Origin of the sequence: Ensifer sp. LC384 (assembly GCF_001695865.1) — a bacterium.
Classification (GTDB): Bacteria; Pseudomonadota; Alphaproteobacteria; order Rhizobiales; family Rhizobiaceae; genus Ensifer.
This window is the reverse complement of record NZ_MBST01000002.1, coordinates 57,199-228,827: the sequence shown is the minus strand read 5'-3', so window position 1 is coordinate 228,827 and position 171,629 is coordinate 57,199. Positions and strand designations below refer to the sequence as shown.

General features: G+C 62.7%; 140 protein-coding genes, 3 pseudogenes and 1 riboswitch. Of the genes and pseudogenes, 75 read left to right on the top strand and 68 right to left on the bottom strand.

Features of this window, described 5'->3' with window-relative positions; genetic code table 11:
- Positions 1-101 precede the first annotated feature (101 nt).
- Positions 102-1,151 (bottom strand): RHE_PE00001 family protein, encoded by a 1,050-nt coding sequence (locus BC363_RS04225; RefSeq protein ID WP_083223683.1) that lies wholly within the window; start codon positions 1,149-1,151, stop codon positions 102-104.
- Between the two features lie 190 nt (positions 1,152-1,341).
- Between BC363_RS04225 and BC363_RS04220 the strand changes: the two genes are divergently transcribed.
- Positions 1,342-1,599, top strand: a complete 258-nt coding sequence (locus BC363_RS04220; protein ID WP_065786036.1) for a type II toxin-antitoxin system VapB family antitoxin — start codon at positions 1,342-1,344, stop codon at positions 1,597-1,599.
- The gene (locus BC363_RS04215) at positions 1,596-2,003 is read left to right on the top strand and encodes a type II toxin-antitoxin system VapC family toxin (protein ID WP_065786037.1); all 408 of its coding nucleotides are present in this window, start codon (positions 1,596-1,598) and stop codon (positions 2,001-2,003) included. Before BC363_RS04220 ends, BC363_RS04215 begins: the two co-directional genes overlap by 4 nt.
- A gap of 76 nt (positions 2,004-2,079) precedes the next feature.
- Here the strand turns inward: BC363_RS04215 and BC363_RS36190 are convergent, their stop codons facing one another.
- Positions 2,080-2,211 (bottom strand): hypothetical protein, encoded by a 132-nt coding sequence (locus BC363_RS36190; RefSeq protein ID WP_280137956.1) that lies wholly within the window; start codon positions 2,209-2,211, stop codon positions 2,080-2,082.
- Between the two features lie 70 nt (positions 2,212-2,281).
- Between BC363_RS36190 and BC363_RS04210 the strand changes: the two genes are divergently transcribed.
- Complete coding sequence (locus BC363_RS04210) at positions 2,282-3,442, top strand: tyrosine-type recombinase/integrase (protein WP_065786038.1); 1,161 nt, start codon at positions 2,282-2,284, stop codon at positions 3,440-3,442.
- Between the two features lie 368 nt (positions 3,443-3,810).
- Here the strand turns inward: BC363_RS04210 and BC363_RS04205 are convergent.
- From BC363_RS04205 to BC363_RS04195, 3 genes and pseudogenes are all read right to left on the bottom strand, one after another.
- Positions 3,811-4,125 (bottom strand): annotated as a pseudogene (locus tag BC363_RS04205) (ISNCY family transposase); the annotation flags it as partial.
- Positions 4,126-4,223: 98 nt separating this feature from the next.
- Positions 4,224-6,125: a methyl-accepting chemotaxis protein gene (locus BC363_RS04200; protein WP_065786040.1), complete on the bottom strand. Its 1,902-nt coding sequence runs from the start codon at positions 6,123-6,125 to the stop codon at positions 4,224-4,226.
- A gap of 282 nt (positions 6,126-6,407) precedes the next feature.
- Positions 6,408-10,028 (bottom strand): hydantoinase B/oxoprolinase family protein, encoded by a 3,621-nt coding sequence (locus BC363_RS04195; protein ID WP_065786041.1) that lies wholly within the window; start codon positions 10,026-10,028, stop codon positions 6,408-6,410.
- A 120-nt stretch (positions 10,029-10,148) separates the two neighbouring features.
- On the opposite strand from BC363_RS04195, the gene BC363_RS04190 reads away from it, so the two are divergent.
- From BC363_RS04190 to BC363_RS04155, 8 genes are all read left to right on the top strand, one after another.
- A complete protein-coding gene (locus BC363_RS04190) occupies positions 10,149-10,733 on the top strand; it encodes a winged helix DNA-binding protein (protein ID WP_065786042.1) in 585 nt (194 codons plus the stop codon).
- A 13-nt stretch (positions 10,734-10,746) separates the two neighbouring features.
- Positions 10,747-12,579, top strand: a complete 1,833-nt coding sequence (locus tag BC363_RS04185; protein ID WP_065786043.1) for an ABC transporter ATP-binding protein — start codon at positions 10,747-10,749, stop codon at positions 12,577-12,579.
- A 51-nt stretch (positions 12,580-12,630) separates the two neighbouring features.
- A complete protein-coding gene (locus BC363_RS04180) occupies positions 12,631-14,163 on the top strand; it encodes an ABC transporter substrate-binding protein (protein WP_065786044.1) in 1,533 nt (510 codons plus the stop codon).
- 60 nt (positions 14,164-14,223) lie between these two features.
- Positions 14,224-15,147, top strand: coding sequence for an ABC transporter permease (locus BC363_RS04175; RefSeq protein WP_065786045.1), 924 nt, complete (start codon positions 14,224-14,226; stop codon positions 15,145-15,147).
- Positions 15,148-15,151: 4 nt separating this feature from the next.
- Complete coding sequence (locus BC363_RS04170) at positions 15,152-16,006, top strand: ABC transporter permease (protein WP_065786046.1); 855 nt, start codon at positions 15,152-15,154, stop codon at positions 16,004-16,006.
- Positions 16,003-17,742: a peptidase M14 gene (locus BC363_RS04165; protein WP_065786047.1), complete on the top strand. Its 1,740-nt coding sequence runs from the start codon at positions 16,003-16,005 to the stop codon at positions 17,740-17,742. The genes BC363_RS04170 and BC363_RS04165 overlap by 4 nt, the downstream gene beginning before the upstream one ends.
- Positions 17,743-18,379: 637 nt before the next feature.
- Positions 18,380-19,054 (top strand): response regulator transcription factor, encoded by a 675-nt coding sequence (locus tag BC363_RS04160; RefSeq protein ID WP_065786048.1) that lies wholly within the window; start codon positions 18,380-18,382, stop codon positions 19,052-19,054.
- Positions 19,051-20,388, top strand: coding sequence for a HAMP domain-containing sensor histidine kinase (locus BC363_RS04155; RefSeq protein WP_065786049.1), 1,338 nt, complete (start codon positions 19,051-19,053; stop codon positions 20,386-20,388). The genes BC363_RS04160 and BC363_RS04155 overlap by 4 nt, the downstream gene beginning before the upstream one ends.
- Before the next feature lie 254 nt (positions 20,389-20,642).
- On the opposite strand, the gene BC363_RS04150 is transcribed toward BC363_RS04155, so the two are convergent.
- The 8 genes from BC363_RS04150 to BC363_RS04115 form a co-directional block, all read right to left on the bottom strand.
- Positions 20,643-22,175 (bottom strand): FGGY-family carbohydrate kinase, encoded by a 1,533-nt coding sequence (locus BC363_RS04150; protein WP_065786050.1) that lies wholly within the window; start codon positions 22,173-22,175, stop codon positions 20,643-20,645.
- A gap of 55 nt (positions 22,176-22,230) precedes the next feature.
- On the bottom strand, positions 22,231-23,073 hold the full coding sequence (locus BC363_RS04145; RefSeq protein WP_065786051.1) for a class I fructose-bisphosphate aldolase: 843 nt from the start codon (positions 23,071-23,073) through the stop codon (positions 22,231-22,233).
- Positions 23,046-24,809 carry a glycerol-3-phosphate dehydrogenase/oxidase gene (locus BC363_RS04140; RefSeq protein WP_065786052.1) on the bottom strand — a complete coding sequence of 588 codons (1,764 nt, stop codon included), beginning with the start codon at positions 24,807-24,809 and terminating at the stop codon, positions 23,046-23,048. The genes BC363_RS04145 and BC363_RS04140 overlap by 28 nt, the downstream gene beginning before the upstream one ends.
- 12 nt (positions 24,810-24,821) lie before the next feature.
- Positions 24,822-25,817: an aldo/keto reductase gene (locus BC363_RS04135; RefSeq protein ID WP_065786053.1), complete on the bottom strand. Its 996-nt coding sequence runs from the start codon at positions 25,815-25,817 to the stop codon at positions 24,822-24,824.
- The gene (locus tag BC363_RS04130) at positions 25,814-26,824 is read right to left on the bottom strand and encodes a sugar-binding transcriptional regulator (RefSeq protein WP_065786054.1); all 1,011 of its coding nucleotides are present in this window, start codon (positions 26,822-26,824) and stop codon (positions 25,814-25,816) included. Before BC363_RS04130 ends, BC363_RS04135 begins: the two co-directional genes overlap by 4 nt.
- A 2-nt stretch (positions 26,825-26,826) precedes the next feature.
- Positions 26,827-27,816, bottom strand: coding sequence for an ABC transporter permease (locus BC363_RS04125; RefSeq protein ID WP_053251398.1), 990 nt, complete (start codon positions 27,814-27,816; stop codon positions 26,827-26,829).
- Positions 27,817-27,844: 28 nt separating this feature from the next.
- Positions 27,845-29,392: a sugar ABC transporter ATP-binding protein gene (locus tag BC363_RS04120; RefSeq protein ID WP_065786055.1), complete on the bottom strand. Its 1,548-nt coding sequence runs from the start codon at positions 29,390-29,392 to the stop codon at positions 27,845-27,847.
- 64 nt (positions 29,393-29,456) lie between these two features.
- On the bottom strand, positions 29,457-30,485 hold the full coding sequence (locus BC363_RS04115; RefSeq protein WP_065786056.1) for a substrate-binding domain-containing protein: 1,029 nt from the start codon (positions 30,483-30,485) through the stop codon (positions 29,457-29,459).
- Positions 30,486-30,717: 232 nt separating this feature from the next.
- Here BC363_RS04115 and BC363_RS04110 point away from each other — a divergent pair, with 232 nt between their 5' ends.
- On the top strand, positions 30,718-31,725 hold the full coding sequence (locus BC363_RS04110; protein ID WP_065786057.1) for a substrate-binding domain-containing protein: 1,008 nt from the start codon (positions 30,718-30,720) through the stop codon (positions 31,723-31,725).
- Positions 31,726-31,887: 162 nt separating this feature from the next.
- On the opposite strand, the gene BC363_RS04105 is transcribed toward BC363_RS04110, so the two are convergent.
- Genes BC363_RS04105 through BC363_RS04085 form a run of 5 tightly spaced genes read right to left on the bottom strand, consistent with a single transcriptional unit; the run spans position 31,888 to position 36,915 of the window.
- On the bottom strand, positions 31,888-33,153 hold the full coding sequence (locus BC363_RS04105) for an ABC transporter substrate-binding protein (protein ID WP_065786058.1): 1,266 nt from the start codon (positions 33,151-33,153) through the stop codon (positions 31,888-31,890).
- A 22-nt stretch (positions 33,154-33,175) separates the two neighbouring features.
- Positions 33,176-34,012: a carbohydrate ABC transporter permease gene (locus tag BC363_RS04100; RefSeq protein ID WP_065786059.1), complete on the bottom strand. Its 837-nt coding sequence runs from the start codon at positions 34,010-34,012 to the stop codon at positions 33,176-33,178.
- On the bottom strand, positions 34,009-34,923 hold the full coding sequence (locus tag BC363_RS04095) for a sugar ABC transporter permease (RefSeq protein WP_065786060.1): 915 nt from the start codon (positions 34,921-34,923) through the stop codon (positions 34,009-34,011). Before BC363_RS04095 ends, BC363_RS04100 begins: the two co-directional genes overlap by 4 nt.
- On the bottom strand, positions 34,916-36,082 hold the full coding sequence (locus BC363_RS04090; protein ID WP_065786061.1) for an ABC transporter ATP-binding protein: 1,167 nt from the start codon (positions 36,080-36,082) through the stop codon (positions 34,916-34,918). The genes BC363_RS04095 and BC363_RS04090 overlap by 8 nt, the downstream gene beginning before the upstream one ends.
- A complete protein-coding gene (locus BC363_RS04085; RefSeq protein WP_065786219.1) occupies positions 36,079-36,915 on the bottom strand; it encodes a metallophosphoesterase in 837 nt (278 codons plus the stop codon). Before BC363_RS04085 ends, BC363_RS04090 begins: the two co-directional genes overlap by 4 nt.
- 433 nt (positions 36,916-37,348) lie before the next feature.
- On the opposite strand from BC363_RS04085, the gene BC363_RS04080 reads away from it, so the two are divergent.
- The 5 genes and pseudogenes from BC363_RS04080 (at position 37,349) to BC363_RS04060 (ending at position 42,337) form a co-directional block, all read left to right on the top strand.
- The gene (locus BC363_RS04080; RefSeq protein ID WP_065786062.1) at positions 37,349-38,437 is read left to right on the top strand and encodes an ABC transporter ATP-binding protein; all 1,089 of its coding nucleotides are present in this window, start codon (positions 37,349-37,351) and stop codon (positions 38,435-38,437) included.
- A gap of 31 nt (positions 38,438-38,468) precedes the next feature.
- Positions 38,469-39,767 carry a PotD/PotF family extracellular solute-binding protein gene (locus BC363_RS04075; protein WP_065786063.1) on the top strand — a complete coding sequence of 433 codons (1,299 nt, stop codon included), beginning with the start codon at positions 38,469-38,471 and terminating at the stop codon, positions 39,765-39,767.
- Positions 39,768-39,940: 173 nt separating this feature from the next.
- A pseudogene (locus BC363_RS04070) lies at positions 39,941-40,771 on the top strand (ABC transporter permease); the annotation flags it as partial.
- 1 nt (position 40,772) lies between these two features.
- Positions 40,773-41,594: an ABC transporter permease gene (locus tag BC363_RS04065; RefSeq protein ID WP_065786065.1), complete on the top strand. Its 822-nt coding sequence runs from the start codon at positions 40,773-40,775 to the stop codon at positions 41,592-41,594.
- 5 nt (positions 41,595-41,599) lie between these two features.
- Positions 41,600-42,337, top strand: coding sequence for an aspartate/glutamate racemase family protein (locus BC363_RS04060; protein ID WP_065786066.1), 738 nt, complete (start codon positions 41,600-41,602; stop codon positions 42,335-42,337).
- Here the strand turns inward: BC363_RS04060 and BC363_RS04055 are convergent.
- Complete coding sequence (locus tag BC363_RS04055) at positions 42,295-43,239, bottom strand: LysR substrate-binding domain-containing protein (RefSeq protein ID WP_065786067.1); 945 nt, start codon at positions 43,237-43,239, stop codon at positions 42,295-42,297. The genes BC363_RS04060 and BC363_RS04055 overlap by 43 nt on opposite strands.
- 667 nt (positions 43,240-43,906) lie before the next feature.
- A riboswitch (cobalamin riboswitch) is annotated at positions 43,907-44,132 on the top strand.
- 300 nt (positions 44,133-44,432) lie between these two features.
- Here BC363_RS04055 and nrdH point away from each other — a divergent pair.
- The 5 genes from nrdH (at position 44,433) to BC363_RS04025 (ending at position 49,804) form a co-directional block, all read left to right on the top strand.
- Positions 44,433-44,654, top strand: coding sequence for a glutaredoxin-like protein NrdH (gene nrdH, locus BC363_RS04045; protein ID WP_065786069.1), 222 nt, complete (start codon positions 44,433-44,435; stop codon positions 44,652-44,654).
- 16 nt (positions 44,655-44,670) lie between these two features.
- On the top strand, positions 44,671-45,087 hold the full coding sequence (gene nrdI, locus BC363_RS04040) for a class Ib ribonucleoside-diphosphate reductase assembly flavoprotein NrdI (RefSeq protein WP_065786070.1): 417 nt from the start codon (positions 44,671-44,673) through the stop codon (positions 45,085-45,087).
- Positions 45,057-47,210 (top strand): class 1b ribonucleoside-diphosphate reductase subunit alpha, encoded by a 2,154-nt coding sequence (gene nrdE / locus BC363_RS04035; protein WP_065786071.1) that lies wholly within the window; start codon positions 45,057-45,059, stop codon positions 47,208-47,210. Before nrdI ends, nrdE begins: the two co-directional genes overlap by 31 nt.
- Positions 47,211-47,227: 17 nt before the next feature.
- The gene (gene nrdF, locus BC363_RS04030; RefSeq protein WP_065786072.1) at positions 47,228-48,217 is read left to right on the top strand and encodes a class 1b ribonucleoside-diphosphate reductase subunit beta; all 990 of its coding nucleotides are present in this window, start codon (positions 47,228-47,230) and stop codon (positions 48,215-48,217) included.
- A gap of 144 nt (positions 48,218-48,361) precedes the next feature.
- Positions 48,362-49,804 carry an RtcB family protein gene (locus BC363_RS04025; RefSeq protein ID WP_065786073.1) on the top strand — a complete coding sequence of 481 codons (1,443 nt, stop codon included), beginning with the start codon at positions 48,362-48,364 and terminating at the stop codon, positions 49,802-49,804.
- Positions 49,805-49,885: 81 nt separating this feature from the next.
- Here BC363_RS04025 and BC363_RS04020 read toward each other — a convergent pair.
- From BC363_RS04020 to BC363_RS04000, 5 genes and pseudogenes are all read right to left on the bottom strand, one after another.
- Positions 49,886-50,257 (bottom strand): annotated as a pseudogene (locus BC363_RS04020) (Bcr/CflA family drug resistance efflux transporter); the annotation flags it as partial.
- An 86-nt stretch (positions 50,258-50,343) separates the two neighbouring features.
- Complete coding sequence (locus BC363_RS04015; protein ID WP_065786075.1) at positions 50,344-50,628, bottom strand: acylphosphatase; 285 nt, start codon at positions 50,626-50,628, stop codon at positions 50,344-50,346.
- Positions 50,629-50,816: 188 nt separating this feature from the next.
- Complete coding sequence (locus BC363_RS04010; protein WP_065786076.1) at positions 50,817-51,137, bottom strand: cupredoxin family copper-binding protein; 321 nt, start codon at positions 51,135-51,137, stop codon at positions 50,817-50,819.
- A gap of 9 nt (positions 51,138-51,146) precedes the next feature.
- Positions 51,147-51,671 (bottom strand): DUF4142 domain-containing protein, encoded by a 525-nt coding sequence (locus BC363_RS04005; protein ID WP_065786077.1) that lies wholly within the window; start codon positions 51,669-51,671, stop codon positions 51,147-51,149.
- 91 nt (positions 51,672-51,762) lie between these two features.
- Positions 51,763-52,458 carry an RNA polymerase sigma factor gene (locus tag BC363_RS04000; RefSeq protein WP_065786078.1) on the bottom strand — a complete coding sequence of 232 codons (696 nt, stop codon included), beginning with the start codon at positions 52,456-52,458 and terminating at the stop codon, positions 51,763-51,765.
- A gap of 349 nt (positions 52,459-52,807) precedes the next feature.
- Between BC363_RS04000 and BC363_RS03995 the strand changes: the two genes are divergently transcribed.
- From BC363_RS03995 to BC363_RS03970, 6 genes are all read left to right on the top strand, one after another.
- Complete coding sequence (locus BC363_RS03995) at positions 52,808-53,698, top strand: substrate-binding domain-containing protein (protein ID WP_065786079.1); 891 nt, start codon at positions 52,808-52,810, stop codon at positions 53,696-53,698.
- Positions 53,699-53,852: 154 nt separating this feature from the next.
- Positions 53,853-55,376, top strand: a complete 1,524-nt coding sequence (locus BC363_RS03990) for a sugar ABC transporter ATP-binding protein (protein WP_065786080.1) — start codon at positions 53,853-53,855, stop codon at positions 55,374-55,376.
- Positions 55,373-56,335 (top strand): ABC transporter permease, encoded by a 963-nt coding sequence (locus BC363_RS03985; protein ID WP_065786081.1) that lies wholly within the window; start codon positions 55,373-55,375, stop codon positions 56,333-56,335. The genes BC363_RS03990 and BC363_RS03985 overlap by 4 nt, the downstream gene beginning before the upstream one ends.
- Positions 56,336-56,356: 21 nt before the next feature.
- Positions 56,357-57,298, top strand: a complete 942-nt coding sequence (locus BC363_RS03980) for a sugar kinase (RefSeq protein WP_065786082.1) — start codon at positions 56,357-56,359, stop codon at positions 57,296-57,298.
- Between the two features lie 5 nt (positions 57,299-57,303).
- Positions 57,304-58,584, top strand: a complete 1,281-nt coding sequence (locus BC363_RS03975) for a D-tagatose-bisphosphate aldolase, class II, non-catalytic subunit (protein WP_065786083.1) — start codon at positions 57,304-57,306, stop codon at positions 58,582-58,584.
- Between the two features lie 123 nt (positions 58,585-58,707).
- Positions 58,708-59,724 (top strand): LacI family DNA-binding transcriptional regulator, encoded by a 1,017-nt coding sequence (locus BC363_RS03970; protein WP_065786084.1) that lies wholly within the window; start codon positions 58,708-58,710, stop codon positions 59,722-59,724.
- Positions 59,725-59,761: 37 nt separating this feature from the next.
- Here the strand turns inward: BC363_RS03970 and BC363_RS03965 are convergent, their stop codons facing one another.
- The 4 genes from BC363_RS03965 to BC363_RS03950 form a co-directional block, all read right to left on the bottom strand.
- The gene (locus tag BC363_RS03965) at positions 59,762-61,003 is read right to left on the bottom strand and encodes an MFS transporter (RefSeq protein ID WP_065786085.1); all 1,242 of its coding nucleotides are present in this window, start codon (positions 61,001-61,003) and stop codon (positions 59,762-59,764) included.
- Entirely contained in the window at positions 61,003-61,644 is a 642-nt protein-coding gene (locus tag BC363_RS03960; protein WP_065786086.1) for a TonB-dependent receptor, read from the bottom strand. Before BC363_RS03960 ends, BC363_RS03965 begins: the two co-directional genes overlap by 1 nt.
- A 35-nt stretch (positions 61,645-61,679) precedes the next feature.
- On the bottom strand, positions 61,680-62,663 hold the full coding sequence (locus BC363_RS03955; protein WP_244519797.1) for a serine hydrolase: 984 nt from the start codon (positions 62,661-62,663) through the stop codon (positions 61,680-61,682).
- 151 nt (positions 62,664-62,814) lie between these two features.
- Positions 62,815-63,396 (bottom strand): TetR family transcriptional regulator, encoded by a 582-nt coding sequence (locus BC363_RS03950; protein WP_065786088.1) that lies wholly within the window; start codon positions 63,394-63,396, stop codon positions 62,815-62,817.
- A gap of 89 nt (positions 63,397-63,485) precedes the next feature.
- Between BC363_RS03950 and BC363_RS03945 the strand changes: the two genes are divergently transcribed.
- Positions 63,486-64,394 (top strand): SDR family oxidoreductase, encoded by a 909-nt coding sequence (locus BC363_RS03945; RefSeq protein ID WP_065786089.1) that lies wholly within the window; start codon positions 63,486-63,488, stop codon positions 64,392-64,394.
- Positions 64,395-64,429: 35 nt separating this feature from the next.
- Here BC363_RS03945 and BC363_RS03940 read toward each other — a convergent pair whose 3' ends face one another.
- On the bottom strand, positions 64,430-70,246 hold the full coding sequence (locus BC363_RS03940; RefSeq protein ID WP_065786090.1) for an alkaline phosphatase D family protein: 5,817 nt from the start codon (positions 70,244-70,246) through the stop codon (positions 64,430-64,432).
- 473 nt (positions 70,247-70,719) lie between these two features.
- Here BC363_RS03940 and BC363_RS03930 point away from each other — a divergent pair, with 473 nt between their 5' ends.
- Positions 70,720-74,748: an AAA and adenylate/guanylate cyclase domain-containing protein gene (locus BC363_RS03930; RefSeq protein ID WP_065786092.1), complete on the top strand. Its 4,029-nt coding sequence runs from the start codon at positions 70,720-70,722 to the stop codon at positions 74,746-74,748.
- Positions 74,749-74,863: 115 nt separating this feature from the next.
- The gene (locus tag BC363_RS35770) at positions 74,864-75,118 is read left to right on the top strand and encodes a hypothetical protein (protein ID WP_053251358.1); all 255 of its coding nucleotides are present in this window, start codon (positions 74,864-74,866) and stop codon (positions 75,116-75,118) included.
- A gap of 145 nt (positions 75,119-75,263) precedes the next feature.
- Here BC363_RS35770 and BC363_RS03920 read toward each other — a convergent pair whose 3' ends face one another.
- The 6 genes from BC363_RS03920 to BC363_RS03900 form a co-directional block, all read right to left on the bottom strand.
- On the bottom strand, positions 75,264-75,884 hold the full coding sequence (locus BC363_RS03920) for a pentapeptide repeat-containing protein (RefSeq protein WP_065786093.1): 621 nt from the start codon (positions 75,882-75,884) through the stop codon (positions 75,264-75,266).
- Positions 75,885-76,027: 143 nt separating this feature from the next.
- Entirely contained in the window at positions 76,028-78,427 is a 2,400-nt protein-coding gene (locus tag BC363_RS03915; protein WP_065786094.1) for a phosphoketolase family protein, read from the bottom strand.
- Between the two features lie 69 nt (positions 78,428-78,496).
- Positions 78,497-78,643 (bottom strand): hypothetical protein, encoded by a 147-nt coding sequence (locus BC363_RS34130; protein WP_274533937.1) that lies wholly within the window; start codon positions 78,641-78,643, stop codon positions 78,497-78,499.
- A gap of 37 nt (positions 78,644-78,680) precedes the next feature.
- The gene (locus tag BC363_RS03910) at positions 78,681-79,793 is read right to left on the bottom strand and encodes an ABC transporter permease (RefSeq protein ID WP_065786095.1); all 1,113 of its coding nucleotides are present in this window, start codon (positions 79,791-79,793) and stop codon (positions 78,681-78,683) included.
- A gap of 2 nt (positions 79,794-79,795) precedes the next feature.
- Positions 79,796-82,582, bottom strand: coding sequence for a ribosome-associated ATPase/putative transporter RbbA (gene rbbA / locus BC363_RS03905; protein WP_065786096.1), 2,787 nt, complete (start codon positions 82,580-82,582; stop codon positions 79,796-79,798).
- A complete protein-coding gene (locus BC363_RS03900) occupies positions 82,582-83,652 on the bottom strand; it encodes an HlyD family efflux transporter periplasmic adaptor subunit (protein WP_065786097.1) in 1,071 nt (356 codons plus the stop codon). The genes rbbA and BC363_RS03900 overlap by 1 nt, the downstream gene beginning before the upstream one ends.
- A gap of 300 nt (positions 83,653-83,952) precedes the next feature.
- Between BC363_RS03900 and BC363_RS03895 the strand changes: the two genes are divergently transcribed.
- The 10 genes from BC363_RS03895 (at position 83,953) to BC363_RS03850 (ending at position 95,420) form a co-directional block, all read left to right on the top strand.
- The gene (locus BC363_RS03895; RefSeq protein ID WP_065786220.1) at positions 83,953-85,431 is read left to right on the top strand and encodes a sugar ABC transporter ATP-binding protein; all 1,479 of its coding nucleotides are present in this window, start codon (positions 83,953-83,955) and stop codon (positions 85,429-85,431) included.
- Positions 85,432-85,489: 58 nt separating this feature from the next.
- The gene (locus tag BC363_RS03890; protein WP_065786098.1) at positions 85,490-86,494 is read left to right on the top strand and encodes a sugar ABC transporter permease; all 1,005 of its coding nucleotides are present in this window, start codon (positions 85,490-85,492) and stop codon (positions 86,492-86,494) included.
- Positions 86,495-86,599: 105 nt separating this feature from the next.
- A complete protein-coding gene (locus BC363_RS03885) occupies positions 86,600-87,586 on the top strand; it encodes a substrate-binding domain-containing protein (RefSeq protein ID WP_065786099.1) in 987 nt (328 codons plus the stop codon).
- Between the two features lie 60 nt (positions 87,587-87,646).
- On the top strand, positions 87,647-88,420 hold the full coding sequence (locus tag BC363_RS03880; RefSeq protein ID WP_065786100.1) for an SDR family oxidoreductase: 774 nt from the start codon (positions 87,647-87,649) through the stop codon (positions 88,418-88,420).
- Between the two features lie 29 nt (positions 88,421-88,449).
- Positions 88,450-89,442 carry a dihydroxyacetone kinase subunit DhaK gene (locus tag BC363_RS03875; protein ID WP_065786101.1) on the top strand — a complete coding sequence of 331 codons (993 nt, stop codon included), beginning with the start codon at positions 88,450-88,452 and terminating at the stop codon, positions 89,440-89,442.
- Between the two features lie 15 nt (positions 89,443-89,457).
- A complete protein-coding gene (gene dhaL, locus BC363_RS03870) occupies positions 89,458-90,099 on the top strand; it encodes a dihydroxyacetone kinase subunit DhaL (RefSeq protein ID WP_065786102.1) in 642 nt (213 codons plus the stop codon).
- 385 nt (positions 90,100-90,484) lie between these two features.
- Positions 90,485-92,572: a bifunctional sugar-binding transcriptional regulator/dihydroxyacetone kinase subunit DhaK gene (locus BC363_RS33225; protein ID WP_083223687.1), complete on the top strand. Its 2,088-nt coding sequence runs from the start codon at positions 90,485-90,487 to the stop codon at positions 92,570-92,572.
- Between the two features lie 55 nt (positions 92,573-92,627).
- Positions 92,628-93,275, top strand: a complete 648-nt coding sequence (dhaL, locus tag BC363_RS03860; RefSeq protein ID WP_065786103.1) for a dihydroxyacetone kinase subunit DhaL — start codon at positions 92,628-92,630, stop codon at positions 93,273-93,275.
- Between the two features lie 222 nt (positions 93,276-93,497).
- A complete protein-coding gene (locus tag BC363_RS03855; protein WP_244512779.1) occupies positions 93,498-94,559 on the top strand; it encodes a murein L,D-transpeptidase family protein in 1,062 nt (353 codons plus the stop codon).
- A 78-nt stretch (positions 94,560-94,637) separates the two neighbouring features.
- Positions 94,638-95,420: a L,D-transpeptidase gene (locus tag BC363_RS03850; RefSeq protein ID WP_065786104.1), complete on the top strand. Its 783-nt coding sequence runs from the start codon at positions 94,638-94,640 to the stop codon at positions 95,418-95,420.
- Between the two features lie 54 nt (positions 95,421-95,474).
- On the opposite strand, the gene BC363_RS03845 is transcribed toward BC363_RS03850, so the two are convergent.
- Positions 95,475-96,209, bottom strand: coding sequence for a L,D-transpeptidase (locus BC363_RS03845; protein WP_065786105.1), 735 nt, complete (start codon positions 96,207-96,209; stop codon positions 95,475-95,477).
- 323 nt (positions 96,210-96,532) lie between these two features.
- On the bottom strand, positions 96,533-97,132 hold the full coding sequence (gene recX / locus BC363_RS03840; protein WP_274533934.1) for a recombination regulator RecX: 600 nt from the start codon (positions 97,130-97,132) through the stop codon (positions 96,533-96,535).
- Between the two features lie 336 nt (positions 97,133-97,468).
- On the opposite strand from recX, the gene BC363_RS03835 reads away from it, so the two are divergent.
- Both BC363_RS03835 and dinB read left to right on the top strand, forming a co-directional pair.
- The gene (locus BC363_RS03835; protein ID WP_065786106.1) at positions 97,469-99,535 is read left to right on the top strand and encodes an ATP-dependent helicase; all 2,067 of its coding nucleotides are present in this window, start codon (positions 97,469-97,471) and stop codon (positions 99,533-99,535) included.
- A 201-nt stretch (positions 99,536-99,736) separates the two neighbouring features.
- Positions 99,737-100,777, top strand: a complete 1,041-nt coding sequence (dinB, locus tag BC363_RS03830; protein ID WP_244519796.1) for a DNA polymerase IV — start codon at positions 99,737-99,739, stop codon at positions 100,775-100,777.
- Between the two features lie 259 nt (positions 100,778-101,036).
- Here dinB and BC363_RS03825 read toward each other — a convergent pair whose 3' ends face one another.
- Positions 101,037-102,008 carry a 3'-5' exonuclease gene (locus BC363_RS03825; RefSeq protein ID WP_065786107.1) on the bottom strand — a complete coding sequence of 324 codons (972 nt, stop codon included), beginning with the start codon at positions 102,006-102,008 and terminating at the stop codon, positions 101,037-101,039.
- 441 nt (positions 102,009-102,449) lie between these two features.
- Positions 102,450-102,872, bottom strand: coding sequence for a RidA family protein (locus tag BC363_RS03820; RefSeq protein WP_065786225.1), 423 nt, complete (start codon positions 102,870-102,872; stop codon positions 102,450-102,452).
- A 310-nt stretch (positions 102,873-103,182) separates the two neighbouring features.
- Between BC363_RS03820 and BC363_RS35030 the strand changes: the two genes are divergently transcribed.
- Complete coding sequence (locus BC363_RS35030; protein WP_161952430.1) at positions 103,183-103,332, top strand: hypothetical protein; 150 nt, start codon at positions 103,183-103,185, stop codon at positions 103,330-103,332.
- A gap of 157 nt (positions 103,333-103,489) precedes the next feature.
- On the opposite strand, the gene BC363_RS03810 is transcribed toward BC363_RS35030, so the two are convergent.
- The 9 genes from BC363_RS03810 to BC363_RS03770 form a co-directional block, all read right to left on the bottom strand.
- Positions 103,490-105,175 (bottom strand): Na/Pi cotransporter family protein, encoded by a 1,686-nt coding sequence (locus BC363_RS03810; RefSeq protein WP_065786108.1) that lies wholly within the window; start codon positions 105,173-105,175, stop codon positions 103,490-103,492.
- Between the two features lie 29 nt (positions 105,176-105,204).
- Positions 105,205-105,810: a histidine phosphatase family protein gene (locus BC363_RS03805; protein WP_065786109.1), complete on the bottom strand. Its 606-nt coding sequence runs from the start codon at positions 105,808-105,810 to the stop codon at positions 105,205-105,207.
- The gene (locus BC363_RS03800; protein ID WP_065786110.1) at positions 105,807-106,907 is read right to left on the bottom strand and encodes an ABC transporter ATP-binding protein; all 1,101 of its coding nucleotides are present in this window, start codon (positions 106,905-106,907) and stop codon (positions 105,807-105,809) included. The genes BC363_RS03805 and BC363_RS03800 overlap by 4 nt, the downstream gene beginning before the upstream one ends.
- Positions 106,904-108,589, bottom strand: coding sequence for an iron ABC transporter permease (locus BC363_RS03795; protein WP_141690215.1), 1,686 nt, complete (start codon positions 108,587-108,589; stop codon positions 106,904-106,906). The genes BC363_RS03800 and BC363_RS03795 overlap by 4 nt, the downstream gene beginning before the upstream one ends.
- Positions 108,590-108,706: 117 nt before the next feature.
- Positions 108,707-109,828 carry an extracellular solute-binding protein gene (locus tag BC363_RS03790; RefSeq protein ID WP_083223689.1) on the bottom strand — a complete coding sequence of 374 codons (1,122 nt, stop codon included), beginning with the start codon at positions 109,826-109,828 and terminating at the stop codon, positions 108,707-108,709.
- Between the two features lie 24 nt (positions 109,829-109,852).
- A complete protein-coding gene (locus tag BC363_RS03785; protein WP_083223690.1) occupies positions 109,853-110,689 on the bottom strand; it encodes a MurR/RpiR family transcriptional regulator in 837 nt (278 codons plus the stop codon).
- Between the two features lie 305 nt (positions 110,690-110,994).
- Complete coding sequence (locus BC363_RS03780) at positions 110,995-112,095, bottom strand: ABC transporter substrate-binding protein (RefSeq protein ID WP_065786112.1); 1,101 nt, start codon at positions 112,093-112,095, stop codon at positions 110,995-110,997.
- A complete protein-coding gene (locus BC363_RS03775; RefSeq protein WP_065786113.1) occupies positions 112,092-113,477 on the bottom strand; it encodes a sensor histidine kinase in 1,386 nt (461 codons plus the stop codon). Before BC363_RS03775 ends, BC363_RS03780 begins: the two co-directional genes overlap by 4 nt.
- Positions 113,467-114,141 (bottom strand): response regulator transcription factor, encoded by a 675-nt coding sequence (locus BC363_RS03770; protein WP_065786114.1) that lies wholly within the window; start codon positions 114,139-114,141, stop codon positions 113,467-113,469. The genes BC363_RS03775 and BC363_RS03770 overlap by 11 nt, the downstream gene beginning before the upstream one ends.
- A gap of 255 nt (positions 114,142-114,396) precedes the next feature.
- Between BC363_RS03770 and BC363_RS03765 the strand changes: the two genes are divergently transcribed.
- From BC363_RS03765 to BC363_RS03755, 3 genes are all read left to right on the top strand, one after another.
- Positions 114,397-115,368 (top strand): tripartite tricarboxylate transporter substrate-binding protein, encoded by a 972-nt coding sequence (locus tag BC363_RS03765; protein WP_065786115.1) that lies wholly within the window; start codon positions 114,397-114,399, stop codon positions 115,366-115,368.
- Positions 115,369-115,502: 134 nt separating this feature from the next.
- Entirely contained in the window at positions 115,503-115,961 is a 459-nt protein-coding gene (locus tag BC363_RS03760; protein ID WP_065786116.1) for a tripartite tricarboxylate transporter TctB family protein, read from the top strand.
- 24 nt (positions 115,962-115,985) lie between these two features.
- Complete coding sequence (locus BC363_RS03755) at positions 115,986-117,509, top strand: tripartite tricarboxylate transporter permease (protein ID WP_065786117.1); 1,524 nt, start codon at positions 115,986-115,988, stop codon at positions 117,507-117,509.
- A gap of 128 nt (positions 117,510-117,637) precedes the next feature.
- Here BC363_RS03755 and BC363_RS03750 read toward each other — a convergent pair whose 3' ends face one another.
- Positions 117,638-118,492, bottom strand: coding sequence for a MurR/RpiR family transcriptional regulator (locus BC363_RS03750; RefSeq protein WP_065786118.1), 855 nt, complete (start codon positions 118,490-118,492; stop codon positions 117,638-117,640).
- Positions 118,493-118,658: 166 nt separating this feature from the next.
- Positions 118,659-119,738 (bottom strand): spermidine/putrescine ABC transporter substrate-binding protein, encoded by a 1,080-nt coding sequence (locus BC363_RS03745; RefSeq protein WP_083223691.1) that lies wholly within the window; start codon positions 119,736-119,738, stop codon positions 118,659-118,661.
- Between the two features lie 165 nt (positions 119,739-119,903).
- Here BC363_RS03745 and BC363_RS03740 point away from each other — a divergent pair, with 165 nt between their 5' ends.
- The 4 genes from BC363_RS03740 to BC363_RS03725 are packed head-to-tail and all read left to right on the top strand — an operon-like array spanning position 119,904 to position 123,863.
- Positions 119,904-120,995, top strand: coding sequence for an ABC transporter ATP-binding protein (locus BC363_RS03740; RefSeq protein ID WP_065786119.1), 1,092 nt, complete (start codon positions 119,904-119,906; stop codon positions 120,993-120,995).
- A 1-nt stretch (position 120,996) separates the two neighbouring features.
- Positions 120,997-121,896 carry an ABC transporter permease gene (locus BC363_RS03735; RefSeq protein WP_065786120.1) on the top strand — a complete coding sequence of 300 codons (900 nt, stop codon included), beginning with the start codon at positions 120,997-120,999 and terminating at the stop codon, positions 121,894-121,896.
- 9 nt (positions 121,897-121,905) lie between these two features.
- Positions 121,906-122,736: an ABC transporter permease gene (locus BC363_RS03730; RefSeq protein ID WP_065786121.1), complete on the top strand. Its 831-nt coding sequence runs from the start codon at positions 121,906-121,908 to the stop codon at positions 122,734-122,736.
- A 2-nt stretch (positions 122,737-122,738) separates the two neighbouring features.
- On the top strand, positions 122,739-123,863 hold the full coding sequence (locus tag BC363_RS03725) for a P1 family peptidase (protein WP_065786122.1): 1,125 nt from the start codon (positions 122,739-122,741) through the stop codon (positions 123,861-123,863).
- A gap of 182 nt (positions 123,864-124,045) precedes the next feature.
- Here the strand turns inward: BC363_RS03725 and BC363_RS03720 are convergent, their stop codons facing one another.
- Positions 124,046-126,445, bottom strand: a complete 2,400-nt coding sequence (locus BC363_RS03720) for a transketolase (protein ID WP_065786123.1) — start codon at positions 126,443-126,445, stop codon at positions 124,046-124,048.
- A gap of 123 nt (positions 126,446-126,568) precedes the next feature.
- On the opposite strand from BC363_RS03720, the gene BC363_RS03715 reads away from it, so the two are divergent.
- A complete protein-coding gene (locus BC363_RS03715) occupies positions 126,569-127,060 on the top strand; it encodes an Lrp/AsnC family transcriptional regulator (protein ID WP_065786124.1) in 492 nt (163 codons plus the stop codon).
- Positions 127,061-127,082: 22 nt separating this feature from the next.
- Here the strand turns inward: BC363_RS03715 and BC363_RS03710 are convergent, their stop codons facing one another.
- Positions 127,083-127,721: a TetR/AcrR family transcriptional regulator gene (locus BC363_RS03710; RefSeq protein ID WP_065786125.1), complete on the bottom strand. Its 639-nt coding sequence runs from the start codon at positions 127,719-127,721 to the stop codon at positions 127,083-127,085.
- Between the two features lie 279 nt (positions 127,722-128,000).
- On the opposite strand from BC363_RS03710, the gene BC363_RS03705 reads away from it, so the two are divergent.
- From BC363_RS03705 to BC363_RS03685, 5 genes are all read left to right on the top strand, one after another.
- A complete protein-coding gene (locus tag BC363_RS03705) occupies positions 128,001-128,564 on the top strand; it encodes a TRAP transporter small permease (protein ID WP_065786126.1) in 564 nt (187 codons plus the stop codon).
- Positions 128,565-128,574: 10 nt separating this feature from the next.
- Positions 128,575-129,855, top strand: a complete 1,281-nt coding sequence (locus tag BC363_RS03700; protein ID WP_065786127.1) for a TRAP transporter large permease subunit — start codon at positions 128,575-128,577, stop codon at positions 129,853-129,855.
- A 66-nt stretch (positions 129,856-129,921) separates the two neighbouring features.
- On the top strand, positions 129,922-130,938 hold the full coding sequence (locus BC363_RS03695) for a TRAP transporter substrate-binding protein (protein WP_065786128.1): 1,017 nt from the start codon (positions 129,922-129,924) through the stop codon (positions 130,936-130,938).
- Positions 130,939-130,999: 61 nt separating this feature from the next.
- Complete coding sequence (locus BC363_RS03690) at positions 131,000-131,860, top strand: shikimate dehydrogenase (RefSeq protein ID WP_065786229.1); 861 nt, start codon at positions 131,000-131,002, stop codon at positions 131,858-131,860.
- 17 nt (positions 131,861-131,877) lie between these two features.
- Entirely contained in the window at positions 131,878-133,761 is a 1,884-nt protein-coding gene (locus tag BC363_RS03685) for a sugar phosphate isomerase/epimerase and 4-hydroxyphenylpyruvate domain-containing protein (RefSeq protein WP_065786129.1), read from the top strand.
- A 32-nt stretch (positions 133,762-133,793) separates the two neighbouring features.
- Here BC363_RS03685 and BC363_RS03680 read toward each other — a convergent pair whose 3' ends face one another.
- The gene (locus tag BC363_RS03680; protein WP_065786230.1) at positions 133,794-134,597 is read right to left on the bottom strand and encodes an isocitrate lyase/phosphoenolpyruvate mutase family protein; all 804 of its coding nucleotides are present in this window, start codon (positions 134,595-134,597) and stop codon (positions 133,794-133,796) included.
- Between the two features lie 91 nt (positions 134,598-134,688).
- Between BC363_RS03680 and BC363_RS03675 the strand changes: the two genes are divergently transcribed.
- From BC363_RS03675 to chrA, 5 genes are all read left to right on the top strand, one after another.
- The gene (locus BC363_RS03675) at positions 134,689-135,621 is read left to right on the top strand and encodes a LysR family transcriptional regulator (protein ID WP_065786130.1); all 933 of its coding nucleotides are present in this window, start codon (positions 134,689-134,691) and stop codon (positions 135,619-135,621) included.
- A 220-nt stretch (positions 135,622-135,841) separates the two neighbouring features.
- Positions 135,842-136,948 carry an efflux RND transporter periplasmic adaptor subunit gene (locus BC363_RS03670; protein ID WP_065786131.1) on the top strand — a complete coding sequence of 369 codons (1,107 nt, stop codon included), beginning with the start codon at positions 135,842-135,844 and terminating at the stop codon, positions 136,946-136,948.
- 2 nt (positions 136,949-136,950) lie between these two features.
- A complete protein-coding gene (locus BC363_RS03665) occupies positions 136,951-140,166 on the top strand; it encodes a multidrug efflux RND transporter permease subunit (protein WP_065786132.1) in 3,216 nt (1,071 codons plus the stop codon).
- A 202-nt stretch (positions 140,167-140,368) separates the two neighbouring features.
- Positions 140,369-141,190 carry a sulfurtransferase/chromate resistance protein gene (locus BC363_RS03660; protein ID WP_065786133.1) on the top strand — a complete coding sequence of 274 codons (822 nt, stop codon included), beginning with the start codon at positions 140,369-140,371 and terminating at the stop codon, positions 141,188-141,190.
- Position 141,191: 1 nt separating this feature from the next.
- A complete protein-coding gene (gene chrA / locus BC363_RS03655) occupies positions 141,192-142,598 on the top strand; it encodes a chromate efflux transporter (protein WP_065786134.1) in 1,407 nt (468 codons plus the stop codon).
- 35 nt (positions 142,599-142,633) lie between these two features.
- Here chrA and BC363_RS03650 read toward each other — a convergent pair whose 3' ends face one another.
- Positions 142,634-142,987, bottom strand: coding sequence for a helix-turn-helix domain-containing protein (locus BC363_RS03650; protein WP_065786135.1), 354 nt, complete (start codon positions 142,985-142,987; stop codon positions 142,634-142,636).
- A gap of 100 nt (positions 142,988-143,087) precedes the next feature.
- Here BC363_RS03650 and BC363_RS03645 point away from each other — a divergent pair, with 100 nt between their 5' ends.
- Positions 143,088-144,101, top strand: a complete 1,014-nt coding sequence (locus tag BC363_RS03645; protein ID WP_065786136.1) for a zinc-binding alcohol dehydrogenase family protein — start codon at positions 143,088-143,090, stop codon at positions 144,099-144,101.
- A gap of 337 nt (positions 144,102-144,438) precedes the next feature.
- Entirely contained in the window at positions 144,439-144,723 is a 285-nt protein-coding gene (locus tag BC363_RS03640) for a hypothetical protein (RefSeq protein ID WP_065786137.1), read from the top strand.
- 203 nt (positions 144,724-144,926) lie between these two features.
- Here BC363_RS03640 and BC363_RS03635 read toward each other — a convergent pair whose 3' ends face one another.
- From BC363_RS03635 to BC363_RS03615, 5 genes are all read right to left on the bottom strand, one after another.
- Entirely contained in the window at positions 144,927-147,248 is a 2,322-nt protein-coding gene (locus BC363_RS03635) for a TonB-dependent receptor (protein ID WP_065786138.1), read from the bottom strand.
- Between the two features lie 106 nt (positions 147,249-147,354).
- A complete protein-coding gene (locus BC363_RS03630) occupies positions 147,355-148,293 on the bottom strand; it encodes a FecR family protein (RefSeq protein WP_065786139.1) in 939 nt (312 codons plus the stop codon).
- 151 nt (positions 148,294-148,444) lie between these two features.
- The gene (locus BC363_RS03625; protein ID WP_065786140.1) at positions 148,445-148,966 is read right to left on the bottom strand and encodes an RNA polymerase sigma factor; all 522 of its coding nucleotides are present in this window, start codon (positions 148,964-148,966) and stop codon (positions 148,445-148,447) included.
- Positions 148,967-149,483: 517 nt separating this feature from the next.
- The gene (locus BC363_RS03620) at positions 149,484-149,801 is read right to left on the bottom strand and encodes a hypothetical protein (RefSeq protein ID WP_139110106.1); all 318 of its coding nucleotides are present in this window, start codon (positions 149,799-149,801) and stop codon (positions 149,484-149,486) included.
- Between the two features lie 251 nt (positions 149,802-150,052).
- Positions 150,053-151,213: a GGDEF domain-containing protein gene (locus tag BC363_RS03615; protein WP_244519794.1), complete on the bottom strand. Its 1,161-nt coding sequence runs from the start codon at positions 151,211-151,213 to the stop codon at positions 150,053-150,055.
- Between the two features lie 59 nt (positions 151,214-151,272).
- Here BC363_RS03615 and BC363_RS03610 point away from each other — a divergent pair, with 59 nt between their 5' ends.
- From BC363_RS03610 to BC363_RS03595, 4 genes are all read left to right on the top strand, one after another.
- Positions 151,273-152,208, top strand: coding sequence for a LysR substrate-binding domain-containing protein (locus BC363_RS03610; RefSeq protein WP_141690212.1), 936 nt, complete (start codon positions 151,273-151,275; stop codon positions 152,206-152,208).
- A gap of 72 nt (positions 152,209-152,280) precedes the next feature.
- Positions 152,281-153,453 carry an adenosylhomocysteinase gene (locus tag BC363_RS03605; RefSeq protein ID WP_065786143.1) on the top strand — a complete coding sequence of 391 codons (1,173 nt, stop codon included), beginning with the start codon at positions 152,281-152,283 and terminating at the stop codon, positions 153,451-153,453.
- A gap of 3 nt (positions 153,454-153,456) precedes the next feature.
- On the top strand, positions 153,457-154,485 hold the full coding sequence (locus BC363_RS03600) for a Gfo/Idh/MocA family oxidoreductase (protein ID WP_065786144.1): 1,029 nt from the start codon (positions 153,457-153,459) through the stop codon (positions 154,483-154,485).
- Between the two features lie 166 nt (positions 154,486-154,651).
- On the top strand, positions 154,652-155,014 hold the full coding sequence (locus BC363_RS03595) for a hypothetical protein (RefSeq protein WP_065786145.1): 363 nt from the start codon (positions 154,652-154,654) through the stop codon (positions 155,012-155,014).
- 152 nt (positions 155,015-155,166) lie between these two features.
- Here BC363_RS03595 and BC363_RS03590 read toward each other — a convergent pair whose 3' ends face one another.
- The gene (locus BC363_RS03590) at positions 155,167-156,114 is read right to left on the bottom strand and encodes a LysR family transcriptional regulator (RefSeq protein WP_065786146.1); all 948 of its coding nucleotides are present in this window, start codon (positions 156,112-156,114) and stop codon (positions 155,167-155,169) included.
- A 190-nt stretch (positions 156,115-156,304) separates the two neighbouring features.
- Here BC363_RS03590 and BC363_RS03585 point away from each other — a divergent pair, with 190 nt between their 5' ends.
- The gene (locus tag BC363_RS03585) at positions 156,305-157,999 is read left to right on the top strand and encodes a GMC family oxidoreductase N-terminal domain-containing protein (RefSeq protein ID WP_065786232.1); all 1,695 of its coding nucleotides are present in this window, start codon (positions 156,305-156,307) and stop codon (positions 157,997-157,999) included.
- Between the two features lie 77 nt (positions 158,000-158,076).
- Here BC363_RS03585 and BC363_RS03580 read toward each other — a convergent pair whose 3' ends face one another.
- Both BC363_RS03580 and BC363_RS03575 read right to left on the bottom strand, forming a co-directional pair.
- Positions 158,077-158,940: an alpha/beta hydrolase gene (locus tag BC363_RS03580; RefSeq protein WP_065786147.1), complete on the bottom strand. Its 864-nt coding sequence runs from the start codon at positions 158,938-158,940 to the stop codon at positions 158,077-158,079.
- A 231-nt stretch (positions 158,941-159,171) separates the two neighbouring features.
- Positions 159,172-160,023, bottom strand: a complete 852-nt coding sequence (locus BC363_RS03575; protein WP_065786148.1) for a type 1 glutamine amidotransferase domain-containing protein — start codon at positions 160,021-160,023, stop codon at positions 159,172-159,174.
- Between the two features lie 118 nt (positions 160,024-160,141).
- Here BC363_RS03575 and BC363_RS03570 point away from each other — a divergent pair, with 118 nt between their 5' ends.
- Both BC363_RS03570 and BC363_RS03565 read left to right on the top strand, forming a co-directional pair.
- A complete protein-coding gene (locus BC363_RS03570; protein WP_065786149.1) occupies positions 160,142-161,047 on the top strand; it encodes a LysR family transcriptional regulator in 906 nt (301 codons plus the stop codon).
- 152 nt (positions 161,048-161,199) lie between these two features.
- The gene (locus BC363_RS03565; RefSeq protein ID WP_065786150.1) at positions 161,200-161,877 is read left to right on the top strand and encodes a hypothetical protein; all 678 of its coding nucleotides are present in this window, start codon (positions 161,200-161,202) and stop codon (positions 161,875-161,877) included.
- A gap of 127 nt (positions 161,878-162,004) precedes the next feature.
- Here the strand turns inward: BC363_RS03565 and BC363_RS03560 are convergent, their stop codons facing one another.
- Both BC363_RS03560 and BC363_RS03555 read right to left on the bottom strand, forming a co-directional pair.
- Positions 162,005-164,074, bottom strand: a complete 2,070-nt coding sequence (locus BC363_RS03560) for a prolyl oligopeptidase family serine peptidase (protein ID WP_065786151.1) — start codon at positions 164,072-164,074, stop codon at positions 162,005-162,007.
- 153 nt (positions 164,075-164,227) lie between these two features.
- Positions 164,228-165,175: a LysR family transcriptional regulator gene (locus BC363_RS03555; RefSeq protein ID WP_065786233.1), complete on the bottom strand. Its 948-nt coding sequence runs from the start codon at positions 165,173-165,175 to the stop codon at positions 164,228-164,230.
- Positions 165,176-165,334: 159 nt separating this feature from the next.
- On the opposite strand from BC363_RS03555, the gene BC363_RS03550 reads away from it, so the two are divergent.
- Positions 165,335-166,774 (top strand): MFS transporter, encoded by a 1,440-nt coding sequence (locus BC363_RS03550; RefSeq protein WP_244519795.1) that lies wholly within the window; start codon positions 165,335-165,337, stop codon positions 166,772-166,774.
- 21 nt (positions 166,775-166,795) lie between these two features.
- On the opposite strand, the gene BC363_RS33220 is transcribed toward BC363_RS03550, so the two are convergent.
- Positions 166,796-167,578, bottom strand: a complete 783-nt coding sequence (locus BC363_RS33220; RefSeq protein WP_083223692.1) for a hypothetical protein — start codon at positions 167,576-167,578, stop codon at positions 166,796-166,798.
- 27 nt (positions 167,579-167,605) lie between these two features.
- Positions 167,606-168,448 carry a hypothetical protein gene (locus BC363_RS33215; protein ID WP_141690211.1) on the bottom strand — a complete coding sequence of 281 codons (843 nt, stop codon included), beginning with the start codon at positions 168,446-168,448 and terminating at the stop codon, positions 167,606-167,608.
- Between the two features lie 570 nt (positions 168,449-169,018).
- On the opposite strand from BC363_RS33215, the gene BC363_RS03540 reads away from it, so the two are divergent.
- Positions 169,019-169,462 (top strand): hypothetical protein, encoded by a 444-nt coding sequence (locus BC363_RS03540; protein WP_065786153.1) that lies wholly within the window; start codon positions 169,019-169,021, stop codon positions 169,460-169,462.
- Positions 169,463-169,584: 122 nt separating this feature from the next.
- On the opposite strand, the gene BC363_RS03535 is transcribed toward BC363_RS03540, so the two are convergent.
- Positions 169,585-169,830 (bottom strand): hypothetical protein, encoded by a 246-nt coding sequence (locus BC363_RS03535; protein ID WP_065786154.1) that lies wholly within the window; start codon positions 169,828-169,830, stop codon positions 169,585-169,587.
- A gap of 275 nt (positions 169,831-170,105) precedes the next feature.
- On the opposite strand from BC363_RS03535, the gene BC363_RS03530 reads away from it, so the two are divergent.
- Positions 170,106-170,360: a DUF1127 domain-containing protein gene (locus BC363_RS03530; protein ID WP_065786155.1), complete on the top strand. Its 255-nt coding sequence runs from the start codon at positions 170,106-170,108 to the stop codon at positions 170,358-170,360.
- Positions 170,361-170,367: 7 nt separating this feature from the next.
- Complete coding sequence (locus BC363_RS03525; RefSeq protein ID WP_065786156.1) at positions 170,368-171,198, top strand: helix-turn-helix domain-containing protein; 831 nt, start codon at positions 170,368-170,370, stop codon at positions 171,196-171,198.
- On the opposite strand, the gene BC363_RS03520 is transcribed toward BC363_RS03525, so the two are convergent.
- Complete coding sequence (locus tag BC363_RS03520) at positions 171,195-171,383, bottom strand: hypothetical protein (RefSeq protein ID WP_065786157.1); 189 nt, start codon at positions 171,381-171,383, stop codon at positions 171,195-171,197. The two genes, BC363_RS03525 and BC363_RS03520, sit on opposite strands and share 4 nt — an antisense overlap.
- Positions 171,384-171,629: the final 246 nt, after the last annotated feature.

The window sequence follows — 171,629 nt, the reverse complement described above, 5'->3', positions numbered from 1 at the left end:
GTGCTCCTTCAGAATGCCGATAATCTGTTCGTCCGTGAAACGGTTGCGCTTCATTCCCTGGTCCTCTCAATGGGCCAGAGCTTACTTCAAAATGGATTATTTCAACGGGGCAAGGTCACGGCCGAGACGAGCGGTTTCGCCATCACGAGCTCGATCAGCTCCGGCAGCTTTGACGAGGAGCGCCGGCCAGCGAGCTTTCGCTCCATCATCTGCCGCGCCAGCGCCAGCCGATCATGCTCCTTCAGCCCGATCTCGGCGGCCGAGATCAGGCCGTGGGCGTTCGCCAGCAACCGCGTTTCGCGATCGCGATGCCGACGGCGCTCGACGGGGATGGACTTCAGGCCGAGATTGACGGCGGTGAGATGAGCCGCGGTGGTAATGCCGGCCAGGCGCAGGATAGAGGCCGACAACAGCCGGCCAAGCCAGAGCGCGTGCTGCAACACCGAAAGCTCGTTCCAGGCATCCAAAGCGACGATCGCCTGCAGCGCCGGCGGAAGCTCACCGATTTGTTGGAGCACACCGCGCCATTCCTCGAGGCGCTCGTCCTCGTCCCAGTCGAGATCATAGACCAGCGGATCCCTTTCCCGAGCGGCGGCCTGAGCCGGGCCGGGCGTCTTAGCTGCCGCGATCGCTGCTTCCGATCGGGCGAGCAGCGCATCGATGGCGGCCAGCTCGGCGTCGAACGGGGTGGAAGTTTGAGCGGAGACGTCCTCCCCCTCCCCTCCTCCGAAGGAAGCAGGATCGGTCGTGGCCGCTTCGCGTCTCTGAGTACCGCCGGCGTCAGCTGATGCCGTAGGCCACGCCTGCCTGAGGGTGCGCAGGCCGTCGGGGCCGAGCGCCCAGCCGGGCGACTGCGATGCGATGCGCCGGCGGCTGCGCAGCACGTCGCGGGCGATCGTCAGTTCATGGATCGGGGTGCGGATGTCATGGCCGGCGTCGTGCAGCACCAGGTCCTCGAGGTGGACGAGCTCGCCATCGATCCACAGTGAGGCGCAGGCATCGGCGAAGTGCATGCGTTCGAGAAAGCCTTCGCCGACGGCTGAGCGGGCGATGCGCTCGTCGAGACGGGCGAGCGCGACGCCGGCGTCCGAGATGGGCCGAAGCAGGGTCCGGATGGGCAAATGGGCGAGATCGTAAGGCATTGAAATCATGGTAAATGATTTGCTAAGCGAACTCTATCTGAAAGTTACAGTTCCTCACATCGTATGGTCTCTAGAAGAGTCCATCACTATCGATAGGTATCCCGTATCGATAGTTAGCCATCTCGCGCGGTTTTCTTGCTATCTCGGGCCATAAGCACTATCTTTAAGCCTCGAAGATCAGCCTCGGAGCCTTGGCATCATGTCCGAACCGCAACTGTCCATACGCAGCGCCAAAGCGAAGGAACTGGCGCACGCGCTGGCACGGCGCACCGGCATGCCGATGAGCAAGCTCGTCGAGCGAGCGCTGGAGCGTTACGACAGCGAACTCCGCCAACAAAAGAACCAACATCCGCTCGATGCGGTCTGGGACATGGCCGAGCACGGGAGGTCTAACGTTCCAACCGACACTACCTCCGCCCACGACGACCTCTATGATGAAGACGGCCTGCCTGTATGATCGTAATCGACACATCGGCCGTATTAGCGATCGTTCTCGGCGAACCGGAAGCGGAGAGCTTCAAAGCCGTGCTGCGCCAAGAAACCATCGTGGTCGGCTGGCCGACCCTGTTCGAGACCCGAATCGTTCTTGCGGCCAAAGGTTTTAAGAACGCTGCTGACATCGTTGCGCGACTGGCAGAGACACCGAATGTTACGGCCGTTCCCTTCGACGGTAAGCACTTTGCAGCTGCCGAGCAGGCATACGAGCGCTACGGAAAGGGTCGCCATCCCGCCGGATTGAACATGGGTGACTGTTTCTCCTATGCGGTCGCAGCGACCGCGAAGGCGCCCCTGCTGTTCAAGGGCAATGATTTTGGACAAACAGACGTGGCCTGCCACCCAGCCTCATCAGGCCAGCCGTGATCGCTGCCTAAGCCAGGACGGACAAGTGCAACGGCTGCAGGGAGAAGACGACGGCAAGCGCCTGCTGATCCTCGGATCAGTCGACAACGGTCTGGCCCGTCGCCAGTTCCGCGTTGAGCGCCACGGTCAGCTCGACCCGACGTTCGCGCAGCGTCGGTTCGTGATTAACCCCGAGGTCCCTCAAGTTGGCGGTTCCGGTGGATGGCATCGTCAGCCTCCAATTCGCATCGAACGATGCTACAAGATGCAGTCCGTAGCAGCACCAAAAAGATCTGGCGATGGCCAATATTGAAGGCAATGACCATATCCTGAAGCGCGCGGAAGAGCTTGATGCACTCGACGCCATCATGCCCTTCGATCGCCGTGACCAACTCGCGTCCCTTCTCACCGACGACGACGTCGCGACGCTCAAACATCTTGCCAACGAAGGCATGGGCGACAATACGCTTCGGGCACTTGCGTCCGATCTCGGTTACCTTGAGACTTGGTGTCAGCTTGCGACCGGCAGCCCCCTCCCCTGGCCCGCGCCCCAGAGCCTGCTGCTGAAATTCGTCGCGCACCACCTCTGGGACCCGGGCAAGCGCGCCGAGGACTCCAATCATGGCATGCCAGCTGAGGTGGAGGCTGGTTTGCGCTCAAGCCGTCTGCTTCGAGCGAAAGGCCCCCATGCTCCGGATACGGTGCGGCGGCGTCTGACCACCTGGTCGAGTCTCACTCGTTGGCGCGGACTCAGCGGCTCCTTCGACGGGCCTTCGCTCAAATCTGCTTTGCGCCTTGCCGTGCGCGCCAGCGTCCGACCACGACAGCGCAAGAGCAAAAAGGCGGTCACAGCTGACGTGCTAGCTCAATTGCTGCTGGCCTGTGCCGGCGAAGGCCTGGTGAGCTTGCGCGATCGAGCGCTGCTTTTGACCGCGTTCGCATCCGGCGGGCGGCGGCGATCGGAAATAGCGGGATTGCGCGTCGAGGATCTCACCGGCGAGGAACCGGTCCGCGGTGATCCCAACGACGAGAACGCCCCGCCCCTCCCCTGTCTTTCGATCCGTCTCGGCCGCACGAAAACAACGACCAGCAATGACGATCAACATGTGATCCTCATCGGCCGACCAGTCTCGGCACTGAAGCGCTGGCTCGAAGAAGCCGGTATCACAGAGGGACCACTTTTCCGGCGCATTGATCAGTGGGGCAACGTCGACTGGCGCCCACTGACGCCGCAATCGGTCAATCTGATCCTGAAGCGACGCTGCAAGGACGCGGGCCTCGATCCGGCACTGTTTTCGGCGCATGGATTGAGGTCAGGCTACCTGACGGAAGCTGCCAATCGTGGGATTCCACTACCAGAAGCCATGCAGCAGTCGTTGCACAAGTCCGTGACGCAGGCGGCGCGCTACTACAACGACGCGGAGCGGAAGCAGGGCTGTGCCGCCCGGTTGGTCATCTAACACCCCCAAGTGCCGCATGCTGAAGACAGAGACGGGGTTGCCTTGCAATTCTTGGGTGGAACTCCACAAATGCAAGGATGCTTGTATGCTGCACGTCTACGCACGTGCCGGGACGCCGAGAGGTTGGCTCCGACTGAATGAGCTATAGGTGCAGTTGCTAAACTCACATGCCGGGCAAAAGTGAGTTATAGGAAGTGTGCCGCAAGGTTGAAATGTCCGCCGTTGCGCAAAATAAAAGTGTCACTTTGCGGTGCGGCGCGGCACGACGACCTGCCCCGATCTGACCGGCTGGTCCGGGTTGCAAGGACAAATCGGGGCGGGTGAAGGACACCTATCGGCTTTCGCTTTGAGACTATGAATGCAGCCGATTATTCCGCCGCATCAAGGCGGGAAAGCGCCTGCTGCCGCCGGGCGATGACAGCGGGATCGTTCATGAAATCCGTCCGCTTGCCCGGCTTTCGCCCCCGCGGCTTGTAACCGATCTTCTCGCTGTTGGTCTTCACTTCCGGCTGCGACTGCACGTCCTGGCGCTCCTTGATGTAAGTCAGCACATCGGAAAGCCGCTTGTTCTCTGTGATGGCCGCATACGTCACACGCTGGTCCTTGTCGAACACCCGGTAGGACAGGGAATGCCCCTTCCAGCGAATGTCGAGCCGGCCGTCCGCAAAGGCATAGGTCTCGACTGAACTCCGCAAGCCTGCCCAGGCAAACAAGAGTTAGCGGGGCGGTCAGGCGCCGTCCCGCTCACAGATTTGTTACGCGCTTGCGCTCCAGGCAGGACCTAGGCGGCGCGGCTCCAGCTTTCGCGCGCTGCCGCGCCTTCGAGCTTGAACTTCGCCAGCATCGTCCTCAGCTGCCGGCTTTCCTCGGCGAGCGTTCCGCTGGCGGCCGTCGTTTCTTCGACCATTGCCGCGTTCTGCTGGGTCATCTGGTCCATGTGGTTGACGGAGGTGTTGATCTCCTGCAGCGCGGTTGCCTGTTCGCGCGCGGCGGTGGCGATCGTATTGACATGGCCGCTGACATTGTTGACCAGGGTCTCGATCTCGAGCAGCGCTTCACCGGTCGAGCGCACCAGCGACACACCGTTTTCGACTTCGCTTGCCGAGCTGTGGATCAGCGTCTTGATCTCCTTGGCAGCGTTCGCCGATCGCTGGGCCAGTTCGCGCACTTCCTGGGCGACGACAGCAAAGCCGCGTCCCGCCTCGCCCGCCCGGGCCGCTTCGACGCCGGCGTTGAGTGCGAGCAGATTGGTCTGGAAGGCGATCTCGTCGATGACGGAAATGATCTGGTTGATCCGGTTCGACGAGTCTTCGATGCGGCCCATGGCGTCGATGGCGCTGCGCACGATCGCGCCTGAGCGTCCGGCGCTGTCTTTGGTGGCACGCACCATTTCATGCGCTTCATTCGCCCGCTCGGAGGCAGTCCGGACGGTCGACGTAATTTCGTCAAGCGCCGCGGCCGTCTCCTCAAGGGCGGCCGCCTGCTGCTCGGTACGCTTGGACAGGTCGTTTGCCGCCGAACTCAGCTCGGCCGAATTGTCGTTGATCGTACCGGCCGCCGTACGGACGTTCTGCATCGTCGAGCGCAGGGTCACCATCGTGGCGTTGACATTGGTCTGAAGCTCGGCGAAGGCGCCATGGAATTCACCGCGCATCGTCTGGGTCAGGTCGGCCTCTGCGAGTGCAGCCACAACGCGGCGGACTTCGTTGACCGTCAGGTCGACGCTCGACACCAGCTCGTTGACGCTGGCGGCAAAGCGGTTCAGGTCCTCGTTACTGTAGTCCTTGGTGATGCGGCCCGTGAAATCACCGGCAACGGCCGCGGCAACCACGATGCTGATGTTGGACTGGAGATCGCTGCTGCGGGCATGCAGCACCGCCTCCTGGGCCTTCATGTCGCGCATGCTGATGGCGTTCTTGCGGAAGACTTCGACGGCACGGGCCATCTCGCCGATCTCATCGCGGCGCGAAACGTCGGCACCATCGCCATCCAGCTTGCCGTCGGCAAGCTCGCTCATGATCGACGTCAGCGACTGGACCGGGAGCACGATGCCGCGGCGGGCGACGAGCAGGCTGACGGCAACGCCGAAAACGATACAGGCGCCGGCGGCAGCAAGCAGGATCGTCATGGCGACGGAGGACGACTCCAGCGCTTCGGCGCGGGCGGCAGCGAGAGCATCGCCGGAATAGGTGCTGTAGGCCTTGACGGTGGTGGTCACCGTTTTCTGGGCGTCGAGCGCCTTGTCGAGAGCAGCCTTGACGGCGGCACCGTCAGCGCCATTCGACCCGGCGACGGCAACCATCGCCCGGATCTCGTCGAAATAGCTGTTCAGCGTCGTGCGGATATCGTTGAGAAGTTTGTCCTCGGCATCGTCGGCGACCGCCTCGATCTTGGTCAGGCGACCGAGCATTTCCGCGGCACGCGTTTCCGTTTCCGCACCGAACTCCGAAGCCTTACCGGGCGTTGCAGCCAGCTGATAGGTCATGCGGCTGATGGCGATGATATCGACCCGGAGGTCCATCGCTTCGCGCGCCGCTTCTTCGCGGGCGCCAACTTCGACGATCGTCGTTCCGAGCGAGGAGAGCCCGCGCGCGCCGGCAAGCGCAATGAGGGTTGAGGAAATGCCCATGACCACGACCACGAGGCCGACCTTGGTCAATATCGATAAATTCTTGAAGGCCACTGCCGTGACTCCTGTGATGTCGCGATCGCGCTGGTTTGCTGGACATGGTCGGCCAAACCGGTGGGAGGAGACCCGGAATGTTGCGCGCGCTCCGTGGGAGGAGGCGGAGATTTCTGGCGCACCGACCGAGAGATACTTAGTAATTGCGAATTTAAATTAACGTTAAAACAGCAACACCAGGATCGGCCCGGTCAAGACGGCGCCTGTTTCGGCAGCCTTCAAACGCAAAGCGGGCGGACGATTGCTCGCCCGCCCGCAGACCACCGCAGCAGTCTTGGGAGATCAATTCTTGCCGTAGCCGCCGCCGGTTGGCGTGACGACCGTAAAGGCCTCGCCGGCTTCCAGAACCGTATGGGCGCAGCCCGACAGCTCTTCGTTTCGGCCGTCGTTGCGCCGGACGATGTTCTGGCCGAGATTGCCGGGCTCACCGCCCTTGATGCCGAAGGGGGCAACGCGGCGATGACCGGAGAGGATCGCGAAGTCGAGCTTCTCCCGGGCGCGAATGGTGCGCTTCGTGCCGTCGCCGGCCGACCACTTGCCCTTGCCGCCGGAGCCGCGGCGGATGTGGAAGTCCTCCAGCACCACCGGGAAACGGGTCTCGAGGATCTCAGGATCGGTCAGACGCGAATTGGTCATATGCGTGTGGACCGCATCGGCGCCATTATAGCCAGGCCCCGCCGGCGCACCCGAGCAGATCGTCTCGTAATACTGGTAATGCGCGTTGCCGAAGGTCAGATTGTTCATCGTCCCTTGAGCGCCGGCCTGGCTTTGGACCGCACCGAAGAGGCAGTTGGTAACGGCCTGGCTGACCTCGACATTGCCGGCGACGACCGCCGCCGGATAACGCGGGGTGAGCATCGTGCCTTCCGGGATGACGATGCGGATCGGCCTCAGGCAGCCGGCGTTCATCGGGATGTCGGCTTCGACGAGCACGCGGAAGACATAAAGGACCGCCGCCCGGGTGACCGGCGCCGGCGCGTTGAAGTTGTCCGACCGCTGCTCCGACGTGCCGGTGAAATCGACCGTGGCTTCGCGCTTGTCGCGATCGACGGTGATCTTCACCACGATCTTGCAGCCCTGGTCCATCTCGTAGGAAAACTCGCCGTTGGGTAGCTGGTCGAGCACGCGGCGCACGCTTTCTGCGGCATTGTCCTGGACGTGGCCCATATAGGCCTCGACGACATCCTCACCGAACTGCGCGATCATCTTCTTCAGTTCGGCCACGCCCTTCTCGTTGGCGGCAACCTGCGCCTTCAGATCATTGACGTTCTGGACGATGTTGCGCACGGGATAACGTGCACCGTTCAGCAGCGCCTCAAGCTCGGCCTCGCAGAACCGGCCGGCATCGATGAGCTTGAAGTTGTCGATATAGACGCCTTCTTCCTCGATGTTGGTCGCCAGCGGCGACATCGAGCCCGGAGAAATGCCACCGATATCGGCATGATGGCCGCGGCTTGCGACCCAGAAGCGGATCTCCCTGCCCTGGTCGTCGAACACCGGCGTGCAGACCGTCAGGTCGGGCAGATGCGTGCCGCCGTTATAGGGCGCGTTGATCAGGAAGACGTCGCCCGGGTGAATGACCGGGTTTTCGCGGATCGCCGTTGCGACCGAGGCGTCCATGGAGCCGAGATGCACCGGCATGTGCGGTGCGTTGGCGACGAGGTTGCCCCGGTTGTCGAACACCGCGCAGGAGAAGTCGAGACGCTCCTTGATATTCACCGAATAGGCGGTGTTCTGCAGCGTCACGCCCATCTGCTCGGCGATCGACATGAAGAGGTTGTTGAAGATCTCGAGCATGACCGGATCGGCCTTGGTGCCGATCGCGCTGCGCGCCGGCAGCGCCTTGACGCGGCGAAGCACGATATGGTCCTTGGCCGTCAGTTCCGCCTGCCAGCCGTCCTCGACGATAACAGTCTGGTTCGGCTCGATGATGATCGCCGGACCATCGAGGCGCTGGCCGGGCTTGATCTCGGAGCGAAGCGCCACTGGCGCATCATGAACCTGGCCCTGCGAGTAGAAGCGGGTGCTGCGGCTGAGCGCGGGCGCGCCTTCGGTCGTGGCCTGGCCTTCGCCTTCCATCTGGGCAGCGCCGCCGCCGACGGTTTCGACTTCGACCGCGTCGATGACCAGTGCCTTGTTCTCGGCAACAAAGCCGAAGCGGCGCTTGTGCAATGTCTCGAACTCGGCGCGCAGGCGCGCGATATCGTCATGCTCGGGGAAGGTCGCATCAACCGCCAGAACCGTATCGGTGCCGGCATAGCGGATATGGGCGCGCAGATGCGTGCGGATCTCGTCGCGAGCAATGCCTTGCGCCTCGAGTTCGCCGAGGCATTCGACCTGCAGGTCGGACCCAAGCTCAGCGAGGGCCGCCGGCGCCTTGTCGTCGAGCGCAACGCCGAGCGCCTTCTGGCGCGTCGCGCGAATATCGGCAAGGCCCATGCCATAGGCCGACAGCAGGCCCGACATCGGGTGAACCAGAATGCTCTTCATGCCCAGCTGATCGGCGACAAGGCAGGCGTGCTGGCCGCCGGCACCGCCGAAACAGCTGAGCGCATAGCGCGTCACGTCGTAGCCGCGCTGGACCGAGATCTTCTTGATCGCCTCGACCATGTTGGCCACGGCAATGCGGATGAAGCCGTCAGCAACGTCCTCGGGGCTGCGGCCATCGCCGATTTCCGCGGCCATCGCCGCGAACCGCTCACGCACCGTCTCGACGTCGAGCCGCTCGTTCTGCTCCGGCCCGAACAGCGCCGGGAAAAACTCGGGCATCAGCTTGCCGAGCATCACATTGGCATCGGTGACAGCCAGCGGGCCGCCGTTTCGATAGCAGGCGGGACCGGGATTGGCGCCGGCGGAATCCGGTCCGACGCGGAAGCGCTCGCCGTCAAAATGCAGGATCGAGCCGCCGCCGGCGGCAACCGTGTGGATCAGCATCATCGGCGCGCGCACGCGCACGCCGGCGACTTCGGTTTCGAAGGCACGCTCGTACTCACCGTCGAAATGGGCAACGTCGGTCGACGTGCCCCCCATGTCGAAGCCGATGACGCGGTCGAAGCCGGCTGCTTCACCGGTTTTGGCGAGGCCGACGACACCGCCGGCCGGGCCGGAGAGGATCGCATCCTTGCCCTGGAACATGTCGGCAGCCGTCAGACCGCCCGATGACATCATGAACATAACGCGGGCGCCCGAGCGCTCGATATCGAGCTCGTTCGACACCTGTGCCACATAGCGGCGCAGCACCGGCGAGAGATAGGCGTCGATGACGGTGGTGTCGCCGCGACCGACATACTTGATCAACGGCGAGACTTCGTGGCTCACCGACACCTGTTCGAAGCCCATTTGGCGGGCAAGCCGGGCAACCAGCGCCTCATGCTCCGGATACTTGTAGGCGTGCATGAAGACGATCGCGACGGTGTTGTAGCCCTGGTCGCGAAGTGCTGCCAGCGCCTCGCGTGCTTCGGCTTCGTCGAGCGCCTGCTCGACCGTGCCGTCGGCCAGCACCCGTTCGCCGAGCTCGACGATGTCCTGATAGAGCGCTTCCGGCTTGATGATTTCGGTGGCGAAGATGTTCTTGCGTTCCTGATAGCCGATCCTGAGCGCGTCGCGGAAGCCGCGCGTCGTCACCAGCGCCAGCGGTTCGCCCTTGCGCTCGAGCAGCGCATTGGTCGCGACCGTCGTGCCCATGCGCACTTCGCTGATGAGCCCGGACGGGATCGGCGCGCTGGTCGGCAGGCCCAGATGCAGGCGGATGCCCTGCACCGCCGCATCGCGATAGGCTTCCGGGTTCTCCGACAGCACCTTGCGCGCATGCAGAAGGCCTTGCGGATCCCTGCCGATCACGTCGGTGAAGGTGCCGCCACGGTCGATCCAGAAGTCCCAGCTGCCGGTTTCGCGTGCGCTCATCGTCCATCCTCTCACTCGTATGCCGCCATCTCGGGTCGGCTCCGAAAATCATCAAAGCAGTTCGTTGACAAAATGTCGATAAAATGATGACATAAAATCGTCAAGATGAGGAAGTGCTGAATGACGAAGAAGTCTGAGGAGAGCTTTGAAGGCAGGGAATGGGCGGAGGACGCTCTGCCCGGCCATCTGAAGCCCGTATCCGCGATCGGGCCGATCGTCTCCTCCGCACATCTCGCCGAAGGCGGGTCCCCTGGCCTTTCGGAAGTCGAGTACGGCCTGATCCTCGCCTCGCACGCCTTCCATCGCTGGATGGTGCGGTGCATGGCGGCTGCCGGCGTGCCCGGCCTTTCCTCCATCGAAATCCTGATCCTGCATACGATCCGCCACCGCGATCGCGGCAAGAAGCTTGCCGATATCTGCCTCGTGCTCGACATCGAAGACACCCATGTCGCGACCTATGCCATCCGCAAGCTTGAGGCGGCCGGCCTTGTCACCACGGGCAAGGAAGGCAAGGAAAAGACCATCCAGATCACCGACAAGGGAGCAGAGGCCTGCACCCGTTATGCACAGATCCGCGAGCGCCTGCTCGTGACGTCGACGGCCAATGCCCGCCCTTCCGAAGAAACGCTGTCGGAAATCGCCGCCGTGCTGCGCTTCATGTCGGGTGCCTATGACCAGTCCGCGCGCGCCGCGACCACATTGTGACAAGGAAGATCGCGTGACTGCTGATACGACACCCCCGCTGCTGGCGGTCGAAAACCTATCCGTCGCTTTCAATGGCAATGCCGTCGTCGAAGACCTGAGCTTTTCGGTCACGGCGGGACGCACGCTGGCGATCGTCGGCGAATCGGGCTCCGGCAAATCGGTGACGTCGCTTTCGATCATGCGGCTTGCCGACATGATGGGTGGCCAGTTCCCGACCGGTCGCATCCTGTTCCAGGGTAAGAACGGCGCCGTGGATCTGACGTCGGAACCACAGAAGGCGATGCGCAGCATTCGCGGCAAGGAGATCGCCATGATCTTCCAGGAGCCGATGACCTCTCTCAATCCGGTGTTCACGATCGGCGACCAGATCGCCGAAGTGCTGATGCTGCACGAGAAAATGACGAAAGCGGAAGCGCTCGCCGAGACGCGCCGGTTGCTCGACATGGTGCGGCTGCCCGATTCCGCCGAGCTCGTCGGTCGTTACCCGCATCAGCTTTCCGGCGGCATGCGCCAGCGCGTGATGATCGCCATGGCGCTTGCCTGTCGCCCCAAGCTCCTGATTGCCGACGAGCCGACGACGGCGCTCGACGTGACCATCCAGGCCCAGATCCTCACCATCATCCGCGACCTCCAGAAGGAGCTCGGCATGGCGGTGATCTTCATCACCCATGACATGGGCGTGGTCGCCGAGATGGCCGACGACGTCGTCGTCATGTGGAAGGGCCGCAAGGTCGAGGAAGGTCCGGTCGCCGAGATCTTCTCCAATCCAAGGCATCCCTATACGCAGACGCTGCTTTCAGCGGTGCCGAAGCTCGGCAGCATGACCGGCGAAGACTTCCCCAAGCGCATGCCGCTGACGATGATGGTCGACGGCGCACCGAAGCTGGTGGGCGAAGAGTTTACCCAGCGCACCGCCCGCTACGAAGCCGCACCGATCCTGTCGGTACGCGACCTCGTCACCCGTTTTGACGTCAAGAAGAACCTTTTCGGTAAGGCCACGCACCGGGTTCACGCGATCGAAAATGTCAGCTTCGACATCTTCCCGGGGGAAACACTGGCGCTCGTCGGCGAATCCGGCTCCGGCAAGTCGACGATCGGCCGCACGATCCAGCAGCTCCAGAAGGCCACATCCGGCGAGATCCTCTTCGGTGGACGTCCGGTTTCTGCCATGAGCTTTGCCGAGCGCCAGCGGCTGAAGCAGGAAATCCAGTACATCTTCCAGGATCCCTTCGCCTCGCTCGACCCGCGCAAGACCGTCGGCTTCTCGATTGCCGAACCGATCCGCACGCATGGGCTGATCCTTGGCGAAAAGGCGATCGAAAAACGCGTTGACGAATTGCTCGAGCGTGTTGGGCTGACCGCCGCTCACGCCCGGCGCTATCCGCATGAGTTCTCCGGCGGCCAGCGCCAGCGGGTTTGTATCGCCCGGGCGCTCGCATCCCGCCCCAAGCTGATCATCGCCGATGAAGCGTTGTCGGCGCTCGACGTGTCGATTCAGGCCCAGATCATCAATCTGTTCATGGAACTGCAGGAGCAGGAAGGCCTCGCCTATCTCTTCATCAGCCATGACATGGCGGTGGTCGAGCGCATGAGCCACCGTGTCGCCGTGCTCTATCTCGGGCAGGTGATGGAGTTCGGCAACCGCCGTCAGGTGTTCGAAACCCCCACCCATCCCTATACGCGCCGACTTCTTTCGGCTGTTCCGGTCGCCGATCCGGGCAAGGGGCGCGACCGCGGGATGATCGAAGGCGAGATCCCGAGCCCGATCCGGCGTGTCGGAGAAGAACCTGCGGTACTGCCGCGCAAGGAGATCGCACCGGGCCATTTCGTGGCCATGGACGCGTAAAGCCGCTTTCTCCTTTCAGGGGAAGGCAGTCGAAACAGGAGTGAGTAAAGAATGATCAACAAAAAGGGGATCCACGCCGCCTTCATCGCGCTTGCGCTGACAGGCAGCCTTCTGACGACCGCGCCGGCCTTTGCCGCCGGCACCTTGACGGTCTCGTCGCCGCAGGATCCGGGCAGCTGGGACCCGGTCGACACCTTCCTTGTCAACTGGGCGTCCGTCTCCACCAACATTTTCGACGGCCTGACCTATCGCGGGCCCGACCGCAAGCTGGTTCCGGGCCTTGCGACCGCCTGGGAAGAGCTCGACGGCGGCAAGCGCCTGCGCTTCACGCTGCGCGAAGGCGTCAAGTTCCACAATGGCGAGCCCTTCAACGCCGAAGCCGTGAAGTACACCTTCGATCGCCTGCTCGGCGAAGAAGGCTCCAAGGGGCCGCAGAAGTCCAACTATGCCGTGATCGAGCGTGTCGAGATCATTGACGAGAAGACCGTCGATCTCCACCTGAAGGCGCCGGATCCGGTCCTTTTGACCAAGCTCGCCGGCTACGGCGCGATGATTGTGCCGCCGAAATACATCCAGGAAAAGGGTGAGGACTACTTCAACACCCATCCGGTCGGTACCGGCCCGTTCAAGTTCGTTTCCTATGAGCCGAAGGTGGCGATCAAGCTCGAAGCCTTTGCCGATCATTGGGGCGGTGCACCGAAGCTTTCCAACCTCGACTTCCGCTTCATCGCCGAGCCGGCGACCGCCGTTGCCGAACTGCAGGCCGGCCGCGTCGATCTCGTCATCCCGCCGACCATCCCGATCGGTATGATCCCGACCATTCAGGGCGACGACAAGCTCGAAATCGTCTCGACCCCCGGCCCGACCGTCTATGCGCTGCGCTTCAACACCCGCGACGGCATCACCAAGGATCCGAAGGTTCGCAAGGCGCTGATCCTCGGCGTCGACCGCGATACGATCATCCAGTCGATCCTCGGCGGACAGGCCGCTCCGATCGCCAGCTTCCAGGGCGAGCTGTCGTTCGGCTTCGACCCGACCATGAAGCCGCTGCCCTACGATCCCGAGCAGGCAAAGGCCCTCCTGAAGGAAGCGGGCGTCGCTCCGGGCGCTTCCGTCCAGATCGACGCGCGCGGCAACGACGCGACCTTCAACGAAGTCGTTCAGGCTGTCGCCAGCTACCTTCAGCTCGTCGGCATCAACGCGACGATCAAGCCGTATGAAACCAACGTTCTCCTGAACGACATCATTCCGGCCGGCAAGACCGGCGCGATGTTCCAGCAGTCCTGGGGCGGCTGGACGCTCGACTACGACAACACGGCCTACTCGATGTATCACTCGGGCGAAAAGTGGAACCCCTACGACACCGACGCCGATCTCGACAAGCTGCTGGAATCCCAGCGCTCGATCACCGATCAGCCCAAGCGCGAGGAAATCCTCAAGCAGATCGCCAACTACGCCGCCGACCGTGCGCTGGAAATGCCGCTCTACAACCTCAACGCCATCTACGGCGTGAACAAGCGCGTCAAGAACTTCACGCCCGTTCCCGACAGCCGCCTCCGGCTGACGGACGTCACGGTCGAGTAACAATCAGATCCGCCGCTCCTTGCAGCGAGCGGCGGATCGTCTTCATGAAGGGCGGGTAAGTTGGCCGGATTTTTGATCAAACGTGTTCTGCAGGCGGTGTTCGTCGTTTTCGTCGTGACGCTCACCGTCTCCTTTGCCATCCGCCTGACGGGCGACCCGGCACTGATGCTCGCCCAAGGTGCCGGCAGCGTCACGGAAGAGGACCTTGCGCGCATCCGCGAGGCGCTCGGCCTCAACCAGCCGTTCCTGACGCAGTATGTTGCCTTCATCAAAGGCCTCTTCACCTTCGATTTCGGCCGCTCGTTCATGGGCGGAACCCCGGTCTCGCAGTTGATTGCCGCCGCCCTGCCCGCCACGATGATGCTGGCCTTCGCCTCGCTCATCGTTTCGATCCTCATTTCGATCCCGCTCGGCATCAGGGCCGCCGTCGCCCGCGGCAAATGGGCCGACCAGGCGATCCGCATCCTCTCGCTCGTCGGCCTGTCCTTCCCGAACTTCTGGCTGGCGATCATGCTGGTGCTGTTGTTTTCGATCACCCTCAAATGGCTGCCGCCGAGCGGCATGGACGGGTTTGCTAGCTTCATCATGCCGGCCGTCACCATGGGCATCATCCTGACGGCGACCAATGTCCGCCTGGTGCGCACGGCGATGCTCGAAACGCTGCAGTCGCAATACATCATGGTCGCCCGCGCCAAGGGCCTCAGCGAAAGCAAGGTGCTTTACAAGCACGCGCTTCGTAACTGCGCCATTCCGCTCATCACCTATTTCGGCCTTCAGTTCGGCGGTCTTCTCGGCGGCATCGTCGTCGTGGAGCGCGTGTTCAACTGGCCGGGCATGGGCACCCTTGCCTTCGACGCCGTCGGCGCCCGCGACTATCCCGTGCTGCAGGCCGTCATTACCGTGCTCTCGCTGATGATCGTCGGCGTCAACCTCATCGTCGACATCGCCTATGGCCTCGTCGACCCGCGCATCCGGACGGAGTGAGCCGATGACCGCCAAGGCCGCAAACACCCGTTTTTCCCGTTTCCGCAACCTCGAATTCATCCTCGGCGTGCTGCTTGCCGGCGGCATGTGCCTCGCCGTTCTCCTGTCCGGCGTGCTTTTCCCCGGTGGCGCCGACAAGATCGATCTGATGGCTCGGCTGACGGCACCCTTCGTCAACTGGGCGCATCCCCTCGGCACCGACCCGCTCGGCCGCGACGTGCTTGCGCGCGTCGTTGCCGGCGGCAAGATTTCACTGCTCGTCGGCTTCACCTCGGTTGCCGGCGCCGTCGTTGTCGGCGTGGTGATGGGCCTCGTCTCCGGCTACTACCGCGGCTTCTGGGACATGCTGGTCATGCGCTTTGCCGACGTGCAGCTGGCGCTGCCCTTCATCCTGCTCGCAATCACCTTCATCGCCATCGTCGGCGGCGGGCTCACCAACACGATCGTGCTGCTCATCATCTCGCAATGGGTGCAGTATGCCCGCCTCGTGCGCGGCTCGGTGCTGTCGCTGCGCGAACGGGAGTTCATCCAGTCGGCCCGCGCGATCGGCGTTCGCGATGTGAAGATCCTGTTCCAGCATCTGCTGCCGAACCTGATCGGTCCGGTCATCGTGCTGATGACGCTCAACGTTGCCAACAACATCCTGCTCGAGAGCAGCCTGACCTTCCTCGGCCTCGGCGTCGATCCGCTGATCCCGAGCTGGGGTGGCATGCTTGCCGACGGCCGCACCTACCTGCAGAACGCCTGGTGGGTCAGCGTCTTCCCGGGCCTTGCGATCCTTCTCACCGTCCTTGGCCTCAACCTTCTCGGCGACTGGCTGCGCGACAGTCTCGACCCAACCGGCAGAACTTCACGATGACCACGATTTTCGAAGGGACGTTCGAGCGCTCGCTCGACACCATGCTCGCAACCTATGGCAAGGAGGCTGCACGCGGCACCCGGCTGGAGGCATGGCTCTTCGATGATCGCGAAAGCCGCGAGGCGGCCGAGGAGAAGCTCGCGGGTTTCGGCGTCGAGGCAAGGCTCAGAAGCGCCTACAAGCCGCTGTTGCACTTCTTCCTCGAGGAGATCGACCTCAAGGCGCTGAAGCGCGTCGACATCCGCTATCCGCAGCCCGAAAACTGCCTGGCAAACCGCTTCCTGCTCGAGGCTTATCCGCTGGCAGCGCTCGTCGGCGATGCCGAGATCGCCTTTGTCGGCGGCAGCGATGCGGCACTGACCTACGACGTCGCGCTGACCTTTGCCGACGGACGCACGGAAAGCCACTCGGTGTTTGCGCCCAACCGCCAGCACACCGACTTCATCGGCGAAACACTTCTGTCTCCGACCGGCTGGGTCCGCCTCGACGACAACAGCGACAACCGGCGCGAATGCCATCTTGAAACCGACTATGAGCGGCTGTTCACCGGGGCCATGCGTGCGATCGCCGAGCACGGCTGGGGCGACAGCGAACCCTATTTCGACGAACTCAACATCCGCGCGACATTGCCGATCAACGATCTTCGGCTGCCGGTCGGCGAAGAGGTCGTCAGCCTCCGCGAGGCGCTGCACGAAGATTTCTACTTCTCGCTGCTCGAAGTTTTTCAGAAGAAGTCGGGCCGCCCGCTTGGCGACCGCGGCCTGAAACCCGGCCAGATCGTGCCCGAAATCGTCTTTGCCGACGGCAAACCCACGGTCCGGGTCGAAACGCGACCGCTGGCGACAGCAGATGCCGACGGCGAGATCCAGCCGCTCGATACGGCGCAGGCACCGCCAGCAGTTGCGCAGATCCATGCCGAACTGGAGAAGATCGATGGCCAGCCCTTTGAGGCGCATTCGCGCGCCGGGCGCCCGGTCAAGGCGCGCTACCACAAGGGCACCGACGCGGCAGTGATGATCAGCGGCGGCCAGCACCCCAACGAGACCACCGGCATCGTCGGCGCATTGCGCGCGGCCCGGACGCTCGCCGCTCGTCCCGGCGCCCACTTCACGGTATCGCCGCTCGAAAACCCTGATGGTTATGCCGTTCACCAGCGGCTGCGCGCCGACAACCCGCTGCACATGCATCACGCCGCCCGCTACACCGCACTCGGCGACGATCTCGAATACCGCGCCGGCGCCGCGCTCAACGAGCGGGCGATCCGCAACGAAGCCGAAGCGCTGTCGGGCGCCAAGCTTCATGTCAACCTGCACGGCTACCCCTCGCACGAGTGGACACGGCCGCTGTCCGGTTATGTGCCGCGCGGCTTTGCCATGTGGACCCTGCCGAAGGGTTTCTTCCTGATCATGCGCCACCACGCCGATTGGGAGGTGCGGGCCGAGCAACTGATCGAAGCGGTGACGGCCCGCTTGGCCGCGGTCCCCGGCCTGCTCGCCTACAACGACCAGCAGATCGCGCTTTACGAAACCCATGCCGGCGAAACCGGCTTCCGCATCATCAACGGTTTCCCCTGCATGATCTCCGTCGACGATCGCCACAAGGCGCCGCTGACCCTGATCACGGAATATCCCGACGAAACCATCTATGGCGACGCCTTCGTTGCAGGGCACGAGGCGCAACGCGAGACGGTCCTTGCCGCCTATGAGGCGTTCCAGTCGATGATGGCGATCGCCTAGGCCTTTTGCTCGGCAGGACATTCCCCAAGGACACGACGGCCTTTCAAGGCCGCCGCCCCTGCTCGTTTCAGCGGCATTGGTGTCGGCGGCCGTCGCGTCCGACGACGGTCCCGCTGCGCGGGTCGCGCGGGCGGCAGCGAGCCAGGCAGTGTGCGTCCCGGTCATTGCGCCGATACTGATCGCTTTGGCGCTTTCTTTCGGCCTCCTGGCCACGCCGATGATGATTGCACCGAGTGCGAGACTGATCGCGCCGGCGGCAAGTCCTCCCTTGAGATCCCTCTTGTCCTGTTTGTCGCGACGCTCGCGCCAGCGGTCTCCGTGCGCCTCCTCGCAGCGCCGATGATAATCCCGGCACCAACGCCAGTCGTTCTCGAAATCATCCGCCAAAGCAGGCGAAGCGCCGGGGATCATCGCACTGAGAACGGCGATCAATCAGAGAATTCAAACACACACAGAGCTCTGCCTCCCATATCACTCGGAGCCGTCTGATACCGTAAAGGCTGCCGATGCAGGCTGCGGCTGCATTGCGTGTTAGCAGGCAAATGATGCACTCAATGCGCGAAGCAGCCGCAACTTTGCGGCAATGCTCCTCAATCAAATGTGCCGCTACCGCGCTGACACGTTGGAGAATCGAGACATGCGCCTACTCCTTGTAGAGGACGAACCGGAGATGGCTGCCGCGCTGAGCGTTGCCCTTGGCCGTTACGACATGATCCTCGACCATGCACCGTCGCTCGATCACGCCATTGCCGCCATGGCCAATCAGGTTCACGACGCGATCATTCTCGACCGGCAATTGCCTGATGGAGACGGGCTGACGCTCATTCCTCGCGTTCGCGCATTGAAGTCGGGCATTCCGGTGATCGTGCTGACAGCGCGTGGCGCTGTCGACGAGCGGGTCAAGGGGCTGGACATGGGTGCCGACGACTACCTCGCCAAGCCCTTCGCGGTTGAGGAGTTGCTGGCAAGGCTTCGGGCATTGATGCGCCGCGCACCCGATATCGCACCGATGACGGCGCGCATCGGCAATCTGGTCTTCGACTTCGACGGCCGGGAGGCGCGGGTCGACGGCCAGGTGCTTGAACTCCCGCGCCGGGAGCTGCTCGTGCTGGAAGCGCTGGCGCGGCGGCAGGGGCGAACCGTGCAACGCTCGACGCTGGAAGACTCCGTCTACGGTTTTGATGACGAGATCCAGTCCAATTCGCTCGACGCCCATGTTTCGAGACTGCGCAGGAAATTGCTGGAGTCCGGCTCCGGGGTGGAAATCCACGGCATTCGCGGGGTGGGCTATCTCCTGAGACCGATGTCATGAGCGCCAGCGCCAACCACTCCCTGAAAAAGCGGCTCATCTGGCACATCCTCACCTTCCAGGTGCTGCTGCTCATCGCCGTCATTGCCGGCTTCATGGCCCTTTTGATCCGGGCCGATCTTGGCGGCATGATCCTCGATGCCAGTTCGGCTTCGATCGCCGCGGGCGCCGTCGAGGTCGCCCCCGACCGGAAACTGAAACTGAAAGACACGCCCGAGCTGCGGGCCGTGCTCGCCGAGACGCCCGGCTTCTGGTTCATCGTGCGCAACGAACGCGGCGAAACGATCCAAAGCGGGCCGGTGCCCGATGCCTATCGCAGCATCGGCGAGCATCTCGACCGCGTGACCTTTGCCGACATCCGGGACGGCATGGAGCCCTACATGCTTTCGGCCCTCGCCCGCGTGATCGAGACCGAGAGCGGCACCTACACCGTTCTGACCGGTGGCGGACGCCTGTGGAGCGCCTCGTTCGCCGTATTCTTCCTGACGAACCTGCTGCTGCTGCCAATCGTGCTGATCGTCGTTCTCATCCCCGCCTTCGCCATTCCGATCATCGTGCGCCGCGCCTTTTCCAGCCTTGCCGAAGTCGCCGACCACGCCAAAAGCATCGACGTCGACCGCCGGGGCGCCCGCCTGCCTGACGGCCGCGTCCCCGGCGAGGTCCGCCCGCTGGTCGAAGCGGTCAACGGCGCACTGCAGCGATTGGACGAAGGCTACGAGCGCCGGCAGCGCTTCATCATGGATGCCGCCCACGAGCTGAGGACGCCGGTCGCGATCCTGCAGACGCGGCTTGAAGGCATGGACCTCGGCCCGCTGCGCACCCGTCTTCTGGTCGATGCCGCCCGCATCGCTGGCCTTGCCGAACAATTGCTCGATCTCGAGCGCATCGACCGCGATGGTGCCAATTTCGTCCCACTCGACCTGGTCTCGCTCTGCCGCGACGTCGCCGCTGACCTCGCCCCCCTGGCCCTTTCAGCCGGCTGCGATATCGCCTTTAGCCATGGCCCCGAGCGGGTCGGCGCACGCGGGGACGCAGGCGCCTTGGAGCGCGCCGTCACCAATCTGGTGCGCAACGCGATCGAGCATGCGGGCGGTCTGATCTCCATTCACGTCGAGCATGGCGGCATCATCGAGGTCAGCGACGAAGGCCCCGGCATTCCCGAAAGCGAAAGGGAACGGATCTTCGAGCCGTTTCACCGGTTGCAGCCGCGCGACCACGGCGCAGGCCTTGGGCTGCATCTCGTCAGCGAGATTGTCAGCCGCCACAAGGGGCACATATCGGTGGTCTGCACGCCGACCGGCGGCGCCTGCTTCCGCATCAGACTGCCGGCGGCGTGAGACGGTCGACGGCGGCCCCTTCTTTGCCGCGCAGACTAACAAGTAATTAATAATAAAATCAGCAGTTTAATCGCGTGAACATGCGGTTCTGATGTTTTCCACACGATCACAGCGCCGTTGCCCAATCCTCCCTGGGGCGGCGGCGCTCAGATCGGCGTGAAGCAAACAAGCCGATGGCCGGTCCTGGCCCTCGGCTTCACTGTTTCGGCTGTCCGGGCGGTCGGCGGCAAGGTTGTCGGCCCGTCCTTCCGCCGCTAAGCCGCCGCCTCGGAAACCTCGACCTCGGCATTCGAAAGCCGCCGCCAGATCGGCGCCATCGCCTCGGCGATATCCCGATAAAGCTCGTAGCGTCGGGTATAGTGGCGTGCCATGGCCGCATTCGGGCGGTAGTGACGTTCTGTCCTTACCATCGCGGCCGCACCTTCCGAGAAATCGGCGAACAGGCCTGCTCCGGTACCCGCGGCGATCGCTGCGCCCAGCGCACCGGTTTCTCGGGAACGGGCAACCGACACCGGAACCCCGAGCACGTCGGCAAAGATCTGCGGCCAGATCAGGCTGCGGGATCCGCCGCCCGAAAGCACCGCCTCGTCGAAGGCTGCGCCCGCCGCGCGCATCGTCGCGATATGCTGCCGGTGGCCGAAGGCTACCCCCTCGAGAACCGCGCGAACCAGGTGGGCCTTCGTGTGCCAGCCGGCCACGCCGTAGAACCCGGCACGGGCGTTGCCATCCTGCTGCGCCCCATAAAGGAACGGATGGTAGATCGGGTCGTTCGCGGCAGGTTCGATATCGGATGCAAGCGAGCAGCAGACATCAAACGGCGATCGCCCGTCTTCAACACCGCTCTCGGCAAAGAACTCGCGCACCAGCCATTCCAGATTGGCCGCCGACGTCGCGCTCGATTCGATTGCCATATAGCGTCCACGATCGAAGGTGGACGACATGAAGACCGGACCGGAAAGGTCGGGACCATCGATGATCACCTGATTGATGCTCCAGGTCCCGGCGATGATCGAGGCAGCACCCGTGCGCGTGACGCCCGAGCCGATTGCCGAGGCGACGACGTCGAAAAGGCCGCCGACCACCGGCGTGCCCGCGGCAAGCCCTGTCTGTGCCGCCGCCTCCGGCGTGACCGTGCCGACGACATCGGCACTTTCGGCGAGGTCAGGTAAGAGGCCGGTTGCCTCGCCGAGATCGAAGGCCGCCATCAGATCGCGGTCGTAGCGCCGGTTGACGACGTTCAGCAGACCGCAGCCGGTCATATCCGAGACGTCGCTGACCCGCTTGCCGGTCAAGCGGTTGACGATAAAATCCTTGCACAGAAACACCGTGCCGATCCTGGCGAAGGTTTCCGGCTGGAAGCGCTTGAGCCAGGCGAGCAAGGTCGGCGTCTGCGACGGCCAGGGGCGTTGCCGGCCGATGGCATAGGTGCGGTCGCCGACACCCTGCGCCTTCCATTCCTCAACCAGCCTGGCGGCGCGCGTGTCGAGCGACTGGATGCCGAGAAGCGGCTCGCCACCCTGATCGAGGGCATAAAGGCCGTTGCCGTGGCCGGCGCAACCGATCGCGACGATCTCTTCGGCGCGGATGCCCGCACGCTCGACGCATTGGCGGATGACTGCCCGGGCATGGGTCCACAGCTCTTCGAGCCCGCGTTCGACATGTCCGGGCCGCGGAACCCGGCTGTGCCCCTCCTGCGCAGCCGCCGCGATCTCATTGCCCTCTAGGTCGAAAATCACTGCCTTGATCACGGTGTTTCCGGCGTCGAGTCCCAAAAGATAGTCTGCCATAAAAGAACCCCTCCCAAGGTTCGGATCGTCGTCCTCATACCAGCCTGGGCTGATATTAGCCCTGCTGATACAATGCGAAGGCGGCTTCGCCATCGGCGTCGTCATGCACGATGGCCATCAATCCGCGGACGACGGCGCTCGGGTTTGCATGCTGGTAGATATTGCGCCCATAGACCATGCCCATCGCGCCCTGCCGCATCAAGGCTGCGGACTTGTCAAACACGGCGCGCAGGTCCTCCTTGCCGCCGCCGCGCACCAGAACCGGGCAGCGCGCCGCCTCCACCACGCGGTGGAAATCTTCGGCATTCGTCGTCGGGTCGGCCTTGACGATGTCGGCACCCATTTCGCGAGCCAGCCTTGTGAGCGTGACGATCTTTTCCGCATCGCCATCGACCATGTAGCCGCCGCGCTCGGTGACCGGCTGCATGACCAGCGGCTCGATCATCAGCGGCATTCCGTACTTTTCGCAATCGGCGCGCACGCGCGAAATGTTCGTGACGCACTGGCGAAAGAGATCCGGCTCGTCAGGCAACATGAACAGGTTGACGACGACGCAGGCGGCATCCATCTCCAGTGCCCCGATCAGCGGCTCGGCCTCGTTCTGCAACACCGCCCACATGTCGCGGTGGCGAATGCGATTGTAGGGATTGCCCATGTCGATGCGCATGACAAGAGCAGGCTTGTCCTTGCCGGGAAGATCCTGGAGCAGATCGGCTTGGCCACAATTCATCTGGATCGCATCAGGCCTGGCGTCGGCCAGGGCTTTGACCACGGATTCCATGTTCTCAAGGCCGTCGAGGAAGGACGGCTCGTTGCAAACGCCATGGTCGATGGCCACGTCCAGGCAGCGCCCTGCGCCAAAAAGACGGTTCATCCGGACCTTGCGGTTGTTTCGCATAATGCACTCCTTTGTTCATTCCGTGCGGAAAGCATGTCTTCGTCGACGCCGTGGCGTTCGAGGAGAAGGGTGAGAAAACGGGCGCGTTCTTGCGCCTGACGGGCGGCGGACCAATGCTTTTCAGCCGCCAGCAGCGCGAGAACCGCGTCCGTCATTTCGAGCGAAAGCTCGCCGGTGATCGCCAGCGTCGTGCGGCGAAGCAGAAGGTCGTCGAGTTGCTCCACCTTCTCGCTGCGGATCAGCAACTGGATCTCGCGCGTCGAATAGCCCGAATGCGGAAGCGGCATGTCGGGCGCGAGGGCGATGAACGCGGCGATGCGCTCGGCGTCCGTTCCATAGCGCTGGAAAAGCGTGGCGACGCGCGTCGGCGAAATGGCCGTGTCAGCGGCGACCCGCGCAATCCAGGCTTCGCGGTCGGCGGGAAAATCCCGGCCCCCGCCGATCGCCCGATCGGCCGTGGCCACGCGACGAGGCCGCGCCAGCCGTTCCAGCACAAAATCGGCCGCCAGCTCGCCGAAGGAGCGGAATGTCGTCCATTTCCCGCCGATCATGCACAGGACCGGCGGCCCCGCATCGGTGGTATCTGCATCGGCAGTCTCGACGAAGGTGCAATAGTGATCGCGCGGAATGCGGCCGGTAAAACTGTCCTTGCTCGCCGGCAACGGCCGCACACCGGAAAACTGGAAGACGATTTCTTCGTGGCGCACCTTGATCGTCGGCAGGACGAAGGCGAGCGACTGCAGGATGTAGTCTCGTTCCGCCGTCTCGCAGCGCACCGTTTCGGGATCATCGACGCGAATGTCGGTGGAGCCGACCAGAACCTTGCCGAGATAGGGAAACAGGATGCAGATGCGTCCGTCCTCGTTCTCGTAATAGATCATATGGCCATCGAGGGCGCGCGTCAGATCGTCGTTGTCGATGATCAGATGCGACCCCTTGGTGCCACCCATCAGTGGCGCCGGCCGAGCCGGTTCTGAAAACAGGCTCTGATTGGCGATATCGATCCAGCCGCCAGTGGCGTTGACGATCAGGGCCGGCTCGATCGAAACCTCCATGCCGCCGATAGTGTCTTTCACGGCGTAGCGTCCTGGAGCGGTCAGTTTCAGATCGGCATAGTTGACGGCGCGCGCATGTGCGCCGGCCGACAGACCGTCCTGAAGCAGTTCGAAACCGAGGCGCTCGGGTTGACTGACCCAGGCGTCATAATAGGTCGCGGAATTCTTGATCGCCGGATTAAGCGCCGGCCATCGGCCGAGCGTCGAGCGCCGCCCGCGAAACTCGTGGCGCGGCATCAAAGCACGCTTGCGCGTCAGGAAGTCGTAGATCGCGAGACCGGCCTTGATGACGACAGCGCCGCGGCGGCTCGGGCGCCGGCTCAAGCCGAGGAACCGAACGGCGCCGTTGGCGATACCGGAAAACACATCGAAGACGGGAACCGTCGTCGGCAGCGGACCGACATAGTGCGGAGCGTTGCGCAGCAACCGATCGCGCTCGACAAGCGATTCCCGCACCAGGCTGAACTCGCCGTTTTCGAGATACCGCAGCCCGCCATGAACCATGCGCGACAGCGCGGCGCTGGCACCGGAACAGAAGTCGTGTTTTTCCACGAGCACAACATTGACGCCCTGCAGCGCCAGCTCGCGAAAGACGCTGAGGCCGTTGATGCCGCCGCCGAGGACGCACACGTCCACCTTCGGGCTCTGGCGAAGCCCGTCAAAAATCTCTTCTCGGTTCATGATGGCGGTCCGTTACCTATCCATGTCAGCGAGCTTCGCCGCTATCGCTTCGTCGATCGTCGCGAGATCCTGGTCGTCGAGCCGGATTGTGCCCGCCCGGGCGTTGTCGAGCGCCTGCGCCGGATTGCGTGCACCGCAAAGGGCAAAGGTCACGCCGGGTTGGGCGAGCGTCCAGGCAATGACCGTCTGCGCGATGCTGGCTAAATGCTTCTCTGCGATGGGCCGTATCGCCTCGGCAAAGGCCGTCGCCTTTTCGCGATTACCGACGGAGAAACGCGGGTTGTCGCGGCGCTGATCGTCGCCCGAAAACATCCGGTCCGGACCGACGGTGCCGGAGAGCAGACCCAGGGCCAATGAGGAATAGCTCAGTGTCGCCACGCCGTTTTTCGTGGTCAGCGGCAGGAGCTCCGCCTCGATCTCGCGATCGATCATGCTGAAGCGTTCCTGGATCGCATCGAGGCGGCCGGTCGCGATATAGGCCTCGAGCTCGGAGCGGTCGACATTGCTGGCGCCGATCGCCCGGATCTTGCCGGCACTTTTCAGGTCTTCCAGCGCCCGCACCGTTTCCTCGATCGGCGTCGTCGGATCCTGCCAATGGGTGATGTAGAGATCGATATGGTCCGTCGCCAGCCGCCTCAGGCTCTCTTCAACCTCGTGAACGATGGCGTCACGGCCGAGGTAACGGTGGACCGGCTTTCCGTCCTGGTCGAAGAAATGGCGTCCCTTCGTCGTGTGCCAGACGAGGCCGCATTTGGTCGCGATCACCGCCTTGTCGCGCCGACCGGCCAGCGCCTTGCCGACGATTTCTTCGGAGCGCCCGAGGCCATAGGCGGGTGCCGTGTCGATCAGGGTTACGCCGGCATCGAGCGAGGCCTGGATCGCAGCGATCGACGAGCCTTCGTCCGTACCGCCCCACATCCAGCCACCGATCGCCCAGGTACCCAGACCGACGGCGGATGCCTTGACGCCGGAGCGGCCGATCTCGCGCGTCAACTGTTCACTGCTCATGCCGAAAGTCCCTTTTCGCTTGCCATGGCAAGGATGCGCTCGCCGGTCGCCTCGTCGGTCACGAGTGTATCGAGATGCCTGCCACGCAGGACGCTGAGAATGGGCCCGGCCTTATTCGGCCCGCTCGCGACCCCGATCTTGGTCGGGATCGATGCGAACTCGTCAAGCGTCAGCGAGACGAGCGAGCGGTTGAGGCTGTAGTCGCAGAGCCGGCCCTGGTCGTCGAGCAGGTGCGCGAGCAGTTCGCAGCTTGCGCCCGAGCGCTCGATCGCAGCGCGATCGGTACTGGAGGACGGGTGCAGGTCGTAGTAGCTCGAATCGTCGGAAAGGATCGAACCGATGCCGACGATCGCCACCTTGGCTTCCCTGGCGCGTTTGAACACGTCGGCCACCGAGCGCATGTTGATCAGCATGGCGCGCTCCGCGGCGCTATCGGCAAAGAGCGGCGCATGGATCTGATAGGACCGTCCGCCGAGCCGATCCGCCATCAGGGTCGAGACGTGGTTGACGTCGGTATAGTGCTTGCCCTGCACGCAGCCCGTCGCCGGGATCACCTCGACGTTGAGGCGCCGTGATGGCTGCAGGCCGGCAACAACGGCGCTGACGCCCTTGCCGCCGGTGATGCAGATGGTGTCGCCGTCGCCGATCTCTTCCATCAGCAACCGGGCCGCAGCTTCCCCTACCGCCTGCAGCGCCGTCTGCTGGTTATCGGACACCGTGGGAACGACGACGGCGCGGCTGATGCCGCCGAGAGCCAGCAATTGTTCCTCCATGTCAACGAGCGGTTCGATCGGCGACTTGATCTTGATTTCGACGAGGCCGAGCTGGCGTCCGCGCTTGATCAGACGGTTGACCGTCGGCTGCGAGATGCCGAGCCGCTCGGCAATCTGCGACTGCGTCAGGCCTTCGAGGAAGTGCAGCACCAGTGCCTGGTGCATCTGCCGGGCAACGACGAGTTCTTCGCGCGCGCTGGAGATGATGTTCTGATTGGGATTGGCGATCGGCATGTTCAGATGGCCTTCCGCTTATGCAGAAAATGATCGATGGAGACGGCTGCAAGCAGAATGCAGCCCTTGATCATATCCTGCCAATAGACCGAAACGTCGAGCAGGATCAGCGAACTGGTGACGACCGACAATAGCGCGATGCCGAGGATGGCGCCAAGGATCGTGCCCGAGCCGCCGTTGAGCGACGCCCCGCCGATAACGGCAGCCGCAATGATGTTGAGTTCCATGCCGACGCCGAAAGTGGGCGTGGCGGCGCCGAAGCGCGACATGTAGATGACGCCGGCGACACCGGCGAGCGTCGAGCAGAGCACCGTCACCCAGAACTTCACCTGCTTGGTCTTGATGCCGGAATAGAGCGCCGCCTTCTCGTTGCTGCCGGTGTAGAACACCTTGCGAAAGGCGGTTGCCCGGCGCAGCAGGAAGTCGAAAAGGATCACGACGGCGACGAAGATCAGGATGACATAGGGAATGCCCTGGAACGTGCCCTGGCCGACGGCCTTGAACGATGCCGGCAGGGTGAACAGCGACAGCGGCGTACCCTTGGTGATGACGAGGCAGAGCCCGCGCACGATCACCATTGCCGCCAGCGACGTGATGAAATGGTTGAGCCCGACCACCGTGACGAAGAAGCCCATGATCGCGCCGATGAGGCTGCTTGCGAGGATCCCGAAGAGCGAGGCCGTCCAGGGGTCGAGGCCGGCGAGGAACAGCGATCCTGCCAGCACCATGGCAAAGCAGACGACCGATCCGACCGCCAGATCGATGCCGCCGACGATCAAGAGGATCGTCATGCCGACGACGACGATGCCTTCGACCGAAAAGCTCATCAGCATCGCGCGCATGTTGCCGAAGGTGAGGAAGTGCGGCGAGGCGAAGCTCATGACGATGCCGAGCGCGAGAATGATGGCGATCAGCCCTGCCTCGCGCATCGTACCGATCCGTCGCCAGGCCGGAACCTGCACCTGCGTTGCGACCACCGTATCGACTGCCATTTCCGCCTCCCCATTCACTCTGCTTGTCTCAGGCAACATGCTCGGCCGCCCTGATATTTTGTGTATCGCTGCGCTGCCCGACCCCGGATGCGAGGCGGATCACCGCTTCTTCCGTCATCTCGGCTTCGCCGAGCTCGCCGGCGATACCGCCTTCGCGAACCACGAGTACCCGATCGCACAGCCCCAGAAGTTCGGGCAGTTCCGACGAGATGACGACGATGCCGATGCCCGAGCGCGCGAGATCGCGCAGCAGGCGGTGAATTTCCGATTTGGCGCCGACGTCGATGCCGCGCGTCGGTTCGTCCATGAGAATGACCTTCGGCTGCACGGCGAGCTGCTTGGCGATCGCGACCTTCTGCTGGTTGCCGCCCGAAAGCGACGAGACCGGCATGGCGATGCCGCCCATGCGCACCCCGAGCCGCCGGGTGAAATCGCGGGCGAGGTCCGCCTCCGCCTTCGCGTTCATCAAGCCGAGCGGCCCGGTCAGCGTCTTCAGATCCAGCACTGAAATGTTCTGGGCGATCGACATGTCGACGAACACGCCGGAGCCCTTGCGGTCTTCCGAGAGATAGACGATGCCGGCATCGACAGCGTTTCTGTAGCTGCCGATCGCCTGCTTCTTGCCGTGCAGCAGCACGTCACCGCGCACCTTCCTGCGCAGACCGCAGATGGCTTCCGCGATCTCGGTGCGGCCCGAGCCGATCAGCCCGCCGATCCCGAGAATTTCGCCCTTGCGCAGTTCGAAGCCAACGTCGTCGATGCGTTCGCCGTCGCCAAGACCGCGAACCGACAGGATGACGTCGCCGGACTGCTCGCCTGATGCCTGCTTCGGCGGGTAAAGTTGCGTAATCTCGCGGCCGACCATGCGGCGCACGACATCATCCGGCGTCACATCGGCAACACGCTCCGTCGAGACGTGGCGACCGTCGCGAAAGACGGTGACCCGGTCGCACAGGCTGAAGATCTCGGCCATGCGATGGCTGATATAGATGATGGAAATACCCGCAGCCTTCAGGTCGCGGATAATGCCGAAAAGCGCCTGCGCCTCGGCCTCCGTCAGCGCTGCCGTCGGCTCATCGAGGATCAGCACCCGGCAATCGAGCGTCAGCGCCTTGGCGATCTCGACCAGCTGCTGGCTGGAAATGGTAAGGTCGGCGACCTTCCGGCGCACGTCGATCGGCGCCAGCCGGTTCATCACCGCCTGCGCATCGCGGGCAAGCGACGCGTAGTTCATCAGCGGCGAGCGCCGCCGGTTGGTCGCGGCCATGAACATGTTTTCCGCCACCGTCGCGTCCGGGCAGAGCGCGATCTCCTGGTGGACGAGACCGATGCAGAGCGACTGGGCTGCGGCCGGCGAGGAGATCTTCGTCGGCGTGCCGTCGACGAGAATTTCTCCCTCGTTCGGCTGCAGCACGCCGGCGATGATGTTCATGAGGGTGGATTTGCCGGCGCCGTTCTCGCCGCAAAGCGCATGGATTTCGCCCTTTTCGAGGTTGAAATCCACATTGGTCAGTGCCTTCACAGCCCCGAAGTGCTTGGTGACGTTGCGGACCTGAAGGACCGGCTGCGATATCATCGCCTTCTCCACTATCGATCGTTCGACCGGCTATCCGGGTATCCGGATAGCCGTATCAAAACCCTTACTCGTCAATGCCCTTGGTGCCGCGGCGCTTCAGGTACTTGTCCCAGTAGAAGTCGTCCGCATTGGCGGCAGTGACGATGGAGAGACCGTTGTCGACGAAGGGAATGCTCATCGGGTTGAAGCCGGAACGTTTGGCGTCGTTCATCGGGTCTATGAGCTCGGGATGCTTGGCGAGCCACAGCAGCATGAAGCCCATATAGCCCTGCATGCCCTGGTTCGGGTTGATCGAGCCGAACACTTCGCCGGCCTTGATCATGTCGAGGATGTTGGCGTTGACGTCCGCGCACATGACGAGAACCTTGCCGCCGCTTTCCTTGCTGGCCTGTGCGGCACCGATCGCCGAGTTGGCTTCCGGCATGAAGACCGCGCCGAGGTTCGGGTTGGCCTGGATCAGGCTCATCAGGCCCTGATAGGCCTTGTTCGGATCCTGGTTGGATGCGGCGCGGCCGACGAGTTTCATGTCGGGCCACTTTTCAGCCATGCGGCCGACGAATGCGGCGATGCGCTTGTCGTGGTTGTCCTGGCCGGGGTTTTCCAGAACGGCATATTCGCCCTTGCCGCCCATCTTCTCGGCGATCGCGTCGGCGGCGTAGACACCTTCGCGGGTGTTGTCCGAGGTGATGAACGAGATGCGCTTGGAGAGCGGCGAGTCGGCCGCAAACGTGACGACAGCCGTGCCCTGGTCGATCGCCCGATTGATCGGCTCGATGAACGGATCCGAGTTCATCGGATGAACGAGGATGCCGGCCGGGTTCTGCGCCAGCGCCTGATCGAAGGTGGCGATCTGCTTGTTGACGTCATATTCCGGGGTGCCGGTATATTCGGTCTCGCAGCCGAACTGCTGGCCGGCCTGCTTGAACATCTCATAGACCGGGAACCAATATTCGACGCCTGAAACCATGACGTTCATGACGTATTTTTCGCCGGGTTCGCAGCGAAACGGGTTGGCCGTCTCCGCGCTGGCGGGGCCAGCCAGAAACGTCGTTGCAATGACCGCCAGTGCGGTCGTGCTCAAAAAAGTGCGCAAGCGTCCTCCTCGAGGCCGAAGCCCCTCCCAAAACCAATGGTGCCGTCAGAAATGACCGCTGATGTGTGAGTTTGCCGGAACTCCTCCTCGACTTCCGACTATGGTGATTAAAACGGCGAACGATCGGCCTGTCAATATAATTCATAGCATGAATAATAATTCACGGCACGGCAATCCGGTCGGTGCACAATCGGTTCAATTTCCTGTCACGGACGTTCGCTAGATACCGGCGATGGCAACCCTTCAGCAAATCGCCTTTCAGGCCGGCTGCTCATTGGCAACGGTGTCGCGCGTCCTCAAGGGAGACGGCCCCGCGAGCGACGAGATGGTCCGCCGCGTGCGGCGAGCAGCGGCCGAACTCGGTTACCGATCAGTTGCATCGAACGGACGCGGCGCCGGACGCAATAGTCCGGTCGTCGGCGTGCTCGTGCCGAGCGTGACGAATCCGATCTTTGCTGCGTCGCTGGCCGGTATCCAGCACCGCATGCAGGCGGCCGGCCACGGCGTGCTGATTGCCCAGTCCAACTATGATCCGTCGTCCGAGGCAAAAGCGGTAAGCGCATTGCTCGAGCAAAGGCCAACGGGATTGATTGTCACCCTGTGCAATGCACATAGGAGCGAGGCGTTATCGGCGGCCCTTCCGCCGACGGTGTTGCTCAACAACCTGCCGATCGCGCGATTTCAGGCCGCGGTGACGGTCGACAATCATCGCGCGGGCCGTGACATCACCCAGCATATCCTCCAGCACGGACACAGTCGCATCCTCTATGTCTCCGGCCATTTCGTCTCCTCCGACCGGGCGCGACTGCGATATGAAGGGTATCAGGCGGCGATGAAGGACAGTGGGCTCGATCCGCTCGCCTCCGTTCAGATCCCCTTTGTCGACGGCTATGAGCACCTCGAACTCACCGCCGCGATCGAGCGGCATCGGCCAACGGCGATCATCGCTTCCAACGATCTGCTGGCGCTCGGCGTCATCAGCGCCCTCAGGCGCGAGGGATTGTCGGTGCCGGGCGATGTTTCCGTCGCCGGCTTCGACGGCATCGCTATCGGCCGCCTGATGAACCCGTCGCTGACGACGATGACCATGCCGGATGGCGACATGGGGGTGGCGGCCGCAGCCATGTTGCTCGATATCGCCGAAAACGCCTCGCAATCCCGCCATCTGCGCCTGGGCCATCGGCTCTATGTCGGCGAGACGGTGCAGCAATTGCGCTACAGCACCGCGCGTCAAATATGACGCGCTAAGGACGCTGTAACACCCTAAACTTGCTGCATAATTTTTTCCTTAAATCGATTCCGACTTAAGCAATTATGCAGCAGGCAGAAGGAAGAACACCACCCTGCGAGATTTCGCCGGGTGGTGTCGGTTTCAGCAACGGTGCTGGTCGCTTGGTGCGATTTAGCTGCGCGGCAGCAGGCCCTCCACTTCGGCAGCGGCGTCCTCGAGCGCCTCTTGCGGCGTGGCCGTCTGCTCGACGACACGCGAGAGGTTTTCGACGATCGATTGCGTCACCTTCACCCCGTTGGTACCGGGAAAGGCATACCATGGCATCATGCGCGGCATCTGCTCGAGACCAGCGCGAAACAGCGGGTTCTCTTCGTAGAAGTTGGCGAGATAGTCCGGCGACGTCGCGGCCAGTTCGTTGTTCGGCACGTAACCGGTGCCGGGCACCACGACCGATGCGCCGTAGGGGCCGGCTGCGAACTTCGCAAACTTCCACGCTGCGTCCTGCTTTTCGGCGTCGCGGGTGAGGATGACCACCGCGTTCCCACCTGTCGGCAGCTTGCCGTTTTCCGGATCGATCAGCGGAATATGCGCGGTGCGCAGGTCGAACTTGCTGCCGACGTTCTTGATGGTGTTGCGAAGGGCGCCTGTAGTCTGGAACGCGAAGCCCACCTTGCCGGCAACGAAAGCCTGCTCACCGGCCTGCTTGGTCAAAACCGGAAGCCCGCCCTCCTTGACCATGCGGTCAAGCACAGCGATCGCCTTCTCGCCTTCCGGGCCGTTGAACGCAACCTTGCTCTCGTCGTCGTTGAGCATGTGTCCGCCCGCACCGAAAAGGAGCGCAGAAAACATCCAGTCATCGCCCTGCCAACGGAAGTCGATGCCTTCATTGCCGTCGCCGAGCGCCTTGATCTTGCCGCCGAGCGCAATCACATCGTCCCAGGTCTTGGGCGGGCTGTCCGGGTTGCCGCCGGCTTTGCGAACGAGATCGGCGTTGTAATACATGATCGGATTGGATGTCGCGAAAGCGAGACCGACCTGTTTGCCGCCGACCTGGGCGAGCTTCAGGATGTTGTCCGAAAAGCCCTGCTCGGCCATGTTGCCGTCCTTGGCAATGAACGGGCCGAGGTCGACGGGAATGTCGCGCTCATTGACCATGCGCAGGCGATTGAGTCCGATGAACGTCAGATCAGGCATCTCGGCCGTGCCTGCCTGGCGCATGATCGTCTGAATGCCTTCTTCATAGGTCGCCGAAGGATTGGCAAAGGTGATCTTGATGTCGGGGTTTTCCTCCATGAACTTCTTGGAGATCGTGTCCATCACGTCCTTGAAGAAGCCCGGCATCGGGTAGTGCACCGTCAGCACCGTTTCGGCATGGGCCGGGACGGTGAAGGTCATCGAGATCGCAGCCGCCGCGAGAAGCTGTTTGAACTGTTGCATGACGTACTCCTGGTTGGACCGGTCAGCCTTTGAGCCCGGTCATGGTGATGCCCTCGACGAAGCGTTTCTGCGCAAGCAGGAAGGCGGTGACGAGAGGAAGGGTAATGATCAGCGTGGCAGCCATCAGCGCGCCGTAGTCGTCGCCGGCTTCCGCCGCACGGAAGTAGAGAAGGCCGAGCGGCGGCGTGGCGTAATCCTGGTTGGTCACGACGATCAACGGCCAGAACAGATCGTTCCAGTGGGCGACGACCGAGAAGATCGCGAAGGCGGTGATCGCCGGCCAGGCATTGGGCACGACCACCCGCACAACGATGCCCGCTTCCGACATGCCGTCGAGCCGGGCGGCCTGGATGAGATCGTCAGGGATGGCGCGGAAGAACTGGAGGAACAGGAAGATCGCGAACACCGATATCGAGAACGGAGCAACCAGCGCCAGATAGCTGTTGAGTACCGACAACCGGTCGAAGGCGACATAGAGCGGCAACGCCGTCGCATGGATAGGCACCAGCAGCCCGATCATGACGAGCACCATCATGGTGCGCGCCGCCTGAAACCTCAGCTTGGCCATGGCATAGGCGCAGGGGATGGCGACCACCACTTGCACGACGAAGATGAGGGCGCAGACGATGACCCCGTTGATGAGCAACGTCGACATGGAGACCCGCGACAGGGCCTTCGAAAAATTCTCGATGTAGGACCATTGCTGCGGGATCAGCCAGAGCGACGACGAGAAGATCTCGCTCTGCGCCTTGCCGGCGGTCGAAATCATGAAGATGTAGGGAGCGAGAAAGATGAGCGCCCCGAACGACAGGACGGAGAGCCGCGCGACGCGACCTATGGAAAGGGAGGTCGTGGTCATGCGTAGTGCACCTTCCGGTCGAGGACGCGGTATTGCAGGAACATGAGGGCAACGAGTATGGCAAGGAACACCACTGTCATCGCCGAGGCATAGCCGACACGGAGGTAGACGAAGCCTTCCTGGTAGATGGTGAAGAGCAGCACTTCCGACGCCTTGTTCGGACCGCCTTCAGTCAGGGTTTTCACCGTCTCGAACACCTTGACCGAATTGATGACGCTGATCGTGGTGACAAAGAGCGTCGTCGGCCCAAGCATCGGCCAGGTAACGAGCCGAAAGCGATCGAAGCATGACTTGGCGCCATCGATCTGGGCTGCCGCATAAAGCTCCCGCGGGATCGCCGTAAGACCGGCCAGGAACAACACCATGTTGAAGCCGACCGATTGCCAGACGCCGATGATGGCAAGCCCATAGAGAACCGTGCCCGAGGCGCCCAGCCAGTTCGGACCGGCGATGCCGAAGAAAGCGAGGAAGGCGTTTACCGGGCCGATCGTCGGGTGAAACAGGAATTGCCAGACGGTAGCCATGGCGACGAGCAGGGAGGCCACCGGCAGGAAGTAGACAGTGCGGAAGAACGCCCTGCCCCGTGTTTCGGCCTCGATCAGCATGGCGATCGCCAGCGCGAGAATGATCGATGCCGGAGCGACGATGATCGTATAAACGGCGGTATTCCAGAGCGACCGGAGGAAGGTACGATCACCGACAAGCTCGGCATAGTTCTCGAAACCGACAAACCGGAACCCGGCAAAGCCGAGTTCGAAATCGGTGAAGCCAAGGACGATGACTGCCAGCGTCGGCAGAAGGATGAAAAGGAACAACAGGACGATCGCCGGCAGCGCCAGCAGCCAGGCGACGCGTGCCTCGCGTGCCGCCGGCTCGACGGCAAAATGATCCACGGTCGCAACGCTAGCCATTGGCCGTCTCCAGCGCCGTCATCATGCCGATCGGCTTTGCCGCCAACCGCTCTCCGTCCCGACCGAAGAGCATAACGCGCTCCGGTGTAACATCGATGCCGACCGGCATTCCTGTCGACAGAGAGGCAGCCTCGGACGGTGTCGACTTGATCGTGACGGCGCCGCCGATCGCATCGAGGCGTGTATGAACGATGACCTCTGAGCCCAGAAACTCCATCCGTTCGACACGCGCGCGCAGCATCCCGCCATTGTCGGCCCGGACCCGCACAAACTCTGGCCGTATGCCGACCATGACGGGTGTCTCTGCTGCGCTGCGATTTTCCCCGGCGAGCACCAGGCCACCGAAGCGCACGACACCGGATACGTCCATGCGTGTTTCAAGCACATTGATTTTCGGCTGGCCGAGAAAGCGCGCGACTTCGATGTGAGACGGGTTATCGTAGATCTCCCTGGGATCGGCCAGTTGCAGCAGACTTCCCCCGATCATCACAGCGACCCGATCGGCCATGGATAGGGCTTCCGATTGGTCGTGTGTGACGTAGAGCGTCGGCACGCCTGCACGACGATGCAAGTCGACGATTTCGCCGCGCGCGTGAACGCGCAGGTTCGCGTCGAGATTGGACAGCGGCTCGTCCATCAAAAACACGCTCGGTCGCCTGACCATGGCGCGCGCCAGCGCCACGCGCTGCCGCTGACCGCCCGACATCTGTCCGGGCTTGCGCCCAAGCAGGTGATCGATTTTCAGGGACGATGCCATCTCGTCGACCTGGCGCTGGATGTCGGCGCAGATCTGCCGCTGGCCCGGCAACAGGCTGCCGAGAAGCGGCAGGCGCTGCATCGCCGTCAGCCGCCGCATGGCGAGCGGGACCGCAATATTCTGGCCGGCGGTCAAATGCGGATAGAGTGCGTAGGATTGAAAGACCATGGCGATGTTGCGGCCCGCGGCCGGCACCCGCGACACATCGCGGCCGGCGATGGCGATATCGCCATGATCGGCGTGATCCAGTCCCGCCACGATCCGCAGAAGCGTGCTCTTGCCGCATCCTGACGGCCCGACAAGCGCGATGAACTCGCCCGCTTCCGCCTCGAAGCTGATACTCTTCAGGATCGTGTTCCCGCCATAGGACTTGGCGATGCCGCGAAGCGAAAGCACGGTCATTGAACCACCTCCACGGGCGTCTTTGCAGCGCGCGGATAGACCTCCTCAATCACCGGATCAAGGACGTGTGTCGTCAGCCCCGGCACCGCAACGACCTCGCTCGAAACCTGGCGCCCCTCGAAACGATGCACGACGGCACCGACCAGCCGCTCGCCTGGCATCTCGCGCTCGAGGGTGTCGACGATAAAGGATGTCGGTGGAGCCCAAACGAGGGATGTTCCTTCCTGCTCGCCGGTCCAGGCCCAATGAAGATGGCCGCTCGCATGAAGTGCGACGTTGCGGCCGGCCATCAGGTCGAAGAGCCGTTGGCGTTGACGGGGCCTCACGCTCCAGTAACCGGTATCGCCCTCACCCGGATCATCGACGAAAAGCGGTTTGTGCGCGAAGATCGCGACTGGACGGTCCCCGGCGGTCTGCAATTGCTCGGCTAGCCAGGCGAACTGCCGTTCGTCCTCCTCGTCGTCGAAGCCGAAGAGCTGACTGTTCAGACCGATGAAACGCCAATCGCCACGGTCGCAGCACCAGTAGTCCTGCCCCGCATGTGCTCTCCAGCGGGCAAGACGGATGGGGTCGACCGGCTGCACCGAGCCCGGCAGATGCCCGACATCATGATTGCCGGGTACCATCAGCACCGGCGCGGAAAGCTGCGCCATCAGTTCCATCGCAAAGGTGATGTCCTCGAGGCGATCGGCGCCGTCGATGGTCAGGTCGCCGGTATGGATCACCAGATCCGGCGTCATCGCCTCGATCCATTGGAGGAGAGGATTCCAGTTGTCGTTGAAATGCGGCTTCGACGGGCTGAGATGTGTATCGCTGATCTGGATGATCTTCACGGAATTCGGGCCTCCGACCATGGTCATGGCGCATGTCGTCCGGAAGCCGTGTCGCTCCCGTTCGGTGCTTAGGCCGCACTGTTTAGGGAGCTGTCTTGTCAGTTTGGTAACAGACGTTCTCAGCTGTTTTTCAGTTTCTCCATGAAAGCGTCACGTTCCGACGTTCATGCGCGACCACGATGGCAGGTGGAGGAAAAACGGACTGGCCTCTCGCCAAAAGGCGGGCGGCGCCTGTGCTCAAAAATTCACATTATTGTATACAATAATTTGCGTCTATTGACGACAAAAGCTCATTTCGTGAGCAGAAGGTTGTTGCACCGGATATAGCGGATTCGGTGAAACACCAGATTCCCAAACGAAAATATAGAGTTATCGTCGTCGCACGAGATTGGCACGTTTGATGCATCTTCCCTGTGATCAGGAGAAAGCCATCATGTCGAAAGCCGCCGAGATCGATATCGTATCTGTTTCCAAGATCTACGGCGCGACAACCGCCGTGCACGCCATCAGCCTCAAGATCCCCGCAGGCAGCTATTGCTGTTTTCTGGGGCCGTCGGGGTGCGGGAAGACATCCACATTGCGCATGATTGCCGGCCACGAGAGCATTTCCTCCGGCGACCTCCGTCTCGGCCATGTCGTCGTGACCGATTTCCCGCCGGCCCGCCGCAATACCGCGATGATGTTCCAGTCCTACGCCCTGTTTCCTCATCTCGACCTCGTCGACAATGTTGCCTTCAGCTTGAAGATGAAGGGCGTCGACAAGGAAACGCGCCGGGCCAAGGCGCTGGCCATGTTGAGGCTAATGCAGATGGAGGCCTACGCCGGCCGTCGCCCGGCGCAGCTTTCGGGCGGACAGCAGCAGCGGGTGGCACTCGCACGTGCCTTGATCACCGAACCGGAAGCTCTGCTTCTCGATGAGCCTTTGTCGGCGCTCGATCCCTTCCTCAAGATCCGCATGCGGGCAGAACTGAAGAAGCTGCAGAAAACGCTCGGCATCACCTTCGTCCACGTCACGCACAGCCAGGAAGAGGCGATGGCTTTGGCCGACCTGATCGTGGTGATGAACGATGGCCGCATCGAGCAGGCGGCAGCGCCGCGCATCGTCTTCGAGAAGCCGGCAACGGCCTTCGTCGCCCGTTTCATGGGCGACCACAATGTGCTTTCGGGCCGAGTGAGCGCCATCCGTGACGGGATCGTCGAGATGGAGGTGGCCGGTGGCCAGAGTTTTGCCGTTCGCGACATCGCGCAGGAAATCGGTGCGCCAATCGACATCGGCATCCGCACCGACCGCGTTCGCCTCGAACCTGCCTCGGAAAAGACCCTCGGTTTTCAGGCGGTGGTCTCCAACATCGAATATCGCGGCGCTTCAGTGAAGCTGACCGTCAATGGCGCCGGCAGCGACGACTTCACAGTGATCGTCAGCGATGCCGACTATTTCAACAAAACCGTGTCGGTCGGCGACGCGGTGTCCCTGAGCTGGACCCTGGGGGATGTCGTCCCCCTCGGTCGCCTTTCAGCATGAGTGACCAACCATCAAAAAAGGGGAACTGCGCATGACGAATGAAATTACACCGAAGACCTCGAAGGAGGGCCTGTCCCGTCGCACGCTGCTCAAGACCGGTGCGGCGGCCATCGGCGCGATTGCCGGATCCGGGGCGATCACCGGCTTTCCGACGATCTGGGCGCAAAACCCGATCACGCTGCGCCAGTTCGGCACCGGCGTTTCCAACATCAATGCCATTGCCGAGAAGTGCAAACAGGATCTCGGCATCACACTGGAAATGACTGCGACGGATTCGGACGCCGCAGCCCAGCGGGCAGTGACGCAGCCCGATTCCTACGACATCGCCGACATCGAATACTGGATCGCCAAGAAGGTCTTCCCAGCCGGCGTAATGCAGCCGATGGATGTCTCGAAAATCAAGTACTACGACAAGATCGTCCCGCTGTTCATCGACGGCAAGCTGAAGCCCGAAAGCGTCATCGCCCAAGGCACCGCCCCGCACACCGTCGGCTTTGTCGAAGCGCAGGATTCCAGGACCTTCGCGAAGTTACCGACCCAGTGGATGACGCTCATCCCGACGATCTACAATGCCGATACCCTCGGCATTCGCCCGGATCTCGTCGGCCGCGACATCACGAGCTGGGCCGACATCATGGATCCGGCCTTCAAGGGCAAGGCCGCCATCCTCAACATCCCGTCAATCGGCATCATGGATGCTGCCATGATCATGGAAGCCTTGGGCAACGTCAAATATGCCGACAAGGGCAACATGACGACGGATGAGATCGACCAGACGATCGACTTCCTCATCAAAGCCAAGCAGGACGGCCAGTTCCGCGCTTTCTGGAAATCCTTCGACGAGAGCGTCAACCTGATGGCCTCCGGTGAAGTGGTGATCCAGTCCATGTGGTCACCGGCCGTCGCTGCCGTCCGCTCGAAGGGCATCGCGTGCAAATACCAGCCGCTCAAGGAAGGCTATCGCGCCTGGGGTGGCGGCCTCGGTCTTGCCGCCCATCTCCAGGGCGCCCAGCTCGACGCGGCCTATGAATACATCAACTGGTACCTGTCGGGCTGGGTCGGCGCCTATCTCAACCGTCAGGGCTACTATTCGGCCGCCATGGACACGGCCAAGGGCTTCATGTCCGAGGACGAGTGGGGCTACTGGGTCGAGGGCAAGCCGGCAATGGGCGATATCCTCTCGCCGGAGGGCAAGGTCATGGAGAAGGCCGGTGCCGTGCGCGATGGCGGCTCCTTCGAAGATCGAATGGGCAAGGTCGCCTGCTGGAACTCGGTCATGGATGAGGACCGCTACATGATCAAGCGCTGGAACGAATTCATCGCGGCTTGAGACAGACGGAATGCCCTCGCTGCGGCGCGCCCTCGAATGGGGCCGCCCGCAGCGAGCGGAACCTGGCCAGCAACGCGTGAGGATGAACAATGGCGGTAGTGACAATTTCGCAGCCATCGGAGGCCGAGGCCGGTAGACCCAGCAGTGTCCGTGCCTGGATGCAAAGCCTCGGCGCCTATCTGCAGGCGCTGCCGCTCATCCTCATTCTCGGGTTCTTCTTCGTGCTGCCGATCCTGACCATTCTGGTCGTCAGCTTCTGGGACTACGACTTTGCCGGGCTTTACCCGGACTTCCTGACCATGAACTATGTCGACACGCTCGGTTCGTGGGTGACGTGGAAGACCTATCTCAACACGTTGAAATTCACCGCCCTCGTCTGGTGCCTCACACTCTTGATCGGCTTCTGGGTCGCCTATTTCCTCGCGTTCCACGTGCGCACGACGACCATGCAGATGGTGCTCTTCCTCATCTGCACCGTGCCGTTTCTAACCTCCAACATCATCCGCATGATCTCCTGGATCCCGGTGCTTGGACGCAATGGCCTCGTCAATTCGACGCTGATCGACCTCGGCATCATTCCGCAACCGATCGAGTGGCTGCTCTATTCCGATTTTGCCGTCGTGCTTGCCATGGTTCACGTCAATACGCTCTTCATGGTGACGCCGATCTTCAACACGCTGATGCGCATCGACCGTTCGCTGATTGAAGCGGCGCGCGACTGCGGCGCCAGCGGCCGGCAAGTGCTCTGGAACGTCATCCTGCCACTCGCCAAGCCCGGCATCGCCATCGGCTCGATCTTCATCGTCACCCTCGTCATGGCCGACTTCTCGACGGTTCAAGTTATGTCGGGCGGACAGAGCGCTTCGGTCGCGCTGATGATGAAGAACCAGATGTCACTGCTGCAATATCCGGCTGCGGCCGCCAATGCGGTTGTGCTGCTGATCGTCGTGCTCCTGATGGTCGCCGCGATGCTTCGGGTCGTCGATATCCGAAAGGAACTCTGAGATGAACCATGAGCGGCGCACCCTGGATTTCTACCTGCTCGCGGGCTTCTTCGCCCTGTTCGTGCTGTTTCTCTACGGGCCCTTGTCGGCGGTGCTGATCCTGTCCTTTCAGGGGCCGAATGGCGGTCTCACATTTCCGTTGAACGAACTTTCGCTGCACTGGTTCTACAACCTCTTCGAGAAACAGGCGGTCGGCGACTTCGGCGCGTCCTTCCGCCGCTCATTCACGCTGGGACTGATGGTGATGGTGGTCAATGTCGTCGTGGCGCTGCTTGCCGGCCTTGCCTTTCGCCACCGCTTCAAGGGGGCGACGGCCCTCTTCTACCTGACCGTTGCCAGCCTGGTCGTGCCCTCGATCATCATCTCGCTCGGGATCGGTGTCGTCTTCCAGCAGTTTGGCCTGAAGCCCGCCTGGTATTCCTCCGGCTTCGGTGCACATCTTACCTGGACCCTACCCTTTGGCGTCTTGATCATGTTTGCCGTCTTCAACCGCTTTTCGCCGGCTTATGAAGAGGCGGCACGCGACCTCGGCGCCACACCGTGGCAGACGTTCCGGCACGTGGTGCTTCCGATGATTGCCCCGAGCCTCATCGGCGTCGGCCTCTTCGGCTTCACGCTCTCCTATGACGAGTTCGCGCGCACGCTGATGACGTCGGGCAGTTACAACACCCTGCCGCTTGAGATCTACGGGATGACCACCAACGTGACGACACCGGTGCTTTATGCGCTTGGCACGGTCACGACGCTCTTCTCCTTTACCATCATCCTCGTCGCGCTTGCCGTCATTCTGACGCTTCGTCGGCGGCAGGCAAAAGTGAGCTAGGTTCGATGCGCATTCTGGTCGTCAATCCGAACACCACCCAATCCATGACCGAGAAGGCGGCGGCCGCAGCCCGTGCCGTTGCGGGCCTGAGCACGGAGATCATCGCGAGGACGTCCAAGTCCGGACCGGCTTCGATCGAAGGCCACTATGACGGCGCGATCGCGCTTCCGGGCCTGCTCACCGAAATCCGGGACGGCGAAGCGGCAGGCGCCAACGCCGCCGTCATCGCATGTTTCGACGATACTGGTCTGGAAGCAGCCCGCGCGCTCGCCCGCATCCCCGTGGTCGGGCTCTGCGAATCCGCTGTGGCGACGGCCGCCATGCTTGCCCAGCGTTTCACCGTCGTGACCACACTCGAGCGGTCGCGTGTGCTTATCGAGAACCTAGTCATACGCTATGGGATGGGCGCCCGGACAAAGGTTCGCGCTGCGGACATCGCGGTGCTGCAGCTTGAGGACAAGGCTTCGCCCGCGTTGGCGAAGCTGCGATGCGAAATCGAGCTGGCGCTCGTTGAGGACGGCGCCGAGGCGATCGTGCTTGGCTGCGCCGGGATGGCCGATCTCGCGCGCGCACTTCAAGCCGAATACGGCGTTCCGGTCATCGATGGCGTATCGGCAGCCGTCAAGCAGGCCGAGGCGTTGGTGTCGCAAGGACTGACGACCAGCAAGCGCGGCTCCTATGCTCCGCCGCTCAGCAAATCCTATTCAGGTCTTGTGAGCGCGCTCGCACCGATGTCGGCTTGAGACCGTACCGAGGGAAGCTCTCCGGCCACGGCGGCCAGCAGCGCATTCGACGCAGCGGCCTCGGCAATGATCCAGTCGCGAAACGCCTGGATCTTCTTCTGTCGCCGATGGCTTTGCGGATAGACCAGCCAATAGGCACGGCCATCCCTGACCACATGGTTGAACGGCCGGACGAGTTTTCCGCTGCGGAGCTCCTCGATCAGAAAGGTCGAGACCGCCATGGCAATGCCATGGTCGTGCAATGTCGTCGCCACATCCATCGCCTGGACGTCGAAGATCAGTTCGGTGCCGTTGCTTGCCGGCGGCTCCACGCCGGTTTCGGTCATCCAGCGCCGCCACCAGCTGGCGTTGCCGAAGCGCCTCACCCTGAGAACGTCGGAGGGATCCTTCAGCTGATGCTTTTCCAGGAACGTCGGCGTGCAGACGGGCATGTATTCGATCGGGAAAAGAGGAAACACGTCATTGCCCGACCAGTCACCGTTGCCGCTGCGCACCACGAGATCGATCGCATCGCGCTTGAAGTCGATCAGCTCCGTGGACATGTGCACGCGAATGCTGATGTTTGGATGGGCTGTCTGAAACGAGGCGAGCCTGGAACCAAGCCAACTTGAGACGACGGTCGGAAGCACCGAGATGTGCAGGTGATGTTCGGTCTTGTCGGCAATCTCGGAGAAGGCCGTACCCAACAGGTCGAGCGCCTCGGTCACCTTCGGCGCAAGCTGCCGTCCGGCAGCCGTCAACCGCACTTCCCGCGGCAGACGGACAAAGAGCGGCGTGCCGGTGCGATCCTCCAGCAGGCGGATCTGGTAGCTGACGGCGGCTTGCGTCATGCCGAGCTCCTGCGCCGCGCGGGTGAAACTCAGGTGCCTGGCTGCGGCCTCAAAGGCGCGCACCGCACTCATGGGGGGAATCTTGCTCATGCGCTGAGATAAGCATTCTTTATGGCAGCATGCGAGAAATCGCTTTGCGCGAAACCATCAAAATCTTCAATTTTCTCGCGAACAAATCACCGCAGAAATGAAGGGGTTAGCAATGCTTAGCGCACTGCGATTGATCATCCGCCATGTCCTGAGCGCGGCCAGGAATGCTGCCGACGCCACGACAACCATCGATGCATTCAGCGAGTTCCAGCTGAGAGATATCGGTCTCACGCGCGACAATGAGGGTATCCGGGCACGTGCCGGCGACATTGCCGTTCCCTGGCAGCGCGCACCGGGTTCTGATCCGGGCAGCGCGTCCTCGTCTCGCGGACCAGATCACGACGTCGCGCCGCATCCCGCCGCCTCAAGCCTCGCAGGCTTACGGGAGAAGCAAAATACAGACATAAGCACTTCCTTGTGCGATTGATCTTGCCGCTTTTGCGGCGGCACTGTCGAAGACGATTATGCCTGCAACCTATTTCGGCCCAATCGGCGACAACATACCGACGGCGCGGCCGGCCGCCTGGCTGCATGTCGATCTGGTGCGGGCGCCGTCGTTTACTCGCCGTTATCCACACCCGAGAAAATATTGTCCACGCTGACGGACTGCTGCGGCATCGAACCTATTGACGCGATTTTCACAACATATACTATATCTAGTGTTCGAGGTTCTTCCGATTCGCAAGGATTGGGAGCGAAGATGGGAATACGGTGCGTCGTAGCGATCTCGCTTGGCTAAGCCGTGGCTGCCCCCGCAACTGTAAACGGCGAGCGACTGTCCAGCATTCGGCCACTGAAGCATGAAGCTTCGGGAAGGCCAGGACAGAAGCACCGACCCGTGAGCCAGGAGACCTGCCTCGATCGATAAACGTCCACGGGCGGGGTGTCCGGAGGGGTCAGAGGTGTAATTGAGGCAGGATGAACCCTGCCTGATTGTCTCGACGTCTCCCCGGAAGCGCCGTCTTCAACTTCGGGGTGACGTCATGTCCGCGTCATCGAATTCCTGTCATTCGCCAATGAAGAGGCGCGGGAACCCGCGCATCTGACAAAGAACTGCGCTGCTCGTTTCGATCCGAGCAGGCCGCAATCATGCCAGCCCCAGCATTTCGCCGGATCGCTTCTGCGTATCCGCATGCCTTTTCATGCCCAGCTCCAGCCGACCAAACGAGGAAGAAATGAACGTCACCGTCTACAGCAAGCCCGCCTGCGTCCAGTGCACCGCAACCTATCGCGCGCTTGACCGTCAGGGCGTCAACTACGAGGTGATCGACATCTCGATCGATGAGGACGCGCTCGAGACGGTCAAGGGCCTTGGCTACATGCAGCTTCCCGTCGTCGTCGCCGGTCCGGACCATTGGGCCGGCTTCCGCCCCGACAAGATCAGCACGCTTTCCTAAAGCGAGGCGCGTCGCGATGGGGCTGATCGTCTATTTTTCCAGCCGTTCGGAAAACACCCATCGCTTCGTCGGCAAGCTTGGCCTGCGTGCCAGACGCATTCCCGTCAGCACGGCCAATGCGCCGCTCGACGTCAGGGAATCCTATGTGCTCGTCGTGCCGACCTATTGCGGCGACGACGGCAGGGGGGCCGTGCCCAAACAGGTGATCCGCTTCCTCAACGATGCGGACAATCGCTCCCACATCCGCGGCGTGATTGCCGCGGGCAACTGCAATTTCGGCGCGACCTACGGGATCGCCGGCGACGTGATCGCGGCCAAGTGCCAGGTGCCCTATCTCTACCGGTTCGAACTCTTGGGCACCGATGAGGACGTCGCCAATGTCAAAAACGGGATGGAACGATTTTGGACGTCTCAACACTCGAACGCCCCTTGAAGGCGACGGAAGCGGCGCTCGATTACCACGCGCTGAACGCGATGCTGAACCTCTACGACGAGGACGGCAGGATACAGCTCGACAAGGACCGGCTGGCGGCAAAGCAGTACTTCCTGCAGCACGTCAACCAGAACACCGTGTTCTTCCATAACCTGCGCGAAAAACTCGACTACCTCGTGGTCGAAGGCTACTACGAGCAGGAGGTTCTCGATCAGTATTCGTTCAACTTCGTGCGCGACCTGTTCGATCACGCCTATGCCAGGAAGTTCCGTTTCCCGACCTTCCTCGGCGCCTTCAAATATTACACCAGCTACACGCTGAAGACCTTCGACGGAAAGCGCTATCTCGAGCGCTACGAAGACCGCATCTGCATGGTGGCGCTGACGCTGGCGCGTGGCGACGAGGCCTTAGCGCGCGACATGGTCGACGAGATCATTTCCGGCCGCTTCCAGCCGGCGACCCCGACCTTCCTCAATGCCGGCAAGAAGCAGCGCGGCGAGCTCGTCTCCTGCTTTCTGCTGAGGGTCGAGGACAACATGGAGTCGATCGCGCGCGGCATCAATTCGGCGCTGCAGCTGTCGAAGCGCGGCGGCGGCGTGGCGCTGTCGCTCACCAACATCCGCGAGGCGGGTGCGCCGATCAAGCAGATCGAGAACCAGTCGTCGGGCATCATTCCAGTGATGAAGCTGCTGGAGGATAGTTTCTCCTATGCCAACCAGCTCGGCGCCCGCCAGGGAGCGGGTGCCGTCTACCTCAACGCCCACCACCCCGACATCATGCGCTTCCTCGACACCAAGCGGGAGAATGCCGACGAAAAGATCCGCATCAAGACGCTGTCGCTCGGCGTCGTCGTTCCCGATATCACCTTCGAACTCGCCAGGAACAACGGGGATATGTACCTGTTCTCGCCCTATGACGTGGAGCGCGTCTATGGCGTTGCCTTCACCGACATCTCGGTCACCGAAAAATACCGGGAAATGGTCGCCGACAGCCGCATCCGCAAGAGGAAGATCAGGGCACGCGAGTTCTTCCAGGTGCTGGCCGAGATCCAGTTCGAGTCGGGCTATCCCTACATCATGTTCGAAGACACGGTGAACCGCGCCAACCCGATCGCCGGCCGCATCACCATGAGCAACCTGTGCTCGGAAATCCTGCAGGTCAGCGAAGCCAGCACCTACAACGACGACCTGTCCTACAAGCACATAGGCAAGGACATTTCCTGCAACCTCGGCTCGCTGAACATCGCCGCGGCGATGGACAGCGCCGATTTCGGCAAGACGATCGAGACCTCGATCCGCGCGCTGACGGCGGTGTCCGACATGAGCCACATCGCCGCGGTCCCCTCTATCGAGAAGGGCAATGACGACAGCCACGCGATCGGCCTCGGCCAGATGAACCTGCATGGCTATCTCGCCCGGGAACGTATCTTCTACGGCTCGGAAGAAGGCATCGATTTCACCAATATCTACTTCTACACTGTGACCTACCACGCGCTGCGCGCTTCGAACCGCATCGCGATCGAACGCGGCGAGAGCTTCAAGGGCTTTGAAAACTCGAAATATGCTTCTGGCGAATATTTCGACAAGTACACCGAACAGGAATGGAAGCCGGCAACCGAGCGGGTGCGCGAACTGTTTGAAACCGCCGGTGTCCACATTCCGACGCAGGAGGACTGGCTGGAACTCAAGCAGGCCGTGACGACCTCGGGCCTCTATAATCAGAACCTTCAGGCCGTGCCGCCGACCGGCTCGATCTCCTACATCAACCACTCGACATCCTCGATCCATCCGATCGTCTCGAAGATCGAGATCCGCAAGGAAGGCAAGATCGGCCGCGTCTATTACCCGGCCCCTTATCTCACCAACGACAACCTCGAATATTACCAGGACGCCTACGAGATCGGCCCTGACAAGATCATCGACACCTATGCCGCCGCGACCCAGCACGTCGACCAGGGCCTGTCGCTGACCCTGTTCTTCCGCAATACGGCCACGACCCGCGACATCAACCGCGCGCAGATCAACGCGTGGAAAAAGGGCATCAAGACCATCTACTACGTCCGCCTCCGCCAGATGGCGCTCTCCGGCACCGAGGTGCAGGGCTGCGTCTCGTGCACGCTCTGACATCCGGGAAAACGATAATGAACGTTCAACTCAAGGCGAAAGCCGCCAAACGCCCGGGCCTGGTCCGTGCCATCAACTGGAACCGGATCGAAGACGACAAGGATCTCGAGGTCTGGAACCGCCTCACCGGCAATTTCTGGCTGCCGGAGAAAGTGCCGCTCTCCAACGACATTCCGTCCTGGGAGACCCTCAAGGCGGAAGAGCAGAAGCTGACGATCCGTGTGTTCACCGGTTTGACGCTGCTCGACACCATCCAGAACGCCGTTGGCGCGGTGAAGCTGATGGACGATGCGTCAACGCCGCATGAGGAAGCGGTGCTTTCCAACATTTCCTTCATGGAGGCCGTGCACGCGCGCTCCTATTCCTCGATCTTCTCGACATTGTGCCTGACGCCGGATGTCGACGACGCCTATCGCTGGTCGGAAGAAAACGAATTCCTGCAGCGCAAATCGGCATTGATCCTGGACCAGTACGCCTCGGCGGATCCGCTCAAGAAGAAAGTCGCAAGCGTTTTCCTGGAGAGCTTCCTGTTCTATTCCGGTTTCTATCTGCCGATGTACTGGTCGAGCCGCGCCAAGCTGACCAACACCGCTGACATGATCCGCCTCATCATCCGCGACGAAGCGGTGCATGGCTACTACATCGGCTACAAGTTCCAACGGGGTCTTGAGAAACTGAGTGACGCTCAGAAGCAGGAGATCAAGGATTTCGCCTTCGAACTGCTGCTGGAGCTTTACGACAACGAGACCCGCTATACCGAGGCACTCTACGACAGCGTCGGCCTGACCGAGGACGTGAAGAAGTTTCTGCACTACAACGCCAACAAGGCGCTGATGAACCTCGGCTACGAGGCACTGTTCCCGGCGGACGCCTGCAAGGTCAATCCGGCGATCCTGTCGGCGCTGTCGCCGAACGCCGACGAGAACCACGACTTCTTCTCCGGCTCCGGCTCCTCCTATGTCATCGGCAAGGCGGTCGCGACCGAGGACGAAGACTGGGACTTCTAGATCGGCCGATCACTTTGCTGCCCTGAGGATGTGCCGCCGGCGCCATGCCGGCCGCACCATTGACTGCCGGGCCGCCTTCGACTAGAGAGCGCGCCAATCCGTATTGCCGCGGCTGCTGAACCCAAGGCAACGGAGAAATAAGCAATGTCCACCCGACATAACCCTATCGTCCGGAACGACGTCGTTTCCGGGCATGCGATCAGGTCCGTCGTCGCGATCGACGAACCTGAACACCAACGCGCGCGCGCACTCGGCGATCTCGCCTCGGCACTTCCATCACCGGAGGCTCTGGCGATCCATGATGCCGTGGCGGGACGCATCGTCACGACCCCAGACTTCCACCCGGGAAAACCGGTGCCGGTCGGACTTGTCGCCGACATCGAGAATGCCGTCATTCCGCATCTGATCGGCAACGATATCGGCTGCGGCATGCGCATGATCGTGCTCGACGACATCACCGAGGACGACCTCCGACCGGATCTGGAAAAGCACCTGCGGCATGTGTTCTTCCAGGGTGGGCGCGATATTGCCCTCACCGGCAGAGATCGTCACGCGGCGCTCAGGGACGGCGTGCCGGGCCTGCTCGAAAACCTGGCGGGCAAGCGGCAAGGCCTGCTCGCTCGCCTTGACCTGGCAGCCGCCTGGGCCGATGTCGTGCGCACATCGGATGATGGCTGCTTCCGCTCGGACGCCATCGACCCGGACTTTGCCGACTATGCCGCATCAGATGACCGGCACCGGCATGACGCCATCCTCGGCACCATCGGCGGCGGCAATCACTTTGTCGAATTCGGCGTAGTCGAGCGCATCGTCGATGGCGGTTTTGCCCGCGCCGCCGGGCTGAAGGCCAGGAGTGTGGTTATCGTCGTGCATTCCGGCTCGCTCGACTTCGGCCAGCGGATTGGGACGGCCGCGAGGGAGCGGGCGCGGCAGTGCCGCACGACTGCGCGTGACGACGGCATCATCTCCAGGACCCGCCACGCCGACCTCTACCGACGGTATCTGAACGGCCATGCCAATGCTGCGAACGCCGCCTTCGTCAATCGCTTCCTGATTGGCCTGGTGGCCGTGGAAGCCCTGTCGCGGACCCTCGACCGGCAGGTCGGACACCGGCTCGTTTACGACGCGCCGCACAACACCGTGTGGGACACCGGCAAAACCATTCGGCACCGCAAGGGCGCCTGTCCGGCGCGCGGCCCGGGCGCGCTTAAGGGATCGCCCTACGAATGGACAGGCGAACCGGTTATCCTCCCCGGTTCCATGGGTGATGGCACCTGGTTGCTGCGCGGGCTGGGCGCGGCGGAAGGCATGGAGTCGTCGGCCCATGGCGCCGGGCGCAAGCTCTCGCGCCAGGAGGCACGCACGGCGAAGACGACACTTGCGGGTCTGCGCGTCATCGGCCCGGTCGACACCGCCAGCCCGGCAGTCCGTGGTCGACCGGACATCCTCGCCGAGCTCCAGGGCCGTCTGAAAGAGGAAGCACCCGCCGCTTATCGGCCGATCGACCAGGTCGTCGATCCGATGGTGGCAACCGGCCTGGTTGCCCGGGTCGCCCGCATCAGGCCGGTCCTGACCGTCAAGGGATAGGCCTGCCCGAGACATGAAACGCCGGGGAAGCAGAACGGGCTTCCCCGGCGTTTCATGCACGCATTCCCTGGATTTGCCGCGTTACTCCGCCGCGACCACGCGGCTGCGGCCGATGGTTGCCTGCGCCAGCAGGAACGCGCTGACCGCGCAGATCGCCATGCCCGCGGCCATCGGAAGGGCGGTTCCGTCGAAGAAGACGGCGGCAACGATCATGGCGACGGCCGCTGTGACGAAATGCAACGTTCCCATCAGCGCCGATGCGGTACCGGCAATCTCGCCGTGATCCTCGAGCGCCAGCACCGCGAAGGTGGGAATGACCAGACCGACAGCGCCGTAGCCGACGAAGAGGAATGCAGCCATGACCGGCAGCTGGTTGAAGCCGAGGCTCATGACGATGAACATGCTGGCCATGGTCAAGGCAAAGCCGGAGCTCTTGGCCAACCGGCCCAAGCCATCGGGTCACCGCGGTAATTCTTGTCACCGCGAGCTCAACGGCAAGCGCCTGCCCGCAACCGCGTAGCGCCGGTCTTGCCTGTCCTCTAGCCGGTAATCTGGAACCCCTGCACCGGATCGGGCAAGGCGACCGGTTCGGTTTCGACATTGACGACGGCGGCTTCCGCCGGCCCAATCCAGAGCCGCTCGACCATATTTGCAAGCGCGGCATCGGAGCCGACGATCATCGCCGCCACCGATCCGTCGCGCTCGTTGCGCACCCAGCCGGTGACGCCGAGACGCTCCGCCTCCCGGCGGGTCCAGATGCGAAAGCTGACGCCCTGCACCCTTCCGCTGACACGAACCAGCATCGCTTTGCGCTCTCTGATCATGATGGCACCTGTTGCCGATACAGAAGAGAAACTGGTGCGTGGGCCGACAAAAGCAAGTCGCCCAGCAAAGCGGATGCATTCGGCACTACTGCATGCTTCCTTAAATCCTATCCGATGTAAGGATAAAAACATGCAGCAATTCAAAGTGCTGCAGCGACCTTTGCGCGTCTGATAGGACGCGCGGCGCTTTAGGGTTTCGTCACCGAAATGCGGCCCTTCATGTTGGGATGGAAGCGGCAGTAATAATCCACCTGCCCCGACTCTCCCACGACAAAGCTTGCGGTCTTCTTGGCTGGGATCAAGACTTCCCCGCCGCCGTTCGAGGTCGCGGTATGGACGAGGATATCCCTGTTGACCCACTCGATCGTGTCGCCCACCCGTGCCTCGATCTCTGCCGGAACAAACGCCATTTTTTCGATCGTCACGCGGATTGTTTCTGCCCGCACATCGACGGCGCCATTGCCGAGCAGGAGCCCGGCAATGGCAATGAGATAAAATCTGGATCGCATGGCCGCGCCCTACTTCAGCGATGCGGCAACATGCTCGGCATGCTGCTGGTGACCCTGAAAAATCTTCAAGCCGGTCTCAAGCAGTGCCTTGAGCTCGGGATTGCTGGCCGACGGAATGAGCAGAGTTTCCAGCGCTCCATTCACCTGCTTGTGGTAGGCGACTTCATTGTCGACATAGGCCTTGTCGAAGCTTGCGCCGTCGAGCTTGGCAAGCTTGGCGCGTTCATCCTCGGCCGCTTTCGCGAGCGCCTTGCTGGTATCATTGTCCTCCGGCGTCACCTTGAGTTTTTTGACAAGATCGAGTGCTTGCGTGTTCACCGCCTCGTGGTCGCGCACCATATCCTCAGCGAACGAAACGACAGCCTCGTTGCTGGATTTCGAAATCGCGAGCTTGGCGTTTTCCACGTCGATCACTCCGGCCGTATAGGCGATATGAGCGATCTGCGGATCGGCCGGCTTGTCTGCCGCCTGTGCCAGGGACGCAAGACCGAGCAGGCAAAGCGTGGCAAGCGCAGTCATTGGTCGCATGTTCATGGGTTTCCTCCCTCATCCGGCGCGCGTGGCGCGGGATCTGTTTGCAGTTGACAGCCATTGGATGCCGCCTGCCCGGAAAGGTTCCCGCAAATCAATTGGAAAGACCAAGTCGCCCCATGACGGATGCCGCCAATCGCGCGCAGCGTCGCCCGGCAAAAGGAAAAGCGTCCAGCAGTACCGGGCCGATCTGTTCATGCAACTGCTTGCGCACAAGATGCCGGGCCCGATGCAGCCGCGTCTTGACGGTCTCCGGGCGCAGGCCAAGCAGGTCGGCCGTCTCCTCGACGCTCAGGCCCTCGGTCACCCGCGCAACAAACACGGTTCTGTAGATATCAGGCAGGTTGTCGGTCGCCCGTTCCACCAGGTTGAGGATCTGTCGCTGCGCCATCATACGTTCGGGATCATCGGCGCTTGCCGGCAGAGGAAACTGAATGACCGTCGCGTCGTGGCTGTTACCGATCGGGCGAAGCACGTCGGCCTTGCGGCGCCCCTGGCGCAGCCGGCCGAGCGCCTCGTTAATGACGATGCGCGACAACCAGGTTCCGAGCGACGATTCGCCACGAAAGTTCGCGAGATGCGCGAAGGCAAGCACATAGGCTTCCTGCACGATGTCTTCCGCTTCGCTGTCGTTTCGAATGATACCTCTGGCAATCCGATAGAGGCGTTGGTTGTGGACCTGCATGATCGTCATGAAGGCTTGCCCGTCACGTGCGATCGCCCTTTGCGCCAGTTCCATGTCCGCAGTCGCGTCCGTTATCGCAATCGTGCTTGGTCGAATATGTGCCATGACCGGGCCTCCCGCAGCATTAGATGCACGGTTGCGCCAAAGGTTCCCGTCATTTCTGTCCAATTACAAGCACGTGCCCTCTCCTTGGAAACGTTTTCCAGGAAGGCGGTTGCGCCATTGCAGCAGGCTTTCGCTTCGCCGCCCGACCGCCGAATTCATTGGCGACCACCCAAGTGAGAGGCCATACAATTTATCGCGCTATCATTTTACTATTTTCATCGCGTATTTTTCAAAGTTGACGCGCGATAAGTTTTGTGGTTTTTACAGCATCGCCAAGACGGTGATGGGAGGGCCCTCCTGCTTGGCAGCCAAGACCAAAGGCCCACGTCGTTTCCAAGGGAGGAAACCCATGAACATGCCCCGTATTCTCAAGGCGCTTGTCGCCGGCACGGCACTGGCGCTGATTGCATCGGCCGCATCGGCTGAAGGCATCGGCGCCTCGCTTCTGACCCAGCAGCACCCGTTCTACATCGAGCTTGCCGACGCGATGAAAGCCGAGGCGAAGGAGAAGAACGTCACGCTCGAAGTTGCGATCGCCAACCAGGATCTCAACAAGCAGCTCGCCGACGTCGAGGATTTCATCGTCAAGGGCGTTGACGTCATCGTCATTTCGCCGGTCGATAGCCAGGGCGTGCGCGCCGCGATCGAAAAGGCCGAGAAGGCCGGCATCAAGGTGATCACCGTCGACGTGCCCGCCAACGGCGCGACCGTCACCTCGCATATCGGCACCGACAACTTCACCGGGGGCGTCAAGGCTGGCGAGCTGATGGCGAAGGTTCTCGGCAACAAGGGCAAGGTTGCCGTCATCGATTACCCGACGGTCCAGTCGGTGGTGAACCGCGTCAACGGCTTCAAGGACGCAATCGCCAAGCATCCGGAGATGGAAATCGTCGCGATCCAGACCGGCATCACCCGCGCCGAAGCGCTTGCCGCCGCCCAGAACATGCTCCAGGCCAACCCTGACATATCAGGCATCTTCGGCTTCGGCGACGACGCAGCGCTCGCCGCTGCGGTCGCCGTCAAGGCGGCCGGCCTCGAAGCCCAGGTCAAGGTCATCGGCTTCGACGGCATGAAGGAAGCCCGCGACGCGGTCGACACCAACCCGGTGATGGTCGGCGTCATCCAGCAGTTCCCGGACCAGATGGGCAAGCAGGCGGTCGACACCGCCGTCAAGGTTGCCGCCGGCGAACAGGTTCCGGCCGAACAGCCGATCGTGCCCGGCGTCTATACCGCGAAGTAAGTCCTCCCAGGACAGCCGCCGCCCGAGGGCGGCGGCACCCACACGATGAACGCTCCGGCCTGCTGCATAAAAAGATGCAGCAATTCAAAGTGCTGCAGCGACCTTTGCGCTGTCGCTCCGGAAACGCTTCTCGGCGCGATCCAAGGAGGCCGCCATGCATGGTTCGACCACGGACACCGTTCTCAAGATCAGCAATGTCACAAAATCCTTCGGGCAGGTTGCTGCGCTGAAGAATATGCGGCTCAATGTCCGCCGCGGCCGCGTGCATACGTTGCTCGGCGAAAACGGTGCCGGCAAATCGACACTGATGAAAATCCTCGCCGGCGTTCATTCGGCGACGTCGGGCGACATTACCCTTAACGATCAACCCTATCGACCCGCCAACCCGCAGCAGGCATCAGCCCTGGGGCTCGCGATCGTCTTCCAGGAATTGAGCCTCTGCAACAACCTGACGGTGGCGGAGAACATTCTTGCGACGCGCGAGCCGCGCAAGTTCGGCTTCATCAATGACACGGCGCTCGTCGCCAAGGCGAAGGCCATCGTCACTGAGCTCGGCCTGCCGATCGACGTCACCGAAAAGGTCGGCAATCTCTCGATCGCCCAACGTCAGTTGGTCGAGATCGCCAAGGGCCTCAGCCACGACGCCAAGGTCGTCATTCTCGACGAGCCGACCTCGTCGCTCAGCGACAGCGAAGCCGAGATCCTGTTCGACATCATCGGCCGGCTGAAAAGCCGCGGCGTCGCCGTCATCTACATTTCCCACCGCATGGAAGAGATCATGCGGCTCAGCGACGACATCACCGTCATCCGCGATGGCGAGTATGTCTCCACCCATGATCGCGACGACGTCACCATCGAGGCGCTGATCGCGCTGATGGTCGGGCGCCGGATGGAGGAGATCTATCCCCCGGCGATCCATGACCGGTCGACGGCAAGCGCTGCCGATCAGCCCCCGGTGCTTGCCGTCGAACGCCTGACACGCGACGGCGAGTTCGAGGATATTTCCTTTAAGGTCGGCGCCGGCGAGATCCTCGGCTTCTTCGGTTTGGTCGGCTCCGGACGCTCGGAGGTGATGAACGCGCTGTTCGGCATGAAGAACGCCGATGGCACCGTGCGTCTCAACGACCAGGACGTGCGCTTCCGCTCGCCGGCCGAAGCCATCGCCCGCGGCATCGGCTTCGTCACCGAGAACCGCAAGGAAGAGGGCCTGGTGCTCGGGCACAGCGTCGAGTGGAACATCTCCATGGCGGCACTGCCCGATTTCACAGGCCCGTTCGGCTTTACCCGCAGCGGCGCCGAGCGGAAGGCGGCGGCAACCGAAGTCGGCCGGCTTGCCATCAAGACGCGCTCGCTCGACACCCCGTCCGGCGCGCTCAGCGGCGGCAACCAGCAGAAAATCGTGCTCGCCAAATGGCTGCTGACCCGGCCGAAGGTGCTGATCCTTGACGAGCCGACCCGCGGTGTCGACGTCGGTGCGAAATTCGAAATCTACAAGATCATCCGCCAGTTGGCGGCCGAAGGAACGGCAATCCTGCTGATCTCCTCCGAGCTGCCGGAGGTGCTCGGAATGAGCGACCGTGTGGTCGTCATGCATGAGGGCGTGCTCGGCGCGACCCTTGCCGGCACCGACCTCACTCCCGAAACGATCATGGCGCACGCGACAGGTTTCCAATCATGACCCAGCAAACTGCAGCCCAGGCCGCCCTCGTCAGGGCATTGAAGCAATATGGCGGCATCTTCCTCTCGCTGGTGATGCTCTGCATCATCTTTTCCTTCCTCAATCCGCGGTTCATGTCGGTCGTCAACTTCATGAACATCCTGCAGCAGGTGGCTGTGATCGCGATCGCCGCCTTCGGCATGACCTGGGTGATCCTGCTCGGCGAGATCGACCTGTCGGTCGGCTCGATCATCGCGGTGGCCGGCATGGTCGGGGCGCAATGTTTCGCCTTCGGGCTCGGCTTCGGCCCGGCACTCGCCGTGACGCTGGTCGCGGGCGCGCTGATGGGGATGCTGAACGGCGTGTTGACGGCGAAGCTGCTGCTGCCATCGTTCATCGTCACCGTCGCCACCATGGGCATCTATCGCGGCCTCGTCAGCCTACCGACGAACGGCGCGCCGGCGATGATCGACAACGCCACCTGGACCGCCATCGGCACCGAAAGCTTCCTCGGCCTGCCCATCATCATCTGGGTCGTCGCCGTCCTCTTCGTCATCAACCAGATCCTGCTCAGCAAGACGAGCTTCGGGCGCCGTGCCTATCTTACCGGCGGCAACCGCGAAGCGGCGATCTATTCGGGCATCAAGGTCGACCGCCTCAAGATCATCATCTTCATGATCTCGGGCGTCATGGCGGCGATCAGCGGCGTGCTGCTCTCCTCGCGGCTCTTCTCCGCCCAGACCAATGCCGGCATGAGCTATGAACTTGATGCCATTGCCGCGGCCGTTCTCGGCGGAACCTCGCTTGCCGGCGGTGTCGGCACCATGGTCGGCACGCTCATCGGCGCGCTGATCATCGGCGTGATGAACAACGGCATGAACATGCTTTCCGTCCCCTATTTCTACCAGCTCATCGTCAAGGGCCTCGTGATCCTTGTCGCCGTTTGGCTCGACGTTCGCGCCAAGCAGGCAAAGCGCTGACCCGACACGAGTGACAGACCCATGCACAAGATACTGACGATCGGAGAGATTCTCGTCGAGATCATCGCCACCGAAAAGGGCGACGGCTTCCGGCAGCCAACACCACTGATCGGCCCTTTCCCCTCCGGGGCGCCTGCCATCTTCATCGACCAGGTCGGCAAGCTCGGCCAGGCGAGCGCGATCATTTCCCGCGTCGGCGGCGACGATTTCGCTCACGTCAATCTGGCGCGCCTGGAAGCGGACGGCGTCGATATTTCCGGCATCGCGGTCGATGCACTCGCCGCGACCGGCAGCGCCTTCGTTCGCTATCGCCATGACGGCAGCCGGGCCTTCGTCTTCAACATCCGCGACAGCGCCTGCGGCACCATTCGCCTGGATGATAAGGCGATCGCGCTCGCTCAAAGCTGCAGCCACATGCATGTCATGGGGTCGTCGCTTTACGCGCCGAGCGTGGTCGAAAGCATTCTGGCGGCGATCGACATCATCAAGGCGGCAGGCGGCACGGTCTCCTTCGACCCCAACCTTCGGGCAGAAATCCTCGAAAGCCCCGGCATGCGCGAAGCGCTGAGATCGGTCCTTGCACGGACCGACGTCTTCCTGCCGAGCGGCGCCGAACTCTTCCTTTTCACCGAGGCAAAGAGCGAGGCGGAGGCCATCGCCGAACTCCTCGCCTCCGGCATCAAGGTCGTCGTCGTCAAGCGTGGCGCCGATGGTGCCAGCTATTTCGATGCGGAAACGGCATTCACCCTCCCCGGCTTTGCGGTCGAAGAGGTCGATCCGACCGGGGCGGGCGACTGCTTCGGCGCCACCTTCGTCACCTGCTGGCTGAATGGTGCTGCACCGCGCGAAGCGCTCGAACTCGCCAATGCCTCCGGCGCCCGCGCCGTGATGATCTCAGGCCCGATGGAAGGCGCCTCGACGAGAGCGGAACTCGAAGCCTTCATCAGCGCGCGAAAGGATTGAGCGTCATGAAACCGAACTATCTGATCGATATCGCCCAGTGGCGCGACCGTCCGGGCCTGCGCGGCATTCCCTCGATCTGCTCGGCGCATCCGCTGGTCATCGAGGCCGCGATGCTGCGTGCCCTGAAGGAGGGCACGCATCTCTTGATCGAGGCGACCTGCAACCAGGTCAACCAGGACGGCGGTTATACCGGCATGACGCCGGCCGACTTCACCGGCTTCGTCGGGCAGATTGCCGCAAAGGCCGGTTTCGCCATGAAAAAGATCATCCTCGGCGGTGATCACCTGGGTCCCAATCCTTGGAAGCATCTGCCGGCCGATGAAGCGATGGCGAAGGCCGAAGCGATGATCCGCGCCTATGCCCAGGCCGGCTTCACCAAGCTGCACCTCGACACCAGCATGGGCTGCGCCGGCGAGCCGATAGCGCTTCCCGACGCAACGACGGCGTCACGCGCCGCGCGGCTTGCCGCTGCCGCCGAAGATTCCATCCGTGGACGCGATGGCATCGCCCCGGTCTATATCATCGGCACCGAAGTACCGGTCCCCGGCGGCGCGCTCGAGGAATTGGACACGCTGGAAGTCACGGCACCGGAAGCAGCCGTCGAGACCGTCGACATTCACCGGCAGGCATTCAGCGATGCCGGTGCCGGCGCGGCCTTCTCCCGGGTTGTCGGCGCCGTCGTCCAACCGGGCGTCGAGTTCGGCAACGAGAACGTCATTGCCTATGACCGGCCGAAGGCCGCTAAGCTCAGCGCTAGCCTGACGAAGCTCGACGGTCTCGTCTTCGAGGCACACTCCACCGACTACCAGACGCAAGAGGCGCTTCGCGACCTGGTGGCCGATGGTTTTGCCATCCTCAAGGTCGGCCCCGGTCTGACCTTTGCCTTACGGGAAGCCCTTTACGGCCTCGACCAGATCGCCGCCTTCCTGTTTCCCGATGCACGGGCCAAGACCCTGGCCGAAGTCACTGAAGAGGTGATGCGCGAGGAGCCGGCGAATTGGGGCAAATATTATCATGGCTCACCCGACGCACTGCGCCTTCAGCGCCATTTCTCCTATAGCGACCGCATCCGTTATTACTGGCCGCACCCGAAGGTCGCCAGCGCCGTGGAAGAGCTTCTTCGCCTGCTCGATGGCGTCACCATCCCCGAGACGCTGATCAGCCAGTATCTCTCGGGCAGTTACGAGCGCGTGCGAAACGGCCAGGTGCCGCCGCAAGCAAAGGCGCTGGCGATCGCCGCCGTCGACGCGGTTCTGGAGGATTATTTCACCGCCTGCAAAGGATAGAGCCGGCCGTTCATTCCGTGAATATTTCGCAGTCGACACTGCCTATCCCTCGGAAATAAATCTATAAACGAAACCCAAAAGAAAAATGGGGGCGCTTCGACCGTGAACAGACAAATCAAGACGATGGAGGATTTTTCGGAGTTCGTCGGTTTGTCGCGCCCCACAGTCTCCAAATATTTCAACGATCCGACTTCGGTTCGCAAGAAGACCCGCGACGCCATCGAGGCCGCCATCAAGCAATCGGGCTTCAGGCCCAACATCTTCGCCGTCAATCTCAACCGGCGGCGAACCAATATTCTTGGCGTCATCGTTCCCAATTCGACCGACCCGTTCTACATGGCGCTGACACGACGGATCGAGCATATCGCCAACCAGGCGGGTTTCCTCGCTTTCGTGCTTTCCTCCGACGGCAAGCCGGAGATGGAAGAGCGCGCCATCGAGACCTTCAAGTCGATGAACGTCGCCGGCGCCATCATCGCCCCGCTCGGCGTCCAGTCGCATCACCAGAAGCTCACCTCTCTCGGCCAGAGCATTCCGCTGATCTATGTCGACTCGCCGCTCGACGGCAGCTCCTCCTTCGTCGGCACGGACAACCGGCAAAGCTTCAAGCTGATGGTCGATTATCTCTGCCGGTCCGGCGAGCCGCCCTGCTATTTCGGCATGCCGCCGGTTAACAACAACGCGTTGGCCCGCCAGCACGCCTATGAGGAGGCGATGCAACAGTTGAAGATGGATCCCGTCATCGTGCCGACGGCGCCGAATGCTTCGTGGGACTTCGAAAAATTCGGCTACGACGAAACGCTGCGCATTCTGGGTGAAGGTGGTTTTCCGACGAAGACGGTGCTCTGCGCCAACGACCGCGTCGCCTTCGGCGTGATTGCCGCGGCCTTCCAGTCCGGCATCAAGGTCGGCCGCGAACTGGACAGCGACCTGCGCGTGGCAGGCCACGACGACCATCCGCTGTCGCGCTACACCTGCCCACCGCTGACGACCGTGGCCCAGAACTACAACGAGATCGGCCGGCTGGCGATCGAGCTTCTGTTGTTCAAGCTTGGCGAAACGGAAAATGCCGACCAGGCCTATCCCGCCGACGAGCGCATTCTGCTGAGCGCCGAGATCATGCTGCGCGGCTCTGCCTAAGCCAAACCCCAGCGCCTATCGACCGAGGAGATTGGCGTCAGGCAACGGCTTGGCTTGGCAAGCGATGCTGGCGCACGAGAAGCACAAGCAGTGGCGCTGCCAGCGTCGAGACGATCGCGGCACTGAGGAAAAAGGCCGTATAGCCGAAGTGCTCGGCGATCCAGCCGGCCCCAAGGCCGCCGGCCATGCTGATGAGACTGTCCATGCACTGGAACAGGGTGAAGTCGACGCCCGCCTGCCGCGGATCCGCCCAGCCCATGAACTGGGCGTAAAGTGCGACGAAGCCAACGGCCATGACGCCGGACGAACTGGCAACAGCGATCGTGATCACCAGCGATCTTGGCAGATCTCCATGAGAGGCGATGAAGGCGAAACCGCCCAGCATCACGACCTGCAGCAGCAGCGCGCCGACCAGAACCACGCCGGCGCCCCACAGACGCACCAGCAAACCGCCCAGCAGCGCTCCGCCGAAACCAACCAGCATGCTGCCGAGACCGTTCAAGATGCCGACATCGGCCAGACTGAAACCATAGTCGATCAGGAACGGCCCGAGCATGGCGATCCCCCATTTCTGGGCCGAGACGTAGACCGCGGCCATCAGCAGCCCCTTGCGGACGTCGGGTCGCCTGAGGGCTGCCGCAAGCGACGGGGTATGATTGCGCACTTCATTCGAAACACGCCGACCGGGGCCGAGCAGGAAGGGAAGTCCAAGGGCGAGCACGATCGCGGCCATGATCCAGACGGCAGGCGCCCAGCCGAGCCGTTCGACGAACACGAGAAACAATCCCGCGCCGATCGCCGATCCGACATAGGCGCCGCCCACCTGGGCGGCGTTGCCCCAGCCGTGGTGCTCCTTGGCGAGCGTTTCCACCGCATATCCATCGCAAGCGATGTCGACGGTGGACGTGACAAGGGCAATGAAGACGAGGCAAACAAGCATTAGGCTCAGTCTGTCGGGTCCGAGAATGCCGAGCGCCGCCAGGGCGAGTGCGCAAAGCACGCCGCCGAGGACAACGATGATCGACGATCGGTTACGGCCGGCGGCCGGCAGGCGGAACCGTTCGACGTAGGGCGACCAAAGAAATTTGAGCGCCCAGGGCAGCACGGTCAGGTACACCAGGCCGATCCGGTCGAGCGGCAGCCCCTGCTCCCGCAGGACTGCGGGCAGGCCCAGCATCGTCAGTCCGCCGATCACGCTCTGGGCGACATAAAGGCCGCCGACCGTCAGGAAGACCGCGGCCGGAGACGGTGTCGCGGATGTCCGCTCTCGATGCGCCATCAGAAGCGGTAACGCATGCTGGCGACAACCTTGCGGCCCTCGTCGAAGTAGCAGAAGCCCGTGGTGTAGAGCTGCTCGACCTCGTTCAGCAGGTTGGTCGCGTTGAGCTGCAGGCGCACACCCTCAAAGGACGGATTGACTGCGCCGAGATCATAGCGGACCGATGCATCGACGAAGGTGCGCGCCTGGTTGTTGAGAACAGGCGTGTGGACATTGTCGCCGAAGCTCGATCCGACATAGCGGACGCCGGCGCCGACGCCGAGCCCTTCGAGCGCGCCGGATTGTACTTCGTAGTCCGCCCAGAGCGAGAACATGTGATAGGGTGAGGAGTTCAGCGTGTTGCCGACCGTCTCCGACGTCAGCTTGGTGATCTCGACGTCGTTGTAGGAGTAGGAGGCGATGAAGCCCCAGCCGTTGTCGAGCGACGCGTTGCCTTCGAGTTCGAAGCCGCGGGATTTGAGGTCGAGCTGACGCAGGAGGTTCAGGCCCGAAGACGTCTCGTAGACGGTGGCGTTTTCCTGGTCGATGTCGAAGACCCAGGGCCGCGACAGGCGCCCTGTCGATGCACACGGACCGTGTGTTTTGACAATGGATGTTGCACAGCAGCAACGGCCCGACAGCGGCCGCAAGATCGAGCCCAAACGGCATTCAACAACTGGCAGTCTTGGCCGCACCATTATTCGCCGAGGCGTGGCGCCGCCTTGACAGTGTCGATGATGTTGCCGAGCAGCAGATGCAGCGCATCGCGATAGCCGGTGCGTGCCGACGGGCCGCTCTCCTGCGAGGTCATCACCACGGTGAGGTCAAGCGCCGGGACGATATAGAGCATCTGACCGCCATAGCCCCAGGCGAAATGCACGGTCTCACCGGCGATCTGGCGCTGAAACCAGCCGTAGCCGTAGATGTCGCCGGAGAACCGCGAATTGGTGCGCGGTTGCCAGGAAAGCGCGATCCACTGCGCCGGCACCACCTGTCGACTATCGGCGGTTTTGCCGCCGTTGCGGTATGTCTCGCCGAAGGCAAGCAACGATCGCGCGCTCATCGCCATCTGGTTGCCGCCGAGATAGATGCCCTGGGGATCGCGGTCCCAGGCATCGATGCGAAAGCCCTTGATCGGACCGAGCCATTCCCGGGCGAGAGCAAGCGTCGGCTTGCCGCTGACCTTGGTCAGGATTGCCGAGAGCAGATGGGTGGACGCGGTCGAATAGAGCATCGGCCCACCCGGATCATCGTCAAACGGCTGTGCCAGAGCGGAACGAACCCAGTTCCGACTGGACACCCAACGTCCGCAATTGGGGCCGGACATCCGCCCGAGACCCGCCTGCATCGACAGCAGATGGCCGATGGTGATGTCCTCAAGCCGCGGATCCGGCGGAGCCGGCAGCTCCGCCTTGAGGATCGGAGCGATCTTCTGGTCCGGCCCCTCCAATAGGCCCTTGTCGATCGCGATGCCGACCAGGGCCGATACGATCGATTTGGAGGCCGACTTGATGTTGGTGGTGTCCGTCGGGCGGTTCCCCTGGTAGCCGCGTACGGCAACGACGGAGCCGGCCCTGGCGACAATCACCGTTTTCAATGGCTTCAGGTCGTCGCGCGCCGCAAGTCCGTCCAACAACGCCGGAAGCGATGGCCAATCCAGCGCGACGGCCGAGGAGCACATCACCAGCAAAGAAAAAAATGCAGCAGCAAACCTGATCATGCATTCCGATCTAGGGTGAATGCGCGGCCAGGTCATGGCCCCGCGAACAATGTCACGGGGATTTGAAGCCGGGTGACCGGCCTCATCGTGGCGCAATCGACAGGCAGCTTCATCACCCGCGCGGCGCGGAAGCGTCTGCGCCCAGGAAGGACACGAAACGGCGCAGGCTCTGGCTAACGAAATCGGCAACCGGGGTCTGCGGGTCGAAACTCCACCAAAGCAAGGCCCCCTGCCAGTGGGACGCCATCAGGAGACCGATGCCGGGCACCGGCGCCGACGGGCCAGCAAAGCACTCGTCCAACGCCTGGGAAAGCACATCGCGCCACTGCGCACCGCGGGCGCGGAGCGCGGGGTCGCGCAAATCCTCGCGCAGGATCCGAAGGCCGTCGGCATAGGTTTCGATACCGCCATAGTCGCCGGACAGTCCGACGAGCAGATCGACGGCGCCGTCCGGCGTCTTCGGCAGGGTCGCGGAAAGCTCGGCAGTCAAGCGGTCGAGCCCGTCCCAGGCCTGCAGAAGTGCACACTGAATGAGCTTCTGCTTGTTCTCGAACCGCTGGACCAGGGTGGAGGCGGAAAGCCCCGTGCCTGTGGCAAGGGCGGCAAAGGTCAGGCCCTCCGGTCCGCTCGCATGCATGATTGCCAGTGCGGCTGCCAACACGTCTTCATCAGGCATCGTTTTGGGGCGTGGCATCTTGACTCTCGTTAATAACCGAATAATCGTTTATATATCTCATTCTCGCAGCCACAACCAGATGCCGCGGGTCACCGGTGGAGGAAAACATGACGCTTAGGCGAAGAATTGCTTTGGTCGCAGGCGCCACCCGCGGCGGCGGACGCGGCATCGCCGCCGAGCTCGGTGCCGCGGGTGCGACCGTCTACGTCACCGGCCGCACCACAAGAAATCAGCAATCGGAATACAAGCGCCCGGAAACGATCGAGGAAACGGCGGAACTCGTCAGCGAACTCGGCGGCGAAGGCATCGCTGTGCAGGTCGATCATCTGCAGTCCGAAGAGGTGAAGGCGCTCGTCGAACGCATCCGCCGGGAGCAGGGCCGGCTCGACATTCTCGTCAACGACGTCTGGGGCGGTGAAAACCTGTTCGAATGGAACAAGCCGGTATGGGACCATGATCTCGACAACGGCTTGAAGCTGCTTCGCCTGGCAATCGACACGCACCTCATCACCGCCCATCACGCCCTGCCCCTGATGATCGAAAATCGCGGCGGGCTGCTTGTCGAGGTGACGGACGGTACCGCCGAGTATAATGCCGAGCACTATCGGCTCTCGCCGTTCTATGACCTCGCCAAGGTCGCGGCCAATCGCATGGCCTGGGCGCACGCCAAGGATCTGGAACCGCACGGCGCCACGGCCGTCTCGATTACCCCGGGCTGGATGCGATCGGAGATGATGCTGGAGCATTTTCAGGCCAAGGAAGAGACTTGGCATGAGGCAACGAAGATCCAGCCGCATTTCGTCATTTCCGAAAGCCCGCGCTTCGTCGGTCGCGCCATCGCGGCGCTTGCCGCGGATCCGCAGAAAGCCCGCTGGAACGGACAGTCGCTGTCGAGCGGCGGTCTTGCCAAGGAATACGGCTTTACCGATATCGACGGCTCGCGTCCCGATTGCTGGCGCTACATGCGCGAGGTGATGGAGCAGGACAAGCCCGCGGACGCGACGGGGTATCGCTGAGACATCTCGCCCGAAAGCGCTCAAGACCTTCTCCGTCAGATCGTCAGCGTCTGGACCGCGCCATCGCCGAACTCGCAATCGAGTTCCCACCCGGTGCCGACTGAGCGGACACGCAAGAACGTCGCCCCATCTCCCGGCGCAGGCCGCGTGGCATTCACGACGCAACGATATGTCCTGGCACCATCAGGAATCGCGATCGTCTCGCTGTCGACGATCTCCTCGTCGATGCCGTTTGCGAAGGGATAGGGCGCAAACATCGCCGCCGTGTGGATCGAGTGGAGACGGGTGATGAGAGAGCCATCCTCATTGCAGAGGTCGACCGTCGCGACGCAGGCCCGGTGTTCGTCGCCCGAGAGAAACACCACATGCTCGATCCGGTTCTCGGCGATATAGGCCAGCACCTCGCGAAGCGTGTTGGGATAACCGTCCCAACCGTCGGAATGCAGCGCGCTCAGGTTTCTCCAGGAGAGGCTGCCGTCGCGCTGTATGGCGCGACGGTGCCGCGGCAGCAACATCGCCGGCGACACGACGAATTTCGGCGCCGGCGCCAACAACAGCCATTGCTTCAAACTCTCCATCGTTGCCGGCGCGACCATCGCAGCCGCCTTCAGGCCGTCGCCGACCTTGCGGTACGTGCGTTGCGTCCGCGTGTCGAGCATGAAGAAATGGAAGCCGTCGAAATCGAACATCTCAAGCTTGGCATGTATGCCGCACTGATATTTCCAATAGGCGTCGATACCGCGCGTCGCCTTGCCGGCATTGTCACAATCGTCGGGCTCGGCGCTCGGTTCCCGATTGTCGGGCTCGGCGATCGGTTCCCAATTGTCGTCGATCTCATGGTCGTCGAGCAGCATGAAGGACGGGATCTGCCTGAGGACGTTGCGCACGCTGCGCTGGCTGAGCCAGGTTTCATAGGGCAGGCGGTAGCGATCATCCCGCCCGGTCGGGTCATAAAGCCCCGCCGTCGGGTCGACGTAGACCTGGTCGCCGACAAAGAGCGCGAACCGCGGCTTTATGCCGGCTTTCGCCTCCAGCCGCTCGCCGATGCGGCCATAAGATTGATAGGCTGCGGCCTCGTCGAGAAAACCAGCCGGATACTGGCACGAAGAGAGCGTAAAACTCGTGCCGCTCGGCGTCGGCTCCAAGGCCGGCAGTAAAGGTGGATCGTAGGGGATGATGCCATCTCTGAGGTCGAAGTCCTGTTCGACAGCGGGCAAACGTGCCGTCTGCCTGCCACCCTGACGCTTTGCGTTCGCAGAAGGAAAGGCGATTGCACGCTCTACCGCGGCCGCCATTTTCTCAAACCGGCCGAAGGCGAATGCAACTGCCTGCCCGTTTGAAACATTGCCCGCCCCTGTCGGACCCAGCCGCCGCATCCGCCTCTGCGCGATATCGGCAACGAAATAGCCGTAGGCAGGTCCTTGCCCGGCGCGACCGGGCTGCGTCAGGCCCCGGTCAAAGTCGAAGGTCGGCAAGGACGGACCTGCTCCAACATTACCGGTCGGCCCAACATCACCGGTCGGGTCGGTCCGAGCGACGGCCTCGCGCAACACGATCACCGGCGTCGGCGCGGCGACGGGTTCAGGGGGTGGCGCTGGCTCCTCGTGGTCGAGGTCAGGTACCGCCAGAAGGGCATCTTCGTCGTAGACCAGCAGGACCAAAAAGGCGTTGCCGCGATTTGCCCCGTTGCCCGGCATGCGGGCCAACAGCGGGACTTCGAACGCGTCCCAACCGTCCTCCTCGAGTTCTTTCGAGGCATAGACCACCAGATGCTCCATGAGATAGCCCGTGTCCCAAGGCAGCGCCGCGTCGTCCGGCCGACAGATACGATCGTCGACGAGCTGGATGCGCAGGAGCAGCGCGGCTTCGGCCGCCCGGTGGGACGGCGCCGAACCAAGCCGGATGACGAGCGCCGGGGTCTTCGGGCGCTCTTCTGTGAGGATCGGCCCGATCCATGGCGGATAGACGGCTTTTTCGCTGTCGGCGCTGTGGGCCTGTCCGGGGATGTCTGCGTCGAGGAACTGCTGGATCCGCTGCATCGTCGCGTGGCGCGCCGTTCCGACCAGCGCATCCTGATGGCCGGCACCCGGATTGACGAACGGCGGGGTATAGATCCGACCGGCATCGCCCAGGATCTGTCGCATGCGATCAACAGTCGAGACGTGCGATAGACCGTTTTCTGCGCCATGGACGCTGAAGGTCGGGAACGACCAGTGCCTCTCCAGGTTCTGACGCGACACCAGGCGGTTCCGTCCGTGAAAATCGGTCATCGTCGAACAGCGCACGAAATGCAGGGTGGACGATACCGTCGACAGGCTTAGCGGACCGAAATGCTCGTCAATATGGCGCAGCATCTCGGGCTCCATGTTGCGCACGTTGAAGTCGCGACCGTAGAGCGCGTCCATGCGATGCCGCGTGCGCGTCCATGGCGTTCGCTTCGTTGGCCATAGCGGGTTTTCGACATCGAACTCCTCGACGGGATAGGGCAGCGTCGACAGCAAACGATCGAGAAGATCGTCGGCGAGCGTCGGTTCCTTCGGGCAGAAACTGTAACTGTCCGGCAGGAAATCCATGAGGTACCGTACGACATAGGCACGAAAGATGTTGGCCGGCGCGAAGACGATGAGCGGGCCAACCTGCGTGAACGCTGCGCGATTGACGAGCCCGGTCGCATGACCGTTCAGCACCGCGATGCTGAAGACGACGGTTCCCATGCAATGGGCGATAACGTCGACCGTCCCGTCCGGCGACGTCGCCGCCACCGCCTTCAGCGCTGCCGGTACGTCGACATTGCCGATCTGGTCGAAGCTCCACGCCTCTGTCGCCGTTGGCTGGCCGGCACTGGTTCGCAGATCGGCGATCCATATGTCACGGCCCGTGCACCAGAAATGGCTGGCGAAATTGGGATTGACCGCATGATGGGCAAAGGTCGTGCCGCTGGCACTATAGCCGTGGAACATCACCAGCGGGCGCTTTTTGGTGTTGGGATGGCGATAGCGCGTCAGGCGCACTTCTCCGGGAACATCGTCGCCTCCGCCGTCCGGCCGTTCCCGCGCTATCGCGATGCGATGCAGTTCGGCGGTGATCGATGCGCCGCCCGGCAGGCTCAAAGTGGTCGGTGGCAGGCGGTTGACAACCGCATCCGGTGGCCGCTTGTCTTGGTCTGGCGCACGGAAGCTCCAGATGTGCATGCCAAGCAGAAGCCGCGTCACGAAGCCGAAGAACGTCAGGAGTTCGCCGATGGTGTTGGCGCCATCGCGTTGCTTGACGATCCGAAACAACGGCACGCTGATCCGCGCGAGATAACCGGCGTCGAGCTTCAGGACGCGCTCGCGGCTGTCACCGTTCAGCCCGGGAAACCTGTCGAGTGTCACTTCCATGAGCTGGCGCCAGGGATTACAGCGCCGCTCGTAGGTGAAGGTCTTGGTACCGACGATGCGGTTGTCGCCGAGCGTGATCTTGCCGCCCACGTCCGGTGGTCCGATGGTCAGATCATAACGGAGTGTCCTGATCTCTCCGGAGCGACTGGCGATCGCGAATGCCGATTTGGCCCGCGCCCAGGTCCCGGGTCCACCATCGCCGTCAACACGTGCCTGGTAGCTGTCGCGCAGGCCCCGGTTCAGCACCCACGCCTTGCCGGCGCGCCATACGCGCCCAAGCACCGTGCTCCGCTGTCGCTCGAATATCCGCAGGCTGCCGGAGATCGGTGCGCTGAATTCGACGGCGGCATCGAGTTTCTGCTCCTTCAGATGCAAAGGCAGCCAGGTCTTCTCCAACGCTTCCCAGGTATCCCTGGGGAAAATCCGGATCTGGCTCCGGATGGCACGATCCGGCACTTCGGTCGCGACACGAATGATCGGGTGGCTGCCATTGTTCGGCGTCAACTGTCCAAGCGTCGTGGGTGTGAACCGCATGGTCAGCTCGACGATCCGGGTTTCCTCGACCCCACCCTTCGGCGTCAGCCGAACGGGGCCGACAAGCCGTTCGATGATCTCCACCTCGCTCGACTGAGCTCGCGCGGCAACGTCGGTGCTGCGAAAGACGGGCCGGACCAGCGGTGCGCCGACGGGCCGGATTTCGGCCGCCGCATAGTCCCATTCGGCCGCCAGCGCCTCTGCCGCGCGCAGCGCAATCGCCGCAATCGTCAACGCGGGGTTCGTCGCAAGCGCTGTCGGAACAATCGACCCGTCAAGGACGACCAGACCATCATGCACCGCATCGGAATCCGTCGAGGTGAACACGCGGCCAAGATGATCGACCACACCGTCCGCGCCGGTATCGGCCATCGCGCAGCCGCCAAGCGGATGAACCGTCGCCAGCGGTCCGCGTTGATCCCTAAGCAACCAGGCCAGGTCGGCCGGCAACAGCTTCCAGACCGGATTGGGAATGAGGCGACCGCCAGAGTCTTTCGTCAACGCCGCGAGCGCCTCGACCTCCTTGTCGAAAACGGGCAGGCTTTGCAGCTTGTCCCAGCGGATCCGGGCAATGCCATCGCGACCGGCAGCGACTGGATCACCGTCGAGCTCGATCCGGCCCGCCGCGCCATCATCGGCCATGACGGCATAAAGCGCCGAGCGCCCGATACGTTCCGCCGGCACCGCATAGATATCGTCATCCGGGAACCCTTGCCGGTGCGTGGTACCGTCATATCTTGCAAGACCGTGCAGCGTATTGAGCGTGGCAAAGACCTCGGCGAAGGCGATGCGCAAGGCGGCCGGCACCGACATCTCCTCGATCATCACACCGGCGGAGGCACGCAGGTCGATCACGCCAGTGATCGTCGGCCCGATGGACCGGGTCGATGGCTTGACCGTTTCGTCGGCGACGGTGTTGACGTCGGCGCCGGTGGCATAGTCGGCGACCAGCATGTCGCCATTGGTCGAGCACCGCGTGCCGAGGTTCCTGTCCGCCAACTGCAGGCCTGCACTTCGCGACCGCATGAGAATTTCGCTCGAGCCGAGCGTACCGGCGGCGAGCACGACCTTGCGTGCCCTTATCGGCACCGGATCGGCGTCGCGCTTGCGGAGCTTCGCGTTGGTGTGAACGGTTCTGATGATCCACCCGGCATCTCCTTCCCTGGCTATGCTGAGCACCGTCGCGCCGCTGAAGATTTCGGCGCCGTATTCATGCGCCCGTACAAGCAAATTGACGTCGAGCGAGTTCTTCGCGCCACCATTGCAGCCGGTCGCGCAATCACCGCAGCGCACGCATTTGTTCAGGCGCACATTGCCCGAGCTGGTGGTGTCGCTCATCGCGACCGTGATCGAAGCCGGCCGGAAATTGCCGTCGGGCGCGATGGCGCGCACCGAACGAAACTTTTGCGGCACGCCATCGACATGATCGGCGATGGTGTTGGGGGCGCCCATGATGGTGCTGCCGAGCAGATCGCGGGCACGATCAAAACAGGATTTCCAGGCCGAGAGATCCTTCAGGGCAGTCGGCCATCCCTTGTGAAATACTTCTGGCAGCGGCGTTTCCATGACACCGGCATTAATCAACGAACCGCCGCCCACACCATTGGCGACGACGGCAACGACCTCCTCGCCAATTCTGATGTCGATCAGCCCCTCCTTGTTGTTGTCGCCGCGAATATGGCGCGGCAATTCACCGAGCCCTGTCGGAAACGAGCCCGGCAGATATTCGCGCCCGCGCTCGAGCACGCCGACGGAGATCGGTCGGCCCTCATGCGTGCGGCCGGCGAAGGTCGACGCGGCGATGGAGCCGCCATAACCGCTGCCGATGATCAGGACATCGAAGTGCACATCGGCAGGCGCCTTGCGAACACGATCAACCAGCCGTTCGAAGCCCAGCGATATCCAGGCCATTTTCGATTCCGTGTCGAGGTCGCTCATGCCGACCTCCGCGGCGAGCTGCCGCGGCGCGCGCGGACCGGATATCGCAACGTCTGATCGGCGGCGGCCCCCAATCGGTTGCCGACCTGCCATCTGTCTTTGCCGATGTCGCTTCTCTGCATGGTGTTCTCCACCAGATATGCCGCCACCCTCGGTCGCGGCCGCTTTTCTTCCGGTCTTTCGACGCCTGCAAAATATGCTCGCATCCGTTCCATGCCTCGAAGCCAAGAGATACCGACTTAACCTTGGGTTGCACGTAAGCACAAAGCACCGCATCGGCCCTTCCGACCCGTGCCCTGATTCCGACTGAGGTTGAGAGACCCCTCTTAGCGCCAGGCGAATTATATGCGAAAGTCTGCAGATACGTGAGAGGGGGCACACTAATCCAGAAGTAGTAGGCTCCTCGCCCCATCGTATGAGCAAACTGGGCGCCGGCGCTTCCTTCGTCTTTCTGCAGCCGTGAGAAAGAAGTCATGGGAAAAAACGATCCGCTCCTGGAGGGCTTCCTGCCGCTGGAATTGCTCGGCAGGATCCATGGCGCCAACGGCGACCGCCCCGCGGCCGTCGAGTTTCCGGCCGCGGTGTTGTTCGTGGATGTGTCGCGTTACACGGCCCTCGTCGAACAGTTGGCTCGGCGCGGACAGGAAGGCCTGGAGCAGATCCCGAAACTGCTGACGCTTTCCTATGCCCGCTGTGCCGAGCAGATCTGCAGCCGTGGTGGCGAAGTCCTCTATTTCTCCGGCGATTCCCTCCTTGCGTACTGGGCCGCAGGCAATGCCGGCCTTGGCCATGCCGTGCGATCCGCAACCGACTGCGCAGAAGCAATCTGCCGCGACCAAGGCGCTCGACCGGAGGCGGCCACGGGCGAAGTCGGGCCTGGACTTCATGTCGGCGTCGGAGCGGGACAACTATGGGCCGCAGCACTCGGTGGTCAGCCGGTTTGGAACCTGATTGCCGGCGGCGACGCCGTCATGCAGGCAGCAAGTGCGCAGAGCCGGGCCCGTCGCTGGGAGTATGTGCTGTCGGACGGCGCGACAAAGGCGATTTCGCTTGCGGAGACCGCAAGCGGTGAAGATGCGCCTGACGGCGCGCCTTCGGCGCCGCCGACGCTGCGAACCGAATGGTTGGCAGGCTTCCTGCCACCGCAGTTGCAAGACATCGTGCAGGCCACGGAGAAGGCCGCTGTCGTGGCCCATAACGGTTTCCCGCATGCCGAAGGCAATGGTCCGAGAGCGGACGTGCGGCTGGACCGGCTTGCCGAGATCCGGCCAATTTCGGCCCTGTTCGCGCGGATCGCCGGGCTCGATCACAGCGACCCGATGGCACTCGCCCGCCACCATGACCTCTGCACCGCGCTGCAAGCCGACCTGCAGAATTCAGGCGGGCCACCCGGCGAACTGCTCTTCGATGACAAGGGCCTCGTCTTCATCGCGGCTTTCGGTGCCCGCGGCACCTTTCACCGCGACGACCCGCAGCGCGCCGTCGATGCGGCACGGGCCATCTGTCGAACTGCCCAACGCTTCGGCCTCGCCGTATCGGTGGGTGTGGCGACGGGCGACGCACTCTTTCGCGTCGTCGGCAGCGCCCGCAGGCGCCAACTGATGGTTCTCGGGCCGCCGGTCAATCGTGCCGCCCGTCTGATGGCGGTCGCTGCCGATGACATTCTCTGCGATGCGCCGACCGAGCGGGCAAGCCGGGCAGCGTTCTCCTTCGAACGGCGTGGCGCGCTGCAACTGGAAGGCCTCGGCGACATGGCGCCGGCGTTCCGGCCCCAGACACGGCGCCCGGCAGCGCCGATGTCGACGGGCCTCATCGGCCGTGAACGTGAGCTGCGGTTCCTGAGAGCCACATTTACCAGCGTCAGTAGCGGCACCAATAGCCTGGTGGTCGTTCTCGGCGAACCGGGCATCGGCAAGACCAGGCTCGTCACAACCTTCACGAACGAATTGCGGGCAAAGGGTGCGGTCGTCGCCGTTGCACCCGCCGAGCGCGATGACCGGCGAACCTCCCTTTGGGCATGGCGGCGGGTCATCGAGACCCTGCTTGGCCTGCCCGCCGACAGCGATGGTACCCGCCTGTATGAACGCATTCATGACCGCGTCAAGAATGACGCAGCCATTGTCGCGCGGCTTCCCCTGTTTGCCGACGTCCTGGCCGTCGACATCCCCCAGAACGAAAGTACGAAACACCTCGACGGCGCACACCGGGCGGACGCAACCATGCGCCTGATGGGCGACATCATCGCTACTGCTGCTCCGCATCCGCTGACCCTGGTGCTGGAAGACAGCCAATGGCTCGATTCAGCCTCGTGGCGGCTCGTGGAATGGGTGCTCGGTTCGCAATCGTCGCTGCTGGTGATCCTGTGCGTTCGATCCGAGGAGATTCCGGAAGAGGTGAAAAGCCTCAGGCGCAGGGCCGAGTCCGCCCGCCTCGGCGCCGGGACATCGGAGACCGACGATCCGGCGCGCTTTTGTCAGCTCCTGGAGCTTGACGAGCTGAACGATGCCTCGATCTGGAAGCTGGTTGAGCGGACGTTGGGCAAGGCGCCGCCGCATGACGAACTGGCGCATCGGATTTCACAGCTTGCCGGCGGCAATCCGTTCTTTGCCGAGGAAATCGCTTTGACGCTGAAGAGCGAGGGTCTGATCGCCATTCGCGATGGTTTCTGGCGCTCCATCCGACCGCTCGACGACCTCAGATATTTCGAAGGTGTCGAGCGGGTCATTCGCGAGCGTCTCGATCGCCTGACCGGCTCGGCCCAGGACGTCATCAAGGCTGCGGCCGTGGTCGGACGCTCGTTCACCGCCACGGAGCTCAAGTCCCTGCTGGAGCCGGAGCTGGACGGCGAGAGCGTCTATGCTGCGCTCGAGACGCTTGTGGCCGCCCATCTGGTGCGCGCAGAAGAGCAACCGGGAAACTATGCGTTTCGCCACGACCAGACGCGCGACGTCGTCTATGGATCCATTCCGGGGGACCTGCGCAACCGGCTTCACGGCGCGCTCGCAACCTGGATCGAGGCCGGTCGGAAGGTTGCGGTAGGCGCCGACGTCGCCGTCCTCGTTCAACATTTCGAAGCGGCGGGCAACAACGAGAAGGCAGTGAAATATGCCGATCTCGCCGCGACCAACGCACTGCAGATCGGCGCCTTCCGCGAGGTCGAGGCGTTTGTCGGCATCTGCCTCAGTCACGAACCCCGGAAGCAACCGTGGAGTGACGATCAACGGCTGCAGGCCGTCCGTTGGCGCCGGCAGCTCGCCGAAGCCCACTATAGCCGGGGCGATATCCACGCTCAGGGCGTTGCCGTCCGGCGGGCGCTAAAGGCGGCCGGCGCCCCCGTGCCGACCTCGGCGAGCGGGACGCTGGTCGGCCTGATCCTGCGGGGTGCCCGGCTTGCCTACCAACAGGCGTTCCCGCCGTCACCGGACTGGGCTGGAAAACCGAACCGCTTGCGGTGGGAGCGCGAAATGGCCCGTTGCCTCAACCAGGCGGCGATGGTCGACTATTTCGAGCTGCGCTTCTCGCGCGGAATGTGCAATCTCGTCGGCGCCGTCACCCATGCGGAGCGCACTGGCTCTTCCGTCGAAACCGCGGTTGCGTCGGCACAACTGGCCTGCGGCTTCGGCATGATGGGCTGGCGGCGCGTATGCCACCACTTCATGTCGAGGGCCGAAAAGGTCGCGATCGAGATCGCCGATCCCGCAATCCATTCGCATGTCTGCAATCTCGACGCGCTCTGGCGCATCGGCCAGTGCGACTGGGAGATGGTCGATCGCCGCCTCGATCAGTCGCAGGATCTTTGCCTCAGGGCCGGAGACCAGCTGCGCTGGTGCAATGCACAGGGCATGCGCTTCTGGTCGCTTTACTATCGCGGGGACTGGAGCGCGCTGGAGCCGACGGCGCTGACGCTTTTATCTCGGGCCCAGAATGCGGGAAACATCCAGCAGGAAATCTGGGCCCTGCGCTGCAAGGCCCTTTGCGTGCTGCACATGGATCGACCGCGCGAAGCGGTGGAGGTGCTCAGGCTGATCACGTCGGCGATGCTCGGCTCCGTCGATCTTGCCGCGCAGATATCGGCGCGCGGGGCGCTGGCGCTGGCGCTCGCCCGCATCGGCAGACACGGCGAAAGCGTCGAGGCGGCCGTCGATACGCTGCGCCTCCTGCGCGCCATGCGCCGCCCCTCCTCACACAGCACGCTGATCGGCATTTCCGGCGTGGCCGAGGTACTGTTTCGTGGACGGGAGGCGGGCCTGTCGCGCGAGTATGAACAATGGGGTCATTGGGAGCGCCAGGTGCTGCATGAGCTTTCGCGCTATTGCCGGGTATTCCCGGTCGGCACGGCGCAATACGGACTGTGGTGCGGCCTGGCGCACTGGCTGGACGACAGCAAGGACCGCGCGCTGTCGACGTGGAAGCAGGGGCTGGCCGCAGCCAAGCGCCTGTCGCTCAGGCAGGACGAGGCGACCATCGCAGCGGAGATACGGCGTCGGCAGGACAATGTCTGATCGGCAACAGGCGGCCCTAAAGACGGCCTCGGCCTGGCGCTGTTTCGGTGGACGGCCTTGAACGCACCCCTCGCCTCCTATAGTTCGGGTCCCGAGTTGATTTTGGATTGGGACAATCGTGTCGAGAGATCGTTATTCGAGAAAACTGGAATGCTCGAAATGTGGGGCGTCCGGCTTTGCCGAGGCCTCGGAAAACGACGATCCGAAAAGCAGGACCCGTGGTTTCCTCATCGATCATATGCCAACCGGCTTTTCAACGGAGCGCCCGTCGAGCGACCCTTCCAAACACATGATGCGGTGCCGCTGCGGCAATATCTTCGCCTTCAAGCAGAAGACGGTCTATGCGCCGAGCGGCGAACCGCGAAATTAAACGCGTTCGCTGCCTGCACCCGCAGGTATCGCAGAAAAGCAATCTACAGCGTTTCCTGCCCAAACGGAGTCGCTGAAACGCTCTATCTCCTTGTTTCCAAGCATTTCCTGACGGAAGCCTGCTCCGCACCTTTCCTGGAATTGCTCTAAGACGCCCGGACCACCAGGCCCATGGCCTCACAGATCATCACCGACTGCTCGATCGTGATGACGGCGCGCTTCAGCGTCACCGTTTCAGGGTCGATTGAACTTATATCGCTGCCGCGCAGATCACATCCGCTGAAATTGGCACTGTGAAGCCAGGCACCCGACAGGTCGAGCCCATTCATGGTTCCGCCCTCGCACCGCGCGCCGGTGAGGTCGGCCTCGCGCATGACCGTGTCGGCAAAAACGGCGCTGCGAAGGTCCGCGCCCGGCAATCCGACGAAGGACCAGTTCCCACCCTTGACCCTCGTCGCGTCGAACTTGCAACCGTCAAACATGCTGCCGACGAATTTGCAGTCGTTGAAGATGACGTCGTAGAAATTGCAGCCGACAAAGGTGCAGTTGATGAAGGCGCTGCCCTCATGGCGCGAGCAATTGAACTTGGCGCGGCGGAAGGTGCATTCCTTGAAGACGGCCCCGGCGCTCGTTGCCTCGGTCATATCAAGATCCGAGAAAAGCGTACGGCTGTGGTTGCGGTCGGAGATATCCAGGCCGTACCAGTCTGCACCCGCAACAGTGGTCTCCGTTGCGGGGGCTGCTTCTCCGTGTTTGCGTTCGGCCATCTTCCCCCGCCCTTCCCAAATTCAAGCGTTGTCACCGCGCACGATTGCGGCCATTGCATCAACCTTGACTGCCGTTGCCGGTCTATTGCTGTAGAGCACTCCGTCAGCGCCTTCAACGGCCTGCACCAACCACGCCGCGAAGATTAGCCCGGCCAGCGCCAATCCTGGATTTCAGGCATGTCCTCGCCATATTCGCGGACATAACGATGGTGTTCGTCGAGCTTGGCGTGAAGCTCGGCGACAACGCCGGCCGCCTTTTCCGCAAGCCCCGGAACCCGGGCGATCGCTTCCAGCGCCAGATGAAAACGATCGAGTTCGTTAAGCACCGTCATGTCGAAAGGCGTGGTGGTCGTGCCCTCCTCGATGAAGCCGCGCACGTGGAAGTTCTCGTGGTTGGTGCGCCTATAGGTGAGCCGGTGGATCAGGTACGGATAGCCGTGATAGGCGAAGATCACCGGCCGATCGGTTGTGAAGATCCGGTCGAACGCCTCGTCCGACAGGCCATGCGGATGCTGGTCTCTGGATTGCAGCGCCATCAGATCGACGACATTGACAACGCGGACCTTCAGCGCCGGGATCTTCCGGCGGAGAGAATCGACGGCCGCGAGCGTTTCCATGGTCGGCACATCGCCGGCACAGGCCATCACCACGTCAGGTGCCACCGCGCCGTCTTCGTTTCCGGCCCATTTCCAGATGCCGATGCCGGCCTCGCAGTGCCTGATCGCCTCGTCCATCGTCAGCCATTGCGGCTCGGGCTGCTTGCCCGCGACGATGACGTTGATGCGGTTGTAGGTCTTGAGGCAATGGTCGCCGGTCCACAGCAATGTGTTGGCGTCCGGCGGCAGATAGATGCGCACCACATCGGCCTTCTTGTTGGCGACGAGGTCGACGAAGCCCGGATCCTGGTGGCTGAAGCCGTTGTGGTCCTGGCGCCAGACGTGCGACGTCAGGAGGTAGTTGAGCGACGCAATCGGCTTTCGCCATTCGAGTTCGCGCGACACCTTCAGCCATTTTGCATGCTGGTTGAACATCGAGTCGACGATGTGGATAAAGGCCTCGTAGCAGGAGAAGAAGCCGTGGCGGCCGGTAAGAAGATAACCTTCGAGCCAGCCCTGGCACAGATGTTCGCTGAGAACCTCCATCACCCGTCCGTCGCGCGACAGGTGCACGTCGTAGGGCTCGATCTCCTCCATCCACACCCGGTCGGTCACTTCGAACACACTGCCGAGCCGGTTCGATTCGGTTTCGTCCGGACCGAAGATGCGGAAGTTGCGGTTCTCGGCATTGAGCGTCAGCACGTCCCTGAGGTAGCGTCCGAGCATCTCGGTCGATTGCACCATCAACTGGCCGCGGGCGGCGGGGTCGACAGCCACCGCATGGTCGGCGATCTCAGGCACGGCGAGCTTGCGGCGCAAGAGACCGCCATTGGCATGCGGGTTTGCGCCCATCCGGCGCCTGGCCGTTGGCGCCAGAGCCCGCAGTTCCTCTTTCAGGCGCCCGTCCCGGTCGAACAGGTCTTCGGGATCGTAGCTGCGCATCCAGTCTTCGAGGATCTTGCGGTGGCCCTCGTCACCCCGGCAATTCGACACCGGCACCTGATGCGAACGCCAGAAACCCTCGACCTTCTTGCCGTCGACTTCCTTTGGACCTGTCCAGCCCTTGGGGCTTCGAAGCACGATCATCGGCCAGCGTGGGCATCGGCCGGGATCGGCCCGGCCCTGGCGAGCGTCATCCTGAATCGTGCGGATGCGGGCGAAGACGGCATCGAAGGTCGCCGCCATCTGCTGATGCATGTCGGCCGGATCGTGGCCGACGACGAAAAACGGCTCGTAGCCGTAGCCGCTGAACAGCTGCCGCAGGTCCTCGTCGCTGGCGCGGCCCATGATCGTCGGGTTGGCGATCTTGTAGCCGTTGAGGTGAAGGATCGGCAGCACCGCGCCGTCGCGCGCCGGGTTGAGGAATTTGTTCGAATGCCAGCTGGCGGCGATCGGGCCGGTTTCGGCCTCGCCGTCGCCGACCACGCAGGCGACGACGAGGTCCGGATTGTCGAAGGCAGCGCCATAGGCATGCACCAGGGCATAACCGAGCTCGCCGCCCTCATGGATCGAACCCGGCGTTTCCGGCGCCACGTGGCTCGGAATGCCGCCGGGGAAGGAAAACTGCCGGAAAAGCTTGCGCATGCCCTCCGCACTCTCGGCGATATCAGGGTAGACCTCGCTATAGATGCCTTCGAGATAGGTATTGGCGACCATGCCCGGACCGCCATGGCCCGGTCCGCAGACATAGATCATGTCGAGATCGGCCTTGCGGATCATGCGGTTGAGATGGGCGTAGATGAAGTTGAGGCCCGGCGTCGTGCCCCAATGCCCAAGCAGCCGCGGCTTGATGTGCTCGGCCTTGAGCGGCTCGCGCAAGAGCGGATTGTCGAGCAGGTAGATCTGCCCGACCGACAGATAGTTGGCGGCCCGCCAATAGCGGTCGATGAGGGCGAGTTCGCCGGCGTCGAGCGCCTGTGCACCGGATTTCTGGATCGTCTTTTCCATAAGTCTGCTCCCGTTTCGACCGGATGGCGTTCAAACTAGTGCGACCGGATGTGCCGGCCATGCGCTGGATCAATTGCTTGAAAGAATGGCAAGCGCCTCCTTGGCGATGATCTGTTCCTCGTCCGTGGGAATGACGTACGCCCTGATACGGCTTCGCTCGGCGCTGATGACGCTGGCGTTCACGCCATTTTCCTGCCCGTCGATTTCGAGCCCCAGCCATGTCAGCCACGGCGACCGCGCCGTGGCGCATGGGCTATTTCAGGAACGCCCGGAAACGGCGCATGGCGAAGGCAAAGAGAATGGCGCCGATCACCAGCAAGGCAAGAAGCTGCGGCCAGACCACGTCCAACCCCGCATCGCGGAAAAGAACCGCCTGCGCCAGAATGACAAAATGGGTGTTTGGCGCCGCCAGCATGATGTTCTGGATGATTTCGGGCATGCTTTCGCGCGGCGTCATGCCGCCGGACAAAGCCTGCAACGGCAGAAGCACGAGCATCAGCAGCAGGCCGAACTGCGGCATCGAGCCGGCGATCGTCGCAAGCAGGATGCCCATCGACGTCGTTGCGAACAGTTGCAAGGCCGTCGCCAGCAGGAACAGCGCAAACGAGCCCTGCACCGGCACCGCCAGCACCCCCTTGACGACGAAGACGAGCGAAACCGCCGAGGCGAGCAGCACCACCAGCCCCATCGACCAGACCTTGCTGACCATGATTTCGAACGGGGTCACGGGCATGACCAGCAGGTGCTCCACCGTTCCATGCTCGCGCTCGCGGATGAGGGCCGCCCCGGTCAGGACGATCGACAGGATGGTGATATTGGTGATGACGTTCATCACCGCGCCGAACCAGCCCTTGTTCAGTTCGGCATTGAACCTTGCCCGCAGGACGAGGTCGACCGGCAACTTCTGTTCGCTGCGATGGCGATCGAGGAAGCCCGAGACCTCGCCGGTGACGATCTGCTGGATATAGCCGTTGCCGGAGAAGGCCTGGCTCATGCGCGTCGCATCGACATTGAGCTGGATTGTCGGCGAGCGTCCGGCCAGCAGATCCGTCTGGAAGTTCGGCGGAATGTCGAGCGCGAAGGTGTCGAGACCTTGATCCATCCGCCGGTCCATTTCCGCCGGCGTGATCATCTGCGGGGGCACGAAGTAAGGCGGATAGAAAGCCGTGGAAATCCGCGTCGAAACCGGCGAGCGATCCTCGTCGACGATGGCGACCGCGGCGCGGTTGAGCGTTTCCGGCATCGCCGTCGAGCCGGTATAGACCGACAGCGTGAAGGAATAGACGATCAGGATCAACAGGATCGGATCGCGCCAGAGCCCCCATAGTTCCTTGATGCCAAGACGGTAGATATGGGACAGGCGCATCGTCACCTCGCCTGCTTCTTGAGGGACAGGGTGCCGATGGCAAGCAGCACCGGCACCGCGATCAGCATCGGCACGAAGGCGCCGGCAAGATCGCCGAAGCCGAGCGCCTTGGAGAAGGTGCCGCGAGCGATCGTCATGAAATGCGTCGTCGGGTAGATCTGGCCGATGAATGCGCCTGCCCCTTCAAGCGACGAGACCGGATCGATCATGCCGGAATACTGGATTGCCGGAATGAGCGTCAGGATCGCCGTGCCGAAGATCGCGGCTATCTGGCTCGACATGAAGGTGGAGATCACCAGCCCCATCGCCGTTGCCGCCGAGACATAGATCAGTCCAGCGATCGTCCAGGTCAGGAGGCTGCCGGTAAACGGCACGCGGAAGATGAAGATCGCGAACGCCGTCAGCAACACGAAATTGAGCATCGCCAAGGCGATGTAGGGGATCTGCTTGCCGACCAGGAATTCCAGCCGCGTCACTGGCGAAACATAGAGATTGACGATCGACCCCAGTTCCTTCTCGCGCACGACGCTGAGCGCCGACAGCATGGCCGGGATCAGCATCAGCAAGAGCGGGATGACCGCAGGAACCATGGCGACGATGCTCTTGACATCAGGGTTGTAGCGGAAGCGCGTCTCGATCTTGAAGCTGCCGGTGGTTGCGGCGGCCCCGTAGCGTTCGCGGATCTTGCCGGTCAGCCAATGGGCGTGCAGCCCCTGCACGTAGCCCTTGACCGTTTCGGCCCGGCTCGCCATCGCGCCATCGATCCAGGCGGCGATTTCGACCGTGTCGCCACGGGCCGCATCCCGGGCAAAACCCGGCGGGATCTCGATCGCCAGGCTGAGTTCGCCGTTGCGCATGCGTCGGTCGAGGTCGGCATAATCGGTGATCGGGTGTTTCTCGATGAAGTAGCGCGAGCCGGCGATCTCGAGAATGTATTCGCGGCTGGTCGTCGTCTGATCATGATCGAGCACCGCGAAGGTCAGGTCCTCGACATCCATGTTGATGCCGTAGCCGATGACGAACATCAGGATCACGGTGCCGATGGTGGCAAGCGTCGCGCGGATAGGATCCCGGACCAGCTCCAGCGCCTCGCGGCGAGTGTAGCTGAACATGCGACCGATATCGAAAAATCCTGACTTCGAGGACTGCCTCGTCCCGGCCTGTCGCTCGGCTACCGGCTCCAACGGGGCTTTGGCTCGCACCACGGCAGGCGCCGCCTGCTTCGCTCCGGCAATCGCCTCTTCCAGATAGGCGATGAAGGCTTCTTCCAGTGTCGATGCGGAACGGCTCTTCATAATGCCGGCGGGCGTATCGCTGATGAGCACCTTGCCGGCATGCATCAGCGACATGCGATCGCAGCGCATCGCCTCGTTCATGAAGTGGGTGGAGATGAAGATCGTCACCTGCTCGTTGCGGGAGAGTTCGACGAGGATCTGCCAGAAACTGTCGCGCGCCACGGGATCGACGCCCGATGTCGGTTCATCGAGAATGAGGATGTCGGGCGAGTGGATCAGGGCCACAGCGAGCGACAGCCGCTGGCGCACGCCGAGCGGCAACGAGTCCGGCAAGGCCTCCATCACGCCGGACAGGTCGAAGCGCTCCGCCAGTTCCTCGATTCGATCAGGGATCGTATCCGCCGCCATGCCGAAGAGCTTGGCATGCAGCTCGAGGTTCTGCAGAACCGTCAGCTCCGTATAGAGCGAGAAGGCCTGCGACATGTAACCGACGCGATGGCGCACCTCCATATCGCGCGGGTCGACCTCGCGCCCGAAGAGTTTTGCCGTGCCTTCGCTGGCGGCAAGCAGGCCCGTCAGCATCTTCATCGTCGTCGTCTTGCCGCAGCCGTTGGAACCGAGGAAGCCAAAGATCTCGCCGCGACCGATGCGGAAGCTGACATTGTCGACCGCGACGAAATCGCCGAAGCGCATGGTGAGATTGTTCGCCTCGATGGCGATATCGCCGCTTGCACCTTCCGGACGCGGCGGGATGACGACGTCGTGGTGTTCGCGCCGCAACTCTTCGGGGAGCAAGGCGATGAAGGCGGCATCGAGCGTGTCGACGCCGGTCTTTTCAAGCAGTTCGTCGGGCGTGCCCGTTGCCAGCACCCGGCCCGCGTCCATTGCGACCAACCAGTCGAAACGTGCCGCCTCTTCCATGTAAGCAGTCGCGACGATGACGCTCATGCCCGGCCGCTCAGTGCGGATCTCGTCGATCAGCTCCCAGAACTGTCGGCGCGACAAAGGGTCCACGCCCGTGGTCGGTTCGTCGAGGATCAGGAGATCGGGATCATGGATCAGCGCGCAGCAAAGTCCGAGCTTCTGCTTCATGCCGCCGGAAAGCTTGCCCGCGGGACGTTCGGCAAAGGGGGCAAGGCCCGTGCTTTCGAGCAGGCTGGCGATCCGCCTTTCGCGCTCTTCACGATCATGGCCGAACAGGCGGCCGAAGAAGTCGACATTCTCGAACACCGAGAGCGTCGGATATAGGTTCTTGCCGAGGCCCTGCGGCATATAGGCAATGCGCGGGCAGGTTCGGCGCCGATGGCCGGCATCGGCGATGTCGCCGGCGAGCACCTCGACCCGTCCTGCCTGCACGGCGCGTGCGCCGGCGACAAGAGAGAGCAGGCTCGACTTTCCGACGCCGTCCGGCCCGATCAGGCCGGCCATGCAGCCGGACGGGATGTCGAGCGTCACGTCGTCCAGCCCCTTCGTCTTCCCATAGGAAAGGGTGACGGCATTCAGACGAACCACGGGCTCTGCCGGCGGCAAGCCGGCCCGGTCGGGACCGGTCATCACTGCACCAGCGTGCCGGTCTGGCTTGCCGGCCACTCCGCATTGGGATCGACCTTCACATAGGCAACGCCCGGAAGTCCCGTTTTCACCATGCGGATGTACTTCTTCAGCAGTTCCTTCGGGATCTGCGCCTTGATGCGGAACGTCAGCTTCTGCCGCTCTTCGGCGGTCTCGACGGTCTTCGGCGTGAACTGCGCGACATCGGCGACATAGGACACCTTGGCGGGAATGATGTATTGCGGCGCGGCATCGAGCACAAGGCGGACCTCGCTGCCGATCGACAGGCGGCCGGCCTGATCCGTCGGCAGGAAGAACGTCATGTAGACATCGCCGAGATCGACGAGATTGAGCACGCGGCCGCCGGCTGCCAGCACTTCGCCGGGCTGGACGACGCGATACTGGATGCGGCCGTCGCGCGGCGAGACCAGGGTGCTGTCGTTGATGTCGGCGACGATGCTTTCGACCGACGCCTTGGCCGCCTCGACCGAGGCTTCGGCGTCGACGACCTGGGATTTCGCCGAATTGATCGCCGCATTCGAAGCGGCGAGCGAGGCTTCGGCGGCGCTGGCGGCAGCCCTTGCGCCCTCGGCCGTCGCCCGGTCGTCGTCAAGCACCTGCTGCGAAACGGTGCTCGTCTTGACGAGCTGCTCCGATCGGGCGAGGCGCCGCTCGGCAGCGTCCAGTTGTGCCCGCCGCTGCGCCAGCACGGCGTCGGCCGCCGCCTTTTCCGCCTCGCGCTGGGTCACGAGATTCTTTGCCGCCTCGACGCCGATGATGGCGCGCTGCCGCTGTGCTTCGGCCTGGCGCCTATGGGCCTCCAGCTGCACGGTATCCATCTGCGCAAGCACCTGACCGGCGGTGACGAAGTCACCCTCGTCCACCCGGATCTCTTTGATTCTGCCCGGCGTTTTGGTCGAGATATCGATCTCGACGGCCTCGATGCGTCCGTTGCCGCTGGCGATCCCGGCGGGCAGCGCGTTGCGATCCATGTTCTGCCAGGCGTAGTAGCCGCCCGCGAGCGCCAGAACGACCAGACCGACCACGAGCCAATTCTTCCGGGCATTTTCCATTTCAGCGTCCCACCTTCAAATGCACACGACGACAATAGCCCGCAGCCATCAAAACACAACCGGGAATAGGCCGTGCGCCATGACCCGTCACCGCGGCGTAAACGGATCGTTAAGAGAGGCCCGAAGGACCAGGCCATTGCATTGACTCATGTCAATTCCCCTCAAACCCGCATCGGAACTTGACAAAAGCCGAAACAAAAAATCAAAAGTAAAATCTCAATGTTGACATATGTCGATCATTCTGTGATTTTTGTCGAAATCGACAGCGACAAAATCGCCATCGCAGCGTGGGAGGACACCATGCAACCGCTTTTGAAGGTTGAAGGACTGAAGAAATCATTCGGGGGCGTCGCCGCATTGCGCGATGGCCGCCTGGAACTTCAAGCCGGCTCCGTTCACGCGCTTTGCGGCGGCAATGGCGCGGGAAAATCGACGTTTCTGTCGATCCTGATGGGCATCCAGCAGCGCGACGGCGGCACGATCTGGCGCCGCAGCACGGAAGTGCACTACGGCAACCCCGCCGAAGCGCTCGCTTCCGGCATCGCCATCATCGAACAGGAACTGAGCCCCGTCCCGCATATGACGGTGGCAGAAAACATCTATCTCGGCCGCGAGCCGTCCGGGCGCTTCGGCGGCATCGACTTCAAGAAGATGAACCAGGATGCCCAGCAGCTCTTGGATCGGCTCGAATTCGGTATCCGCGCCACCCAGACGATGATGAACCTTTCGGTCGCGCAGATGCAGTTGGTCGAAATCGCCAAGGCCTTCAGCCACGAAGCCGAGGTCATCTTCATGGACGAGCCGACATCGGCCATCGGCGAGAAGGAAGCACAGCATCTGTTTGCCGCCGTCGCGCGCCTCAAGGCCGAAGGCAAGGGCGTCGTCTACGTCTCGCACCGGCTGTCGGAAATCTTCCAGATCGCCGACAGCTACACCGTCTTTCGCGATGGCGGCTATGTCGGCAGCGGCTTGCTCGCCGACATCGACCGCCCGGGCCTGATCAAGATGATCGTCGGACGCGAACTCGGCGAAGAGTATATCAAGACCAACGACCCGACCGACGAGATCGGCCTGGAGGTGTCGGGGCTGACGCTGCCGGGCAGGATCGAGGACATCTCGTTTTCGGTGCGCAAGGGCGAGATCTTCGGCATCTACGGGTTGATGGGCTCTGGCCGCACGGAAATCTTCAACTGCCTGTTCGGCCTCGACCGCCCGACGCAAGGCGACATCCGGCTCGAAGGCGAGCAGATCACTGTGACCAAGCCGGCCGACGCGATGGCAAGCGGCATCGCCTTCGTCACCGAAGACAGGAAAGTCACCGGCCTCAACCTCGCCGACAGCGTTCGCGGCAACATCTGCCTTGCGAGCCTTCCCGAGATGAGCCCGAGCTTCATCATGAAGCGACGGGACGAGGCCGCAGCCAGTGCCGAAATGATTGCCCGCTTCGGCATCAAGGCCGCGCGCGACACCATGCCGGTCTCGGGTCTCTCGGGCGGCAACCAGCAAAAGGTCGTGCTCGGCAAATGGTTCCTGCGCGAGCCAAGATTGCTGCTGCTCGACGAGCCGACCCGCGGCGTCGACGTCGGCGCCAAGCGTGAGATCTACCGTATCATCTGTGACTTCACCGCGTCCGGCGGCACCGTCGTCATGATCTCCTCGGAGATCGACGAGGTGCTTGGAATGTCCGATCGCATCCTCGTCATGCGTCAGGGAAAGTCCGCCGGCATCTACGACCGCCGAGCGACGGACGCCCAGTCGCTCGTCCATCTGTCGACCTGAACCACCCGCGAGATCGACGCCAAAGGCGATTGTCCGACATCAAAGGGGCTTGAGAACCGTGTCCAACATCGAAAACAAATTACCCAGAACCTGGTTCACCACGGAAAACCGTGGCGCGCTGATCCAGGAATACGGCATCTTTCTCGCCTTCCTGCTGCTGGCGTTCATCCTCTCACTCTCCAACGAGTATTTCCTGACGCCCGGCAACATCTCGAACGTGCTTCTGCAGACGTCGATCAACGGCGTGCTCGCGATCGGTATGACTTTCGTCATCCTGACGCGCGGCATCGATCTTTCCGTCGGCTCGGTCGTCGCCCTTGCCGGCATGGTCAGCGCCAGCTTCGCGACGACCTCGGCAACGGCCGGCATCGCCGGCGCGCCCTACCCCTTCTTCGTGGCGCTTTCGATCGGCATTCTCGTCGGGGTCGCCTGCGGCATCATCGTCGGCTTCATCGTCTCGCGCTTCTCGGTTCCGGCCTTCGTCGCCACGCTCGGCATGCTGTCTGCCGCCCGTGGCATGACGCTGATCTATGGCGGCGGCAAACCGGTGCCGGCGCTGACGCCGGAGTTCCGCTGGATCGGAACGGGCAGCATCCTCGGCATCCCGATGCCCGTCATCCTGCTTGCAATCGTCTTTCTGGCGTCCTGGTGGGTGCTGACCCGCACGCGCTTCGGCCGCTACATCTACGCCGTCGGCGGCAACCCGCATGCGGCCAAGACCTCCGGCATCAACGTCACCCGCATTCGCTTCCTCGTCTACGTCATCTCCGGCGGTCTCTCGGGCCTTGCAGGCATGATGCTTTCGGCCAGGACGGGATCTGCCCTGCCGCAGGCCGGCATCGCCTATGAACTCGACGCGATCGCCGCGGTCGTGATCGGCGGCACCAGCCTTTCGGGCGGCGTCGGCCGGGTCACGGGAACGCTGATCGGCGCACTGATCATCGGCGTAATGAACAACGGCCTCGATCTGATGGGCATCCAATCCTACTACCAGCAGGTCCTCAAAGGCGCGCTGATCGTCGGCGCCGTGATGCTCGACCAGAAACGCAATCAGGGTCTCTGACCCCAAGATCAGGGTCGCTGACCCCGAGGAATGGCCGCCTCGCGGCGGCCGTCAACCAATCCGTGCGCCATGAAGGCGGCGGAAACCACAAAATGGAGGAGTAGCATGCAGAAACTCGTGATCGCCCTGGCTTCCGCCACGGCCCTCTTCGCGTCGTCGGCCGTCGCGCAGGAAAAGCTCAAGATCGGTGCCGCGCCCTACGGCCTCAACGCCGAATTCATGCAGATCTGGTCGGCGGCCCTTGAGGAGCATCCCGCCGTCAAGAGCGGCGAAGTCGAACTGACCGTCTTTGACGGCCGCTACGATGCGCTGGTCCAGCAGGAACAGTTCAACACGATGATCACGCAGAAGTTCAACGCGATCATCTTCGTGCCGATCGACATCGAAGCCGGCGCAACCGCCGTTCAGGCCGCACATGATGCCGGGATCCCGGTTGTCGGTTCCAACACCCGCGTCAACTCCGACCTGCTGACTGCCTATGTCGGCTCCGACGATACCGTGTCCGGCTACATGGAAGCCAAGACCGTGCTCGACAAGATCGGCTGCAAGGGCAATGTCGTCATCATCGAGGGCCCGATCGGCCAGTCGGCGCAGATCTCCCGCCTCGAGGGCAACAAGAAGGCGCTTGCCGAGTGCCCTGACGTCAAGGTCCTTGAGCAGCAGACCGCCAACTGGTCACGTGCCGAAGCCCAGACCCTGATGGAAAACTGGCTGACGGCCCATGCCGGCCAGATCAACGGCGTCATCGGCCAGAACGACGAGATGGCGCTCGGCGCGATCGAAGCGATCAAGTCGGCCGGCCTCAAGGTCGACGACTTCGCCATTGCCGGTATCGACGGCGTGACCGATGCTCTGACGGCCGTCAAGGAAGGCACGATGACCTCGATCCTGCAGGATGCCCGCGCGCAGGCGCAGGGCGCGCTGGACATCGCGATCCTCCAGGCCAAGAAGGGTGACTACAAGCCGCAGTCCGACATCTGGGCCCAGTATCCTGACATGCCGTTCAACGACGGCAAGGACAAGGAATACAACGTCCCGTGGACCCCGGTCACGACCGAAAACGTCGACAAGCTGCTCGAAGCGCGAAAGTAACGCCAACATAGGCGGGGCGGCTTGCCCGCCCCGCTTTCAAACCGCCGAGGGAAACACGACATGACCGAGACCACACCCCAGATCGACCTCAATTTCCCACTGACGGGCAAGGTTGCCCTCGTCACCGGCGGCGCTTCCGGTATCGGAGCAGCGATTGCCAGCGCTTTTGCAGCCAAGGGCGCGAAAGTGGCCGTGCTCGACATCAACGAGGACGTCGCACGAGCGAAGGCCGAAGCTCTCGGGGGTGACGCAAAACCCTTCGTCTGCGACGTTTCGGATGCAGCCTCGGTCAATGCGGCCGTGTCGGGCGTCGTCGCCGCCTTCGGCGGCATCGACATCGCCGTCAACAGCGCCGGCGTCGTGTTCCTGGCGCCTGCGGAAGAGCTGTCGCTCGACTATTGGGACAAGACCATCGCCATCAATCTGAAGGGCAGCTTCCTCGTCACCCAGGCCGTCGGCCGGGCGATGATCGCCGCCGGCAAGGGCGGCAAGATCATCAACCTCGCCTCGCAGGCCGGCACCGTCGCGATAGAGGACCATGTCGCCTATTGCGCCTCGAAGTTCGGCGTCATCGGCATGTCGAAAACGTTTGCGGCCGAATGGGGCAAACACGGCATCTCCGTCAACACCATCTCGCCGACCATCGTTCTGACCGAACTCGGCAAGAAGGCCTGGAGCGGCGAAAAGGGCGAAGCCGCGAGGAAGCGCATCCCGGCCGGCCGTTTCGCCTATCCCGAGGAGATCGCGGCCGCCGCCGTGTTCCTGTCGTCGGCGGGAGCCGACATGATCAACGGCGCCGATCTTTTGATCGACGGCGGCTACACCATTCTCTGACGAAGCACGACCCATCTACAGGAGACACCATGCAAAGGTTCATCAACAATCCCGACGAGGTGGTCGAGGACACCGTCAAGGGCTTCGTCAAGGCTCACTCCGACATCGTGCGCCTGGCTGAAAATCCGCGCGTGGTCGTTGCCAGGGCGGCGCCGGTCGCCGGCAAGGTCGGCGTCGTCACCGGCGGCGGTTCCGGTCACGAGCCGGCCTTCATTGGCTACGCCGGCCGCAACATGCTGGACGCTGTCGCAGTCGGCGAGCTGTTCTCGTCGCCGACCGCCAAGAGCTTCCATGATGCCATCCGCGAAGCCGATGGCGGCAAGGGTGTCGTCTGCCTCTACGGCAACTATGCCGGCGACAACATGAACGTGAAGATGGCGATGAAGCTCGCCGCCAAGGACGGCATCGACGTTTTGACCGTCGTTGCCAATGACGACGTCTGCTCGGCACCGCCGGAGGAGCGCGAGAAGCGCCGGGGCGTGGCCGGCGAGATCTTCATGTGGAAGATCGGTGGCGCCAAGGCCGCCCAAGGCGCCAGCCTCGAGGACGTCCGCGCAACCGCGCAGAAAGCGATCGACAATTGCCGTTCGATCGGCGTCGGCCTTGGGCCCTGCACGCTTCCGGCGGTCGGCCATCCGAACTTCCAGATCGAGCCCGGCACGATGGAAGTCGGCATCGGTCACCACGGTGAACCGGGCGTGCGCGTCGAGGCGCTGAAGACCGCCGACGAGGTCGCCAAGGACATGTGCCAGATCGTACTCGACGATCACAACCTCGCTTCGGGAACCGAGGTCGCCGTGCTGGTATCGGGCCTCGGCGCCACGCCGCTCAACGAGCTCTATATACTGAACGACACGATCGGGAAGGAAATCACCGCTCGCGGTCTCCGTATCTACCGGACCTATATCGGCAACTACTTCACCTCGCTGGAGATGGTCGGCGCGACGCTGACCGTGCTGGCGCTCGACGACGAACTCAAGGCGCTCCTCGACGTCGAGGTTCGCTGCACCACCATCCTGTGATGAAAGAGGCGCATCATGCAGACGTTTAGCAATGCCAATGCCGGCGCGATCGTGCTGTCGCTCGCAGAGCGCATCATCGAGAACCGCGCCTACTTAAGCGAAATCGACGGCAAGATCGGCGACGGCGACCACGGCGTCAACATGGCCAAGGGCTTTGGCCTGGCGGCCGACCGGCTGAAGGGCAAGGAAACCACCCTTTCTGAGGCGCTGGACACGCTCGGCACCGTGCTGATGACCGAAATCGGCGGATCCATGGGCCCGCTCTACGGGGTGATGTTCACCGAGTTTGCCGAAAAGCTCGACGGCGTCCCCGCCATCGATGCAGCAGCCTATAGCCGTATGCTGCATGCCGGGCTCGAGGGTATCCAATCGATCGGCTCGGCCAAAGTCGGCGACAAGACGCTGATCGACAGCCTCGTTCCGGCCGTGGAAGCCTTTGATGGCGCGACCGCCAGTGGCAAGCCATTCGGCGAGGCGCTCGACGCGCTGGTCGCGGCAGCCGAAGCCGGACGCGACTCGACGCGCGATCTCGTCGCCAAGATCGGCCGCGCCAGCCGCCTCGGCGAGCGTTCGCTCGGCGTGCTCGACGCAGGCGCGACCTCCTGCGCGATCATCCTGAAAGAGCTTTCGCTCGGCGCGCGCGCGCGTCTGGCGTAAGCGGATACGAAAGCGACGGCACGGGGCCGTGCCTTCGCTACAGCGCCGCGCGTCTTTTAAGACGCGCCAAGGTCGCTGTAACACTTTGAATTGCTGCATAATTTTATCCTTAAATCGTTTCCGATTTAAGAAATTATGCATTAGGCATCGTCGCCTCCCAGGGCCGGTGCGATCCCGCTGGAAACAGCGGGGTCGCGGCCCGCGACGACAGGTATTTCAGCGCGTAAGGCCAGTCTGCCTGCGCAGGGGAATGCGCGGCATTCCAAATCTGCTGTATAAACTGTCGCTTCAACGGGGCCTGGCCGAAGTGGCGGCGCACTAAGGTTGCAAAAGCACGACGTTGCTTCCATGTTCACCATCCAAAACAGGGAACGAACGCAACCAGATGACATCGAAGACATCCTCACCACGCAAGGGCGGCGCGAGCAGGAGCAGCGCGACCGATATGTCGGATGCCATCCCCCTGCGCTATGGTGACGATCCCTATGTCTGGGCCTGCTGGCTCTACTACGAAGATGGCATGACCCAGGGCGAGATCGCCGATGCCATGGGCGTCTCGCGTGCGACTGTTAACAGCTACCTCGCCGAAGCGCGGGAAAAGGGCATCGTCAACATCTCGCTCGAACCGGCGCGGCTTGCGTCGCTGACCATCGCCCAGGAACTCAAGCGCCATTTTGGCCTGGCCGACTGTCTCGTCGTTCCGAGCGACGACAACGCCCGGCCGCTGATCGACCGGCTCGGCGTGGCCGGCGCAATGGCGCTGCAGAAGCTGGTGAAATCCGGCGACACGCTGGCGGTCTCATGGGGGCGAACCGTGATGTCCGTCGGCGAGCATGCGGATGTGCATGCGCTTCAGGATACCACCGTGGTGCAGGCGACCGGCGGCACCACGGCGGCATTCTCCTACACGCCGGAACTCTGCGCCGCTTCGATCGCCCGCGCGATTTCCGCGCGCTGTGTCGGCATCACCGCGCCGGCGATCGTCAAATCGCCGGAACTGCGCCAGATGCTGCTCGACGAGCCCCTGCTGCAGGAACAATTCGTCACGCTGGCGCAAGCCAATCGCATCCTCTTCGGCATTTCGTCGCTGCGCCCCAACTCGACTATCCATACCAGCGGCTTCTTCGAATCCGTCTCGCTGCAACATTATCTCGCCGCCGGCGCGGTCGGCGTCGTCGCCGGGCGCTTCATCGACGAGCGCGGCCGGCCCGTCGCGGGTCCGCTCGACGACAGGACCGTCGGTATTTCGCTCGATATGCTGCGCCGGATCGGCACGCGCATTGCAGTTGCCGGCGGCTTCGACAAGGTGCCGGCCCTGCTTGCGGCACTGCGCGGCGGATACGTCAACGTGTTGATCACCGACGCGGCGACCGGGCACGGCATTCTCAGGGCCGATGGCGTCACCGGCCTCGATACCCGGATCTCGCAGCGGCCGAAGCTTGCCCAGACGCCCAGCTCTTACCGCACCCACGTCAAGAAGTTCCTCAACAACCCCAACGAGGTTGTCGAGGAGATGCTCGACGGCGTCGTCAGGGCACATCGCGACTACATCGAGCCCATCAACGGTTCGCATCGCGCGCTTGTGGCCAAATCCGGGCCCCGTCCGGGCAAGGTCGGCCTCGTCATCGGCGGCGGCACCGGCCACGAACCCTGTTTCCTCGGCTATGTCGGCAAGGGGCTGGCCGACGCCGTGGCTGTCGGCAACATCTTCTCGTCGCCGCCGCCGGACCCGATCGTTCAATGTGCCGTCGCCGCATCGGGTGGTGAAGGCGTACTTTTCGTCTACGGAAACTATGCCGGCGACGTGATGAACTTCGAAATGGCGGCCGAGATCGCCGAGGAAAAGGGCATCAAGGTCCGCACCGTGCTGACCACGGACGATATCGCCTCCTCGCCGGTCGAGGACCGCGAGGGCCGGCGCGGCGTCGCCGGCAATTTCTTCATCTTCAAGATCGCAGGCGCCGCCTGCGATCGGGGCCTTTCGCTCGACGCCTGCGAGGCCGTCACGAGAAAGGCGAACCTTCGAACCTATACGGTCGGCGTTGCGCTCGAACCCTGCTCGATGCCGCAGACGCGGCGCCACAATTTCGAGATCGGCCCCGACGACATGGAAATCGGCATGGGCATCCACGGCGAACCCGGCGTGACGCGCGAGCGCATCAAGCCGGCCGACGAGATCACCGATACCATCATGGACAACATCTTCAAGGAGATGAAAGCGTCGGCCGGCGATCGCGTCGCCGTTCTCATCAATTCGTTCGGCGCGACGCCGCTGATGGAACTCTACATCCTTTACCGGCGCGTCGCTCAGCGCCTTGCCGCCAAGAACATCGAGATTGAAGCCAACTGGATCGGTCACTATTGCACCTCTCTCGACATGGTCGGTGCGTCGATCTCGATCCTCCATCTCGACCAGGAACTGACCGACCTGCTGCATCACCCTTGCGAAACGGCATTCCTGCGTATCAATTAGCATTCCGTCAGGAACCCGTCGGCAGATGGGCACCGGGCGTTCTGGGAGGACAATGATGTCGGAAAATGCGGCACGCCGCTTGGTCAGCATGTTTCAGGCGATTTCCGAGGCCGTTGAAGCCGAGAAGGATCATCTGTCGGAGCTTGACGGCGCCATCGGCGATGCCGACCACGGCACCACGATGTCGCTCGGTTTCCTGGCGGTCAAAGCCGAACTGGCAAAGCTCGACCTCGACCAGGCGCAGATCTCAGATGTCATGGCGACGGCGGCGGGCGCCTTTCTCAATGCCGTGGGCGCCTCGACCGGGCCACTCTATGCGACGGCCTTCCGCCGCGCCGCGCAGGCCGTTGCCGGCAAGGCGGAACTCGATCTCGCCACCTGCGCCGCCATCATCGACGCCATGGGTTCAGGAATGCGCGAGCGCGGCAAGGGACAACGCGGCGACAAGACGATGCTCGACGCCTGGCTTCCGGCAGCCGATGCCGCCGCGGCAGCCCTTGCCGAAAACAAGGAAGCAGATGGTTTCTGGCGCGACGTCGTCGCCTCGGCCGAGGCCGGCGCCAACGCGACGCGCTCGATGATCGCCACCAAGGGACGCGCCGCGCGGGTGCGCGAACGCTCGCTTGGACATGTCGATCCGGGAGCGGCTTCGTCCGTGGTGATCCTGCGCGCCATGGCGTCTTCGCTCAACAGGGCTGCCTAGCTAGCGCGCCGGCCAATTTCCGCAACCGCTTTCCGGCGAGTAACGCCCACGTGATGCCGCCGTTTGGACAAAATTTACCATCACATGCCAAGGCTGGTGAGCAGTGGGGATGTCCGGCGTTCAAGTTTTATTGAATTGCCGACAGACGAAAGCCAGCGGCGAGCGCTTGCAGCTAAAGCCGCGAGAGGTTTTATGGTCCGGTCGCCATTTCAAGGAGCCCGCATGCGGCGCATAACGAGACGTCTTCTTTCCCTGTCGCCCGCAAACGCCGGCGATTTCCTGGGCAGGACGAAACAGGCCCGACGCGCCGCGATTGCCCTGACGGCCGCCATCGCCCTTTCCGGCTGCATGTCGGCCTTCGACGACGTTCGTGCGCCGCCACCGATCCCGGCAAAGCTGATCGGCGCCATGGCCAAGAACGGCTCCAAACCGGAAAGCCCGGTGCTCGTTCGCATCTTCAAGCAGGAAAGCGAACTCGAGATCTGGAAACAGAACAAATCGGGTCAGTATGCGCTGCTCAAGACCTACCCGATGTGCCGCTGGTCGGGAAAGCTCGGGCCGAAGACAAAGGCGGGCGACCGCCAGGCGCCGGAAGGCTTCTATCATGTGTCTGCACGCATGCTTAACCCGAAGTCGCAATATTATCTGTCGTTCAATCTCGGCTATCCCAACCGGCTCGAATCGGCGCTCGGCTATACCGGCGAGGCGCTGATGGTGCACGGCGCCTGCTCGTCATCCGGCTGCTACGCCTTGACGGACCAGGGCGTCGGCGAAATCTATGCGGTAGTCCAGCGCGCGCTTGTCGGCGGTCAGGGACAGTTCCAGGTGCAGGCCTACCCGTTCCGCATGACGGCTGCGAACATGGCGAAGCACAGCAGCGACCCGAACTTCAATTTCTGGAAGAACATCAAACAGGGCTACGACATCTTCGAGGCGACGAAGCGCCAGCCGAAGGTTTCCGTCTGTGGCGGTCGATACGTCTTCAACACCGAATTCGCCGACGGCGAACCGACCGATCCGCTGGCCGCCTGCCCCGCGACCACCGCAACGCCGGACGCCGGGCTGATGGCCAGGCTGCAGACGGAGGATGCCAAGATCACCGGGCTGGTCGCCAATCAGACACCCGCCCCGATGAATGCCTATGTCGACGGCGGCATGCATCCAAGCTTCCGGGCGCTGCTCGAGAAAAACGGCGCGGAGAAGCTGGCCGCAAAGATCTCGGCAACTAAATACCCCATTAGCCGACCGGATGCGGCGCTGGCAGATCCCTATGCCGGCCTGTGATCGTTGGCGGCGGGAGATGAGCGGCAATCAATGCGTCATTCCCCGGTGGTCATCGAACACAGCCAATTGAGGTTCCCCATGCCGCAACGTGACGTCTGTCGCCGATCCTTCCTCAAGCTTTCCGCCGGCATGGCGGCGCTCGGATTGGCTGGGTGCGGCTCGACACGCGAACGGGTTTCGCAGCAATACGCCCCGGCGCCGGAACCGGTGCCGGCCGCCAATACCTTTCTTTCCGAGATGTACGGCGAACGGCCGGCGGAACTCTATCCCCTGCCTGCAATCCCCTACGAGAAGATCGACCCTCGCTACTACCGGCAGATGGTTGCTGATCCGACCGACGAGCAGCCAGGCACGCTGGTCGTCGATGTCGGCAACCATTTCCTCTATCGGGTCTATGAAAACGGCCAGGCGATGCGCTACGGCGTCGGTCTCGGCCGGGCGGGCTTCGCCTGGGCCGGCCGCGGCGTCATCCAGTACAAGCGGCAGTGGCCGCGTTGGAAACCACCGAACGAAATGGTCGCCCGCCAGCCGGAACTGCAGCAATACAGCATCGAGGCCGGCGGCATGGAGCCGGGGCTGAAAAACCCGCTCGGCGCCCGCGCCATGTACATCTTCCAGAACGGCGAAGACACGCTCTACCGCATCCACGGTTCGCCGGAATGGTGGACCATCGGCCAGTCCGTGTCATCCGGTTGCGTCCGCATGATCAACCAGGACGTCGTCGATCTCTATGATCGCGTGCCGAACGGCACGCCGATCGTGGTGACGGACCTGTCGGGCGGCGGAATGGCGGCACAGGCACCGGACAGTCTCTTGCCCGGCGAAGGCGGCATCCCCGGCGCAGCGCCGCCGGTTTATTAAGACGGGCCGCGCCGGCGTGGGAGCAGCGATCGCTCCCACGCTTGAGAGCCGGCCTCAGATGACGAGCAGCGGCGTCTTTCCCCGGACGCGATTGTAGAGATCAATCGCGTCCTGCTGCAGCATCCGCACGCACCCGGCCGAGGCGTTCTTGCCGATCGAGCGCCACTGCGGCGATCCATGGATGCGATAGAGCGTATCCTTGCCATCCTGGAAGATATACATCGCGCGGGCGCCAAGCGGATTGCCGAGGCCCGGATCCATGCCACCGGCCTCGATGCCATACTTCTTCAGGTGCGGCTGGCGCGCGACCATGTCGTCCGGCACCGTCCAACGTGGCCATTTGCGTTTCCAGTGTACGACGGCCCTGCCCTTCCAGGCGCGCCCCTGCGCGCCGAGGCCGACGCCGTAGCGGATCGCCTTGCCACCGGGCAGCACCCAATAGAGGAACATCTTCTGCGTATCGACGACGATCGAATAGGCCGGTTCGTTGGTCGCGTAGTCAACCTCCTGACGGAGGAATTCCGGCTTTATCGCGTCGAATTGCACCGCCGGAACATCATAGCCCTCGTCCTTTACCGGGCCGTAGATCTGGGCGTAATCGAGCTTCGGCGCGGGCTCGTCCTTGCGATCAAGCTCGATCGGCGCCTTCTCCGGTGGGGAGATGGTGCCCTTGTTGGCCTTGTCGGCGGCGTTCGCCTCGAGACCGGGCTTCGGGACCTGGGTGCAGGCGCTCAAAATGGAGCTGGCGACCACCGCAAGCAGTGATCGGCGGGACAATTGAAAAGACACTTTTTCTATTCCGGGTTGGGGACATGCGAGGAGAGAGTTGTGGCTGTTGGTCCAATTCGTGACCGAAATGTGGTGAAAGCCGATCTCTTTGGTGGATGATCCTCGCCAGCCGTTTGCCACCGCCGCGGTGTTGCATAATTCACTCGGTCAGATGCTGGCGGGAGACCATTTGGGTTCCGGAGGCCGGATGCCGAGACGGGAAGTCGCGCTCAGCCCGGCAGCCACATCTCGCCGTCCGTCTACAGCGCCGCGCGTCTTATCAGACGCGCGGCGCTGTAACACTTTGAATTGCTGCATGTTTTTATCCTTAGATCGGATAGGATTTAAGGAAACATGCAGTCAGTAACTGGATCCTTCCGCAGCACGCTTTCGGCCCGCCCCAAGCTCATGTCGAACACTTTTCTGCCGATATCGAAGCCGAAGCCGTTGCGGGCGAATGCGGACAGTTCCTTGGCCTTGCGCTTGTCGTCGAGCTCACCGCGGCGGAAGGGGCCGAAACCGCGCTTTCGGGCAAAGACGACCGCGGCGAACAGATCGTCGGTCGCCTCCAGCGCCACTGCGGCAGTTTCCCTGTCAATGCCCTTCGCCGAAAGCTTCTGGGCAATCGCCCGTTTCGATTTTCCGCTGCGCACCGCAGATTGCGTGCTGAGCTGCGCATAATCGGCGTCATTGAGCGCATTCAGGTCGTAGGCAAACTTGACCGCAAACTCGGCAACGGCCTTCAACTGCTCCTGGCTTATATCCTCGAACTTCTGTCGCGCTTTTCTGGTGATGGCGTCGAACAATTGCTTCTCCGTCATCATCTGACGCTCGAGGCGATAGACCGCCGAGTTGCGCGCCCAGGACAGCATGCGCGCGGTCGGCGTGTCGGAGGGCGGCGGGTCGGAAAGCGGATTATCGGCTTGCGGATCGTTTGATGTCACAGGTTGGGCGGGCTCGTTGAGGTGTGGTTGATGGGCGAGATTTCGCCCACAGAGATAGCCGCAATCACGCGACTTCGGTAGTCGTTGCAAAGCGGATTGATTGCCATACCGCCAGCCCCCGGCATTTCGCGAACGGAGACCGCTGGAGCACTTTAGTCATTGCCAAAGGGGCCTTTGCAATATGATCCCCGGCTGATATGTTCCTTTTTCGTTCCCCGTCGTGAATCGCTCATCTCGAGTGCGGGGATGCCTCGGCATCGCCCGCAGGTCCGGGCAATCGGTCTCGGCACTCGGCGCAAGGGGTAGAATCGGCAGAGACTTACCGGGGACTTCGGCGTGGCGGCGGCCTATCTGGAAAAATTGAATGACCGACAGCGCGATGCCGTCGAGTTTGGCGTAACCGCACCGGGCGAAACCATTGCGGGGCCGCTCCTGATCATCGCCGGCGCCGGATCGGGCAAGACGAACACGCTCGCCCATCGTGTTGCCCACCTCATCGTCAATGGCGCCGATCCTCGCCGCATTCTGCTGATGACGTTTTCGCGCCGCGCTGCATCCGAAATGGCGCGACGGGTCGAGCGCATCTGCGTCCAGGTGCTTGGAACAAACGCCACCGTTGCCACCGACGCGCTCACCTGGGCGGGAACATTCCACGGCATCGGCGCGAGACTGCTGCGCATCTACGCCGAGCAGATCGGGCTGAATGTCGACTTCACGATCCACGACCGGGAAGACAGTGCCGACCTCATGAACCTCGTCCGGCATGAGCTTGGCCTCTCCAAGACCGAGAGCCGGTTTCCGACCAAGGGCACCTGTCTCTCGATCTACTCGCGGGCGGTCAACTCCGAGACGCCGCTGAGTGAGGTCTTGCGCGCGCACTATCCCTGGGTCTCCGGTTGGGAGGAGCAGCTGAAGCAGCTGTTTTCCTGTTATGTCGAGGCAAAGCAGGCGCAGAACGTGCTCGATTACGACGACCTGCTGCTCTACTGGGCGCAGACCGTCAGCGTCCCGGAACTCGCCGAGGACATCGGCAACCGTTTCGACCATGTGCTGGTCGACGAATATCAGGATACCAACCGCCTGCAATCATCGGTGCTGTTGGCCTTGAAGCCGGGCGGCAGGGGGCTGACGGTCGTCGGCGACGATGCCCAGTCGATCTATTCGTTCCGGGCGGCGACGGTGCGCAACATCCTGGATTTTCCAGGCGAGTTCACCCCGCCGGCGGACGTCATCACCCTCGATCGAAACTACCGTTCCACCCAGACGATCCTCGCCGCCGCCAATGGCGTCATCGATCTCGCCCGCGAACGCTTTACCAAGAACCTCTGGACCGAGCGGCAGTCGGCGGAAAGGCCAAAATTGCTGGCGGTCGTCGATGAAGCCGACCAGGCACGCTATATCGTCGAGAAGGTCTTGGAGAACCGGGAGACAGGCATGACGCTGAAGCAGCAGGCGGTGCTGTTTCGCTCATCGAACCACAGTGGACCGCTCGAGGTGGAACTGACCCGGCGCAATATCCCTTTCGTAAAGTTCGGCGGGCTGAAATTCCTCGACAGCGCCCATGTCAAGGACATGCTGGCGGTGCTGCGGTTTGCCCAAAACCCGCGGGATCGGGTCGCCGGCTTTCGCCTGCTGCACATGATACCGGGTGTCGGCCCGCAGACCGCCGGCAAGATCCTCGACGCAATCGCCGCCGATCCGGAACCGCTGGCAGCACTCGCGGAAATACCCGCACCGCCGCGCTCCGGCGACAATTGGAGCGCTTTCGTGACCCTGATCGAGGGCTTGCGCAAACAGGCGGGCGGCTGGCCGGGCGAAATAGCCCAGGCGCGCGAATGGTACGAGCCGCATCTCGACCGGATCCACGAGGATGCGGACACCAGAAAGGCCGACCTCCTGCAGTTGGAGCAGATCGCCGGCGGCTATCCCAGTCGGGAACGGTTCCTCACCGAACTGACGCTCGACCCACCGGACGCGACCAGCGACCAGGCTGGTGTGCCGCTGCTTGACGAGGACTACCTGATCCTTTCGACCATCCATTCGGCCAAGGGGCAGGAATGGCGCTCGGTTTTCATGCTCAATGTCGTCGACGGCTGCATCCCCTCCGACCTTGGCGTCGGCACCACGCACGAGATCGAAGAGGAACGCCGGCTGCTTTACGTCGGCATGACGCGGGCAAAGGACAGCCTGACGCTGATCACCCCGCAACGGTTCTTCACAAGCGGGCAGCACGCGCAGGGTGATCGCCACGTCTACGCCTCGCGCACGCGTTTCATTCCGGCGACGCTGCTGCAGTTCTTCGAAACGGCATCCTGGCCGGTGGTCAGCGCCGCCGCTTCCGAGCGCAGCGCCAGGCAGATCCGCATCGATGTCGGCGCCCGCATGCGCACCATGTGGAAGTAAGGAGCGACATGTGCCGGACGCCCGCAAATCGCACGCCGACCTGTTTGCTCAGCCAGAGTCCCCATTCCAAGGCGAGCAACCAAGGCCATGCTCTGGCATGCCGTCATGAACGCGGCCGGGCATAGCGCCCCCGTGGCCGAAAGGCAGCCTGCAGCCCATGCGGCAGGAACAGAGCGACAGCGCAAGATCATCCACATCGACATGGATGCCTTCTATGCATCGGTCGAGCAGCGCGACAATCCGGAACTGCGCGGCAAACCGGTGGCCGTGGGCGGTGCGGCAGCGCGTGGCGTCGTCGCCGCGGCAAGCTACGAGGCGCGCAAATACGGGGTCCATTCCGCCATGCCGTCCGTCACGGCAAAGCGAAAATGCCCCGACCTCATCTTCGTCAAGCCGCGCTTCGACGTCTACCGGGCGGTGTCGCACCAGATCCGCGAGATCTTTGCCGAATATACGCCTGTCATCGAACCGCTGTCACTCGACGAGGCCTATCTCGACGTGACCGACAATCTGAAGGGCATGGAAATCGCGACCGAGATCGCCGAGGAGATCAGGGCAAAGATCAAGGCGGCGACGAACCTGACTGCCTCGGCCGGGATCAGCTACAACAAGTTCCTCGCCAAGATGGCGAGCGACCAGCGAAAACCGGACGGCCTGTTCGTCATCACGCCCAAGAACGGGCCGGCCTTCGTGGAAGTGCTTCCGGTGAAGAAATTTCATGGCGTCGGACCGGCGACGGCCGAGCGGATGAAGCGCCTGGGCATCGAAACCGGCCTTGACCTGCGGCAGCAGTCCCTGGCGTTCCTGCAGGAACATTTCGGCAAATCCGGCCCGTACTTCTACGGCATCGCCCGCGGCATCGACGAACGCCGGGTGCAGCCCGACCGGGTGCGCAAATCGGTTGGTGCGGAGGACACCTTTGTCGAGGATATTTTCGAGTTCGAACCGGCTAGCGCCGAATTACTGCCATTGGTCGACAAGGTCTGGCGCTACTGCGAGGCGCACGGGATGAGCGGCAAGACAGTGACCGTCAAAGTGAAATACTCGGACTTCACCCAGGCGACGCGAAGCAGAACGCTCGGCGCACCGGTCGGCGGTGTGCCTGAAATATTGGAGGTGGCAGTTGTGCTACTCAGATCGGTCCACCCATTCAAGCGCGGCGTGCGCCTGCTTGGCGTCACCCTGTCATCGCTCAACGGCAATGATGAGGAAGCCCGCTCACAACTAGAACTTTCTTTCTAAAGATTGGTCTGTCCCGAAACGAAAAAGCCTGCCGCGGGAGGAGATGCGGCAGGCTTTTTAAATGGATTGAATGGCAACCGGGAGGAGGAGTGTCGCCATTCCGGCAAGCGCTCATTGGGAGGAGGAGAAAGCGCCTGCACACTCGAAGTCCTGCGGGAGGAGATGCATCGCTTCGATGAGTTGACCATACAAGAAACCGCCCGATTTCGTAGATTGAAGTTCGCAGACCAGCCATGCGCTCAGCGCCGGTCGGACGGGCTCATCGGGCCTTGAAGCGCTCGAAAGCCGTCAGCCGCACCATTGGCGGATCGGCCTCGCTCCAGCGGTAGATTTCGGTTCTGAGGTAGCGAAGCTCCTCGTTCAGCCCCTCTTCAGCGATCTCGATCCACCAGGATTTGGGGCGCCCGTCGCTGCCGTCGGACCAGCGGTAACCGCGGCCCTTCAGATGATCCTTCATTTCGAAGGGGCTGTTTTCCGCATAGAGGCGGACGCGCGATCGCTGGCTTGCCGCATAGAGTTCGGCAAACGGTGTCTGCTGCGGCTGATCGGCGGGGCCGGCGATCACCTCAAGCAGGGCAAAGCAGTCGTCGACGGCGCGATGGCCGTCATGGAAATATCCCGCCTGACCGATGAGATAGCCGAGCTTCGTGCCCTCGAAACCGCGGTCGCTCCAGCCGATCTCCGAGACCGAGCAGGCCCAGGCCTTCTTCTCGAAGATCGGCGAGAAGGCCTCGCAAAACGGCCGGTCGAACCCGGCATTGTGGGCGATGATCAGATCGGCGCGTTCGACAATGGCCTGAAGCCGGACAAGGTCGATCGCCTCGCCGGCGACCATTTCGTCGGTGATTCCAGTAATGCGCGTGATTTCGGCAGGAATGGGTCCGCTCGGCTGCCGCAGACCACCATAGACGTCGATCACGTCGCCGATGGCCCCATGAGCGTCGAAGGTGAACGCAATGACGCCGATCTCAACGATCTCGTCCTTGCGATGGTTGAGGCCGGTGGTCTCGGTGTCGAGGATGACGCCGACGAGCGGAAACTCCGCTCGCGGCTCGGCCACGACGGGACGCGCCTCGAGCTTCTGCAGAACGCGGTAGCGACCCGTCGCCTCCAGATGATCGACCATGGCCCCGGCGCTCATGCCAACAGCCGCGCGTTGGGACGCGCGCTTGGAGCGTGTACCCTTCTCGTCCGGATCGGACGAAACAAACATGTCGTATTGCAATGCCATCAGTCCTTCTCCCGGAACTTTTGGCGAAAGGGAAGACCGAGCGCCCATCGCGCCATCACTTTCCCGCTCTGTCAACAGACCTATGGCGAGAGGGCCGGATTTAACCTGGGAAAACTGTCATCGGGCGATCACGCCGCAGGCGATGATCGACGTGGGAGCCGATGCGGACGTGATCCTCATCTGCGATCTGGAACCGGGCAGCCCGACGTTCCCACAGGGCGCTGGGCGCGCGCGATTGCCCGGGTGCGGGCGCAACTGCAGTGCGGCGCGACGGTCTGCTCTACCTGCAGCGGCTCGCTGCTACGGAAGCCGGCCTGCTCGACGACAAGGACGCCGCCGCGCACCCCCTCCCGCCTCCGCCGACAGCGCAAGCAGGCACGACAGACTCTCGTTCTCGAAGCGTCGGACGGGCGCCATCCTTGGCGCCCGGTAGGGTCTCAATTAGCCGAGCGCCGCAACAGCCTCGATCTCAAACAGCATGCCATCGAGCGCCAGCCGCGGCACCGGGATCAGCGTGCATGTGGGCTTCGCACCTTGACCCAGCGCCGCTTCCAACTCTGCGCCGAAGACATGCAACCGTTCTTCGGAGTGATCGACGATCAACACCGTCAGCTTGACGATGTCGCTCGCATCAGCGCCGGCCGCGGCAAGGGCAGTACGCAGATTGCCAAGCGCCTGTCTGACTTGTAGCCGGAAATTCGGATCGAGGATCCCGTGCTCGTTCTCTCCTCCCTGGCCGGCGATGAAGACCAGCCGCGTGCCGGCCGAAACCAGGCCAACATGGGAGTAGCCATTGGCCGATGCATCATAGAGCCCGGCAGGATTGAAGAGGCGAATAGACGATTTCGAAGGAATGGACGACATTGTTAGGTTTTCCTTTTGTGATGCGAAGAAACCATCGAAAGCGCCGCGTTTGACGCCGCGGGTCGACGTGGTGGCGTGTTCGGGCTCCATACCGCTTTGACGATCCGGCAGCGGGCTTCGTGACGTGGTCAGTGAAATTGTTTCGAGCGCAAGCGGGCCGCCTGCCGGAAACGCCAAGGCGGCACAGGGCAGATAGCCTCTTGGATAGCCTGACGGCGACCTTGATTGCCATGGCGGCAATGACGTAGCTAGAGGCAGGCGGTTCGACATATCGGTCCAACCGTCTCCGCATCACGGCAAAAGGTGCCCCATGAACGAAGAAGCGAAAATCGTCCTGTCCCCGCTCTCGCAGGAATTCTCCCGCGACGGCATCACTGTCACCGTCGAAATCTCCCGGATCGAGGACGGTAGCGAATGGGCGCTCGAAGTCATCGATACCCAGGGCATGTCGACGCGCTGAGAGGACCTGTTCCCGACGGATGCCGCCGCTCTCGCCGAATTTCTCAGCGCGGTCGAAGAGGACGGCATGTCCGTGTTCGTGATGCCCTCGGCGCTGCACTGACAGGCTTGCGAATTCTCCAGCACCGGGCCGAACAGCACCACGTTTAATCTTGCACTCACGCCAGCCGCTCGCTCAAGGCAGACGTGCGAAGGCGGGTCGTGTTCAACAGGCCGGCCGCCTGGATCAGCGGGTAAGCGGCGGCCGCTATGTGCGAATTGATCCGGTGCAGGTCGCCGATGACATCGATGAACAGGGCATTGCTTCGCAGATTGATGCCCTTTTCCATGCCCTCGCGGCCGAGATGCTCGTTGATCGCGCGCTCCTCGAGGACGCGGAAGCGATCCTTCTGGGATGCCAGACGCGCCGCCGCACCGATGTCGCGTGACGATAGGGCCGCCGGCACCAGCAGCAACGAGATTGCAACCTCCCCGCAAAGGACATCAAGGGCCTCGCGCTGGCTCGGTGCGAGCTGGATGTCCTGCTTGATCTTTGCCCGGATGCGGTCGGCCAGATTGAGCTTGATCACATCGCCGGCATGCTCGAGATTGCTGGCGAAAAGCATGATCTCGAAGGCGCGGCGGGTATCGCCGCCCGACAGCTCACCCTGGGTCAGCCGGCCGAGATAGGCATGGACCGAGCCCAGGTAGGTACCGAGCTTGAGATCAATGGCGTTGACCTCCTTCAATGCCTCCAGTCGGTTGGAAGACAGTGCCGTCAGCGACGTCAGGAACATGCGCTCCAGGAGCTCACTCATCCGGACTGTCTCCATCGTCGCATTGGAAAGCGCGATGGCGGGCGTCGCCAACGAAACGCTGTCGAGATAGCGCGGCGACGCCAAGGGATCATCGGCGACTTGGGCATTCGGGATCAGCCGGTCGACGAGGCGCACGACGACTGGGGAGATCGGCAGGAACACGGCTGCGACCGCCAGGTTGAATGCGGCGTGCAGCCCGACCGCGACATGCAAGGGATCCATCGGCAGGCGCGCGGCGAGATCGACGATCTGTCGCGCCAATGGCAACAGTGCAATCGCTAACAGGCCGCGGCAGAACAGGTTGGCGACCGGAAGCTTGCGGGCGATGGACGGTTGATCGAGGGTCGTGCTGACGGCAGGCAGGCCGCCGCCGAAATTGACGCCGAGGATCAGGGGCACGGCACCGGCCACCTCAAGACTGCCATTGGTCAAAAGCGAAGCGATCAACAGGATGACCGCGAGCGTCGAATGGCAGAACCAGGCGAGGGTCGCCCCGACGAGAAAACCGAGAACCGGCTCATTGGCGATCGCGGCGAGAACATCGTGAAACAGCGTTGCCTCGCGCAGGGGAGCGGTGGCCGAAACGATGACCTTCAACGCCAGCAGCATGAGGCCGAGTCCCATCATGATGCGGCCGGCGTTTCGCGGGCGAAACTCGCTCGACGCACCGAAGGTGAGATAGCCCGCAAACAGAAAGAGCGGCGCCATTGTCGTTGCCAGCGACGAGCCCGATGCAAAGAGGCCGGAGACAAGCGCCGAGCCGATATCGGCGCCGAGCAGAACCGCAAGGCCCGTCGCCGCCCCGATCGCGCCGGCGCCGGCAAGACCCGCGATGATCAGGGCCATGGCCGTGGCGCTGCCGAGAACGGCGGTGGCGGCGATGCCGCCACCGAATGCGGTCAGCCGGTTGGACAGGCGCTGCTCGACGAACCGCTGCAGCCGATCGCCCCATCCGCGCATGACGCCGGTTCGAACCATCCGCACGCCCCAGAGCAGGAGCGCCACGCCGCCGAGCAGTTCAACAATGACAAACGTTCCGGAATTCATGTCCAGCGCGGCCCTTCCACTCGGAGCGATCAATCGGCGACGGAAATGTCGGGAGCGACAGATCCGATATTGTAGCCTTCGAGCTGCGCTGCAGATCGGTCCGGCACGGGAAAGTTCAGGATGGTTGCCGTTCCGGGCGTAACCGGGACGACACGCGACGGCGGCAGGTCGAGAAACTCGTGGCAGGCCGCGCGGATCACCCCACCATGGGCCACCACCAGCAGGTCGCCGTCCGTCCGCGACATCCAGTCGCGAACCCCGTCGGCGACGCGGTTGCGAAAGGCGGTCCAGGTTTCGGCATTGGCAGGCGTAAAGGTACCGGCGCGCCAGGCGGTGTAGTCCTCCGGGCGCTCGGCGATCAGTTCCGGCTTGCGCCGCCCCGTCCACTCGCCCATGTCGAGCTCGCGAAAGCGCTCATCGGACGGCGCGTCCGGATGCCCGATGAGGGCGACGGTCTGGCGCGTCCGGCCGAGGTCGGAGGCGATGATGCGGGCGGGCTGCAGCGCCTTGGCATAGGGGCGAAAACGCCGGACCTGGGCCACGCCGCGTTCGGACAGCAGCGAGTTGTCCTGACCCTGGAGGCGTTGCTCGGCGTTCCACTCGGTTTCGCCATGGCGCATGAGGATCAGCCTCATTGATTTATCCTTTCTCCGCTGACGGCAAAGACCGCGTCAGGTGTCCGTATGAATGACAGTGTGACGGCATCCCCAGGCATTGCGCTGAAGTAACCCTCCGCCATGCCGGTGACGCGGAGGTCGCCGAGCATGGCAGTGACCATCGTGCGTCCGGCGATCGGTGCGGCTTCGGCAAAACGCGCGATTACCGACGGCTTGCCCGGCACCGCGCCGACACAGACATCCTCGGCGCGATAGAGAAGCTGCACCTCCGCATGGCCGGGCGCGATCTCGCCCTTGACCAGTGGCGTATCGTTGAAGACGAACATGTCGGCAACCCGGTGCGTCGGCAAAAGGTTCGCCGGCGGTGTGCCGAGAAAAGTGGCGACAAAGGTCGTTGCCGGGTTGCGCAGCAGATCGATCGGCTTGCCGAACTGCTCGACACGACCATTGTTGAGCACCGCGACATGCGTCGCCATGGTCATCGCCTCCACCTGGTCGTGGGTGACATAGACAGATGTGGCGCCCGTGGCCCTGTGGATGCGCATCAGTTCGCTGCGCATCTCGATGCGCAGCTTGGCATCGAGGTTCGACAGGGGTTCGTCGAACAGGAGAATGCTCGGCTCCGGAGCGATCGTGCGGGCGATGGCCACGCGCTGTTGCTGCCCCCCGGAGATTTCCGCCGGATAACGCTCGGCAAGGGCGCCGATCCCGAGCAGGGCAAGGACCTCCTTGACGCGACGATCACGCCTTTCACGCGGCCATCGCGCAACCTTGAGCGGCCAGGCAATGTTGCCGGCGACCGTCATGTGCGGCCAAAGCGCGTAGCTCTGGAAGACCAGACCGGCGTTGCGGCGGCCGGCATCGGCGATGACGCCGCCGGCACCACTCGACACCGTCTGGCCGACAAAGGCGATCTCGCCTTCGCTCGGACCCTCCAGCCCCGCCAGCATGCGCAGCAAGGTCGACTTGCCGCAGCCGGAGGGGCCGACGAGCACCAGGAACGAACCGGCCGGAACCGAAATGTTGACATCCTTGACCGCCGTGAAGGCGCCAAATCGCTTGACGAGGTTGCGGATCTTGATGGCGTCCGCAGCACCGGTTGCAAGTGCGTTCATGACTCTTTCCATTTCTGGACACGGTTCTGGAGGCCGTGGGCCAGAAACGAGGCCGCAAGGCAGACGGTGAGGATGACGAGGGTGATGGCGTTGGCGAACTGCATGAAGCCCTCGGCGGCGTAGCGATAGGCAACCATGCTGAGCACGGGCGACGTCGCCGTGAACAGGAGCACGACCAGCGAGAGATCGCGCACCATCTTGACGAAGACGAGGATTGCTCCGGCGAACAGTCCACGGATCGCAAGCGGGAAGATGATCGCAAACAACCGGCGAAGCAGGCCCGCCCCGGTCAGCCGCGCGCTTTCCTCTATGTCCGCGGAGATCTGGCCGAGAACCGATCGGCCGGACTGCACGGCAAAGGGGAGATTGTGCGCGGACGCCGCGATGACCAACAGCGCGAAGGTACCGTAGAGCGAAGGCAGCGGGCCGATCGGCGCACCGAAGAGGGCGATGTAGGCCGCCGCAAAGGCAATGCTCGGCACCAGAAGCGGAATGAAGGCAAGCTGGCTGAGGATCGTGGCAACCAGGCTGCCGCGCCGCTGGACGATCGTGTAGGCGAGTGCCAGCCCGAGCAGCATCGTCGTCAGCGCGACGACAAGCCCGAGACGGATCGTGTTCCAGATGGCGTCGAGAAGCACCGGATTGCGGAAGATGCCCGCCTGCCCCTGGGCGATCTCGCCGCCGCCCTCACCGATCCAGAAATGCAGCGTCCAGTTCGAGAACAGGGCACCGCTTTGAGGCGCAAGGCTGGAAGCAGCAAGGACCAGAACGGGTGTCACCGTGGTTAGAAGGCCGATGGCAACGGCAATCGCGAAGAGCGGCCAGCGCCACACGCCAAGGGGAAAACGTTTCGTTCGGCCGCCCTTGCCCGTGACCGTGATGAAGGCCTTGCGACCCGAGACGATACGGTCGGACATCCACAGGAACAAAGCCGAGACGGCGATCAGCAACAGGGCAAGCACGAAGCCGCGCTCGTTCTGGCCGGTCTCGATCATGCCGAAGAGGCGGGTCGACAGCGTCTGCATGCGCACGGGAAGCCCGAGAAGCGCAGGTGCTGCGAAGTTGGCAACGGCACCGGCGAAGGTGAGCGAGGCTGCGGCGATCAGCGCCGGCGTGACGACGGGCAGGATGATGCCGAAGAAGATGCGGGGGCGCCTGGCGCCGGCCATCTGGCCCGCTTCGACGAGGTCGGCCCCAACCGAACTCAGGGCAGCGGCGATGATCGTATAGGCCAACGAATAGTAGTGGGCGATCAGCACGACCGCGGTCGGCGCCAGCCCCCAGGCGAGCCAGTCGGGAATGATGAGACCATTGGTTTCGAAGAAACCGGCAGAGCCGCCGAGCCGGGAGTTTCGAAACAATGTCCCCCAGGCAAGGGCGGCGGCGAAGCTCGGGATCATATAGGGCAATGTCGCCATCAGCCCGAGCAGGCGACGTCCCGGCACGTCTGTGAGCACCACCAGCCAGGCCAGAAAACCGCCGAGGATGAGACAGCCGCTGGCAACGCCGAAGCCGAGAACCATGGTGTTGAACAGCGGCCGCCACCACAGATTGAAGGACAGCGGGCTGACAAGCACCGCCTGCCACGCCTCGACGCCCGATGGGGTGAGCGTCGAGAGAAGGATGCGAACAAGTGGCGCGACCACCAGAACGGCGACGATGGCAACAAGGATTGCCGGCATGATGAAACCTGATCGGAGCAGCCGGCTGCCACCCGATGGCGCGAAGGTCGATATGGATGTCATTTGCGAACCTCGGTGCTTGCCGGCGCGGCCTCAGCTGCGCCGGCAAGCAGCCCGTTACTGAAGCGTGATGATGAGATCGGAGACGCGCCCGCGGGCAGCGGCGGTCTTGGCCGGATCGATGGTCCAGGCCTTCAGCTCATCAAGTTTGACCGAGTCCGGATGGTGGGCGATGGTCGTTCGCGTGGCATAGTCGCCGGGAACGTTGAAGGGTTCGAAGCCGGCGCCTCCCGTTGGCGTGTCGTCGCCGAACATGAAGTCGATCAGCAACCGGGCGGCGGCCGGATGCGGCGCCTTGTCGGCAATGGTCAGGACCGCGGGAAACAGAATGCCGTTGGCCGGCTCGACATTGTTGGCGACCTGCAACGCCCAGCCCTCCTTCTCGTTATCGCGACGGTCCGAATAGGTGCCGAAGCCGACAGGCGGGTTCTTAGCATTGGCATCACCGACCGACTTGTTGAGCACGTCGCTGTTGGGGACGAGGATCAGATCGTTGGCAAAGAGGTCCTTGATGAATTGTTCGCCGGCACCCTGAAGATCGGCATCGACGACGATGTTCTTGCCGAACTGTGCCGTGTAGGCCGCGGCCATCTCATCCGGATGCAGCGCGATCTCGGTCAGGAGGTCGAGCAATTCGCCGCGCTGGCTCGGATCGACCATCAGCACCTTGCCCTGCCACTCAGGCTGGGTCAGCTGCCACAGGTTGGTGACGGGAGAACCGCCGGGGAACGCCTTCTCGTTGTACATCAGCACCTTGGTCGACAGGCGCTGGGTGAGCAGCGGCCCCTTGTAGCGATCGTCGATCTGCGCCGAGACGCGCGGCGGGACATAGTTGACGATGCGCTTGGCTTCGAGAAGCTTGCTGAAGACCACAGGCGTATCGGCGATGTAGAGCACGTCGACGGCGTGCACGCCCGCCTGCTGCTCGGCCTCCAGGCGCGCGATCTGCTTTGTCGAGCTCATGTCGAGCCCGATCAGATCGACGCCCGGATAGGCCTCCTCGAAGGCTTTCTCGATCTTGGCGATGCGGCTCGACAATGAAAAGACGGTGACGCTGCCTTCCTTCTGCGCGAGCGGCAGCAGCTGTTCGGGCGTCATGCTATCCAGATCTGCCGCTATTGCTGCTGTGGGCAGCACGACGCAGGCCGCGAGTGCGGACTTCATCAGTCGCTTCAACATGGTTTCCTCCTCCATTTTCCCCAGTCAATCGAAGTCGTTGAATAGCTCCGATAGTTTCTCCAGCCTGCCGATCACCTCGCGTTCATGCCGCCCGGCGATCGTCAGAACGATGCCGTTGACGATGGCAAACGGGATGGTCGGGGTCTGAAACTCGCTTCCCGAGCGCCCCCGCGGCGCGGCGAGCATCAGGTCAGCAACCGGCTCCATCAGCGGGCCGGCTAGGTCCGAAATCAAAATCGTCCGCGCGCCGACGCGTCGGGCATGCTGCACCAGCGGCGCGTAGCTTTGCGGCTGTTTGCGAAAGGCGAGCGCGATGACGATGTCGCTCTTGTCCATGCTGACCATGCGCTCGGCTATGTCCCGGCCGCGCCCGGTGAGTGAGATCGTCGTCATGCCGAACCGATCGAGCCGCCGCTGCAGGAACCCTGCGACGGACTGCGCATGCCCCTGGCCGAACACGAACACCCGGCGCGCGTCGAAGATCATGTCGGCAGCCAGGTCCACGTCACTTTGCGGCACCGAGCGGGCGAGTGTCTCCAGGGCCGAGATCTCCGCGGCGATCAGGTCGGTCAGATAGTCGCCGTGCTCGACCTTGGCGACCGAGCGGCGCATGCGGGTGGCGGCATCCTGATCATCAAGCACTTCGCGCTGCAACTGCGCGCGCAGATCGGGAAAGCCCCGGTATCCCAGCTTCTGCGCCAGACGGGTGACCGTCGCCTCGTGAACGCTGGCGCGCTGCGACAGCTGCGGGCCGGACAGAAAGGCGGCCTCCGCCCGGTTCTCGAGCATCGTCGCGATCAGCTTCTGATCCGCCTCGGTCAGCCTTTTCGATTGTGCCTTTATGCGATCGATGAGTGTCATGGCGCTCTACAAGTTTCTTTGCATGACACATCGTTCAAGCAAATCAACTTGCAGTCAAGGCAAGCTTCGCAAGATTCTTTGCAAGGGTCTGCAAGGCCCGATCTCACACCCGAAAAGCAGTCGAATTTCGGAGGTTTTGCGCGATTGTCCGCCAAAAAATGCGCCTAAAATGGCACCGGACTGCCGCTTGCGACAGTGCCTGATGCAACCGCGAAAAATCTTTGCAAAGGGCCGCAAAGGCACTGGCGCTGTCACACCTTCAGTGAAGATGCTCCGGGTGAGGTTCTTGACGGATAGGCGTGGCCCTACGGTGCGTCGCCCGGCGCGCTCCCACGGAGAAGACGCGTCCAGTCGTCGATGAAGGTGGACCGCTGCAACTGATCCTGGGCAGCAAGCAGCGCCGGACCGATGCGGATCGGCCGGCCGATGCCGGATTCGATCAGCTTCGGTGGTCCGTCGACATTGGCCGGAAGCGGTCCCGTCCGCGAAAAGAAGAAGGCTTTCCGCCTTGCGACCTCCTGCCCCCGCTCCGAAAGCAGGTAGTCGAGAAAGCGACCCGCCAGGTCCGGTCGCTTGACGCCCTTCGGGATCAGGACGCCGCGGCTGAGGATCAGCGTATAGTCCCGTGGCAGGACAATGCGCAGCTTCGTGTTCCGCCGCGCCGCCGCATAGGCATAGGATCCGAGAATATTGTAGCCGATATAGACGTTGCCGCTGTCAATTTCGGACAGCACGGCATTGTTGCAGCAGCGCAGCACCGCCTGGACGCGGCTGAGGCTTTCGAGCAGCCGGCCATAGGTCGTAGAGGCCTGCTGCGCATCGAGGAAGGCGAGGAGATAGCCGATGCCGGACTGGCGCAGATCGTAGGTGCCGATGCGGCCACGATAGTAATCCGGCTTGAAGCGCAGCAGGTCCGTCAGCTCGCCGTGGCTATGGGGCACATCTTCCGGCGGTACGAAATCCTTGTGATAGACCATGACCGACGGCTCGAAGGTGAAGCCGTAGACCTCTTCCCGCCAGTTCGCCCAGTCGGGCACTTCAAGCGTTTCGGCCGAACTATGGGCCACCGCGCAGCCGTCGTTAGCAAGCTTGACGAGCTGGTCGACCGAGGACGACAGCAGGATGTCGCCAAAGGCCTGCCCATTGCGGCAGGCGGCATCCGCATCCCGATAAAGGTCGTTGGTCACATAGTCGGTGTAATCGACGGCAACGTCCGTTGCCAGCACCTGGAAATCCCTGACGAGCGGCTCCATCGCCTCGATGTCGGTCGCGCCATGAATGACGAGGCGGCCGCGCTCCTGGTCCACCGCCGGAAAGAAGGCCCTGACACCCTCAACGGCCATCCCCGACGTCACGCCGGAAAGAACGATCGCGCCGGTTAGTGCAGCGAGTTTCCTGTAGGTCATCGCGCGCCCTCGACATATTCAGGCAGATCGAGAACGACCGTGAAGCCGCGCTCCCCCTTTTCCTGAAATCCGATCGCGCCTTGATGCGCCGACGCAACTTCGGCGGCGATGGCAAAACCGAGGCCCATGCTGCCCTCCCCTGTCTTCGAGGTCACGAAACGTGCGGTGACGTTGCTCCATTCGCTCGGTGGGATGCCGGGGCCGTCGTCCTCGACCTCGACGCGCGCGCGGCCATTGCTGCCAAGCACGCGCACGGCAAGGTGCGAGACGGTTCCGTGCCGCAGCGAATTGTCGATGATGTTGGCGATCGCCTCGCGCAGGCTGACGGCATCGCCGAGCACGACGATCGGCTGCGGCGCAGCCTCGAACGAGATGACGATATCAGGATCGACCGTAATGGGGATGGCCGCGCGGAAGGCCTTGCGTGCGACATCGGTCAGATCCACCGGCTTGAACCGCACCGAGTCAGAGCGGTGGATGACCATGGCATGGCTCAACAATTGATTGGTCAGCCGCGCCAGTTGCCCGACCCGCTTTCGCACCCGGCCGAGATGCCTCCTGCCGATCTCGTCCATCTCGTCTTCATCGAGCATGTCGACCTGCGCCGACAATGCGGTCAGCGGCGTCCGGATCTGATGCGCGGCATCGGCGATGAAGCGCTGCAACAGCGTCACGCGCTCGTCCAGACGCCCCATGAAATGGTTGATCGAGGCCGTGAAGGGGCGCAGCTCGCGTGGCACGTCGACGTTCACCGGGGTCAGGGCCTGCGGATCGCGGGCGCGCAAGGCAGCACCGAGCGCGCTGACGGGCAGGAGCGAATACCTGATAGCAAGCACCGTGCCGGCGAGTGCCAGCAGGCTCATGATGCCGACCAGGATCATCGCGCGCGACGTCAATTCGCCGGCCAATGCCCGACGCGCCTCGGTCGTCTGCGCCAGAACCACATAGGACCAGCCGGAGAAAGACGGATCGGAAAGCGCCCGCGCCGCCACGACGATACGCACCGGAACGTCGCGATAGCGCGCCGAGAGGAAGACGGGTGCTGCCCGGGCGGACATCAGGTCCAGATCCGTCTGCAGATCTTCGTAGCCGGTCAAGGTCCGCATGTCCGGTCCGATCACCCGGTAGAAGATGCGGTCGCGCTCAGCAAGCCCGAGCAGTTCGAAGGCGGAGGTGGGAAGGGCAACGGCCAGGGTGCCGTTGTCGACCGTCATGTTTGCCGTGATCTGGATGGCGGCGCCGAGCAGCAGCCGATCATAGGCATCGTCCGCCGCCGCACGCGCGTAGTACCACGCTGCGACGGCAAGCAGCGTCGCACCGCCACAGAGGACCAGGGCGACCCGAACGACCAGCCGCGAAAACAACGATGTCTCACGCCGCATCGTCAGCCACCAGTTGATAGCCGAGCCCCCGGATTGTCACGATCCGAACTCTTGAGCCTTCGATCTTCTTGCGAAGGCGGCCGATATAGAGCTCGATGGCGTTCTGGTTGGCGCCGTCCTCGAAACCAAAGAGATGATCAAGCAACTCATCCTTGCCGAACACGCGCCCGGGCCGCGTTGCCAGCACCTCGAGCAGGGTAATCTCCCGCCGCTTCAACTGTACCTCGCGGTTGCCGACACGCACCGAGCGGCTGTTGCGGTCGAGCACGAGGTCGCCGCATTCGATGAGATTGGTCGGATCGCCGGCCCGTCGACGCAATAACACCCGCACCCGCGCTTCCAGCTCGCGAAAGTCGAACGGCTTGACGAGGTAATCGTCGGCGCCGAGATCGAGCGCTCCGACGCGATCTTCGATTTCGGAGCGCGCCGTCAGCACCAGGACCGGCGTCGTCTTGCGGCCGGTACGCAGGTGCCGCAGGATCTCGAACCCGTCGAGCCCCGGCAACATCACGTCGAGGATCACGAGATCATAGTCGGTAAAATCGAGTATGTCGGCGGCGGCCTGCCCGTCCGTTTGCCAATCGACCGTGTGCCCGACCTTCTCCAGACGCCGGCTGATCGCCTCCCCGACATCCCTTGTGTCTTCCACCAGAAGGATGCGCATGACGAAGCAGTGACATGGAAAAATCCGGCGATCAACCCGGCGGATCTGGCCGAAACCGTGACAGCATGGTGACAGGTTCGAGGAGGAAGAAAGAGAGCCTGCCCGCTGGACTGAGGAGCGGAACGGGCCTGGAGGATTGCCATTTTCGAGGGTTGTGACGGTGGGCGCGCAGTGCTGTCCGCCAACGCCGTGTGGTGCGCTTCCGGTCCCTTCTGCGGGAGGCAGGCGGATTTCATGGAGGATGGGAGAGAGACCATGACCAAAAGCATGTTGAAGACAATTGCCGCGGCCGGCTGCTTCGCCGCGATCGCGTTTCCGGCAGGAGCCGAGCCGGCAAAGCCGGAATGCCTTGCCGGCGCCAAGCCGGGTGGCGGCTTCGATCTCACCTGCCGGCTGGCGGCCAATGCCCTGCTGGAAGCCAAGGTCATCGGCAAGCCGATGACTGTTACCTATATGGAGGGCGGCGTCGGTGCGGTTGCCTATAATCATGTCATCGGCAAACGCGGCAAGGACGGCAACCTGATCACGGCCGCATCGTCGGGCTCGGCGTTGCTGCTCGCGCAAGGCAAATTCGGACAATACGACGAAAGCGCCGTGCGCTGGCTCGGCGCGCTCGGCGCCGACTACGGCGTCCTCGTCGTCGCGGCCGACTCGCCCTACAAGAACCTTGGCGAGCTGATCGCGGCCTACAAGGCAAATCCCGCCGACTTCGCGGTCGCCGGCGGCGGTGCCGTCGGCTCGCAGGACTGGATGAAGGGTTCGCTGCTCGCCAAGGCCGCCAGCCAGGAGCCGAAGCAGATGCGTTACGTGGCGCTCGAAGGCGGCGGCGCGGTGCTGACCGCGCTCGAAGGCGGCCACGTCAAGGTCGGCGCTGGCGATGCTGCGGAAATGGCGAAGCACCACGTTGCCGGCAAGGTCCGCGTCCTCGCGGTCATGTCGCCATCGCGGCTCCCCGGCGATCTCGCCGAGGTGCCAACCGCCAAGGAGCAGGGCATCGACATCGAGTGGCCCGTCTGGCGCGGCTACTATGTCGGCAAGGATGTCTCCGACGAAGACTACAAGTGGTGGGTCGATGCCTTCGCCAAGCTCGCCGCCACGCCAGAGTTCACCAAAGAGCGCGACGCGCGCGGGCTCTATGAGTACACGCTGATCGGCGATGACTTCGACGGTCAGGTCAAGGCCGATGTCGCCCGCTTCAAGATCCTCGCGAAGGAAGCCGGTATGTAACCGAAGGACCTGGGGCGGTGCCTTCGCCGCCCCATATTCCCGCGCGGTATCGGCACAGCAGGTTCGGTCGCGTTGCGATCGCACGACGAGAACGCGCGCCTATCCAAGCCACAGAGAAATATTGGAGTGTCACCATGTCTGACGGCATGTCTTCATCCGCATGGGTGGGCCGCATCGGCGGCATCTGCCTGCTGTTGCTCGCCCTTGCCTATGGTATCGGCGGCAGCCAGATCGAGTACGCCTTCGCCTCGGACCCGCTCGGTCCGCGGGTCATGCCGGTACTGCTGGCGGTCCTTCTGGCGGTGTTGTGCCTCGTCTACCTCATCCGCCCCGGCGTTTCCGAACGGTTCCCGCGAGGCCGGCTTCTTGCCCGTGTCCTGGCGGTGCCGACCCTGCTGGTCGCATCGGTCCTGCTGCTCGAGCCCGCCGGTTTTGCCATCTCCATCTTCGTTCTGGCCGCGGGCGTCGGTTGGATCTTCGGCGCGCCTTTCCGCCTGGCGATTGCGGGCGCTTTCGGCCAGGCCCTGCTGTGGTGGTTCGTCTTTTCCTATCTTCTCGACGTCTATCTGCCCGTCGGTCATCTGTTCGGCTGAGCCCCGGGCGAAGGAGACATTCCCATGAATTTCGATTATCTCTGGCAGGGCTTTTCCGTCGCCCTCACCATGCAGAACCTGCTGATCGGTCTCGCCGGTTGCTTCATCGGCACCCTCGTCGGTGCCCTGCCGGCCATCGGCCCGATCAACGGCATCGCGCTTTTGATGCCGATCGCCTATACGATGGGCCTGCCGGCGGAAAGCACGATGATCCTGCTCGCCGCCGTCTATTGCGGCGCGGAGTATGGCGGGCGCATTTCATCCATTCTTCTCAACGTGCCCGGTGATGCCGGCGCCGTCATGACGGCGCTCGACGGCTATCCCATGGCAAAACAGGGCCGCGCCGGCGAAGCGCTGATGCTGTCCGGGCTTTCGTCCTTCGTCGGCGGCATGCTGGGCGCACTCGGCCTGGCGCTGTTCGCACCGGTGCTGTCGGGGCTGGCGATCGGCTTCGGGCCGGCGGAGTATTTCGTGCTGATGGTGTTTGCCTTCGCCACGCTCGGCTCTATGGTCGGCAGCCAGCCGGTGAAGACGTTGATCGGCTGCACGCTCGGTCTGATGCTGGCGACCGTCGGCCTCGACGCCACCTCCGGCGCCTACCGCTTTACCTTCAACGAGCCCGAGCTTGGAGACGGCATCGACTTCGTGGTGCTGGTGATCGGCTTGTTCTCGGTGTCCGAGGCGCTGCTGATGCTGGAGCACCAGGCAGGCGGCGTCACCGTCATACGCAAGCTCGGCCGCATGACCGCCCGGCTCGACGACATCCGCAAATCCGTCGGCGCGACGCTGCGCGGCTCGGCCATCGGCTTCGTCGTCGGCGTTCTGCCGGGCACCGGCGCTTCGGTATCGAGCGCCCTATCCTACACGACGGAAAAGCGGATCTCCGATACCGAGGGCACCTTCGGCAAGGGCGATGTGCGCGGCCTGGCCGCCCCGGAAGCCGCCAACAACGCAACAGCCTGCGGCGCCTTCGTGCCAATGCTGACGCTTGGCGTGCCGGGTTCCGGCACCACCGCCGTCATGCTCGGCGCCCTGATGCTCTACAACATCCAGCCCGGCCCGATGCTGATCACCGAGCGACCGGAGGTCGTCGGCGGCCTCGTCGCCTCGCTGTTCATCGGCAACATCCTGCTGCTGCTCCTGAACCTGCCGCTCGTCAACATCTTCGCCCGGGTGCTGACGGTGCCGAACTGGCTGCTCGTTCCCGGCATTCTGGTGCTGTCGATCGTCGGCGTCTATTCCACCCACGCCTCGGTCTTCTCGATCCTCTTGATGCTGGCGATCGGCATGGCCGGGTGGCTGTTGCGGAAAGCCGGCTTCGACATGGCGCCGATCATCCTCGGCTTCGTGCTGGGCCATGTCATGGAAGTAAACCTGCGCAACGCGCTCGCCATCAGCGGCGGCGATATTTCCATCCTGTTCCAGAGCAAGATCTCGATCATTCTCTGGATTCTCGCGATCGCAATGGCCGCGCTGCCGCTTGTCGCGGGACGGCGTTCGAAATCCAGAGCGCTTGCAAAGGCTGTTAGCCCGGAAACATCAGCCTAGACAGTGTGTCACCTGCTGGCCGTCTCTACATGCGACGGCGGCCAGCAGGGATGGGCTTTTGGAAACGGGACCCCGGATGTTCCGTTGCCGGCGCCGGGCGAGAGCAACGCCGACACCCGTCGCACCGCTCAAGCCTCGAAATCGCCGAACACGTCCTGCAGCCGCGTCAGCATGCCGACACGTTCGCTGACCTCGTCGCCGAGAACGACGATGACGTTGCTGAGCATCAGGTCCATGACCGCAATCGTCGTGGCCGCGCCGTCCCACAAGGGGCCATGTGAACCCGGGACGACAAGGCAGATATCGGACACTTCCGCTGCCCAGGGGCAATATTCGTCGGTGTAGAGGATGACCTTGACGCCGGCCCGGCGTGCCTCCATCGCGAGCGGCTTCGCCTTGGCCGCGAAGCGCCGCACGTCGTGCAGGAAGAGCACGCGGCCCTCTACCGAACCATCGAGCAGCTCCGAATAGGTGCCGTTCACGCCGTCGACGAACTGGACCCGCGGCCGGGTGTAGGACAGCTGGCTGGCAAAATACTGGGCGATGCCGCGCACGTTCTGAAAGGCGGCGACATAGACCTCGCTGGCGCCGATCAGCGCATCGATCGCCTGCTGCCATTCCGGCGAGGTCGTCAGCTCGTAGACCATGCCGAGATTATTGATCTGTTCCTGGATCAGCCCGGCGAGCAGCTTGCCCTCGCGAATATCCTCGCGCAGCCTGTCGACGGGTCCCTTCACCTGCCAGGCCGGGTTGGAATTGCCGCGTCGCAGCTCGTGCTTCAGCTGGTCGAGCCCATCGAAGCCCATGCGCCTGAGGTAACGCCCGATGGTCATCGGCGACAGCTCGAGACGGCTCGCGATCGATTTCGCCGTTTCGAACGGGATCTCGGCGAGATTGCGCTCGATGTAATGGGCGATGAGCTTGTCGGATTTCGACCGCCTGAGTTCCTCGCTCTGCACGAGCTTCAGGATTCGTTGTGCCACGTCCCCTCCCCGGAGGTACTCCCGCCCGCTTACAGCGCCGCGCGTCAAACATGACGCGCAAAGGACGCTGTAATGCTTTCAACTTGCTGCATAATTCTATCCGTAAATCGGATCCGATTTACGGAATTATGCAGTGGGCGGGCGGAATTGCCGATCTTTACCGCCTTTACTGCGCCGTCTTCACCTTGGTCCAGACGCGATCGAGCTGGCGCACGCCGGAGCCCAGGTCCTCGAAGATCTGGAGCCGTTGCATCGTTTCGGGCGTCGGGTTGATCTCCTTGCTATTCTTGATCTGGTCGGGGGTCAATTGCCGCGCCGGCACGTTGGCGGTGCCGTTGGTCTGCTGGGAGACGTTGAGCGCCGCCACTTCAGGGCGGGTGTAGAACTGCAGGAACTTGATGGCGTTGTCCTTGTTCGGCGCCGTTTTCAAGACGCAGATATCCTCCTGATACATGGTCGCCCCCTCCTCGGGGATCACGTAGCCGAGGTCCTTCTGGTTGGCGAAGACGTCGACCATCGCGCCGACGAAGAAATGCCCGGCGGCCACGTCGCCGGACTGCACCATGGGCCGGGTATCGTAGGTGAAGGCCGCGACGTCAGGTTTCATCGCGATGATCGTATCGGCCGCCTGCTGCAGCTCTGTGGGATCTGTCGAGTTGACCTTGTGTCCGTTGAGGATCAGCCCAACTGCCAGAACCTCGCGCATGTCGTCGAGGAGGGTGAACTTCAGGCCCTTTTCCTTGACGGTCGCGATCAGGTCCTTCCAGCCGACGACGTCCTTGCCCAGGACCTTGCGGTTGTAGACGATGCCAACGGTTCCGAAAGCGTAGGGCAGGCAATATTCGCCCTTGGGATCGCTCTTTGCCCTCAGGAACGCCGGGTCGATGTTCTTGAAGCCCTCATAGGCATTGATATCGGTCTTCTCCAGCAAGTCGAGCTTGGACATGATGTCCTGCATGTGCACCGACGGGAAGACGACATCGTAGCCGGTCGCACCGCCCTGGATCTTCGCCAGCATCTCCTCGTTGGAAGAGTAGGTTGAAAGATTGACCTTGATCTGGGTCTCTTCCTCGAATTTCTTCAGAACCGCCGGATTGATGTATTCGCCCCAGTTGTAGATGTTGAGCTCGGCCGCATGGCCGAGACCCGTCGTGGCGATCAAGGCGGACAGCGAGAATGCAGCGGCCCGTGCGGAGCCGAAGAGTTTGGCCCTGGTCGCCCGGATGACGCGGCTTGCTTTTGTCATAGATAGTCTCCTCTAGTGGTTCATGGGGCTTGCGACCCAGGGTCGGACCGTTCCCTGGTCCTTGCCCGGCTCCGGCTTCTGCGGCCGTTGACACCGATGAGCAAATGGTATCCATATATCCAAAACGCACAAGCGTTATTTAAATAACATTTTGGGGAATGACAGATGCAGGATTCCATTGTCCGGCTGGAGGGGGCGAGCAAGGCCTTCGCCGCTCCGGAGGGCGGGAACGTGACCGCGCTCGATGCCATCGATCTTCAGGTGCGGCGCAACGAGTTCCTGACGCTTCTCGGGCCATCCGGTTGCGGCAAGACCACGCTGTTGCAGGCGATCAGCGGCTTCGTCGAGCTCGACGGCGGCCGCATCCTGATCGACGGGGAGGACATGACCGACAGGCCACCCTACCGCCGACCCGTCAACACCGTGTTCCAGAACTACGCGCTCTTTCCGCACATGACCGTCGGCGAAAACACCGCCTACGCGCTGGAGGTCGCCGGCGTCGCCAAGGCAAAACGGCGCGAACAGGTGGCAGCGGCACTGAAGATGGTCGGCCTTGCGGACATGGAGGGTCGGCGTCCACGCCAGCTCTCCGGCGGCCAGCAGCAACGCGTCGCGCTTGCCCGTGCCATCATCGCGCGCCCGAAACTGCTTTTGCTCGACGAGCCGCTTTCGGCCCTCGACAAGAACCTGCGCCAGGCCATGCAGATCGAGCTGAAGACGCTGCAGCACGAACTCGGCATCTCCTTCATCTTCGTGACGCACGACCAGCAGGAGGCGCTGACCATGTCGGACCGTGTGGCCGTTCTCTCCGGCGGGCGCATCCAGCAGCTCGACACGCCACGGGCGATCTACGACCGCCCGGTCAACAGCTTCGTCGCAACCTTCATCGGTGCGAGCAATCTCTTCGACGGCCGGATCGATGGCGAGCGGTTGATGACCAGCGACGGCACGCAGATCCGCCATCGTCGATCCCCATCAGCGGCATCGGGTGCAGCGACAGCACTGATCCGGCCCGAGCAATTCTTTCTCGCGGATGGAGATGAACGGTTTCCCACCCTCGACGTCGACCTCGAGGCGATCGTCTTCGTCGGCTCGACCTTCGAATTGTTCGGCCGCACACAGGCAGGCAGAAAGATCGTCGCCGAGATCCCGGCCGGCCGGCGCAGCCTGATCGGCGACATCGAGCGGACGCGCCGCGCCAGACTCGCCTACGATCCGGCGGCCGTTCACCTGATCCAGCCGTGCGCGGAGGTGTGACATGTCGATCGCCACTCGCCGCCGTGTCCAGCTCGCCGTCCTGCTGGGTCCGGTTTCTCTGTTCCTTGCCGTCTTCTTCCTAGGTCCGCTCGCGATCATGATGGTCACCAGCTTTCTGGCGCCGGGTCTTTACGGCGGCGTCGAGTGGACCTTCTACCCCCACAACTTCGGCCGCATCCTCGGCTTTGCCGATCCGATGTTCGAGGATTTCGATCCCGTCTATATCGCCATCTTCATCCGCTCGGTAAAAATCGCCGCACTTACCGTCATTGCTGCGCTGCTGGTTTGCTATCCCGCAGCCTTCTGCATCGCCCGCCTGTCGGAGCGATGGAAGAACTTCTGCCTGTTCCTCATCACCCTGCCCTTCTTCACCAGCTTGATCGTTCGCCTCTTCGTCTGGGTGCTGATCCTGCGCCAGACCGGGCTCGTCAACGAGATGTTGCTGTCGACGGGAATGATTGCCCGGCCGCTCGACCTGATCTATACGGATGGCGCCATCATTCTCGGCATGGTTTATGTCTTCATTCCGTTCATGTTCATGCCGGTCTATGCCAGCGTCGAGAAGCTGGACTGGACGCTGGTGCGCGCCTCGCTTGATCTGGGCGCCGGACCGATCCGCACATTCTGGCGCGTCATCCTGCCACTAACGGCGCCCGGCATCGTCGGAGGCGCGATCATCGTCTTCATCCCGGCGCTCGGCAACTTCGTCGTTCCTGCCATTCTCGGCGGCGCCAAGGTGATGATGCTCGGCAATCTCATCGAGCAGCAGTTCCTGGCTGCCCGCAACTGGCCGTTCGGCTCGGCGCTGGCGATGATGGTCATGAGCGTGATGCTGGTGTTGTTGCTCGTCTATGTGCTCGCATCGGGCCGCCGCGGCGCCGACGCCACGCTTGATCGCTGAGGTCGCGCCATGAAGATCGCTCGCTCCCTCTTCCGCGGCAGCCTCCTGGCCTACACCGCCATCTTCTTCGCCTTCATCTACATTCCGCTGGTGCTGATCGCCGTCTATTCGTTCAACGCCAACCCGGTCAACATGATGACCTGGACCGGCTTCACCACCGAATGGTACGCTCAGGTCCTCGGCTTCAAGACGACGATTTCCGAAAACGCGCTCTACATCGAATCGACCGGCCAACTTATTCAGGCGGTGTGGAACAGCCTCGTCATCGCCACCTCCACGACACTGATCGCCACACTCTTCGGCACGGCGATCGCGATCGGCCTCCATCGCTTCAATTTTCTCGGCCAGCGCTTCTACCGGGTGATCATGTTCATGCCGATGCTGATGCCCGACATCGTGCTCGGCATCGCGCTGCTGATCTTCTTCGTCAATTCGGGGATCAACCTCGGCCTGACGACGATCGTCATCGGGCAATGCACCTTCCTGATTTCCTACGTCTTCATCGTCGTCTCGGCGCGGCTGGCCGGCATGGACAGGACACTCGAGAACGCCTCGGCCGACCTTGGCGCCGACGAATGGACGACGTTTCGACGCGTGGTGCTGCCGCAGCTTCTGCCCGGCATCGTCGGCGGCGCGCTGCTCGCCTTCATCATCTCGATGGACGATCTGGTGATCACCTACTTCATCGCCGGCGTCGACGTGACGACGCTGCCGATGTTCATCTTCGCCATGCTTCGGCGCGGCATCAAACCGGAGATCAATGCGATCGCCGTGATGATGCTGACCTTCTCCTTCGTCGTCGCCTCCCTTGGCCTCTACCTCCGCTCCCGGCAGAAATGATCATGGACAACAAACGCATACCCGCCCCTCAAACCCGCGCCCGAGACCTCGGCCTGCCATTTACGGGCCGCACCGGCCCCTTCAACGCCATCACCGACGTCGCGGGGATAGCCGTTGGCTTCCATACGGTCTCGGAGGACACGCCGCGCCCGGGCCGCAAACGCCCGGTCAGAACGGGGGTCACGGCCATCCTGCCGCATGCGGGCTCGCCCGTGCCCGTTCCGGTCTATGCGGGCGTGCACCGTTTCAACGGCAACGGCGAGATGACCGGCACCCACTGGATCGAGGATGGCGGTTCCTTCCTCGGGCCGGTGATGATCACCAATACCCATGCGGTCGGGATGACCCACCACGCCACGATCAAGTGGATGCTGGAGCGCTACGCCTCCACCTATGACAGCGACGATTTTCTCTGGATCATGCCGGTGGTCGCCGAAACCTATGATGGTGTGTTGAACGACATCAACGGCCAGCCGATCGGCGAGGCGGAGGTCCGGGCAGCGCTCGACACCGCTGTCGGCGGGCCTGTCCAGGAGGGCAATTGCGGCGGCGGCACCGGCATGATCGCCTATGGCTTCAAGGGCGGCACGGGCACCGCCTCGCGGGTCGTCGCGTTCGGCGGGAGGGACTATACGATCGGCACGCTCGTTCAGGCAAACCACGGCCAGCGCGACTGGCTGACGATTTGCGGTGTGCCGGTCGGCGAACACATGCGCGATGGCACGCCGCAGAGCCAGATGCAGGAGCGTGGCTCGATCATCGTCGTGATCGCCACCGATCTGCCGATGGCCCCGCATCAACTCAAGCGCCTCGCCCGCCGGGCGGCGATCGGCATCGGCCGCAACGGCACGCCCGGCGGCAACAATTCCGGCGACATCTTCCTGGCGTTTTCGACTGCCAACCCGCAGCCGATGGCACATCGCGCCCCGCCTCGCCTCGCGCTTGAGGTCGTCAATGACGAAATGCTCGACCCGGTCTATCTGGCAGCGGTCGACAGCGTCGAAGAGGCGGTGGTCAATGCCATGCTTGCGGCCGAAGATTCCGGCGGCACCGCCCATGACCGGTTCAGGATCGACGCCATCAAGCACGGGCCGCTTCTCGAGGTCATGCGGAAGTACGGGCGTTGACGCTATTCCGGCTTTTCCCACTCGCTACCGCATAATTCCTTAAATCGGATCCGATTTAAGGAATTATGTAGCAAGTTTAAAGCGTTACAGCGTCCTTGCGGTCCGTAGCGATGTGATCTGCCGATTTGGAACGTGGCTTGTCTTCCTGGGCAGCTGAGCAACGCAAGGGCAGATTGGGCGTCCTATCCCACCTGCCTGAACGTCCGGCGGCTGCGGCTCAACGCGATCGACTCGGCCGCATCGAGGATGGAGTCGGTATCGATACCGAAATGCGCGTAGAGGTCGGCGATCGTACCCGTCTGCCCGAAATGCTCGACGCCGAGCGATACGGTCCGGTGGCCATGCACCGATCCGAACCAGCCGAGCGCGGCGGGATGACCATCCGTCACCGTAATGATCTCGCACGTATCGGACAGCGGCGCCAGCAGCGCCTCGATGTGGCTTTCCGCACCGTGATGGCCGTTACGGCGGGCACGCTGGGCCGCGGTCCAGCCGGCGTTGAGCCGGTCGGCCGACGTCACCGCCAGCACCGCGACATCGCGATGACGTTCCGCAAGCCGCCCGGCCGCCATCAGCACTTCGGGGGCGACGCAACCTTGATAGGCCAGCACCAGCTGAGTGTTCGGTCGCGGCTCGCGCAGCCAATAGGCGCCGTCGATCACCCCCTGGCGGAAGGCCGCATCCTCGCGGCGCTGCATCTGTTCCAGCGGACGGGTCGTCAACCGGAGATAGACGGAACCGCCCGTCGTATCGCGCAGCCATGTCCGTTCGTCATGGACGGCGTCGCCGTTACGCTGCATATAGTCGAAGGACCAGTCCATGATCACCGAGAGCTCGTCGAGATAGGCGGGCTCGAAGCTGGCAAGCCCGTCCTGGCTCATGCCGATCAGTTGCGATCCGATCGACTGGTGGGCGCCGCCCTCAGGCGCCAACGTGACGCCCGACGGGGTGCCGACAATCATGAACCGCGCATCCTGGTAGCAGGCATAATTCAGGGCATCGAGTCCGCGCGCCACGAACGGATCGTAGACCGTGCCGATCGGTAGCAGGCGCTCGCCGAACACCGAATGGGAAAGACCGGCCGCACCTAAGAGCAGGAAGAGGTTCATCTCGGCAATGCCGAGCTCGATATGCTGTCCACCGGGACCGAAGGCCCATTTCTGCGCCGAGGGAACCTTCTCGTCGCGGAACGTGTCGGCCTGCATTTCTCGGGCGAAAAGGCCGCGCCTGTTGACCCAGGGCCCGAGATTCGTTGAGACGGTCACGTCTGGCGCCATCGTCACGATGCGCGCGGCAAGCGCGTCGTCGCGCTGTGCCAGGGCATCAAGGATCTTGCCGAAACCCGCCTGGGTGGAAAGCTCGCGATCATCAAGGAGAACCGGCCCGGCAGATGCTACCGGTTCCGACTTGAACCGCCGGGTGCCCTTGGCAAAGAACGGCACGCTTTTCAGAAAGGTCTTCGCTGCCTCGGCGTCGGCAACCGCCGCAAACTCCTCCCATTCCTCGCCGGCGCTGACCCCAATCTTCTGCTGGAAATCCTGCATCTGTGCCTTCGTCATCAGGCCGGCATGGTTATCCTTGTGGCCGGCCAGCGGCGTTCCCCAGCCCTTGATCGTATAGGCGAGAAAGACCGTCGGGCGGTCATGGTCGATGCTTGCAAAGGTCTCGGCAAGCGTCTGGATGCAATGGCCGCCGAGATTGCTCATCAGCTCGGACAGCTCGTCGTCGCTGCGCGAAGCGAGCAGCTTGCTGACATTGCCCTGGTCGCCGATCTCGTCCTGCAGCCGCTTGCGCCAGGCACTGCCGCCCTGGAAGGTCAAGGCCGAATAGAGCTGGTTGGGGCAGCGATCGATCCAGGCCCGCAGGGTTTCGCCGCCGGGTTCCTTGAATGCAGCTTCCTGCAAGGCGCCATATTTGACGACCTTCACGTCCCAGCCGAAAGCCGTGAAGATCGCTTCGATCCGTTGCCACAGGCCTTCGCGAACGACACCGTCGAGGCTCTGGCGGTTGTAGTCGATCACCCACCAGGTATTGCGCAGGTCATGCTTCCAACCCTCCTGCAGGCACTCATAGATATTGCCCTCGTCGAGCTCCGCATCGCCGACGAGCGCGATCATGCGGCCGTCGCTGCGCTTTCGTGCCCAAGGCTTCGACGCGATGTAGTCCTGAATGATCGAGGCGAAGGCGGTGATGCCGACACCCAGACCAACGGAGCCGGTCGAAAAATCCACGTCGTCAATATCCTTGGTGCGGCTCGGGTAGGATTGCGCGCCGCCGAAACCGCGGAAATTCTCAAGCTTCTCGCGCGTCTGGTTGCCCATCAGGTACTGGATGGCATGGAAGACTGGTGCCGCATGTGGCTTGACCGCCACGCGATCCTCCGGCCGAAGGATGTGGAAGTACAGCGCCGTCATGATCGAAACGATCGATGCGCAGGACGCCTGATGTCCGCCGACTTTCACCTCGCCTTTTTCCCTGACGTGGTTGGCGTTGTGGATCATCCAGCATGCATGCCAGAGAACCTGCCGCTCCAGATCCTTCAGGCATTTCAGCGTGGCGGTCGGCAAAATCGGATTTTCCATGTCGGCTCCTCCCAGAACCCGGAAACGCTACACCCGACCGCGCGAAATATCCGATCTATCTTTGTTGGAAATTTTGCCGATACCGGCAATACTGACCTATGAAACGCCATTTTGGGAAATTTCATGCCGAAGAAAACGCCGAGCTTTGACGCCGCGACCATCCGCATTCTCGATCTTCTGCAGCAGAACGCCGAGATCAGCACGGCCGAGCTTGCCGATGCAACCGGGCTTTCGGCCTCTCCCTGCTGGCGGCGGGTCAACGAACTCAAGGAGAGCGGCGTCATCAAGGGCTCGGTCGCACTCGTCGACGCATTCGCCCTTGGCCTCGCGGTCAACGTGTTCGTGCACGTGTCGCTCAAGCAGCAGGACCGCGCCTCGCTCGATGTTTTCAGCGCCGCCATCAAGACGAAACCCGAAATCGTCGAATGTTACCTGATGACGGGCGAATCGGACTACATGCTGCGCGTCGTCGTCGAGGATCTGATGAAATACCAAGCGCTCGTCGTCGACTTCCTGACGACGATCCCCGGCGTCTCCAGCATCCGCTCGAGCTTCGCGCTCAGCCAGATCAAATATACGACCGCCCTGCCGACCGAGCATCTGCGCAACGGCTGAACGCGATGAGCCGAGCTAGTTCTTAGCTCTTGAGGTAGCTCAACACGGCATCGGCGATCAGCCCCTTGTGCCGCTGCATCGTCTCCGGCTCGCAAAGGTCGCGACGGAAGATGGTGCCGAAGGTGTAGCGGTTGGAGACGCGGAAGAAGCAGAACGCGCTGATCAGCATATGCACGTCGATCGGATCGGCCGTGCGGTGGAACACGCCCTCGGCGACGCCGCGTTCCAGAATGCCGGCGATGGTTTCGATGACCGAGACGTTGAGATCGCGGATCGCCTCCGAGCGCATCATGTGGGCGGCGTGATGGATGTTTTCGATGCTGACCAGGCGCACGAATTCCGGGTTGGCCTGATCGTGGTCGAAGGTGGTTGAGATCAGGGTGCGCAGCGCAGCCTCGGGCGCAAGGCTCGACAATTGCAGATCGGCCTCCAGCGTGCGGATCTTGCGGTAGGACCGTTCGAGCACCGAGAGATAGAGCCCCTCCTTGCTCTCGAAATAATAGTAGATCATCCGCTTGGAGGTTCGGGTCTTTTCGGCGATCGCGTCGACGCGGGCGCCGGCGAGACCATGGGTCGCGAACTCGTCCGTCGCGACGATGAGGATGTCCTCCTTCGTGCGCTGTGGATCGTTCTTGCGTCCGTTCTCTGCTCGCGCCGCCATGCCCCGTCGCTTCCTCCACCCTTGATTCTCAAAGCGAAACGGCCGCGACCGTCCCGCTTTGGCCGCGGCTCCACTCCGCATGCTGTCCAAAGTCTTATTGAGGTTGCCCACTTCTTTCAAGAGATGCCGCTTGACATTCGAACTAGTTAGTACATTTTGAAACGGCATCCCGGTCGCTTGGAGGAGAGGTCGGCATGCCAGCCTTGCGCAATTGGGTGTCCTGATCGATGACGGACATCACAGGCCGCAAGACGCGGTTGATCGCCTGGGAGGAGCGAAATGGTCCGGATAATCGAATTCTGCTTCCTGATGCTGAAGGTTGCCATCGCGCTTCTGCTTGCGGGCATGGTCCTGCTCGTCTTCGGCAATGTCGTGCTGCGCTATGCCTTCAATGCCGGCATCACCTATTCCGAAGAGCTGTCGCGCATCTTCTTCATCTGGCTGACCTTCCTCGGTGCCGTCATCGCGATGCGGGAACACTCCCATCTCGGCGTCGACTCGCTGCTGCGCCGCTTGCCGCCGCTCGGCGCGAAGGTCGCCATTCTCTGCGGACAGGCGCTGATGCTGGGCGCAACATGGCTGATGATCAGTGGCAGCTGGACGCAGACGCTGATCAATTTGCATGTGGCAGCGCCGGCGACCGGCATTTCCATGGGGTTCTTCTACGGCGCCGGCCTCGCCTTCGGCATTCCCGCCTTCCTGATCATCCTCTGGGACGCGTTTTGCGTGCTGACCGGCCGCATCGATGTGGCGACGGCCGAATTCGTGCGCGACAGCGAGGATCAAGCCGTCCTTGATGACCACCCGGCGCCTTCGCTCGCCCACCCAATCGCAAAGCCCTGAGGAGACGACGATGACCGTTACGATTTTCCTCGGCGCCCTGCTTGGTCCGATGGCCCTTGGCGTGCCGATCGCCTTCGCCCTGATCATCAGCGGCGTCGCACTGATGATGTATCTCGGCCTCTACGACGCCCAGATCGTCGCCCAGAACGTGCTGAACGGCGCCGACAGCTTCCCGCTGATGGCTGTCCCCTTCTTCATGCTCGCCGGCGAAGTGATGAACACTGGCGGCCTGTCGCGGCGCATCGTCGATCTCGCCATGGCGATGGTCGGCCATATCCGCGGCGGGCTCGGTTTCGTCGCCATCTTCGCCGCCTGCATCATGGCGAGCCTTTCCGGCTCGGCCGTTGCCGATGCGGCGGCGCTCGGTGCCCTTCTGCTGCCGATGATGCTGAAATCCGGCCACGACCCGGCCCGCGCAGGCGGGCTGCTCGCCTCCGCCTCGATCATCGGTCCGATCATTCCGCCGTCGATCGGCTTCATCCTTTACGGTGTCGTCGGTGGCGTCTCGATCACCAAGCTTTTTCTTGCCGGCATTTTCCCCGGCCTGATGATTGCCGCTGCCCTCTGCGTGACCTGGATGATCGTGTCGCGGAAGGAACAACACCAGCTGCCGCCGCGCCAGAGCGGTGCCGTCAGGATGAAGACCTTCATCGACAGCCTTTGGGCGCTCTTCCTGCCTGTTATCATCATCGTCGGCTTGAAGTTCGGCGTGTTCACGCCGACGGAAGCCGGCGTCGTTGCAGCCGTCTACTCGCTGTTCGTGTCGATGGTGATCTATCGCGAGCTGCCGCCGGCCAAGCTGTTCCACGTCTTCGTGGCCGCGGCGAAGATAACGTCCATCGTGATGTTCCTTGTCGCCTGTGCGGCCGTGTCGGCCTGGCTGATCACGGTGGCCGATGTGCCCGGCGACCTCGCCGCCCTCGTCGAGCCGCTGATGGACAACCAGACGCTGTTGCTGCTGGCGATCATGGCCCTCGTCGTCGTGGTCGGCACCGCCATGGATATGACGCCGACCATTCTGATCATGACGCCTGTGCTGATGCCGATCATCAAGCAGGCGGGCATCGACCCGGTCTATTTCGGCGTTCTGTTCATCATCAACAACTCGATCGGCCTGATCACGCCGCCGGTCGGCACGGTGCTCAACGTCATCTGCGGCGTTTCGAAGCTGACGATGGAAGACCTCATGAAGGGCGTCATGCCGTTCCTGATTGCCGAACTGATCGTCCTGTTCCTGCTCGTGCTGTTCCCGCAGCTGGTGACCGTGCCGGTCTCCTGGTTCGGGCGATAGGCGCCGGCAACATCTGCAACGTTCAACCGGCCGGAGGGAGAACCCGGCCAAATCTGGGAGGAAAACATGTTCAACAAACTGATGAAAATGGCGCTCGGACTTGCCGTGCCGGTGGCGCTGATGGCGGCCAGCCCGGCGCTCGCCGAGATCCGCGAACAGCAGCTCAAGTTCGCCGCCGCCAACAACAAGGGCCATCCGCAGGTGATGGGCATGGAGAAGTTCGCCGAACTGGTGAAGGAAAAGAGCGGCGGGAAGATCGAGGTCAAGCTGTTTCCGGGCGGCGTACTCGGTGGCGACGTGCAGACCGTATCGGCGCTGCAGGGCGGCGTGATCGAAATGACGGTCTTGAACGCCGGAATCCTGGCAAGCAACGTCAAGCAGTTCGGCGCCGTCGACCTGCCCTTCCTTTTCAACAACGGCGAAGAGGCCGACAAGGTAATGGACGGCCCATTCGGCACCAGCCTTGCCAACCTGTTGCCCGACACCGGGCTCGTTGGGCTCGGCTATTGGGAGCTGGGTTTCCGCAATCTCACCAACAATCGCCACCCGGTCACCAAGCTCGAGGACATCAAGGGCCTGAAGATCCGCACGATCCAGTCGCCGATCCCGATCGAGCTTTTCAACAATCTCGGCGCCAATGCCGTGCCGCTGCCCTACACCGAACTTTATACCGCGCTTGAAACCGGCACGGTCGACGGCCAGGAAAACCCGGCCGCCAACATTCTCAACGCCAAATTCTATGAAGTGCAGAAGTACATGACGGTGACCCGTCACCAGTACAATCCGCAGATCGTGCTCATCAGCAAGAAATTCTGGGACGGCCTCAACGACGAAGAGAAGGCGGTGCTGCAGGCATCTGCCACCGAGGCCCGCGACTATCAGCGCCAGGCCTCGCGCGAGTTCGACGCCAAGGCGATCGCCGACATCAAGGCAACCGGCATGGAAGTCAACGAACTGTCGCCCGAGGAAACCCAGAAGCTGCGCGACGCCGTCAAGCCGATGATCGAGAAGTTCAGCGCCGAAATCGGTGCCGATACCGTCGCAGCGCTGTTCAAAGAGCTTCGGACGCTTCGCGGCCAGTAAGCCTGCCGCCGGCCCGCGCTCAAGCGGGTCGGCAACCACCCGATTGATGAAAGCCGTCGAGATGACCGAGACCCTTCTCAAACCGCTGAAAGCCGGATTGATCGGCGCCGGCATTCAAGCCTCGCTCACACCGGCCATGCACATGCGCGAAGGTGCGGCACAGGGCCTGACCTATGACTACGAGTTGATCGACCTGAGCCAGCGCGGCGCCAGCCCCGACGACCTGCCGCGGTTGCTGCGGGAGGCTGAATTACGGGGCCTTTGCGGGTTGAACATCACGCATCCATGCAAGCAACTGGTCATCCCGTTCCTCGACGAACTGTCGGACGAAGCCCGAGATCTCGGCGCCGTGAACACGGTGGTGCTTAAGGCTGGTCGCCGCATCGGCCACAACACCGACTGGTGGGGATTTGCCGAAAGTTTTCGCCGCGGCCTGCCCGATGTGGCGCTGTCGAACGCGGTGCAGCTCGGCGCCGGCGGCGCCGGCGTTGCCACGGCCTATGCGGCCCTTTCCTTAGGACTGGCATCGCTCACGGTTTTCGACCGGGAAGTGGAGCGCTCTGAGATACTGGCGTCCAGCATGTCGGCGCTGTTTCCGCAGGCGAACATTGCTGCCGGCACCGACCTTGCATCGGCGATGCGAACGGCAGACGGCCTCATCCACGCAACGCCGACCGGCATGGCTAAATATCCCGGAATGCCGCTTCCTGCAGCGTTGCTCGAACCACGCCACTGGGTGGCCGAAGTCGTCTATTTCCCGTTGGAAACCGAACTGCTGGCCGAAGCCAGACGGCGCGGCTGCAACACGCTCGACGGCGGCGGCATGGCGGTGTTTCAGGCCGTCGGCGCATTTCGCCTGTTTACCGGTCGAGAGCCGGACGCGGCGCGCATGCTCCGCCACTTCAAGGCCCTGACCGCCTGACAACGGAGGAAACCCGGATGAAGACCTCGATCGCGACCGTCTCCTTGAGCGGCGACCTGCGCAGCAAGCTGGAGGCCATAGCAAAGGCCGGCTTTGATGGCGTGGAAATCTTTGAGAACGATTTTCTCGTTTTCGACGAAAGCCCGCGCCAGGTCGGGCAGATGGTGCGCGACTACGGTCTGGAGATTTCTCTCTTCCAGCCGTTTCGCGATTTCGAGGGCATGCCCGAACCACTCAGAAGCCGGACGTTCGATCGGGCGGAGCGCAAGTTCGACCTGATGCAGGAGATGGGAACCGACCTGGTGCTCGTGTGTTCGAACGTCTCTCCCGCCGCAATCGGCGGTCTCGACCGGGCAGCCGCTGATTTTCGCGAGCTTGGCGAACGGGCGGCCAGACGGGCCTTGCGCGTCGGATACGAAGCGCTCGCCTGGGGACGTCACATCAACGATCACCGCGACGCCTGGGAGGTGGTGCGCCGGGCCGACCATCCCAATGTCGGCCTCATTCTCGATAGCTTTCACACGCTCGCGCGCAAGATCGACGTCAACTCCATCCGCTCCATACCGAAGGAGAAGATCTTCATCATCCAACTGGCGGACGCGCCGCTGATCGACATGGATCTGCTCTATTGGAGTCGGCATTTCCGCAACATGCCTGGCGAAGGCGACCTGCCCGTCCTTGAGTTCATGAAGGCCGTGGCAGCGACCGGCTATGACGACTATCTGTCGCTCGAAATCTTCAACGACCAGTTTCGCGGCGGCTCAGCGACAGCGATCTCCATCGACGGCCAGCGCTCGCTGCTCTATCTGGGCGACCAGGTGCGGCGGGCCGAGCCGGACATTGCCCTGCCCGTTCCCGAAATGCCCGCTCGGGCCGCCGTCGAAGGCATTGCCTTCATCGAATTCACCATCGACGAAAGCGAGGCACCTCAACTCGAGGCGCTGATCCAGACGCTCGGCTTCCGCAGGGCCGCGCGCCACAAGACGAAAAGCGTCGTCGTCTTCCAACAGGGTGACATCAGGTTGGTGGTCAACACGGAAAGCCGAGGCTTTGCCAACTCGTCCTATCTGGTGCACGGCACTTCCGCCTATGCGATGGGCCTGCTGGTCGACGATGCCAGGGCCGCGCGCCGGCGGGCGCTGGCGCTCGGGGCCGAGTTGTTCGCCCAGCCGGTGGACGACGGCGAAATCGAAATGCCCGCGGTGCACGGCGTCGGCGGCGGCATCGTCTATTTCCTCGATCGCAACAGCGACCTCGGGACCATATGGGATGTCGAGTTCGACCCTGTGGACGACCCGGCGACGTCCACAGGACTGTCATCGATCGACCACATCGCCCAGACGATGCAATACGACGAACTCCTGACCTGGCTGCTGTTCTACACCTCACTGCTGGAGGCCCATAAGACCCCTCTGGTCGACATCATCGACCCCTCCGGCATCGTGCGCAGCCAGGTGGTGGAAAACACCGCCGGATCGCTGCGCATCACGATGAACGGCGCCGAGAACCGCAACACGCTTGCCGGACGCTTCATCGCCGAGACCTTCGGCTCCGGCATCCAGCATCTGGCCTTCAAGACGGACGACATCTTCAGGACTGCAGACGCACTTGCGGCGGGCGGCTTTGTCTCGCTGGCGATCTCACCCAATTATTACGACGATCTGGAAGCTCGCTTCGGCCTCGATCCGCATTTCACCGAACGGCTGAAGGCGCACAACATCCTTTACGACAAGGACGAACACGGCGAGTATTTTCAGCTCTACAGTCCGACCTTCTCTGGTGGATTCTTTTTCGAGATCGTCGAGCGCCGCGGATATCGCGGCTATGGCGCGGCGAACGCGATCTTCCGGATCGCCGCGCTTCGCAAGTCTCTGGAACCGGCCGGCATGCCCCGCGCGTGAGCATCAGCGGCACGCCTGTCGGACAGCCACGATCAAAAGCAGGCATTGACCTCGGAATAGGGCGCGGCGAATTCAAAGAGCGGTTCGGATCGACCATCGGCGAGGAAGTTGGCTGCCAATGCCGATGCATGCTCCCAAAGCGTTTGAGAGATCCATGAGCCGACGCTAACCCGACGGACGCCGAGCGTGGCGAGGTCGCTCGCTGGCGGCAGGCCGGGCCAGGCTATGACATTCAGCAACAGCTCGGTGCCTGCTGCAATCTGCGCAATGTCGTCTCGGTTGGTCACGCCGAGCACGAACAAGCCGTTGGCTCCTGCCTCCTGATATTGTCTTGCGCGTGTCAGGACCTCGTTCACGCGTAAGTTTTCAGGGACAAGGTTCCGCGCATAAACGTCAGTGCGCGCGTTGACATAGAGCCCGACACCGAGCCGCTCCGCGGTTTGCCGGATCTGCTCGATCTTCCGGCAGAGGACGTGCGGCGAGGCGGCGCCATCCTGAATATTGAACCCGACCGCGCCGGCCTCGACAAACCGCGCCGCCGTTTCGGCAATGCTGTCGCATTCTTCGATGTAACCGCCTTCGATATCGACGCTCAACGGCACCGTGACGACCCGGGCGATCGCAGCGATCGTTGCGAGATGGCGAACTAGCGGAAGAGCATCACCATCGCGGTAGCCGAGCGACCATGCGACACCGGCGCTCGTCGTTGCAATCGCGCGCGCGCCGAGCCGCTCGATCAGTAGGGCGCTGCCGGCATCCCAGGCGTTTGGCAACCGCAACGGTTCCGGCTGACGATGAAGAGCATTGAAAACTTCGGCTTTGCTGTTGCTGGACAAGATGGCCTCCATTGGAAAGCCTATCTCTCGCAATTGCGATCGCTGAAGATAATAGCTAAAAATTTCCAGAAATCATTCCTGGAGAGACACAATGGAGGAGCCCGCTCTTCACCTGGTGCAGGCCTTCGTTGCCGTGGTCAAACACCACAGCTTCGCCAAGGCGGCGCAGGAACTCCAAATGACACCCTCGTCCGTGAGCCGGCTGGTCAAGACACTGGAAAGACAGGTTGGTGTCCTGTTGATCAACCGGACGACGAGGGCAATGTCACTGACGGATGCGGGACAACGCTACTTCAGCGATAGCGCGGCGGCGCTGGAGCAATTGCGTCAAGCACACCGGCGGGCGCGCGATGAACAGGACCTGCCGAGCGGCACCCTCAAGCTCAGCGTATCGGTGTCGTTCGGCCGCGATCACGTCGTGCCGCATCTGGCCGCCTTCCTGGCCGCATATCCTCGCCTTCAACTCGACCTGCTGATGACGGATCGATATGTCGATATCGTCGCCGAGGGTGTGGCGGTGGCGATCCGCATCGGAACCCTCCCGGACTCGACGTTGATTGCGCGCAAGCTCCTGAGCAACCGAAGAATCCTGGTGGCGGCGCCACGTTATCTGGAGAAGCGTGGTGTGCCGGCCGGTATCGAGGCGCTTAAACAACATGAGTGCGTCGTATCGACGGCCAACCATGACGGCGAGCTTTGGCGGTTGTTTGGACCGGAAGGCGAGCACACGTTCCGTCCCCAGGGCAGGATGCGCGCGGACAACGGGGACGCCGTCCATCAACTGGCGATCGACGGTCAGGGCATAGCGTTTCACTCCGCCGTGACGATGGCCGAGTCCATGCGCCTGGGCAAACTCGTCCAGATCCTGCCGCAGTGGACCGGGCGAGAAACGGGCGTCTATTGTGTTTTCCCTTCGCGCCACATCGGTCCCGCGGCCAAGGCATTCGTCGATTTCCTGGTGACGCGGTGGAGCGGGGAAACAAGGGCGACCCTGGTCGGCCATTTGGCCGCAGAGGCGCGCTAGCTTGCAGGCGCCACCCGTACCAACCTGAGATCATGCGGGCATGTTCGATCCACGCGCACTGAGGACAGCCGGTCATGGCATACTCGCCTGCAGAGGCCGCTTGACGGTTTCGCAAGACAGAACAGAGATTTGGTCTTTAAAGACAGAGAGTTCGTGACTAATGTGCGGTTGAGCAGACGACGCCGGACTGAACCTGGCCTTGCTGCTGAAAGGATGTTGCATGACCGTGCCGAAAGTCGCCTTCTCTGCCTTTTCCTTCCTTCTTGCCGTCGCGCTCAGCGTCTCGGCTGCTTACGCACAGCAGGTACCGGCGGTGGTCGTGGCGCCTGCCAGGGTCGTGGACCTGCGCGAGAGCGTCGACCTGACGGGTCGGGTCGTCGCAACCCAGAAAGTCGATATCCGTGCACGCGTCGCCGGCTTCCTGGAGGCGGTCAATTTCAGGGAAGGTCAGAAGGTAACGTCCGGGACCGTGCTCTATCAGGTCGAGGATGGCGCCTATCGGGCGGCCGTACAGGAAATAGAAGGTTCGATCCAGGCGGCCGAGGCGCAACGGGACCTCGCAGTGCTCGAAAGAGACCGCGCCAAGCAGCTGATCGCAACCAACACGATCTCGCAAGCCAAGGTCGATACCGCAAACGCCGAAGTCAAGAAGGCGGAGGCTGAGCTCGTACGGCTCAAGGGTAGCAAGCAGAGCGCCGACCTCAACCTCTCCTACACGAAAATTACCGCACCTTTCGACGGCGTGCTCGGCCTGACCACGGCAGATGTCGGCGCGCTGGTCGGCCCGGACACCGGCCCGCTCGTTACCTTGACGAGGCTCGATCCGATCTATGTCGAATTTCCGGTCTCCACCTCGCTGCTTCTGACCTATCGGGAGCGCGTGCAGAAGGGGATGACGCCCGGCGGCGCCAATGTCGGGCTGACCTTGCCCAACGGCACGGAGTACCCCCTGAAAGGCACCATCGATTTCATCGCCAGCAACGTCGCGCAGGGAACCGACACCGTGACGGTGCGCGCGCAGTTCGACAACCCGAACGCGCTGCTGCTCGACGGCACGCTCGTGCGCGTCATCCTCGAACAATCCGAAAAGCAGGACGTTCTGGCTGTACCGCAGCAGGCGGTCCAGCGCGACCAGCAGGGTGCCTTCGTTATGGTGGTCGATGCCGCCTCGAAGGTCGAGCTGCGCCGCATCGACGTTGCCCGCTCCGCTCGCGGCCTCTCGGTGGTTACCGAGGGGCTTAAGGAGGGCGAAAACGTCATCACCGAAGGTGTCGGCAAGGTCAGGCCCGGCATCACCGTGGACGCAGCACCGGCGACGGGTGGCTGAGCATGATCTCCGAAATCTTCATCGATCGCCCGCGCTTTGCCGCAGTCATCTCGATCGTTCTCACGCTGGCCGGCCTGATCGCGCTCACCCGGCTGCCGATCGCGCAGTTCCCCGACATCGTGCCGCCACAGGTGAGCGTCACCGCAAGCTACCCCGGCGCCGGCGCCGAGGTGGTCGAAACGACCGTCGCCCAACCGATCGAAAGCAAGATCGTCGGCGTCGACGACATGCTCTACATGAAGTCGACGAGCGGCGCCGACGGCTCCTATACGCTGACCGTCACGTTCGCTGTCGGCACCGACCCCGATATCGCCACCGTGAATGTGCAGAACCGCGTGTCGCTTGCCGAGGCCGGCCTACCGTCCGAGGTGAAGCAGACCGGCGTCAGCGTGCGCAAGAAATCGTCGGCCCTGATGCAGGTGATCACCATCTACGGCAAGGAAGACGCCAGTTTCGATTCGCTGTTTCTTTCGAACTACGCGACGATCAACCTGCTGGACACGGTCAAGCGCGTGCCGGGCGTCGGCGACGCCTCGCTGTTCGGCGCACAAGACTACGCCATGCGCGTCGTGCTCGACATCGACCGCCTGACCAATCTCGGCCTGACGCCGACCGATGTGATCAACGCGCTCAAGGCGCAGAACGTCCAGGCGGCCATCGGCCGGATCGGCGCGCAGCCGATGACAGACGACCCGCTGTTCCAGCTCAATCTCCAGACCCAGGGACGCCTCACCGATCCCTCGCAGTTCGAGAATGTGGTCTTGAGGGCCGAGCCGGACGGCTCCTTCGTGCGCATTCGCGACATCGCGAAGGTCGAGCTGGGCGCGTCGAGCTCCGACTCCAGCGCCCGCTTCAACGGCAAGCCGGTTGCGATGATCGGCACCTATCAGGCGCCGGGGGCCAATGCGCTTGCCGCCGCCGAGGGCGTCAATCAGGCGCTGGAACGGCTTTCCCGGTCGTTTCCCGAGGGCCTGACCTACTCCGTCTCCTACGACACGACCCAGTTCGTCGAGGCGAGCGTCGAGAATGTCGAGCACACGCTGCTCGAAGCCTTTGTGCTCGTCATCATCGTCGTCTTCCTGTTCCTCGGCAATGTCAGGGCAACTTTGATCCCTCTGATCGCCGTGCCCGTCGCGCTGATCGGCACCTTCGCGATCATCCTCGCCATGGGTTTTTCGCTGAACACGATATCGCTGCTGGCGATGGTTCTGGCGATCGGCATCGTCGTCGACGATGCGATCGTCGTGGTCGAGAACATCGAACGGGTGATGGAGGAAAACCCCGGCATGCAGGCGCCAGAGGCGGCGCGGCTTGCCATGGGCGAGATCACCGGGGCGATCGTCGCCATCACGCTGGTCCTGCTGTCGGTGTTCGTTCCCGTCGCGTTCATTCCGGGATTGAGCGGCCAACTGTTCCAGCAATTCGCCGTGGCCGTATCCGTGTCGATGGTGATCTCCGCGATCAATGCGCTGACCTTGAGCCCGGCACTCTGCTCCATCCTGCTGAAACCGCATCACGGACCGAAACGCGGCATCCTCGGCTGGATCTCGCGGCGGATCGACAACGGGCGCGATGGCTATGTGCATGTCGCCGGGCATATCGCCCGGCGGGCGATCCTCGGCATCCTGCTTCTGGCCGTCGCGATCGGCGCCAGCGGCTGGCTCTTCCGCATCGTGCCGACCGGCTTCCTGCCGAGCGAAGACCAGGGTGCTTACTTCACCGAAGTACGACTGCCTGAAGGCGCGTCCTACAACCGGACGGACGCGGTCGTGCGCGAAGTTGAAACGATGCTCGGCGGGATCGACGGCGTTGCCAATGTCATTACGGTCACCGGTTACAGCTTCCTCGATGGCCTGTCCAAATCGAACAGCGCCTTTGCCATCGTCACGATGAAGCCGTTCGCCGAGCGCACCAGCACAGCCAGCTCCGTCGATGCGGCGATCGCCACGACCATGGCCAAGGGTGCAGCCATCCGCGGTGCGCAGATCTTCGCCTTCAACCTGCCGCCGATCATGGGCCTCGGCACGGGTTCGGGCTTCGAATACCAGCTGCTCGACCTGCAAGGCCGATCGCCAGCGGATCTGGCGGCAACCGCCGGCGGCCTGATCGTGGCTGCCAATCAGAACCCGCTGCTCGGCCCCACTTTCACCACCTATTCGGCAAGCGCACCGCAGCTCTACCTCGATCTCGATCGAGATCGCCTGCAGGCGCTCGGCGTGTCGGTGAGTGACCTCTTTACCACCCTCCAGGGCACCCTCGGATCCTACTACGTCAACGACTTCAACCTCTTCGGACGCAGCTGGAAGGTCAATCTGCAGGCGGCCGAAGCCGACCGCAGCTCGGTCGACGACATCTCACGCCTGCACGTGCGCAACGCGTCGGGCGGCATGGTGCCTGTCGCTTCCGTCGCCCGCGTCGAGTATGTGATCGGGCCGCAATCGATCGTGCGGTACAACAATTACCGTTCCATCACCCTCAATGGCCAACCCGCGACCGGCGTGTCGTCCGGCGAGGCGCTTGCCGCGATGGAGGCGCTGTCGGCAACCACCCTGCCGCCCGGCTATAGCTACGAGTGGACGGGAACTGCGTTGCAGGAACTTCAAGCGGCAGGACAGACGACGGCCATTCTCGCGCTGGCGGTGCTGTTTGCCTATCTGTTCCTGGTCGCGCTCTACGAAAGTTGGACGATCCCGGTCCCCGTATTGCTGTCGGTGGCGGTCGGCGTCGCCGGCGCCCTTGTCTCGGTTCTCGTGGCGGGCCTGTCGTTCGACATTTACGCCCAGATCGGCCTCGTCGTCCTCATCGCGCTCGCGTCCAAGAATGCGATCCTGATCGTCGAATTCGCCAAGTTCCATCGTGAGAAGGGTGCAGGTATCGTCGAAGCGGCGGTCGAAGGCGCGCGCGCCCGCTTCCGCGCGGTGATGATGACGAGCTTCGCCTTCATCGTCGGCCTCGTCCCCCTGGTGACAGCGCAAGGGGCCGGCATGCTGAGCCGGCGCGCCGTCGGTACGGGGGTCGCGGGCGGCATGCTTGCAGCCTCGCTGATCGGGATCTTCATCATCCCTGCCCTCTATGTCGTGTTTCAATGGTTGCGCGAACGTGGCCATAAGCTTGCCGGCCTTTCATCTGCGGGCGGAGTGCACGCGCCAGCGACAACAGGAGATACCGAGAACAGCGAAGAGGCGCGCCCGGCCGCAGTCGAGCAAAGCGTCCCCTAGGGTCATTCACCAACACGCTGAGATAAAGCATTGCATGCACGGGGCCGCCGATGAAACGGCGGCCTTCGATCCGATAGACACCGTCCAACGGCTTGACAGACCTCGCGAAACAGGGACAAAATCGGGCATGGGGTCGCGATCACCCCACGAGGCGACAGCCGAAGCATCGCGTCCATGCAACCGCTCAGACGGAGGACGCGTTATGCCGTCACTTCTGGAAATTTCACCGGAAAAGCTTGCCCGCCTTATCGGCACTCCCAAATGCCCTGCGCTTATCGATGTCAGGATCGACGAGGATTTCGATGCCGATCCGCGCCTGATCCCCGGATCACTGCAGGGTGACTACCGTTTCGTGCAGGACTGGGGCAAAGACTTCGCTGGGCGGTCCGCAGTCATCATCTGCCAGCGCGGCAAGAAGCTGAGCCATGGCGTCGCCGCCTGGCTTCGACACGCCGGAATTCCGGCCGACGTCCTGGAAGGCGGATTTGAGGCATGGGCGGAAGCCGGTTATCCGGCTGTGCCCGCGTCCACGGTGCCAAACCGCCAGACGAGCGGACACACGCTCTGGGTCACGCGCGCTCGCCCGAAAATCGACCGTATTGCCTGTCCTTGGCTCATTCGGCGCTTCGTCGATCCAAATGCCGTTTTCCTGTTTGTCGCACCGGCCGAAGTCGAAGCGGTGGCGGAGCGCTTCGACGCCACGCCTTTTGACATCGACGCCCCGATCCGTTGGAGCCATCGGGGCGAGCGCTGCACCTTCGACGTGATGGTGGAGGCGTTCGGGCTGGAAACGGAACCGATGCTGCGGCTGGCAACCATCGTACGAGGCGCAGACACAGCGCGCCTCGACCTTGCCCCCGAGGCTTCCGGCCTGCTTGCGGTTTCGCTCGGGCTCTCGCGCATGTATGCAGACGATCATGAGCAACTGGAGGCAGGTATGCTGCTCTATGACGCCTTTTACCGCTGGTGCCGCGATGCCACCAGCGAAACGCACAACTGGCCCTCGCCGAAGAAGGGCGCATGAAATGACCGATGTTGTTCACACGGCCGACGCCGGCACGGCGTCGGCGCCCCATGGCCACGGCATCTCGTTTACGGAAGCCGTCTGGGTCTGGGTGCGGATCGCTGCCTTGAGCTTCGGCGGCCCCGCGGGCCAGATCGCGGTGATGCATCGCATCCTCGTCGACGAGAAACGCTGGATCGGCGAACACCGTTTCCTGCACGCGCTCAATTACTGCATGTTGTTGCCCGGTCCCGAGGCACAGCAGCTCGCAATCTACATCGGCTGGCTGCTGCATCGCACTGCCGGCGGCCTCGTCGCCGGCATTTTGTTCGTGCTTCCGGGTTTCCTCGCCATCCTGGGGTTGAGCTACGTCTACGCCGCCTTTGGCAATGTCAGCCTGATCGAGGGGCTATTCTTCGGGTTGAAGGCGGCCGTGCTTGCGGTCGTCGTCCAGGCGGTATTCCGCATTGGCAGCCGGGCGCTGAAAAACAGGCTGATGATCGGCATCGCGGCCGCAGCCTTTGTCGCAATCTTCTTCTTCCGCGTGCCCTTTCCGCTGATCATCCTGACGGCCGGGATCGTCGGCTACATCGGCGGACGCCTGGGCTCGCCGCTCTTTCGGATCGGCGGCGGCCATGGCAAGGCAACCGGACCGGTGCTCAAGGACGAGGATTCGGCGCTCGGCGAACAGACGCCGGCGCATGCCCGCCCCAATCTCTCCTGGTCGCTCAGGGTGTCCGCGGTGTTTCTCGCCCTGTGGCTCGTGCCGCTGGCGCTTCTGTTTACGCTCCTCGGGCCGAACGACGTGTTCACCGAGATCGGATCGTTCTTCAGCAAGATGGCGGTCGTCACCTTCGGGGGTGCCTATGCCGTGCTCGCCTATGTCGCGCAGGAAGCCGTGCAACATTACGGCTGGCTCAAACCGGGCGAAATGCTCGACGGTCTCGGCATGGCGGAAACGACCCCCGGCCCGCTGATCATGGTCGTCCAGTTTGTCGGCTTCATGGGCGCTTATCGCGATCCCGGAACGCTTGCCCCGATGACGGCTGCAATGCTGGGCGCGCTGTTGACGACGTGGGTGACCTTCGTGCCCTGTTTTCTCTGGATCTTCCTCGGCGCGCCGTTCATCGAGAAACTGAGGGGCAATATCGCCCTGACCGGCGCGATGTCGGCCATCACTGCCGCCGTCGTCGGCGTCATCCTCAACCTTGCGGTCTGGTTCGGCCTTCATACGCTGTTTGCGCAGGTCGTCCCGTGGAGCATCGGCGGCCTTACGCTCGATGTGCCGGTCTTGAGTTCGCTGGTATTGCCGTCACTGTTGCTGACGCTTGCGGCGGCGCTGGCGATCTTCCGCTTCAAGACCTCGGTGATTGCAACGCTGCTCGCGTCAGCCTTGGTCGGCATGGCGTGGACGCTGATCGGCGCATGAGGAAGTAGCGTCGTGCGGGGGCCGTGACGCAGTCTTTAGGCTGCAGCGCTCTCCGTCGACGGCATGTTGGCATCACCCCAGGTCTTGAGAGCAAGGATGACCGGCTCCAGCGTACGGCCGCGTTCCGAGAGATCATAATCGACCCGGGGCGGGACCTGGGCAAAAACCGTGCGCGTGATCAGGCCGTCGGCCTCGAGCTCGCGCAACTGGTTCGTCAGCATGCGCTGGGTAACGTTCGGCAGCTTCCGGCGGATTTCATTGAAGCGCATGGTGCCGGCCATCAAGTGGTAGAGAACGACGCCCTTCCACTTGCCGTCGATCAGGCTGAGTGTCGCCTCGACGGCACATCCCGGGCTGCAGTCGAAACGATCGTGGCGCGTACGTCCCATCCAATGGTATCCTTTTCGACACTATGGGCTTTATATGTGCGTTCTTGCGATATAGCAGCATAGTGCGCATCTTGGTTGTGTTCAACCGATGGAGCTATCAATGCGAGCCGTAGCCTACCAAGTCCCCCAGCCGATCGAAGCCGAAACGTCGCTGGTCGATATCGACCTGCCGCGCCCGGAGCCCAACGGCCGGGACATCCTCGTCGAAGTCAAAGCGGTCTCGGTCAATCCGGTCGACACGAAGATCCGTCGCGGTGCAAAGCCCGAAGCCGGGCAGTGGAAGGTGCTCGGCTGGGATGCCGCCGGCGTCGTCAGCGCCGTCGGACCGGACGCGTCCTTCTTCAAGCCAGGCGACGAGGTCTTCTATGCCGGCGCCATCAACCGCTCCGGCACCAATGCCGAATTTCATCTGGTCGACGAACGTATCGTCGGCAGAAAGCCCAGATCGGTGGACTTTGCCGCCGCTGCCGCCCTGCCGCTGACATCGATCACCGCTTGGGAAATGCTGTTCGACCGCCTCGAAGTCACCCGTCCGGTCGCAGGTGCTGCCAATGCGATCGTCATCATCGGCGGCGCCGGCGGCGTCGGCTCGATCGCCATCCAGATCGCGCGGGCGCTCACCGATCTCACCGTCATCGCCACCGCGTCGCGCCCTGAAACGGTCGAATGGGTGAAGTCGCTCGGCGCCCACCACGTCGTCGACCATCGGCAGCCGCTTGCAGCGCAGATCGAAGCCCTCGGGACAGGTCAGCCCGGTTTCGTGTTCTCGACAACCAACACGGACGACCATCTCGACCAGATCGTCGAACTGATCGCACCCCAGGGACGCTTCGGGCTGATCGATGACCCGAAGCAGCTTGATGCGCTTCCGCTCAAGCGAAAAAGCATCTCGCTGCATTGGGAGCTGATGTTCACGCGCTCGCTGTTTGCAACCGCAGACATCGAGAAACAGAACGCGCTGTTGAACAGCGTGTCGGAGTTGGTCGATGCCGGCAGGATCCAGTCCACGCTCAACGAGAATTTCGGAACGATCAATGCGGCCAATCTCAGGCGCGCGCACGCACTGATCGAGTCCGGCAAGGCCAAGGGCAAGATCGTGCTCGCCGGCTTCTAGGCAAACGGGACGCATTGCGTGACGGGCTGCTTGCCCGCCCTCTGCAACTGGTGTTCCTCAACCAGATTTCACGCTGATCGAAATCGAAGCCTCAGCCTTCCAGAAGCGCCTTGCCAAGCCCGTGGCAAGGCGTTTCTGCATTCGGCAGCGAGCCGATTGATCCTGAGCACCACCGGCAACCGACCCAGCGCAATTGCCCGCCGGCAAGAGACCGGATTGCGCGCTGCTGCCTGTCACGCATCAGTCACGCGCCAAGGGAGCTGCGACGTGTTAATACAACCATACCCGAAGCGGCGCGAGTGTTTGTCGTCAATCGCCGTATGGTTTGAGAGAGATCATGCAACGCTATCTTTTTCACATCCACCTGGCAGACGATACCAGCCGCGACAAAGTCGGCACGCTGCTTGCCGACGATAGCCAGGCGGTCGAACACGGACGCCAGGTTGCGGACGAGATCGCCGAAGAGGATGAATACCGGGGCGTCATCGTCGCAGTCGAGAATGCCGAGGGCCGCCTGCTGGCACGTTTGACGGCCTCTAGAGCCATGCCTCCCTGGTTGATCGCGAGATCAAAGTTCGAGCATGCCTGGGCGGGACTGAGCATCGACTTCAGCAAACTATAGTCCGAAGAATTTTTCCGGGCCGCACTGGGCTTCCGATGCCAGACAAACTTGCCGGCAAGGTGGAAGAGGCATCGCTACTGCATAATTCCTTAAATCGGAATCGATCTAAGGATAAATTATGCAGCAAGTTTAAAGTGTTACAGCGTCCTTAGCGCGTCATGTTTGACGCGCGGCGCTGTAATGCCTCTTCCGTCAATATCATCTCAGAATGTCGCCTTGGCGCTCAGGATGAAGGAGCGGCCGGGCTCGTAGAGCGGCGTAACGGTGCCGAATTCCTGGCCATAGGTAGCACGCTCGGAATAGGTCTCGTCGAAGACGTTCTTGATCTCCGCGCGCAAGGTCAGATTGCTGTGGGTCGGCGGTTGATACTCGACGAAGGTGTTGAACACCTTGTAGCCTTCCAGGGTTGGGCTTCCGACTGGGACATCATCATTGTCGAGCGCGATTTCGACATCGCCGCCGACGGTGACGCCCCAATCGATGAAGCTGTGCGCCGCCACCAGCGTGATGAACTGGCCGGCAGGGGCCGCGAGATAGATGCCGGTGTCGGAGTCGGCCGGCTTGCCGTCGATCGACACATCGATATTGGCATACTTGACCTTGAAGTATCCGTCGCCCCAGTCATAGCCTGCGCCGACCTCGAAGCCCTTCGAGCGCACGTCATGGTTCTCGATCGCCTTTGCGACCGCGTATTTGGCGGTGCGCGCGTCGTCGATATCGGTGCGGAAGAGGCTACCTTCCAGGGTGAAACCGTCATGCTTGGCGACAAGGCCGAAGGCGTAGTTGTCGGCCGTGCTCGGTTCCGGCCCGTCCCCGTAGTTCCACCAAGGGTTCATGATGAAGTTTTCGGCAAGCGGAACGCCGGCCCAGACGTGGGAATAGCCCGCCTTGGCCGTCAGCAGGTCCTCGATCAGGTCATATTCGCCGGAGACGTTGCCGCTGAAACCGGCATTGTCCCACTTCTCATTTCTGGTGCCGGTGAACCATTGCTGGTCGCCGCGCACACCGAGGGAAAGTCGGGTTCGTTCCCACGGCTCCAGCCGCGCCTGCGCATAGATGCCGACATTGCGGGCGCGCTCGGTCGAAGCGTCGAAAGGATCTTCGAGCTCGGCCTTGTCGTTGTAGAAATCGACACCGGCGGTGATGCTGCCGAGATCGAAGCTGAACTTGTTTTCGAACTTGCCGTTGAAGCTGCCGGTTTCGCCGGCACCGGGATAGGGGACGGATACCGTGCTTGGCGGCACTGGTCGGGGGAAGATCGGGATCTCAAGCCGCGTCGAGCTATAGGCCAGCACGACGGTTGGATCCCACCAGCCCTCAGGCGTGCTGTCGGTATAGGAGAAGACCGTGTTCTGCCGGTCGAGCGTGTAGTCGCGCACGCGCGGTTCCCACGGCGGGCGGCCGCTGATAAAGCCGGTATTGGCGCGGAACGGGCGCGGGGCGTCGTCATAGACGCGCTCGTGGCTGATCTCGAAACGATCGCCGCTCTCGAATTCGTAAGCGGCCTTGCCGAGCCCGCTCAAGAGATCCGTGCGCGTCCCTTCGACGATGCTGCCGTTTCCGGACTTGAACTCGTCGCCCTTGGCGAAATTGAAATAGCCGAGGAATTCGAGCCCTTCCTGCATGCCGTAGGCGGAGATCCCGGTCTGGAAGGTCTTGCCGTTGAAATTGTAGTTGGAACTGATGAAGCCGCCATATCCGTCGCCGTCGAGCAGATCGCGCGCATCCTTCGTCTCGTAGGCAATGGCGCCGCCGAGCGCGCCCGGCCCCGCATCCGCCGGCGCGATGCCTGCATCGACGCGCACAGCCTTCAAGAGACTTGGATCGATGAGGTTGGTCGCGTTGTGATGGAAGACCTTGTTGTTCTGGCGGCCGCCGTCCATGGTGACGGCGAGATTGTTTTCCTCGATGCCGTGGACATAGACTTTCTGCGACATCGGCAGCGAACTGCCAACCTCGATACCCGGCTCGCCGCTGAAGACGTCGGCAATGTTGGCCGGATTGCGCTGCTCGAGATCTTTCTGGCTGATAACGATTTCGCCGACCCCGGTGGCGTCCCCGAACACCGAGATCGGATCAAGCGCCGTGGACCCATCCGCCGGCATCACGGCCGCGCCACCACCGGCCGCCCCGGTGCCGATCACCGCCGTCCTTCCACCGGAGATACGATACTCGATGCCTGTGCCCGAAAGCAGCCGCGCCAAAGCCTCCTCCGGCGCATAGGAACCGACGACGGCCTTGGACATGACCCCACGCGAAACCGAAGCGGCAAGCGTCACCTGCAGGCCCGATTGCCGGCCGAAGGCATTGAGCGCATCGGCAAGCGGTTGGGCGGGCAGGTTGAAGCTGCGCGTCGCACTCGCGTGAGACGGTGCATCCTGCGCAAGTGCCGGGCTGGACCAGTTCAGCAACGAGGCCAGGCAAATTGCCATTGCCGTCGTTGCCATCAGCCGCCCCATGGGACGCCCGCCGTCGTCGCCCCACGTCAAACGACGGGATCCCTTGCGGCCTTGCGATATGTACATCGTATTCTCATCTCCTTGAACTGCGCTCCGTTGCCGAGCGCTTTCCAACAAAGACGAGGACCTCAGGTCTTTTTCTCAAATAATTTGAATTTTCGTGTCAGGATTTTCAGTATTGCGTCAGGATGCGACCATAGGTCGAAAAGGTGCGGACGCGGCCGCCAAAGGGCTCGACCAGTGCCTTCAAGGCACTGTCCGGATCGTGAAGATCGTAGAGGCCGGTGACCTTGAGACCAGCGAGCTTTCGGTCCGGCACGGCGATCCACGCCGAGTGGTAGCGTTGAAGCTGCTCGGCAACCGCGCTGACGGAGGCGTCCTTGACGAATATCCGCCCGCTGCGCCAGGCAGCGATCTGATCTGGCTGGATGGTGTCGCGCGTAATCGCGCCGTCGCTCCTGTTCACGACAGCCATCTCGCCCGGAAGCAGCCTGAAGTCTTGCTTTTGCCTGGCCTCGTCGAGCGAGAGCTGAACGACGCCTCTTTCCAGCTCGACGGTCGTCTCTTCTCCCGCAAGCCGAACGTCGAAAGCGGTACCGACGACCAGGACCTTGACGCCTCCCGCCTCCACCGTAAACGGACGCGCCGGATTGTGCGCGACATCGAAAAACGCTTCGCCGGAAAGCAGGGTGACATGGCGTCCGGCGGCGGACATTTCGGTCTTGATGGCACTGTCGCCGCCAAGTTCGATGACAGTCCCATCTTCCAGCGCCACTCTGGCATTCTGGCCGGCGGCAGTGATGTGATCCGCCTGAAGGCGGATCAGCAGGGACGGGCCGGCAAGGACGAGAAACAGGGTCGCAGCAATGGCCGCGACGGCGCCCATCGCCGGGCGACGCCAGCGGCCCCTGGTGATCGGAATGACATTGGCGCGCGGCGCGCCTGCCCACAGATGTTCATAGGCCGGAGCCGCTTCGCCCATCAGCTGCCACGTCCGCAGCGCATACTGCCAAGCCCGTTGGTGATCGCCTGACTGATGCAACCACCGCTGGAAATCGGCGGTCAGGTCGGGACAATTGGGCTCAGCCTTCAGCCGCAGAAACCAGTTCATGGCTTCTTCCAGGGTAGCGGCCGCGATTTCCTGATCTTGGGTCAATGACTTCCTACACCGGTCTCGGCCCCTTCTGAGGCACTCTTATCCGAACAATCCCTCTTTTGACAAAGACGAATGACGCGAATTTTTTTCTCAAGGGGTGACCACTTTAAGTCGCGTTGACCAGAAGCGCAGTGGCAATCTTCATCATTGCTGAGCTGACATAGCGATGAGCACTGGCAGTCGATATGCCCAGATGTGCTGCCACTTCTTCAAGCGTGTAGCCGCCGAAGCGATGCATCTCGACGGCAACCCGCGCCTCGACAGGCAATTCGGAGAGTATCTGAGAAATCCTACGAACATCGTCGCACAGCAATGTCGATTGTTCCGGTGTCGGCACATCGGCCGGGACGGACCAGAACGGGACATCATCCTGGTGATCGATCGCCGAGACCTTCCGACGCCGCAGCACGTCGAGCGAGAGGTTCCTGACCGTGCGGTAGAGATAGGCGAGGAGCTGGCCCTTCGAAACGGATCGGGCGCTGGAGGGCAGGAACCGAACAAACGCATCCTGGACGATATCTTCGGCAGCATCGCGGGAACCGAGCAGGCGGACCGCATAGGCGATGAGCGCCGGACGGTGGGCAAGAAAGATATCGACACGCGTTTCGGATTGGGTCTCGGTCGTCATGGGATCCTGGCCGGGAGCGGGTTCGTCGGCGGTTATCGCTTTGCGCGAACGGGGCGTAAAATTGAAAACATGTGTGTAATAGTCAAGTTTAAAATTCCGCCTGGCGCCAACTTTTCCCGCGGAAGAAGGAGAGTGTGTCTCAATCGCCGCCACGGTGGACGCTGCCGCGCTTACAGCGCCGCGCGTCAAGTATGACGCGCAAAGGACGCTGTAACGCTTTAAACTTGCTGCATAATCTTATCCTTAAATCGGATCCGATTTAAGGATAAGATTATGCAGCAGGCGCGCGAGACGGCGCGAACGGTGTGAAACCGACCAGATTACCGAATGCAAATCGGCGGTCACGATCGCCGATGGCCACAATCAAGGTCCTGCGCCGGTGGCGTTTGTGGCAATCCTGAAGGGTCAGAATCTCGTCCCCAGCAGCTTGGCATTGAGGGACGCGCGGTCGCCACGCCTTGCGAAACGCGCTTTCGGCCGGAAACAGCAGGCCGGGACTACACCGACGTGGTCGGTATTAGCTGCCAGCCCCCATAACCTTCCGCATGGTCCCGTCGGGGACGGCAGTATCGGAAGCGCCACTGAACGCGAGAACCTTCTTCGCCGCGTCTTCCGCGAGCGCCTCCCAGCTGTTTCTGATGGTTGTTGCCATCTGGATCCAGGATCGGTCGACGCCGTTCTCCTCAAGCGCCACGATCAGTACATCCATCCGCTCGACACACTCGTCGATGTTCACGTGCAGCCGGGATACCTGGTCGAGCGTGATACCGGGATGACCCAGCAGCCTTGGTATGGTTGCAGCCGCCTTTTTGACGAGCTCGTCTTCTTCGATCAACGATCGCTGCCACGCCTCACACATACGCGCCCCCATACTCACACTCCGAACGACAGGATCGGCGCAGGCCCGATAGGGGTCAACTCACCCAAACGGGCATGAAAGCGGCAATACATCCGTCATACGGTGGAACCTTAGTCCCTCTGGACAGGTTGCGCGCTGCGAAAGATCGGGTACAGGTCCAGGCGACGAAAGCGGCACACACTCCGCCGACGGGTCTTTGAACATGGCGCCACGCCGATTGCCATGGCTCAAACGACGGTGATCTGATTGCGACCGTTGCGTTTGGATTGATAAAGGCCCTCGTCGGCCCGCCGCAAAATATCGCCGATCGCCGCGTCCGACCGTGAAATTTCCGTCAGGCCACCGCTGATCGTGGAGAGAAGCTCCAGCTTGTTCTGCAGTTCCAACGAGACCTGCTGACGCAGCCTGTCTGCGATCAGCTCGCCCTCGCCGCACGTCGTCGCCGGCATCAGCACAACGAACTCGTCGCCGCCGAGGCGTGCAAGGACGTCGTCCGGCCGCAGCGCCCGCCGGCAGACGGCTGAAATCGTCGCCAACAGATCGTCGCCAACGGAGTGCCCAAGTTCGTCATTGACTGCCTTGAAGTTGTCGACGTCGAACATCAGCAGGCATGTCGGCCGGCAAGTACGCGAGGCCAGATCAAACTCGATCGCAAGCACGTCAAGCAGCTTTCGGCGATTGTACACTCCGGTCAGAGGATCGGTTTCGCTTTGCAGGCGCAGCTGATGCTCCACTGCATTCTTTTCGGTGATGTTGCTGGCAACCCAGACCACGGCGTCCTCGCCGTCGACGGGGAAATCGAGTGCCTGCACCCGTCCTTCAAACCAGATCGGATGATCGGGGCCGGCAGCTTCCAGGCCCTTAACATCGCTTCCTGCAAGACTGTATTCGACGATGTGCAACGCCTGGGACGCAAGCGCCTTTTCGATTTCCAGGGCAAACCACAGCGCCTTGTCATAGGCAAGAACATCAAAAACGCTTTGTCCGACAAGACTGCTGCCGTCATGATAGTAGCGGTGGTCGGCCCCTCCAAACAGGGCCGCATAGCGGCCGCTGCGTGTCAGTATAAACGCCGGGTCGGGCAAGGCGGCAAGAATGAGAGTGAGCTGATCGCGGGAGAACCGCACCTCGTTCTTCACAGGTGCATCCTCAGCGGCGTGACTGGTCGATACGCTCATGACGATGGCATCCAGCATTATCTCCTTCCCTTGTCTCCTCTGCCAGAAACGGAAGAGCAGGCGGCGCAGACTTGGCTCGGAGCGATGCTGTCGCAAAAAACCTTCGAAATATTCAATTTTCCTAAGCCACATCCATCCGCGTGCGTGGGGATCCTCAAGGGCGCATCCGGAGGTGGCGAGGAACGCACGCCATAAGCGATAATGCCGCATTCGACAGCCGGTAGCCTCATGGTCTATGCACCAGGCTCCGATGACGCCGGAGGCGCATGATGCAAACAGACGAACTGCAACTGAAACCCGTGCGTCCGTTGCCGCCGCTCAATGCGTTACGCGCCTTCGACGCGCTGGCCAGGTGCGGCAGCCTGCGTGCGGCCGCGATCGAGCTCGGCGTCGTGCCCGGTGCCGTGCGCCAGCAGCTTGCAAGCCTTGAGGAGCATTTCGGCTTTCCCCTGCTCGATCGCCAAGGTGGACGCGTGACGCTCAATCCGGCAGGTCGGCGGTTGGCCGATGCCGTCGGTGTCGCCTTCGCCATCGTGTCGCGCGCGGCGGATGAGATATCGTCGAGCGGCAGCACGGTCCGGCTGCGACTTGGCGCGCCGATGCCGATGGCGTCGGCCTGGCTCATGCCGCGCTTGGTGGCGTTGCAGCGCGGCGTCGCTGGGCTTGAGGTCGACATCGTTCCGGTTGCCGTCAACCAGTCGCTGACCGATATGCCCGAGATCGATGCCCTGATCGTCGGCGGCGAATACCGACCGCTACCCGACATCGCTGCAGCCGCTTTCATGGACGATCGGTTCGGCCCGGTGCTTGCGGCCGGGCAACCGTGCCCCGGCAATACGCCTGATCTCGCGGAAATGACCGCGGTGGTCGCCCGCAACGTGCCCTACCTCTGGGACGACTGGTTTCGCGAAAGCGGCAGTGCCCCGGTCCGCTTCCGCAAGCGGATCGAGGTGGACGACCTCACGCTCGCGCTCAGTGCCGCCCGCAGCGGGCTCGGTGTCACCATCGCTCCTGCGGCATCGATCGAGGCGGAACTTCGCGCCGGTACGCTCGAAGCGCCCTTTGGTTTTGTCAGCCGGCCGACCGGCTATCGGCTCTGCTGCCGCATTGCAGACAGGGATCGCAAGCCGATCGCCGCCCTTCGCACCTGGCTGCTCGCAGAGGGGCGACGCCTGGAAGGAAAACTGCCCTCCGCCGCAGTTTAATGTCTCTGTCACGGCGCATGTTGCCCGGACTATCCTTGCCGGCACCATCGACAGACAGCCAGGACCATCACCATGAACACCTCCAGCCACCCGTCCCGCATCGAGTGGGTCGGGCAAAGCTGCGCGCTTCTGCGCGCCACCGCCGCCGAGTTTCAGTTAACCCGCCCGTTCAAGGGCTTGACGATCGGCACGGCGATCCATCTGGAGCCGAAAACGGTTGCCCTGTTGATGACGCTCAGAGCCGGCGGAGCCGAACTCGTGGTGACCGGCAATCTGAACAGCACCCAGCCGACAACTGTCGACTATCTGAAAAGCCAGGGCATCGCTGTGATCGGTGGACAGACGACTGATGCGAAGGCGCATTCGGGCTTCATCGATGCGCTGCTCGATCACCAACCCGACCTGCTGCTCGACAATGGCGGCGACCTTTTCGCCCGTGTCGCCGAACGGCCCTATCGGAAACTGCTCGGCGGCACGGAGGAAACCACTTCCGGCCGGACACGGCTGGAGCCGATGCGCGGTGCCATCGGCCTACCGGTGCTGGTGATCAACGACAGCCCCATCAAGCAGTTTGCAGAAAACCGTCATGCGGTCGGCCAGAGCCTGTTCGAAAGCTACATGCGCTTCACCAATCGCTCGACCAATGGCAAGCGCGTAACCGTTTTCGGCTATGGCGCCTGCGGCAAGGGCACCGCCGCCTGCTTCCGCAATGCCTACAGCACCGTCAGCGTTGTCGACGTCGATCCGGTCGCCGCACTCGAGGCCCATCTCGACGGCTTCTCGACGCCGAAACGCGATGACGCCATACACTCGGCCGACGTGATCATCACGGTCACGGGCTCCGCCAATATTCTGAGGACGTCCGATCTCCCCGCTTTCAAGGACGGCGTGGTCCTTCTCAACGGCGGGCACTTCCCGCGCGAGATCGACGTTGCCGGCATGCGTGCCGACAACGTGGTGGTGGCAGCAGAAACCTACGTCGACGAGGGCATCGAGACGCTCGTCCTTGCCGATGGACGCCGCATCCATATTCTCGGTGCCGGCCACATGGCCAATCTTGCCGGGCCAAGGGCACTTGGCAATTCGGTCGAATCCATGGATCTCGGCTTTGCGCTTCAGGCCCGCTGCCTGGAGCGGGTGGCGAGCCGCACGCTCGACGCCTCGATGTGCGTCGTGCCGGTGCCGAAGGATATCAACGCCCTTGTGGCATCCGCCTATCTCGAACTGCACCGCTGGGGGAACTGATATATGCTGCGCTGGGGAATTCTTGGAACGAGCTTCATCTCCGACACGATGGCCGAGGCCATCTCTGCGAGCGACGGTTCCCGCATCGAGGCCGTGGCCGGGCGCGACCTCCAACGGCTTTCCGATTTTTCCGCCCGGCACGGTATTGCAAAGCACTATTCCGGTTACGACGCGTTGCTCGACGATCCGGCCATCGATGTCGTCTATGTCGGTCTGCCCAACAACATGCATCACGAGGCGGTGCTGCGTGCCGCGAACAAGGGCAAGGCCGTTCTGTCGGAGAAATCGCTGACCACGACGATGGCCGAAGCGGACACCCTGGCGCAGGCCGTGCGCGCCAACGGCACCTTCTTTCTCGAGGGCCTGATGTATCTCTGCCATCCGGTGATGGCCAAGGCTGGCGAAATCCTCCAGTCCGACCGGCTTGGGGCGATCCGGTCGGTATCCGGTCTCTACGCCGCCGATATCTGGAAATTCGTCAACCCGATGGGCAAGGGCACGATCTTCAATCTCGGTTGCTATCCCGCTTCGCTGCTGCATTACGTGATCCAGACGGCCTGCGGACAGGATGTCTTTTCCAGACGAGCGATCACCGCCTTCGGAAACGTCTCGCCGCATGACGGCAATATCTGCGACGCGAGCCTGTCGGTTCGTTTCGACAATGGCGTTCTCGCCACGCTGCAGTCGACCGACAGCTTCGGCATGTCCTTCGCGTTTTCCATCCACGGGGAGCGCGGCACCTTACGGTTCCTTAGCAATCCGTGGCTGCCGGTGGCGGGCGAAAATCGCTTGGAACTCTGCGAATACGGCCACGCCCCCGAGGAAATTGTCGTGTCGTCCGACCATGACGCGTTCGGGCATCAGGTGCGACTGGTGGAGAACGGCCTGAAGGCAGGGTTGAAGGAAGCCCGGCGCCCCGCGCCGCGGCTGGCCGATTCGCTTGAGATCATGTCGCTGCTGTCCGACTGGGACGAGCAGGCGAGAATGTCGTCCGTCAGGAGCAGCGTTGCCCTCCTCTCCCCAAAAAGCTGAGCCGCTCCCGCCCCGTCGCAACCTAATTTCGGCCGCCTGGGCACAAAAGCAGGCGACGCCACCAAAAATGAATGCGAGCGGACCTTGCGCACCGCTTCAAACGTCATGGTTTGCGCGTAACAATTCCGAACCGCGCGAGGGGCGCGCGGCTTCTTTTGGGGGACTTGTGAGAAGATTGTTGCTCGCTGCGGCGCTGTTTCTGGCCGCAGCCGCGGCCGGAAACGCCCAGACCGTAAACGCCGGCAAGTACACCGTCGAAGGCACGAACCTGGATGGCTCCAGCTATTCCGGTACGGCGGAAATCACGCTTGCCAGCGAGACCACCTGCGTCATCGAATGGGACACGGCAGGCGTAAAATCAACCGGCGTCTGCATGCTCAATGGCAACGCCTTCGCCGCCGCCTACGTCCTGGGAGATGTCCTCGGGCTCATCGTCTATAAGGTCAACGGCGACGGTTCGCTGGACGGCACCTGGACGATCACCGGCAAGGACGGAAGCGGCACCGAAACGCTGGCCGAAGCGAAGTAACCTTCGCCACGGCGTGCCCCGCAACAGGCGGGCAAGGTCGAAACCATCGATGATCAAGCAAAACGAATGCGGCAGGCTGGAGCGCGCCGCATTCGTTTTGACGAACAGTGCTGCCGGCGAATGTAAGTCGGCCAACGCTTGCGGCGCGATCGTCAGGCGGGCTCTCGGCGGTCCGTCCGCCATATCCTATCGATGACTTCGAAAGCGAGCGCGACGTTGGGATCGGTGCGTCGGGGCCGAAGACAGACGAAGCCGAGCGTGGTTTCGAGTTTGACCCGGTCGGCAATGACGAGGCCGTTTGCCTGTTGTTCGCTAAGCGCGATCGATTCCCGGCAGAGACTGAGACCAAGGCCGGTGCGAACCATGGCCAGCATCGACGTTTCTTGATCGACGAGGGCAACGACGTTCTGCCTGAGGTTCAGATCACCGAGCTTCCTGGCAAGCAGCCGATGATGAACGGACGCCGGCGGCGTTCCGATCCAGGGCAGTGCCGCAAGCTCGCTCCAGTCCCGCCCGGCGACGATGCCGGCAAAGGCCGGCGGCGCGACGACGCGATAGGTCAACCTCGACAGCGGCTTGACGAAGAACTGCGCCTCGGACTCCTGAACCTGGATATCCGTGCTTGTGCCGAAATCATCGAGGTCGCCGAGAAAGAACCCGACATCGAGTTCGTTGCGCTTCAGACCGATCGCGACTTCACCACTCATTCCCTGGCGTAGGGTGGTTTCAATACCCGGCCCGCTTTCGACCAGGGCCTGGAGAAAGGCGCCGAGCCGGGTGAACTCCGGGTCGATGATCGTGCCGATCCGCAGCTTGCCGCGAAGCTGCGCCGTCAGATGCATCGCCGTCTGCCGGAACTCGGTCACGGACGCCAGCACCTGCTCGCCCTTGGCCGCCAGCAGCGCGCCGTCGCGGGTCAGTTCGAGCCCGCTGGCGGTTCGATGAAACAGCCTGAGGCCGAGTTCCTGGGACAGGCGCTTCACCTGCAGGCTGACGGCAGGCTGGGTCAGATGCAAGAGTTCGGACGCCCGCGTGACGTTGCCTTCCCGCGCCACCGTGACGAAGGCCCGCAGCAATCGCAGATCCAGATGATCGGCCATATAAAGCTTCCTTATAATGCTCGGTGCTATTTATCATTGGATTTCACCTTCCGGTAGCCGTTTACTGATCCTGGGAGGATCGCAATGCCGCGATCATCGATGGAAATTATAAAGGCGGATGATTTCGGCCATCGAGCAGCATACGCTGCGGCTCACTCGTCCGCTTGCGCCGTATTGGGAAATGCTTGCGATGAAGTCCGACACCTCGACTGCTGACGCTGCCGTTTTCGACTATGTGGTCGTCGGCGCCGGCTCGGCCGGCTGCCTGCTTGCCAACCGGCTCAGCCACGACCCCGGCAAACGGGTCCTCTTGATCGAAGCGGGGCGGCGCGACAACTATCCCTGGATCCATATCCCCGTCGGCTATCTCTATTGCATCGGCAATCCGCGCACCGACTGGCTCTACAAGACCGAGCCGGAAGCGGGATTGAACGGACGATCACTGCGCTATCCGCGCGGCAAGACGCTTGGCGGCTGCTCCTCGATCAACGGCATGATCTACATGCGCGGACAATCGCGCGACTATGAGAGTTGGGCGGCCCAGACCAACGACGGCGAATGGTCTTGGGAGAATTCGCTTCAGGATTTCAAGGCGCATGAGGATCACTACCGGCTCGACGCTGGCGCCGATCCCATAACCGGCGACAACAGCCGGTTTTCCGATATGCATGGCCGCGGCGGCGAGTGGCGCATCGAAAAACAGCGGCTGAAATGGGATATCCTGGAATCCTTCGCCGAGGCCGCCGTGCAGGCAGGCATCCCGCGATCGGCTGACTTCAACAGCGGCGACAATGAGGGCGTCGGCTATTTCGAGGTCAATCAGAAGTCAGGCTGGCGATTGAACACCTCCAAGGCCTTTCTGCGGCCGGTGCGCCATCGCCGCAATCTGGTCGTCTGGACGGAAGCAGAGGTTGACAGGCTGCTGATCGAAACCACAGCCGATGGGCGCAAGCGCTGTACCGGTGTCTCGCTTTACCGCGGTCGCGACAAGGCGACCGTGCGGGCGACGACCGAGGTTGTTCTTTCGGCTGGAGCGATAGGCTCGCCGCAGATCCTGCAGCTCTCAGGCATCGGACCGGCCGCGCTGTCGCGGGCCATGGGTATCTCCGTCGAACACGATGTCCCCGGGGTCGGTGAAAACCTGCAGGATCACCTGCAGATCCGCGCCGTCTTCAAGGTGAGGAATGCCACGACGCTGAATACACTGGCGAGCAATCTCGCCGGCAAGGCCCGGATCGGGCTCGAATACGTGCTGAAGCGCAGCGGACCGATGAGCATGTCGCCGTCGCAGCTTGGCGCCTTCACCCGCTCCGACCCCGAGCGCGCCCATGCCAACCTGGAGTATCACGTCCAGCCGCTCAGCCTCGACGCCTTCGGCGAACCCCTGCACAGCTTCCCGGCCTTCACCGCCAGTGTCTGCAATCTCAACCCGACGAGCCGCGGCCACGTGCGGATCCGGTCGCGCCATCGCGGCGACGCGCCGGCAATCGCTCCGAACTATCTGAGCACGGACGAGGACCGCAAGATCGCCGCCGACAGCATCCGGCAGATCCGGTCGATCGTCAGCCAGCCGGCGCTGGCACGACACGAGCCGGTCGAATGGAAGCCCGGCATCGAGTTCCAGAGCGATGGCGAGCTGGCGAAACTTGCCGGCGATATCGCCAACACCATCTTTCACCCCGTCGGCACCGCCCGGATGGGCGACAAGGACGACGACATGGCCGTTGTCGACAGCCGCCTTCGGGTTCGGGGGATCGAGGGACTGCGCGTGGTCGATGCCAGCGTGATGCCGACCATTACCAGCGGCAACACCAGTGCGCCGACGATGATGATTGCGGAGAAGGCCGCACGCTGGATCATCGGCGACGCGCAGAAGCGGGCGTAGTCAGAGCGCCGTTGCAACGACGCCTGCATGGATCGAACGGCGCACCTCTCCCGATCGGGCAAGGTGCGCCGCAGTTTCTATTGGAACATGCCCTTCGGCGTCTCGCCCTTGAAGAAGGGCACGACCAAGGCTTCGAGCAGATCCGGCTGGTTGACGACGGCCGTATGCGATGTTGCCGGCAGGATGGCGAGGCGCGAGGCCGGCAACGGCTTGCCCATGTCGCCCATGCCGCCGCCGCCGAGCAGCCGGAACATCGCCACCGAATGTTCCAGTGTCGCGACATCGGCATCGCCGGCGATGATCAGCACCGGGGTCTTCAATGCCTTCACGTCCTTTTCCCAGGCCATCGGTTCCTTCTCGAGCGCAATCAGCTTGGCGACAAGCGCCGGGAAGCCGTCCGGATTGGCGGCAAGCTTGCGGTAGTCCTCGGCAAACGGCATGCCGACGAACATCTCCACCGTCATCTGCGGGATGAATGCCTTGAACTCCGGTTGCCAGCCTTCTGCATCGTAGCCGACCGAGGCCGCCGCCAGCTTGTTGACCTTGTCCGGATGGCGGATGGCGAGCTGCAGCCCGGCGGCCGCCCCCATGGAGTAGCCGAACACATCAGCCTTCTTGACGCCGACGGCATCCATGAACGCCGCCACGTCGTCAGCGAGGTTCGGGTAGGTAATCGGCCGATCGATGTCGGTCGTGCGTCCATGCCCCTGGAACTCGATCGCATAGACCTTGTTGGTCTCGGCGAGCTTGGGAATGATCGCGCCCATGGACGGAATGTTCATGTAGGCGCCGTGCAGGACGATCAGCGGCTCGCCCTCGCCGGACACTTCGTAGTACATCTTCATGCCATTGACCTCGACCCGCTCGCCAACCGGCTGGCTGTCGGCAAAAGCCGGCCCGGCAATGAGCAGGGCTGCGGCGATAAGGGCAGTGCGGAACATATCTCTTTCCTCGCGGTTTCATGCGTTTTTGCCAACGCTGACAATAAGACGAGCGAACTCCTCGCGAGCCGACATCGCCCTGCAATTATCTTGATCGCGATCGCACGGGAATGCCAAACGGCCCTTAAGCGGGAGCGGATTGGGTTAAGGAAGCATAGTTCGACGGCATGGAAAAGACCTCGCCGTCCCTGGGGCAGCGAGGCCAACTTGCGGTCGTGAAGCTGATCGGCGCTACTTCAGCCGCTCGACGAGCATTTCGCCGAGCTGCAAGGCAGAGGCAGGATTCTGCCCGGTGATCAACTCCCGGTCGACCACCACATTAGCCTGCCAGGGCGCCGCATTGCTCTCATATTTTCCACCCGCCGCCTCGAGCGCCGTCTGCGGATAGAACTTCATCGCGCCGCCATCGAGCAGGCCCTTGGCGAGTTCCTCCTCCTGGTTGCTGATGACGGTCATGCGGTAGCCCGAGTAAATCCATTTCGGACGATCGGGGTGCTGCGAGGCTTCGAGCTGGTCGGTGAACGTCTTTGCCTCCGCCAGTGTCGAAAGCAGTGCGATCGGGCCGTGGCAAACCAGAGCGGTGACCTTGCCGTTGCCGTGGAAGTGGGCGAGCAACTGCCCAAGCTGCCTGTCGTGCAGCAGATCCTGCATCGGCGCATGGCCGCCAGGGATGTAAACGGCATTGAAGGCCGCATAGCCGATCTGCGCAACCCGGGCGAGGCCGATCACCGGCGACTTTTCCGGCGAGGTGATGGCGAGTTCGTCGAGCAGATCCTGGTAGACTTTCATCTGATCGGCACTGCCGCCGAAATAGGCCGGGTCCACGGATGTCCTGTCGACCGTCGGCACTTGCCCTCCAGGCGTAGCGAAGGTGATCTCGTGGCCGGCCTCGAGCAGGAGCTTCACCGGCTGCATCAACTCATTGAGATAGAAACCGGTCTCGAACACCTTGCCGTCCCTGAGGTCGAGATGATCGGAACCGGAAAGCACGACTAGCACCTTGGCGGCATTCGCATCGGCGGCGGCAAGGGTGAGCGCTAGCGCGGCGGCAAGGCCGCGCAGCCATTTCGTCAAGTTGGCCATGATTTTCACTTTCAAAGATTGCAGAAGCGTCAGTTCGCTGGTCTCGCAGGACTTTATTACCCCCCTCAGAGGCGATAAACGCTCTCAACTTCAATTCATTTGTTCTCAGGAGACAAGGATGGCTCGTCGTTTCGATTATCTTGCCGATGTCGAAGTATTCGTGGCGGTGGCCGAGCACGGATCGTTGACGGCCGGCGCCATCGCCCTTGGAACGACACCCTCCGTCGTCAGCCGCGCCATATCGAGGCTCGAAGCGCGGCTCGGCAGCCAGCTCCTGCGCCGCACCACAAGGCGGATCGGGCTGACCCACGACGGACAGCATTTTCTGGATCAGGCACGCTCCGCCTTCTCGACCATCGACGACGCCGAGCGCGCGATCCAAGGCGGTAGCGGCCAGGTCGCCGGCCGCGTCCGCCTCAGCGTACCGACGACATACGGGCACTTCCGGCTGCCGCCTCAACTCTGCCGGTTCCGAGCCCTTCATCCCAAGGTCGAAGTCGAGCTCAATATCACCAACCGCAACGTCGATCTGGTTGCCGAAGGCTTCGATCTCGCCATCCGCATGGGTTCGTTGCCGGACAGCGGCCTTATTGCCCGCAAGATCGAGGACGGGGCGATGTGCCTTGTCGCCGCGCCCGACTATATCGCCCGTCGCGGGACCCCACAGAGCATCGCCGATCTCGATCGTCACGACTGCGTGCCCTTCGTCATGCCGAGCACCGGCAGGTTCGCGCCCTGGATGTTCCGCGACAATGGTCAGGATCTCGACTGGGTACCCACTTCCGGCGGGCTGCGGGTGAGCGACGACGTTCTCGGCGTCATGTCGATGGCCGAGCACGGTGCGGGCATCTGCCAGACCTACGATTTTGTCGTCGAGCGTGCTGTCCAGCAGGGGAGGCTGGTCGAACTCCTGCCCCAGATGAACGGGCGAACGAGGTCGATCTCGATTGTCTATGCCCCCAACCGCCGGCTTTCCGCCGCGTCCCGCGCGCTGATCGACGTCTTGAGTGAACGGCGGGGTTGATCGGGAGAATGTTCGGCCGCGTGGCGCGGCCCGACGCAATCTATCCGACTGCATCCCCTAAACACACGCAAAGTCACAAAACTGTCACAAACAAAAGGCCGGATCGCCCGCGTTCAGTTCCGATTTGCCAGAACATGCGAGGACGAGACGCCATGAATGCCAAGGCACAGACGCATTCGCCGCCGGTCCGAGCCGGAAGGTGGCATCGATCGGAGGCCAGCTCGATCATCGCCGTCATGCTCGTTTCCGTCGGCATTCTCGCGTCGCTCGTGGTTGCCGACAGGGTCTTCGGCATTGACTACTATGATCTCGTTCGCGACCCGAACGCCATCGCGCACAACCCTGGCTACTTTGGCCTGGTCTCCAATATCGGGATAATCCTGTGGATCTTCGGCGCGACTGCAGCACTTCAGGCTTTTGCGGCGACAGGCGCCGAAGGAGCCACGCCTCTGCGGCGGACACTGCTTGCCGGCGGCCTCTTTGCGGCCCTGATGGGTATCGACGATTTCCTCATGCTGCATGAGGCGGTCGCGACCACGGGCATCCCGGAGGAAATCGTCCTCGTGCCGCACATGCTGGTGCTTTGTACCCTGTGCTACTACGCCTATGCCGTTCGGGCAGCAACGCCGCGATTGCTGCTCGTCGGCTCGGTCCTGTCGATGGGACTGTCCTTCGCCGCCGACATGGCCCCGATCCATGTCGGCGGGGCGACCTTTGTCGAAGAGGCCTTCAAGCTCGTCGGCATTCTGTTCCTGACCGCCTATCTCGTCGCCATCAGCCACAAGGCGCTGCGACAAGGCAGGGCGTCGCGACGCCCGGCCATCGGATAGGTGCCAGCATGGGCTACAGCGCCGCGCGTCTATTTAGACACGCAAAGGTCGCTGTAACACTTTGAGTTGCTGCATAATTTTGCCCATGAATCGATCCCGATTTAAGGGATTATGCAGTAAGCTGCGTTCATTTCGTCCCGCCGCTCAACGCCTGCTCCAGAAAGACATATTTCATCGCCGTCTGGGCTGCCTGTATCCGGCGGTCGCCGCGCCCGCCATGGCCGCCTTCCGTTTCCTCGAAGAACAGCGCATTCGAATGGCCGGCGGCCTGCAGCCGTGCGGCCATCTTGCGCGCATGGCCGGGATGGACCCGGTCGTCGGCGGTCGACGTCGTCAACAGTACCGGCGGATAACCGGCGTCATCAGCGACGTGTTGGTAGGGCGAATAGGCCGCCAGCCAGCCCGCTTCCTCGGGCTTCGACGGATCGCCATATTCCGCCATCCAGGACGCGCCCGGCGGCAATTCGGTATAACGAAGCATGTCAAGCAACGGCACTTCGATGATCACCGCGCCGAAAAGCTCGGGCCGCTGGGTCAGGGAGACACCGGTGAGCAGGCCGCCGTTCGACCCACCTTGAATGCCGAGCATGGCAGGCGTCGATATCCCGCGCCGCACCAGGTCTTCGGCAACGGCGGCAAAGTCATCGAACGCGTTCTGCCGCTTGTCCCTGAGCGCCGCCTGGTGCCATCGCGGGCCGAACTCGCCGCCACCGCGGATGTTGGCCTGGACATAGGCGTAGCCCTTTTCGAGCCAGAGCTTGCCGCGCACGCCGGCATAGGCAGGCAGAAGCGGCACTTCGAAGCCGCCATAACCATAGAGCAATGCCGGCACCGGCTCTTGCTGGTCGCGACGCCTCACGACAAAATAGGGAATGAGGGTGCCATCCCTCGAGCGTGCCTCGAACTGTTCCGATATCAGTTCAGCCGCATCGAACCGCGCGGGCTGCGCCTTGACCGTCGCCAGCGTCTCGCCGTCATCGTCAGACCAGATGATCGAACTCGGCGTCAGGAAATCGGTGAAGGAGAACGAGACGCTGGAGCCGAACTGATTGATGTGGCTGATGCCGACATTACCGTTTTCGGGCAGGGCCACCGGAGTGAGCGACCATCCGCGTTCGCCACGCTCTGCAAAGACCACACGGCCACGGACATTGTCCATAAGGCTGATGAACAGACGGTCGCGCGTGTTGGTGACCTGCGCGATCGAAACGCGCTCTGCGGGCGGCAGCACCGTTTCGATGGAGCCGATGTCACCCGTTTCGAGCCAGCGCTTGAAATCGAAGGCGTAGAGCCCGTCCGGCAGGCATGTCACGCCACCCGGCGCGGACCAGGCGCCGCGCACGCCGAAGACGATCTGGCCGTTCTGAATGGCAATGTCGACGACATCGTCCGGCAGCGGCAGCCGCCGGTTTTCGCCTGAAGCCAGCCTTACGAAATGATGGCCGGAATAAAAATCGATCGTTCTCGTCAGCAGCAGATATTGCACGTCGCCGTCGAACTCGAGCGAACCGCTGGCGGCCAGATCCTCGACCTGCGCTTCGAAGATCGGTGTCGCCTCGCTCAGGCTCGTGCCCCGCCGCCACAGCTTCACGACGCGAGGATAGCCGGACTGCGTCCGTTCTTCCTCCTCGAAGGCAGCGGCAACGATGACCGTATCGATGTCGAGCCAGCTGAAGTTCGATTTCGAAACGGGCGCCCGAAATCCGTCTTCGACAAAGGCCCCGGTTTCGATGTCGAACTCGCGCATCTCGCTGGCGTCGCCGCCATCGGGCGACAGGCTCATGAGGCAGCGGTCGAACTCCGGATAAAGACGGCGCGCGCCACTGAACACCCATTTGACGCCTTCCTCATGCGAAAGCGCGTCGAAGTCGATGATCGTCTGCCAGTCCGGCTTGTCGCTCTTGTAGGAGGCAACAGTGGTGCGACGCCAGAGGCCGAGCGCGTTGGTCTTGTCCTGCCAGAAGTTGTAGACATGACCGCGCAGTTCATACCCGACCGCAATGTTGTCCTCCGCAGTCATCAGCTCCAGCGCCGTTTCGAACAGCGACCGATAGGAAGGATTACCCCGCAGCCTCTCCTTCGTCAGCGCGTTCTGGCGATGCACCCAGTCGAGCGCGGGCTGGGACGTCCTGTCCTCCAGCCAGAGGAACGGATCTTCGGCAATCGTCGAAAGATTTGGCGAAACGGACTTGGTCATGAAATCTCCAGCGGCAATATCATCGTGGGCATCGGGAGGTATAGCAGCGGTATATGTTGTCTCGTCACCTGGCTTTGCAATGCCAAAGGTCGATTAACGGCGTGCTCAGGTTGGGCCGGCACGGCTTGCCGATAGGTCGCCCGAAAACCTCCGTCACCCCAACGGCGTCGCGTCGGCCTCGGGCAGCTCGTCCGTTCGCCGATCGGCGAGCTGCGCCAGGCAGACGTCCCGAACGCAGGCGCGCAGCCAGCGATGCGCCGGATCGGCATCGAGCCGCGGGTGCCAGAGCATCGAAACCGTAACCGCAGGCACCGAGACCGGCAGAGGGAAACTGTGCATGCCGGCGCGCAGGTTTCCGGTATGCCGCTCGGGCACGCTGGCGATCAAGTCCGATCCGCGGGCGAGCGCCAGCGCCGCCGAGAAGCCCCCGACCGTGGTGACGATCTGCCGCTCCAGGCCGAGCTTCTCCAGGGCCTCGTCGATTGGTCCCCTGTCGACACCCCGCCGGGAGACGAGCACATGCCGGCCGCGGAGATAGCCAGCTGGAGTCACCGGGCCCTGGCTCAAGGGGTGCTCCTTGCGCACGACGCCGATGAAGCGATCCCGGAACAATGCCTGCGTGCGCACTTCGGGGCCGGTTGCCAGCCCGATCACGCCAGTTTCCAGATCGACGCTGCCGTCGCGCAGCGCGCTGCTCTCCTTGTTCGGCTTTGGCAGGAAACGCAGACGAACACCCGGAGCTTCAGCACCGATGCGACGAAGGAGGTCGGGACCGAAATTCTCCACAAACCCCTCGCTCGTCCGCAGCGTGAAGGTGCGGGTGAGCCGGCTGAGGTCAAGCATCTCAGCCGGGCGCAGGACCGCCTCGGCATCGTCGACGAGTTGGCCGACGCGCTCGCGCAGGTCCAGCGCCCGCGGCGTCGGAACAAGACCGCGCCCTGCCCGCACCAGAAGCGGGTCACCCGTCACCTCCCTGAGCCGCGCCAGTGCCCGGCTCATGGCCGAAGGGCTGAGCCGCAGCCGTTCGGCGGCTCGCGCGACGCTGCCTTCCGCAAGCAGGACATCAAGGGTGACCAGCAGATTGAGATCGGGTTTCGACATCTGCTTGGTATAGCGCAGTTTTATCGGGATGAGGCGTGCCATGCATGAATAAAGTGCAAAGCATGCGCGTTCCGCCATGCCAGTCAAGGAGCTAGGCTTCTGACGGCTCCATTTCGGAGTTGCCAGCAGACGGAGTTCGTTTTGAAGCGAGACATTGCAGTGCCCACGGAGCCGACCGTTGAAGGTAACGAGCGGACGCGTTCCGTCCGACTGGGGCTCGCCAGCCTGTCGCTCTCCATACTGTTATCGGCGCTCGGCACCAGCATCGCCAATGTCGGCCTGCCGACCCTGGCCCACGCCTTCGAGGCGTCATTCCAGGACGTGCAATGGGTGGTGCTGGCCTATCTACTCGCCATCACCGCGCTGATCGTCGGCGTCGGCCGGCTCGGCGACATCGTCGGGCGGCGACGGCTGCTTCTTGGTGGGATCGCAGTCTTCACGCTGGCCTCGGGCCTCAGCGGCCTTGCCCCGGCGTTCTGGCTGCTGATCGTCGCCCGCGCGGTACAGGGCCTGGGCGCGGCGATCATGATGGCGTTGACCATCGCTCTCGTCGCCGAGACGGTGCCGAAGGCACGGACCGGCAGCGCCATGGGGCTGCTGGCAACGATGTCCGCCATCGGCACGGCGCTTGGACCGCCTCTCGGCGGCGCGCTGATTGCCGGCTTCGGCTGGCCCGCACTCTTCCTCGTCAACGTGCCGCTCGGTATCCTGACATACGTTCTCGCGCATCGTCATTTGCCTGCCGACCGTCAGGGAACCGCGCGAGCCCCTGCCCGTTTCGACGTCCCCGGGACCATCGTGCTGGCATTGACGCTGGCGGCCTACGCGCTCGCCATGACCATCGGCCGCGGCCATTTCGGCCCGCTCAACATCGTTCTGCTACTGGCGACGGCCCTGGGAGGCGGGCTGTTTGTGCTCGTCGAAACAAAGGCCGCATCTCCCTTGGTGCGCCTGGCCATGATTCGCGAGCCGGCCTTGAGCGCGAGCCTGATCACCAATGGGCTGGTCTGCACGGTGATGATGACGACTCTGGTTGTCGGCCCTTTTTATCTCGCGCGCACCCTGGGGCTCGATGCGGCCATCATCGGGCTGGTCATGTCGGTCGGCCCGATGGTGGCAGCAATGAGCGGCATACCGGCTGGCCGCTTCGTCGACCGGTTCGGCGCACGGCCGGTGATGATGGTCGGACTTGCGGCAACAGCAGTCGGCGCCGCCGCGCTCTCCATGTTGCCGGCAACACTCGCCATTCCCGGCTACCTCGCGCCGATCGCCGTTGTCACCGCCGGCTATGCCCTCTTCCAGGCGGCCAACAACACCGCCGTCATGGCGGGCATCGCCGCCGATCGCCGCGGTGTCGTTTCCGGCATGCTCAACCTGTCGCGCAACTTGGGGCTCGTCACCGGCGCGTCCGTCATGGGCGCCGTCTTCGCCTTGGCATCGGCCGCGTCCGACATCGCCACGGCCCCGCCCGAGGCCATTGCCTCCGGCATGCGCGTCACGTTTGCAGTGGCGGCGGGTCTCATTCTTCTGGCAATCGTCGTTGCTCTTGCGGGCCGGGCACGCACGGCGTCCTCCGCGTTGCCTGACGATGGACGATAACCTTGGCGCAGTGGAAGCTGGCTATTCCAGATCCATCGTGGTGAAGACCCGGCAATTGTTGGGCGCGGGCGTGCCCCGGCAAATCTGCGCATCGACCAGTTGGTCGACCGCGAGCGTGCTCGTCACCAGAAGCGCCTTGAACAATTGCCAATGACCGAGATTACCGTCTTCGTTGCGTGGGCCCTCGACCAGGACCTGATGTCGCACGCCCATCTCGCCGAAATATGCTGCCAGCTTTTTGGTGCCGGCCTCGCTTGCAGCTACGATCGGAATATCCTCGACGGCCGTTCCTTCGCCGGCGAGCCGTCGAACGCCGGCCGCCAGAACCAGGGTGCATGCATGCACGCATCGTCCTTGCGAAACCGCCTCGCCGATATAGTCAGCCCCTCGGTTATCGTTTGCCATACAGCTTTCCTGGTCCCGCTGGCATCCTTCAAAAATGGTCGTGCCGACGGCCACGCTCAGCCCATTCCTGCGGATGAGGCGGCCGACCGCCATTGCAGCGGCCATGTCACCGCCAGACGATGCGAGGATCAATGGCAGCTTGCGGTCACCGAGCGTCCTTAACGTCGCCTTCAGCAAAGTCGGCGTTCTGGGACCGATCATCCCCTCGGCGGAAATCCATTCCGTACATGTCGGCTCGCAACCGGCCTGGTTCGAGCGCACGACAACGAACCGCATCTGCTGTTCTTCCGCCATTGCCGGCTGCTGGATCAAAATGCTTGAAGCAGCCAGACAAATCAGCAGCGCCGCCCGTCGCAGGCGGGGCGAAGTCTTGTCGGCGAAGGCATTCCATCCAGGCATCCCTATCTCCAGCCAAAGTCCGCGGGTCTAGCGCTCCAGGTCCGACATCACGAAGACGCGGCAATTGGCGGCTGCCGGCACCGCCCTGCAAGCCTCGACCGAGGTCAGCAGTTCGACCCCACCCAGCCTGGTCGTCAGCTTCATCTCCAACATCGCGACGGGCTCGATCTTGCGAATGTCGGCGGCGGGCGTGATTTTCATCAGATCGATCACGGCACGGCCGACACCCATTTCCGCCAGGTAGCCTGCCAGCTTGCGCTCGGTCGCCCTGTTCATCTCATAGGTCTTGTAGCCGCCGACATTCCTGCGACTGACGACCTTCTTGCTGGTCATCTTCTTCTTGCCGTTCACGACACGGTATTTCGTGCGATATTGCGTCTCCGTCTGAATGTAGGTCGTGGTGATCTGGTGCACGCCCAGAAACGCCCACTCGCCGACCACGCGCCGGGTGCCGCCGGCAAGCAGCAACGGACAGGCCGAGTTGCAATAGGCTTCGCCGGAATAGGCGATGCCGATGTGGCGGGCGCCTTTGCGGTCGTTGTCGCTGCAATCCTGCTGCTCGGGCTGACAACCGATGAAGCGGGTCCTGCCGACCGCAACTTCAAGCTTTCGCGCTCTGATCATGCGCCCGATCGCAAGCGCAGCATCGACGTCTCCGCCTGGCGACGTCACCACGATCGGCAGGCGTCGGTTGCCGATGGACTTGAGCAGCTTCTTGAAACGCGCCGGACTTTCGTCGACGATCGTGCCCTCTGCCGATATCCACTCGGGACAGGTCGGCTCGCAGCCCGGCTGGCCGCTGCGAACGACGAAGAACCGCATGTCGCCACCGTCCGTCTGCGATGCCCGAACCGTCGCGGCCGATAACATCGACCCAACCAACAAACAGACAAAGACCACTGAACGCCAGAACACTTCGCGTGGAAATGCCGTGCCGAGCAATTGAGCGCACCTCCTCCCGCCTGTATCTGCGCCGGAGCTTTAGAGCGGAGCGATCTCCCGACCCTGTCTTGCGCCCCCGTGCTGCGCCGGACTGAACAAATTTCTATGCTGCAATATGAGTGTCGAAACAAATGGCTCTTGCGCCGCGATCGTTGAGATCGTGCGCAGAAGACGAAATGAGAATGCCGGTTGCACCAGTCAAGAATGAAATCAAAGATAGCACGACTGATAAATATCAGGCAATACTCATATAACTGAAATCGCTCGGCATGCGCGATGCGATCAACCGACATGGTCGTCGGCTCGGCCAACACCCAGCTTCCCGAAGATTCTGGCTTCTTGGAAGGCAAGGCTGCCAGGAGGCGCCACGTCAACAGGGCTCAAGTCACTGCAGCGGAATGATAATCGATCGTCCGGCATCGATCAGGCGCTCGGGGGGACTAGATACGTCGCCAACGCTTTGACAACATAGGCGCTCAAGGCAGAGTTGGCGATTCGATGACGATATTCTTCAAGGCAGCGATTTCCGAGGACGTGGCATTCGGGATGATCGAGCGGTGTTTTTCCGATCCGGACGACTATGACGGTTATCTCGATATCTTTGGCGATCACACCGAGCAGACCGTTTCGTGGAGCAAGGGCAGGTCGGCAGACGAGTTCAAGGATCAGATCACCGAAGCACTGCGTTCGGCCTGGGAGACAGCGCGTTTCTGGCAGGTTTACGAACGGCGCGAAGACAAGGACGACGCCGGCACCAACGAAATTCGAAGAGCCGCAATCGACCTGACGCGCGCCTATGGCGGCGTGATCGTGATCACGCTGAGCCTGCTCGGCCGGCGCAGCAGCGCAAACGATCTCGAACTGGTGTTCCTTTGCTTCCAGGAGGACGCCCAACGCCGGAATTTTCGCGTGCGTTACGACGGAAAGTTCATCGCCGCCTGAAGGCGGATCCCTGACGAGGCGATGGGGAAGGCCTGCCCGGCGCAAGCACATGGATCATGTCTGCGGCTACGGGCTAGCCCCGTGCGCGCGAAGCGCAGGTCGGTTCAAGACAATGACAGGCCCTAGTGAAGCTTTCGCGAAAGTATCAGCGAAGACGTGATCTCCTCGAGCATGTGAATGTCCTCGCTGAGCGCCGTGCGATGCCTGTGCGACAGGCTGACGAGACAGTCCGCCACTTCGTCCGACGTCCAGCCCGCGGCCTCGGCGCGGTCGACCAGTTCCAGGAAGGCACCTTCAACCGCGCATTCGCAATCAGGCTCCCGATCCGGATGTCCGTGACTGACCAGCGGTACGGCTATTTTGGTCATGAGCGATCCTCCCAGTGTCAGAATAGTGCCGCGTCAATAACCTGCAAAGCGACTAAAGTCGTACTTTTGCGGCGACTTTGGTACTCGGCGAGGCCCGTTCTCCGCCCCCGCCCCCTCAAACAACGTCCCCTGCCTTAAGCCAGGCCAAGAAGGCGGCGTTGTTTGCGTTCATGATCGCCGGCGATCCCTCACCGATCGCTAAATAATCTGACAGCGGCAGCCGCGGCGATGCGTCATCCTGCCATCATCGAAAGCGAATGACGGGAGATGATCCGATGCCGGACACAGCTTCATCCCATGGCAACCTGATCTATGTCTCCGCACGGCTGATCGCCCCGCGGGAGAGATTTGCGGCTTCGGCCGCGCTCGAAACACGCGGTTTTCCCTGGCGGCTGTTTGCGCGGCTTTCCCGCTGGATGGACACGCGGCGCGGGCGTCTGGATCTGCTTGCGCTTTCGGATCATCAACTGAAGGATATTGGCCTGTCGCGCGGGGCCGCCTATAACGATTTCTACAAACGCGACGAATAGGACCGCGATGTCCCAATTTTCGTGCCAGACGCTTCTCGACACCGCCACCGCCTCGCTTCGGGATGTGGTCTGCGACGGCGCGTGCCGTGGCAAAAGCGGCGAGGAATGCAGCCACTGCACAAGCCTCGTCTATCCCTATCGCGGCGTCTTCATGCGGCATGTGGGCAAGGCCGACACCGTGGCTGAATCCAATCAGGTGATCTTCTTCAATCGTGGCGAAGACTATCGCGTCAGCCACCCGATCGAAGGCGGCGACGCCTGCCTTGACGTGCAGGTGGACGAAGCCATCCTCTGCGAACTTGCGCCGAAGGAGCAACTGCGCTCCGGCGCGCTCGTTTCGTTCAAAAGACCGCGCCGGCGCATCGATCCAAGGGCGCAGGCGCTTGTCGCCCTGTTGCGCTACAGCCTTCACCGCAGGATTGCCGAAACGCTGGAGGCAGAGACCCTGGCGCTGACATTGATCAGGCGCTCGCTCGGCGAGAGGACGTCGCACAGCGTGGCTACGACCTATGGCCGCGAAAAACTCGTCGATCGGGCGAAGCTGGTTCTTTCGACCGATCTTGCCCGCCGCTGGACCTTGGCCGAGGTGGCGGCGGAGGTCGGCGTGTCGCCGGTCTACCTCACCCAGGTTTTCCAGCAGGTCGAAGCCATGCCGCTCTATCGCTACCAGTTGCGGCTGCGGCTTGCGCGAGCGCTGGACCTGCTCGGCTCCTACCATGACCTGACGGCACTCGGCCTCGACCTTGGCTTTTCCAGCCACAGCCATTTCAGCGCGTCCTTCAAACAGGCCTACGGCCGCACGCCTGCCGAATTCCAGCGCGCCCTCCATCTTCGCTAGCCTTTCACAAGCGCCCGGCCGAAGGCGTTATCGCTGCGTGCCTCGGCGGCGCCGCGCGCGCGATCCGGCCCCGTTCCATCTGGGCGGCTCATGCGGCCTGAATTTAACTGGACAAAAATAATCATAAAAAATCCGGGATCGGTGAAAAAAAATCCGGAGCCGGTCGTCTTTGTTTGAAAGCGCATGCTGAAGCATCGCGCCGAAAGCCGAGACGGGTGGAAGATGAACTCACCGGAATGCCGTAGCGGACGTCCGCCGTTGGCAGGGGAACGTGGCCACACAGGCTCGTTTCCCTCTGGAATGGTGGCAGCCCGCGCATTTGCGTTCATAGCCGCGCAAGTTGTGGCAAAGACACACATCACTTCCATCCGTATCCACCGCTTAAACGGACATCGTCAATCGCGCCCGTCTGGACCGCCCCCGTTTGTTGC

Excerpts from the sequence above, each read along its gene's own strand:
- BC363_RS03780 (WP_065786112.1), bottom strand. The coding sequence starts at position 112,095 with ATGACCTACAGGAAACTCGCTGCACTAACCGGCGCGATCGTTCTTTCC.
- BC363_RS03850 (WP_065786104.1), top strand. The coding sequence starts at position 94,638 with ATGCCGCAACGTGACGTCTGTCGCCGATCCTTCCTCAAGCTTTCCGCC.
- BC363_RS04090 (WP_065786061.1), bottom strand. The coding sequence starts at position 36,082 with ATGACCGTGCTTTCGCTTCGCGGCATCGCCAAGTCCTATGGCGGGAAC.
- BC363_RS03695 (WP_065786128.1), top strand. The coding sequence starts at position 129,922 with ATGTTCAACAAACTGATGAAAATGGCGCTCGGACTTGCCGTGCCGGTG.
- BC363_RS03790 (WP_083223689.1), bottom strand. The coding sequence starts at position 109,828 with ATGTTGAAGCGACTGATGAAGTCCGCACTCGCGGCCTGCGTCGTGCTG.
- BC363_RS03955 (WP_244519797.1), bottom strand. The coding sequence starts at position 62,663 with ATGTGCTCCTCGGCCGTCGCGCTGGATTGGCCATCGCTTCCGGCGTTG.
- BC363_RS03965 (WP_065786085.1), bottom strand. The coding sequence starts at position 61,003 with ATGGCGCATCGAGAGCGGACATCCGCGACACCGTCTCCGGCCGCGGTC.
- BC363_RS03560 (WP_065786151.1), bottom strand. The coding sequence starts at position 164,074 with ATGACCAAGTCCGTTTCGCCAAATCTTTCGACGATTGCCGAAGATCCG.
- BC363_RS03660 (WP_065786133.1), top strand. The coding sequence starts at position 140,369 with ATGCCGTCACTTCTGGAAATTTCACCGGAAAAGCTTGCCCGCCTTATC.
- BC363_RS03710 (WP_065786125.1), bottom strand. The coding sequence starts at position 127,721 with ATGGCGGCGCGAGCAGAGAACGGACGCAAGAACGATCCACAGCGCACG.
- BC363_RS04150 (WP_065786050.1), bottom strand. The coding sequence starts at position 22,175 with ATGGCAGACTATCTTTTGGGACTCGACGCCGGAAACACCGTGATCAAG.
- BC363_RS03535 (WP_065786154.1), bottom strand. The coding sequence starts at position 169,830 with ATGACCAAAATAGCCGTACCGCTGGTCAGTCACGGACATCCGGATCGG.
- BC363_RS03820 (WP_065786225.1), bottom strand. The coding sequence starts at position 102,872 with ATGTCGTCCATTCCTTCGAAATCGTCTATTCGCCTCTTCAATCCTGCC.
- BC363_RS03875 (WP_065786101.1), top strand. The coding sequence starts at position 88,450 with ATGCAAAGGTTCATCAACAATCCCGACGAGGTGGTCGAGGACACCGTC.
- BC363_RS03525 (WP_065786156.1), top strand. The coding sequence starts at position 170,368 with ATGTCCCAATTTTCGTGCCAGACGCTTCTCGACACCGCCACCGCCTCG.
- BC363_RS03755 (WP_065786117.1), top strand. The coding sequence starts at position 115,986 with ATGAATTTCGATTATCTCTGGCAGGGCTTTTCCGTCGCCCTCACCATG.
- BC363_RS03825 (WP_065786107.1), bottom strand. The coding sequence starts at position 102,008 with ATGGCATTGCAATACGACATGTTTGTTTCGTCCGATCCGGACGAGAAG.
- BC363_RS03570 (WP_065786149.1), top strand. The coding sequence starts at position 160,142 with ATGGCTCGTCGTTTCGATTATCTTGCCGATGTCGAAGTATTCGTGGCG.
- BC363_RS03665 (WP_065786132.1), top strand. The coding sequence starts at position 136,951 with ATGATCTCCGAAATCTTCATCGATCGCCCGCGCTTTGCCGCAGTCATC.
- BC363_RS03990 (WP_065786080.1), top strand. The coding sequence starts at position 53,853 with ATGCATGGTTCGACCACGGACACCGTTCTCAAGATCAGCAATGTCACA.
- BC363_RS04170 (WP_065786046.1), top strand. The coding sequence starts at position 15,152 with ATGACCGCCAAGGCCGCAAACACCCGTTTTTCCCGTTTCCGCAACCTC.
- BC363_RS03700 (WP_065786127.1), top strand. The coding sequence starts at position 128,575 with ATGACCGTTACGATTTTCCTCGGCGCCCTGCTTGGTCCGATGGCCCTT.
- BC363_RS03645 (WP_065786136.1), top strand. The coding sequence starts at position 143,088 with ATGCGAGCCGTAGCCTACCAAGTCCCCCAGCCGATCGAAGCCGAAACG.
- BC363_RS04010 (WP_065786076.1), bottom strand. The coding sequence starts at position 51,137 with ATGCGATCCAGATTTTATCTCATTGCCATTGCCGGGCTCCTGCTCGGC.
- BC363_RS03575 (WP_065786148.1), bottom strand. The coding sequence starts at position 160,023 with ATGGCCAACTTGACGAAATGGCTGCGCGGCCTTGCCGCCGCGCTAGCG.
- BC363_RS03630 (WP_065786139.1), bottom strand. The coding sequence starts at position 148,293 with ATGAACTGGTTTCTGCGGCTGAAGGCTGAGCCCAATTGTCCCGACCTG.
- BC363_RS04135 (WP_065786053.1), bottom strand. The coding sequence starts at position 25,817 with ATGAGCAGTGAACAGTTGACGCGCGAGATCGGCCGCTCCGGCGTCAAG.
- BC363_RS03915 (WP_065786094.1), bottom strand. The coding sequence starts at position 78,427 with ATGGAAAAGACGATCCAGAAATCCGGTGCACAGGCGCTCGACGCCGGC.
- BC363_RS04065 (WP_065786065.1), top strand. The coding sequence starts at position 40,773 with ATGAACCATGAGCGGCGCACCCTGGATTTCTACCTGCTCGCGGGCTTC.
- BC363_RS03670 (WP_065786131.1), top strand. The coding sequence starts at position 135,842 with ATGACCGTGCCGAAAGTCGCCTTCTCTGCCTTTTCCTTCCTTCTTGCC.
- nrdH (WP_065786069.1), top strand. The coding sequence starts at position 44,433 with ATGAACGTCACCGTCTACAGCAAGCCCGCCTGCGTCCAGTGCACCGCA.
- BC363_RS03735 (WP_065786120.1), top strand. The coding sequence starts at position 120,997 with ATGTCGATCGCCACTCGCCGCCGTGTCCAGCTCGCCGTCCTGCTGGGT.
- BC363_RS36190 (WP_280137956.1), bottom strand. The coding sequence starts at position 2,211 with ATGCCATCCACCGGAACCGCCAACTTGAGGGACCTCGGGGTTAATCAC.
- BC363_RS03685 (WP_065786129.1), top strand. The coding sequence starts at position 131,878 with ATGAAGACCTCGATCGCGACCGTCTCCTTGAGCGGCGACCTGCGCAGC.
- BC363_RS03520 (WP_065786157.1), bottom strand. The coding sequence starts at position 171,383 with ATGCGCTTTCAAACAAAGACGACCGGCTCCGGATTTTTTTTCACCGAT.
- BC363_RS03920 (WP_065786093.1), bottom strand. The coding sequence starts at position 75,884 with ATGGCCGAACGCAAACACGGAGAAGCAGCCCCCGCAACGGAGACCACT.
- BC363_RS03930 (WP_065786092.1), top strand. The coding sequence starts at position 70,720 with ATGGGAAAAAACGATCCGCTCCTGGAGGGCTTCCTGCCGCTGGAATTG.
- BC363_RS04215 (WP_065786037.1), top strand. The coding sequence starts at position 1,596 with ATGATCGTAATCGACACATCGGCCGTATTAGCGATCGTTCTCGGCGAA.
- BC363_RS04195 (WP_065786041.1), bottom strand. The coding sequence starts at position 10,028 with ATGAGCGCACGCGAAACCGGCAGCTGGGACTTCTGGATCGACCGTGGC.
- BC363_RS04075 (WP_065786063.1), top strand. The coding sequence starts at position 38,469 with ATGACGAATGAAATTACACCGAAGACCTCGAAGGAGGGCCTGTCCCGT.
- BC363_RS03950 (WP_065786088.1), bottom strand. The coding sequence starts at position 63,396 with ATGCCACGCCCCAAAACGATGCCTGATGAAGACGTGTTGGCAGCCGCA.
- BC363_RS03795 (WP_141690215.1), bottom strand. The coding sequence starts at position 108,589 with ATGCCGGCAATCCTTGTTGCCATCGTCGCCGTTCTGGTGGTCGCGCCA.
- BC363_RS03805 (WP_065786109.1), bottom strand. The coding sequence starts at position 105,810 with ATGAGGCTGATCCTCATGCGCCATGGCGAAACCGAGTGGAACGCCGAG.
- BC363_RS03885 (WP_065786099.1), top strand. The coding sequence starts at position 86,600 with ATGCAGAAACTCGTGATCGCCCTGGCTTCCGCCACGGCCCTCTTCGCG.
- BC363_RS04220 (WP_065786036.1), top strand. The coding sequence starts at position 1,342 with ATGTCCGAACCGCAACTGTCCATACGCAGCGCCAAAGCGAAGGAACTG.
- BC363_RS04105 (WP_065786058.1), bottom strand. The coding sequence starts at position 33,153 with ATGCAACAGTTCAAACAGCTTCTCGCGGCGGCTGCGATCTCGATGACC.
- BC363_RS03650 (WP_065786135.1), bottom strand. The coding sequence starts at position 142,987 with ATGGGACGTACGCGCCACGATCGTTTCGACTGCAGCCCGGGATGTGCC.
- BC363_RS03975 (WP_065786083.1), top strand. The coding sequence starts at position 57,304 with ATGAAACCGAACTATCTGATCGATATCGCCCAGTGGCGCGACCGTCCG.
- BC363_RS03705 (WP_065786126.1), top strand. The coding sequence starts at position 128,001 with ATGGTCCGGATAATCGAATTCTGCTTCCTGATGCTGAAGGTTGCCATC.
- BC363_RS03785 (WP_083223690.1), bottom strand. The coding sequence starts at position 110,689 with ATGACACTCATCGATCGCATAAAGGCACAATCGAAAAGGCTGACCGAG.
- BC363_RS03725 (WP_065786122.1), top strand. The coding sequence starts at position 122,739 with ATGGACAACAAACGCATACCCGCCCCTCAAACCCGCGCCCGAGACCTC.
- dinB (WP_244519796.1), top strand. The coding sequence starts at position 99,737 with ATGGATGCCTTCTATGCATCGGTCGAGCAGCGCGACAATCCGGAACTG.
- BC363_RS33225 (WP_083223687.1), top strand. The coding sequence starts at position 90,485 with ATGACATCGAAGACATCCTCACCACGCAAGGGCGGCGCGAGCAGGAGC.
- BC363_RS04110 (WP_065786057.1), top strand. The coding sequence starts at position 30,718 with ATGGCAACCCTTCAGCAAATCGCCTTTCAGGCCGGCTGCTCATTGGCA.
- BC363_RS03615 (WP_244519794.1), bottom strand. The coding sequence starts at position 151,213 with ATGCGGCATTATCGCTTATGGCGTGCGTTCCTCGCCACCTCCGGATGC.
- BC363_RS03590 (WP_065786146.1), bottom strand. The coding sequence starts at position 156,114 with ATGGCCGATCATCTGGATCTGCGATTGCTGCGGGCCTTCGTCACGGTG.
- BC363_RS04145 (WP_065786051.1), bottom strand. The coding sequence starts at position 23,073 with ATGCGAAACAACCGCAAGGTCCGGATGAACCGTCTTTTTGGCGCAGGG.
- BC363_RS03740 (WP_065786119.1), top strand. The coding sequence starts at position 119,904 with ATGCAGGATTCCATTGTCCGGCTGGAGGGGGCGAGCAAGGCCTTCGCC.
- BC363_RS04160 (WP_065786048.1), top strand. The coding sequence starts at position 18,380 with ATGCGCCTACTCCTTGTAGAGGACGAACCGGAGATGGCTGCCGCGCTG.
- BC363_RS03690 (WP_065786229.1), top strand. The coding sequence starts at position 131,000 with ATGACCGAGACCCTTCTCAAACCGCTGAAAGCCGGATTGATCGGCGCC.
- BC363_RS03715 (WP_065786124.1), top strand. The coding sequence starts at position 126,569 with ATGCCGAAGAAAACGCCGAGCTTTGACGCCGCGACCATCCGCATTCTC.
- BC363_RS03675 (WP_065786130.1), top strand. The coding sequence starts at position 134,689 with ATGGAGGAGCCCGCTCTTCACCTGGTGCAGGCCTTCGTTGCCGTGGTC.
- BC363_RS03760 (WP_065786116.1), top strand. The coding sequence starts at position 115,503 with ATGTCTGACGGCATGTCTTCATCCGCATGGGTGGGCCGCATCGGCGGC.
- BC363_RS03880 (WP_065786100.1), top strand. The coding sequence starts at position 87,647 with ATGACCGAGACCACACCCCAGATCGACCTCAATTTCCCACTGACGGGC.
- BC363_RS04015 (WP_065786075.1), bottom strand. The coding sequence starts at position 50,628 with ATGATCAGAGAGCGCAAAGCGATGCTGGTTCGTGTCAGCGGAAGGGTG.
- BC363_RS04000 (WP_065786078.1), bottom strand. The coding sequence starts at position 52,458 with ATGGCACATATTCGACCAAGCACGATTGCGATAACGGACGCGACTGCG.
- BC363_RS03540 (WP_065786153.1), top strand. The coding sequence starts at position 169,019 with ATGACGATATTCTTCAAGGCAGCGATTTCCGAGGACGTGGCATTCGGG.
- BC363_RS04140 (WP_065786052.1), bottom strand. The coding sequence starts at position 24,809 with ATGAACCGAGAAGAGATTTTTGACGGGCTTCGCCAGAGCCCGAAGGTG.
- BC363_RS03940 (WP_065786090.1), bottom strand. The coding sequence starts at position 70,246 with ATGAGCGACCTCGACACGGAATCGAAAATGGCCTGGATATCGCTGGGC.
- BC363_RS03855 (WP_244512779.1), top strand. The coding sequence starts at position 93,498 with ATGCGGCGCATAACGAGACGTCTTCTTTCCCTGTCGCCCGCAAACGCC.
- BC363_RS04130 (WP_065786054.1), bottom strand. The coding sequence starts at position 26,824 with ATGCCGATCGCCAATCCCAATCAGAACATCATCTCCAGCGCGCGCGAA.
- BC363_RS04095 (WP_065786060.1), bottom strand. The coding sequence starts at position 34,923 with ATGGCTAGCGTTGCGACCGTGGATCATTTTGCCGTCGAGCCGGCGGCA.
- BC363_RS04190 (WP_065786042.1), top strand. The coding sequence starts at position 10,149 with ATGACGAAGAAGTCTGAGGAGAGCTTTGAAGGCAGGGAATGGGCGGAG.
- nrdI (WP_065786070.1), top strand. The coding sequence starts at position 44,671 with ATGGGGCTGATCGTCTATTTTTCCAGCCGTTCGGAAAACACCCATCGC.
- BC363_RS04060 (WP_065786066.1), top strand. The coding sequence starts at position 41,600 with ATGCGCATTCTGGTCGTCAATCCGAACACCACCCAATCCATGACCGAG.
- BC363_RS03580 (WP_065786147.1), bottom strand. The coding sequence starts at position 158,940 with ATGTTCCGCACTGCCCTTATCGCCGCAGCCCTGCTCATTGCCGGGCCG.
- BC363_RS03770 (WP_065786114.1), bottom strand. The coding sequence starts at position 114,141 with ATGCGCATCCTTCTGGTGGAAGACACAAGGGATGTCGGGGAGGCGATC.
- BC363_RS03900 (WP_065786097.1), bottom strand. The coding sequence starts at position 83,652 with ATGGAAAATGCCCGGAAGAATTGGCTCGTGGTCGGTCTGGTCGTTCTG.
- BC363_RS03625 (WP_065786140.1), bottom strand. The coding sequence starts at position 148,966 with ATGACGACCGAGACCCAATCCGAAACGCGTGTCGATATCTTTCTTGCC.
- BC363_RS03765 (WP_065786115.1), top strand. The coding sequence starts at position 114,397 with ATGACCAAAAGCATGTTGAAGACAATTGCCGCGGCCGGCTGCTTCGCC.
- BC363_RS03635 (WP_065786138.1), bottom strand. The coding sequence starts at position 147,248 with ATGTACATATCGCAAGGCCGCAAGGGATCCCGTCGTTTGACGTGGGGC.
- BC363_RS04025 (WP_065786073.1), top strand. The coding sequence starts at position 48,362 with ATGTCCACCCGACATAACCCTATCGTCCGGAACGACGTCGTTTCCGGG.
- BC363_RS04080 (WP_065786062.1), top strand. The coding sequence starts at position 37,349 with ATGTCGAAAGCCGCCGAGATCGATATCGTATCTGTTTCCAAGATCTAC.
- BC363_RS35030 (WP_161952430.1), top strand. The coding sequence starts at position 103,183 with ATGAACGAAGAAGCGAAAATCGTCCTGTCCCCGCTCTCGCAGGAATTC.
- BC363_RS03530 (WP_065786155.1), top strand. The coding sequence starts at position 170,106 with ATGCCGGACACAGCTTCATCCCATGGCAACCTGATCTATGTCTCCGCA.
- nrdF (WP_065786072.1), top strand. The coding sequence starts at position 47,228 with ATGAACGTTCAACTCAAGGCGAAAGCCGCCAAACGCCCGGGCCTGGTC.
- dhaL (WP_065786103.1), top strand. The coding sequence starts at position 92,628 with ATGTCGGAAAATGCGGCACGCCGCTTGGTCAGCATGTTTCAGGCGATT.
- BC363_RS03600 (WP_065786144.1), top strand. The coding sequence starts at position 153,457 with ATGCTGCGCTGGGGAATTCTTGGAACGAGCTTCATCTCCGACACGATG.
- BC363_RS03995 (WP_065786079.1), top strand. The coding sequence starts at position 52,808 with ATGAACATGCCCCGTATTCTCAAGGCGCTTGTCGCCGGCACGGCACTG.
- BC363_RS03800 (WP_065786110.1), bottom strand. The coding sequence starts at position 106,907 with ATGAACGCACTTGCAACCGGTGCTGCGGACGCCATCAAGATCCGCAAC.
- BC363_RS04225 (WP_083223683.1), bottom strand. The coding sequence starts at position 1,151 with ATGATTTCAATGCCTTACGATCTCGCCCATTTGCCCATCCGGACCCTG.
- BC363_RS03945 (WP_065786089.1), top strand. The coding sequence starts at position 63,486 with ATGACGCTTAGGCGAAGAATTGCTTTGGTCGCAGGCGCCACCCGCGGC.
- BC363_RS03980 (WP_065786082.1), top strand. The coding sequence starts at position 56,357 with ATGCACAAGATACTGACGATCGGAGAGATTCTCGTCGAGATCATCGCC.
- BC363_RS04055 (WP_065786067.1), bottom strand. The coding sequence starts at position 43,239 with ATGAGTGCGGTGCGCGCCTTTGAGGCCGCAGCCAGGCACCTGAGTTTC.
- BC363_RS03640 (WP_065786137.1), top strand. The coding sequence starts at position 144,439 with ATGCAACGCTATCTTTTTCACATCCACCTGGCAGACGATACCAGCCGC.
- BC363_RS04180 (WP_065786044.1), top strand. The coding sequence starts at position 12,631 with ATGATCAACAAAAAGGGGATCCACGCCGCCTTCATCGCGCTTGCGCTG.
- BC363_RS04100 (WP_065786059.1), bottom strand. The coding sequence starts at position 34,012 with ATGACCACGACCTCCCTTTCCATAGGTCGCGTCGCGCGGCTCTCCGTC.
- BC363_RS04005 (WP_065786077.1), bottom strand. The coding sequence starts at position 51,671 with ATGAACATGCGACCAATGACTGCGCTTGCCACGCTTTGCCTGCTCGGT.
- BC363_RS03775 (WP_065786113.1), bottom strand. The coding sequence starts at position 113,477 with ATGCGGCGTGAGACATCGTTGTTTTCGCGGCTGGTCGTTCGGGTCGCC.
- BC363_RS33220 (WP_083223692.1), bottom strand. The coding sequence starts at position 167,578 with ATGCCTGGATGGAATGCCTTCGCCGACAAGACTTCGCCCCGCCTGCGA.
- BC363_RS03555 (WP_065786233.1), bottom strand. The coding sequence starts at position 165,175 with ATGTCGAAACCCGATCTCAATCTGCTGGTCACCCTTGATGTCCTGCTT.
- rbbA (WP_065786096.1), bottom strand. The coding sequence starts at position 82,582 with ATGACCGGTCCCGACCGGGCCGGCTTGCCGCCGGCAGAGCCCGTGGTT.
- BC363_RS03565 (WP_065786150.1), top strand. The coding sequence starts at position 161,200 with ATGAATGCCAAGGCACAGACGCATTCGCCGCCGGTCCGAGCCGGAAGG.
- BC363_RS03610 (WP_141690212.1), top strand. The coding sequence starts at position 151,273 with ATGCAAACAGACGAACTGCAACTGAAACCCGTGCGTCCGTTGCCGCCG.
- BC363_RS04120 (WP_065786055.1), bottom strand. The coding sequence starts at position 29,392 with ATGATATCGCAGCCGGTCCTTCAGGTCCGCAACGTCACCAAGCACTTC.
- BC363_RS04155 (WP_065786049.1), top strand. The coding sequence starts at position 19,051 with ATGAGCGCCAGCGCCAACCACTCCCTGAAAAAGCGGCTCATCTGGCAC.
- BC363_RS03730 (WP_065786121.1), top strand. The coding sequence starts at position 121,906 with ATGAAGATCGCTCGCTCCCTCTTCCGCGGCAGCCTCCTGGCCTACACC.
- BC363_RS03745 (WP_083223691.1), bottom strand. The coding sequence starts at position 119,738 with ATGACAAAAGCAAGCCGCGTCATCCGGGCGACCAGGGCCAAACTCTTC.
- BC363_RS03720 (WP_065786123.1), bottom strand. The coding sequence starts at position 126,445 with ATGGAAAATCCGATTTTGCCGACCGCCACGCTGAAATGCCTGAAGGAT.
- BC363_RS03910 (WP_065786095.1), bottom strand. The coding sequence starts at position 79,793 with ATGCGCCTGTCCCATATCTACCGTCTTGGCATCAAGGAACTATGGGGG.
- BC363_RS03895 (WP_065786220.1), top strand. The coding sequence starts at position 83,953 with ATGCAACCGCTTTTGAAGGTTGAAGGACTGAAGAAATCATTCGGGGGC.
- BC363_RS03970 (WP_065786084.1), top strand. The coding sequence starts at position 58,708 with ATGGAGGATTTTTCGGAGTTCGTCGGTTTGTCGCGCCCCACAGTCTCC.
- BC363_RS04210 (WP_065786038.1), top strand. The coding sequence starts at position 2,282 with ATGGCCAATATTGAAGGCAATGACCATATCCTGAAGCGCGCGGAAGAG.
- BC363_RS33215 (WP_141690211.1), bottom strand. The coding sequence starts at position 168,448 with ATGTTATCGGCCGCGACGGTTCGGGCATCGCAGACGGACGGTGGCGAC.
- chrA (WP_065786134.1), top strand. The coding sequence starts at position 141,192 with ATGACCGATGTTGTTCACACGGCCGACGCCGGCACGGCGTCGGCGCCC.
- BC363_RS03605 (WP_065786143.1), top strand. The coding sequence starts at position 152,281 with ATGAACACCTCCAGCCACCCGTCCCGCATCGAGTGGGTCGGGCAAAGC.
- BC363_RS03985 (WP_065786081.1), top strand. The coding sequence starts at position 55,373 with ATGACCCAGCAAACTGCAGCCCAGGCCGCCCTCGTCAGGGCATTGAAG.
- BC363_RS04125 (WP_053251398.1), bottom strand. The coding sequence starts at position 27,816 with ATGGCAGTCGATACGGTGGTCGCAACGCAGGTGCAGGTTCCGGCCTGG.
- BC363_RS03585 (WP_065786232.1), top strand. The coding sequence starts at position 156,305 with ATGAAGTCCGACACCTCGACTGCTGACGCTGCCGTTTTCGACTATGTG.
- dhaL (WP_065786102.1), top strand. The coding sequence starts at position 89,458 with ATGCAGACGTTTAGCAATGCCAATGCCGGCGCGATCGTGCTGTCGCTC.
- BC363_RS03810 (WP_065786108.1), bottom strand. The coding sequence starts at position 105,175 with ATGAATTCCGGAACGTTTGTCATTGTTGAACTGCTCGGCGGCGTGGCG.
- BC363_RS04165 (WP_065786047.1), top strand. The coding sequence starts at position 16,003 with ATGACCACGATTTTCGAAGGGACGTTCGAGCGCTCGCTCGACACCATG.